General features: G+C 66.0%; 219 protein-coding genes, 8 tRNA genes, 3 rRNA genes, 1 other RNA gene, 1 pseudogene and 1 riboswitch (1 of these 233 running past the window's edge). Of the genes and pseudogenes, 103 read left to right on the top strand and 129 right to left on the bottom strand.

Annotated elements, in window-relative coordinates; genetic code table 11:
• From KKR91_RS01160 to KKR91_RS01135, 6 genes are all read left to right on the top strand, one after another.
• On the top strand, window positions 1–107 hold the 3' end of the coding sequence (locus tag KKR91_RS01160) for a hypothetical protein (protein WP_210231516.1). It extends 277 nt beyond the left edge of the window; 107 of the gene's 384 nt are visible here — the last part of the coding sequence; its start codon lies beyond the left edge, outside the window; the stop codon is at window positions 105–107.
• The gene (locus tag KKR91_RS01155) at window positions 104–493 is read left to right on the top strand and encodes a DUF6093 family protein (RefSeq protein WP_273544907.1); all 390 of its coding nucleotides are present in this window, start codon (window positions 104–106) and stop codon (window positions 491–493) included. Before KKR91_RS01160 ends, KKR91_RS01155 begins: the two co-directional genes overlap by 4 nt.
• On the top strand, window positions 490–873 hold the full coding sequence (locus KKR91_RS01150) for a hypothetical protein (RefSeq protein WP_237687442.1): 384 nt from the start codon (window positions 490–492) through the stop codon (window positions 871–873). Before KKR91_RS01155 ends, KKR91_RS01150 begins: the two co-directional genes overlap by 4 nt.
• Window positions 870–1,274, top strand: coding sequence for a tail completion protein gp17 (gene gp17 / locus KKR91_RS01145; protein ID WP_420481412.1), 405 nt, complete (start codon window positions 870–872; stop codon window positions 1,272–1,274). Before KKR91_RS01150 ends, gp17 begins: the two co-directional genes overlap by 4 nt.
• Window positions 1,275–1,524: 250 nt before the next feature.
• Entirely contained in the window at window positions 1,525–2,037 is a 513-nt protein-coding gene (locus KKR91_RS01140; RefSeq protein WP_210231519.1) for a phage tail tube protein, read from the top strand.
• 85 nt (window positions 2,038–2,122) lie between these two features.
• Window positions 2,123–2,656, top strand: a complete 534-nt coding sequence (locus KKR91_RS01135; RefSeq protein ID WP_210231520.1) for a hypothetical protein — start codon at window positions 2,123–2,125, stop codon at window positions 2,654–2,656.
• A gap of 341 nt (window positions 2,657–2,997) precedes the next feature.
• Here the strand turns inward: KKR91_RS01135 and KKR91_RS01130 are convergent, their stop codons facing one another.
• Entirely contained in the window at window positions 2,998–3,204 is a 207-nt protein-coding gene (locus KKR91_RS01130; protein ID WP_210231521.1) for a hypothetical protein, read from the bottom strand.
• 49 nt (window positions 3,205–3,253) lie between these two features.
• On the opposite strand from KKR91_RS01130, the gene KKR91_RS01125 reads away from it, so the two are divergent.
• The 10 genes from KKR91_RS01125 (at window position 3,254) to KKR91_RS01080 (ending at window position 14,318) form a co-directional block, all read left to right on the top strand.
• A complete protein-coding gene (locus tag KKR91_RS01125) occupies window positions 3,254–6,187 on the top strand; it encodes a phage tail tape measure protein (RefSeq protein ID WP_210231522.1) in 2,934 nt (977 codons plus the stop codon).
• Window positions 6,184–7,050: a phage distal tail protein gene (locus tag KKR91_RS01120; protein WP_210231523.1), complete on the top strand. Its 867-nt coding sequence runs from the start codon at window positions 6,184–6,186 to the stop codon at window positions 7,048–7,050. The genes KKR91_RS01125 and KKR91_RS01120 overlap by 4 nt, the downstream gene beginning before the upstream one ends.
• Window positions 7,051–7,059: 9 nt before the next feature.
• The gene (locus KKR91_RS01115) at window positions 7,060–8,061 is read left to right on the top strand and encodes a hypothetical protein (RefSeq protein ID WP_210231524.1); all 1,002 of its coding nucleotides are present in this window, start codon (window positions 7,060–7,062) and stop codon (window positions 8,059–8,061) included.
• Complete coding sequence (locus KKR91_RS01110) at window positions 8,058–9,182, top strand: hypothetical protein (RefSeq protein ID WP_210231525.1); 1,125 nt, start codon at window positions 8,058–8,060, stop codon at window positions 9,180–9,182. The genes KKR91_RS01115 and KKR91_RS01110 overlap by 4 nt, the downstream gene beginning before the upstream one ends.
• 115 nt (window positions 9,183–9,297) lie before the next feature.
• The gene (locus tag KKR91_RS01105) at window positions 9,298–11,889 is read left to right on the top strand and encodes a gp53-like domain-containing protein (RefSeq protein WP_210231526.1); all 2,592 of its coding nucleotides are present in this window, start codon (window positions 9,298–9,300) and stop codon (window positions 11,887–11,889) included.
• 13 nt (window positions 11,890–11,902) lie between these two features.
• Window positions 11,903–12,058 (top strand): hypothetical protein, encoded by a 156-nt coding sequence (locus tag KKR91_RS01100; RefSeq protein ID WP_210231527.1) that lies wholly within the window; start codon window positions 11,903–11,905, stop codon window positions 12,056–12,058.
• Between the two features lie 243 nt (window positions 12,059–12,301).
• Window positions 12,302–12,748, top strand: coding sequence for a hypothetical protein (locus KKR91_RS01095; RefSeq protein ID WP_215057253.1), 447 nt, complete (start codon window positions 12,302–12,304; stop codon window positions 12,746–12,748).
• On the top strand, window positions 12,748–13,080 hold the full coding sequence (locus KKR91_RS01090) for a hypothetical protein (RefSeq protein ID WP_210231529.1): 333 nt from the start codon (window positions 12,748–12,750) through the stop codon (window positions 13,078–13,080). The genes KKR91_RS01095 and KKR91_RS01090 overlap by 1 nt, the downstream gene beginning before the upstream one ends.
• Window positions 13,081–13,122: 42 nt before the next feature.
• Window positions 13,123–14,058: a M23 family metallopeptidase gene (locus KKR91_RS01085; RefSeq protein ID WP_210231530.1), complete on the top strand. Its 936-nt coding sequence runs from the start codon at window positions 13,123–13,125 to the stop codon at window positions 14,056–14,058.
• A complete protein-coding gene (locus KKR91_RS01080; protein ID WP_210231531.1) occupies window positions 14,058–14,318 on the top strand; it encodes a holin in 261 nt (86 codons plus the stop codon). The genes KKR91_RS01085 and KKR91_RS01080 overlap by 1 nt, the downstream gene beginning before the upstream one ends.
• A gap of 47 nt (window positions 14,319–14,365) precedes the next feature.
• On the opposite strand, the gene KKR91_RS01075 is transcribed toward KKR91_RS01080, so the two are convergent.
• The 3 genes from KKR91_RS01075 to KKR91_RS01065 all read right to left on the bottom strand — a co-directional run bounded on the left by KKR91_RS01075 (window position 14,366) and on the right by KKR91_RS01065 (window position 16,019).
• On the bottom strand, window positions 14,366–14,545 hold the full coding sequence (locus KKR91_RS01075; protein ID WP_210231532.1) for a hypothetical protein: 180 nt from the start codon (window positions 14,543–14,545) through the stop codon (window positions 14,366–14,368).
• 127 nt (window positions 14,546–14,672) lie between these two features.
• Window positions 14,673–15,836 (bottom strand): tyrosine-type recombinase/integrase, encoded by a 1,164-nt coding sequence (locus tag KKR91_RS01070; RefSeq protein ID WP_210231533.1) that lies wholly within the window; start codon window positions 15,834–15,836, stop codon window positions 14,673–14,675.
• A gap of 95 nt (window positions 15,837–15,931) precedes the next feature.
• Window positions 15,932–16,019 (bottom strand) — tRNA-Ser (locus tag KKR91_RS01065).
• Between the two features lie 156 nt (window positions 16,020–16,175).
• On the opposite strand from KKR91_RS01065, the gene KKR91_RS01060 reads away from it, so the two are divergent.
• Complete coding sequence (locus tag KKR91_RS01060; RefSeq protein ID WP_210231534.1) at window positions 16,176–16,979, top strand: hypothetical protein; 804 nt, start codon at window positions 16,176–16,178, stop codon at window positions 16,977–16,979.
• A gap of 127 nt (window positions 16,980–17,106) precedes the next feature.
• On the opposite strand, the gene rrf is transcribed toward KKR91_RS01060, so the two are convergent.
• From rrf to KKR91_RS01045, 3 genes are all read right to left on the bottom strand, one after another.
• Window positions 17,107–17,223 (bottom strand): 5S ribosomal RNA (gene rrf / locus KKR91_RS01055).
• A 276-nt stretch (window positions 17,224–17,499) separates the two neighbouring features.
• Window positions 17,500–20,664: ribosomal RNA gene (locus KKR91_RS01050) — 23S ribosomal RNA — on the bottom strand.
• A 495-nt stretch (window positions 20,665–21,159) separates the two neighbouring features.
• Window positions 21,160–22,686: ribosomal RNA gene (locus KKR91_RS01045) — 16S ribosomal RNA — on the bottom strand.
• The 16S, 23S and 5S rRNA genes sit together here, the layout of an rRNA operon.
• A 724-nt stretch (window positions 22,687–23,410) precedes the next feature.
• On the opposite strand from KKR91_RS01045, the gene KKR91_RS01040 reads away from it, so the two are divergent.
• The 4 genes from KKR91_RS01040 (at window position 23,411) to recR (ending at window position 27,909) form a co-directional block, all read left to right on the top strand.
• Complete coding sequence (locus KKR91_RS01040) at window positions 23,411–24,073, top strand: GNAT family N-acetyltransferase (RefSeq protein ID WP_237687441.1); 663 nt, start codon at window positions 23,411–23,413, stop codon at window positions 24,071–24,073.
• Between the two features lie 7 nt (window positions 24,074–24,080).
• Window positions 24,081–24,176: signal recognition particle sRNA small type (gene ffs, locus KKR91_RS01035), an RNA gene on the top strand.
• A gap of 78 nt (window positions 24,177–24,254) precedes the next feature.
• Window positions 24,255–27,227, top strand: a complete 2,973-nt coding sequence (locus KKR91_RS01030; RefSeq protein ID WP_210226859.1) for a DNA polymerase III subunit gamma and tau — start codon at window positions 24,255–24,257, stop codon at window positions 27,225–27,227.
• Between the two features lie 85 nt (window positions 27,228–27,312).
• Window positions 27,313–27,909 (top strand): recombination mediator RecR, encoded by a 597-nt coding sequence (recR, locus tag KKR91_RS01025; protein WP_152220441.1) that lies wholly within the window; start codon window positions 27,313–27,315, stop codon window positions 27,907–27,909.
• A gap of 71 nt (window positions 27,910–27,980) precedes the next feature.
• Here recR and KKR91_RS01020 read toward each other — a convergent pair whose 3' ends face one another.
• Together KKR91_RS01020 and KKR91_RS01015 are read right to left on the bottom strand one after the other, a co-directional pair.
• On the bottom strand, window positions 27,981–29,051 hold the full coding sequence (locus tag KKR91_RS01020; protein ID WP_210226860.1) for an ABC transporter permease: 1,071 nt from the start codon (window positions 29,049–29,051) through the stop codon (window positions 27,981–27,983).
• Window positions 29,048–29,992 carry an ABC transporter ATP-binding protein gene (locus KKR91_RS01015; protein WP_210226862.1) on the bottom strand — a complete coding sequence of 315 codons (945 nt, stop codon included), beginning with the start codon at window positions 29,990–29,992 and terminating at the stop codon, window positions 29,048–29,050. The genes KKR91_RS01020 and KKR91_RS01015 overlap by 4 nt, the downstream gene beginning before the upstream one ends.
• A 235-nt stretch (window positions 29,993–30,227) precedes the next feature.
• On the opposite strand from KKR91_RS01015, the gene KKR91_RS01010 reads away from it, so the two are divergent.
• Window positions 30,228–31,514, top strand: a complete 1,287-nt coding sequence (locus KKR91_RS01010) for an aspartate kinase (protein ID WP_210226864.1) — start codon at window positions 30,228–30,230, stop codon at window positions 31,512–31,514.
• 84 nt (window positions 31,515–31,598) lie between these two features.
• Here the strand turns inward: KKR91_RS01010 and KKR91_RS01005 are convergent, their stop codons facing one another.
• Window positions 31,599–31,916, bottom strand: a complete 318-nt coding sequence (locus tag KKR91_RS01005; RefSeq protein WP_210226866.1) for a hypothetical protein — start codon at window positions 31,914–31,916, stop codon at window positions 31,599–31,601.
• A 215-nt stretch (window positions 31,917–32,131) separates the two neighbouring features.
• The gene (locus tag KKR91_RS01000; protein ID WP_210226868.1) at window positions 32,132–32,347 is read right to left on the bottom strand and encodes a hypothetical protein; all 216 of its coding nucleotides are present in this window, start codon (window positions 32,345–32,347) and stop codon (window positions 32,132–32,134) included.
• A gap of 83 nt (window positions 32,348–32,430) precedes the next feature.
• Between KKR91_RS01000 and KKR91_RS00995 the strand changes: the two genes are divergently transcribed.
• From KKR91_RS00995 to KKR91_RS00980, 4 genes are read left to right on the top strand one after another with little or no spacing between them, the layout of a single operon-like run.
• A complete protein-coding gene (locus KKR91_RS00995) occupies window positions 32,431–32,874 on the top strand; it encodes a MarR family winged helix-turn-helix transcriptional regulator (RefSeq protein WP_210226870.1) in 444 nt (147 codons plus the stop codon).
• A 22-nt stretch (window positions 32,875–32,896) separates the two neighbouring features.
• Window positions 32,897–33,871, top strand: coding sequence for a 3-methyladenine DNA glycosylase (locus KKR91_RS00990; protein WP_210228167.1), 975 nt, complete (start codon window positions 32,897–32,899; stop codon window positions 33,869–33,871).
• Window positions 33,814–34,338 carry an SRPBCC domain-containing protein gene (locus tag KKR91_RS00985; protein ID WP_210226871.1) on the top strand — a complete coding sequence of 175 codons (525 nt, stop codon included), beginning with the start codon at window positions 33,814–33,816 and terminating at the stop codon, window positions 34,336–34,338. The genes KKR91_RS00990 and KKR91_RS00985 overlap by 58 nt, the downstream gene beginning before the upstream one ends.
• A gap of 46 nt (window positions 34,339–34,384) precedes the next feature.
• Window positions 34,385–34,891: a hypothetical protein gene (locus KKR91_RS00980; protein ID WP_210226873.1), complete on the top strand. Its 507-nt coding sequence runs from the start codon at window positions 34,385–34,387 to the stop codon at window positions 34,889–34,891.
• Window positions 34,892–34,919: 28 nt separating this feature from the next.
• Here KKR91_RS00980 and KKR91_RS00975 read toward each other — a convergent pair whose 3' ends face one another.
• Complete coding sequence (locus KKR91_RS00975; RefSeq protein WP_237687440.1) at window positions 34,920–35,402, bottom strand: DUF4442 domain-containing protein; 483 nt, start codon at window positions 35,400–35,402, stop codon at window positions 34,920–34,922.
• A 193-nt stretch (window positions 35,403–35,595) separates the two neighbouring features.
• Here KKR91_RS00975 and KKR91_RS00970 point away from each other — a divergent pair, with 193 nt between their 5' ends.
• The 6 genes from KKR91_RS00970 (at window position 35,596) to KKR91_RS00945 (ending at window position 40,931) form a co-directional block, all read left to right on the top strand.
• Window positions 35,596–36,003 (top strand): hypothetical protein, encoded by a 408-nt coding sequence (locus KKR91_RS00970; protein ID WP_210226875.1) that lies wholly within the window; start codon window positions 35,596–35,598, stop codon window positions 36,001–36,003.
• 217 nt (window positions 36,004–36,220) lie between these two features.
• Window positions 36,221–36,475 (top strand): phosphoribosylformylglycinamidine synthase subunit PurS, encoded by a 255-nt coding sequence (gene purS, locus KKR91_RS00965; protein ID WP_152220468.1) that lies wholly within the window; start codon window positions 36,221–36,223, stop codon window positions 36,473–36,475.
• Window positions 36,475–37,251, top strand: coding sequence for a phosphoribosylformylglycinamidine synthase subunit PurQ (purQ, locus tag KKR91_RS00960; RefSeq protein WP_420481429.1), 777 nt, complete (start codon window positions 36,475–36,477; stop codon window positions 37,249–37,251). The genes purS and purQ overlap by 1 nt, the downstream gene beginning before the upstream one ends.
• Complete coding sequence (gene purL, locus KKR91_RS00955; RefSeq protein ID WP_210226877.1) at window positions 37,252–39,558, top strand: phosphoribosylformylglycinamidine synthase subunit PurL; 2,307 nt, start codon at window positions 37,252–37,254, stop codon at window positions 39,556–39,558. It begins immediately after the preceding gene.
• Window positions 39,559–39,726: 168 nt separating this feature from the next.
• Window positions 39,727–40,209, top strand: a complete 483-nt coding sequence (locus tag KKR91_RS00950; RefSeq protein ID WP_210226879.1) for a hypothetical protein — start codon at window positions 39,727–39,729, stop codon at window positions 40,207–40,209.
• A gap of 143 nt (window positions 40,210–40,352) precedes the next feature.
• The gene (locus KKR91_RS00945; protein WP_210226881.1) at window positions 40,353–40,931 is read left to right on the top strand and encodes a GNAT family N-acetyltransferase; all 579 of its coding nucleotides are present in this window, start codon (window positions 40,353–40,355) and stop codon (window positions 40,929–40,931) included.
• Here KKR91_RS00945 and KKR91_RS00940 read toward each other — a convergent pair.
• Together KKR91_RS00940 and KKR91_RS00935 are read right to left on the bottom strand one after the other, a co-directional pair.
• Window positions 40,907–41,476, bottom strand: a complete 570-nt coding sequence (locus KKR91_RS00940; protein WP_210226883.1) for a DUF1990 family protein — start codon at window positions 41,474–41,476, stop codon at window positions 40,907–40,909. The two genes, KKR91_RS00945 and KKR91_RS00940, sit on opposite strands and share 25 nt — an antisense overlap.
• Window positions 41,473–41,856 (bottom strand): MmcQ/YjbR family DNA-binding protein, encoded by a 384-nt coding sequence (locus tag KKR91_RS00935; protein WP_210226885.1) that lies wholly within the window; start codon window positions 41,854–41,856, stop codon window positions 41,473–41,475. The genes KKR91_RS00940 and KKR91_RS00935 overlap by 4 nt, the downstream gene beginning before the upstream one ends.
• Before the next feature lie 113 nt (window positions 41,857–41,969).
• Between KKR91_RS00935 and KKR91_RS00930 the strand changes: the two genes are divergently transcribed.
• Window positions 41,970–42,797, top strand: coding sequence for a DUF1206 domain-containing protein (locus KKR91_RS00930; protein WP_273544393.1), 828 nt, complete (start codon window positions 41,970–41,972; stop codon window positions 42,795–42,797).
• A 33-nt stretch (window positions 42,798–42,830) separates the two neighbouring features.
• Here the strand turns inward: KKR91_RS00930 and KKR91_RS00925 are convergent, their stop codons facing one another.
• The 4 genes from KKR91_RS00925 to KKR91_RS00910 all read right to left on the bottom strand — a co-directional run bounded on the left by KKR91_RS00925 (window position 42,831) and on the right by KKR91_RS00910 (window position 46,586).
• A complete protein-coding gene (locus tag KKR91_RS00925; RefSeq protein WP_210226888.1) occupies window positions 42,831–43,247 on the bottom strand; it encodes a CoA-binding protein in 417 nt (138 codons plus the stop codon).
• Window positions 43,248–43,420: 173 nt separating this feature from the next.
• Window positions 43,421–44,038: an alpha/beta fold hydrolase gene (locus KKR91_RS00920; protein WP_210226890.1), complete on the bottom strand. Its 618-nt coding sequence runs from the start codon at window positions 44,036–44,038 to the stop codon at window positions 43,421–43,423.
• A gap of 121 nt (window positions 44,039–44,159) precedes the next feature.
• Window positions 44,160–45,596, bottom strand: coding sequence for an LLM class flavin-dependent oxidoreductase (locus KKR91_RS00915; RefSeq protein ID WP_210226892.1), 1,437 nt, complete (start codon window positions 45,594–45,596; stop codon window positions 44,160–44,162).
• Window positions 45,597–45,630: 34 nt separating this feature from the next.
• A riboswitch (SAM riboswitch) is annotated at window positions 45,631–45,746 on the bottom strand.
• Between the two features lie 69 nt (window positions 45,747–45,815).
• Entirely contained in the window at window positions 45,816–46,586 is a 771-nt protein-coding gene (locus KKR91_RS00910) for an alpha/beta fold hydrolase (protein WP_210226894.1), read from the bottom strand.
• A gap of 353 nt (window positions 46,587–46,939) precedes the next feature.
• Here KKR91_RS00910 and KKR91_RS00905 point away from each other — a divergent pair, with 353 nt between their 5' ends.
• The 4 genes from KKR91_RS00905 to acs all read left to right on the top strand — a co-directional run bounded on the left by KKR91_RS00905 (window position 46,940) and on the right by acs (window position 51,881).
• On the top strand, window positions 46,940–47,773 hold the full coding sequence (locus KKR91_RS00905; RefSeq protein WP_210226896.1) for an ABC transporter ATP-binding protein: 834 nt from the start codon (window positions 46,940–46,942) through the stop codon (window positions 47,771–47,773).
• 138 nt (window positions 47,774–47,911) lie between these two features.
• Complete coding sequence (locus tag KKR91_RS00900) at window positions 47,912–48,985, top strand: aliphatic sulfonate ABC transporter substrate-binding protein (protein WP_210226897.1); 1,074 nt, start codon at window positions 47,912–47,914, stop codon at window positions 48,983–48,985.
• Entirely contained in the window at window positions 48,985–49,860 is an 876-nt protein-coding gene (locus tag KKR91_RS00895) for an ABC transporter permease (protein WP_210226898.1), read from the top strand. Before KKR91_RS00900 ends, KKR91_RS00895 begins: the two co-directional genes overlap by 1 nt.
• Complete coding sequence (gene acs, locus KKR91_RS00890) at window positions 49,851–51,881, top strand: acetate--CoA ligase (RefSeq protein WP_237687439.1); 2,031 nt, start codon at window positions 49,851–49,853, stop codon at window positions 51,879–51,881. The genes KKR91_RS00895 and acs overlap by 10 nt, the downstream gene beginning before the upstream one ends.
• Here acs and KKR91_RS00885 read toward each other — a convergent pair.
• Window positions 51,875–52,135, bottom strand: a complete 261-nt coding sequence (locus KKR91_RS00885; protein ID WP_210226900.1) for a hypothetical protein — start codon at window positions 52,133–52,135, stop codon at window positions 51,875–51,877. The genes acs and KKR91_RS00885 overlap by 7 nt on opposite strands.
• A gap of 83 nt (window positions 52,136–52,218) precedes the next feature.
• On the opposite strand from KKR91_RS00885, the gene KKR91_RS00880 reads away from it, so the two are divergent.
• Window positions 52,219–53,571 carry an O-acetylhomoserine aminocarboxypropyltransferase/cysteine synthase family protein gene (locus tag KKR91_RS00880; RefSeq protein WP_210226901.1) on the top strand — a complete coding sequence of 451 codons (1,353 nt, stop codon included), beginning with the start codon at window positions 52,219–52,221 and terminating at the stop codon, window positions 53,569–53,571.
• Window positions 53,561–54,067 carry a CoA-binding protein gene (locus tag KKR91_RS00875; RefSeq protein WP_210226903.1) on the top strand — a complete coding sequence of 169 codons (507 nt, stop codon included), beginning with the start codon at window positions 53,561–53,563 and terminating at the stop codon, window positions 54,065–54,067. The genes KKR91_RS00880 and KKR91_RS00875 overlap by 11 nt, the downstream gene beginning before the upstream one ends.
• Here KKR91_RS00875 and KKR91_RS00870 read toward each other — a convergent pair.
• From KKR91_RS00870 to KKR91_RS00855, 4 genes are all read right to left on the bottom strand, one after another.
• Window positions 54,064–54,978: a hypothetical protein gene (locus KKR91_RS00870; protein ID WP_210226904.1), complete on the bottom strand. Its 915-nt coding sequence runs from the start codon at window positions 54,976–54,978 to the stop codon at window positions 54,064–54,066. The two genes, KKR91_RS00875 and KKR91_RS00870, sit on opposite strands and share 4 nt — an antisense overlap.
• Window positions 54,953–55,522 (bottom strand): RNA polymerase sigma factor, encoded by a 570-nt coding sequence (locus tag KKR91_RS00865; protein ID WP_210226905.1) that lies wholly within the window; start codon window positions 55,520–55,522, stop codon window positions 54,953–54,955. The genes KKR91_RS00870 and KKR91_RS00865 overlap by 26 nt, the downstream gene beginning before the upstream one ends.
• A 204-nt stretch (window positions 55,523–55,726) precedes the next feature.
• The gene (locus KKR91_RS00860; protein WP_210226906.1) at window positions 55,727–56,533 is read right to left on the bottom strand and encodes a carbon-nitrogen hydrolase family protein; all 807 of its coding nucleotides are present in this window, start codon (window positions 56,531–56,533) and stop codon (window positions 55,727–55,729) included.
• Window positions 56,534–56,631: 98 nt separating this feature from the next.
• Window positions 56,632–57,459, bottom strand: a complete 828-nt coding sequence (locus KKR91_RS00855; RefSeq protein WP_210226907.1) for an alpha/beta fold hydrolase — start codon at window positions 57,457–57,459, stop codon at window positions 56,632–56,634.
• 65 nt (window positions 57,460–57,524) lie between these two features.
• Here KKR91_RS00855 and KKR91_RS00850 point away from each other — a divergent pair, with 65 nt between their 5' ends.
• A complete protein-coding gene (locus KKR91_RS00850) occupies window positions 57,525–58,022 on the top strand; it encodes a MarR family winged helix-turn-helix transcriptional regulator (RefSeq protein ID WP_210226909.1) in 498 nt (165 codons plus the stop codon).
• Between the two features lie 79 nt (window positions 58,023–58,101).
• Window positions 58,102–59,094 (top strand): DUF2804 domain-containing protein, encoded by a 993-nt coding sequence (locus KKR91_RS00845; protein ID WP_210226912.1) that lies wholly within the window; start codon window positions 58,102–58,104, stop codon window positions 59,092–59,094.
• Between the two features lie 115 nt (window positions 59,095–59,209).
• Here the strand turns inward: KKR91_RS00845 and KKR91_RS00840 are convergent, their stop codons facing one another.
• On the bottom strand, window positions 59,210–60,499 hold the full coding sequence (locus KKR91_RS00840) for an adenylosuccinate synthase (RefSeq protein ID WP_210226914.1): 1,290 nt from the start codon (window positions 60,497–60,499) through the stop codon (window positions 59,210–59,212).
• 230 nt (window positions 60,500–60,729) lie between these two features.
• Between KKR91_RS00840 and KKR91_RS00835 the strand changes: the two genes are divergently transcribed.
• Together KKR91_RS00835 and KKR91_RS00830 are read left to right on the top strand one after the other, a co-directional pair.
• Window positions 60,730–61,323: a hypothetical protein gene (locus KKR91_RS00835; protein ID WP_210226915.1), complete on the top strand. Its 594-nt coding sequence runs from the start codon at window positions 60,730–60,732 to the stop codon at window positions 61,321–61,323.
• Window positions 61,324–61,482: 159 nt separating this feature from the next.
• On the top strand, window positions 61,483–61,962 hold the full coding sequence (locus KKR91_RS00830) for a DUF427 domain-containing protein (RefSeq protein WP_210226916.1): 480 nt from the start codon (window positions 61,483–61,485) through the stop codon (window positions 61,960–61,962).
• Between the two features lie 270 nt (window positions 61,963–62,232).
• Here KKR91_RS00830 and KKR91_RS00825 read toward each other — a convergent pair whose 3' ends face one another.
• From KKR91_RS00825 to KKR91_RS00815, 3 genes are all read right to left on the bottom strand, one after another.
• Window positions 62,233–62,661, bottom strand: coding sequence for a DUF3151 domain-containing protein (locus KKR91_RS00825; protein ID WP_210226917.1), 429 nt, complete (start codon window positions 62,659–62,661; stop codon window positions 62,233–62,235).
• Entirely contained in the window at window positions 62,661–63,680 is a 1,020-nt protein-coding gene (gene fbaA, locus KKR91_RS00820) for a class II fructose-bisphosphate aldolase (protein WP_210226918.1), read from the bottom strand. Before fbaA ends, KKR91_RS00825 begins: the two co-directional genes overlap by 1 nt.
• A gap of 168 nt (window positions 63,681–63,848) precedes the next feature.
• Window positions 63,849–64,502 carry a TrmH family RNA methyltransferase gene (locus tag KKR91_RS00815; protein ID WP_237686309.1) on the bottom strand — a complete coding sequence of 218 codons (654 nt, stop codon included), beginning with the start codon at window positions 64,500–64,502 and terminating at the stop codon, window positions 63,849–63,851.
• A 99-nt stretch (window positions 64,503–64,601) separates the two neighbouring features.
• Here KKR91_RS00815 and KKR91_RS00810 point away from each other — a divergent pair, with 99 nt between their 5' ends.
• Window positions 64,602–65,408, top strand: coding sequence for an HAD-IIA family hydrolase (locus tag KKR91_RS00810; RefSeq protein ID WP_210226921.1), 807 nt, complete (start codon window positions 64,602–64,604; stop codon window positions 65,406–65,408).
• Between the two features lie 24 nt (window positions 65,409–65,432).
• Here KKR91_RS00810 and KKR91_RS00805 read toward each other — a convergent pair whose 3' ends face one another.
• Complete coding sequence (locus tag KKR91_RS00805; RefSeq protein ID WP_210226923.1) at window positions 65,433–66,434, bottom strand: alpha/beta hydrolase; 1,002 nt, start codon at window positions 66,432–66,434, stop codon at window positions 65,433–65,435.
• 99 nt (window positions 66,435–66,533) lie between these two features.
• Complete coding sequence (gene pyrE, locus KKR91_RS00800) at window positions 66,534–67,103, bottom strand: orotate phosphoribosyltransferase (RefSeq protein WP_210226925.1); 570 nt, start codon at window positions 67,101–67,103, stop codon at window positions 66,534–66,536.
• 163 nt (window positions 67,104–67,266) lie between these two features.
• On the opposite strand from pyrE, the gene nadE reads away from it, so the two are divergent.
• The 3 genes from nadE to KKR91_RS00785 are packed head-to-tail and all read left to right on the top strand — an operon-like array spanning window position 67,267 to window position 69,794.
• Complete coding sequence (nadE, locus tag KKR91_RS00795) at window positions 67,267–68,091, top strand: ammonia-dependent NAD(+) synthetase (protein ID WP_210226927.1); 825 nt, start codon at window positions 67,267–67,269, stop codon at window positions 68,089–68,091.
• Between the two features lie 42 nt (window positions 68,092–68,133).
• A complete protein-coding gene (locus KKR91_RS00790) occupies window positions 68,134–68,937 on the top strand; it encodes an exodeoxyribonuclease III (protein WP_210226929.1) in 804 nt (267 codons plus the stop codon).
• Between the two features lie 2 nt (window positions 68,938–68,939).
• Window positions 68,940–69,794 (top strand): DUF8083 family protein, encoded by an 855-nt coding sequence (locus KKR91_RS00785; protein ID WP_237687438.1) that lies wholly within the window; start codon window positions 68,940–68,942, stop codon window positions 69,792–69,794.
• Window positions 69,795–69,876: 82 nt separating this feature from the next.
• On the opposite strand, the gene KKR91_RS00780 is transcribed toward KKR91_RS00785, so the two are convergent.
• From KKR91_RS00780 to KKR91_RS00740, 9 genes are all read right to left on the bottom strand, one after another.
• Window positions 69,877–70,485 carry a hypothetical protein gene (locus KKR91_RS00780; RefSeq protein ID WP_210226930.1) on the bottom strand — a complete coding sequence of 203 codons (609 nt, stop codon included), beginning with the start codon at window positions 70,483–70,485 and terminating at the stop codon, window positions 69,877–69,879.
• On the bottom strand, window positions 70,482–71,066 hold the full coding sequence (locus KKR91_RS00775; protein ID WP_210226932.1) for a DUF6286 domain-containing protein: 585 nt from the start codon (window positions 71,064–71,066) through the stop codon (window positions 70,482–70,484). The genes KKR91_RS00780 and KKR91_RS00775 overlap by 4 nt, the downstream gene beginning before the upstream one ends.
• The gene (locus tag KKR91_RS00770; protein WP_237687437.1) at window positions 71,063–71,455 is read right to left on the bottom strand and encodes a hypothetical protein; all 393 of its coding nucleotides are present in this window, start codon (window positions 71,453–71,455) and stop codon (window positions 71,063–71,065) included. The genes KKR91_RS00775 and KKR91_RS00770 overlap by 4 nt, the downstream gene beginning before the upstream one ends.
• Window positions 71,452–71,643 carry a DUF2273 domain-containing protein gene (locus KKR91_RS00765; RefSeq protein ID WP_210226934.1) on the bottom strand — a complete coding sequence of 64 codons (192 nt, stop codon included), beginning with the start codon at window positions 71,641–71,643 and terminating at the stop codon, window positions 71,452–71,454. Before KKR91_RS00765 ends, KKR91_RS00770 begins: the two co-directional genes overlap by 4 nt.
• Window positions 71,644–71,682: 39 nt before the next feature.
• Window positions 71,683–72,282 carry an Asp23/Gls24 family envelope stress response protein gene (locus tag KKR91_RS00760; protein WP_210226936.1) on the bottom strand — a complete coding sequence of 200 codons (600 nt, stop codon included), beginning with the start codon at window positions 72,280–72,282 and terminating at the stop codon, window positions 71,683–71,685.
• A gap of 85 nt (window positions 72,283–72,367) precedes the next feature.
• Entirely contained in the window at window positions 72,368–72,895 is a 528-nt protein-coding gene (locus KKR91_RS00755) for a pyridoxamine 5'-phosphate oxidase family protein (protein WP_210226939.1), read from the bottom strand.
• 55 nt (window positions 72,896–72,950) lie between these two features.
• Window positions 72,951–73,026, bottom strand: a tRNA-Phe gene (locus KKR91_RS00750).
• A 58-nt stretch (window positions 73,027–73,084) separates the two neighbouring features.
• Window positions 73,085–73,158 (bottom strand) — tRNA-Asp (locus KKR91_RS00745).
• Between the two features lie 59 nt (window positions 73,159–73,217).
• Window positions 73,218–73,290: transfer RNA gene (locus KKR91_RS00740), tRNA-Glu, on the bottom strand.
• Between the two features lie 191 nt (window positions 73,291–73,481).
• Between KKR91_RS00740 and KKR91_RS00735 the strand changes: the two genes are divergently transcribed.
• Together KKR91_RS00735 and KKR91_RS00730 are read left to right on the top strand one after the other, a co-directional pair.
• Window positions 73,482–73,841: a metallopeptidase family protein gene (locus tag KKR91_RS00735; protein WP_210228175.1), complete on the top strand. Its 360-nt coding sequence runs from the start codon at window positions 73,482–73,484 to the stop codon at window positions 73,839–73,841.
• Window positions 73,842–73,850: 9 nt separating this feature from the next.
• Window positions 73,851–74,780 (top strand): cation diffusion facilitator family transporter, encoded by a 930-nt coding sequence (locus tag KKR91_RS00730; RefSeq protein ID WP_210226941.1) that lies wholly within the window; start codon window positions 73,851–73,853, stop codon window positions 74,778–74,780.
• A gap of 19 nt (window positions 74,781–74,799) precedes the next feature.
• On the opposite strand, the gene KKR91_RS00725 is transcribed toward KKR91_RS00730, so the two are convergent.
• Entirely contained in the window at window positions 74,800–75,804 is a 1,005-nt protein-coding gene (locus KKR91_RS00725) for a universal stress protein (protein WP_210226943.1), read from the bottom strand.
• Window positions 75,805–76,085: 281 nt separating this feature from the next.
• Between KKR91_RS00725 and KKR91_RS00720 the strand changes: the two genes are divergently transcribed.
• Window positions 76,086–76,721, top strand: a complete 636-nt coding sequence (locus tag KKR91_RS00720) for an NAD(P)/FAD-dependent oxidoreductase (protein ID WP_210226944.1) — start codon at window positions 76,086–76,088, stop codon at window positions 76,719–76,721.
• 193 nt (window positions 76,722–76,914) lie between these two features.
• On the top strand, window positions 76,915–78,345 hold the full coding sequence (locus KKR91_RS00715) for an NCS2 family permease (RefSeq protein WP_210226945.1): 1,431 nt from the start codon (window positions 76,915–76,917) through the stop codon (window positions 78,343–78,345).
• A gap of 86 nt (window positions 78,346–78,431) precedes the next feature.
• Here KKR91_RS00715 and KKR91_RS00710 read toward each other — a convergent pair whose 3' ends face one another.
• The 3 genes from KKR91_RS00710 to KKR91_RS00700 all read right to left on the bottom strand — a co-directional run bounded on the left by KKR91_RS00710 (window position 78,432) and on the right by KKR91_RS00700 (window position 81,348).
• Window positions 78,432–79,304, bottom strand: a complete 873-nt coding sequence (locus KKR91_RS00710; protein WP_210226947.1) for a spermidine synthase — start codon at window positions 79,302–79,304, stop codon at window positions 78,432–78,434.
• Window positions 79,305–79,397: 93 nt separating this feature from the next.
• Window positions 79,398–79,745 carry a thiamine-binding protein gene (locus KKR91_RS00705; RefSeq protein ID WP_210226948.1) on the bottom strand — a complete coding sequence of 116 codons (348 nt, stop codon included), beginning with the start codon at window positions 79,743–79,745 and terminating at the stop codon, window positions 79,398–79,400.
• 55 nt (window positions 79,746–79,800) lie between these two features.
• Window positions 79,801–81,348: an APC family permease gene (locus tag KKR91_RS00700; protein WP_210226949.1), complete on the bottom strand. Its 1,548-nt coding sequence runs from the start codon at window positions 81,346–81,348 to the stop codon at window positions 79,801–79,803.
• A gap of 267 nt (window positions 81,349–81,615) precedes the next feature.
• On the opposite strand from KKR91_RS00700, the gene pta reads away from it, so the two are divergent.
• The 4 genes from pta (at window position 81,616) to KKR91_RS00680 (ending at window position 87,063) form a co-directional block, all read left to right on the top strand.
• Entirely contained in the window at window positions 81,616–83,688 is a 2,073-nt protein-coding gene (gene pta, locus KKR91_RS00695; RefSeq protein WP_210226950.1) for a phosphate acetyltransferase, read from the top strand.
• Window positions 83,688–84,842: an acetate/propionate family kinase gene (locus tag KKR91_RS00690; RefSeq protein WP_210226952.1), complete on the top strand. Its 1,155-nt coding sequence runs from the start codon at window positions 83,688–83,690 to the stop codon at window positions 84,840–84,842. The genes pta and KKR91_RS00690 overlap by 1 nt, the downstream gene beginning before the upstream one ends.
• A 131-nt stretch (window positions 84,843–84,973) precedes the next feature.
• Window positions 84,974–85,576 (top strand): hypothetical protein, encoded by a 603-nt coding sequence (locus tag KKR91_RS00685; protein ID WP_210226954.1) that lies wholly within the window; start codon window positions 84,974–84,976, stop codon window positions 85,574–85,576.
• 302 nt (window positions 85,577–85,878) lie between these two features.
• Entirely contained in the window at window positions 85,879–87,063 is a 1,185-nt protein-coding gene (locus tag KKR91_RS00680) for a zinc-dependent alcohol dehydrogenase (RefSeq protein WP_210226956.1), read from the top strand.
• A 27-nt stretch (window positions 87,064–87,090) separates the two neighbouring features.
• Here the strand turns inward: KKR91_RS00680 and KKR91_RS00675 are convergent, their stop codons facing one another.
• Genes KKR91_RS00675 through KKR91_RS00665 form a run of 3 tightly spaced genes read right to left on the bottom strand, consistent with a single transcriptional unit; the run spans window position 87,091 to window position 89,857 of the window.
• Entirely contained in the window at window positions 87,091–87,597 is a 507-nt protein-coding gene (locus KKR91_RS00675; protein WP_210226957.1) for a metallophosphoesterase family protein, read from the bottom strand.
• An 8-nt stretch (window positions 87,598–87,605) separates the two neighbouring features.
• Window positions 87,606–88,001, bottom strand: coding sequence for a DoxX family protein (locus KKR91_RS00670; RefSeq protein ID WP_210226958.1), 396 nt, complete (start codon window positions 87,999–88,001; stop codon window positions 87,606–87,608).
• A 44-nt stretch (window positions 88,002–88,045) separates the two neighbouring features.
• The gene (locus tag KKR91_RS00665; RefSeq protein WP_273544958.1) at window positions 88,046–89,857 is read right to left on the bottom strand and encodes a glycoside hydrolase family 15 protein; all 1,812 of its coding nucleotides are present in this window, start codon (window positions 89,855–89,857) and stop codon (window positions 88,046–88,048) included.
• 216 nt (window positions 89,858–90,073) lie between these two features.
• On the opposite strand from KKR91_RS00665, the gene KKR91_RS00660 reads away from it, so the two are divergent.
• Entirely contained in the window at window positions 90,074–91,330 is a 1,257-nt protein-coding gene (locus tag KKR91_RS00660) for a DUF445 domain-containing protein (protein WP_237686132.1), read from the top strand.
• A gap of 48 nt (window positions 91,331–91,378) precedes the next feature.
• Here the strand turns inward: KKR91_RS00660 and KKR91_RS00655 are convergent, their stop codons facing one another.
• The 3 genes from KKR91_RS00655 to KKR91_RS00645 all read right to left on the bottom strand — a co-directional run bounded on the left by KKR91_RS00655 (window position 91,379) and on the right by KKR91_RS00645 (window position 93,362).
• Window positions 91,379–92,128: a hypothetical protein gene (locus KKR91_RS00655; protein WP_210226961.1), complete on the bottom strand. Its 750-nt coding sequence runs from the start codon at window positions 92,126–92,128 to the stop codon at window positions 91,379–91,381.
• A 163-nt stretch (window positions 92,129–92,291) separates the two neighbouring features.
• The gene (locus KKR91_RS00650; RefSeq protein ID WP_210226963.1) at window positions 92,292–92,564 is read right to left on the bottom strand and encodes a GlsB/YeaQ/YmgE family stress response membrane protein; all 273 of its coding nucleotides are present in this window, start codon (window positions 92,562–92,564) and stop codon (window positions 92,292–92,294) included.
• A gap of 141 nt (window positions 92,565–92,705) precedes the next feature.
• Window positions 92,706–93,362, bottom strand: a complete 657-nt coding sequence (locus KKR91_RS00645) for an alpha/beta hydrolase (RefSeq protein ID WP_210226965.1) — start codon at window positions 93,360–93,362, stop codon at window positions 92,706–92,708.
• A gap of 215 nt (window positions 93,363–93,577) precedes the next feature.
• Here KKR91_RS00645 and KKR91_RS00640 point away from each other — a divergent pair, with 215 nt between their 5' ends.
• The 4 genes from KKR91_RS00640 to KKR91_RS00625 are packed head-to-tail and all read left to right on the top strand — an operon-like array spanning window position 93,578 to window position 98,882.
• The gene (locus tag KKR91_RS00640; protein ID WP_210226966.1) at window positions 93,578–94,609 is read left to right on the top strand and encodes a 1-phosphofructokinase family hexose kinase; all 1,032 of its coding nucleotides are present in this window, start codon (window positions 93,578–93,580) and stop codon (window positions 94,607–94,609) included.
• The gene (locus tag KKR91_RS00635) at window positions 94,609–96,825 is read left to right on the top strand and encodes a PTS fructose transporter subunit IIABC (RefSeq protein ID WP_210226967.1); all 2,217 of its coding nucleotides are present in this window, start codon (window positions 94,609–94,611) and stop codon (window positions 96,823–96,825) included. The genes KKR91_RS00640 and KKR91_RS00635 overlap by 1 nt, the downstream gene beginning before the upstream one ends.
• 27 nt (window positions 96,826–96,852) lie before the next feature.
• Window positions 96,853–98,562, top strand: coding sequence for a phosphoenolpyruvate--protein phosphotransferase (ptsP, locus tag KKR91_RS00630; RefSeq protein ID WP_210226968.1), 1,710 nt, complete (start codon window positions 96,853–96,855; stop codon window positions 98,560–98,562).
• Window positions 98,563–98,603: 41 nt separating this feature from the next.
• Complete coding sequence (locus tag KKR91_RS00625) at window positions 98,604–98,882, top strand: HPr family phosphocarrier protein (protein ID WP_210226969.1); 279 nt, start codon at window positions 98,604–98,606, stop codon at window positions 98,880–98,882.
• 222 nt (window positions 98,883–99,104) lie between these two features.
• Here the strand turns inward: KKR91_RS00625 and KKR91_RS00620 are convergent, their stop codons facing one another.
• From KKR91_RS00620 to KKR91_RS00605, 4 genes are all read right to left on the bottom strand, one after another.
• Complete coding sequence (locus KKR91_RS00620) at window positions 99,105–99,839, bottom strand: hypothetical protein (protein WP_210226971.1); 735 nt, start codon at window positions 99,837–99,839, stop codon at window positions 99,105–99,107.
• Window positions 99,836–100,516, bottom strand: coding sequence for a hypothetical protein (locus KKR91_RS00615; protein ID WP_237688216.1), 681 nt, complete (start codon window positions 100,514–100,516; stop codon window positions 99,836–99,838). The genes KKR91_RS00620 and KKR91_RS00615 overlap by 4 nt, the downstream gene beginning before the upstream one ends.
• A gap of 185 nt (window positions 100,517–100,701) precedes the next feature.
• The gene (locus tag KKR91_RS00610; protein WP_210226973.1) at window positions 100,702–101,016 is read right to left on the bottom strand and encodes a GNAT family N-acetyltransferase; all 315 of its coding nucleotides are present in this window, start codon (window positions 101,014–101,016) and stop codon (window positions 100,702–100,704) included.
• Window positions 101,017–101,065: 49 nt separating this feature from the next.
• Complete coding sequence (locus KKR91_RS00605) at window positions 101,066–101,671, bottom strand: hypothetical protein (protein WP_210226975.1); 606 nt, start codon at window positions 101,669–101,671, stop codon at window positions 101,066–101,068.
• Between the two features lie 212 nt (window positions 101,672–101,883).
• On the opposite strand from KKR91_RS00605, the gene KKR91_RS00600 reads away from it, so the two are divergent.
• Window positions 101,884–102,978 (top strand): iron-containing redox enzyme family protein, encoded by a 1,095-nt coding sequence (locus tag KKR91_RS00600; protein ID WP_210226977.1) that lies wholly within the window; start codon window positions 101,884–101,886, stop codon window positions 102,976–102,978.
• Window positions 102,975–103,304: a CDGSH iron-sulfur domain-containing protein gene (locus KKR91_RS17170; protein ID WP_210226979.1), complete on the top strand. Its 330-nt coding sequence runs from the start codon at window positions 102,975–102,977 to the stop codon at window positions 103,302–103,304. The genes KKR91_RS00600 and KKR91_RS17170 overlap by 4 nt, the downstream gene beginning before the upstream one ends.
• Before the next feature lie 202 nt (window positions 103,305–103,506).
• On the opposite strand, the gene KKR91_RS00590 is transcribed toward KKR91_RS17170, so the two are convergent.
• Window positions 103,507–103,579: transfer RNA gene (locus KKR91_RS00590), tRNA-Lys, on the bottom strand.
• A 226-nt stretch (window positions 103,580–103,805) separates the two neighbouring features.
• Between KKR91_RS00590 and KKR91_RS00585 the strand changes: the two genes are divergently transcribed.
• From KKR91_RS00585 to KKR91_RS00575, 3 genes are all read left to right on the top strand, one after another.
• Window positions 103,806–104,450 (top strand): hypothetical protein, encoded by a 645-nt coding sequence (locus KKR91_RS00585; RefSeq protein ID WP_210226981.1) that lies wholly within the window; start codon window positions 103,806–103,808, stop codon window positions 104,448–104,450.
• Window positions 104,451–104,712: 262 nt separating this feature from the next.
• On the top strand, window positions 104,713–105,330 hold the full coding sequence (locus KKR91_RS00580; RefSeq protein ID WP_210226982.1) for a DUF47 domain-containing protein: 618 nt from the start codon (window positions 104,713–104,715) through the stop codon (window positions 105,328–105,330).
• Complete coding sequence (locus KKR91_RS00575; protein WP_210226983.1) at window positions 105,331–106,341, top strand: inorganic phosphate transporter; 1,011 nt, start codon at window positions 105,331–105,333, stop codon at window positions 106,339–106,341.
• Window positions 106,342–106,380: 39 nt separating this feature from the next.
• On the opposite strand, the gene pstB is transcribed toward KKR91_RS00575, so the two are convergent.
• The 4 genes from pstB to pstS all read right to left on the bottom strand — a co-directional run bounded on the left by pstB (window position 106,381) and on the right by pstS (window position 110,502).
• Window positions 106,381–107,160, bottom strand: a complete 780-nt coding sequence (pstB, locus tag KKR91_RS00570; RefSeq protein ID WP_210226984.1) for a phosphate ABC transporter ATP-binding protein PstB — start codon at window positions 107,158–107,160, stop codon at window positions 106,381–106,383.
• 78 nt (window positions 107,161–107,238) lie between these two features.
• Entirely contained in the window at window positions 107,239–108,345 is a 1,107-nt protein-coding gene (gene pstA, locus KKR91_RS00565; RefSeq protein ID WP_210226986.1) for a phosphate ABC transporter permease PstA, read from the bottom strand.
• Complete coding sequence (gene pstC / locus KKR91_RS00560; protein ID WP_210226988.1) at window positions 108,345–109,277, bottom strand: phosphate ABC transporter permease subunit PstC; 933 nt, start codon at window positions 109,275–109,277, stop codon at window positions 108,345–108,347. The genes pstA and pstC overlap by 1 nt, the downstream gene beginning before the upstream one ends.
• 106 nt (window positions 109,278–109,383) lie before the next feature.
• Window positions 109,384–110,502 carry a phosphate ABC transporter substrate-binding protein PstS gene (gene pstS, locus KKR91_RS00555; protein WP_210226990.1) on the bottom strand — a complete coding sequence of 373 codons (1,119 nt, stop codon included), beginning with the start codon at window positions 110,500–110,502 and terminating at the stop codon, window positions 109,384–109,386.
• Between the two features lie 223 nt (window positions 110,503–110,725).
• On the opposite strand from pstS, the gene KKR91_RS00550 reads away from it, so the two are divergent.
• The 3 genes from KKR91_RS00550 (at window position 110,726) to disA (ending at window position 114,621) form a co-directional block, all read left to right on the top strand.
• Complete coding sequence (locus KKR91_RS00550; RefSeq protein ID WP_237686129.1) at window positions 110,726–111,856, top strand: FUSC family protein; 1,131 nt, start codon at window positions 110,726–110,728, stop codon at window positions 111,854–111,856.
• Between the two features lie 122 nt (window positions 111,857–111,978).
• Window positions 111,979–113,346 (top strand): DNA repair protein RadA, encoded by a 1,368-nt coding sequence (radA, locus tag KKR91_RS00545; protein ID WP_210226992.1) that lies wholly within the window; start codon window positions 111,979–111,981, stop codon window positions 113,344–113,346.
• Window positions 113,347–113,544: 198 nt separating this feature from the next.
• Window positions 113,545–114,621 carry a DNA integrity scanning diadenylate cyclase DisA gene (gene disA, locus KKR91_RS00540; protein ID WP_210226994.1) on the top strand — a complete coding sequence of 359 codons (1,077 nt, stop codon included), beginning with the start codon at window positions 113,545–113,547 and terminating at the stop codon, window positions 114,619–114,621.
• On the opposite strand, the gene KKR91_RS00535 is transcribed toward disA, so the two are convergent.
• Window positions 114,622–115,335, bottom strand: coding sequence for a hypothetical protein (locus KKR91_RS00535; RefSeq protein WP_210226995.1), 714 nt, complete (start codon window positions 115,333–115,335; stop codon window positions 114,622–114,624).
• An 87-nt stretch (window positions 115,336–115,422) separates the two neighbouring features.
• On the opposite strand from KKR91_RS00535, the gene KKR91_RS00530 reads away from it, so the two are divergent.
• Window positions 115,423–116,373 carry an HhH-GPD family protein gene (locus KKR91_RS00530; protein WP_210226996.1) on the top strand — a complete coding sequence of 317 codons (951 nt, stop codon included), beginning with the start codon at window positions 115,423–115,425 and terminating at the stop codon, window positions 116,371–116,373.
• Window positions 116,374–116,451: 78 nt separating this feature from the next.
• Here the strand turns inward: KKR91_RS00530 and dhaM are convergent, their stop codons facing one another.
• From dhaM to dacB, 23 genes are all read right to left on the bottom strand, one after another.
• Window positions 116,452–117,201: a dihydroxyacetone kinase phosphoryl donor subunit DhaM gene (dhaM, locus tag KKR91_RS00525; protein WP_210226997.1), complete on the bottom strand. Its 750-nt coding sequence runs from the start codon at window positions 117,199–117,201 to the stop codon at window positions 116,452–116,454.
• The gene (gene dhaL / locus KKR91_RS00520) at window positions 117,198–117,839 is read right to left on the bottom strand and encodes a dihydroxyacetone kinase subunit DhaL (RefSeq protein WP_210226998.1); all 642 of its coding nucleotides are present in this window, start codon (window positions 117,837–117,839) and stop codon (window positions 117,198–117,200) included. Before dhaL ends, dhaM begins: the two co-directional genes overlap by 4 nt.
• 2 nt (window positions 117,840–117,841) lie before the next feature.
• Window positions 117,842–118,840, bottom strand: a complete 999-nt coding sequence (gene dhaK / locus KKR91_RS00515) for a dihydroxyacetone kinase subunit DhaK (RefSeq protein WP_210227000.1) — start codon at window positions 118,838–118,840, stop codon at window positions 117,842–117,844.
• 197 nt (window positions 118,841–119,037) lie between these two features.
• The gene (locus tag KKR91_RS00510) at window positions 119,038–119,214 is read right to left on the bottom strand and encodes a CsbD family protein (protein ID WP_210227001.1); all 177 of its coding nucleotides are present in this window, start codon (window positions 119,212–119,214) and stop codon (window positions 119,038–119,040) included.
• A gap of 180 nt (window positions 119,215–119,394) precedes the next feature.
• Complete coding sequence (locus KKR91_RS00505) at window positions 119,395–119,910, bottom strand: amino-acid N-acetyltransferase (RefSeq protein WP_210227002.1); 516 nt, start codon at window positions 119,908–119,910, stop codon at window positions 119,395–119,397.
• Between the two features lie 183 nt (window positions 119,911–120,093).
• Window positions 120,094–122,601 (bottom strand): ATP-dependent Clp protease ATP-binding subunit, encoded by a 2,508-nt coding sequence (locus tag KKR91_RS00500; protein ID WP_210227003.1) that lies wholly within the window; start codon window positions 122,599–122,601, stop codon window positions 120,094–120,096.
• A 117-nt stretch (window positions 122,602–122,718) separates the two neighbouring features.
• Window positions 122,719–123,045: a histone-like nucleoid-structuring protein Lsr2 gene (locus KKR91_RS00495; protein WP_210227004.1), complete on the bottom strand. Its 327-nt coding sequence runs from the start codon at window positions 123,043–123,045 to the stop codon at window positions 122,719–122,721.
• A gap of 92 nt (window positions 123,046–123,137) precedes the next feature.
• A complete protein-coding gene (locus KKR91_RS00490; protein ID WP_210227006.1) occupies window positions 123,138–123,320 on the bottom strand; it encodes a hypothetical protein in 183 nt (60 codons plus the stop codon).
• 5 nt (window positions 123,321–123,325) lie between these two features.
• On the bottom strand, window positions 123,326–124,780 hold the full coding sequence (lysS, locus tag KKR91_RS00485) for a lysine--tRNA ligase (protein ID WP_210228182.1): 1,455 nt from the start codon (window positions 124,778–124,780) through the stop codon (window positions 123,326–123,328).
• Between the two features lie 147 nt (window positions 124,781–124,927).
• The gene (gene panC, locus KKR91_RS00480; RefSeq protein ID WP_210227008.1) at window positions 124,928–125,839 is read right to left on the bottom strand and encodes a pantoate--beta-alanine ligase; all 912 of its coding nucleotides are present in this window, start codon (window positions 125,837–125,839) and stop codon (window positions 124,928–124,930) included.
• Window positions 125,836–126,759, bottom strand: a complete 924-nt coding sequence (locus KKR91_RS00475) for a Rossmann-like and DUF2520 domain-containing protein (RefSeq protein ID WP_237686128.1) — start codon at window positions 126,757–126,759, stop codon at window positions 125,836–125,838. Before KKR91_RS00475 ends, panC begins: the two co-directional genes overlap by 4 nt.
• Window positions 126,746–128,386 carry a PH domain-containing protein gene (locus KKR91_RS00470; protein ID WP_210227010.1) on the bottom strand — a complete coding sequence of 547 codons (1,641 nt, stop codon included), beginning with the start codon at window positions 128,384–128,386 and terminating at the stop codon, window positions 126,746–126,748. The genes KKR91_RS00475 and KKR91_RS00470 overlap by 14 nt, the downstream gene beginning before the upstream one ends.
• Complete coding sequence (locus tag KKR91_RS00465; protein ID WP_210227011.1) at window positions 128,383–128,895, bottom strand: PH domain-containing protein; 513 nt, start codon at window positions 128,893–128,895, stop codon at window positions 128,383–128,385. The genes KKR91_RS00470 and KKR91_RS00465 overlap by 4 nt, the downstream gene beginning before the upstream one ends.
• Window positions 128,888–129,400 (bottom strand): DUF3180 domain-containing protein, encoded by a 513-nt coding sequence (locus KKR91_RS00460; RefSeq protein ID WP_210227012.1) that lies wholly within the window; start codon window positions 129,398–129,400, stop codon window positions 128,888–128,890. The genes KKR91_RS00465 and KKR91_RS00460 overlap by 8 nt, the downstream gene beginning before the upstream one ends.
• Window positions 129,401–129,405: 5 nt before the next feature.
• Window positions 129,406–129,906: a 2-amino-4-hydroxy-6-hydroxymethyldihydropteridine diphosphokinase gene (gene folK, locus KKR91_RS00455; RefSeq protein ID WP_210227013.1), complete on the bottom strand. Its 501-nt coding sequence runs from the start codon at window positions 129,904–129,906 to the stop codon at window positions 129,406–129,408.
• Window positions 129,903–130,301 (bottom strand): dihydroneopterin aldolase, encoded by a 399-nt coding sequence (folB, locus tag KKR91_RS00450; RefSeq protein ID WP_210227015.1) that lies wholly within the window; start codon window positions 130,299–130,301, stop codon window positions 129,903–129,905. The genes folK and folB overlap by 4 nt, the downstream gene beginning before the upstream one ends.
• Window positions 130,302–130,303: 2 nt before the next feature.
• On the bottom strand, window positions 130,304–131,209 hold the full coding sequence (gene folP / locus KKR91_RS00445) for a dihydropteroate synthase (protein ID WP_210227016.1): 906 nt from the start codon (window positions 131,207–131,209) through the stop codon (window positions 130,304–130,306).
• Between the two features lie 11 nt (window positions 131,210–131,220).
• On the bottom strand, window positions 131,221–131,838 hold the full coding sequence (folE, locus tag KKR91_RS00440) for a GTP cyclohydrolase I FolE (protein WP_237687436.1): 618 nt from the start codon (window positions 131,836–131,838) through the stop codon (window positions 131,221–131,223).
• Between the two features lie 85 nt (window positions 131,839–131,923).
• Complete coding sequence (ftsH, locus tag KKR91_RS00435; protein ID WP_210227017.1) at window positions 131,924–134,053, bottom strand: ATP-dependent zinc metalloprotease FtsH; 2,130 nt, start codon at window positions 134,051–134,053, stop codon at window positions 131,924–131,926.
• Between the two features lie 218 nt (window positions 134,054–134,271).
• Window positions 134,272–134,823 carry a hypoxanthine phosphoribosyltransferase gene (gene hpt / locus KKR91_RS00430; protein WP_210227018.1) on the bottom strand — a complete coding sequence of 184 codons (552 nt, stop codon included), beginning with the start codon at window positions 134,821–134,823 and terminating at the stop codon, window positions 134,272–134,274.
• A 37-nt stretch (window positions 134,824–134,860) separates the two neighbouring features.
• Window positions 134,861–136,009 carry a tRNA lysidine(34) synthetase TilS gene (tilS, locus tag KKR91_RS00425; protein ID WP_210227019.1) on the bottom strand — a complete coding sequence of 383 codons (1,149 nt, stop codon included), beginning with the start codon at window positions 136,007–136,009 and terminating at the stop codon, window positions 134,861–134,863.
• 12 nt (window positions 136,010–136,021) lie between these two features.
• Window positions 136,022–137,170, bottom strand: coding sequence for a zinc-dependent metalloprotease (locus tag KKR91_RS00420; RefSeq protein ID WP_210227021.1), 1,149 nt, complete (start codon window positions 137,168–137,170; stop codon window positions 136,022–136,024).
• Between the two features lie 61 nt (window positions 137,171–137,231).
• The gene (gene dacB, locus KKR91_RS00415) at window positions 137,232–138,713 is read right to left on the bottom strand and encodes a D-alanyl-D-alanine carboxypeptidase/D-alanyl-D-alanine endopeptidase (RefSeq protein ID WP_237687435.1); all 1,482 of its coding nucleotides are present in this window, start codon (window positions 138,711–138,713) and stop codon (window positions 137,232–137,234) included.
• Between the two features lie 231 nt (window positions 138,714–138,944).
• On the opposite strand from dacB, the gene KKR91_RS00410 reads away from it, so the two are divergent.
• The gene (locus KKR91_RS00410) at window positions 138,945–139,496 is read left to right on the top strand and encodes an inorganic diphosphatase (RefSeq protein ID WP_237688217.1); all 552 of its coding nucleotides are present in this window, start codon (window positions 138,945–138,947) and stop codon (window positions 139,494–139,496) included.
• A 287-nt stretch (window positions 139,497–139,783) separates the two neighbouring features.
• The gene (locus tag KKR91_RS00405) at window positions 139,784–140,413 is read left to right on the top strand and encodes a hypothetical protein (protein ID WP_210228190.1); all 630 of its coding nucleotides are present in this window, start codon (window positions 139,784–139,786) and stop codon (window positions 140,411–140,413) included.
• 74 nt (window positions 140,414–140,487) lie between these two features.
• Here KKR91_RS00405 and KKR91_RS00400 read toward each other — a convergent pair whose 3' ends face one another.
• Window positions 140,488–141,333, bottom strand: coding sequence for an HAD family hydrolase (locus tag KKR91_RS00400; protein ID WP_210227023.1), 846 nt, complete (start codon window positions 141,331–141,333; stop codon window positions 140,488–140,490).
• A gap of 117 nt (window positions 141,334–141,450) precedes the next feature.
• Window positions 141,451–142,725, bottom strand: coding sequence for a serine--tRNA ligase (gene serS / locus KKR91_RS00395; RefSeq protein WP_210227025.1), 1,275 nt, complete (start codon window positions 142,723–142,725; stop codon window positions 141,451–141,453).
• 66 nt (window positions 142,726–142,791) lie between these two features.
• On the opposite strand from serS, the gene KKR91_RS00390 reads away from it, so the two are divergent.
• Entirely contained in the window at window positions 142,792–143,886 is a 1,095-nt protein-coding gene (locus tag KKR91_RS00390) for a diacylglycerol/lipid kinase family protein (RefSeq protein ID WP_210227027.1), read from the top strand.
• Here KKR91_RS00390 and KKR91_RS00385 read toward each other — a convergent pair.
• The 3 genes from KKR91_RS00385 to KKR91_RS00375 all read right to left on the bottom strand — a co-directional run bounded on the left by KKR91_RS00385 (window position 143,883) and on the right by KKR91_RS00375 (window position 145,665).
• A complete protein-coding gene (locus tag KKR91_RS00385; RefSeq protein ID WP_210227029.1) occupies window positions 143,883–144,158 on the bottom strand; it encodes a hypothetical protein in 276 nt (91 codons plus the stop codon). The genes KKR91_RS00390 and KKR91_RS00385 overlap by 4 nt on opposite strands.
• A 224-nt stretch (window positions 144,159–144,382) precedes the next feature.
• Window positions 144,383–145,351 carry a prephenate dehydratase gene (gene pheA, locus KKR91_RS00380; protein WP_210227031.1) on the bottom strand — a complete coding sequence of 323 codons (969 nt, stop codon included), beginning with the start codon at window positions 145,349–145,351 and terminating at the stop codon, window positions 144,383–144,385.
• Window positions 145,348–145,665: a rhodanese-like domain-containing protein gene (locus tag KKR91_RS00375; protein ID WP_210227033.1), complete on the bottom strand. Its 318-nt coding sequence runs from the start codon at window positions 145,663–145,665 to the stop codon at window positions 145,348–145,350. Before KKR91_RS00375 ends, pheA begins: the two co-directional genes overlap by 4 nt.
• Before the next feature lie 141 nt (window positions 145,666–145,806).
• Between KKR91_RS00375 and KKR91_RS00370 the strand changes: the two genes are divergently transcribed.
• The 3 genes from KKR91_RS00370 to pgm all read left to right on the top strand — a co-directional run bounded on the left by KKR91_RS00370 (window position 145,807) and on the right by pgm (window position 150,656).
• Complete coding sequence (locus tag KKR91_RS00370) at window positions 145,807–147,234, top strand: amidase (protein ID WP_210227035.1); 1,428 nt, start codon at window positions 145,807–145,809, stop codon at window positions 147,232–147,234.
• A gap of 186 nt (window positions 147,235–147,420) precedes the next feature.
• Window positions 147,421–148,890, top strand: coding sequence for a peptide MFS transporter (locus KKR91_RS00365; RefSeq protein ID WP_273544905.1), 1,470 nt, complete (start codon window positions 147,421–147,423; stop codon window positions 148,888–148,890).
• A 134-nt stretch (window positions 148,891–149,024) separates the two neighbouring features.
• Window positions 149,025–150,656, top strand: coding sequence for a phosphoglucomutase (alpha-D-glucose-1,6-bisphosphate-dependent) (pgm, locus tag KKR91_RS00360; RefSeq protein WP_210227037.1), 1,632 nt, complete (start codon window positions 149,025–149,027; stop codon window positions 150,654–150,656).
• A 69-nt stretch (window positions 150,657–150,725) separates the two neighbouring features.
• Here the strand turns inward: pgm and KKR91_RS00355 are convergent, their stop codons facing one another.
• Together KKR91_RS00355 and KKR91_RS00350 are read right to left on the bottom strand one after the other, a co-directional pair.
• Window positions 150,726–152,138 (bottom strand): aldehyde dehydrogenase family protein, encoded by a 1,413-nt coding sequence (locus tag KKR91_RS00355; protein WP_210227038.1) that lies wholly within the window; start codon window positions 152,136–152,138, stop codon window positions 150,726–150,728.
• Window positions 152,135–153,013, bottom strand: coding sequence for an SDR family NAD(P)-dependent oxidoreductase (locus KKR91_RS00350; protein WP_210227039.1), 879 nt, complete (start codon window positions 153,011–153,013; stop codon window positions 152,135–152,137). The genes KKR91_RS00355 and KKR91_RS00350 overlap by 4 nt, the downstream gene beginning before the upstream one ends.
• Before the next feature lie 149 nt (window positions 153,014–153,162).
• On the opposite strand from KKR91_RS00350, the gene KKR91_RS00345 reads away from it, so the two are divergent.
• Window positions 153,163–154,476 (top strand): uracil-xanthine permease family protein, encoded by a 1,314-nt coding sequence (locus KKR91_RS00345; RefSeq protein WP_210227040.1) that lies wholly within the window; start codon window positions 153,163–153,165, stop codon window positions 154,474–154,476.
• Window positions 154,477–154,496: 20 nt separating this feature from the next.
• Here KKR91_RS00345 and KKR91_RS00340 read toward each other — a convergent pair whose 3' ends face one another.
• Entirely contained in the window at window positions 154,497–155,606 is a 1,110-nt protein-coding gene (locus KKR91_RS00340) for a glycerate kinase (protein WP_210227042.1), read from the bottom strand.
• 61 nt (window positions 155,607–155,667) lie between these two features.
• Window positions 155,668–156,441, bottom strand: coding sequence for a glycerophosphodiester phosphodiesterase family protein (locus tag KKR91_RS00335; RefSeq protein ID WP_237687434.1), 774 nt, complete (start codon window positions 156,439–156,441; stop codon window positions 155,668–155,670).
• Window positions 156,442–156,572: 131 nt separating this feature from the next.
• Between KKR91_RS00335 and KKR91_RS00330 the strand changes: the two genes are divergently transcribed.
• Genes KKR91_RS00330 through KKR91_RS00320 form a run of 3 tightly spaced genes read left to right on the top strand, consistent with a single transcriptional unit; the run spans window position 156,573 to window position 161,283 of the window.
• Window positions 156,573–159,149, top strand: coding sequence for a bifunctional lysylphosphatidylglycerol flippase/synthetase MprF (locus tag KKR91_RS00330; protein ID WP_210227043.1), 2,577 nt, complete (start codon window positions 156,573–156,575; stop codon window positions 159,147–159,149).
• Window positions 159,146–160,447: an alpha/beta hydrolase gene (locus tag KKR91_RS00325; protein ID WP_210227045.1), complete on the top strand. Its 1,302-nt coding sequence runs from the start codon at window positions 159,146–159,148 to the stop codon at window positions 160,445–160,447. Before KKR91_RS00330 ends, KKR91_RS00325 begins: the two co-directional genes overlap by 4 nt.
• A complete protein-coding gene (locus KKR91_RS00320; RefSeq protein ID WP_210227047.1) occupies window positions 160,444–161,283 on the top strand; it encodes a phosphatase PAP2 family protein in 840 nt (279 codons plus the stop codon). The genes KKR91_RS00325 and KKR91_RS00320 overlap by 4 nt, the downstream gene beginning before the upstream one ends.
• A 6-nt stretch (window positions 161,284–161,289) precedes the next feature.
• Here KKR91_RS00320 and KKR91_RS00315 read toward each other — a convergent pair whose 3' ends face one another.
• The 4 genes from KKR91_RS00315 to KKR91_RS00300 form a co-directional block, all read right to left on the bottom strand.
• Complete coding sequence (locus KKR91_RS00315; protein WP_210227049.1) at window positions 161,290–162,090, bottom strand: HAD hydrolase family protein; 801 nt, start codon at window positions 162,088–162,090, stop codon at window positions 161,290–161,292.
• Between the two features lie 104 nt (window positions 162,091–162,194).
• Entirely contained in the window at window positions 162,195–162,731 is a 537-nt protein-coding gene (locus KKR91_RS00310) for a YbhB/YbcL family Raf kinase inhibitor-like protein (protein ID WP_210227051.1), read from the bottom strand.
• An 83-nt stretch (window positions 162,732–162,814) separates the two neighbouring features.
• The gene (locus tag KKR91_RS00305; protein ID WP_210227052.1) at window positions 162,815–163,729 is read right to left on the bottom strand and encodes a carbohydrate kinase family protein; all 915 of its coding nucleotides are present in this window, start codon (window positions 163,727–163,729) and stop codon (window positions 162,815–162,817) included.
• 34 nt (window positions 163,730–163,763) lie between these two features.
• Window positions 163,764–164,534, bottom strand: a complete 771-nt coding sequence (locus KKR91_RS00300) for an alpha/beta hydrolase family protein (RefSeq protein WP_210227053.1) — start codon at window positions 164,532–164,534, stop codon at window positions 163,764–163,766.
• A 120-nt stretch (window positions 164,535–164,654) separates the two neighbouring features.
• On the opposite strand from KKR91_RS00300, the gene KKR91_RS00295 reads away from it, so the two are divergent.
• Both KKR91_RS00295 and KKR91_RS00290 read left to right on the top strand, forming a co-directional pair.
• Window positions 164,655–165,761: a GTP pyrophosphokinase gene (locus KKR91_RS00295; RefSeq protein WP_210227054.1), complete on the top strand. Its 1,107-nt coding sequence runs from the start codon at window positions 164,655–164,657 to the stop codon at window positions 165,759–165,761.
• Window positions 165,762–165,803: 42 nt separating this feature from the next.
• Window positions 165,804–166,850, top strand: a complete 1,047-nt coding sequence (locus KKR91_RS00290) for a winged helix DNA-binding domain-containing protein (protein ID WP_210227055.1) — start codon at window positions 165,804–165,806, stop codon at window positions 166,848–166,850.
• Window positions 166,851–166,872: 22 nt separating this feature from the next.
• Here KKR91_RS00290 and KKR91_RS00285 read toward each other — a convergent pair whose 3' ends face one another.
• On the bottom strand, window positions 166,873–167,868 hold the full coding sequence (locus KKR91_RS00285; RefSeq protein WP_210227057.1) for a LacI family DNA-binding transcriptional regulator: 996 nt from the start codon (window positions 167,866–167,868) through the stop codon (window positions 166,873–166,875).
• A gap of 184 nt (window positions 167,869–168,052) precedes the next feature.
• Here KKR91_RS00285 and KKR91_RS00280 point away from each other — a divergent pair, with 184 nt between their 5' ends.
• Window positions 168,053–169,051 carry an SDR family NAD(P)-dependent oxidoreductase gene (locus KKR91_RS00280; RefSeq protein ID WP_237687433.1) on the top strand — a complete coding sequence of 333 codons (999 nt, stop codon included), beginning with the start codon at window positions 168,053–168,055 and terminating at the stop codon, window positions 169,049–169,051.
• A 113-nt stretch (window positions 169,052–169,164) separates the two neighbouring features.
• On the opposite strand, the gene KKR91_RS00275 is transcribed toward KKR91_RS00280, so the two are convergent.
• The 3 genes from KKR91_RS00275 to KKR91_RS00265 are packed head-to-tail and all read right to left on the bottom strand — an operon-like array spanning window position 169,165 to window position 174,733.
• Window positions 169,165–169,632 (bottom strand): SRPBCC family protein, encoded by a 468-nt coding sequence (locus tag KKR91_RS00275; protein ID WP_210227059.1) that lies wholly within the window; start codon window positions 169,630–169,632, stop codon window positions 169,165–169,167.
• A gap of 42 nt (window positions 169,633–169,674) precedes the next feature.
• Complete coding sequence (locus KKR91_RS00270; protein WP_210227060.1) at window positions 169,675–172,134, bottom strand: phosphoketolase family protein; 2,460 nt, start codon at window positions 172,132–172,134, stop codon at window positions 169,675–169,677.
• Between the two features lie 25 nt (window positions 172,135–172,159).
• A complete protein-coding gene (locus KKR91_RS00265) occupies window positions 172,160–174,733 on the bottom strand; it encodes an ATP-dependent DNA ligase (RefSeq protein WP_210227061.1) in 2,574 nt (857 codons plus the stop codon).
• A 122-nt stretch (window positions 174,734–174,855) separates the two neighbouring features.
• Between KKR91_RS00265 and KKR91_RS00260 the strand changes: the two genes are divergently transcribed.
• A complete protein-coding gene (locus KKR91_RS00260; protein WP_210227062.1) occupies window positions 174,856–176,334 on the top strand; it encodes an SDR family oxidoreductase in 1,479 nt (492 codons plus the stop codon).
• Window positions 176,335–176,337: 3 nt separating this feature from the next.
• Here KKR91_RS00260 and KKR91_RS00255 read toward each other — a convergent pair whose 3' ends face one another.
• The 4 genes from KKR91_RS00255 to soxR form a co-directional block, all read right to left on the bottom strand.
• Window positions 176,338–177,030 carry a pentapeptide repeat-containing protein gene (locus tag KKR91_RS00255; RefSeq protein WP_210227064.1) on the bottom strand — a complete coding sequence of 231 codons (693 nt, stop codon included), beginning with the start codon at window positions 177,028–177,030 and terminating at the stop codon, window positions 176,338–176,340.
• Between the two features lie 2 nt (window positions 177,031–177,032).
• Entirely contained in the window at window positions 177,033–177,251 is a 219-nt protein-coding gene (locus KKR91_RS00250) for a PLDc N-terminal domain-containing protein (protein ID WP_237687432.1), read from the bottom strand.
• Window positions 177,252–177,328: 77 nt separating this feature from the next.
• Window positions 177,329–177,817, bottom strand: coding sequence for a flavin reductase family protein (locus KKR91_RS00245; protein ID WP_210227065.1), 489 nt, complete (start codon window positions 177,815–177,817; stop codon window positions 177,329–177,331).
• 80 nt (window positions 177,818–177,897) lie between these two features.
• The gene (soxR, locus tag KKR91_RS00240) at window positions 177,898–178,380 is read right to left on the bottom strand and encodes a redox-sensitive transcriptional activator SoxR (protein WP_210227066.1); all 483 of its coding nucleotides are present in this window, start codon (window positions 178,378–178,380) and stop codon (window positions 177,898–177,900) included.
• 162 nt (window positions 178,381–178,542) lie between these two features.
• On the opposite strand from soxR, the gene KKR91_RS00235 reads away from it, so the two are divergent.
• The 3 genes from KKR91_RS00235 to KKR91_RS00225 are packed head-to-tail and all read left to right on the top strand — an operon-like array spanning window position 178,543 to window position 180,681.
• Window positions 178,543–179,493, top strand: coding sequence for a hypothetical protein (locus tag KKR91_RS00235; protein ID WP_210227067.1), 951 nt, complete (start codon window positions 178,543–178,545; stop codon window positions 179,491–179,493).
• A gap of 9 nt (window positions 179,494–179,502) precedes the next feature.
• Window positions 179,503–180,417 carry a non-homologous end joining protein Ku gene (gene ku, locus KKR91_RS00230; RefSeq protein ID WP_210227068.1) on the top strand — a complete coding sequence of 305 codons (915 nt, stop codon included), beginning with the start codon at window positions 179,503–179,505 and terminating at the stop codon, window positions 180,415–180,417.
• 3 nt (window positions 180,418–180,420) lie between these two features.
• Window positions 180,421–180,681: a hypothetical protein gene (locus KKR91_RS00225; protein WP_210227069.1), complete on the top strand. Its 261-nt coding sequence runs from the start codon at window positions 180,421–180,423 to the stop codon at window positions 180,679–180,681.
• Between the two features lie 49 nt (window positions 180,682–180,730).
• Here the strand turns inward: KKR91_RS00225 and KKR91_RS00220 are convergent, their stop codons facing one another.
• The 5 genes from KKR91_RS00220 to KKR91_RS00200 form a co-directional block, all read right to left on the bottom strand.
• Window positions 180,731–180,970 (bottom strand): DUF2630 family protein, encoded by a 240-nt coding sequence (locus tag KKR91_RS00220; protein WP_210227071.1) that lies wholly within the window; start codon window positions 180,968–180,970, stop codon window positions 180,731–180,733.
• A 55-nt stretch (window positions 180,971–181,025) separates the two neighbouring features.
• Window positions 181,026–181,727: a glycosyltransferase family 2 protein gene (locus tag KKR91_RS00215; protein WP_210227072.1), complete on the bottom strand. Its 702-nt coding sequence runs from the start codon at window positions 181,725–181,727 to the stop codon at window positions 181,026–181,028.
• 3 nt (window positions 181,728–181,730) lie between these two features.
• Window positions 181,731–183,083, bottom strand: a complete 1,353-nt coding sequence (locus KKR91_RS00210) for a bifunctional PIG-L family deacetylase/class I SAM-dependent methyltransferase (protein WP_210227073.1) — start codon at window positions 183,081–183,083, stop codon at window positions 181,731–181,733.
• Entirely contained in the window at window positions 183,077–184,117 is a 1,041-nt protein-coding gene (locus tag KKR91_RS00205) for an acyl-CoA dehydrogenase family protein (protein WP_237687431.1), read from the bottom strand. The genes KKR91_RS00210 and KKR91_RS00205 overlap by 7 nt, the downstream gene beginning before the upstream one ends.
• Window positions 184,118–184,230: 113 nt before the next feature.
• On the bottom strand, window positions 184,231–184,692 hold the full coding sequence (locus KKR91_RS00200; RefSeq protein WP_210227074.1) for a DUF4383 domain-containing protein: 462 nt from the start codon (window positions 184,690–184,692) through the stop codon (window positions 184,231–184,233).
• Between the two features lie 165 nt (window positions 184,693–184,857).
• On the opposite strand from KKR91_RS00200, the pseudogene KKR91_RS00195 reads away from it, so the two are divergent.
• Window positions 184,858–184,962, top strand: a pseudogene (locus KKR91_RS00195) (SDR family oxidoreductase); the annotation flags it as partial.
• A 24-nt stretch (window positions 184,963–184,986) separates the two neighbouring features.
• Entirely contained in the window at window positions 184,987–186,474 is a 1,488-nt protein-coding gene (locus KKR91_RS00190) for an FAD-dependent oxidoreductase (protein ID WP_210227076.1), read from the top strand.
• A gap of 28 nt (window positions 186,475–186,502) precedes the next feature.
• Here the strand turns inward: KKR91_RS00190 and KKR91_RS00185 are convergent, their stop codons facing one another.
• Window positions 186,503–187,069 carry an SRPBCC family protein gene (locus KKR91_RS00185; protein ID WP_210227077.1) on the bottom strand — a complete coding sequence of 189 codons (567 nt, stop codon included), beginning with the start codon at window positions 187,067–187,069 and terminating at the stop codon, window positions 186,503–186,505.
• Between the two features lie 177 nt (window positions 187,070–187,246).
• Here KKR91_RS00185 and KKR91_RS00180 point away from each other — a divergent pair, with 177 nt between their 5' ends.
• Window positions 187,247–187,744, top strand: coding sequence for a Dps family protein (locus tag KKR91_RS00180; protein ID WP_210227078.1), 498 nt, complete (start codon window positions 187,247–187,249; stop codon window positions 187,742–187,744).
• A 114-nt stretch (window positions 187,745–187,858) separates the two neighbouring features.
• Here the strand turns inward: KKR91_RS00180 and KKR91_RS00175 are convergent, their stop codons facing one another.
• Window positions 187,859–188,587, bottom strand: coding sequence for a FadR/GntR family transcriptional regulator (locus KKR91_RS00175; RefSeq protein ID WP_210227079.1), 729 nt, complete (start codon window positions 188,585–188,587; stop codon window positions 187,859–187,861).
• Window positions 188,588–188,782: 195 nt separating this feature from the next.
• Between KKR91_RS00175 and KKR91_RS00170 the strand changes: the two genes are divergently transcribed.
• The 4 genes from KKR91_RS00170 to KKR91_RS00155 all read left to right on the top strand — a co-directional run bounded on the left by KKR91_RS00170 (window position 188,783) and on the right by KKR91_RS00155 (window position 193,514).
• On the top strand, window positions 188,783–189,301 hold the full coding sequence (locus KKR91_RS00170) for a gluconokinase (protein ID WP_210227081.1): 519 nt from the start codon (window positions 188,783–188,785) through the stop codon (window positions 189,299–189,301).
• Window positions 189,302–189,371: 70 nt separating this feature from the next.
• Window positions 189,372–190,772 (top strand): GntP family permease, encoded by a 1,401-nt coding sequence (locus KKR91_RS00165; protein ID WP_210227082.1) that lies wholly within the window; start codon window positions 189,372–189,374, stop codon window positions 190,770–190,772.
• A gap of 174 nt (window positions 190,773–190,946) precedes the next feature.
• Window positions 190,947–191,720, top strand: a complete 774-nt coding sequence (locus KKR91_RS00160) for a metal-dependent hydrolase (RefSeq protein ID WP_237686122.1) — start codon at window positions 190,947–190,949, stop codon at window positions 191,718–191,720.
• Between the two features lie 54 nt (window positions 191,721–191,774).
• Complete coding sequence (locus tag KKR91_RS00155) at window positions 191,775–193,514, top strand: cation:proton antiporter (RefSeq protein ID WP_210227083.1); 1,740 nt, start codon at window positions 191,775–191,777, stop codon at window positions 193,512–193,514.
• Window positions 193,515–193,539: 25 nt separating this feature from the next.
• Here KKR91_RS00155 and KKR91_RS00150 read toward each other — a convergent pair whose 3' ends face one another.
• Window positions 193,540–193,917: a VOC family protein gene (locus tag KKR91_RS00150; protein WP_210227084.1), complete on the bottom strand. Its 378-nt coding sequence runs from the start codon at window positions 193,915–193,917 to the stop codon at window positions 193,540–193,542.
• 45 nt (window positions 193,918–193,962) lie between these two features.
• Entirely contained in the window at window positions 193,963–194,730 is a 768-nt protein-coding gene (locus tag KKR91_RS00145) for a LysR substrate-binding domain-containing protein (RefSeq protein WP_210227085.1), read from the bottom strand.
• Window positions 194,731–194,805: 75 nt separating this feature from the next.
• Between KKR91_RS00145 and KKR91_RS00140 the strand changes: the two genes are divergently transcribed.
• The gene (locus tag KKR91_RS00140; protein ID WP_210227087.1) at window positions 194,806–195,222 is read left to right on the top strand and encodes a DUF5997 family protein; all 417 of its coding nucleotides are present in this window, start codon (window positions 194,806–194,808) and stop codon (window positions 195,220–195,222) included.
• A 122-nt stretch (window positions 195,223–195,344) separates the two neighbouring features.
• Here KKR91_RS00140 and KKR91_RS00135 read toward each other — a convergent pair.
• Window positions 195,345–195,427: transfer RNA gene (locus tag KKR91_RS00135), tRNA-Leu, on the bottom strand.
• A 427-nt stretch (window positions 195,428–195,854) separates the two neighbouring features.
• On the opposite strand from KKR91_RS00135, the gene KKR91_RS00130 reads away from it, so the two are divergent.
• Genes KKR91_RS00130 through pknB form a run of 7 tightly spaced genes read left to right on the top strand, consistent with a single transcriptional unit; the run spans window position 195,855 to window position 205,196 of the window.
• Window positions 195,855–196,583: an FhaA domain-containing protein gene (locus KKR91_RS00130; protein WP_210227088.1), complete on the top strand. Its 729-nt coding sequence runs from the start codon at window positions 195,855–195,857 to the stop codon at window positions 196,581–196,583.
• Complete coding sequence (locus KKR91_RS00125; protein ID WP_420481411.1) at window positions 196,583–197,068, top strand: FHA domain-containing protein FhaB/FipA; 486 nt, start codon at window positions 196,583–196,585, stop codon at window positions 197,066–197,068. Before KKR91_RS00130 ends, KKR91_RS00125 begins: the two co-directional genes overlap by 1 nt.
• A gap of 43 nt (window positions 197,069–197,111) precedes the next feature.
• Window positions 197,112–198,602 carry a PP2C family protein-serine/threonine phosphatase gene (locus tag KKR91_RS00120; RefSeq protein ID WP_210227089.1) on the top strand — a complete coding sequence of 497 codons (1,491 nt, stop codon included), beginning with the start codon at window positions 197,112–197,114 and terminating at the stop codon, window positions 198,600–198,602.
• Entirely contained in the window at window positions 198,602–200,026 is a 1,425-nt protein-coding gene (locus KKR91_RS00115; protein ID WP_210227090.1) for an FtsW/RodA/SpoVE family cell cycle protein, read from the top strand. The genes KKR91_RS00120 and KKR91_RS00115 overlap by 1 nt, the downstream gene beginning before the upstream one ends.
• A complete protein-coding gene (locus tag KKR91_RS00110; protein ID WP_210227091.1) occupies window positions 200,023–201,477 on the top strand; it encodes a peptidoglycan D,D-transpeptidase FtsI family protein in 1,455 nt (484 codons plus the stop codon). The genes KKR91_RS00115 and KKR91_RS00110 overlap by 4 nt, the downstream gene beginning before the upstream one ends.
• Window positions 201,474–203,264, top strand: a complete 1,791-nt coding sequence (locus KKR91_RS00105; protein ID WP_210227093.1) for a protein kinase domain-containing protein — start codon at window positions 201,474–201,476, stop codon at window positions 203,262–203,264. The genes KKR91_RS00110 and KKR91_RS00105 overlap by 4 nt, the downstream gene beginning before the upstream one ends.
• Before the next feature lie 6 nt (window positions 203,265–203,270).
• Window positions 203,271–205,196, top strand: coding sequence for a Stk1 family PASTA domain-containing Ser/Thr kinase (gene pknB / locus KKR91_RS00100; protein WP_237687430.1), 1,926 nt, complete (start codon window positions 203,271–203,273; stop codon window positions 205,194–205,196).
• A 79-nt stretch (window positions 205,197–205,275) separates the two neighbouring features.
• Here the strand turns inward: pknB and KKR91_RS00095 are convergent, their stop codons facing one another.
• Genes KKR91_RS00095 through KKR91_RS00085 form a run of 3 tightly spaced genes read right to left on the bottom strand, consistent with a single transcriptional unit; the run spans window position 205,276 to window position 206,884 of the window.
• Window positions 205,276–205,917 (bottom strand): aminodeoxychorismate/anthranilate synthase component II, encoded by a 642-nt coding sequence (locus KKR91_RS00095; RefSeq protein WP_210227095.1) that lies wholly within the window; start codon window positions 205,915–205,917, stop codon window positions 205,276–205,278.
• Between the two features lie 3 nt (window positions 205,918–205,920).
• On the bottom strand, window positions 205,921–206,091 hold the full coding sequence (locus KKR91_RS00090) for a hypothetical protein (protein ID WP_210227097.1): 171 nt from the start codon (window positions 206,089–206,091) through the stop codon (window positions 205,921–205,923).
• A gap of 1 nt (window position 206,092) precedes the next feature.
• Window positions 206,093–206,884, bottom strand: coding sequence for a class E sortase (locus tag KKR91_RS00085; RefSeq protein WP_210227099.1), 792 nt, complete (start codon window positions 206,882–206,884; stop codon window positions 206,093–206,095).
• A 213-nt stretch (window positions 206,885–207,097) separates the two neighbouring features.
• On the opposite strand from KKR91_RS00085, the gene KKR91_RS00080 reads away from it, so the two are divergent.
• A complete protein-coding gene (locus KKR91_RS00080; RefSeq protein WP_210227101.1) occupies window positions 207,098–207,349 on the top strand; it encodes a cell division protein CrgA in 252 nt (83 codons plus the stop codon).
• A gap of 431 nt (window positions 207,350–207,780) precedes the next feature.
• On the opposite strand, the gene KKR91_RS00075 is transcribed toward KKR91_RS00080, so the two are convergent.
• Together KKR91_RS00075 and KKR91_RS00070 are read right to left on the bottom strand one after the other, a co-directional pair.
• Complete coding sequence (locus tag KKR91_RS00075; RefSeq protein ID WP_337925344.1) at window positions 207,781–208,497, bottom strand: rhomboid family intramembrane serine protease; 717 nt, start codon at window positions 208,495–208,497, stop codon at window positions 207,781–207,783.
• A 216-nt stretch (window positions 208,498–208,713) separates the two neighbouring features.
• Window positions 208,714–209,256, bottom strand: coding sequence for a peptidylprolyl isomerase (locus KKR91_RS00070; RefSeq protein WP_210227106.1), 543 nt, complete (start codon window positions 209,254–209,256; stop codon window positions 208,714–208,716).
• A 171-nt stretch (window positions 209,257–209,427) separates the two neighbouring features.
• Between KKR91_RS00070 and KKR91_RS00065 the strand changes: the two genes are divergently transcribed.
• Window positions 209,428–210,384 carry a hypothetical protein gene (locus KKR91_RS00065; RefSeq protein ID WP_210227108.1) on the top strand — a complete coding sequence of 319 codons (957 nt, stop codon included), beginning with the start codon at window positions 209,428–209,430 and terminating at the stop codon, window positions 210,382–210,384.
• A 148-nt stretch (window positions 210,385–210,532) separates the two neighbouring features.
• Here KKR91_RS00065 and KKR91_RS00060 read toward each other — a convergent pair whose 3' ends face one another.
• The 12 genes from KKR91_RS00060 to dnaA form a co-directional block, all read right to left on the bottom strand.
• Window positions 210,533–211,441, bottom strand: a complete 909-nt coding sequence (locus KKR91_RS00060; protein WP_210227110.1) for a DMT family transporter — start codon at window positions 211,439–211,441, stop codon at window positions 210,533–210,535.
• Between the two features lie 102 nt (window positions 211,442–211,543).
• A tRNA-Ala gene (locus KKR91_RS00055) sits at window positions 211,544–211,616 on the bottom strand.
• Window positions 211,617–211,684: 68 nt separating this feature from the next.
• Window positions 211,685–211,804, bottom strand: a complete 120-nt coding sequence (locus KKR91_RS00050; RefSeq protein WP_210227111.1) for a DLW-39 family protein — start codon at window positions 211,802–211,804, stop codon at window positions 211,685–211,687.
• A gap of 45 nt (window positions 211,805–211,849) precedes the next feature.
• Window positions 211,850–211,923, bottom strand: a tRNA-Ile gene (locus tag KKR91_RS00045).
• 141 nt (window positions 211,924–212,064) lie between these two features.
• On the bottom strand, window positions 212,065–212,574 hold the full coding sequence (locus tag KKR91_RS00040; protein WP_210227112.1) for a DUF3566 domain-containing protein: 510 nt from the start codon (window positions 212,572–212,574) through the stop codon (window positions 212,065–212,067).
• On the bottom strand, window positions 212,571–215,171 hold the full coding sequence (gene gyrA / locus KKR91_RS00035; protein WP_210227113.1) for a DNA gyrase subunit A: 2,601 nt from the start codon (window positions 215,169–215,171) through the stop codon (window positions 212,571–212,573). The genes KKR91_RS00040 and gyrA overlap by 4 nt, the downstream gene beginning before the upstream one ends.
• A 63-nt stretch (window positions 215,172–215,234) precedes the next feature.
• Entirely contained in the window at window positions 215,235–217,253 is a 2,019-nt protein-coding gene (gene gyrB / locus KKR91_RS00030) for a DNA topoisomerase (ATP-hydrolyzing) subunit B (protein WP_210228207.1), read from the bottom strand.
• A 268-nt stretch (window positions 217,254–217,521) separates the two neighbouring features.
• Window positions 217,522–218,127 carry a DciA family protein gene (locus KKR91_RS00025; RefSeq protein ID WP_420481410.1) on the bottom strand — a complete coding sequence of 202 codons (606 nt, stop codon included), beginning with the start codon at window positions 218,125–218,127 and terminating at the stop codon, window positions 217,522–217,524.
• On the bottom strand, window positions 218,111–219,295 hold the full coding sequence (gene recF, locus KKR91_RS00020) for a DNA replication/repair protein RecF (RefSeq protein WP_210227115.1): 1,185 nt from the start codon (window positions 219,293–219,295) through the stop codon (window positions 218,111–218,113). Before recF ends, KKR91_RS00025 begins: the two co-directional genes overlap by 17 nt.
• A 69-nt stretch (window positions 219,296–219,364) precedes the next feature.
• The gene (gene gnd / locus KKR91_RS00015) at window positions 219,365–220,357 is read right to left on the bottom strand and encodes a phosphogluconate dehydrogenase (NAD(+)-dependent, decarboxylating) (RefSeq protein ID WP_210227117.1); all 993 of its coding nucleotides are present in this window, start codon (window positions 220,355–220,357) and stop codon (window positions 219,365–219,367) included.
• 57 nt (window positions 220,358–220,414) lie between these two features.
• Window positions 220,415–221,539 carry a DNA polymerase III subunit beta gene (dnaN, locus tag KKR91_RS00010; RefSeq protein ID WP_210227119.1) on the bottom strand — a complete coding sequence of 375 codons (1,125 nt, stop codon included), beginning with the start codon at window positions 221,537–221,539 and terminating at the stop codon, window positions 220,415–220,417.
• Window positions 221,540–222,106: 567 nt separating this feature from the next.
• Window positions 222,107–223,525, bottom strand: a complete 1,419-nt coding sequence (gene dnaA, locus KKR91_RS00005; protein WP_210227121.1) for a chromosomal replication initiator protein DnaA — start codon at window positions 223,523–223,525, stop codon at window positions 222,107–222,109.
• Window positions 223,526–223,865: the final 340 nt, after the last annotated feature.

The raw sequence follows: 223,865 nt of genomic DNA, 5'->3' as shown, positions 1-223,865 counted from the left end.
TTTCGAATTCCTCGGGCCGGCTATGGATCAGTGATGAGGATTGGTCGTTGCTTCTGCCTGCTACGGCGGGTGACGCGTTCACGATCACTCCCTGGTTTGAGCCGTGATCGCGGCTGAGGCGTTGGCTGCGGGCCGTGTCGCCGCGGAATCCCTAATGACCGACACGTGCATCATTGATCGCCCGGGTGAGCCGACCACGGATCCTGATGGGGTCGTGTCCCCGTCGTACACGCCGGTCTATATCGGCCGGTGCAAGGTGCAGCAGACTCTCGCGCAGTCGTCCTCTCCGGAGGCTGGCGGTGCGGTGTTCACGGTGCAGGGTGCCCGCCTGGATATTCCGGTGGGCATGGGCACGGTTGCGACTGGTGACCGGGTGCGGATGGTTACGGCCATGTCGAACCCGGACCTGGTTGGCAACGTGTACCGCATTGTGGAGATCTTCGAGAAGTCGTGGCAGACGGCGCAGCGGGTCAGGGTGGAGGAGTTGACGTGAGTGATTTCTCTATCGACGTCTCCGAGGTGACCGGGTTTGCTGACAGGTTCGGCCGCGTGATCCCTTCGGTGGCGGGTGAGATTGATGCCGTCGTGAAGAAGGGTGCCCAGAACGTGAAGACGGAGATGGTCGCTGATGCTTCAGCCTCCCAACACTTCCGGGGCATGGCTGGGTCGATCACTTATGACCAGCTTGGGCCGGCGCAGTATGAGGTGGGCCCGGATAAGGGTCGCCGCGGTGGCGCACTAGGTAACATCTACTACTTCGGCACGAGTCGTGGTGGTGGCACTGGGGACATTGATAAGCCGGTGAACTCTGAGACTCCTCGTTTTGAGCAGGCGCTGTCTGAGCTGATCGAGGATATTGGGGGCCGCTTGTGACTGCTGACCTTTTGGCTCGCAGCGTCGAGTCCCTGGTTGCTGGCATGACTGTCTATAAGGGCATTGTCCCGAAGACCCCCACGTTCCCGTATGTGCTGCTGTCTACGAACTTCCCGACTGTGGTTGAGCGTGCTCAGTCACGGATGGTGCAGGCTCGGGAGTTGCGGGTGCGGACGACGGTGGTTGGCGAGTCTGTGCAGTCGGTGCGGATTATCGGGCAGAAGCTCTCTGATGCGCTGGAGGGTGCCCGCCCGGTGGTTGCTGGCTGGTCGTTGGGCCGGGTTGAGTCTCGCCCGAACGATCAGGACATTGTGGCCGACCGTGACGTGACGCTGGCGAACGGGCTGAACCCTGTTTATGCGGTCATGGATTGGGTTCTCACAGCCTCGCGCACCGCCTGACCTATTCCTGCTCATATCCCATTCGCAAGGCCCTCACAAGGGGCCTTTTTTGTTGCCCGAAATGAGGCCCCAATGTTCGTCCGCGTCAGAGATAAGTCAACGCGCCACGAGTTCGATGTGCCCGAAACGGATCCCCGCATTGGGGATGCATTCGAGCTCGTCAAGCCAGGCCGGTTCCCTCCGGCTGTTCGTCCCCGCATCTCCAAGTACTTCAAGCAGCCCGTGAGGGCGACCAAGAAAGAGGCTGATAATGGCTGATTCATTCCTTCCGTCCACTCCCGCTGATGGGAACATGCTCGTCCTTCTGCTGCCTGAGGTTGCAGACCTGAAGAACATCACGGCTGCTGAGGCTACGGCCGCCGGCGCCGTTGATCTGTCCTGCTACCTGACGGGTGATGGCTACAGTCCGTCCCTGGATGAGCAGGTCATTTCGGATGAGCGCCTGTGTGACCGGGTGACTCGTGAGGCTCGCGGACGTAGTTCTCGCGGCTTGGACCTGACATACATCGACAACACGAACGCGACGGATGAGGAGACGATCAACCTCGCCGCCAACACTCTGCAGCCGGGCTCAAACCATGTGCTGTTCGTTCGCCGCGGCCTGCCGTTTGAAGACGACGTCGCAGCAGGGCAGACCTATTCCGCTTACCGGATCGAATCGGGTGAGCAGAACGAGGTTCCGCCGGAATCGAACTCTGTGCTGAAGATCAGCCAGAAGCAGTTCGTGCGTGACTCGGCTATCCGTGTGAAGGTCGCCGCGTAACCACCCTTTATCCCCTTGTGCGCCGTGTCTGGTGGGGCGCGGCGCACAAGGTTCACCCCACCAAACATCCACTAGGAGATATCCCTTGAAGCTTACTGTGAAGCGCCCTGAGACGACGGTTGAGTTCTGCCTCGATGGCGAGTTGTTCTCCCGTTATGAGGAGTTGACCGCGGATCTTGCGGAGGCCCGGAAGATGGCTCTTGCTGATGGCCGGCTGAATGGCGAGCCGAACACTATCGCCCGGCAGATTGTGGGACTTGCGCAGGAGATGCGGGCTGAGACGGTCACGTTCACATTGCGTGGAATGCCGCGCCAGGAGTGGGCGAAGCTGATCGCAGAGAACCCGCCCCGCGAAGATCACCCCGTGGACCGCACCTTTGGCGCCAACGCTGAGGCGCTGATGGCTGAGGCTATCCCCGCGTGCATTGTCGGCGTGAAGAAGGATGGCGAGCCTGTTGAATTCACGCCCGCCACTGACTGGGCCGAGCTTGCCGCCGAAATGACCGACTCTCAGTATGACGAGTTCGTACTGAAGACCATGTCGGTGAATCGGGGTCGGCAGGAGGTCCCTTTCTCGCAGGCCGCCTACAAGCTGACGGCGGACTCCGAGCAGATGTAGAAGCGGCCGAACGCCTGGGGCTCAGCTTGAAGCGGTTCCTCGGGTGGGAGCCGGTCACCACTTATGCATTTGACGGTGACCGGCTCGTGTCGTCCCAGCCGGAAACGGAGTGGGATGAGGAGCAGCAGTCCTGGATGCTGGCGCTGCAGTACTACCGGTCCGGGTTGTGCCCGAAGTGTGGCAGCCCTGTCGAGGAGTGCCATGCACCCGAAAATGAGGGTCGCTATAAGGTCCCGCCGCCTGAGCGGTGCCATAAGACGACTGCTTTGCATGTCGCGTCGGAACCGTACCGGAGCAACAAGGATGTGAAGGCGGCAGACGCCCTGCTGTATCGGGTGGAACTACCGGCCTAGTTGGGCCCGGCGGGTGAAACCAATTGCGGCGAGGATCACGCCGACGACGAGCAGCACCCATACGAGCAGTGTGGGTGCGCCTCCACTGCTGAATACGGCGACCACCAACAGCAACCCGATTGCACCCAGGAGGAGCCCAGCGCTCATCATCCCGGCGCCGGGCTTCTTCTTTGTAACTTCCCTCACGTTTGTCATGCCCTGAGTGTAACCGGCGTGGTGGACCTTTCCGCAAGGAGGCCCCCTTTTGGCTACTAGAACAATCACGGTCAACCTCCAGGCGAACGCTTCGGGCATGGTGTCGGGATTCCGCACGGCGCAGCAGGCGGCGCAGGGGTTCGCTTCCTCAGCTCAGGGGTTCGCTGAGGAGAACCGCGCCTCGATGGAGGCTGTGGGTACGGCTGGCATGGTCGCTGGTGGCGTTCTCGTCGCTGGCTTCGGTAAGGCCGTGCACACCTTTGCATCCTTCGATAAGGCGATGTCCTCCGTGAAGGCGGCAACCCACGAGTCTGCCGAGAACATGGAACTCCTGTCTGACGCGGCGATCACTGCCGGCGCGGACACTGCTTACTCTGCGGAGGAAGCGGCTGGGGCAATCGAGGAGTTGGCGAAGGCTGGCGTCTCCACGAAGGACATCCTGAATGGTGGCCTGAATGGTGCACTGTCGCTCGCTGCGGCTGGTGCACTCGACGTCGGGGAGGCTGCCGAAACGGCTGCGTCTGCCATGACGCAGTTCGGGCTCAAGGGGTCCGACATCCCGCACATTGCCGACCTCTTGGCGGCCGGCGCTGGCAAGGCTCAGGGGTCCGTGCATGACCTCGGCATGGCACTCAACCAGGCCGGCCTCGTAGCTAACAGCACGGGCCTGACGATTGAGGAAACCACGGGCGGCCTGGCCGCCTTCGCCTCCGCCGGCCTGATCGGCTCCGACGCTGGCACATCGTTCAAGTCGATGCTGCAGCGGTTGAACCCTCAGTCTGAGGCAGCGGCAACACTCATGGCTGACCTTGGCCTGTCCGCCTACGATGCGGAGGGCGAGTTCATTGGCCTCTCAGAGTACGCAGGGAAGCTCAAAGACTCACTCAGTGACATGTCCTCCGAGCAGCGCAACGCCACCATGCAGACCCTCTTTGGCGCTGATGCTGTCCGTGCTGCGAACGTGCTCTATCAGCAGGGTGCGGCTGGCATCGAGGAGTGGGAAGCAGCAGTCAATGAGGCCGGTTATGCGGCGGAGACTGCAGCCCTCATGCAGGACAACCTGGCGGGCGACCTTGAGAAGCTGGGTGGTGCGTTCGATACCGTCTTCCTCAAAGCTGGCGGCACGGGTAATGACGGGCTGCGGTTCCTGGTTCAGTCAGCCGAAGACCTTGTGGATGCGGTAGGCAAGATTCCAGCCCCGGTACTAGGCGCAATGGGTGCGGTAGGCGGTCTCGCCGGCGGCGCACTGGTCCTAGGTGGGGCATTCGTATCACTGGCGCCCCGCGTGTTCGAGACTATCGGGCACATGCGATCACTGAGCACTCAGGCCCCGCGAGTGGCGACGGGTCTGCGGCGGGCTGGTATTGCTGCCGGTGTGGCTGGAGCCGCGTTTGTTGCCCTGCAGATTATCGGCGCCGTGGGTAACTCCATGTCGGATGGTGCGGCGTCGTCCGAGAAGCTGGCTCAGTCGTTCCTCAAAGCTGCCCAGTCAGGCAAGGCGCTTGACGAGGTTGTGGGCAGTGGCTTCGTGGAGGGCTACGAGGGCATCGACTCCGTTGGTGCGGCGCTGCAGAAGATCCAGGACCGGAACTTCAGCGACACCGTGGATGACTGGATGAAGTCGCTGAGTGGTTACAAGTCGGAAATTCATCACGTCGAAGATGCTGTCGGCAAGATGGATACGGCGATCACTGAGTGGGCCAGCAGTGGCAGTCTCGACAAAGCCGCTGGCGCCTTCCGGAGCGTGGCCGAGTCTGCTGAGGCGCAGGGTATTTCGATTGAGGATACCGCAAAGAGCTTCCCGGACTACCTCAATAAACTGCGCTCACTAGCAACGAACGCCGATGTTGCTCTCACGGAGCAGGAACTTCTGAACTGGGCAATGGGCGAGACCCCGGCGGCCATGACTGCGGCCGCGGCAGCCAGCACGGACACGGCGACCGCCCTTGGCGGGGTAGGTGCTGAGGCTGAGGCTGCCGTTGTCCCACTGGAAGACATCGTGGAGGCACTGTTTGCGCTCGGCATGATCTCCATGTCGTCCCGTGATTCAACAGCGGCTTTCCATGGAGCACTGCGGGATATGCACGCAGCAACCGTTGCAGCAGGTGATGGTTCGCTGGGGCTGGGTGCGATTCTGAACGAACTCGGCACTGACTTCGACCTCACCACCGAGGCCGGAGCTGCTGCCAATGCGGCATTCCAGGCCGTGGCATCTGCTGGCATGACAGACGTTGAGGCGAAGGCTCGGGAAGGTATGGGCCAGCCTGAACTGCAGGCCAACCTTGCCACCACTTACCAGAGCCTCATCACGGCCGCGAACGGCATGGGCATTGTCGGCGGTGACGCTGAGGCGCTGGCACGCAAGGTGCTCGGCGTTCCGGACAACGTGAGTGTTGAGTCGTGGATGTCGGATGCGGCTAAGAGGATGGCCGAGTCTACGGGCGCTGCTATCGAGGCCATCCCCGCCTATAAGCGGGTGGAGGTGGACTACATCAACACGACCACCAATAGGGTCATCAACGTTGGCGACGAGGGCCATATCGCTGAGGGTGCTGGTGGCCGTGGTGGTATCACTCGCGCAATGGGTGGTCCTGTGTTCGGCCCCGGCACTGGCACCTCGGACAGTATCCCGGCGTGGCTCTCCAACGGTGAGCACGTCTTCACTGCCAAGGAAGTCCAGAACTTCGGCGGGCATGCCGCTCTCACCGCCTTCCGTGCCCAGTTGGATGCGGGTGTGCCGCCGAGTTTCGCTGCTGGTGGTCGTGTGGGGCGCGAGTATTCGGCGCCGGCGGTGACTTCCGGAGCTGCTGGGGGCAACGCGAGCCTAACTCATTTCACTGGTGATCTTTACCTTGATTCCGGCGAGTTCATGGGCAAGGTTCGCGGGGTTGCCCGGGATGAAGCCACAAGCATGGTGGGTCAGATCGACACCGCTGTCACACATTTGGGTCGCGGCGGCGTGTACTCGGGAAGGAACCTGTGAGCGATCTGCAGCATGGTGAGTTTGAGCTTGACGGGTACCTGTTTAGTGGGTCCACTTCGGCGCCTTTGTATGTCGTCGGGATGGGTACGGGTGTTGCTGGCACCCGTACCCAGGATGCCGATAATCCGGTGGGTGATGGCCGCGTTTTTGGTCGGGACTATTTGTCCGGGCCGACGTGGGCGTTTGATTTCCGTGCCGGCCCGGGTGGGGTGGATGCTGCACTTACTGCCCTTGCTGGTGTGACGAAGGCTTGGCGGTCAGCTCCACGCGATCCGGGCGATGAGTCGGTTCTGCGTTATGGGGTGGGTGACCGTACGCGCAGGGTTTATGGTCGGGCCCGTCAGTTCTCGCAGGATCCGAACCTCCTGTACGCCTTGGGTTATTCGATGGCTGTTGGTGAGTTTGATGTTGCGGACCACTGGCATTATGCCGACGTCGCGCAGCAGCTCACAGCCACCCTGATCCCGGGGAATGCTGGCGGGCTGGTGTCGCCACTGGTGTCACCACTGACCACCGTGGCTGGCGGCCAGCGTCAAGGGCTTGTCATTGTGGCTGGTGATGCCCCGGCGCCAATGGAGATTACCTTCCGTGGACCGGTAACTAACCCCAAGGTGTCGTCCACCGGCTGGCAGGTCGCACTAAACACAACGCTCGCCTATGACCAGTCGGTCACGGTGGACACTCGACGCGGGACCGTCCTGCGCAACGATGGCGCATCTTTGGGCGGCGCCCTATCTCGGCACACCTACCTCCCTGAGGCTCGGCTGCCCCCCGGTTCTCGGGAGATTGTTTTCACCGGCACGGACGTGACGGGTACGGCATCTTGCACGGTCGCCTGGCGGCCCACTTACTACGGCTTCTAAGGAGCACTCATGGCATTGGATTCTGTACCTTGGTTCATCGGCGGCGGTGCTGAGCACTCGCCTGCGGTTGCGCGAATGTTGGCTTACGCGGCCACGAGCGGCGCGACGGGGGTTATTTCGCCTAGTGACCTGAGGGTCACCGCCCTGCCGACGCCGGGGGCTGCTGTGCGGATCATGCCCGGCGGTGCGGCGATACTGAACCGCTACCCGGGCGCGGCTAACCAGTCGTATACGGCGCGTAACGCGTCGGCCACGGATGTCGCTGTGCCCGCCACGGGTTCATCCGGTGGGGCGACCCGCTACCTGATCCTGCGCGTGGATGATCCGGAGTTCGGCGGGCAGGCTCCGACAAATGTTGTGGATGGTCCGTACGTGCGAGCTGTCTTGGTGTCGAGCATCACCAATCTGGCGTACCCGTTCGTGCCGCTGGCGAAGATCACCCAGCCCGCGAACACGGCGACGATCACGCAGGCGATGATTGCCGACATCCGCGACATTGCGAACCCCCGCGAGAAGCAGGTCATCATCCCCCGCCCGCTCCAGGGGTCGGACGTTCCCGCCGCCGGGTTCGACCAGCTCAATGGTGCCACCTCTGACGGTCAGCCGTACCCGTTCTATGCCCAGGGAGCCAACCAGTCCGGGAATACACTCCTGATCCCGGAGTGGGCAACTCGGATGCAGATTGAGGCCACCTGGATTGCAGTCCGGATGCAGCCCGCCAACACAGACGGATTCGGGGACTACTGGGTGGACTTCGGGCCGGTGGTCAGGCCCGAGAAGCTCAAGTACAGCACCCGGGTATACCACTGGGATCAGGTAGCCGGGGATTTCTCCCGCAACAACTGGGAACTGGCGGACGAGGTGGCTATACCCGAGGAGCTGCGGGGCCAGAATGTGTCTTTCCTGATGAAGGCTAGCCGCCAGGGGGCAGCTTATCCCAGGATGGATGGTCGGTCGGGATACAAGCTGAAGGTGCGGTTTCTGGAACGGGCAGATTCGGGTGTGGCGTGAGTGGTTGGCGCTACATTGCCACCCGCCTGAATGGTGACGGGACGGAGGTATTCCTGTCATGGGATGTGCCATTGCAGGGCGCAGCGATTGTGGATGATCTGTCTGGGCCGGGTGGCATCGCGGGCAATATCAGCCCGGAGATTGCCCGGCTGCAGACCGTGGATGGGGATCCAGTATTCCTGCCGTGGTCCACTGCTATCTATGCCGAGAAGGACGGGCATATTCGCGGCGGCGCCATCCTGGCTGACCTGAGCGAGGATGGGCCACGGCTATCTCTGGACTGTGTTGGGTTCAGTGGATACCTGCAGGGCCAGCCGTACACCGGGGATCTATCCAAGGTTGGGGTTGATCCACTGGCGATGGCCCGCGAGCTGTGGGCGCATAAGCAGAAGGCTCGCGGCGGGAATCTGGGGATGGTTCTTGATTCCACTGCATCCACGGTGCGTATTGGTACGGCGGAGAAGTCCACGGAGTTCACTACAGGCACTGGGGAGGATGTTGCTTTCGACTCGGGCCCGTATGTTCTGAATTGGTGGTCAACCCACGACATGGGGGGCGAGTTCGACAGCCTCGCCGCCTCCACCCCCTTCGATTACCAGGTAGTCCATGCATGGTCCGGGGAGACAATCAGCCACCGGATGAAGTTGGGCTACCCGACACTTGGCCGCCGACGCGATGACCTACGGTTCATGGTCGGAGAGAACGTGTTCGTGGTCCCCAAGATCGAGTATTCCGGTGATGCGTACGCATCCGAGGCCATCGTCTTGGGTGCTGGTGAGGGCCGGAAGATGATCCGCGGCACTGAGTCCACAGTCTCGGGTAGGTTGCACCGCGCCGTGGTGGTGGAAGACAAGAGCCTTACCACGAAGCAGGCAGCCCAGAAAGTGGCGGCCTCCGAAGTGAAGGCGCGCCTTGGCGATGCTGACATTGATGAGCTGGTGGTGCGCGAGCACCCACACGCCGCACTGGGTTCTTTCAGTGTGGGTGACGAAATCAGGATCGACACCCGTGATGGCTGGTCTTCCGGCCTGAGCTTGTGGGTGCGCATCCTTTCCATGAAGACCGAACCTGACCTGAATAAGTGCACCCTGACGGTTGCGAGGGTCGAGAAAGTGACGTGAGGTAATGGTCTCTCCTATTGACCGGCTGGCCCGTGAGTTGTCGGTGCTCAAGAGCCAAGTGAAGGGGTTGTCTCGCACCCCGCAACTGGCGTACTCCTCGATTGAGAATGGGTCCGTGGATGAGTATGACGGTGATGGGAATCTGGTTTCTGTCATCGGCAAGCAGTATGACGGCACGCACGGTGCTGTCGTCGTGTCCGGGCCTGTGCCGCCCGTCCCCAATGCGCCGCTGGTAACTGGTGGTCTCAGCTTGAACATTGGCTGGGATGGCACGTTCGTGAATGATGCCGGCGTCCAGGACATCACCATTCCGGCGCCGATGGACTTTACGCGGGTTGAGCTCCATGCTTCCCGGACGTCAGGGTTCAGTGCGGATACGGCGGACACTCTGATTGACACCATCGAGTCACCCCGTGGCGGCACCCGTCCGGCGATGCTCGATGAGGGCACTTGGTACGCGGTGCTAGTGGCTCGCTCGGCTTCGGGCAAGCGGTCTGCTCAGTCGGCTGAGGCCAGCGCTGTGGTCACCCCGCCCGTTGGTGCGGATGTGGATGTGGACGCCCTGCGGGAGGAGTTCGCCGCCGCGGACGAGGCATTGAACAAGGCGCTGGCGGAAAACGCCGTCGTGCAGCTGGCCCTGCGGGGTGCGGTTACTGAGCTGCAGGACACCACCCTGCCCGCCCTGAACGCGGAGCTTTCTCAAGCCAAGGGCAGGCTGGACGACGCTGACCACCTGCTGAATGTAACCTTCCCCCAGCGCATTTCCGAAGCCGAGGGGACAGCGGGAACCGCCCTGGCAAACGCAAACTCAGCCCTCACAATGGCAGGCAGTGGCTCCCGCGTCCTCTACGGCACCACTAACCCCTCCGGCACCGCCCGGGAGGGGGACACCTGGCGCAAGACGGCAAGTGCAACGGGCGACGTGATCGCGGAATGGAGGTACACCAAGAACGGCGCAGGCACCTTGGCCTGGACCCCACAGAAGGTCACCAGCGATATGGTCTCCAACCTGGACATCGGCAAGCTCTCCGCCGGTACGGGTACGTTCATCACGGCTGTGGCGGAGAAGATGGCCACGGCCACGGCTAGTATCCAGAAGGCCGACATCGGCAACCTTACAGTGACTGGCAACTCTGCCCTGAATACACTTACCGCGCAGCGGATAGCTTCCGGGGTGGGCCAGTTTATCGATCTGAGCACCGACCAGTTGACGGCGGGCACCGCCTCCATCGGGACGGCTGTGGCGGACCGACTGTTCGCGGACATCTTCAGCACACGCAAGTTAAACGCGTCTCAGGTCTTCATCGGGCACCCGGGCAACATGTACCCGGACCCCATGTTTATGCAGCCAGGGTTTATTACCCGGCAGAATGATGCGTCCACCTGCCGTGTTTACAAGTCGGGGGCCAACCTGGGACTAGATCCGGGTACGACGACCACCACTTACTACCGTCCGATGGGTGAACCGCAGAACACCACCGACTACAAGAACTGGATCTCAGTCCAGCCAGGGGAGGCGTGGGAGCTGTCCTTCGACACGGACGCCTGGAAGGTTGCAAGCGTCGCCAAATTCGTGGGCCGGACACTGGACGGGCAGGCCTACGCTAACCCGACAAAGACGGTAACCGTCCCGGTCGGATCGACCAGTGTGAAGCTCGTGGCGACAATCCCTGCTGACTGCTACTGGATCTGTCCTGAGATTAGCGTCCTCGGAGGGAAGGGCATTTCATTCATAAAAGCTGGTTCCATTATGGTGCGCCAGATAATAACGCCGTCGCTGATCGTGGACGGGTTCTTCCAGGGCCTGCGCGTGATTGGTGCGAGCATCGAGACCAATACGGCCGCCAGCCGCGGCGTGAAGATGACCGATGCCGGACTTTTCGCCTATGACAGCACCGGGAAGGAGACGCTGCGTTTCGACGGGGCGAACAGTATCCTCACCGGGGCAACGATCCGCACCGCAGCCAGTGGTGCGCGGATCCAAATCTCCGAAACAGGGCTGCACGGGTGGGGCGCTGATAACGTCCAGTATCTGAAGGCTGACTCCAGTGGCCTCGAAATGACCGGCTCCATCACGTCCACGGGGAAGACGACTGAGGCGGTCCCCCGTACCATCAATGCCAGCCTGCAGGCTGTGGTACGGGACATTACGGGACAGGAATCGGTTGCGAACCCATCGCTGATTTTCGACACTGGCGAGTATGACCCCTGGAACGCGCCGGGGATCAACAGCCCAGACGGCCGCTCACTACAGCTGCAGGCCGGGACGGTTGTCGCGTTTGCCCATAAGGTCACTCTCGGCTCATTCCCGACACCCTTTGCAATCGACGGCAATCTTATAACCATCGGCAATATAGGTTTTCTTGGCGGCCCCCCAGCCGCCGTGAACCTCCTCGGCAATGTGAAGGTGAACGGCGGCCAGGTGATGAAGACCGTCACCCCGAACATTCCAGCCGATCAGCAGCCTATCGAACTCATCGCCAACGGATCAGCGACCACGAACGCGCAAGGCGAGTTCACCATCACCTTCCCCACTGGCGCATTCCCCACCGCCTGCGTCGCAATCTTCATGGTCCCCAACTCAGGCGGCGCGGTCATCCCCGTTGTCAATGGCACCACTGCTCTCTCAAAAACCAACTGCCGTGCAGTCCAGCCCGGTAACGGAAACAAAGCAATCACCTATTCATACCGAGCAATCGGTTACTAAGGAGGCTCATAAAATGGCTATTGTGCGAATCGACATCCGCGAAAACGATGGATCCTCAACCATCGCAGAAGCTGTGGACGCGAATCCCGAACAGATCGAGGCCGCCCGGGAACTCGCCCTCGACATCACCCGCAACATGGCACTCCCGGAAACAGCCGCCTCCGAATAACCGTCTAGCAGGCCAGTACGCACCAGGCACCTTTCGGGGTGCTTTTTTTGTACCCACTATCGGGGCGGTTCAAATGGCCGCCCCGATAGCGCGAACCCCCGCACCTGCGTCAACAGGCCGGGGGCGCGACCAACACCCGAGTCTCAAACAGGAGTGTCGATATGCCCATTAACACCACAAGCCGGGCGGTTAAGCCAATTCCGCCACGACTCAGAAGGAACATAAATGATCCGTTGGTGCCTCGTGGCTAAGCGAATCCTGCACCACCTCACCCCTGTTGACTGGGCTTTCGTCAACTTCAAGATCGCACTCGGTATCATTTGGCCGATCTTTTACTTCTCCGCTAATCCGGTCCGACCCCACGGCACGGACGGATTCTTCCTCTACCTCTGGTGCGGATTCACCGTCGTGGGCTTCGTCGTCTCGCTGACCGGGCTCATCCTCGCCGCACAGCCTCGCCGCTTCCGATACTCCGGCCGGCAGATCGAAATCGCGGGCATCTGGCTATTCCTTGGCGGGCCCGTGTGCTACGGCATCCTGCAAGCCGGGCTGGTCGCAGACGGCGGCGGCACCATCCGGGGCGCGCAGATCGCTATGGCCTACGCGCTCACCGCAGCACTTGTGGGACGCGTGTTGATCGTAAGGGACGGTGTTCGCCGGGCGGCCATCCGCACGGAAGAAGGTCTCTGATGGACGGCATCCTGGTTGCGGGCATCAGCACGCTCGGCGTTCTCCTCTCCGGTGCAGTCGCTACCCTCATCGGCAAGAAAGCGCGAGGCCCAGCTGAACAGCAGGCCGCACGGCGCGACACCATCGCCGACCGTGACGGGCTCATCGACAAGCTGAACGGACGCATTGATGACCTAGAGGTGCGGGTCAAATCCACTGAGGATGAGGTTCGCGCTGTCCGCGATCACAACAACGCGCTCATCAACTTCTGTTACCGGCTCCTCGCAATCGTTCGCCGTCACGGGCATGAGGACGAGATTCCCCTGCCGCCGCCGAGCGGCATCCACCTCTAAGCCCCGCACTCCGGGGCTTCCCTTTACGCCCCTAGGAGGGCCATGACCGTCTTTGATCGCTTCCCCGTGGATATGCCCCCGGGGTGGATAAGCCAGGACTACGGCAACCGCAACACCTGGGAAGTGAACCCCCACGCGGGGTTGGATATAGCGGCCGCCGCAGGCACCCCCATTTACGCGCCGTGTGATGCGTTCGTTGTGTGGGCCAGTTTCGACCCCTTCCCACCCGGCAACACCTGGGAGCAACTGGCCGGTAGCCGGGCCTCGGGTGGGTGCACCATCCTGCAGCCCGCCGGCCCGCACACGTCGCTCCAGACCAGCATCTCCCATCAACTGGAGATCGCCGTGGCGCCCGGCCAGTTCGTGAAATCCGGCCAGTTCATCGGCCGGGTGGGCAGTACCGGCAACAGCTCCGGCCCACACGTCCACTGGGAAGCCTTCATCGACTACGCGGAAGGGGTTTATCCTCCCGGCACGTTCTACGGCCGCGTGAACCCGCTCGACTACTTCAAGACCATCAACACTGTCCCGGTGCTCGGAACCGGCGGCAAAGGCTCCACCACCCCAGCACAGGAAGAGGACGACATGCCCAGTTTCAGCGAGCGAATACTCGACACCATCGACGGCAAGAAGGCCAGCCTCAACGAGATCATCAACAGCATCGACCGGAAGCAGGACCAGCAGGGCGCGGTGCTGTCCAAGCTGGTGGCCGCACTGGATCAGAACGTGAAGCTGACGTCGGGCATCCTCGCCACCCGCATCCCCGACCCCTCCGACCCGAAGAAGTCGTACACCATCGCGGACTACATCGTCTGGTCAGCAACCAATGCAAAGGCCGCGGCCGGCAATGCGGGTAAGGCCGTGCAGAACACGAGCCCCGAGAACCTGGCAAAGGCCGTCAGTGAGGCACAGTCCAGCGTCACCGCACAGAGCGTCGCGGACCAACTGCAGGTCAACATCAACGTGAAGGAGTCCTAATGTTCACTCTCGCATTCTGGAAGGCCACCTTTGAACGTGGCATCAAAACCCTGGCACAGTCCGCCGCAGCCTTGCTCGTCGGTGATGGCCTCGGACTGCTCACCGTGGACTGGGTGACTGTCGGCTCCGTTGCCGGTCTCGCCGCGGTCATCTCCGTGCTGACGTCCATCGGCACCGGGGCGATCACGGACGGCTCCCCGTCAGCTTCGACCGCCGAAACACTGAGCATCCCGGACGGCACCGGTAAACGCCGAACATGACAAAGCGCCCCGCTCAAACGAGCGGGGCGCGATTTGTCGTTAAGTGGTCAAGCGTTCATCGGGAAGTATGGGCTCATGGCAGGCATGTCAGCGGCCAGCATGAGGCCGAAGATCATCCCGACCGTAATCATGATCGCGGACAGCACCAGCAGCACCGCGTACATGTACCAATCGAAGGCCACCACCGCATGAAACAGACGGGCGGCAGGGTTGCTACTCTTACTCATATCGAACTCCTCAACAGTTCGGTCATGGCCCCGGGGTGTTACAGCACCCGCGGGGTTTTAATCTGCCTACCGTAACACCGCCCGAATACGATTAATAGATGCAACCGCACGACCCCCGGAGTGGTGGCTAAGCCAAGGCTGCTTCAAGCACTAGGGGTTTCGTCTCCGGCTCCCACTCCAACGCCTTAGCTGCAACCTCGGCCCCGCGGAAGTGGGCATCTGGCAGCAGGTCACTGTATCGGTCGATGGTCGTGTTGATCGACTCATGCCCCAGCCGTCGTGACAGCTCATAGATGGACAGTCCGCCGGCCAACATCAAGGCCGCGTGAGTGTGCCGCAGGTCGTGGATCCGCGGCCGATTACCCGCACCCTCGTCATAGCCGAGACTATCCAACGCCTTAGCCCAGAACTCATGGAACGTGGAGTGCCTGATGGGTCCGCCGTACGACGTCGTGAAGACATAGCCCGCCTCGCCTGCCTTCTCTATAAGGGGCAGGATTTCCGTCACCAATGACGGCGGAAGACTGATACTGCGGCGTGACTTCCTGGTCTTAGGCGGGCCAATATAGAACCGGTTGTCCCCGTCACGCTTCCATGCCCGTTCGATCCGCACCGTGACAGTGTCGCCCTCGAAGTTGAAGTCTCCCCCGCGTACCGCTGTTGCCTCACCGAAGCGTGCACCGGTAGCCCGCAGGAACGCCACAAACCCCCGGTAACGCTCCGGCATGGCCTGCGTCACCTTCCATGACTCCTCAGCCGTCATGGGCCGCATCTTCTCCTCAGTGGACGCATCCTTGGGCAGCTTCACACCCTTGCACGGGTTGTCTTTGCGCCACCCTGCACGCACGGCTGTCTCGAATGACGCAGACAGTAGGCCGTGATGGTTCGCAATGGTCTTAGCCGATAGCCCCTTGCCCTGCATGGTGCGGATCCACTGCACAAGGTCAATGTGCGTGATCGAACCAACCGGCAGCGCACCGAACTTGCCGTTGAAGTGGTTACTGATCGCGGCGCCGTACCGCTTGATCTGGTCCGGGCCGGCACTGGTCAGCAGCTCGACATGCCGGACCAGGTTCTCGGCAACGCTTGGGCCCTCGACTTGGATTTGCTGCAGCAGGCCCTCAACTGCGGAGAGCGAGTTGCCGTTCGCCTCAACCAGCCGCTTGAAGCGTTCGGCCTCGGGTTGGTTCGGGAGTTGGTAGGAGGTCTGTTTTCCGGTGTCAGCGTCACGCCAAAGCACGGCGAATGTGGTGCTGCCGTCCGCTCTGCGCCGCTCTCTGATGCTTGCCATGCGGTCAGCTTAACGGATTCTCGTCAACAAAACCGGGTGATCCGTCAACATGGCAAAGAAAAGGCCCCTACATCGGCTAGATGTAGGGGCCAATTTGGCGGAGGATGGGGGATTTGAACCCCCGAGGGCGTTAACCCAACACGCGTTCCAGGCGTGCGCCATAGGCCGCTAGGCGAATCCTCCAGGCTTTGCTCGTCAAGAGCAGATACAAGACTACCGGACAATGGCCCGATTGCCGAATCGGGAGGCATCTGCGAAAACGCCACCCTCCCGATGACCGTCCGGGCGGCCGCCCCGCCCGCTAGGGTGGGACCACTGTCTACGCTTTCCGGGGGAACCATGAGAAAAACTGCCGCCATTCCTGCCATCGCCCTGATGCTGGTGACCGGCTGCAGCGCCGAAGCTGTGGAGTCCGGCAGCTCCTCGGCCTCCGCACCGGCACCTGCCGCGCCGTCCGCTGCAGCGCCGAGCGCCGAAACGGCGGCGCAGGACACGGAGGAAGCCACCTGCCTCAAGCTCCTCGAGACCGACGGCAAAGGCCCGCTCTACAACGCCATCCACCGCGTGCAGTTCGGTGGCGGAACCAGTGGCTTCCAGGGAACCGCCGACGACGCCCGCGTGCTCCAGGAGGAGCTTGACGGCATAGCCGCCACTGCCCCGCACACCCTGGCCCTGCTGCTGGAAGGGCTCGTCTCGCCGCTGGAGAGCGTCGCAGGACAAGCCGCTGACCCGGGTTCCGCCTGGAACTTCAATGTCGATATCTGGAAGGGTGCCGTCTCGGGGCTGCTGAGCCGCTGCGCCCCGTACGAGGCCAGCGAAACTGCAGCCACCTATACCGTTTTTCCGGGAACAATAGCCCGCGTCGTCCCCGCCTACCCGGGATACCCGCTGGTGGTGGACGCCGCTTCCCTGGATTACCGCGTTGCCGCCTGGTACGACGGCCGGCTGGTGGACGGCCGGGTCGTGGCGCTGGCTCCAGGGCTCTACACCCCCCATGACCCCAACATCCCTGACCTGCTGGCCTACTACGTCCCCGCCGGCACCGCGGGCGATACCGCGAGAAAACTCACGGTCTTCCCCGACTCCAGCCGCGGAGGCACCTGGTCCGGAGTGCTCCCTGGCACCCAGGAACCGCAGCTGTAAGGACAAAAAGAAAGCCCGCCCCTGGGTAAGGGGCGGGCCTTCCAATATCCGTGGCATTAATACCGGATTAAACAGCTGAGGTCCGTACCATCACTGGTACGGACCTCAGCCTCTGAACATAAAATATGTCCGGCGGTGACCTACTCTCCCACATCCTCCCGGATGCAGTACCATCGGCGCTGTGGGTCTTAGCTTCCGGGTTCGGAATGGGACCGGGCGTTTCCCCCACGCTATGACCGCCGTAACCCTTCCACCCCGCACCACCCCGGCAAACAAACCCCAGGGTGAGGGGAAATCAATGGTCACAACAAAAACACGCGTAGTGTTTCGATGCAATATATAACTGTAATTATACGGCACGCACGTCCCTGTTAAGAGACGGTTGATACCGGTTCCACGGTGACAAACCACACGGGTTTGTTATCCGGGAACCACATAGTGGACGCAAGCAGCACATGATCTAACAACACCCTTTATACTTTGACGGACCGTTTGAAGTCGTGTCCGTCCAGGTGAGGTTGTGGTGTAAGTTATCGGCCTATTAGTACCGGTCAGCTTCACGGGTCTTTAGTCCCCGCTTCCACATCCGGCCTATCAACCCAGTGGTCTGGCTGGGGGCCTCTCACACACAAGGTGTATGGAAATCTCATCTCGAAGCGGGCTTCCCGCTTAGATGCTTTCAGCGGTTATCCCATCCGAACGTAGCTAATCAGCGGTGCACTTGGCAGTACAACTGACACACCAGAGGTTCGTCCGTCCCGGTCCTCTCGTACTAAGGACAGCCCTTCTCAAATTTCCTGCGCGCGCAGCGGATAGGGACCGAACTGTCTCACGACGTTCTAAACCCAGCTCGCGTACCGCTTTAATGGGCGAACAGCCCAACCCTTGGGACCTACTCCAGCCCCAGGATGCGACGAGCCGACATCGAGGTGCCAAACCATGCCGTCGATATGGACTCTTGGGCAAGATCAGCCTGTTATCCCCGAGGTACCTTTTATCCGTTGAGCGACGGCCATTCCACAATGTACCGCCGGATCACTAGTCCCGACTTTCGTCCCTGCTTGAGATGTCTCTCTCACAGTCAAGCTCCCTTGTGCACTTACACTCGCCACCTGATTGCCAACCAGGCTGAGGGAACCTTTGGGCGCCTCCGTTACTCTTTAGGAGGCAACCGCCCCAGTTAAACTACCCATCAGGCACTGTCCCTGACCCGGATTACGGGCCGAAGTTAGATATCCAGTATGACCAGAGTGGTATTTCAACGATGACTCCACCCGAACTGGCGTCCGGGTCTCACAGTCTCCCACCTATCCTACACAAGCCACACCGAATATCAATACCAAACTATAGTAAAGGTCTCGGGGTCTTTCCGTCCTGCTGCGCGTAACGAGCATCTTTACTCGTACTGCAATTTCGCCGAGTTTATGGTTGAGACAGCGGGGAAGTCGTTACTCCATTCGTGCAGGTCGGAACTTACCCGACAAGGAATTTCGCTACCTTAGGATGGTTATAGTTACCACCGCCGTTTACTGGGGCTTAAATTCCCAGCTTCGCCCGTAAGGGCTAACCGGTCCTCTTAACCTTCCAGCACCGGGCAGGAGTCAGTCCGTATACATCGTCTTGCGACTTCGCACGGACCTGTGTTTTTAGTAAACAGTCGCTTCCCCCTGGTCTCTGCGGCCCTGATCCCCTCCGGACAGCTTGTGTCCTTCAAGGTTGGGGCCCCCCTTCTCCCGAAGTTACGGGGGCATTTTGCCGAGTTCCTTAACCATAATTCTCTCGATCGCCTTAGTATTCTCTACCTGATCACCTGTGTCGGTTTGGGGTACGGGCGGCTAAAACCTCGCGCCGATGCTTTTCTAGGCAGCATAGGATCACCGGATTCCCACCAAAGTGGGTCCCATCAGATCTCAGGTATCGTCATCAAAGACACAGCAACGGATTTACCTATCGCTGACCCTACATCCTTAGACCAGGACAACCATCGCCCGGCCCGGCTACCTTCCTGCGTCACACCTGTTAATACGCTTACCTCCCAGGATCAGGTCCCGCGCTCCACCAAAAACCGGGTCGCCACAAGGGCGGCCGGTCAGGTATTGGGCGGTTAGTATCCCCCGCTTGGTATTGGCGGTTTTTCGCCGGTACGGGAATATCAACCCGTTGTCCATCGACTACGCCTGTCGGCCTCGCCTTAGGTCCCGACTTACCCAGGGCAGATTAGCTTGACCCTGGAACCCTTGATCATTCGGCGGACGGGTTTCTCACCCGTCTTTCGCTACTCATGCCTGCATTCTCACTCGTGTAGGCTCCACCGCTGGTTTACACCGCGACTTCACTGCCCACACGACGCTCCCCTACCCATCCAAACGCTTGAACGAAAATGGATAAACCATCCGCTTGGCTAATATTTGAATGCCACAACTTCGGCGGTGTACTTGAGCCCCGCTACATTGTCGGCGCGGAATCACTTGACCAGTGAGCTATTACGCACTCTTTCAAGGATGGCTGCTTCTAAGCCAACCTCCTGGTTGTCTTCGCAACTCCACATCCTTTCCCACTTAGCACACGCTTAGGGGCCTTAGTTGGTGGTCTGGGCTGTTTCCCTCTCGACTATGAAGCTTATCCCCCACAGTCTCACTGCTGCGCTCTGACTTACCGGCATTCGGAGTTTGGCTGACGTCAGTAACCTTGTAGGGCCCATTAGCCATCCAGTAGCTCTACCTCCGGTAAGAAACACGCAACGCTGCACCTAAATGCATTTCGGGGAGAACCAGCTATCACGGAGTTTGATTGGCCTTTCACCCCTACCCACAGCTCATCCCCTCCATTTTCAACTGAAGTGGGTTCGGTCCTCCACGCGCTCTTACACGCGCTTCAACCTGGCCATGGGTAGATCACTCCGCTTCGGGTCTAGATCACGCCACTGCATCGCCCTATTCAGACTCGCTTTCGCTACGGCTTCCCCTCACGGGTTAACCTCGCGACGTAACACTAACTCGCAGGCTCATTCTTCAAAAGGCACGCTGTCACAAGCACAGCACCACAAGTGGCACTGCCCTGCTCCAACGGATTGTAGGCACACGGTTTCAGGTACTGTTTCACTCCCCTCCCGGGGTACTTTTCACCTTTCCCTCACGGTACTTGTCCGCTATCGGTCATCAGGGAGTATTTAGGCTTACCAGGTGGTCCTGGCAGATTCGCACGGGATTTCTCGGGCCCCGTGCTACTTGGGATCCTCTCCAGCGGCAGCATACATTCCGGTTACGGGGCTAACACCCTCTACGGCCTGGCTTTCAAACCAGTTCACCTATGCATCTGCACTCACTTCACCAATCCGGCAGAATCGGTACGGAAAGTCCCGCAACCCCAGTGATGCAACGCCCGCCGGCTATCACACACCACTGGTTTAGCCTCTTCCGCGTTCGCTCGCCACTACTAACGGAATCACTGTTGTTTTCTCTTCCTGTGGGTACTGAGATGTTTCACTTCCCCACGTTCCCTCCACGCACCCTATGTGTTCAGATGCGGGTCACCCGGTCACTCGCGCGCCGGGCGGGGTTTCCCCATTCGGACATCCTGGGATCAACGCTCGGTTATCAACTCCCCCAGGCTTATCGCAGATTCCTACGTCCTTCTTCGGCTCCTGATGCCAAGGCATCCACCGTGTGCCCTTAAAAACTTGACCACAAAGATCAATATATTATCGCTATCGAGAAAACCATGGAAACCGGTAAAACCGGTCACCAGGTTTATCTGAAATTGCACTTAATAATTTAAGATGCTCGCGTCCACTATGTAGTTCTCAAACAACAACCCCGTCGCACCCCGCCACCACCACGTATTCACCGTGGAAGTCTTGGACCTGCGCAGGAACAATCAGAAACAACACGAAACCGTGTCCCTCCAGACCTGTAAAGGTTTGAATTCTTCGGTCCTGTTGTCTCAGGACCCAACAGTGTGCCAAACGGAAAAACCCGGTACTCGAGACACCGGCAGCGTTTTCCAGTCCCACCCCGAAGGATGAAACGTACTGATGCTGCCAGGCTCAACGCCGGGCACCTGCTTATTGATATTCCACCCTTGAGCACCCACCGGAGAACATATGTCTCCGATATGGGCATCTCCTGCAAGAACCACATCCAACACTGTGGAAGGACGCAGACCTTGAGGTGCTCCTTAGAAAGGAGGTGATCCAGCCGCACCTTCCGGTACGGCTACCTTGTTACGACTTAGTCCCAATCGCCGGTCCCACCTTCGACGGCTCCCTCCCACAAGGGGTTAGGCCACCGGCTTCGGGTGTTACCAACTTTCGTGACTTGACGGGCGGTGTGTACAAGGCCCGGGAACGTATTCACCGCAGCGTTGCTGATCTGCGATTACTAGCGACTCCAACTTCATGAGGTCGAGTTGCAGACCTCAATCCGAACTGAGACCGGCTTTTTGGGATTAGCTCCACCTCACAGTATCGCAACCCTTTGTACCGGCCATTGTAGCATGCGTGAAGCCCAAGACATAAGGGGCATGATGATTTGACGTCGTCCCCACCTTCCTCCGAGTTGACCCCGGCAGTCTCCTATGAGTCCCCGCCATAACGCGCTGGCAACATAGAACGAGGGTTGCGCTCGTTGCGGGACTTAACCCAACATCTCACGACACGAGCTGACGACAACCATGCACCACCTGTAAACCGGCCACAAGTGGGGGACCTGTTTCCAGGCCTTTCCGGTTCATGTCAAGTCTTGGTAAGGTTCTTCGCGTTGCATCGAATTAATCCGCATGCTCCGCCGCTTGTGCGGGCCCCCGTCAATTCCTTTGAGTTTTAGCCTTGCGGCCGTACTCCCCAGGCGGGGCACTTAATGCGTTAGCTACGGCGCGGAAAACGTGGAATGTCCCCCACACCTAGTGCCCAACGTTTACGGCATGGACTACCAGGGTATCTAATCCTGTTCGCTCCCCATGCTTTCGCTCCTCAGCGTCAGTTAATGCCCAGAGACCTGCCTTCGCCATCGGTGTTCCTCCTGATATCTGCGCATTTCACCGCTACACCAGGAATTCCAGTCTCCCCTACATCACTCTAGTCTGCCCGTACCCACTGCAGACCCGGGGTTGAGCCCCGGGCTTTCACAGCAGACGCGACAAACCGCCTACGAGCTCTTTACGCCCAATAATTCCGGATAACGCTTGCGCCCTACGTATTACCGCGGCTGCTGGCACGTAGTTAGCCGGCGCTTCTTCTGCAGGTACCGTCACTTTCGCTTCTTCCCTACTGAAAGAGGTTTACAACCGAAGGCCTTCGTCCCTCACGCGGCGTCGCTGCATCAGGCTTTCGCCCATTGTGCAATATTCCCCACTGCTGCCTCCCGTAGGAGTCTGGGCCGTGTCTCAGTCCCAGTGTGGCCGGTCACCCTCTCAGGCCGGCTACCCGTCGTCGCCTTGGTGGGCCATTACCCCAACCAACTAGCTGATAGGCCGCGAGTCCATCCAAAACCGCATAAAGCTTTCCACGGACCGCCATGCGGTGGTCCGTTGTATCCGGTATTAGACCCGGTTTCCCAGGCTTATCCCGAAGTTAAGGGCAGGTTACTCACGTGTTACTCACCCGTTCGCCACTAATCATTTTGTGCAAGCACAAAAGTCATCGTTCGACTTGCATGTGTTAAGCACGCCGCCAGCGTTCATCCTGAGCCAGGATCAAACTCTCCGTAAATGTGTTACAGACACAGCACCGGAGCCAAGGAAAATTGGCTGCACGGTCCTGCACTAAATTCGAAACCAGCTAAAAAAGTCCTTCCCACCCACGGGGTGGGCGGAAGAACCAGTTCAACCAATTAAAATAAATTGGTATCAATAAACTTGGCACACTATTGAGTTCTCAAACAACAGATGCATACGAAATACTCGGAGAAAACAATTACTTGTTTTTCTTTTCTCTTCGCTGCAGTGTTTCTTTATTCTATTCCATCCGGACCGTATTTGGCAATTCGGGATATTCCCGAAGTCTGCTTCATTTTGTCCGGATGATCCCACGCAAAATCCCCGGCTTTCCGCTCCCGGGCCGTGAGGCGCAGGGTGGATCACCAGGATGTTTTTGGTGGGGTTTGGCCGCCATGCTCTCAGGAGTTTCTCAACTCCCGGCCGCGGCGACTTAGAAGACTCTACACAGGTTTGGGCCCAGCCGCAAATCGCCCCGCTGGGCCTCCGGATGCCCCCTATCGGGCCCCTATAACCCCTCCTATATAGGGAGCTGCAAGGGGCACTGCATCCATGGAGGGAGCCGCACCTTTGGAGCGGCAACCACTGCGTGTATATAGGGGGTCTGCATATAGGAGGTCTGTATATAGAGGGCCTGTAGAGATGACTGCCTGTATTGCCTCAGGCAGGATAGTGCAGGACATGACGAGGACTGGAACACAGGAAGGAGGCCCATGCCCGTGGTGCGGCGAACGATCGGTCCCCTTGAGCTGCCCGTCCTCACGGGCCCTCTTTCCACTTCCCCTCCCGTTTCCACTCCTCGGCCCACCGGCACCCGGGTGACGCTCCGCCCCTTCTGCCCCGCCGACGTCGTGCTGGTGCAATCCGCTGCCCAGGATCCCCTTATCCCCCTGATCACCAGCGTTCCCTCCACGCCCGGCCGTGCGGAGGCCCTGGCGTACATCGAACGCCAGCACCAGCGGGCGCGCAGCGGCGAAGGGTGGTCCTTCGCGATCGCGGACGCTGAAACCGGCACCGGTGTGGGGCAGATCGGACTGTGGCCCGGGCAGTCGCTGCGCCGCACCGGAAACCCGGACACCATTGGCTACTGGATCGGCCCGGAACACCGGAAGCGCGGGTATGCCGGCGCGGCCCTGGCACTGCTGACCGAGTGGGCGGTGACCGTCCAGCAGATGCCGCGGATTGAACTGTATATAGAGCCGTGGAACAAGGGATCGTGGCGTGCCGCCGAAAATGCCGGCTATACAAGGGACGTGCTGCTGCCGGCCTGGCAGAAAGTCGGCACCCAGTGGCGGGACATGTACCGCTATGCCTGGACCGCCGGCACAGCCCTCCGGACCCCGGGAGAGGCGCCCCGCAAAACCGGTCCAAAAATCGGGTAGACTGATTCGCGGCCCCTCATGTGGTGTCATCCTGTGAACTCCCCCAGGACCGGAAGGTAGCAAGGGTAAGCGGGCTCTGGCAGGTGCATGAGGGGTCTTTAATTTTTTCAGGACCAGCTGGTTTTCCCCGCCCCTGGCGTCGGGATGCAAACCGTCAGTGCCAACCGATAGGGTTCTATCTGTGAGTACAGCCCTTTACCGCCGCTACCGTCCCGAGAGCTTCGCGGATGTGATCGGGCAGGAGCACGTCACTGAGCCGCTGATGGCGGCCCTCTCCAAAAACCGCGTGAATCACGCCTATCTCTTCTCCGGACCCCGCGGCTGCGGCAAAACCACGTCCGCCCGCATCCTGGCCCGCTGCCTGAACTGCGCCGAGGGCCCCACCCCGGTTCCCTGCGGCAAGTGCGACAGCTGCGTGGAACTGGCCCGCAACGGATCCGGCAGCCTCGATGTGATCGAGATCGACGCCGCCAGCCACGGTGGTGTCGACGACGCCCGCGACCTGCGTGAACGGGCCACCTTCGCCCCGGTCCGCGACCGCTACAAGATCTTCATCATTGACGAGGCCCACATGGTGACCTCGGCAGGCTTCAACGCGCTGCTGAAGATCGTCGAAGAGCCGCCGGAGCACATCAAGTTCATCTTCGCCACCACCGAGCCGGACAAGGTGATCGGGACCATCCGCTCCCGCACCCACCACTATCCGTTCCGGCTGGTGCCGCCCGAGCCGCTGCTGGCCTACCTGGACAAGCTCTGTGCGCAGGAAAACGTCCCCGTGGCCCCCGGTGTGCTGTCCCTGGTGATCCGCGCCGGCGGCGGCTCCGTCCGCGATTCACTTTCGGTCCTGGACCAGCTGATGGCCGGTGCCGGCCCCGCCGGCCTGGACTACGAGCTGGCCGTCAATCTGCTCGGTTACACCCCCATTTCACTGCTCGACGACGTCGTTGACGCCTTCGCTGCCGGCGATGCGGCCACCGTCTTCCGGGCCGTTGACCGCGTCATCCAGACCGGACAGGACCCGCGGCGGTTCGTCGAGGACCTGCTGGAGCGCTTCCGCGACCTGATCATCGTGCACGCGATGCCCGAAAGCGCCGCTGCGGTACTGCGCGGCATGCCCGAAGACCAGATCAACCGGATGGGCACCCAGGCCACGCAGCTCGGCGGCGCCGAACTCTCTCGCGCCGCGGACATCACCAACACCGCGCTGACGGAAATGACCGGCGCCACCTCGCCGCGCCTGCATCTGGAACTGTTGTGCGCGCGGATCCTGCTGCCCGCCTCCGACCAGACCGAACGCGGCACGGCCGCACGGGTGGACCGCCTCGAACGGCGCCTGAGCTACGCCGGAGACAGCACCGAGGCCGTGGGCCGCGCTGCCGCAGCCTCCTCGCCGGTGGAATCCATTCCGGCAGCACGGACGACGACGGCGCCGCAGGCACCCGCTGTGGTTCCGGATGCACCGTCCGCCCCGGCAGCCTCCCGGCCCGACAGCGAACCGGCTCCGGCCGCAGCTGCCTCCACACCTGCCGGCGGGTCACCGCTGGACTGGGGCGGCACCTGGGCCACCGCGCCGGAGCCGCAGGCCTCCAACGGGTCCTCCGCCAATTCCGCTTCCGCTGCCGCGGCAACGCAACCTGACTCAACCCCGGCCGCCTCGGCACCGGATGCAGCCACTCAGGACGCCAACCGGCAGGCCAACCTCCGGGCAGGCCAGCCGGCAGCATCGCCTGCCGTCGGTGCGGCACAGGGAGCTCCGGCCGCAACAAACGCACCTGCAGCACCTGCCGCACCGCGGGAAGCCCAGGGCGGCGGACAGCCTGCCCAGGGCGGACAGATCGAGATGATCCGCAGGGCGTGGCCGGAAATCATGGATGCTCTGACCGGAATCCGGCGCGCCACCTGGTTGAACGTCAGCAAGAACGCCAGCCCCAAGGCCTTCGACGGACGAATCCTGGAACTGGCCTTCAGCAACCCGGGAGCAGCCACCAACTTCAACCGTCCGGACCACCTGGAGAATCTGCGCAAGGCGATCAGCCAGATCCTCGGCGTTGACTGTCAGGTCAATGTGGTGCACGACAGCACGGCGGCAGCGGGTGAGTCGGGCCCAAAAGCAGGTAGCCGGCTAACCCCGGCGCCGGTTTCCGCACAGGTCCAGGCTCCGTCCCAGCAACACCCTGCCCCGCCCAGCACCGAGCCGGCTCCGGCTCCGGCTTCCGCTGCCTCGGCCGCACCGGCACCGGTCTCAGCACCGGCACCGGTCTCGGCACCGACTATTACCCCGACACCGGCGCCTGAAGCTGCAGCTCCAGCTTCGGCACCGGTCTCGGCACCGGATGCTGCTCCGGCACCGACCACACCTGAGGCACGTGGTGCATCAGCCGTGGTCTCGGGACCGGCCGCCGCAGCTGCGCTGAACCGCCGCCGAAGCCAGAACTCTTCGCCAGCCGGCCAGGCACCCGGGGCAACCCGTCCGTCCGGCCAAAACCAGCAGCAGAATCCCGGCGCACGGGGCAACCAGGCAGCAGCCCGCGGATCCGCAGCGCCCGGACCGCTGCCGGAGGACTGGCAGCAGGAGCCTCCCGAGGATCCGTACGCCGGCGGTCCCGAAAGCAACGCCTGGGAACAGGCCGAACCGCCTACGGACGTCTACTCGGCCGGTCATCTCTCGGACAGCGAGTGGGCTGCCACCAACTGGGCCGGAACCGGCTCCTCGCCTGCGGCTCAGGGAACGCAGAACCGCGGCAACTCTGCAGCGGGATCACCCGCGCAGGCACCGGCGGGAACCGGAGCATCGTCCCGCCCGGCACAGGCACAGGCAGCATCCCCTGCTTCCCGTCCCGGGGCTCAGGCACCGCACGCCCAGCCGCAGACCCAGGCGGCGTCGTCGGCTTCTCCCGTGCAGACAGCAGCGTCCCCTGCGGCCGGCAGAAACGATGGCCGGCCGCTGAGCCGCTATCAAAAACTGCTGAACGAAGCCGCGCAGCGCGGCGGCTCGGCGAACCCGTCAGCGGTGCGCAGCAACGTAAACTTGGTCGAAGACATCCCCAGTGCCGACGACATCACGCTCGAGGATTCAGGATTGGTGGGCAGGAAAGCCATCGAGCGGATTCTCGGCGGCCGGTTGATTGAGGAACGCGGCGTCGACGGCCGCTGAGCCAGCCGGATCCAGCAGTAACACCTGCGCCGCCTAGCGGCGGCGCATCCACCCAAAGAGATCCACCCCCAGCAGAGAAGGTCACGTGTACGAAGGCGCCGTTCAGGAACTGATCGATGAACTGGGCAGGCTCCCGGGCATCGGTCCCAAGTCGGCCCAGCGGATCGCGTTCCACATCCTGGAAGCCGATCCGGACGACATGCGGAAGCTCGCGTCCTCGATCGTCACCGTCAAGGACAAGGTCAAGTTCTGCAGCATCTGCGGCAACGTCACCGAGCAGGAAACCTGCGCGATCTGCCGTGACACCCGCCGCGACCCCACCATGATCTGCGTGGTCGAGGAGTCCAAGGACGTCATTGCCGTGGAGCGCACCCGCTCCTTCCGCGGCCGGTACCACGTGCTGGGCGGGGCCATTAATCCGATTGCCGGCATCGGCCCGGACCAGCTGCGCATCCGCGAACTGCTGAGCCGGCTCTCGGACGAGCAGATCTCCGAGATCATCATCGCCACCGACCCCAACCTCGAGGGCGAAGCGACCGCCACATACCTGTCCCGGATGCTCAAGACCCTGGGCATCAACGTCACCCGCTTGGCCTCCGGACTGCCGGTGGGCGGAGACCTTGAGTACGCGGACGAGATCACCCTGGGCCGCGCCTTCGAGGGCCGCCGGAGCATGTCCTAGCCCTCACCCCGCCGCGCGGCACGGCTCCGCCACCAGGCGCCGCGCCCCGTACCGCAGTCCCGGAGCGGGCGCTAGGCGATCCGGGTCCCGGCCGCCAGCCTGCGGACCGGAGTGACCAGCCGGCGCCGGGCCAGCGCCAGCAGCAATCCGGCAACCGCAAGCTGGATCACCAGGCCCAGCGGCCAGATGGGGAAGGTGGCCGGCTCTACGGTCTGCGGCTGTCCCTCCACGCACGGCTGGGAATACTCCGGCCCGGCCTGGGCCATCCGGACCAGGCTGCTGATGCCCTGCATCACGCCCGTCGGCTGGTAGCCGGCCTCACTTGAATCAGACTCCGAATGTGGAATCGCGTCGGCCACGATGACAAACGGATTGGCCGCCAGGAGCCAGGCCACCCGCTCGGTATGCACGGCCGGGACTTCCACCACGTCACCGGTGCAGACCCAGAAAGCCTCATCGGCCGTGAGTTCATCCCTGTAGTCAATCGAGCTGGCTTTTACGGTCCCCTGCACCAGGGTCAGGCTCAGCCCGAACCCGATCAGGGTTCCCAGGCTCAGCAGGGCCACCAGCATGTAGGTGACCACAATGGAGAACAGCGGCCGGTTGGCCAGCGTTGATACTCCCACCCCGATGGCGCACACCACGCCCAGCTCCACGGCCAGCATCACGACGGCGACGACGGCGGACAGCGGCCGCACCCCACCCAGGGCCAGGCCCCAGATGAGGAACGGCACACTGGCCACCAGGAACCCCAGCGACGCCACCCAGGAGGCCAGCCACTTGCCCGCCAGAATCTGGCCCGGCCGCAGCAGGGTGACCTGCAGGATGGCGAGCGTGCCGGCGGAACGGTCTCCGTTGATGGCGTTCGCCGACAGGGCCGGTGCCAGCAGCAGCCCGAAAAACAGGACAAAGCCCACGATCAGCTCGTAGAGCACCGGGCCCTGCGGCCCGTCCGTCGCGGAGTTCAGCGCTGTCAGCGCCGAAACCACTCCGATGACCACAAACCAGACGGCCAGCAGGATGTACCAGCCCCGAGAACGCAGCCGCTGCTTCATTTCTAGGGAGAAAACGGCCCGGACGGCCGCCAGTGTTCCCAACCCGGCCGGTGCGGGGGCGGCGGAAGGCATAGTCGCGGTACTCATCGGCGGTCGGTATCCAGACTCATGTAGGTCTCTTCGAGGGCTCCGCCGGCGGGGGCGAAGGCGGTCACGGCGACGCCGGCACCGACCAGTGAGCGCAGCAGATCCGCTGCGGCATCTTCACCGGCAAGCCGGACCTGCAGCGCCGGCCGGCGTTCGGCGTCCTGCATCCGGTAGGGCGTCCCGGCGGACGTGATGCCGTGCAGCAGCAAATCACTGTCCAGCGCCCGGATCGTATACCAGCGGGCCTGCTCTCCGGCGTCGGCCAGCGACTGGGCTTTCACCGTCTCTCCCCCGGCCACAAACACGGCGCGGTCCGCCATCTCGTCCAGTTCCGAGAGCACGTGCGAGGAAACCACCACGGTTTTCCCCTCATCGGCCAGCCGGCGCAGCAGCATCCGCAGGTCAACCCGGGAGCCCGGGTCCAGCCCCGATGCGGGCTCGTCCAGCAGGAGCACTGCAGGATCGTGGATCAGTGCCCGCGCCAGGCTCAGCCGCTGCTGCTGGCCGCGGGAAAACACGCGGGACGGCTTGTCGGCCAGGTCACCCAGATGGACCGTGTGCAGCAGTTCGGCCGCCCGGCTCTGCGCGAGGGGCCGGGGCATGCCGTAAAACGTTCCCATGGTCACGAGGATCTCGGTGGCGGTTAGTGAATCCCAGATCCCCAAAGTGTCCGGCATCCAGCCGACACTGCGGCGGACCTCGCCGGGATACGTCACGGGGTCCAGGCCGCCGATCCGCACCTCGCCGGCATCGGGGGCCAGCAGCGATGCCAGCATCAGCAGCAGCGTGGTCTTCCCGGAGCCGTTGGGCCCGATCAACGCCGTCACGGCACCGGCGGGCGCCGTGAAATCCATCCCCCGGACCGCTTCCACCGTACCGAAGCGCCGCCGGACGCCAAGCGCACTCACCCCTGCCGCCGCCGTCGTACTCTCGTTTGCCATGCGCCCCACCCTAGGGGGCTTCCGCCGCGGCAGCCGGGACAGACTCACCCGACGTGACGTTAAGTGCATGTGTCCGAATCATTTCGGGAGCGACAGGCCCGCGCTATAGACTTTTGGGGGTTGGCCGCCCGCTGAGGCGGCCCGTTGTCCGGGAAGAAACCCGGATGAAATCAGATGCCACTGCGCCAAGGACGTCGCCCGGCAGCAACCGAAAGAACTCAGAGAGCGTGTACGCATGGGCCTGATTGTGCAGAAATTCGGCGGTTCCTCCGTTTCGGACGCCGAAGGCATTAAGCGCGTCGCAAAGCGTGTTGTGGACACCCATGCCGCCGGCAACGAGGTGGTGGTGGTGGTCTCCGCGATGGGCGACAGCACCGACGAGCTGCTGGACCTGGCCAGCCAGATCACCTCCGGCGGCAACGCCCGCGAAATGGATATGCTCCTCAGCGCCGGTGAGCGCATCTCCATGGCCCTGCTGGCCATGGCCATCAACGAGCTCGGCGGTTCCGCGCAGTCCTTCACGGGCAGCCAGGCGGGCATGATCACCGACGCCATCCACGGCAAGGCACGCATCATTGATGTCTCGCCGCACCGGATCAAGACCGCCATTGAAAAGGGCGACGTGGCCATCGTCGCCGGCTTCCAGGGCATGAGCCGCGACAGCCACGACATCACCACCCTGGGCCGGGGCGGTTCGGACACCACCGCCGTCGCCCTCGCCGCCGCGCTCGGCGCCGACGTCTGCGAGATCTACACCGACGTTGACGGCATCTACACGGCCGATCCCCGCGTGGCTCCCAGTGCGCAGAAGATCGACACCATCTCCAGCGAGGAAATGCTGGAAATGGCGGCCTCCGGCGCGAAGATCCTGCACCTGCGCTGCGTGGAATACGCCCGCCGCTTTGGCGTACCGCTGCACGTGCGGTCCTCCTTCAGCCAGAACGAGGGGACCTGGGTGCTGCCCAGTCCCGACGACAAAATCAAGATTCAAGAGGGAGAACCCTTGGAACAGCCCATCATTTCCGGCGTTGCGCACGACCGCTCCGAAGCCAAGGTCACGGTGATCGGCGTGCCGGACATTCCCGGCAAGGCTGCGGAGATCTTCGGCATCGTGGCCGGCGCCAACTCCAATATCGACATGATCGTCCAGAACGTCTCCACCCAGGGATCGGGCCGGACGGACATCTCCTTCACGCTGCCGATCATCGACGGCAAGGATGCCATTGATGCGTTGAACGCCGCGAAGGAAACCGTGGGCTTCGACAGCATCGACTACGACGAGCAGATCGGCAAGCTGTCGCTGATCGGCGCCGGCATGCGCTCCAATCCGGGCGTTTCGCACCGGTTCTTCCTGGCGCTGCACGAGGCCGGGGTGAACATCGACATGATCTCCACCTCGGAAATCCGCATCTCGGTGGTCACCGACGCCAAGCTCCTGGACACGGCAGTTCGCGCCGTGCACGCGGCATTTGGGCTCGACGGCGACGCCGAGGCCACCGTGTACGGCGGCACCGGGCGCTAAGGACTTCGGGCGCTGGTTTCCGGCGCCCGTTTCCGGCGCCCAGGACTCAGGCGCCCAGGACTCAGGCGCCCACGAACCAGGAGCTCAGGTTTCCGGCGCGTTCAGCGGCGGCCGGCCGGAGTAATACGGGTAGGTGTTGCCCTGCAGCCCCTCAACCGGCCCGAACTCGTGCCGCTGGACGCCGTAGTGCCTGCCCTCTTCATCCGTTTCCACGTAGACATCCTCGAGCTGGCTCTCGATTTCCTGCTCCACCGCGTCGTGCCGGTGGACAACGGGACCTGTTGCTGCAGCGTCACGTTCGGGCGGCCCGAAAAACCGAAAGGCCATCCGGTCGAGTGCGCCCAGCACACGGTGCCGGGGCGGATCCGAAGCACTGCGGGATTGTCTTCTTGCTTCGCTCATGGGATTTCCCCCTTGTGCGGGTGAAACATGTTCGGTTCTTGGCTTGTGGCCGCCCAGCGACCACCGTTCGATGCCCGCAAAGGCGGCGCATCCAGATGGCATTAAGGCTACGCGGACACGCCCGGCCTGAACCCTTGAACCGAAAGAATTTCCCTGCCGGCAGCAGCCGGGGTTTGCTCCGTCCCGCGGCTGCGTCTACTCCCGCTGAGTCGTGTTCAGTCCTGTTGGCGCGGCACGATGTAGGAACTGCCGTCGGCCCGGGTGACTGTCTGCCACTGGGCCTTTTCCTGCGCCTGCTGCTCCTTGAGCAGCTGCTGGTTTTCCTCGGTCATCGGATGATCCAGTGCACTGGTCTGGGCAGGACCGAAGATCAAGCGCACCTTGCCTGTGGTCCGCATGAACTTCGATGTAAAGCTCTCTTTGCCAGCCATGTCCTGCACCTTTCGCCCAACCTGTTTCCTCACGCCCATAGTACGCTAATCATTAGTGCACTAATGATTAGGGGAAGAAGACGATGGCCCAGACCGACGAAGACCTGCTGTTGGAGCATCAGCTGTGCTTCGCCCTGTCCGTGGCTTCCCGCAGCGTGGTTGGCGCCTACAAACCCGTACTGGAGAAGCTGGGGCTGACGCACCCGCAATACCTCGCAATGCTCGCACTCTGGGAGCAGAGTCCACGCAGTGTCCGCAGCCTCGGGGATGCCCTGGCCATGGAGCCGGCCACCCTGTCCCCGATGCTGAAGCGGCTTGAGGCCGCCGGGCTGGTGGAGCGGAACCGTGCGCCCGGGGACGAACGGTCGTTGGCCGTGGGGCTGACGGAGGCCGGGAGGAACCTCCGGGCCAAAGCCGCGGAGGTCCCCGGCACCATGATGGGCCGGCTGGCCCTGGACCGGGAGCAGGTCCGGGAGCTCAACGGAATCCTCCATCAGCTGATCTCCGCCGCGCAGGCTGCGGGATAATATTCCGGTGATCCCTTCCCCGATGCCGACCGACCCCACTGTCCTGACCGAGGACCAGTGGCTGCCGCGCAGCCGGCAGCACCGCGAGCGCGTGCAGCCCTTTGTGGACGGTTTCCTGGCCCGCCGCTCGGCCGGGCAGAAACACCCGGTGGAGGACTTCCTGTTCACCTATTACTCGCAGAAGCCCGGGCAGCTGCTGCGCTGGCACCCGGGCGCCGGCGTCGTCCTGACCGGACCGGCGGCCGCAGAGCGCGCCGGGTGGAAGTTTTACCGCATCCTCACCCCCGCCGAAAGGGCCGCGGCAGGACTGGAAGCAGACCTCCCCGCCGTGACCGTGGACCTGCCGGCCTTTGCCGCGGCCCGGGGCGAGGCAGTGGGCTTCACCCGGATGCTGCTCTCCCGCACCGCCGCACGGAAACCGACGCTCGGCTGCTTCGGCATGCATGAGTGGGCCATGGCCTACCGGTCCGAGAACAACGGCATCCGGCACGAGTACCTGCAGCTGCGCCTGGGCGCGCAGGGAACCGACGAGCTGGTGGAGCGCAGCCGCATCCGCTGCACGCACTTTGACGCCTTCCGTTTTTACACCCCGGAGGCTGTACCCCTGAACGAACTAACACCCACCCGGCAGAACCAGGCCGATCTGGAGCAGCCCGGCTGCCTGCACGCCAACATGGACCTGTACAAGTGGGCCTACAAGCTGGTGCCGCTGCTGCCCAGCGAACTGGTGATGGACTGTTTTGAACTGTCCTGGCGCATCAGGGAAATGGACATGCGGGCCTCCCCCTACGATCTGCAGGATTGGGGCTACGCGCCCATCCCGGTGGAGACACCGGCCGGCCGGAGCGCCTATGCTGGCGCACAGCGCGACTTCAGCGAGGAATCACAGCAGCTGCGGGCCCGCATCCTTGGCCTGCTGGAACCCCTTCAGGAGCAGTTATGTGCCCAGTTCCCACCGGCCGGCTCGTCCGCACCGGCCCGGAGGCCTACGACCTGATTTTCACCCGGAATTTCAGCGACCCGCCACCCCTGCTGTGGCGCAGCTTCACCCGTTCCGAAGACACGGAGCAGTGGTTCGGGCGCTGGGAAGGGACCCCCGGCGTGGGCCAAAGCGTGGACCTGCAGATGCTCTACGAAGAAGGGCTGCCATGGAGCCGGGTGGAGGTTGCCGCCTGCATCGCCCCCGAACTGCTGCGTCTTTGGGTCGAGGACGAGTTTGGCGGCTGGGACCTGGAAATCCGGCTCAGCGACGCATCCGGCGGCACCACGATGGACTTCATCCAGCATTTGGAGGACCCGCTGGCGGCGGAGAGTGTCGGACCGGGTTGGGAATACTATCTGGACCGGCTCGCCGCGGCCCGGACCGGCGGCAGCGCTCCGGTGTTCGACGACTACTACCCCCGACAGGGCTCCTACTTCCTGGCGCAGGCACAGGAAGCCTCCGGTTCCGGCGAAACCCCCTGAGCATTGGCTAGGCTGGGGGTCACCAGCCACTGGAGGTCTCACGCATATGCCCCGCCTGCCCCTTGCCCTGCTCACCATGACCGCAGCCGCCCTGCTCCTGGCCGGGTGCGCCGACTCAGGCGGCAGCCCTGCCGGGGAGTCGACCCCGGAGTCGACATCGTCCTCGCCGTCGACCTCGTCCGCCGCGGCCTCGTCACCGGCACCGGCCTCCACCCAGGGCACCTCGCTGACCGTGGACTTTAGCCAGGACGGCACGGCAACCACTGACACCTACACCTTGGAGTGCGACGGCGCCGCCCCGGCAGGCGACTCGGCCGCACCCGATCCGGCAGCGGCCTGCGCTGTCTTGGCCGCCCAGGGTGCTGCCCTGTTCGCCCCGCCGTCTGCCGACACCATGTGCACCCAGATGATCCAGGGGATGCAGCGGGCGCACGTGAGTGGCACCGTCAACGGTGAAGCCGTGGACGCCGATTTCTCGCTCACCAACGGCTGCGAAATCTCCCGCTGGGAGAAGCTCACCGGCCTGCTCGGGCCCGCCGAGGGAACGCTGTAACCCGGGCCGGTTTCCTTCCGGGCCGGATCTACACCACTGGAACCTGCGCCCGGTTCCGCTTGCGCCGCACATAAACCTGCTTGCGCACCCGAGCCACCACGTCGCCGTCGGCGTCCGTAATGTCCACACTGAACCACTCCAGGACCTTGCCGCCGTCGGCCGCCAGGGACCGCAGGCGCTCCACCTCTTCTTGGGTGAGGACAAAGCGGGCGGTGACGTCGCCGCGGCCCGGCTTGATGAAGTCCACCTCGGCCGCGCGGTCCCAGACCACATGGTCCCCGCCCAGGTGGCGGAGCAGGAGCATCATCCAGAACGGATCGGTCATGGCGAACAGCGAGCCGCCGAAATGGACCCCCGCAACGTTGCGGTTCCACCAGTGCAGGCGCAGCCTGACCTCCGCGGACAGGAAATCAGCTCCAATGCCGGTGATGTGGATGCCGGAAAAGGCAAAGGGCGGCCAGAGATTCATGTACCGGCGGACGATGCCCGGCTTTGCGGTCAGAGCTTTCACGCCCTCACTCTAACCAGTCTGCGCACGCCTTCCCGCACGCCTCGGATCTACCCTCTGACCGGGGAGCTTTCTGTTGTGAACTTGTCTGCGCGGGAAACGCTTGCGTAAACTGAGTAAGCATACTTACTATCTGTTCTGGGCGATGGAGATAGCAATGGAGTTTTCCGTCCGGACCTTGAACTGGAGAAGCGAAATGTCGACGCAAGCAAGATCCGAAGGCGCGGCCGATCCTGCGCCGGACACCTACGTCCCGTGGTGCACCCACTGCGCGACGGATGAGTACCTGATTATCGAATCCGTCGAACCGGCAGCCGGCAAGGATGCGGCAGAGTTCCTGGAGATCAGCTACACCTGCTCGGAGTGTGACCGTTTTTATGGCCACCTCGTCCGGCACTCGCCCGTCTGGGCACGCCGGATCAGCGCTGACAGCATGGACGCGGAGTACATGCACTGCGGCGAGCCGATGAAACCCAAGGACACCACCTCGGTGTCGATTTTTGAACCGCTCCACACCGGGTCAATGCCCGCCGTCTCCGAAGTCCAGCTCGACACCACCGTGCTGCGGTGCCGCTGCGGCTTCCAAATGAGCGTTCCAGCCTGATCTGATGCCCCCTCCGGGCGTTTGCTTTCTTCTGCTCCGGGCCGCCCTCCTTTCCTTGGATGGCGGCCCGGAGCTTTTTCGACCCGACAGGAAACGACGCAAAAGGACGACCGCGGCAAACGCCGCTAGACTGGAAAATGCAAGCTCGCGGAGCGCTGAATCAGCGTGAGACGGCAGGGTCCGCGGCCACCCACTTTCTCTTACAGGAGTTGCCCGGATGCCCCGGATCGTTGTTGACGTCATGCCCAAACCCGAAATCCTCGATCCGCAGGGCAAGGCCATCGCCGGCGCCCTGCCGCGGCTGGGCCTGACCGGTTTCACCGGCGTCCGCCAGGGCAAGCGCTTTGAACTGACCGTAGACGGAGACGTCACTCCCGAAATCCTCGAGCAGGCCCGCACCGCAGCCGCCACGCTGCTGTCCAATCCCGTCATCGAGGATGTCACCCGCGTTGAAGTAATCCCGGAGGCCTGATTTTGAGCACTCCCCTGATCGGCGATTTCGCCGTTGCGCCCGCCAACGACGCGTTGCGGGCCGTCCGGATCGGCATCATCACCTTCCCCGGCACCCTTGACGACCGCGACGCCGCCCGTGCGGTCACCCTCGCCGGCGGCACCGCCGTCGGCCTCTGGCACAACGAAGCCAACCTGCAGTCGGTGGACGCCGTCATCATTCCCGGCGGCTTCTCCTACGGCGACTATCTGCGGGCCGGCGCCATTGCCCGCTTCGCCCCACTGATGGACATGGTGGTGGACGCCGCGAACGGTGGCATGCCCGTGCTGGGCATCTGCAACGGCTTCCAGATCCTCACCGAGGCGCACCTGCTGCCCGGCTCGATGATCAAGAACAACCACCTCAAGTTCTCCTGCGCGGACCAGCTGCTGCGCGTGGAGAACAACACCACGGCCTGGACCTCGGCGTATGCCAAGGATTCCGGCATGGTCATTCCGCTGAAGAACCAGGACGGCCAGTATGTGGCCGACGAGAAGACCCTGGACGAGCTCGAGGGCGAGGGCCGCGTGGTGTTCCGCTACGACGGCGTCAATCCCAACGGTTCGCGCCGGAACATTGCCGGCATCACCAACGCCGCGGGCAACGTCGTCGGGCTCATGCCGCACCCCGAACACGCCGTCGAGGCAGGCTTCGGTCCGGATTCCTCCGCCTACGGCGAGGTCGGGCTGGGCTACGGCACCGACGGCCTGGGCATCTTCACTTCAGTACTCACCTCGCTTGTTGCCGGAGGCAAATAAATGACCGTTTCCGCAGCCTCCACCGAGGCGAAGAAATTCCGCATCGACACCGTCGAGCATGCAGCCGCCACACCTGACACCGAGCTGCCCTGGGCCGAGCTGGGCCTGAAGGAAGACGAGTTCAACCGCGTCGTCGAGATCCTGGGCCGCCGCCCCACCGCGGCGGAACTGGCCATGTACTCGGTCATGTGGTCCGAGCACTGCTCCTACAAGTCCTCCAAGGTGCATCTGTCGCAGTTCGGCGAGAAGGTCACCGAGAAGATGAAGGAACACCTGCTGGTGGGCATCGGTGAGAACGCCGGCGTGGTGGACATCGGCGAGGGCTGGGCGGTGACCTTCAAGGTCGAATCCCACAACCACCCCTCCTTCGTGGAGCCCTACCAGGGCGCCGCGACCGGCGTCGGCGGCATTGTCCGCGACATCATCTCCATGGGTGCCCGCCCGGTCGCCGTGATGGATCCGCTGCGCTTCGGCGCGATCGACCATCCGGACACCGCCCGCCTGGTGCACGGCATCGTGTCCGGCATCGGCGGCTACGGCAACTCGCTCGGCCTGCCGAACATCGGCGGCGAGCTGGTCTTCGACTCCGTCTACCAGGGCAACCCGCTGGTCAACGCCCTGGCCGTGGGCGTCATGCGCCACGAAGACATCCGCCTGGCCAACGCGTCGGGCACCGGCAACAAGGTGGTGCTCTTCGGCGCACGCACCGGCGGCGACGGCATTGGCGGCGCCTCGGTGCTGGCCTCGGAGTCCTTCGATTCCACCAAGCCCTCCAAGCGCCCCGCCGTCCAGGTGGGCGATCCGTTCGCGGAAAAGGTCCTCATCGAGTGCTGCCTGGAACTGTTCAAGGCCTCCGTGGTCGAGGGCATCCAGGACCTGGGCGCGGCCGGCATTTCCTGCGCGACGTCGGAGCTGGCCTCCAACGGCGACGGCGGCATGCACGTCGAGCTGACCAACGTGCTGCTGCGCGATCCCACCCTGACCCCGGGCGAAATCCTGATGTCCGAGTCGCAGGAACGCATGATGGCCGTAGTGACGCCGGAGAACGTCGAGGCGTTCGAAGCGATCATGGCCAAATGGAACGTGGAGTTCTCCTGGCTCGGCGAGGTCACCGGCACCGGCCGGCTGGTCATTGATTGGGCTGGCGAGACCATTGTCGACGTCGATCCCAAGACCGTGGCGCACGAAGGCCCGGTCTACCACCGTCCGTTCCACCGCCCGCAGTGGCAGGACAAGCTGCAGGCGGATTCCTTCGCCGGCGACCGGCCGTTCGGCAGCGAAGCCATCAAGGCCTCCATCCTGGAGCTGATGGCCTCGCCGAACCTGTGCGACAAGTCCTGGGTCACCAACCAGTTTGACCGTTATGTCCAGGGCAACACCGCACTGGCGATGCCCGACGACGCCGGCGTGATCCGCGTGGATGAAACCACCGGGCTGGGCGTGGCCATCTCCACCGACGCCAACGGCCGCTACACCTACCTGGACCCGTACGAGGGTGCCCGCCTGGCCCTGGCCGAGTCCTACCGCAACGTCGCCACGTCCGGTGCGACGCCGCTGGCCGTCTCCGACTGCCTGAACTTCGGCTCCCCCGAGGATCCCGAGGTCATGTGGCAGTTCGCCGAGGCCGTCCGTGGCCTGGCCGACGGCTGCCAGGAACTGGGCATCCCAGTCACCGGCGGCAACGTCTCGCTGTACAACCAGACCGGCGGCGTCGCCATCCACCCGACCCCGGTGGTCGGCGTGCTGGGCGTGTTCGACGACGTCGCCCGGCGCACGCCGTCGGGCTGGCGTGAAGACGGCCAGGCGATTTACCTGATGGGTGCCACGAAGGACGAGCTGGACGGCTCCGAATTCGCCAACCTGCGCGGCCACCTCGGCGGCCGCCCGCCGGCAGTGGACCTGCAGCGCGAGAAGCTGCTCGGCGAACTGCTGGTCAACGCCTCCCGCGACGGCATGATCGACGCCGCGCACGACCTCTCCGAAGGCGGCCTCGCTGCCGCCCTGTCCGAGATGGCACTGCGCTTCGGCGTGGGCGCCCGGATCGGCTTGGATGAGGCCTGCGAGCGCGACGGCGTGGACCTGTTCACCATGCTGTTCTCCGAATCGCAGTCCCGGGCCGTGGTCTCCGTGGCGCGCAGCGAGGAGGTCCGGTTCAAGGACATGTGCTCCGCCCGCGGCTACGCGCACATGCGCATTGGCGTGGTGGACACCGAGATCGGCGCCCTGGACTTCCAGGGCCACTTCTCCCTGCCGCTGTCCGAGCTGAAGGAAGCCCACGAAGGGACCCTGCCGAAGCACTTCGGCTAACCCTCTTCCACACCAGCGCTTTCTACACACCAGCGCCATGAAGGTGCGTCTCCCCAGGGGAGGCGCACCTTTTGCTGTCTCCCCTGCCCGCTTTCCATCAAAATCCATGCCGTGTGTCACAGTAGAGCCGGATCACGTGCACTGCGTGCCAATACGAGGAGGAAAAAGTTGGGGACTTTTATCACCGTCATTCTGATTTCCCTGTTCTTCGGGTTCTGGGCTGCCCTGGGTGTGCTCCGCCTGAACAAGGGACGCGAGCTCAAGAAGCTCCGCCGCGACTCGGCCACTGACGGGCGGGTGCGCTTCCGCCGCAAGGGTGTCATCGGCCTGATCGGGCTGATGGGGTTCATTGCCCTGTGCATCGGCGCGTTCGCCGCCCTGACCCTGTACTTCGAGGTGAACCGCTACGTGGGGATCGCCATCATGATCTTTGGCATCAGTTTCGGCCGCCAACTGTACTTGAACAAGCTCGGGGAGCCGTTCATGATCGTGGATGCCAGCGGGAAGCAGCTCGACGTCAAGCCGGTCCCGGCGCTCAAGGACGGCGATCCGTCCGGTGCGCCCGCGCCGGTACAGGCGCCTGTTGTGCCGCCGTATCCGGGCTTCGACCAGAATCCCCAAGGCACCGGCGGATACGCCCGCAAACCCTAGAAACCACAGCCGCAGTCCGGAGACCAGCCGCAGGGTAGGGGCCCCGGCTGCGGCCTGTGGCAGTTACTGCCGGGATGCCCGGCACGAAAAGATTTTGCTCACTAAATAGAAGCAGAATGCGCCCGGGCGTGCACAATTGGCCAGTGACCATCACCCCTGAACATGCAGTGCCGCCCGCGGAAAACTCCGCTACGGCCACTGGCATCACCACGAACCACCTGCAGCTGGACCAGATTTCCAGCACCGAAGCGGATGCCCTGATCATCCAGCACCGGCTCCCCGACTGGGCCGACGACTTCCCCCAACCCATGGATTGCGACGCCGCCCGGCAGTTCTTCGAAGAGGGCGTGATGGTTGCCGCCGGGGACGCCATGGCCACCCGCCTCCTCCGCGAGCGCACCACCGCGGAAGTGGTGGGCACCATCGGTTTCCTGCCGCTGCCCGAACCCGGCGCCGTCGAGGTGAGCTACAGCGTGGTGCCCTCCCGGCGCGGAAGGGGCTACGCCACCGAAGCCTTGGTTGCCGTGGCGCACAACGCATTCGAGCACCCGGAAATCACCATGGTCACGGCGTCCACCGAGGCGGACAACACCGCGTCACAGGAACTGCTGCTGACCGCCGGGTTCCTCCCGGTGGAAGGCCCCGGCCTCAGCCTCAATTTCGTCCTGCGCCGCCCCCAGTTGCCCGAAGACACAGCTCAGGCGCCGGCAGCCAGCTTGTAGGCGGCAGTGAGGTAGCGCCGGGTGAAAAAGGCCTGGACCCGCCGGTTGGCGAAATCCCCCGCCGCCAGGACCCGGTTCGCCGGACGGCTGTACGCAGCCACCCGGAACGAGAGCTTCCCTTCCCCGTCCAGCTCCGCGTAGAACCCCTCTTCACCCTGCTCCGGATGCCCCTTCAACGTGCCATAGCCAAAACCGGCCCGCTGCCCCACCACCGGAGCTCCGCCGTCGTCGAGCGCAGGCTCCTCGGCCCAGAGCACCCGGCACGGCGCGTAGTAGCGCAGCGGCCCGATGCCCACCCCGGAAGCCATCTCGACGCCCGGCGCGGCGCGGGGCGTGGAGACGGCCACCCGCAAACCGGCCCGCCGGTGCAGGTCCCAGTCCAGAATGCCGTTGGCCAGCCGCAGGAATCCGGCCGCCGGATCCGGGATGTCGAGCTTTTCGCGGCGCAGCACCAGCCGGTAGCCGTCCGGCCAGCGGCCGGTGAGCGGCTGGGGGTACGGCCGGCGGGTGTGTCCGGGGTCCGGATACGTCAGTTCCGGGCTCATCCTTCCGCCAGCCCCTTCCAGGCCAGGGACTCCCGGTCCCTGCGGGGCAGCGAGGCGACCACCAGGTCGTAGGAGTCCTCCACCAGGTCCCGGACCAGGCCATCCTCCAACCCGTCCAGGCGCACCGAGTTCCAGTGTCTCTTGTTCATATGCCAGGCGCCGGAAATCTGGGGATGGGCCGAGCGCAGCTGCAGCGCCAGCTCCGGCTCGCACTTCAGGTTGATGGTCAGCGGGGAACCGGACAGATCACACAGCGCGAACATTTTGGCCTTTCCTCCGGCAGCCTGGACCTTGAACACGGAAAATTCCGGGCCGAACGGAAAGTCCTCATAAGCACCCGGGAACCGCAGGCATACCTGTTTCACTCCCACCGCATCCATCATCCGAGCCTAGTCCGCTGCCACCGGGCCCGCAGCACTAGTGCGAAAATGAAGACATTGCAAGTATCCGGCGGCCCGCCAGGAGGCGCGCGGGCCCGACTTTGGAGGACTAATTGGCTCGTACAGGACATCGTGACAGGCTTGCCGCTGCTACGGAAAACGCCGCGGATTCGAAGAGTTTTGAACGTGCCGCCCGTGTCGGCTACGTCGCCAGTGGCCTCATGCACCTTCTCATTGGAGTGATTGCCCTGCAGATTGCATCCGGCGGCAGCGGCAGCGCCGATTCTTCCGGCGCGGTGGGTGCACTGGCCGGGCAGCCGGGCGGACTGGCCCTGCTCTGGGTCTGTTTCATTGGTTGCCTCACGCTGGCCGTCTTCCAGTTCTCGCGGATCTGGATGGACAGCCGGGGCCTGACCGGACGGGAGCTGTGGCAGATGCGGGCTTCCGCTGCCGCATTGGCCGTCTCCTACGGCGCCATCGGCATCACGTTCGGCACTTTTGCCCTGGGCGGCGGCAAGGACAGCAGCCAGAGTTCGGCCGGCTGGAGCGCCAAGCTCATGGCCCAGCCCGCCGGCGCGGTCCTGCTGGGAATCGTGGGCCTGGTCATCGTCGGTGTGGGCGGCTACTTCGTTTTCAAGGGCGCCAGCCGCCGCTTCCGCAAGGATCTGCAGGCGGTTCCCTCCGGCACGTGGGAACACGCCGTGACCATCACCGGTGTCCTCGGCTTCATCGCCAAGGGCTTGTCACTGGTCATCCTGGGAGGCTTCGTGATTGTTGCGGCCGTGGCCGCCGATCCGGAGCGCTCCACCGGGCTCGACGGCGCCCTCCACGCCCTGAGCGGGCAGCCGTACGGCGGGCTGGCGCTGGGCATGGTGGGCGTAGGGCTCATCTGCTACGGCCTGTACACCGGGATCCTGCAGGCCTGGTTCGCCAAACTCTGACCTGAGCTGGGGAACCTCACCGTCCGTAGAACCTCACAAACGGTAGGCCGGAGCCTCAATGACGGGGCAGGTGTCCATCACGACATCCAGCCCGGCAGCGGCGGCACGGGCGGCCGCGGCCTCGTCGATGACGCCCAGCTGCAGCCAGACGGCCTTCGCGCCCACGTCGATGGCCTGATCCACGACGTCTCCGACCCGGGTGGAGTTCACGAAGCAGTCAACCACGTCGATCGTCCCGGGAATCTCGCTGAGCCGCCGGTAGCCCTTGTTGCCGTGCACGTCGTCGCCCTTCAGGCTCACCGGGATGATCTCCATCCCCAGATGGTCCTGGAGGTATCTGGAGACGCCCACGGCAGGGCGCATCGGATTATTGGAAAGCCCGACGACGGCCCACCGGCCCTTGTTGCGGAGGAGACGTTCGACTACTGCGGGGTCGTTGACATGTGCCACTGTGCCGTCCTTTTCCAGGTGCCGGAATAAAGCACCAGCCTACGCCCGGAGGCCGTTGGCCTTGCCGTCCGCGGGCCCAGACGACCGCCACAATCCCGTCGCTGCCGGTGGCCGGCAGCGCCTTTGCCTTCTCGGTCACGGCACACTCGGCCCCTGCCACGATCGTGGCGGGGTCAGTCCAAAAATGACTCGATCGCGTCGGCCAGGGCGGCGTCCGGGACGCTGGCCGTGTCACCCTCCAGCAGCTGGAACTCCCCCTCGTCCAGCGCATCCGCGGCGCGGCGGGCCAGGTTCTGCGTCTCATCGCCGCTGGTACTGCCGGCCAGGACAAGGACGGGCACCTGGACACCGCCCAAGCCCTCCAGTTCTGTCTGGAGGAGCAGCAGTTCATCCTCACCCTCGTCCGGAGTCAGCGTCGGCTCAAGCGCCACCACCCTGGTGATCACGGCGGATTCCTCGGCGGCACGCAGTGCCAGGAAAGCTCCGGAGGAAAACCCGTAGAGGCTGGCCGACCCTCCGGCCACCGCCACCACGGCCAGCAGGTCATCGACGTCGGACTCGGCGGTGTATTCTTCGCCCATCCCGCTTTCCCCCACGCCACGCCGGTCATATGTGTAGACCGTGTGGTTCTCGGAGAGCAGGTCGGCAAGGACCCGGGTACTGGAGCTGCTGCGGTCTGCCAGCAGCGGATTGACGATCACGAGCGGAGGACCGCTGCCCTGCCGGGACCACGCAATGCGCGTTCCGTCAGCGGAAAGGGCGATACCGGAGGCACCGGGTGAGCGTTCCATGGCAGGCTCCTGGTCACTGGGGAAGATGGCCCGGGTAGGGTGCACGGACACCTTTCAAACGTAGGAGCCCGCCGACCGGCGGTCAATGCCAGCCGCCGCAGAACGGGCCGGAGCCCGGCGGTTAATTCACCGCCGGCTGCAGCCTGAATGAGGCACCCCGGTGTTCCGGGGGCAGCCTGTCACCCCGGTCGAAGAGCTTGTTGCGCAGGGTCCCAGGCGCGTATTCGGTTCTATAGGCGCCGCGCTTCTGCAGTTCGGGCACCACAAACTCCACGATGTCCTCAAAGGTGCCCGGCGTGATGGCGTAGGCCAGGTTGAAACCGTCGACGTCGGTCTCCTCCACCCAGCGGATCATTTCCTCGGCGATTTCCGCACCCGAACCGACCATCCGGGGACCGAGCCCGCCGATGCCCACCGAGTCGGCGATGTCGCGCACCGTCCAGGGTTCGCCGTCGTCCTTGGGCTTTTGGAAGTTCGCGGCTGAGGACTGGATGGCGTTGGACTTCACGTTGCCCAGCGGCTCGTCCAGGTTGTAGGTGGACAGGTCCACGCCCATCCAGCCGGACATCAGGGCCAGGGCGCCCTCGTGGCTGGTGTACTGCTGGTAGTCCTCGTGCTTGGCGGCCGCCTCTTCGGGGGTGGCGGCCGTGATCACGGTCATCAGCGTGTAGATGCGGATGGAGTGCCGGTCCCTGCCCGCTCCCTCCGCGGCATCGCGGATTTTCGCGACGATGGCCTTGAGCTTTGCCTTGGTGGGCGCTCCCACGAACACGGCCTCGGCGTTGCCAGCGGCGAAGGCGATCCCGCGGGGAGAGGCCCCGGCCTGGAAGATCACCGGGGTGCGCTGCGGCGAGGGTTCGCTGATGTGGATGCCGGGGACCTTGAAGTACTTGCCCTCGTGGTTGATGTCGTGAACCTTGGCCGGATCGGTGAACACGCCGGCCTGTTTGTCGCGGACGACGGCGCCGTCCTCCCAGGAGCCTTCGAGGAGCTTGTAGATGACCTCAAGGTATTCATCCGCGTGGTCGTAGCGCTCGTCGTGCTCCAGCTGGTCTTCGGCGCCCAGGTTCCGCGCGGCGGAGGGCAGGTAGCCGGTGACCACGTTCCAGCCGACCCGCCCGTTGGTGAGGTGGTCCAGGGTGGAGAGCCGGCGGGCAAACGGATAGGGGTGTTCGTAGGCGGTCCCCGCGGTCACCCCGAAGCCGAGGTGCTCGGTGACCAGGGCCATGGCGGAAACCAGGAGCAGCGGATCGTTCACCGGAACCTGCGTGCCCTGCCGCAGCGTGGCCTCGTTGGATCCGCCGTACACGTCGTAGGTCCCGAGCACGTCGGCCAGGAAAATGCCGTCAAAGAGGCCCTTTTCGCAGGTTTTCGCCAGGTCCGCCCAGTAGCGGATGTCCGTGTAGTCGGCCGAACGGTCCTCCGGGTGGCGCCACAGGCCCGGAGACTGGTGCCCGACGCAGTTCATATCAAAGGCGTTGAAGCGGATTTGGCGCCGGGCACTCTCTTTTGCCGGGGAAATGCTCAAGTCGGCCGGGGAAGGGATCTGTTCGGGCATGGGACAGCCTTTCGGAACGGGACGCCCCAGGGGAACGCCGTACTTGCCGTCCGCGGACGCGGAACGGCCGGATCCTCATCTGGGGCACCCCGCTACGGAGAAGAGGGTTGCCGCCCAACCAGCCAGAGCTTCGCGTTGGGACTCATGATCCTTCAGGTCCAGTATTGGCACGCCAACTGCCCGTGGGGGAAGAACGTGACCTTTTGTGAACCGGCTGCCTCAGGCCAGGAACTGGTTGATGGCCGCGGCAAGCGGCTCGTCCTGGACCCCGTGCCAGCTGCCGTCCAACACCTGGAGGCGGGCATCGGCCAGCGCCTCGGCGGTTTCCCGCGCCCATTCCTGCAGCCGGGCATCGCTGCTGCCGCTGACCAGCACCAGCACCGGTACCCGGATGCTGCCGAAGCTCTCCAGATCTGCGTCAGCGTTGAGGGTCAGGTCGTAAGCGATCGTATGTGCCGCCGGGGCAAAGGCCCCCACGTCTGCCGCCGCGATCATCTCCTCCGGTACCCCGATGGAACGCTGGAATACGCGCACGGCCTCGTCACGGTCCCCGGCCGCTATCAGCTGCGCCAGCTCCCCCCGGATGTCCGGGCCGTGGTCCACTACCCGGGACAGCGGGGGCTCCAGGGCCACCACTGAGCTCACGGCCGCGGAGTCGGCAGCCGTCATCAGCGCCAGCACCGCACCCGAGGAAAACCCGTACAGATCCGCAGCTCCTCCGGCCACCCCGATGACGGCCAGCAGATCGTCAATTTCGCGGCTCGGCTCATATTCCGCGCTGCTGTCCCCGCTCTCGCCCTTGCCCCGCCTGTCGTACGTGTACACCGTCCGGTTCCGCGCCAGCAGTTTCGCGATGCCTGCGGAGACTGATGTGGTGCGGTCCATCAGCACGGGATCAACGATTACCAGCGGCGGTCCGGATCCCTTGCGTTCCCATGCAATCGAGGTGCCGTCCGGGGATAGCACCGTCCCTGACGCAGCGTCGGCCATGGCTGTCCCTTCCCGGGAATGTACGACGGTCGGAAGACCCTGCCGGCTCCCCCACTTGGCAGGTTAGGAGCCAGCCCTGTGCCGGTCAACACCTCCGGGCCCCACGCCGGACGCAGTTCCGCAGAGAGTCGAAATATTACGGGCAGGACTTGCCCGTTTCCTCAATGGCGCGTTTAGTGGCTCTTGACCATCCCGAGCGGCTGAGAGACCTGGATCAGTGAAGCCGCAGCAACCCTGGTTGCCGTATTTCCTCCTTGAGGTACGGCAATAACGAGGACAACACCGCAGGAGGCCCTAACCGGCCCAAGGTGCTTTCCGTAGGGTGCTACTGCCAGGACCGATGGAGAGTTAACATGACTGCCTTGGCTTCGCGCACGCCTGCCACCCCACCGCCCGCCAGTACTGTGGGTCCACCCTCCGGCTCTGCCCTTCCCGTCACCTTCGCCCAGCTGAGCCGCAGCTTCGGCACCGGCCAGGCCGCCCACCGGGTGCTGCGTGACATCACCTTCGAGGTTTCCCCCGGCGAGGTACTGGCCATCCTGGGCTCCAGCGGCTGCGGAAAGTCCACGCTGCTGCGTGCCGCAGCCGGGCTGGATGCCGCCAGCAGCGGCGAGGTGCTGATCAACGGAACGGCCGTCCGCGGCATTGATGACCGGTGCGCCGTCGCCTTCCAGGAACCCCGGCTGCTGCCCTGGCAGACACTGCAGGCCAACATTGCCATGGGCCTGCCCAAGGGCATGAGCGCGAAAAACGGCAAGGCCAAGGTAGCCGAACTGCTGGAGCTGGTGGAACTGGCGCCCTTCGCCAAGCACCGCCCGCGGGCCGTCTCCGGCGGCATGGCGCAGCGCGCCTCCCTGGCCCGGGCGCTGGCCCGTACCCCCGGAGTGTTGCTGCTGGATGAGCCGTTCGGCGCGCTGGACGCCCTGACCCGGCTGAAGATGCAGGACCTGCTGCTGTCGGTACACAAAGCCACCCCCACCACCGTGCTGCTGGTAACCCACGATGTGGACGAGGCCCTCCAACTGGCGGACCGGATCATCATCCTGGGCAAGGAACCCGGAACGCCGGGAGCCACCATCACCGACACCATCACCGTGCCCGGACGGCGGCCCCGCGCCCGCGCCTCGGCCGACCTGGCCCGAATGCGCGGCGAGCTCCTGGCCCGCCTCGGCGTCGACCGCCACTAGCGCCTCCGCCGCCGCAAGCCGGCAGTACCCCGCAGCACCACCTTCCGGGCGCACTGCCCCGCTGCCCCATCCTGCTCCTCCGGTTATTCCGTGCGCGTTCCGCGCACCCATCCCTGCCTTCGCATAGAAAGAACTCCAATGAACAGCCGTTCCCACACCTCTTCCCCCGCCCGCCGGACTATCCCGTCCCGCGCACCGGCCACAACCCTGGCCGCGGCAGCAGCCACCGCAGCGCTGCTGCTGACCGGCTGCGTCGCAGGTGAGGACACCGAACCTGCAGCGAACGCCGGGGCGGCCGACGGCGGGACCCTCACCATCGATTTCGCGACCTACAACCCGCTGAGCCTGATCATCAAGGACCAGGGGTGGCTGGAGGAAACCCTCGCCGAGGACGGCGTCACCGTGGAGTGGGTGCAGTCTGCCGGGTCCAACAAGGCCAACGAAAACCTGCGTTCCGGGGCGATCGACGTCGGATCCACCGCCGGCTCCGCAGCCCTGCTCAACCGCGCCAACGGCTCGGAAATCAAGGCCATCGACGTCTTCTCCCAGCCGGAGTGGTCGGCGCTGGTGGTCGGCGCGGATTCCGCAATCACCTCTGTGGCGGATCTGAAGGGAAAGTCGGTGGCGGCCACCAAGGGCACCGACCCGTACTTCTTCCTGGTCCAGGCCTTGGAGGAGGCCGGGCTGAGCCTCTCCGACGTCACGGTGGAGCAGCTGCAGCACGCGGACGGCCGCACCGCCCTGGAAAACGGTTCAGTAGACGCCTGGTCCGGGCTGGATCCGATCATGGCCGGAGCCGAGCAAAACGGCGGCCAGCTGCTCTACCGCAATCTGGACTTCAACACGTACGGCGTCCTGGCCGCTAACGAAGCCTTTCTCGCGGAGGATCCGGAACAGGCGCAGGCAGTGGTCAACGCCTACGAGAAGGCCCGTGCCTGGGCCGCCGAAAACCCGGAGGAAACGGCGCAGATCCTGGCCGACGTCGCCGGCCTGGACCTCGAGGTGGCCCGGACCGTGGTGCTGGAACGGAGCAACCTGGATGTGGATCCCACCCCCGGCGCCGCACAGCGCAGCGTGCTGGAGAAAATCGGACCCACACTCGTGGAAACCGGTGACGTGAGCAGCCAGGCCCAGATCGACACCGCCCTGGACAGCCTCTTCGACGACTCCTTTGTGCGCCAGACCGATCCCGACGCGGTGAAGGAATCCTGATGCCTTCCACCGACAACTACTCTTCGACCGAGGGCGCCTCCGCAGCCGCAGTCACGGCCGGAACGACGGCGGCCGCCGCACCCGCCGGACCCGTTCCGGACGCCGCGGCAACCGGTCCGCTCTCCCGCCGCTGGATCCGGCTGGTCCTGGGTCTGGTGGTTCCGGCGCTGCTCCTGGCCGCCTGGCAGCTCAGCACCGCCGCCGGCGTCTTCACAGCGGTCCAGCTGCCGTCGCCTGCGGCCGTCTACACCGCCGCCCTTGACCTCATCGACCGCGGCCAGCTGGGCCTGCATATCGCCATCTCCACCCAGCGGGTCCTCATCGGGTTCGCCATCGGCGCACTGCTCGGCCTGGCCCTCGGCGCCCTGCTGGGACTGTCCCGGCTGGCCGAGATCCTGCTGGGCCCGGTGGTCGGCGCGCTGCGCGCCGTGCCATCGCTGGCCTGGGTGCCGCTGCTGATCCTGTGGCTGAAAATCGGCGAGGACTCCAAGATCACGCTGATCGCCATCGGCGCGTTCTTCCCCGTGTTCACCACCGTGTCCCTGGCCCTGCGCCACGTGGACCGGAACCTGGTGGAAGCGGCCCGCGCCTTCGGGCTCAACGGCCTCAGCCTGCTGCGCACCGTCCAGCTGCCGGCCGTTGTTCCGGCGGTGTTCTCCGGGCTGCGGCTGGCACTGGCACAGGCCTGGCTGTTCCTGGTTGCCGCCGAACTCATCGCCTCCTCCATGGGGCTGGGCTTCCTGCTGATCGACTCGCAGAACAACGGGCGCACCGACCGGCTGCTGCTGGCGATCGTCCTGCTGGCCGTCATCGGCAAAACCACCGACGCCGTCCTGGGCCTGGCCGAAAAATGGGCGGTGAACAAATGGGCCTGAGCACCAGCCTTGAACACGCGGACACCCCTGCTGCCAACTGGGACGGGAGCGCAGACGGAGAGGCAGAACGGATCGCGTTCTGGGAAACAGCGGCCGCGCGCCTGCAGTGGGAACAGCCCTGGCACACCGCGCACACCTTCACCCCGCCGCAGCGGCTCAGCGGCCCGGAGGTTCCGGAAGCAGACGCCGACTACAGCGTCCCCGCCATCGAGTGGTTCGCCGGCGGCACCCTGAACGTCGCCGTGAACTGCGTGGACCGGCACGTGGCCGCCGGCCGCGGCGCCAGGGTGGCCCTGCACTTCGAGGGCGAGCCCGGCGACCGCCGCACCGTGACCTACGAGGACCTGCAGCGCGAGGTCTCGCGTGCCGCGAATGCCCTGCTCGCACTGGGCATCGGCGCCGGCGACCGGGTGGTCATCTACCTGCCGGTGATCGTGGAAACCATCGTCATTACCCTCGCCTGCGCCCGGATCGGCGCCGTGCACTCGCTCGTGTTCGGCGGCTTCTCCGCGGCCGCACTGAAGTTCCGGGTCGAGGACACCGGAGCGAAGCTGCTGGTGACCACGGACGGGCAGTTCCGCCGCGGTGCCGCCGTCCCGGTCAAGGCCAACGCCGATGCCGCCGTCGCGGGAACCAACGCCATTGAGCATGTGCTGGTGGTCCGCCGCACCGGCTCGGACATTGCGTGGACCGAGGGCCGCGACGTCTGGTGGCACGACACCGTGGACACCGCCTCCGAGGTCCACGAACCGGAGGCCTTCGACGCCGAAACGCCGCTGTTCATCATGTACACCTCCGGCACCACCGGAAAGCCCAAGGGGCTGGTGCACACCATGGGTGGTTATCTTGCCCAGACGTCCTGGAGCTACGAATACCTCTTCGCCAATCCGGATCCGGCCGCCCGCGAGCGCGATGTCCACTGGTGCACCGCCGATCTGGCCTGGGTCACCGCCCACACCTACGAGATCTACGGGCCGCTGTCCAACGGTGCCACCCAGGTCCTCTACGAAGGCACCCCCAACACCCCGCACCCGGCCCGGCACTTTGAAATCATCGAGCGGTACAAGGTGACCAGCTACTACACGGCCCCTACCCTGGTCCGGTCGCTGATGGGCTGGTTCCCGGACGGGGTGCCCGAGCGCTTTGACCTCTCCTCCATCCGCCTGCTCGGCACCGTGGGCGAAGCAGTGAACCCGGAGGCGTGGCGCTGGCTGCGCAGGCATCTGGGCCGCGGAACGGTTCCGATGATCGATACCTGGTGGCAGTCCGAGACCGGCGCCACCATCCTGTCTCCGCGTCCCACCGACGCCGGTTATAAGCCCGGTTGCGCCTCCCGGCCCCTGCCCGGCGTGTCCACCCGGATCGTGGATGATGCCGGCAATCCGGTGCCCCCTAACACGCAGGGTTTCATCGTGCTGGATAAGACCGGGCCGGCCATGGCCCGCACCGTCTGGGGCGACCCGCAGCGCTACCTGGCCTCCTACTGGCGGCAGTACGCCAGGCAGGGCTGGTTCCTGGCCGGTGACGGTGCCAAATACGACGACGACGGTGACACCTGGATCCTCGGCCGCACCGACGACGTGCTCAACGTGTCAGGGCACCGGCTCTCCACCATCGAGATTGAATCCGCGCTGGTGTCCCACCCCTGGGTCACCGAAGCGGGGGTGTGCCCGGTGGCGGATCCAAAGACCGGACACGCCATCACCGCGTTTGTGGTCCTCACCCCCGCAGCCGCGGCGGCCCTGCCGGAGTCCGGGCCCCGGGATCCGGCTTTCACGCAGCGGGTCACCGTGGAGCTCCGGGCCCACATCGCCCGGGAGATCGGGCCGATCGCCAAGCCGGCCGCCGTCGTCGTCGTTCCCGATGTCCCGAAAACCCGGTCCGGAAAAATCATGCGCCGCCTACTGACCCAGCTGTTCGAAGGCACGGCTCTGGGCGACACCACCAGCCTGCAGAACGAACCCTGCATCGCTGAGATCGCCAGCGCCTGTGAAAACCGGCGGGCAGGTGTTCCTCAGTGAACGCGGGCCAGTGTCACCCGATCCAGCACCACCACTCCGCCCATTTGGCTGTGGATGCGCACGAACTCCGTGGGCGAGACCTCCAGGATGCTGGAGTCCGCCCTCAACGGCAGAAGGTCATCATGCAGCCCGTCCATGAGTTCCAGGAACAGGCGGCTCGCCTCAACGTGCGGCAACGGATCCGTGGCAGTGATCTTGTGCGTGGCGTCGCCCAGCTTGTAGCCGGTTTCGACAACAACAACGTAATTGTCCATGGGCTTCATTGTTCGGGTGCCGCCCTCAACTTGCAACGATCGTCCCGCCGCTTCACCGCGGCCCACCAGGAAGGACCGCTCTCATGAGTGACCGCCAATTCGGCTTCCGGACCCGTGCCCTGCACGCCGGCGGCACCCCCGACGCCACGCATGGCGCCCGGGCCGTGCCCATTTACCAGACCACTTCGTTTGTCTTCAAGGACACCGACGACGCCGCAAACCTGTTTTCGCTGCAGAAGTACGGCAACATCTACTCCCGGATCGGCAACCCCACGGTGGCGGCGTTCGAGGAGCGCATCGCCTCACTCGAGGGCGGCATCGGGGCGGTGGCTACGGCGTCGGGCATGTCAGCGGAGTTCGTGACCTTCGCTGCGCTGTGCGGCGCCGGGGACCACATTGTTGCCGCCGCCCAGCTTTACGGTGGCACGGTGACCCAGCTGGACGTGACCCTGCGCCGTTTCGGCATCGACACCACGTTTGTTCCCGGCACCGATCCGGCGGACTATGCCGCCGCCATCCGGGAGAACACCAAGGCGGTGTACGCCGAGGTGGTGGCCAATCCCAGCGGCGAGGTCACCGATATCGCCGGGCTGGCGAAGGTGGCGCACGACGCCGGTGTGCCGCTGATCCTGGACGCCACCCTGAGCACGCCGTACCTGGTGCGCCCGTTCGAGCACGGCGCGGACATCGTCATCCATTCCGCCACCAAGTTCCTCGGCGGGCACGGCACCACCCTCGGCGGGGTGGTGGTGGAATCCGGACGATTCAACTGGGGCAACGGCAAGTTCCCGGCCATGACCGAACCCGTGGCCAGCTACGGGAACATCTCCTGGTGGGGAAACTTCGGCGAATACGGGTTCCTCACCAAGCTGCGGTCCGAGCAGCTGCGCGATATCGGGCCGACGCTGAGTGCCACCTCCGCGTTTGCGCTGCTGCAGGGTGTGGAGACCCTGCCTCAACGGCTGGATGAACACCTGAAAAACGCCCTGGCCGTGGCGCAGTGGCTGGAGGCCGACGAGCGGGTGTCCTGGGTCAGCTACGCCGGCCTGCCCTCGCATCCGCACTACGACCGGGCGAAAAAGTACCTGCCCAAGGGGCCCGGCTCGGTGTTCAGCTTCGGGGTCCGGGGCGGCCGGGAGGCCGGCAAGACCTTCATCGAGGCCCTGCAGCTGGCCTCGCACCTGGCCAACGTGGGCGATTCGCGGACCCTGGTCATCCATCCCGGATCCACCACCCACGGCCAGCTTTCCCCGGAACAGCTCGCAGCTGCCGGCGTCGCCGAAGACCTGGTCCGCATCTCGGTGGGACTGGAGGATCTCGAGGACATCCTTTGGGATCTGGACCAGGCGCTCGACGCCGCAGCCGCCCCGGTTCCCGCGGTTGCGGCTGCCACCCCTGTTGTCCCCGTCCTTGAGGAGTCCACCCATGTCCGCTGAACCCACTGCGACACCGCGTACCTGGGAGGGGCCGGGCGCCCCGGAACGCCTGGCACTGCTGCGCCGGGCACAGTCCATCGCCATTGTCGGCGCCTCGGACAAGCCGTCACGGGCGTCCTATTTCGTCGCCACGTATCTGCTCTCGTCCTCGCCGTACCGGGTGTATTTCGTGAATCCGGTGGCCAAGGAGATCCTGGGCCGTCCGGTGTACGCCTCGTTGGCGGACCTGCCCGAGGTCCCGGACATCGTGGATGTGTTCCGCCGGCACGATGACCTGCCCTCGGTCCTGCAGGAGTCAGTCGCCGTGGGGGCGAAAACGCTGTGGCTGCAGCTGGGTTCCTGGCACGAAGGCGTGGCCCGCGACGCCGAGGCAGCCGGGCTGGACGTGGTGATGGACCGTTGCGTGAAGATCGAACACGCCCGGTTCCACGGCGGCCTGAACCTGGCCGGGTTCAATACCGGAGTCATCTCCTCCAAGCGGCAGCTGACCGCCTAGTTGGTGCCCCAGCCGGTCTCCGCGTGGCCCTCGCCGTCGACGCCGCCGGACGAGCCGCGCCGGTCGTCATGGTTCTGGGTCTTGAGATCCGTCGGCGGAGACGGCCAGGGGTGCGGCACCGGCTCTTCCCCGCGGTCCCGCCCCGGCAGCACCCACACCTGACCTTCGGGCTGCGGCTCGGGCTGCGCCAGAGCGGGCGGTTCTTTGGGAAGGACAGGCTCCACCACCGGTGCCGGGACGGGGACGATCACAGGTCCGGGCTGGGTACCGGCGTCCACGGCCCCCGGTGATGCAGCGGGGCCCGGTGATGCAGCAGGACCCGTCGGCGCAGCGGCAGGGGTCTTGGCTGTCGCCGGCGGGGAAACAGCGATCCGCGCGGGGTCGGCGGGAATGACTGCCGTGGCGGGGACGCCGCCCTCGGGAAGCACTGGCCCGGGCAGCTCTGCCGAAGACGGGTCAGCGGAAACAGCAGCCCCGGCCGGCTCGGCTCCAGCGCCCGGCAGCACATCCTGCTGCTGGCCCGGGCTTCCGGCCAAGGGCTCCTCCCCGGCCGGAGACTCCGGGACCGGGGCCTCCTGGTCCTGGTCGAAGGCGTCGATAATCGATTCGCAGGTGCGGAGCACTTCATCACTCGCCGCGACCCCGGAGACTCCCGCTGCCATGGCGCCGGCGACGGCGAAACTCAGCACTATCCCCCGGCCCCGGGAGCTTTTAGGCGGCGGCGTGACGGATCCCTGCAGCAAGGCGGCCAGCCGGCCGGACGGTTCCGGCGCCGGTGCGGCCCGAAAGGAACGCAGCCGGCGAAGGCCCTCCAGGAGCTCGGGGCTTTCCTCAACCTCCGATTGGGACAGCAGACGCCGGACGGCCAGGTCATCCGCCTCGTTTTCAGACTCGGGCAACTTGTTGTCCATTCCCTGGCGCCTCCTGTCGTTCCATCCGGTTCTTGAGTATTTTCAGTGCCCTGCTTTGCAGCTGTTTTACTGCCCCCTCGCTGCGGTCCATGATCCGGGCTGATTCCCCGATCGAGAGGTCGGCGACGATCCGCAGCAGCAGCACCTCTTGCTGGTCGGGGGTCAGACCCTCCAGGATCGCTGCCACCCCGGGGCCTGATCCAAGTGCCGCGTCCTCCGCGGAGGCCGAGACCCGGTTGTCCTTGTGGGGCTGGAACTGGGTAAAGGCCGGCTGACGGTCCCTTCGGCGGACGTCGTCGACCATTCTGGCGTGGGCTACCGAGAAGGCGAAGGTGCGAAGCCCGGCCGGGCCGCCGGTGAGTGTGTCCAGCTTGCTGAAAACCGTGAGGAGGACTTCCTGCATCAGTGCCTCGGGATCCTCGCACCCCTTGCCGGCCAGGTAGGCCAGAATCGAGGGCGCCATCAGATCATAAACTTCGCGCAGGGCACCGGGTTTTCCGGCACGGGCGGCAGAGAGGATTTCCTCTGTCAGGGTTCTGGCCAAGATGGGGTCTTTCCCTCGCGGAAGGTGGGCGCGCCCCAAATCTTACCCTCCCGGCTATAACGCATATGAAGATGACGAAACGGCCGCACCGGGGCTCGTTGGGGGGATAAGCCTCGGTGCGGCCGTTCCAAGGATGTAATCGTTGGGCAATGCCAAAAAGTCACGCAATGCTGAAAGTAGTTTCCCGGCCGTCATACTGGCCGCTTAGCCGGCGGAAATAATCGTTTCGTTTTCCGCAAACCGCCGGTTCTTGAGGACCGGAAGGAACTCGCGGACGTCATCAATCCGTTTACGGGTCACGTCGGCGGTGACCACTGCCTCTTCTTCGTCGGCGAGGAAGGCATGTGCCACCCCCATCGGATCGAGGATGGCCGAGTGCCCCACGGTATGCCGGCTGGAGGTGCCGGCGGCGGCAACCCACACCGTGTTCTCAATGGCCCTGGCCTTGAGCAGCGTTTCCCAGTGCTCGATCTTGTGTTCGCCCTTGAACCAGGCGGCCGGTACGGCCAGCAGGTCGGCACCCTTGTCGGTCAGGGCCCGCGCCAGTTCAGGGAACCGGATGTCGTAGCACGTCATCAGGCCCACCCGGATGCCGCCCAGGTCCACTACCTTCACACCGCCGTCGCCGGGCTTGATCCGCGTGGACTCGGAGTAGCTGAACGCATCGTAGAGGTGCAGCTTGCGGTAGGTGTCGGCGATCCTGCCGGTGGCCTCGATCAGCACCAGCGTGTTGTACGGCCGGTCCTCGCCGCTGGATTCGTAGCCGCCGGCGACGACGGCGATGCCCAGTTCCGCTGCCAGCAACGAGAGCTGCTGGACAAAGGTACTCCAGCCGGCGTCGACGGCCGCGGCCAGCGGTCCCTCGACCTTGCCCACGCTGAACATGGATTCCTCGGGGAACACCACCAGCTCGGAACCGTCTGCCTTCGCTTTGGCCGCCAGCGACCGCATCACGTCAAGGTTCTCGTTGACGTCGCCCGTGGGACTGAACTGGCCTACGCTCACGAACATGCCAACCGCCTTCTCTTGTGCCAGGGATTCCGAGGGTTTCCCCAGCCTAGTGCAGGTCTTCGAAGGTTAGGGCATGGTTGAGCGTTGTCCTGGCGCGGCTACCGCTCACGGTTGGCGGACCAGAATTCCCGGATAAGGCCAGTGACCTGAGCGGATGCCATGAGAAGCGGCGCCACGTGCCCACCGCCGGGCACCCTCAGGAATTGACCCGCCGGCATGGCCTGCGCCGCGCGTTCAGCTTCGCCGGCGTCGTTCATAGCATCATCGCGCCCCGACATCATTAGGGTGGGTACCTGTATCCGTGGAAGAACCGGCCGCAGGTCCGGCCGGCGGAGCATCAGTGATCGCATGGCCCAGTATTTGCCCCGCCTGTCGCCTCTTTGAAAGGCCTCTGAAACGGTGCGGGCGGCATCCGGAGCGGTTGTCGCCGCGTTGTGCCCCACCAGCGCTTCCGTCACCGTCTTGCGGAACGGATCAGGACCCAGTGCCCGGTAGAGGTTGACCAGCAATTTGGTCTTCAGGCGCATCGCTTTGGGAAGGGGGTAGGCCGGAGTGCCGATGGTGGTCAGCGTCCTGCAGCGGGTGGGGAAACGATCGGCAAAAAGAATGCCAACATGTCCGCCCCACGCGTTTCCCACCCAGTCGACGGGGCCGGCAATGTTGAGGGCAACCATAACGGCAGCGGCAGCCGTTGCGCAGTCCTGCAGCGAATAGAGCTTCCGCGGGCCGGGGCTGCCACCGTGTCCAGGACCGTCGATTAGGAACAGTTCGCGGTCCCGACCCAACTCCTGAACCACGTCAGCGAAGGTTTCTGAATCAACGAACATGCTGTGCCAGAGGATTGCCGGCTCTCCGGCTCCCGTTCGGCGGACCTTGAGTGGTCCGAGTCCGGTGTCGACCATGGCCGAGGACATTGCCGTCTTCATGGCTGTCTCCCTAGGATTTTCTAAGAATGCTTCGGTTTCCGAAGCTTATTGTTAGACTCTCCTCCATGCCGCTTCCTCCGTCAAGAGATTTCCCTTCCCAAAACCCGGGGCCGAGCAGACTTCCCGTCGGACAGTTGCTGGTCCGCCTGCTGGCCGAATTCCGGCACGAGCTCCTGGACGCGGCGGACGGCCGCGGTTACAGCGACCTCCGGCCGGCCCACCTGCAGATCACCGGCAATATCGGCATCAAGGGAATCCGCCTGACTCGCCTTGCAGCCAGGGCGCAGCTAAGCCTCGCAGCTACCTCAGAGTTAGTGAATGAGCTGCAGGCACTGGGATACCTGGAACGCAGGCCCGATCCATCCGACGCGCGGGCGAAGCTGATCTTTCCTACCCCCCGAGGAATGCAGCTCCTACGCGATGCCTCGTCCAAGGTCCGGGAGCTCGAAGAGGCCTGGGGCGCATATGCGGGCGAGCAACGTTTTGAAGCAGCGATGCAAACCTTGCAGGACATCCTGTCTGCCACGCGGCAGGTGAGACAGGAAAGCGAAGGGAAGCGCTGAGCTGGCCAGGAGAGGCGCGCCCGACCGCCGTGTCCGGACTGCCGGAAACTGAGAGCGCCCCCGTCTAGACTGGGGCCGCATGGACGAACTCACGCTGCCAACCGATCTGACCACTGCCCGCGGAACCCTGAATCCGGAAGCCGTGGGCTACTCCCGCACTCCCCTGCACCGCACTCCACTGCCGGGCGGCCCTGCGTCCCGGCTGCGGACCAAGCGCTGGGAGTACTGGGGCGTGCTGACGCCGGATTTGGCCCTGGGTATGACCCTGGTGAATCTCGGCTACGCCGCCAGCCTGCAGATCTACGTCCTGGATCGGGACACCGGCAAGGAAATCAGCATTGAGCCGCTGAAGATCCTGCCCTCCGCGGCCGACATCCAGCTGCCGGATACCCTGCCGCCGCTGACGGCGCTGGGGTCGGCGGGCGGTGTCTCGCTGCGCTTTCACGACGACGACGGCGGCACCCACCTGCGCGCCCGTTCCCCGCGGGTGGAGGTGGACCTCTATGCGGCGGCCGAGGGCGATGTGCTGGGCGTGGTGGTGCCCTGGTCCGAGAACCGCTTCCAGTACACGCTCAAGGACGTGGCCCGCAGTGTTTCCGGCACCGTCACCGTGGACGGCAAAACCTTCACCGTGGGCGAGGGCGCCTTTGCCGTGCTGGACCGCGGCCGCGGCAGGTGGCCGTACCGGACCACCTGGACCTGGGGCGCCGGATCCGGCGTTGTGGACGGCACCCGGATCGGCCTGCAGATCGGCGGTCAATGGACGGCCGGCACCCCGGCCACCGAGAACGCCCTGATCGTGGACGGCCGGCTGCACCATTACGACGGCGAGCTGGAGTTCACTTACGACCTCAACGATCCGGCGTCCACCTGGACGGTGCACGGACCCTGGATCGACGCGGTGCTCACCCCCTTCCACCGCCGGAAATCGGCCACCAAGGCAGTGGTCATTTCCTCGGAGATCTGGCAGGCCTTCGGCAGCTGGACCGGAACGGCCCGCACCCCGGACGGCACCAGCTACTCCCTCGACGGGCTGACCGGCTGGATCGAGGAGGCCCGGCACCGCTGGTAGGGCGGAGGCCCTGGGCCAGGACCGGCGCCGCTGGGCGGAGCCGCACCGTGGGCAGGGCACGCAAAAGGCCCGGCAGCGACAGCTGCCGGGCCTTTGTCGGGGCTGAAACCGTTCGCTACTCGGCGATCAGGTCCCGCACCACGATGGTCTGGTCGCGGTCCGGGCCGACGCCGATCGCGGAGAACCGCGTACCGGACATCTTTTCCAGCGCCAGCACGTAGTCCCGGGCGTTCTTGGGCAGGTCATCGAGGGTCCGGGCGCCGGTGATGTCCTCGGTCCAGCCGTCGAAGTACTCGAAGATCGGCTTGGCGTGGTGGAAGTCCGTCTGCGTCATCGGCATCTCATCGAACCGCACGCCGTCGACGTCGTAGGCAACGCACACCGGAATCTGCTCGATGCCGGTGAGGACATCCAGCTTCGTCACGAAGTAGTCCGTGAAACCGTTCACGCGCGAGGCATGGCGCGCCAGCACGGCGTCGTACCAGCCGCAGCGGCGCGGGCGGCCGGTGTTCACGCCGAACTCGCCGCCGGTTTTCTGCAGGTACAGCCCCATGTCGTCGAAGAGCTCGGTGGGGAACGGACCGGCACCGACACGCGTGGTGTAGGCCTTGATGATGCCCACGGAGCGGGTGATCCGGGTCGGGCCGATGCCCGAGCCCACGGAGGCGCCGCCGGCCGTCGGGTTGGAGGACGTCACAAACGGGTAGGTGCCGTGGTCCACGTCCAGGAACGTGGCCTGGCCGCCTTCCATCAGGACAACCTTGCCCTCGTCCAGCGCCCGGTTCAGCTCGTAGGTGGAGTCGATGACCATGGGCCGCAGCCGGTCCGCGTAGGAGAGGAAGTACTCGACAACCTCTTCGACGTCGACGTCGCGGCGGTTGTAGACCTTCACCAGCAGCTGGTTCTTCTGGCGCAGCGAGCCTTCAACCTTCTGGCGCAGGATGGACTCGTCGAAGATGTCCTGCACCCGGATGCCGAGGCGGGCGACCTTGTCCATGTACGCCGGGCCGATGCCGCGCCCGGTGGTGCCGATGGCACGCTTGCCCAGGAAACGCTCGGTGACCTTGTCCATCACCTGGTGGAACGGTGCCACCAGGTGCGCGTTGGCGGAGATCCGCAGCTTGGAGGTGTCAGCGCCGCGCGCTTCGAGGCCGTCGATTTCAGTGAAGAGCGCCTCGAGGTTCACCACGCAGCCGTTGCCGATCACGGGAATGGCGTTGGGGCTCAGGATTCCGGCCGGCAGCAGTTTGAGTTCGTATTTTTCACCGCCGACGACGACGGTGTGGCCGGCGTTGTTTCCGCCGTTGGGCTTGACGACGTAGTCGACACGGCCCCCGAGCAGGTCAGTGGCCTTACCTTTACCTTCGTCGCCCCACTGGGCGCCGACGATGACAATTGCGGGCATGGGATCCTCCCCCATTAGTTACGAAAGGGGAATAACGCCGACGGCGCGATCCGCTTCCGTGCATGAGAACGCCCCTGAACTCGCAGGCCGGACCGGAAAAGACTGAAATCCGAGTCAAGCAGGAGTCGCGGGGCTCTTACCTAGCAAGTTTAGCCGATTGTACGTCCGCGGCCCTTTCCGCAGCACCAGAACGGGTATTCGCTGTCACATCCTTCACGTACCGTGGCCGGATGGACCGTTTTCGTGGGTACATCGCCGGTATCGGCACCGCCTCGGGCACCCGGCTGGTGGTGGGCCACTGGCTGGAGTCGCCGTTTGGGGCATTTACCGATGTGATGGCTGAAAATAAGGCTGGTTCCCGGCTCCTGCTGGCTCCGAACCCGGCCGTCGCGGAGTACATCGGCGGCACCTACAGTTTTGATGCGGTGGATGTGGTGGACGTCCGGGCCCGCCTGACGGCTGTGAACCTTCTGGTCAGCGCCGGTCCGCTCCGGCTGAATCTGTCGCTGGGCGCACGGACCCTGCTGGGGCGGCTGCTGGAGCAGGTGCCCCCGGCCCTGGCCGTGCATCCGCGCTGGCTCGCGGCTATCAACCCCGTGGCCGGTCTGCTGGTTCCAGGGGTCCGTACGGCTGGCTCTGCGGGTGGCGAGCGCCGCGAGTACTACGGCGTTCGGTCGATCCGCTCCATTGAGCGGGCGGATGCCACGTGGGAGGGCCGGGAGATGGGCGCCCTCGGCCCGATCGACCCGCCCGTGCACTTCGGGTTCAGCTCCACCCCGTCGGCCCCGCAGATTGTTGCCGTGACTACCAGCATCGTTTCCTAAGCAATTTCTTCGCCCAGATCACGTAACTCCCCGAGGGAGGGCTCCCAGCGGGAAACGCGTACCGGCAGGCCCCATCCGCTGCCGGTCCGGTTCCGAAGCATTCCTTAACCCGGACCACGGGACCAAGCCCGGCTGCGGCCGGCAACAGAAAGGCTGGCCATGGCACAGCAGCAGGTGCAGGAGAACGTCTGGGATTATCCGCGGCCCCCACGGGTGGAACCCACCTCCGAGCATGTCCAGGTGTTCCTCGGCGGGGAGCTGGTGGCCGATACCACCTCTGCCGTCCGCGTCCTGGAAACGAGCCACCCGCCGGTCTACTACATTCCGCTGGAGGACTTCGCCCCGGACGTGCTGGTTCCGGCCAGCGGTTCCACGTTCTGTGAATTCAAGGGCCGGGCCTCCTACTTCGATGTGGTTGCCGGCAGCACCCGCGCCGCCCGGGCTGCCTGGACCTATCCCGATCCGGTCCCCGGCTACGGCCTGCTCGCCAGCCGGGCGGCTGTTTACCCAGGGAAAATGGACCGCTGCACGGTGGACGGCGAGGAGGTGCAGCCGCAGGAGGGCGACTTTTATGGCGGCTGGATCACCGGACGCGTCACGGGTCCGTTCAAGGGAGCCCCCGGCACCGGCGGGTGGTAGCCGGCCCGGCGTTCATCGGCCAGGTTCACCCCCTCGGTCCGCTCGACTGTCGGGTAGGTGCCGCTTTTCGGGCCGGATGGCGGCATCGCCCCGTCACTCGGTGGGAATTCCCCGCAGCATCCCGACACTCGACGCACCACGACGGCGACGCACGACGGCGACCGCGAACGTACGGCCAGCAAAAGAACCTGGCGGCCGAAAGGGATCGGCCCCGGACAAAGCAAACCGGCGGCCCCCGGAACTCAGGGACCGCCGGTTTACAGCCGGTGCTTAGGACGCGCGGCCCTCGATGGCGACCTTGGCCTGCGGATCCGACTCATTGAGGAACTTGGTGATGCGGTCCACTTCCTCGGACTCGCCGATGGCTGCAGCAGCCCGGCCCAGCGCGTAGAGCGCGCGCAGGAAGCCCTGGTTGGGGACATGCTCCCAGGGGATGGGTCCGGCGCCGCGCCAGCCGGAACGCCGCAGCGCATCCAGGCCGCGGTGGTAGCCGACCCGCGCGTAGGCGTAGGACTCGATGGTGCGGCCCTCGTCGAAGGCCTCATCGGCGAGGATGGCCCACACCTGTGAGGAGGTGGGGTGCTGCGCTGCCAGATCCACGGCTTCGTCGCCGGCCTCAAGGCGGGCGACGACGTCGGACTCCTCGGGCAGGTAGGTGGGCTCGGGGCCGAGCAGGTTCTTACGGAATTCATCTGACATTAGAGGGACTTGCCTGCCGATCCTAGGGTTTGGGCTGCTTCCATCACGCGGGCTGACATACCGGCTTCCGCCGATGCGCCCCACACACGCGGGTCATACTGCTTCTTGTTGCCGACCTCGCCGTCGACCTTCAGTACGCCGTCGTAGTTGCGGAACATGTGGTCCGCGACGGGCCGGGTGTAGGCGTACTGGGTGTCGGTGTCGATGTTCATCTTGATGACGCCGTAGGAGACCGCGTCGGAGATTTCCTGTGCGGAGGAGCCGGAACCGCCGTGGAAGACGAGGTCAAACGGGCGTTCCTTCCCGATGGACTCGCCCACGGCGTCCTGGATGTCCTTGAGGATTTCCGGACGCAGCTTCACGCCGCCGGGCTTGTACACACCGTGCACGTTGCCGAAGGTCAGGGCGGTGATGTAGCGGCCCTTGTCGCCGGTGCCCAGCGCTTCGATGGTCTTCATGCCGTCCACCACGGTGGTGTAAAGCTTGTCGTTGATGGCGTTTTCCACGCCGTCTTCCTCGCCGCCCACGGTGCCGATTTCCACTTCGAGGATCATCTTCGCGGCATGGGTGCGGGCGAGCAGGTCCTGGGCAATCCGCAGGTTCTCTTCGAGCGTTTCCGCCGAACCGTCCCACATATGCGAGTTGAAAATGGGGTCCTCGCCGCGCTTGACGGCAGCTTCGGAAGCGGCCAGCAGGGGCAGCACGAAGTCGTCGAGCTTGTCCTTGGGGCAATGGTCCGTGTGCAGGGCGATGTTCACGTTGTAGCTCTTGGCGACCTCGCGGGCATACGCGGCGAAGGCCAGGGAGCCGGTGACCATGTTCTTGACCTTGGCACCGGACCAGTACGCGGCACCGCCGGTGGAGACCTGGACGATCCCGTCGGAGCCTGCCTCGGCGAACCCGGCCAGGGCCGCGTTCAGCGTCTGCGACGAGGTGACGTTCACTGCCGGGTACGCAAATCCCCCCGCCTTCGCACGGTCGATCATCTCGGCATAAATCTCAGGGGTTGCAATAGGCATGCTGACTCCTCGTGGAAAGGTCGATCTACGGCAGGGCCGGTAAACGTCAGAGCCAGGCCCTCATTGGCTCCTTACATCCTAGCCACAAGTGTCCCGTTGGCATTAGGCCCTGTTACTTGCGCACCGCCCGAGTACGACGACGGCGTTAGCTTCCCGTGAAGCGGCGCCTCACTTCACCCGCTGGCCAAAGACGTGCCGCCGGATCCAGCCGTGCATGGCAATGGCAGCCGCGGAACCGGCGTTGATGGACCGGGTGGAGCCGAACTGGGCGATCGACAGGGTGGCGTCGGCCGCGGCGTGGACCTCAGGGCTCAGCCCGGGGCCCTCCTGCCCGAAGACCAGCACGCAGTTCTTCGGCAGCTCGTAGGTCTCCAGCGGAACGGAGTCCGGGAAGTTGTCGATGCCGATGATCGCCAGTTCCTCGCTGCGGGCCCACTCCACGAAGTCCTCCACCGTAGGGTGGTGGCGCACGTGCTGGTAGCGGTCGGTGACCATGGCACCGCGGCGGTTCCACCGGCGTCGTCCAATAATGTGTACTTCCTTGGCCATAAAGGCGTTGGCCGTGCGCACCACGGTGCCGATATTGAAGTCGTGCTGCCAGTTTTCGATGGCCACGTGGAACGGATGCCTGCGGGTGTCCAGGTCCGCGACAATGGCGTCGTGGTTCCAGTACCGGTATTCATCAACGACGTTGCGGGCATCGCCGTTGGCCAGGAGCTCGGGATCCCAGTGGTCCCCCTCGGGCAGCGGCCCCTCCCAGGGACCCACTCCCACCTGGTGCGTGGGGACGGTTTCTGCTGATTCAACGGGACGGTCCGGCAATTGTTCAACGCTCTCTATCACCCTTCAAGCGTAAGGTGAAAGACTGGGCCGCACGATCGCGGGGCAACAGCGGCACCGGGGACACCCGGGCCGCGTGTGATGAAAAGGAACAGTGTGGGCGAAAACGAGAACATTGAATGCTGGCTGACGGACATGGACGGCGTGCTGGTCCATGAAAACCATCCGATTCCGGGTGCAGCCGAACTCATTGAGCGCTGGGTGGCCACCTCCAAGCGGTTCCTGGTGCTGACGAACAACTCGATCTACACCCCGCGGGACCTCGCTGCGCGGCTGCGCGCCTCCGGCCTGGAAGTGCCGGAAGAGAACCTGTGGACCTCCGCCCTGGCGACCGCCGAGTTCCTCAAGGACCAGGTCAAGAACACCGGAGCGCCGGGCCGCTGCTTCGTAGTGGGCGAGGCGGGGCTGACGACGGCGCTGCACGAGGCCGGCATGATCCTCACCGACACCAATCCGGACTACGTGGTGCTGGGCGAGACCCGCACCTATTCCTTCGGCACCATCACCAAGGCCATCCGCCTGATCCTGGGCGGTGCCCGGTTTATTGCCACCAATCCGGACGTCACCGGGCCCTCGCAGGAGGGCGTGCTGCCGGCTACCGGCGCCATCGCCGCCCTGATCACTGCCGCGACCAGCATGGAACCGTACATCGTGGGCAAGCCCAACCCCATGATGTTCCGCTCCGCGATGCGTAAGATCGACGCGCACTCCGAAACCACGGCCATGATCGGCGACCGGATGGACACCGACATCGTCGCGGGCATCGAGGCCGGGCTGCACACAGTCCTGGTGCTCAGCGGCATCACCCAGCGCGAGGACATCAACCGCTACCCGTTCCGGCCCACCCAGGTGGTCAACTCGGTGGCGGACCTGATCACCACGGTCTAGGACCCCCACAAGTCCAGGCGCGGCCTAGAACAGGGACTTCAGCCCGCCGCCCTGTTCCGGCGGGGAGTACCTCCGCAACACCTCCCGCACCACCTGCTGGTAAACGCCGGGATTCCATTGGGGGCTCGCATGCGCCGGGCGGGCTCCCTCGGTGACCTGGGCGGCCGAGACCAGGTTCCGCGGAAACACTGCTGCCCACTCCGCCCGTGCGCCGTCGTAGTCAACCGTGGTGTCCTCCGGGTTTCCGATGAACGCCAGGGACGTCGTGCCCAGCGCGGAGGCGTACAGCCGCGGGTTGAAGTGGTAGATGTAGGAGGCCTCGGACTGGATCAGGGTGGACGACGGCGCCAGCGGCGAGAGCTGCTCGAGGGTCTGGTCCAGCACCGTGTTCCAGGTCCGCTCGTCCTTGTGCAGCACCCTCTCCCCCAGCTCGTAGCCGCCGCGGAGCACGCTGGGAATCCGGTAGCCGGCGTCGTACAGCGCCGCCACGCCTTCGAACATGGCGCTGCCCAGGACATCCTGCGGCCCGGCCGGGGTGGAATCCAGGATGACCAGTTCCACCGCGACCCCGCGCTCGAGGAGTCTGGCGGCCACCTCGACAGCCAGCATGCCGCCGAAGCTGTGGCCGTAAAAGTAGATGCGCCGCAGCTGGTGGTTGCGGATGTAGCGGTACACGGCCGCCACGATGTCGTCCACGTCCAGGCCGGTGTTGGAGTAGCCGACGCCGGCGAGCTGGCCGCGCGTGGCCAGGGCCGGGCGCAGCGAATTCAGGATCCAGACCGTCTCCTCCCAGCTGGTTTTATAGCCGGGAAAGAGGAACCAGGAGGCGGCGGGAAAACGGCGCTCGGCAGTGTCGTCACGGACCCGCAGGATCTCCAGGTCATTCCGGTAGCGCTGGATCAGCCGGGTGACAAAGAGGTCGGCGGCCAGGGTGAGGCCCAGGGTGCTGCCGGCGAGGAAACGGCGGCGGGAAAACCGTTTGAGGTCCTCCGCGGACCGCAGGAAGTCTGCCGGATCATCCATCATGGCCTGCGCCTCCGGCTGGTCCGAGTCGAGCAGGCGGCCGGGCTGGTAGCCGCAGGACTCGTGGCCGCCCGACCGGAAATCCCCGTGCCGGCGCAGCCCCTAATCCAGGCCCAGTTCATCCTTGCCGAAGGCATACAGGTATGGAACGCCGGCCTCGGCCTCGATGCGCTCCTTCGACCCGGTGTCCCGGTCAACGATGACGGCCACCGCCACCACGTTGCCGCCGGCCCGGCGCACGCCTTCCACGGCTGTCAGCGCAGAGCCGCCGGTCGTGGAGGTGTCCTCCAGGACCACTACGTTGCGGCCGGCCACATCCGGTCCTTCGACCTGGCGCCCCATACCGTAGGACTTCTGGGCCTTGCGCACCACAAAGGCGTCGACGGCGCGGCCCGCGCGGGTCGCAGCGTGCATGACGGCGGTACCCACCGGGTCGGCGCCCATGGTCAGCCCGCCCGCGCTTTCGAAGGAGATCCCGGCGCCGTTGATCAGCTCCAGCATCACGTCGCCCACCAGCACCGACGCCTCGTGGTGCAGGGTGACCCGGCGCAGGTCAATGTAATAGTCCGCCTCGGCGCCGGAGGAAAGCGTCACTTTGCCGCGGACCACGGCCAGGTCGCCGATCAGTTCCAGCAGCCGGGCACGGGACGGGGCAATTGCAGGCGATGTCATGGCTCAATCCTAGCGACGGGTCGCGGCCCGGCAGTCCTTGCCGCCTGTTTCGCCCTCCTATGTGGCGAAGCGTGAATACACGGGCTGCCGGGACGGGCAGCAGCCGCGAAACCGGTGGCCCTTTTCCGGGCACTGTGCGGCACACGGATATAGGGTGGAGCACATGCGCCAACTACAAGCTGAAATCATCGCGGAAATGGGCGTGCAGCCCGAAATCAACGCCGGCGAAGAAATCCGCCGCCGGGTCGATTTCCTCAAGGCCTACGCCGCTGCCTCCCACACCAACGGCTTTGTGCTGGGGATCAGCGGGGGCGTTGACTCCACCCTGGCGGGCAAGCTTGCCCAGCTGGCCGTTGACGAGCTGAAGGCCGAAGGCACCGACGCGCGGTTCATCGCCCTGCGCCTGCCCTACAAGGTCCAGCATGACGAAGAGGACGCCCAGGCGGCACTGGACTTCATCGCGCCGTCCGAGTCCCTGGTCTACAACGTGCAGCCGGCCGTGGACGGGTTCGAAGACGAATACGTGAAGATGACGGGCGAGAGCATCACCGATTTCAACAAGGGCAACATCAAGGCCCGGGTCCGCATGACCGCACAGTATGCGGTGGCAGGCCAGCACAACCTGCTGGTCATCGGCACCGACCACGGCGCCGAGTCAGTCACCGGGTTTTTCACCAAGTTCGGCGACGGCGGCGCGGATATCCTGCCGCTGTTCGGTTTGGACAAGCGGCAGAACCGGCAGCTGCTTGCTGAGCTGGGTGCCCCGGCGGGGCTGATCAGCAAGGCTCCCACCGCTGACCTGCTGGACGATGCCCCGGGCCAGACCGACGAGACGGAGCTGGGGATCGGCTACGACACGATCGACGATTACCTTGAGGGCCGGGACGTACCCGTGGACGCGGCAGAGAAGATCGAACGCCGGTTCCTGATGACGCGGCACAAGCGCACGGTCCCGGTCAGCGTGCTGGATACGTGGTGGAAGCCCTGAGGCATGCCCTGATCCGGCAGCGGATTCGGTAACGTAGCAAGGGTGAAGATTGCTACCTGGAACGTAAACTCCATCCGTGCCCGTGCCGACCGCGTCGAAGCCTGGCTGCGGCGCTCCGACGTCGACGTCCTGGCCATTCAGGAAACGAAGGCCAAGGACGAGAATTTCCCGTGGGAGCTGTTTGAAAACAACGGTTACGAGGTGGCGCATTTCGGCGTGAACCAGTGGAACGGCGTCGCCATCGCCTCCCGGGTGGGGCTTGACGACGTCGAGCGTACCTTCCCGAACCAGCCCACGTTCGGGAAGACCGAGGCCACCGTCGCCTCGGAGGCCCGCGCCATCGGCGCCACCTGCAACGGTGTGCGGGTGTGGAGCCTGTACGTCCCCAATGGCCGGTCGCTGGATGATCCCCACATGCCGTACAAGCTGCAGTGGCTGGACACGCTCAAGGACCAGGCCGCAGGCTGGGTGAAGGAAAACCCGGAGCTGCAGCTGGCCCTGATGGGCGACTGGAACATCGCCCCGCAGGATGACGATGTCTGGGACATCGAGCTGTTCCGCCGGGAGAACCACACGCACGTCAGCGAACCCGAGCGGCAGGCGTTCCGCGCCTTCCTGGACGCCGGATTTGCCGACGTCACCCGCCCCTACACGCCCGGCCCCGGTGTCTACACTTACTGGGACTACACGCAGCTGCGGTTCCCGAAGAAGGAAGGCATGCGCATCGACTTCGTCCTGGGTTCGCCCGCACTGGCCGCCCGCGTTACCGGCGCTTCCATTGACCGCGAAGAGCGCAAGGGCAAGGGCGCATCCGACCACGCCCCCGTCATTGTGGAACTGGCCTGACCGTGAGCACGCGCCCCCAGCGCTCCCTGTACCGCACGTTCCCCTACGTGTCGCACCTCCGCGTCTACGAACCGCTGGACGTGTTCGACGACGACCAGCAGCTGGCGATCATGGAGCAGCGGACCCGCGGGCGCCACGAAACCGAGGTCCAGGAGCGCAGCGACGCCGTGCGGCGGCTGGTCCGTGCGGTCTCCGATCCCTTCCCGCACGGGTCAACGGACCTGGTGCGGGTGCTGCACTATCCCGACCATGAGGGCAGCACCCGCCGCCTGTACTGCCCCAACCAGCTGGCCGTCCGGGCTTCGCTTGCCGCGGAGTCCCTGGGTGAGAGCATCCGCGGACCCCTGGTGGACGTGCTGGTGCCGGAGGTGGCACGGGAGGCGCATGCAGCCCGGATCGACCCCGATTCCTTCGCCGATTCGCTCGCCCGGCTGCACACCCGCAGCGCGACGTGGGGCGTGCCCTTCGGCTGGTTTGTGCTGCTGCATGAGGAAGACCATGCCGAGGTAGTGGAGGACGATGGCCGGGTCCAGACCGTCAGGCTCGCTGCGCCGGTCAATCAGTGCATCGACCGGGCCCGGCGGGCAACGGCGGCGCTGGCCCTGGCCGCTCCCGAGCTGGACCTGCTGGACGAGCTGGCTGAGCTCACCACCTGGCTGGAGATCTTCTCCGAGGACGCCGTGCTGGAACTGGACTATGGCCCGGTAGCGGATCTGGTCTTTCCCGACGATTCCCCGTCCGATGTGCGGCTGGGCATCGAGTCCCTGGCCGAGGGTGACATGACCGGCGCCGCGGCCTCCTACCGGCGGCTGGCCAACCGCTGGATTCCGATCCGGCAGCTCGCCCGCGCCAGCTGACGCCTGCCGCACACTGGCCGGCGGATCGGCAGCGCGCACCGGCCGGCGGATCCCGGCCGAGGCTAGCGGATCCCGGCCGAGGCTAGCGGACCCGGTCCTCGCGGCTGAAGCGCAGTTTCCGGCCGGCATCAATGCTGATCAGCACCGGCGTTTTCCGTCCCAGCGCGGCGTCGAGGGCCTCCACCAGTGCTGTGGCGTCGGCCGCGATGACCTGCGGGGCGGCGCCCTGCCGCGGCTGGATCCGTACCCGCAGGGCCGGGCCTCCGCGCACGTCATAGGTGCTCACTGCCGCCGAGGAAACGTTGGGGTCTTCCTGCAGGGCCGAGCGCAGCGCCTGTTCCGCCATGGCGCTGCTGACTGCCACCCTGCCCGGAACTCCGCCGTCGTCGTCGTACTCCGAAACCAAGGTGCCGGTGCGGCCGCGGCCTTGGGCTGCAGCCCACAGGATCAGCAGCACGATCGCCACGATCATGGCCAGCGATAGCACCATCCAGATCCAGCTTTGGCCGGACAGCTGGGTCTGTCCGCCCAGGTCCTGCAAGTCCTCCTGGGCCTTCGGTGCGAACTCCTGCCAGGTGCGGGCGGCCCGGGGATCGAGGCTGATCCACAGCAGCCCGCCGCCAACGCCGGCGAGAACCAGGCCCAGCAGTCCCAGCAAAATGCGGTTCAGGGTGCGCGGGGTCCTGTTCACTGGCCGATCACCCCGAGCGTGGAGACCTGCACGCGGACCTCCGGCTGCGGCTGCAACCCGGTCAGCTGCAGTTCCTCCGCCACGGCCTGCCGCACGGTTTCACCGTTCACCGGCACGCCGGAGGTGGGGCGGATCCGTACGTCCACGCGCCCGCGGCCCACGGTGACCAGCACCTGCTCGGGCGTGACGCCGGCGGTCAGCCGCGCGCGGCGGGCCAGCGACGAGGCCAGCACCTCCGCATCGACGACGACGGCGGCCCGCGGGTTGGGCAGCGCGTACCGTGCGCGGCGGCCCGGCAGCACGGCCAGCAGGAAGAACGCCAGTCCCGCCACCAGGATCAGCAGTCCGCTCAGGCCCAGCACCGCGGAGTCCGCCCCGGCGGGCAGGCCGGCGAGCCAGGCGCCGAGGGCGCCCGGATCGGTGAGCCAGGCGTCCTGACCCAGGGCCTGCAGGGTGGCTTCGAGCAGGACATAGAGGCAGAACAGGATGCCCAGGAAGGCGGCGGCCATGGCGGCAACGGTGCGGCTGGCATGGGTCTCGCGGCGCACGATCCGCCGGGTCAAAACGTCATTGGTACTCATCGGACCCGGCTTCCCTCCTCGACGCGGACACCGGTGATGCGGATATCCACTCGGGAGACCACGGATCCGGTCAGCGCCGTCACCGTGTCCCTGAGCACGGGCTTGGCGGCGTGCGCGCGGTCCCAGGCCGAGCCTCCGGTGCGGGCAACGAGATCCGGGTCCGCTGCAATGCGCTGAAGCGGGGGGATGCTGACCGGCAGGGCGAGGGACAGGGCCAGCATGCCCTGGTCATCGGACCAGCTCACCCGGACCTGTGCGGGCGGTACGCGGAAAAACTCTGCGGCTGCTGCCTTGGCCGTGGAGGTCAGCGCCTGGGTGCTGATCCTGGTGTGCCCGGCCAGGCCGGGCTTGCTGCCGGGCAGGGCAGCAGGCAGGGCTGAGGCGCTCACGAGGATGAACGGCGTCCGGAAAGTGCGTCACGGACGGTGCGGAAGTCGACCTTGCCCTCCGCGGCGCGGCCACACAGGGCTCCCACAGCGATGAAGAGCGCCATCAACAGGAATCCCCAGAAATCGAAAAGCAGGGCGGTGAAGGCCAGGACGGCCCCGATTGCCATGCCGGTAACGGTTGGTTTCATTGTCCCTGCCTTTTACGGTGATTCCTGACTCTTTCGACCTTATACCGCTTGGGTTCCGGTGCCGCTTTCCGGAGCCGGGGAGGCCCCGGTGCGTTCCTTCTCGGGCCGGCCTTCGGTTGCGCCGGGAATGTGCACATCGTTCACGTCCACGTTTACTTCGACGACGCGCAGCCCAACCAGGGATTCCACCGCCGAATAGACCGCCGCCCGCACGTTATCGGCAATCCGGGTCAGCGGCGTCCCGTACAGGGCCACCAGGGTGATGTCCACGGCCACCTCGGTTTCGCCAACCTCCACATGGACCCCCTGCGTGGCGCTTGAGCCGCCCACCGCATCGCGGACGGCGCCAAGTGCTCGTCCGGAGCCGCTGCCCAGGGCATAAACACCATCCACTGAACGGGCGGCGAAGGCAGCAACCTTCGCTACTGCCTGTTCACCGATGGCCGTTTTACCGCCAACGTCCTCGGGGCGGACAGCCGTTTCCGGGGCCGGCACCGTGGGGGCAGGAGGCACTGCGACGCCTGCGGACCCCTGCGGCGTGGTGGGCCCCTGCGCCGGACGGGTCACCGGGTCGGGCGCAGCCGCGGCAGCGGAGGCCCCCCGGGCGGCGGGACGGTTCACATTCTGGGCATCATCCATGCTGCCCAGCGTATCCTGCAGCCCTGTTATTTGTGCAGGCACCGGATGGCCCCTGAACGGCATATACCCGGCGCATTTCAACCGATCAGCGCATTCCCACCCGGCGCCCGGTGAGGACCGAGGGCTCGATGCCGATAAACACGTCCCGCGCTCCGCCGCCCCAGGGCTCGTCCATCCGCCGTCCCCAGAGGGCACTCAGCAGGCCGGGGTCCTGGACAGCCTCCGCCCGGCCGCTGAGGAGGACCGACCAACCGTCCATCCGGGTGGAATCGTGATCGTCGATCTGGAACGAGGCGTTCCGGAAATCCAGACCACCACCCAGGACACCTTCGCGGGCGGTCCGGAAATAGACGGCCTGCTCGTGGACCACATAGTTGACCGGGAAAACCAGCACCCGGCCGTTGTCCTCGTATGCGACCCTTCCGGTGCCGTTGCCGGCCAGCAGGGCCCAGCATTCGGTTTCCGTCAGGTCCTCGCTGCGGTGGGACGCTGCGGTGTCCCATTCGGACCCGGATTCCCCCGCCGATCCGTGCGCATCTACAGCCATCATTGCCTCCCAGTCGCGTCCGGACCAGTCAAGCGCAGCCAGCGGCTGCAGGGAAGGGCGGGGCACGGAAACGTCGCCAGACAAAGAAAAACCCCGAACTCATTGAGTTCGGGGTTTTAGCTGGTGGCTCCGACCGGCGTCGATCCGGTGACCTTTCGATTTTCAGTCGAACGCTCTACCAACTGAGCTACAGAGCCGGGCATCATCGCTACCGATGATCACCGAGATCTTCCAAATCGCTTCAGAAAATCTGAGCGACCCTGACGGGACTCGAACCCGCGACCTCCGCCGTGACAGGGCGGCGCGCTAACCAACTGCGCTACAGGGCCATACTTTTCACGAGTGTCAACTCTACCAGCATTTCTCCGGTCGAATTACCACTCCTGAGTACCCCCAACGGGATTCGAACCCGTGCCGCCGCCGTGAAAGGGCGGTGTCCTAGGCCGCTAGACGATGGGGGCCTTTAGAACACACACAGGACGCTCTGAGCGGAAGTTTCCGTTCGTTTGCGGCCCGGTGGACTCATAAAACTATAGGGCCTGTATGGGCAAACAGCAAAATCGGCCGCCCGGATGGCCCCCCGAGGGACGACCGAGGGACGACCGAGGGACTTCCAGCCGCGGGCACTACAGTGGCGTAGGTGCCGATAGAGATGCTTCCGGAAGACTTCGAAACCGCCGTTGATGATGCCATCGACTCGATCCCGGCGGACCTGGCCGCGGCCATGAACAACGTCGCGATCTTCATCGAGGATGAATATGTGCCGGCCCCCGGCGAGGATCCGGCGACGGAACTGCTGGGCATCTATGAGGGAACGCCGCTGACGGAACGGGATTCCTGGTGGGATGCCGGTTCACTGCCGGACCGGATTGTCATTTTCCGCGGGCCACTGATGCGCATGTGCTCCTCCCGTGACGAGCTGATCGATGAAATCCGCATCACCGTCATCCACGAGGTCGCCCACCACTTCGGCATCGACGACGCGCGGCTGCATGAACTGGGCTGGGGCTAGCCTTAAGGTATGGGAGATCATCACGGGCACAGTCACGGGCTGCCCTCGGGCACCGCTACCGGCCGGCACCGCCGCAAACTCCTGATCGTTTTCCTGATCACCATCAGCGTGGTTTTTGTCCAGGTGGCCGGTGCGCTGGTTTCCGGATCGCTGGCCCTGCTGGCCGACGCCGGACACATGCTGTCCGACGCCGCCGGGGTTTCGATTGCCCTGCTTGCGGCCTGGATCGCCACCCGGCCACCCACGAAGCGGCGCACCTACGGCTATCAGCGGGCAGAGGTCCTGGCTGCGCTGGCCAACGCCGTACTGCTGATCATCATTGCCGCAGTGATCTTCACCGAGGCCATCCGCCGAATCGGATCGGCGCCCGAGGTACACACCGGCGTCATGCTCTGGGCGGCGGCGATCGGCGGGCTCGCGAATCTCGCCTCACTGCTGGTGCTGCACAGCGGGCGGCGCGAAAGCCTGAATGTGCGGGGTGCCTACCTTGAGGTCCTGGGCGACCTGCTCGGCTCGGCCGCAGTCATTGTCTCCGCCGTCGTCATCATGCTCACCGGTTACCAGCAGGCCGACACGTGGGCTTCCATCCTCATTGCCCTGATGATCCTGCCGCGGGCCTGGTCGCTGCTCAAGGAAGTCATCGACGTCCTACTGGAAGCCACGCCGCAGGGCGTGGACACCGAGATGATCCGCGACCACATCGTCAGGGTGCCGGGCATCTCGGATGCGCACGACATCCACATCTGGACCATCACCTCCGGCGTTCCCGTGTTCTCGGCCCACGTGGTGGTGGAGGATGAACACCTCACCTCGGAGGGGATGGACCGCCTGCTGGACCGGTTGACCGGCTGCCTCAGCGATCACTTCGACACCGAGCACTGCACCTTCCAGCTCGAACCGGCCAGCCACGCCGTGCACGAGGGTCACCAGCACGCCTGACCGGCCGCTGTAACCCCGGCTATTCCTCCGGCAGGGAACCGAAGTCTGCCCGGTTGTCCAGCCGCGGATCCTCGTGGTCCGGCACCACCATGAGCGGCCCCCGGGCATGGTGCAGCACGCTTTGACTGGTGGAGCCCAGCAGCATGCCGGCGAAGCCGCCCCTGCCCCGGGTGCCCAGCACCAGCAGCTCCACCGAGGAGGTGCGGTCAATCAGGATTTCCGCGGGCGGACCGTCGATCAGCTGCACGGACATCGACAGGTCCGGAAAGTGGCTTTGCAGCCAGACCCGGCCGGCCCGCAGCTGGTCCGAGATTTCCGCGTGGAGCGCTTCGAGGTCCAAGGGCGCGGGCACCCAGGCCAGGGATCCGCTGAATGGCGGCAAGGCGCACAGGATCTGCAGCGGCAGGCCGCGGCTCTGCGCCTGCTCGGCTGCCACGAGGGAGGCGGCCCTCCCCTGTTCCGAGCCGTCGACGCCCACGACCACCACGTCCTCGACAGTCTGTTCCGTGGGCGCTCCGGCCGGCGGACGGACCCCTGCCTCGGGAAGCCGCCCGGCAGTGCGCAGCGGGACCACCACGGTTGGGCACTTGGCGTGCGCGGGCAGCGCGCTGGAGACCGAACCGAGCAGGCGTCCCACGAATCCGCCGCGGCCACGCGAGCCCACCACCATCAGCTCTGCCTCTTCGGACAGCTCCAGCAGCACCGCTGCGGCATCGCCGGTTTCCACCCGCGGATAGACCTCGATCGGATACTGGCTGATCCGTTCCAGCGCCTTGTTCAGCACCGATTGAGCGCCCTCGCGGATAATCGCGTCGTCCATGGTCGTGTAGCCGGCATCCATGGAGGAGGCAGCGAAGATGGGCACCGTGTAAGCAGTGACCACATGCAGCGGGGCGCGGCGGCGTTCGGCTTCCTTGGCCGCCCATACAAGGGCGCAGATACTCTGGTCCGAGCCGTCCACCCCAACAACGATGCCCGGCGATCCCGCCAGCGCACCGTCTTCATTCCAGATTGAATCGCTCACAGTGCCGAGCCCCTCTCGCTCCACGTCTATGCCGCCGGGCGTCTGCGGTGATGGCACCGACGGGTCTTTCTTTCCGTAGCCTACCCTGCCCGCAGCCCGCAGCAGCCGGTCTTCCGACACTCCGAAAACGGAGCTGTCGTGGGAGCGCAAAGGCAGATAGTCTGCGGACAATCGTTCCCTCAAGCCGTCCCGTCCGGGACGGGCCGCGGACTCCGGAAGAGGCGCCGGAAGCCGCGTGGTTCACCCACCCCAGGGGGTTGCCGCCGTGCTGAGACAACGCTGTGCGTAGATCACCAACGAACCGACGTGCCCGCGGCCAGCAGGCGGACGCCCACACCGAGGTGACCGCCGCGGTCATCATCGGATGCGGGCTGACGGGACTGGCGGTAGCCAGCGAACTGAGCCGCCAGGGCGTGGAATCCGTTGTCCTGAACGGACTGGAGTGCGACGGCGCATCATCCCTGCAGCCGGCGCCGGATCCGGGCAGCCTGCCGGAGCGCACCGAACTGCTGCGGCTGCTGCGCGGCTACGCGGCAGGGCACGAACTGGATATCCGCCGCGGCACTGCCGCACGCGGCCTGGACCTGATGCGAGGCACCGGCATTCCGGCCCCGGTATCCCGCGGCCTGAAATGGGCCATCAACACCAAGGAGGGCGTCCTGCTGGCCGATACCGTGGTGCTGACCGGTTGCGGGCAACCCCAGCTGGCCAGGCTGATCCGTTCCCTCGGCTTTGCCTCCGCACCGCAGCCCCGCTCCGCGCTGCGCGGCGCCGGTCTGTACCTGGTCGGGGCCGGCGAGGCCATCAGCGCTCCCACCCGCGAACTGGTCCGCCAGGCCAAGCGGGCCGCGCAGGACATCTCCGCCCGGAACGCCGCTCATCTTTCGAGTCCCCGGCTGCGCACCTTTACCGCGTAGCGGCATCAGGGACCGCCCGACGGCGGCGACGCCGGCGCCCGGCGGCGGCGTCGGGCGGCAGCGCCGGCGACGAATCTCACATCGCTCGACGTGCTTCACATAGACGTGAGCCGCCATGCCGCGACAACGCGGCGCGATAAGATCGAAAAGCGGGATTCCCCTCCAAAGCCGACACCCATTCAGAGGAAGCGTCATGCTTAAACAAGGTTCAAAGCTGGACCGGTATTTTGAGATCTCCAAAAGGGGCTCGTCCGTTTCCCGCGAAGTCCGGGGTGGCCTGGCCACCTTCTTCGCCATGAGCTACATCGTGGTGCTGAACCCGCTGATCCTTGGCGGCGAAGACTCGATGGGCAACTCCCTCGCCGGTCCCGCCGTAGCCGCAGCAACCGCACTGGTTGCCGGCGTGCTGACCATCATCATGGGTGCCTGGGCCAAACACCCCTTTGCGATGGCCACCGGGCTCGGCGTCAACGCTTTCGTCGCTGCCACAGTGGCGACAAATCCCGGACTGACCTGGCCCGACGTCATGGGTCTGGTCCTGCTTTCGGGCGTGACCATGTTCATCCTCGTTCTGACCGGATTCCGCACCGCTGTCTTCAAGGCTGTTCCCGCCAGCCTCAAGACTGCGATCGTCGTCGGCATCGGCATGTTTATTGCCCTCCTGGGGTTTGTGAACGCTGGCTTTGTCCGCCGCATTCCGGATGCAGCGGGCACCACCGTCCCCGTGGAACTTGGTGACGGCGGCCAACTGCTGGGCTGGCCCACTCTGGTCTTCGTGTTCGGCCTGCTGCTGACGATCGCGCTGATGTCCCGCAACGTCAAGGGCGCCATCCTCATCGGCATTGTCGCCTCCACCATCCTCGCAGTGGTCATCGAGCTGCTGGCCTCCCCCGGTTCCCAGGGCGCAGGCGTGGCCACAGGTTGGTCCCTGGTCACCCCGAGCATGCCGGAATGGGCAGCACCGGACCTGTCCCTGCTGGGACAGGTGAGCGTCTTCGGCTCCTTCTCGACCCTCGGCGTCGTCGGAGCCTCCCTGCTGGCCTTCGTGATCCTGCTCAGCATCTTCTTTGATGCCATGGGCACCATGGTGGGCCTGGCCACGGAAGCCGGTTCCATCGACAAGGACGGCAACATCCCCAACGTGGACCGCGTGCTCCTGGTTGACGCCGCGGGTGCAGTGGCCGGCGGCGCGGCAGGCGTCTCCTCCAACCAGATCTTCGTGGAGTCCGGCTCCGGGATTGCCGAAGGCGCCCGTACCGGCCTGGCTTCGGTAGTCACCGGCCTGCTCTTCATCGTCGCCATGTTCCTGACCCCGCTGATCTACCTGGTGCCGTTCGAGGCCGTTGCGCCGGCCCTGGTAGTGGTGGGTTACCTGATGGTTTCGCAGGTCGGCAAGATCGACTGGAGCGATATTGGACTGGCGGTTCCCGCCTTCCTGACCATCGTGCTGATGCCGTTCACCTACTCGATCGCGAACGGCCTTGGCGCCGGTTTCATCGCCTTCACCCTGATCCGCCTCTTCCAGGGCCGGGGCAAGGAAGTCCACCCGCTGATGTACGTTGTCGCAGCAGCCTTTGTGCTGTTCTTCTCCGTCGGCGCCATTTCTTCCGCCGTCGGGCTCTAAGCCGCGCCGGCACAGCAAAAGGCCGTCCGGAGTGCACCTGTACTCCGGACGGCCTTTTTTATTGGCTGGTTGACGCCGGCCTTCAGCTAGGCGGCCGCCTGCGCGTCGGTCAGGGCACTGGTGCCCGCGGCGAACGCCCGGACCTGCGCGTCGTCCCAGAGATGGGCCGGAACGCCGCCGCCCAAAAGGGTCCGCGGCAGGGACGGATGCCGGGCGAACGGCTGGTCGCTGCCGGCGATGATCATATTCCCGTACCGCCGGCCCTTGAGCATCGCCGGATCCGCGACGATGGCGGTATGGGCAAAAACGGCCGCGACGGCGGCGGCTTCCCGGCGGGCACCGCGCAGGTCCGGCGTGTCACCGCAGTTCATGATGTACAGCCCGCCCGGCGTGAGCACCCGGGCTGCCTGGGCGGTGAATTCAAGGGTCGTGAGGGCCGGCGGTGTCTTGGCGCCGGCAAAAACGTCGCGGATCACCAGATCCCGGCTGTCGTCGTGCAGGGTTTCCGTCACTTCCCGCGCCTCCCCGACGCGCAGCCGCATCAGGGGTGCCCGCGGCAGGTCGAACCAGGCTCGGACCAGTTCGGCGAGGCGGCCGTCAAGCTCCACGACCACCTGGCGGGCGTTCGGATACCCGGCGGCAAAATACCGGGCCATGGAGCACGCTGCGCCTCCCAGATGGAGTGCCCGCAGCTTGGCGTCGGCTTCCCAGTGCGTGTCCACGAGGGCGGCGATCCAGCGCATGTACTCAAAATCCAGCTGGCGGGGATCCGCCAGGTCGATATGGGAGCTGTGTACGCCGTTGACCTTGAGGATCCAGCCGTTGGAATTGAACTGGTCCGGGATGAGCTCGCAGGTTCCGGTGTCGATGGGGAAGGTGCCGGCTACCGGCCCGGAGCCGGCCGCAGCGGGGGTTTCCCCGGCATCGGCCGGCCCCTTGCCTGGACGCTGCCGGCCCATCAGGAAACCAACCGGGGTGTCCGGTTGGTCCGGGGACTGCAGGCGGCCGGGCTCCGGCTGATGGTGGGGGTCATGCTTCCAGTTTAAGTGCCCTTACATCCCGTCCTGATCCACGGACCGCTCCAGGGCGGCCTCGAGGCGCTGGACCTTGCCGGTGAGCTCACCGGTGTGGCCCGGCCGGATGTCGGCCTTCAGCACCAGGGACACCCGGCTGCCGTAGCGGCCCACGGCTTCGGTGGCCCGGCGGACAACATCCATCACCTCGTCCCAGTCGCCTTCGAGGGTGGTGAACATCGCGTCGGTGCGGTTGGGCAGGCCGGAATCCCGGACCACCTTGACGGCAGCAGCAACGGCGTCGTGCACCGACGCATCCATCGCTTCGGGGCCTGCGGGAGAATCCGGACCGACGCCGGACGGGGCTACAGAGAAGGCAACAAGCATGGTCCCAGTCTGCCACCGCTGCCCCTGATCCAGAGGCAGCGGCGGCGGCCGGTCGCTAGGCTTCGGGCGCCGAGCTTCGCTCGCGCTCGATCCGCTCGGCGTAGGCAACCCGCTCGGCGATTCGGACGTCCTTGAACTTCTCGTTCAGCCGGGAGTTCCGCTGTCCATAGGCAAAGTAGATGAGGAACCCCACCACCAGCCAGCCGGCGAAGTAGATCCAGGTCTCCACGGCCAGGTTGGTCATCAGGTACAGGCAGAGCAAGGCCGAGAGCACGGGCAGCACCGGGCCGAAGGGCACCCGGAAGGCAGGGTTGAGGTCCGGGCGCTTGCGGCGCAGGACCAGGACCCCGGCGCTGACCACCACAAAGGCGGAAAGCGTGCCGATGTTGATCATTTCCTCCAGGACATCCACCTGCGTGAAGCCGGCCACCAGTGCTACCAGGGTTCCGCAGAGGATCTGCAGCCGGGCGGGGGTGGCGTGCTTGTCGCTGGTGCGGGAAAGTGCGCGCGGCAGCAGGCCGTCGCGGCTCATCGCCAGGACCACGCGGGCCAGGCCCATGAGGAGCACCATGATCACCGTGGTGAGGCCGATCAGTGAGCCGACGGCGATCACCTGCGCCGCCCAGGGATTGCCCACCAGGGTGAAGGCTGTGGCGAGGTTCGGGCTTTCGACGGCGGCGAGTTCCGTGTAGGGAACCATGCCGGTCAGGGCCAGCGAGACGCCGATGTACAGCAGGGTCACCACGGCCAGACCGGCGAAGATCCCGCGGGGCAGGGTCTTGCCCGGGTTCTTCACTTCCTCGGCCGAGGTGGCGACGACGTCGAATCCGATAAAGGCGAAGAACACGATGGCTGCACCGGCGAAGACGCCCAGCATGCCGTACTGGGCCGGTGCGGCTCCGGTCATGAAGGAGAACAGCGACTGCTGCAACACGCTCTCGGTCCCCAGGGACTCAGTCGGAACGCTGTCCGGAATGAAGGGGATGTAGTTCTCGGCCTTCACGTAGAAGAAGCCGGCAATGATCACGAACAGCACGACGCCGATCTTGATCAGGGTGAAGACGTTGCCCACCTGCGCGGACAGCTTGGTTCCCATGACCAGCAGGACGGTGAAGACCGCCACGATCAGCAGCGGACCCCAGGTCAGGTCCACAACACCCAGATCCACCGTGGCCGGTACATCCAGGCCCAGCAGGCTGAACACCTCGCTGAGGTAAATACCCCAGTACTTGGCGATTACGGCCGCTGCGGTGAAGAGTTCCAGGATCAGGTTCCAGCCGATGATCCAGGCCACCAGCTCACCCATTGTGGCGTAGGTGAAAACGTAGGCGGATCCGGCCACCGGGATGGCGGTGGCAAACTCGGCGTAACACATGATCGCCAGGGCGCAGGTGATGGCGGCCAGGACGAAGGAGAGGGTAACGGCCGGGCCGGAGAAATTGGCTGCGGCATTTGCGCCCACGGAGAAGATACCGGCACCGACGGCAACTGCGACGCCCATGATCATGAGGTCCCAGGTTGTCAGCGTCCGTTTCAGCCGGCGTCCCGGCTCGTCGGCATCTGCAAGGGAATCCTCAATGGGCTTTGTTCGGAAGAGACTCACGGTGGTCCTCGTGTTCGGAAAACATCAAAACTAACCGGTCAATCCTAGGTCGGGCTCCAAGCCCTGCACCCTTCCCCTCCAGCTTAATCCCAGTATGTGAGACGTTGCAGCCCGCTGTGGCCCGGACCACCGCGGCAGATATCCTCCCGCCGCTTGAATGCTAGCCAGTGATCAACCGGTTTGGGAGGATGTATCTGTGTTCTTGCCCACAGCCTGTGCACAAGTTCCGGCGTTACTCCTGCCAATCGCCCAGAGATCGGACACCACATGGCCCGCGGAATCTATATCAGCGCCATGACACCGGGGTCAGGCAAGTCCCTTGTCACCCTCGGACTGGCGGACATGCTGCTGCGCCATGCGGACCGGGTGGGGTTCTTCCGGCCGATCGTGGAAGGCGCCGAGCCGGCACAGGATCCCATGGTGCGGCTGATGCAGCGCAAGTTCAACCTCACCGCGCAGACAAGCCGGGGCGGCCTGACCCGCCGCGAACTCCGCGCCCTGTTGGTCGCCGGCGAACGCGGTGAGGTCGACACCCGGTGCATGGCCATCTACAACGAGGTGGCCGCCCATTGCGATGTGGTCATCATCGAGGGCACCGACCTTTCCGGGCACGACGTCGCACTGGAGTTCGACCTGAACGCCCGGTTGGCCAACGACCTGGGCGCCGTGGTGGTTGCAGTGGTCAACGCCCGTGAGATGTCGGTGGCGGACACTGCCGACGCCGTTGACCTGGCCCGCCGCGAACTGGGCGCCGCACGGTGCGACCTGCTGGCAATGATGGTCAACCGCGCCGAGCCGGACGACGTCGACGACGTGCGGGCCGCCGTCCGCCCCGGGGCCTCCGGCAGGCCTGTGTACGTGATGCCCGAACAGAGCGAAATCTCCCAGCCATCCATGTCGGAGGTGGCCAAGGCCCTGGACGCCCGCCAGATTGCCGGCAGCGCCTCGCTGGAGCGCGACGTCGTCGGGATCAAGGTTGCGGCGATGACGGTGGGTAATTTCATTTCGCAGCTGAACCACGGCAACCTCGTGATCGCCCCCAGCGACCGCGCCGATGTGATGGTCGCTGCCCTCGCGTCCGCCGTATCGGCCGAATTTCCCGTACCCAGCGGCATGGTCCTGACCGGCGGCCTGCCGATTGATCCGGGCATCCTGGCGCTGTTGTCGCAGGCGCCGTTCCCGGTGTTCGCCGTCGACGTCGACACCTATACGGCCGCTCGGCAGGTCAGCCGGGTGCGGGGCGAGATTTCCTCCGGGCAGCGGCGGAAGGTCGCAGCGGCCCTGGGGGTGTGGACGCGCCATGTCGACGAGGACGAGCTGCTGGAGCGGCTGGAACTGCCGCGGCCGGAAAAGACCACTCCGCTGCGCTTCCTGAACGAGCTGATCGTCCGCGCCCGGGCCCAGCGCAAGCACATCGTCCTGCCCGAGGGACTGGACCCGCGGGTGCTGCGCGCCGCCGAAATCCTGCGCCGCCGCGATGTCTGCGCGCTGACGCTGCTTGGGCCCGAAGGACAGGTCCGGGAATTGGCCGCCAGTGAAGGTATTGACCTCAGCGGCATCTCCCTCATCAATCCGGCGACCAGCGGGCTGCGCGACGACTTCGCGCGGGAATACGCCGCGCTGCGGGCGAAGAAGGGCGTCACCCTGGACGACGCCCGGGAACGTATGCTGCACGGGGCATATTTCGGGACCATGATGGTGCACCTGGGCCGGGTGGACGGAATGGTCTCGGGAGCCGCCCACACCACGGCCAACACGATCCGCCCGGCGCTGGAGTTCATCCGCACCAAGGAGGGGGTGGAAATCGTCTCCTCGGTCTTCCTCATGCTGCTGCAGGACCGGGTGCTGGTCTACGGGGACTGCGCCGTGAACCCGGACCCGGACGCCGGGCAGCTGGCCGACATTGCCCTGGCTTCGGCGGAAACGGCAGCCCGCTTCGGCGTAACCCCACGGGTAGCCATGCTGTCCTATTCCACCGGCGTGTCCAGCCATGGCGAATCGGTGGAAATGGTCCGCGAGGCCACCGAAATGGTCCGCACGCGGCGCCCGGATCTACCCGTGGAGGGTCCCATCCAATACGACGCCGCAGTGGACGCGAGCACCGCGGCCTCGAAGCTGCCAGGCTCCACCGTGGCCGGGCAGGCCACCGTGTTCATCTTTCCGGACCTGAATACCGGCAACAACACTTACAAGGCCGTCCAGCAGTCGGCCGGCGCCGTGGCAGTGGGACCCATCCTGCAGGGGCTGCGGAAACCGGTCAACGACCTTTCCCGCGGCTGCACCGTAGAGGACATCGTCAACACCGTGGCCATTACCGTGGTCCAGGCACAGGAGGACTGATGCTGGTACTGGTCATCAATTCCGGCTCTTCATCCCTGAAGTACCAGGTCCGGGATACCGCAAACGGTGAACTCCTGGCCAAGGGCATTATTGAACGGATCGGGGAGGAAGCCGTCCCGGATCATGGGGCGGCGCTGGAGGAACTGAGCCGTCTTCTGCCGGAAGCCCTCGGCGGCCGGAGCATAAACGCCGTCGGGCACCGGGTGGTGCACGGCGGCGAGCGCTTCAGCGAGCCCGTGCTCATCAACAATGAAATTGTCCGGTCGATCGAGCGCCTCAGCCCGCTGGCTCCGCTGCATAATCCACCCAGCGCCCGCGGGATCCGGGCTGTGCATGACAAGTGGCCCGACATTCCGCAGGTTGCCGTCTTCGACACTGCCTTCCACCGAACCCTGCCCGAACATGCCTGGCGCTACGCGCTGCCCAACAGCCTGTACCGGCAGTACGGTATCCGCCGCTACGGGTTCCATGGCACGAGTTACGGCTATGTGGCACCCGCCGCCGCCCGCTTCCTGGGCATCGATCCGCAGGAGTTCGACGCCGTCATCGCGCATCTGGGCAACGGCGCCTCGGTGGCAGCCATCAAGGACGGACGGAGCATCGACACCTCCATGGGGTTCACGCCCCTGGAAGGACTGGTGATGGGAACCCGCAGCGGTGACGTTGACCCGTCGATCCTGGTCTTCCTGCTGCGCGAGGGGTACGACGCGACCAGGCTGGACGATCTGCTGAACCGCAAATCCGGGCTCTTGGCACTCGGCGGCGCCTCCGACATGCGCACGCTGGCCGAGGCGGCCGACGGCGGGGACGAGGCCGCGTCCATGGCCCTGAAGATCGCCGCCTACCGTCTGGCCAAGTACATCGGTGCCTACCATGTGGCAGTCGGCGGTGCGCAGGCCCTGGTGTTCACGGCCGGGATCGGAGAAAACGGCTGGGAATTCCGGGAAAAGACCGTCGAACTGCTCGGCGCCCTGGGCATCAGCCTCGATCTGGAGGCCAACCGGCAGCGCAGCAAGGAGGCGCGGCTGATCAGCGCCGAAGACTCCGCCATCCCGGTCCTGGTGGTGCCTACCGATGAAGAGGAAGCCATTGCCGAGGCCACCGCGGAGATAGTGTCACGCAGTGCTTCTCCGGCCGGAACGCCCGGCAGATAGCGGCGTCCGGACCCAGAGTGGAGGCTGCCGGTTCGGTACCCGCTTTGGGGGCAGACATACTGACCGCGGGTGCGTTATGGTCGGGTACTCGGTTATGCAGATGCCGTAAGTCACTTGCTCCTGGAGACCCCATGGACATTGCCTCACAGGAATACACCCCACCGGACCACGCGCTTCGCGTGCTGGTCCGGATCGACACCCGACAGGGCCTGGCGTGCCTGGAAGTGCGGGGCTGCCTGACGCCGGATACCTGCAGCACCCTGCTGAACATCCTTGCGCACACCGGTGGCCTGGGAGCTGCGGTGAGCGTGAACCTGCTCCGGGCCGCACACGTTGATTCCGGAGCCTTGGCGCTGATCCTGGACAGCGCCGACGACGCGGTTCATGCCGACCCCGACCGTGCCAGCAGCGCTCCGGTCGAAATCCTGGTGCCACCTGTCCTTCCGGTATGCCAGTCCGGCCCGGTTTCCCCGGCTGCCGCGGCTGCCCCTGCTGCCCCGGACCTGCCGGTGCAGCCGCCCCTGCCCGGCACCCCCGTGCCGGGCCTGTCCGGGTCAGGCCTGTCCGGGTCAGGCCTGTCCGGGTCAGGCGTGTCCACACCGGAACGACCCCTGCCGGGAGGGCCGCTGTCCCCGCACCCGCTGACCAACGAGGAAGCCGTGGAACTGGCCTTCGTGCTCCGGGATCCGAGGGTCTTCACACAGCCTTCCCCCTTCCGGCCTCAGGTCCTCTAGCCCCTCCGCGATTGGATGGATCCCTCCGCTTTGTGGCATTCCCTCCGCTGCGCACCGGAGGGATTGCCACAAACCGGAGGGGAACCAGCGGCGGAGGGGAATCAGCGGGTGGCGCGATTGCGGCAGCCAGTCCAGCCCAGCCCTGCCCAGCCCAGTCCAGTCCAGCCCTGCCCTGACGCTGCACCAACCCTCCGACTGCTGCCTCCGTCTCCGCCGTCACCCGTTTTGTCAGTAGGCTTACTGTTGGCCACAATGGTACTTACGTTCCTAAGCACCCAACGCAATCAGCAGGAGGCTCGCACGTGAAAGCAGTAACTTGGCAGGGAAAGCGGTCCATCAGTGTCGACGAGGTTCCGGATCCGGTAATCCAGGAGCCCACCGATGCGATCATCCGGATCACGTCCACCGCGCTTTGCGGGTCGGACCTGCATCTGTACGAGGTCCTGGGCCCCTACATGCAGCAGGGAGACATCATTGGCCACGAGCCCATGGGGATCGTGGAGGAAGTCGGTCCCGGCGTCAGCAACCTGAAAAAGGGCGACCGGGTGGTGATTCCCTTCCAGATCGCGTGCGGCTCCTGCTTCATGTGCCGGCGGGGACTGCAGACCCAGTGCGAGGTCACCCAGGTCCGGGAGAAGGGTTCCGGAGCACCCCTGTTCGGCTATTCCGAGCTCTACGGTTCGGTACCCGGCGCCCAGGCCGAGTACCTGCGCGTCCCGCATGCCGACTACGGCCCCATCAAGGTCGGCTCCGAGCTCCCAGATGAGCGCTACCTGTTCCTCTCCGACATCCTCCCCACGGCCTGGCAGGGCGTGAAGTACGCCAATGTGCCCGACGGCGGCACCCTCGCCGTATACGGGCTCGGCCCGGTGGGGCAGTTCGCGGCACGGATCGGCACCCACCTGGGTTACCGGGTGATTGCCGTGGAACCGGTGGCCGAGCGTCGCGACCTGGCAGCCAAGTACGGCGTAGAGGTCCTTGACCTGTCCCGGACCGTCGCCGATGAACTGCGTGAAATGACCGACGGCCGCGGCCCCGATTCCGTGGTGGACGCGGTAGGCATGGAAGCCCACGGCTCGCCCGTGGCCGGCCTGGCCCAGACCGCCGTCGGATTCCTGCCGGACAAGCTGGCGCAGAAGGCGATGGAGACGGTGGGTACCGACCGGCTCTCCGCCCTGCACGGCTCCATCGACGCCGTCCGCCGCGGCGGCACTGTCTCCCTCAGCGGCGTTTACGGCGGCATGGCCAGCCCGATGCCGCTCATGGAGATGTTCGACAAGCAGCTGAATCTCCGCATGGGACAGTGCAACGTCAAGCGCTGGATGGATGACCTGATTCCGCTGGTCGAGGACCCCTCCGATCCGCTGGGCGTCATGGACCTCACCACCCACCGGGCCGGCCTGGACGAGGCACCGTCGCTGTACGAGAAGTTCCAGAAGAAGGACGACGGCTGCATCAAGGTGGTCTTCACCCCCGGCGCCAACTGATCCGCCAGGGTTGCCGCCCCGGCCCGGTCAGCGCCGGGGCGGCAACCGCACCAGCTCGGCCGCGACGGCTTTTCCGTCGATAGTGACGCGCTGGTACGTGCAGAAGGGCTGCCGGCGGCGGTCCGTGGGCGAGCCCGGGTTCAGCAGCCGCAGCCCGTTCGGTGAAACCGAATCCCAGGGGATGTGGCTGTGCCCGAAAACCAGCAGGCCGGCATCCGGGAACTGCGCGTCCATGCGCCGCTCCCGGCCGCCTGCCGGACCGGTCTCGTGAATGACGGCCAGGCGCACATCCTCGATCGTGGCCCGGGCAATCAGGGGCAGCCGGTCCGGCAGCGCACCGCCGTCGTTGTTTCCATAGCAGGCAATGAGGCGCCGGGAGCGCTGCTGCATCTCATCAAGCAGGTCCTCGCTGACCCAGTCCCCGGCATGGACCACCACATCGGCGGCCTCGATCTCCGCCCACAGCCCGGCGGGCAGCTCCCGTGCCCGTTTGGGCAGGTGGGTATCGGAAAGCACCAGCAGGTTCGCAGCCATGCCCCTCCCTACCCGCGCAGGCTCCACGCCCAGCGGATCAGCGGAAGCTGCAGCGGAAGCCGGGCCAGATGGATGGCCTTCTCCTTGTCAGAACCACGCGGGCCGAAGGCGCGCTGCAGGGCGCTGAGATGGCCGGCGATGAAGGCAACGTACATGAGGGTTGTCCCGGTGGCGGCCGCGCGCCGGGTCGTCGGCAGCAGGAGCCCGGCCGCCGCGGCGACTTCCAGCACGCCACTGACGTGCGTCCACTGCCGCCGTGTCATCACCCCCAGCCTGCCGTCCGTGTCGGTGCTGATGCTGCGGGGTACCACGGCGTTGTAGAACCGCGGGTTGCGGAAGTGGTTGACGGCGCTGGCCGTCAGCAGCGCGGCCATAACGGCGGCTGAAGTGTTCTGGCGGGTCATGTGTTTCTTTCTATCGGGGGAAAGGCACGGGTCGGCAGGGCCGCCTATCCGTCCGGAAGCGGCGCCGTGCTGTTGAGGGCATCGGCGGCCCGGACCAGGGCGAGGTGGGAAAACGCCTGCGGGAAGTTCCCCGCCATGGTGGCGTTGACCGGGTCGTACTCCTCGCTGAGCAAGCCCAATTCGTTGCAGTATCCCACCAACTGGTCCATGAGCTTGTACGCTTCCGTGTCCCGTCCGGTCGCGGCGTATTGTTCCACCAGCCAGAAGCTGCAGGCCAGGAAGGGGTTCTCACCCGGTTCCAGACCGTCCACGCCGCTTCCGGTGGCGTACCGCAGCAGCAGCCCGGAGCCGGTCAGCAGGTCCTTCTCGAGCCGTGCCACGGTGCCCAGCATGCGCTCGTCGTCGTAGGGGAGGAAGCCGACCTGCGGCAGCTGCAGGAGGGCCGCGTCCACCTCGGTGCTGCCGTAATACTGGGTGAAGGAATTCAGGTTCCGGTCAAACCCGCGGCCCAGGACCTCCTCGCGCAGCCCGTCCCGCAGTCCCTCCCACAGTTCCACCGGGCCCTCCAGTCCGTGCTTGCGCACCGCTGCAGCAGCACGGTCAAAGGCAGCCCACATCATCACCCGTGAATGGGTGAAGTGCTGGGGCTCCCCGCGCATTTCCCAGATCCCGTGGTCCTTCTCCTCCAGGTGGCGCTCCAGAAAGGTCATCAACGAGCGCTGCAGCGGCCAGGAGAAATGGTCCTCGGGCACGCCGCGGTCCCGCAGCTTGGCCAGGGCCACCATCACTTCACCGACGACGTCGGCCTGATACTGGAAGACCGCACCGTTTCCCGCCCGTACCGGCACCGAACCCGCATAGCCGGTGAACTGCGGCAGGAGGCGTTCAGGTAGATCCCGGGCGCCATCCACGGCGTACATGATCTGCAGGTCGTCCGGGTCCCCTGCGACGGCCCGCAGCAGCCAGTTCCGCCACTGCAGCGCTTCCTCCTCATAGCCGTGCCCGAGCATGGCTTCCAGCGTCAGGGCCGCATCCCGCAGCCAGCAGTAGCGGTAGTCCCAGTTACGGGCGCCGCCGGCAACTTCCGGCAGCGAGGTGGTGGGGGCCGCGACAATGCCGCCGGTCGATTCATGCGTCAGGGCACGGAGTACCAGCAGCGAGCGCAGCACGGAATCGACGTATCGTGGGGCTGGCCGGCATTTTGCGGCCCAGCCCTGCCAATAAGCAGTGGTGGAGGTTAGGGCCCCGTCCACGTCCGTCAGCGCCGGCACCTCCAGCTGGGAGGGATACCACGTCAGCTCCAGGTCGAAGCGCTCCCCGGCGGCCACGTGAAACCGCCCGGCATGGCGGTGATCCACGGCCCGGGGCAGGTTGTCGCCGCGCAACACGAGCGCGTTGGGGCCGGCTATGGCCAGCAGCCGCTCCCCGTGCGGATCCGGATCACGCCGCATCCAGGGCAGGACGGTGCCGTAGTTGAAGCGGATCTCCAGTTCCTGGCGCATCAGGACGGTGCCGCTGATGCCCTCCACCCGGCGCACGATCGACGCCCTCCGGTCCCCCACCGGCATGAATTCGGTGACCAGGACACTTCCGGTGTCAGTGCTCCACTGCGTTTGCAGGATGAACGTTGCCCCCAGGTAGCTGCGCCGCGTGACGACGGCGTTTCCGGCCGGCGCCAGCAGCCAGCGTCCGTGATCCTCGCTTCCGAGCAGGGCGCCGAAGACCGACGGAGAGTCGAAGCGGGGCAGGCACAGCCAGTCAATGCTCCCCCGCCGGGAGATCAGGGCACCGGTGTGCAGGTCAGAGACCAGCGCATAATCCTCGATGGGAGCAGCCATGAATTCACTGAACCACACTGTGCGCACCCCTCCTAGACTCCGGCAGTCCTCCCGTATTCGGGGCCGACATGGCACCGAGGCTCCGGGGCTGATTAGATGACGTGGACGGTTCCTGCCATCTGCACCCCAATGGGCCGACGCAAACGAACCTGCACAAGCACGAGGAGCGGCATTGATTTCATCTTCGACACCTTCATTCCGGCCATGCCTGGCAGCAGTTGTGGAGGTACCCGCATGAGCCTGCCGGTACTGGATGACGCCCAGCGCGCAGCCGGCCTGAAGCGGATGAAGATGCTGGCCACCGGCCTGCTGGTGGTCCTTGCCGTCATCTTCGTTTTCTCCTTCGCGCTGCAGGACCGGTATCCGTGGCTGCAGTATGTGCGGGCCGCCGCCGAGGGCGGCATGGTGGGCGCCTTGGCGGACTGGTTTGCCGTGACGGCGCTGTTCAAGCACCCGATGGGGGTGAAAATCCCGCACACGGCGATCATTCCGCGCAAGAAGGACCAGATCGGCGCGTCACTGGGCCAGTTCGTGGAGAGCAACTTCCTCTCCGAAGAGGTCATCGTCCAGAAGCTTGGCTCCATGGGGCTGGCCCAGAAGGCCGGCGCCTGGCTGGAGCGCCCGGAGAGTGCCGCACGGGTGGCAGCTGAGGGATCCGCTGCAATCCGCGGAATCCTGCGCGTACTTGACGACGACGCCGTCAAAACCGTCCTGGAGTCCATGTTCCGCAAGCATGTTGTGGACCCGCCGTGGGGTCCGCCGGTTGGCCGGGTCGCTGAGCGCGTTTTTGAGGAGGGACACCACCACCAGCTGGTCAACCTTGTGGTGGACAGCATCAGCGACTGGGTGGCAGCCAACCCCAGCGTCATTTCCGAGCTGGTGGCCCAGCGCTCACCGACCTGGGTTCCGTCCTTCGTGGATGACCTGGTGGGAGACCGCGTGCAGGTGGAAGTGGGACGGTTCCTGCAGGCCGTGCAGCAGGATCCAAACCACGAGCTGCGCCGCGCGCTCGATAACTACCTCAAGGGCCTCGCCCGCGACCTGCAGGACGATCCGGCTGTGATGGCCAAAGCGGACAACATCAAGGAGCAGGTCCTCGACGACCCCCGGGTGCAGCAACTGGTCACGCAAACCTGGGCCACCATCAAGAACGCCCTGACCACCGCCGTCGACGATCCCGACAGCGAGCTCACCCGCAACTTCAAGGCAGCCGTCCAGGACTTTGGGCACCGGCTGGCCACGGACCCGGATCTCGCCGCGAAGGTGAACACCTGGATTGCCGACGCGGCCGGGTATCTGGTCAAGACCTACAGCAGCGATATAGCCGGGGTTATCACCGAGACGGTGGAGCATTGGGATGCCCGTGAGACGTCGGAGAAAATCGAACTGCAGGTCGGCAAGGACCTGCAGTTCATCCGGATTAACGGCACCGTGGTGGGGTCCCTGGCCGGGCTCGTGATCTTCACGATCGCCCACGCCGTGTTCGGCTAGGGCCCACCCGGGCGCTGCCCGGGCCCGGCCCGGGCCCGTCTCGCCGGGCTAGGACTTGTGGTCCGGCAGCTGCCGCAGGTCCTCTGCCAACTCGCCGGGGATTGTCTGCGGTGCGGGGCCAAAGGCCTTGCGGGCCGTCTTGATGACTCCCTTGCCCATGGCATGGTTGCCGGCGCCACCGATCACGGCACCAATGCCCAGCGGCAGCGCACGTCCGAGCATGGCTGTACCCTGCCGGGCGACAACCCGCTTGGTGAACTGCCGGCGGATGCCCGAGCCGACACTGCCCATCAGCCCCGAGGACATTCCGCCAAGCGATTTGGCCCAGGGTTTGGCGCCCCGTCCGGCGACTGCCTGCATCATGGCCGTGCCCTCTTCGCCGAGCATGATGGCCATGACCATGGTGCGGGAGCGCTCCGGATCCTGCAGCTGGATACCGTGCAGCTCGGCCACGGACTGGGCAAACAGGGCTGTTGCTTCGAGGAAGCCCACGGTGGCCGCTGCGGAGAGCCCGAGGGCTGCCATGGTGCCGATTGCCGGTACGACGGCGGTGGCACCGACTGCGGCGCCGCCGCCGGTGACAGTGGCCAGATAGTGCTTCTCCACGATGGACACCAGTTCGGCAGGGGTCGCGTCGGGATGTTTGCGCTGCAGCCTGCGGATGTTGGCGAGCACCAGGGGCCGCTGGACCTCCACGGCACGTTCCATTGCCTTCAGGAGGGACGCCTTGGGAGTGCCGTCCTTTTCGAAGACGGCTCCTCCGGCAACCTTGAAGGCACGGTTGGATGCAAAACCCACGGCAACGCTCCTTACGACTTCTCAGGAACCGGCGTCCGGCACCGGCCCGGTTATTCCAGCCTACGGGAAGGCTGGTACAGCAAAAGCGGGGCCGGCGGATAATCCGCCGGCCCCGCTTTTGTACTACTCCATGCAATCCGCGCCGGAGCGCGGAGCCCGGGAACTACGCGCGGCTGCTCTTGCGAGTAACGAAGCCGTAGATCGCGAGAACGATGAGGGAGCCCAGGATCGCGAAGATCCAGGTGGCGATCGAGGTCAGCGAGAAGATGTCGGTGCCCTTGTTGAAGATTGCGCCGCCAATCCAGCTACCCAGCAGGGCGCCGATGACACCGAGAACCAGTGTGGCGATCCAGCCGCCACCCTGGCGACCCGGAAGGATTGCCTTAGCGATAGCACCGGCGATAAGACCCAAAATAAGGAAAGCAATGAAACCCATGATGATTACTCCTTGCTGTTTGAACGAGTGATGATTTCGTCGTTTTACTGAGCGACCTGTGGGCCGCGCTTTCCTCCACTCTACTTCATAAGCATGCTTAGGTAGTAGTCGAAACGGATTTTTCGTCTGCCGCCGGGGATGTTAGCCCTCTTTGTAACTCCCCGAACGGCGCGATCCGGGCACTACATAACGCTTCAAAAAGAGCATCACGTCACGCACCTCCTGGGAGCCTATGGAGTGGCCCATACCGGGATAAGTACGTGCCGTCAGGGCCGTATTCTCTTCAAGCCATTTCCGGGTGGCCGCTATCGCATCCTCATGGATAACCCAGTCGTTGCGGTCCCGTCCCCAAAAGAACGGAACCGGCTTGGAAAGCGGTTCCGCCATGGCCAGCAATTCGTTTTCGGCGATAAACCCGGAGAGGCCGACGACGGCGTCAAACCCTGCGGGCCGCAGCCGGACAAGCGTTACAGCCATGGCCATTCCCTGCGAAAAACCCAGCAGGGAGACCCCGGTATAGCCTCCCCCGGCCCGGGCCTGGTCCACCCACGCCAGCAGGCCGGATGCGGCCTGCAGCACCTCAGCCGTGTCCGAATCCAGGTAGGGGTCCAGCAGGAACCATCCGAAAGCATCCCCCACAGGGAAGGCGCCGCGCACTGCGGCACCGGTGACCCCCGCCGGCAGGAACGGAAAGAGCCGGGTCATCGCGTGTTCATCGGACCCATAGCCGTGGAGCATCACCAGAAGGTGGGTGCCCCGGCGGTCCGCCTCCGGGGCGGAAAACTCAACTTTCAGCATCCGCCCACCCTAGTGGCTGCAGCGTCTTTCCCACTGGGAAGGGCCCGGGAAAGACGGGCCATTGCAATCGCCGATCAAGCAAAATACAGTCAATTTCACGCGGAAATTTGGCTTCAACCACACTTTCCCCCACGCTGCAGCACCGGTGGCCCATTCATCAGCTGAATGGCTTCCCGGGCTCAAGCACTCTCCAGGAGTCCGAACATGGTGGTTCCATGATTGTCACCCTCACGGTCAACCCAAGCCTGGACCGGACCGTTGAGCTTCCCGGGACCCTGGTGCGCGGAGCCGTCCAGCGCGCGGCCTCAGTCAGTGAAGAACCCGGGGGTAAGGGTGTCAATGTGTGCCGCGCCCTGACCGCTTCGGGTATCCACGCAGTCGCCGTCCTGCCGGGGCATGATGATGATCCGGTCATGGCAGGGCTTCGTGCAAGTGGCGTGAGTTACGCCAACCTGCCGATAACTGCCACCCTTCGCTCCAACATCACCCTTACGGAGCCAGACGGGACCACCACCAAGATCAACGCGCCCGGTCCTGCCCTGGCCGCTTCCGAACAGGACGGCCTCATCCGCCTGCTCGTCGAGACCTGCGCGGCCGGCGAGGACGGTTCTCCCGCCTCCTGGCTGGTGCTGGCAGGCTCACTTCCACCGGGTGCGTCCCCTGACATGTACGCCCTGGTGGCGCACGCGGTCCGCCGGCATTTGGGCTCCCTTGCCCCCCGCATTGCCATCGATTCCTCCGGCGCACCCCTGAACGGGGCGCTGCTGCACAATGCTGCCCCCGATCTGCTCAAGCCCAATGCCGCGGAGCTGGCCGAGGTGACCGGCATCGGAACCGAGGATGAACTTGAAGCCGACCCGGTTCTCGCCGTCGCTGCTGCCCGGTCACTGATTGCCCGGGGCGTCGGCGCAGTACTGGCCACCCTGGGCGCCAAGGGCGCCCTGTTGGTCACCGCGGACGGGTCCTGGCAGGCCACCCGCCCCCCGGTGACCCCGCGCTCCACGGTCGGAGCCGGGGATTCCGCGCTTGCAGGGTATCTGCTGGCCGAGGTAGCCGGAGCCCCGCCCAGTGATTGCCTGCGCCAGGCCGTCGCCCACGGGGCAGCCGCTGCATCCTTGCCCGGCACCGCCCTGCCGACCCTCGGGCAGACCGATCCCGGCGCCGTGACCGTGTCGGCGATAGCCGGTACGGCCTCCGTTCCAGGCACTCCATCCACACCGGCTGCATCCACTCAGGAGGAGGACTAATGTCTGATCTCATTACGCCCGAGCTGGTCACACTTGACCAGGATCTGGGGACTGACCGCTCCGAGGTGATCCGCCATCTGGTCCAGAATGTCGTTTCCAATGGCCGGGCTACCGGGTTCGACGAGCTGTACGCGGATGCGATGGCCCGCGAAGCCAAAACCGCCACCGGTGTTCCCGGCGGCATTGCGATTCCCCACTGCCGTTCAACCGCGGTCACCAAGGCCTCACTGGCCATGGCCCGGATCCGGCCTCCTGTGGACTGGGGTGCCAAGGACGGACCGGCGGACATTGTCTTTTTCATAGCCGCACCCGAGGGCGCGGATCAGGAACATCTGCAACTGCTGGCCAAACTGGCCCGGTCCCTGATCAAGAAGAACTTCACCGGCGCGCTGCGGACCGCCGCGTCCCCGCAGGAGGTCGTTGAACTCGTCGACGGTGCCCTGGGGCTCGGCCCGGTTCCGGAATCGCAGTCGCAGGCACAGGCGGGAACGGGCTCCGGCACCGCCGGGACTACCGGCCAGGCGCCTGCGGGTGCGGGCGGCGCTGCAGCGGCTGGCGCTGCAGCAGGCGCGGGCGGCGCTGCTGCCGGCGCTGCGGCGGCAGGCTCAACCGACAGCCCTGCCGGCGCACATTCCGCCGGTGCCCGGAGTTCCGGCGTGGCAGCCGAGCAGGCCAGCGGCAACGGGAGCGGAACAGCGGATGGAAAGGCCAGCCGCCTGGTGGCGGTAACGGCCTGCCCCACCGGTATTGCCCACACCTACATGGCAGCCGATTCCCTCGCTGCTGCCGCCGCTGAACGCGGCATTGACCTGCAGGTGGAAACACAGGGATCGGCCGGTGCCACACCGCTGGATCCCTCGGTCATCAAGAACGCCGACGCCGTCATCTTCGCCACCGACGTCGACGTGCGCGACAAGGGCCGGTTTGCCGGCCTGCCGGTGGTCAGCGGCCCGGTCAAGCGGGGTATCGACGAGCCCGGGGTCATGATCGACGAAGCCATCGCGGCGGCCGGGAACCCCAATGCGCGCAGGGTCGCCGGCGGGAGCGGGGGCGGCGGCGAGGAACGCGACCCCCAGAGCAGCGGCGGCGGCGAGGGCTTCGGCGGCCAGGTCAAGCGGGCCCTGCTCACCGGCGTGAGCTACATGATCCCCTTCGTGGCCGGCGGCGGCCTGCTTATTGCCCTGGGCTTCCTGCTCGGCGGGTACGAGCTTTCATTGTCCGACGACGACGGGAACCTGACCGGAGATATCATCCTGGACGGCAACACCCTCTTCTCTCCGGGACCGGAGGGCCTGCTGGGCTATCTGGGGGCCGTCTTCTGGAAGATCGGCAACCTGTCCATGGGCTTCCTCGTTCCGGCACTGGCCGGTTACATCGCCTATGCCCTGGCCGACCGCCCGGGTATCGCCCCGGGATTTACTGCCGGCGCCGTCGCGCTCTTCATGGACGCCGGATTTATCGGCGGGCTGATCGGCGGCCTGCTGGCCGGTTTTGTCGCCAGATGGGTGGGCAGCTGGGGAGTGCCCACGTGGATGCGGGGGTTGATGCCAGTGGTCATCATTCCCCTCGTGACCTCGCTGATAGCTTCCGGGTTGATGATCCTGGTCCTGGGCGGACCCATCGCGTCGCTGACCCTGGCCCTTAACGACTGGCTCACGGGCCTGTCCGGAGCCACCGCCATTGCCCTGGGGGTTGTCCTCGGGCTGATGATGGGCTCTGACCTCGGCGGACCCATCAACAAGGTCGCCTACGCCTTTGCCGTGGCGGGCCTGAGCGAGGGAAGCTTCGAAAACCAGGCACCCTGGCAGATCATGGCGGCGGTGATGGCAGCGGGCATGGTGCCGCCGCTGGCCATGGCCCTGGCCACAGTCCTGGATAAGCAGCAGTTCAGCATGGCGCTGCGGGAAAACGGCAAGGCAGCGTGGCTGCTCGGTGCGGCCTTCATCTCCGAAGGCGCCATTCCGTTCGCCGCGGCCGATCCCTTCCGGGTCATCCCGTCCTCGATGATCGGTGGCGCTGTCGCCGGCGCTATCTGCATGGGCACCGGAGTTACGTCCCAGGCGCCGCACGGCGGGATCTTCGTGTTCTTCGCCATCGGCAACGTGCTGATGTTCATTGTTGCCATCCTTGCCGGCATGCTGGCCGGCGGGTTGATCTATGTGGCCCTGAAACGGCTTACCGCACCCAAAAACGTCGAGGAGCCGGTCGTTGCCTAACCCACCCACCCACAGAAAGGCACACTGATGCGGACCATCAAGGGAATCGGAGTCAGCGCCGGGCGGGTCCTTGGTCCTTCGCTGCGGATGCCGCCGGCGGTGCCCGAGCCCGACGCCGGAGCGAGGTTCGGCGCGGACAGTTCCGTGGACGAAGAGAAGGCACGCCTGAAGGATGCCGCCGAGGAAGTCCGGGCGGACCTGCGGCATCGTGCCGAAACGGCCTCCGGTGATGCCAAGGCGGTGTTGGACGCGACGGCAATGATGGCCACTGACCCGATGCTGCTCAAAGCAGCCGGCAAGCACATCAACGCCGGCATGTCAGCAGACCGGGCGGTGTGGGAGGCCGGAATGGAAGTTGCCGCCATGCTCCAGAGCCTGGGCGGCTACATGGCCGAGCGCACCCAGGACGTCCTGGATGTCCGCGCCCGGATCGTGGCCCAACTGGACGGGCTCCCCGCCCCCGGGATCCCTGCTTCCGATGTTCCGTTCATCCTGGCCGCCGAAGAACTGGCTCCAGCGGACACCGCCACCCTCGATCCTGCGAAGGTGATCGGCCTGGTCACCAGCGGCGGCGGCCCGCAGTCCCACACCGCGATCCTGGCCCGCTCCCTGGGCCTGCCCGCCGTGGTGGGCGCGGCCGACGCCGACTCGATAGCCGACGGCGCCGAGCTGTACCTGGACGGCGCTTCCGGCACCATCGTCGTCGATCCGGGCGTTACCGAGCGGGAAGCGGCCAAGAAGTACGCCACCCGGGCCTCGCTGCCGGCCTTCAGCGGAACCGGCACGACGGCGGACGGTCACCGGGTGCCGCTGCTGGCTAATGTCGGCTCCGGGAAAGATGCCCGGGCCGCTGCGGTGGCCGGCGCCGAAGGCATTGGCCTGCTGCGCACTGAATTCTGCTTCCTGGGCCGGGACACCGAGCCCAGCGTCGAGGAGCAGGTGCAGGCCTACGGTGCCGTCTTTGAGGCCTTTCCCGGCCGGAAGGTGGTGGTCCGGACCCTGGACGCCGGTGCGGACAAGCCGCTGCCATTCCTCACCGACACCTCCGAACCCAACCCCGCCCTGGGGGTGCGCGGTTTCCGTACCGACCGCACCTCCCCCGGCGTGCTGGGCCGCCAGCTGGAAGCGATAGCCGCCGCGGCAGGCTCCCACGAGGCAGATGTCTGGGTCATGGCGCCGATGATTTCCACTGCCGAGGAGGCCGCCGACTTCGCAGTGCAGTGCACGGGAGCGGGTCTGGCCATCCCGGGCGTCATGATCGAGGTGCCCGCAGCCGCCGTCATGGCCGAAGCCATCCTGTCCAAGGTCCGTTTCGCCTCCCTGGGCACCAACGACCTCACCCAATACACCATGGCGGCAGACCGGCAGCTGGGCTCCCTGGCAACCCTGAACGACCCCTGGCAGCCCGCCGTCCTGCAGTTGATCCGCCGGACCGTCGAGGGCGCACGGGCCGCGGAAGCATCCGCCCCAGACTCGGCGACCCCCGGCTCGAAGAATGTGGGTGTCTGCGGCGAGTCGGCAGCTGACCCGGCCCTCGCCGTCGTACTCGCCGGCCTGGGCGTTAACACCCTGTCCATGACGCCCCGGGCGCTGGCGAGCGTGGGAGCTGTCCTGGCGTCAGTCACAATCGCCGAAGCGCGTGACCTTGCCGCCCTGGCGCTGGCCGCCAATACGGCGGCAGAGGCGCGGACCAGCGTGCGCGCCCGCCTGGGCATCCTGGAAGACCTGGGACTGTGAACCCACTTCAAGCCTGAGCATCAACCGGAAGGAAACAACCCATGCCAGAACGGAAAGCCACAATTGCGAGCCGGGTAGGCCTGCACGCGCGCCCTGCCTCGATCTTCGCGGAGGCGGCAGCGGCACAACCCGTTGACGTGACCATTGCCATGGAAGGGGAGCCCGCCGAAGAGGCCATGGATGCGGACAGCATGCTCTCACTCATGAGCCTGGGCGCCTCGAACGGCGACGTCGTGGTGCTGCGGGCCGACGGCGACGGCGCCGATGAAGCCTTGGACGCGCTGGTCAAAATCCTGGAAACCGACCTCGACGCCCAATAGCCCCGCCACCAAAAGCAGAGCGGGAGCCCCCGCCGTTCGCAGTGAGGCTCCCGCTCTGTCTGTCCACCGGTTTATGAAACCGAAGCGGATACAACGAAGCCAGCGGAGGAAATCCGCTGGCTTCGGTCGTAACCTCACGCTGACCCCCCACAGGCAGCGGATGTTACATAATCATTATTCTGGCACAGGATGATGAAATTGTGAATGACCGATACCAATTCTTTACCTGGACCCGTAGGCCCTCGCCAGCAAACCTGGTTGCGGATGCCTCTTGGCGATCCGCTGGGAGTTCCACAAAAGGGCCAAGCCGAGCGCCACCACGATGACGGCGGCATAGTTCAGCAGAATGTCCCAGAGACCCCGTTCCAGCCCCCATACGGTCAGACTCAGCAGGGTATGGACAACTACTGAGGCCATCCCCAGGGCGATCAGCCCGGCACTAAGCCGAATATCGCCCCGCCGCTGCGAATCCATTGAGAAGGCGGTCAGCGAAGGAACCAGACACCCGGCAATATAAGCCGTATACAGCCTGCCCGCGTCGCTGTAAGCCAGCACCGTGGTTTGGCCTCGATACGCCTCAAGCCCGGTCGAGGACTCCGGCAGGTCGCTGAGGAAAAAGAGCACAGCCACCAGCACCGAAGATCCAGTCAGGACAGCCAATCCCACGGGACCTCGAATGAGCCGCTGGGCACCTTGGGCATTAAACGCGGCGCCCGTCTTTGCGCCAAGCAGCAGGAAGACGGCAAACAGCGAGTACCGAAGGAGTAGATTCGCAACGTTCACCCCACCCAGGAGCGAATCCACCGAAAGGTAAAAGAATGGGATGCTCAGCGCCATCGCGAATGACATCAGAATCAGGGCAGCACATATCCCCCGGTTCTCGCCACGGATTGCACCCGGCAATCGCAGCAGCCCAAACAACGCGGTAATCCCAAAAGCCGCCCACTGTAACGTCATCCCAATTGCTCCAAGAGTGCCGAGTTGTTTATTTCTTCGGTTTCGACCTTCTTCAGGACCTTGCCCAGGGCCTCCAACCGGTCCCGGGCGAGGAGCACCAGGTCGGCGTCGGAAAGCTCTGCAAGCGCCCGCTCGCGACCGCGGGGCGGCCAGCCGCATTCATCAGGGGTGAGCAGGCCTGTGGCCACCAGCCCGCTGGTCAGTGACACCCCGGCAATCCGTGCTGCCTCGACGGCCAACTGGCTGGCCAGGCGCCCGGCTGACAGCTGCGCGGAGAGATTCTGTGGCGCCACTCCGGTCCTGGCACTGAGTTGCTGGCGCAGGTCACCCGGATCGACGGCTTCGAACCAGCCACGCACGGAATACCGATGCGGAAAGGCGCACAGCTCGGGCAGGGCCTCAGGGGAGGGTGCGGGCTGCTTGCTCCGCGCGACTACGAGCTCCAGGATGCAGACGTAGGTCACCTGGCTGATCAGTTCGGAATTCGTCGGCGGACGGGAGCCGGCACGGAGGTCCTGGTATTCCTCAAAGTAGGACAGGGTCTCTACCGGGTCCTGGTCACAGGCCCGGGCGACCTTCACGACAGTGCTGACGGAGACCCTGCCCCGCACCAGCTGCTGGGCGAGGGTGGAACGTTTGATGCCTGCCAGCCGACACAGGTCGGCGGTGGTTTCCATTGGGGCCGCCATGGCGCGCCAGCCCTGAAAAGCCTTGGCTGACACTGCCACCCGCGCCACCCCCTGATTGGATTTCTCCCGACCAGTGCCACTATACTATTTTTACTGGCTCCCCCTTCTGCGTTCCCCCCATATGCAGAGCGGGGAGCCAGCTTCAATTAACACAGGCTGTGACATCGGCCCGGCTACCGGGTCTCCTGCGGCCAGGACACGTGGTGGCTGAGCTCCCGGTGTTTCCCGAGGTACGCAGCGGCGTAGGAGCAATAAGGCTTGATCCGCCGCCCCGAAGCGATAATCTCCTCTGCTGCAAACCTCATCAGCATCGACGAATATCCCTGGTGCCGGTATTCCTCACGGACCACGGTGTGGGTCAGCGCTATTCCGTCGGGCTCGTCCACATACTCTGCGGTGCCCGCCAATTCACCTCCCACGCGCAGCTCGAAGCGGTTATGGTCGCGGTTCCGGGAGAGGTCAACGTCGTCCCTGCTGTGCTCGGTCATGCCGCTGAGCCTGTCAGTGATCCCCGGATTCGTCCAGAGCCGCCCTTGCCTACGCCGCGCGCCCGTCCCCGGCGGAATCCTCCGCAGTTTGCCATGCCTCCTCCAGCCGCGTCACTGCGAGTGCATATGCGTCCAGTCCGGTGTCTGTTCCGACGCCGGCAGCCCCCTGAGCGCCGTCATCAGGGCGAAGCGAGGCCGCCTCCCTCATCGCCCGCATTAAGCCCTTCGTTTCAGGCTTGTCCAGGTCCGCAAGCCCGGGTTTTTCCACTGCTTTCCAGGCGTCCAACTCATACGAGCTCCAGCTGAGCAGGACGGCGTCGTGCCGGCGCTGAAGCTCATGGACCCGGCCGCTGACCTCTTTCCGGTGCCTGGCCAGCTGGCGGCGCCGCTGGCGGCGGACCACCCACAAAGATGCCCCGGCGGACCCGGCAACAGCCGCCAGCCCGACCCAGGGTGCAGCCCAAGTGCTCTCGGCAGCCGCCCACGCAACTGCCAGCAGGAGAGTCAGCAGCCCGGTGAGTCCAACCCAAAACAGCGTCTCGCTGTCGCGCCGCGCCAAGGCAGCATCCACTCCCACAGCCGTCAGGGCCAGGGCTGCTGCCATCAGGATCAGCGCCGGAACCAACAGGCCTGGCCCCGCATCCACGTACGGCAAGGGGTCCCCCTCCCTGGCATTTCATCCCTGGGCATTTCGCATTAACTTCTCCTATCTCACGTCGAAAGCCGGCAAAGGTCAATGACCGCTGCGCTGGGGGGCCACGTCCCCCTGCTGGCTCCGCAGGGAAATTACCAAGTATGCTTATGTCCGGTTTTACCGTCCAGCACTAGAGCCTGGCGCACCCCGTACCGGAGCACAAAGGATTAAGAATGAAGATCCCCGCACCCCGCGGACCCCTCAGCACCACTCTCTTCGACCTGCTGTCCGCGGCGGAGCCGCCTGCTGCGGCCGCCCTGTCGGAGTTGACCACGGCAGCCCGGGACGCAGCTTCCGCCACTGAGGACATTCTTCGTGATGAGGACATCCAGCTGACCCTCTTCTGCCTCTACGAACTCCACTACAGCGGGTTGGACGGGGTATCGGATGACCTGGAATGGAATCCGGGCCTCGTAGGCCTGCGGCTGGAACTGGAGGCATCCTTTGAGGCTGCCCTTCGCCGTACCGTCCCCGTCCCGGAGCTGACCGGGTCCGGCAGCGAGGCGGTTGCCGAGGAACTGTTCCGGATGGCAGCCGCCGACGACGGACCCAGCATTTCCCGCTTTGTCGCCTCCAAGGCGACAGCCGACCAGTTGAAGGAATTCCTGATCCTGCGCTCGGTTTACCAGCTTAAGGAAGCCGACCCGCACAGCTGGGCCATCCCCCGCCTGCCGGTCGGCCGGGCGAAGGCCGCCCTGATTGAGATCCAGGCCGACGAATACGGCGGCGGACGCCCGGAGCGCATGCACTCGCACCTCTTCGCCGTGACGATGCGGGGCCTGGAGCTGGAAACCGAGTACGGCTGGTACCTGGATTTTGTGCCCGCGCTGACACTGGCCTCCTCCAACGCCATGTCCCTGTTCGGGCTGAACCGTCGGCTGCGCGGTGCCATCGCCGGACATCTGGCTGCGTTCGAGATGACCTCCTCCATCCCCAACTCTTTCTACGCCCGCGGCTTCCGTCGGCTGGGCTTCGGTGAGGATGTCACTTACTACTTCGACGAGCATGTGGAAGCCGACGCCGTGCACGAACAGATAGCGGCCAGGGACCTGGCGGGCGGCCTCGCAGAGTCGGATCCGGCCCTGCTGGCCGATGTGATGTTCGGTGCCGCCACCGTGCTGACCTTGGATGCACTGATGGGCCGGGACCAGCTCCAGGCCTGGCAGGAGGGCCGCTCCGCGTTGCGGGCTGTGGACTCCGACTCTTCCGGAGCCGCAGCAGCCGACGCCCTGGCCGGAGCGGCAATGGCCGCCGGGGTCACCCCGTGACGCCGGAGGGCAACGGCAGGGACCAGGACTGCGCCTGCTGCCCGGCATCGGAGGTCCCCGCGGAATCCGGTACCGGGCGCCCTGCCGCCTCGGTAGTTGCCTGCCCCAACGGGCCGCTGCTGGTGCGGGGGGACTTTGAGATCGTGACTCCCGACGGCGTTCCGATCCCCCGGGACCGGGGAACTGTCGCGTTGTGCCGCTGCGGCGGGTCGGCGATCAAGCCGTACTGCGACGGGACCCACAAACTGATGAAGTTCGACACAACGCGCCGTCGTCCGGCCCCTGCCGCCGTCGTCAACGAAATTCCGGGCAGCACCGAAGACTAAGCGCCCCGGCCGACTCGGCTCGCTCCGCCGACAGTCGGGGTCATGACGAATAGAACGCGCCAAAGCGGCATCTTCCCAACAGTGGCCGCCACCAAAAGGCACCGTCCGAGCCGAAATCGGGCAAAAGAAAACACCCCGGTCCGAAGACCGGGGCGTTTTTCATTCCGCGACGTGTCCACAGACAGCGCCCCGGATCACAGGGTGGGCCCTGTGGGGCTCGAACCCACGACCCACGGATTAAAAGTCCGATGCTCTACCAACTGAGCTAAAGGCCCCACTGCCGCATCCGGCCGGCGTTTGCGCCTCGGATTCCCGTTTCGGATTCCAGAGCCATACAGCCGCCGACGAATCGACTTCTCCACTTTATCGCACCAGGGACGTATGTCACGAAAGGCGGGGCGCCGTCCGGAAAATCGCCTTTCGGCGCAGCGTGCCGGCACCCGCCCACCCGGACCGGCGCCGTCCTCGACGCCCGTTCCGGGCGCGGAGTATTCTCAAATTATGAGTGAGTCCAATTCAATGCCGCCACGGCATCACAAGCCCAAGTTGTACGCTCCGCTGGACTTCGCCAACTTCCCCGGAGGCGCGGATCCGGCCCGAGTATCCGAAGCTGCCCACCTGGCAGCGCAGGCCCTGGTCCACCACGGCAGGGAAAGCACTGATCCGGAGATCACCCGCCGGCTCGTCGAACTTGCCGACCGACAGGGCCTGGAATCAATTGCCGAGCTCTGGGCAGAGAGCCCCGCCCGCTCCCTGCCCGGCGCACTGTGGCGCCTGTACGCGCTGCGGGCGGCAACCCAGCAGAACCCCGAACGTGTCGCCGCGTACTACGCTGCCGGCAAGGATGTGGCGCAGGTATCGAAGGTGGTCGCCGGCGCCGCGGAGCCGCTTGGCGCCGATGAGATGAAAGTCATGGCGGACACCATCCTCTCCGGGGCGTTCGAAGGGGAGTTTGACGTCGCACTGGAGCGTTTCGCCGCTTTCTGCCGAATTGTGGCCCTCGGCCAGGCCCACCACGCCGACGACGCAGAGTCCGGGAGCGCCGACAAAGCGACACAGCTCACACGAAATGCCCGGCAACTGGTGAAAACCGCCGAGGATCTGGAGCATTCGGCTGCTGCATGGCGCCGTGGAGAGCTCGATTAACCGCCTGTTGGCGCTCGTGTTGACATCGTCGCCCAAGAGTAGAAAACTGAAATCGGTGTCGGACTGCGGAACCCCCGGGCTTCAACTTAGAGCCGCTTCGAGCGGCCTTCCGCCGAGAGGCGCTCCCGGTCCGGCACCGCTTTTGTCTCCTCTGCCACAGCCGATAATCTAGGGCTGTGACCTACTTCGCGCAGGGCCAGCACACGCACCGGCATTTCCGGACGATTCATTCCCGGACCAACAGCTACTCTCGAGCAGCCCTGTGAGGCTCCGGCTCTTTCCGCAGGAAAATGCCGGGCTGGAACTTCTTTCCCGGATGGGAAGCCAGTTGGTGCGGGGTGTCGGGACACTCTCGGAGGTCCTCGGCGCCGAACCCGATGACTACAACCGCCTTGCCGAGCAAATGCACCAGCTGGAAGCCGAAACCACCGACCTGCATTTTGCCCTGATGACGCAGATGCGGACCAGCTTCATCAACCCGCTGCCGCGCGAGGACCTGTACCACCTGTCCCTGATCCTCATGTCCGCCATGGAGGCGCTGGACGCCGCTGCGGAGGTCCTCGCACTTTACCGGCTGGGCGGAATCTCGGGGCGGGCTGCCGAGCAGCTGGAAGTCATCGGACGGCAGGCGGAGCTCACGGTGGGTGCCATGCGCCGCCTCGCTTCACTGGAAGAACTTGAGGACTACTGGATTGAGATGCTGCGCCTGGCCAAGCGGTCCGAGCGCACGTACCGGATCTGGGTCTCGGAACTGCTGCGGGACCATAAGCCACTGACCTACGCCAGGCACCGCGATCTGGCAGACCAGCTGCTGGAAGCCACCACGCAGCTGCGCCGCTGCGCCACCGCGGTAGGCGGCATCCTGGTCCGGGAATCCTAGGTGGAAGCGTTCCTGCTGGGCTTCGTTGTCCTCTGCGCCGGCGGCTACGCCTTCATCAACGGCTTCCATGACGTCTCCAATTCCGTTGCGACCTCTGTCCGCACCCACGCGCTGACGCCAACCATCGCCGTCGTGCTCGCGTCCGTCTTCAACCTCACCGGGGCCTTGGTCAGCACCTCGCTGGCCCTGGTGCTCGCTGACCGGTTTGTCGAACTGCCCCAGGGAACGCCCGGGCTGGGGATCCTGATTGCCGGGCTGCTGGCGGCCTGCGGCTGGGGACTGTGGACCTGGTGGCGGCGCATGCCCTCATCGTCCACACATGCCCTGGTGGGCGGGATCATCGGCTCCGGGGCAGCTTCGACACTGGTGGGCGGACCCAATATCGCAGAGTCCTACCAGGTGCTGGCACAGCAGATCATCCTTCCACTGCTGCTCTCCCCCATCGTCGCCTTCGGGCTGGCCTACCTGCTCGTGTTTCCCACCACCTGGCTGATGCGGTACAGCTCGCCGCGGCGCGGGGATGCCGGGAACCGGATTGCGCAGGCAGTGTTCACATCAGCCTTCTCGCTGGGCCACGGCATACAGGACGGGCAGCGGACCATGGCGGTGATTGTCCTGGCCCTGGTGGCAGGGGGCTACTCCGTCGAGGGCGGAATTCCGGTCTGGGTCCAGGTCTTCGCCGGTGTGGCGCTGGCCGTAGGCTCCCTGTTCGGCGGCTGGCGCATCAGCCACACGCTGGGCAGCCGCCTGGTGCGGGTGGATCCGCTGCGGGGCATGAGTGCGACGGCGGTCAGCTCCTCCATGCTGTTCATGGGCGCCCTCTGGCTCCAGATTCCGCTCTCCAGCACCCAGACCATGACTTCTGCCATTGTGGGCGCAGGGGCCAACCAGCGCTTTTCCACGGTGCGCTTCATCCCGCTGCGCGAAATCCTGGTCACCTGGCTGACCACCGCCCCGGCCACGGCGGTGCTCGGCGGGATCCTGTTCCTGGCCCTCAGTCCCCTGCTCTGACCCCTAAGGCGGCCAAGGCCCCCTCGGGCTCCTGCCGGGTTACCCGAAGCGCCCGGAAACGTAGTCCTCAGTGGCCTTCTGCGCCGGGTTGCTGAAGATCACCGGGGTGTCGGCGTATTCGATCAGCTTGCCGGGCTGGCCGGTGCCGGCGATGTTGAAAAACGCCGTCTTGTCCGAGACCCGGGCGGCCTGCTGCATGTTGTGGGTAACGATCACCACCGTGTAATCGCTCTTGAGCTCCTCGATGAGATCCTCGATCGCAAGCGTGGAGATGGGGTCCAGGGCCGAGCACGGCTCGTCCATCAGGATCACCTCGGGGGACACGGCGATGGCGCGGGCAATGCACAGACGCTGCTGCTGGCCGCCGGAAAGCCCCGAGCCGGGCTTGTCCAGGCGGTCGCGGACTTCCTTCCACAGGTTGGCCCCGGTCAGGGACCGTTCCACCAGGTCATCTGCGTCGGACTTGGAGATGCGCTTGTTGTTCAGCTTCACGCCGGCCAGCACATTGTCGCGGATGGACATGGTGGGGAACGGGTTGGGCCGCTGGAACACCATGCCGATGTGGCTGCGGACGGTTACCGGGTCAACGCCCGGGCCGTAGAGGTTCTCACCGTCCAGCAGCACCTCGCCCTCCACGCGCGCGCCGGGCAGCACTTCATGCATCCGGTTCAGCGTCCGCAGGAAGGTGGACTTGCCGCAGCCCGACGGGCCGATGAACGCCGTCACGGACCGGGCCTCGATCGCGATGCTGACGTTCTCTACGGCCAGGAAGTCGCCGTAGTAGACGTTGAGGTCCTTGACGTCGATTCGCTTGGACATGTGTTTCCTTCTGTTGGAGATTTCGGGTCCGGGCAGGGCATCCGGCGGAGCGTCCCCTGCCCGCGGGCGGGTGGTGCCTCAGCGCCCGGTCTTGGGGGCAAAGAGGCGGGCGATAAGGCGCGCCCCGAGGTTCAGGAGCATCACCATGATGATCAGCAGCAGCGCCGCAGCCCAGGCCCGCTGGGTACTCGGATCGGTGTTGGTGGGCGAGGTGGGGCTCATCAGCTGCCGGTAGATAAACGTGGGCAGTGTGCTCATCCAGCCCGCGAAGACGTTCATGTTGATGGTGTTCACAAAGCCTGCGGTCACCAGCAGCGGGGCGGTTTCGCCAATGACGCGGGCAATGGCAAGGGTGACGCCGGACGCAATGCCGGAGATCGCCGTCGGCACCACCACCTTGAGGATGGTGCGCCACTTGCGCACGCCCAGCGCGTAGGCGGCCTCGCGCAGCTCGTTGGGCACGATTTTGAGCATTTCCTCGGTGGAGCGCACCACCACGGGAATCATCAGGACCGAGAGTGCGACGGCGGCCACAAAGCCGGTGCGCACGCCGGGCCCGAAGACCAGGCCGAAGAAGGCGGCGGCAAACAGGCCGGCCACGATGGACGGAATACCGGTCATCACGTCAACAAAAAACGTGATGGCCCGCGACAGCGGCCCGCCGTGGCTGTACTCGACCAGGTAAACGGCCGTCAGCAGCCCGATCGGCACCGAAATGATGGTGGCCCACAGCGTGATCAGGAGAGTGCCGACAACGCCGTGGTAGACGCCGCCCAGGACCGGGCCTCCGGTCTCCACGCTGGTGTTGTCCACGGCACCGGTCATGCCGCCCATGGATGTGAAGAGGAAGTCCGGGCTCAGGCCGGCCAGGCCCCGGGACAGCACGGTGAAGATCACCGAGACCAGCGGAACCATCGCCAGCAGGAACGCGCCGCAGACCAGGTAGGTCGCGAAGCGGTCCACCGCGCGGCGGCGGCCCTCCACGACGCCGGTCAGGGCCGTGGCCCCCAGCACGAAGATCGCCGCGGTGAAAAGCGTGAAGCTGGTAATGCCGAAGCCGATCAGCGCCGACAGTGCTGCGCCCAGGATGAGGGCCGCACCGAGGACTGCCCAGATCGCATACCGCGGCAACCGGTTCTTGGTCAGCATGGCCGGGCGCCGGCTGAGCGTGGGTGTATCAATCATCAGTTGGCTCCCGAGAATTCTTTATGGCGGCCGATGATCCAGCGCGCAATGATGTTCACGGCCAGGGTGATCAGGAACAGCACCAGGCCGGCGGCGATCAGCTCGGACAGCCGCAGGCCGTATGCCTCGGGGAAGTTCAGGGCAATCTCCGCGGCAATGGTCTGGTTTCCCGGACGGATCAGGCTGGCGATCAGTCCGCCGGAGGAGAGCACCAGGGCTACGGCCATGGTCTCGCCCAGCGCCCGGCCCAGGCCCAGCATGACGGCGCTGACGACGCCGGGACGGGCGAAGGGGAACACCGCCATCCGGATCATTTCCCACCGGGTGGCGCCCATGGCCAGGGCCGCTTCCTCGTGCAGTTTCGGGGTCTGCAGGAAAATCTCGCGGGTCAGCGAGGTAATGATCGGCAGCACCATCACGGACAGCACGATCCCGGCGGTGAGCATGGTCTTTCCGGTCTGGCTGGCCGGACCGGCGAAGATTGGAATCCAGCCGGCGTTCTCCGCCAGCCAGGTGTACGGGCCCACCAGGGCCGGTGCCAGGACCGTCATGCCCCAGGCCCCGTAGACCACCGACGGGATGGCCGCGAGCAGGTCCACGAGGTAGCCCAGGGGCTGGGCGATCCTGCGGGGCGCGTAGTGCGAGATGAACAGTGCGACGCCGATCCCCACCGGGGTGGCGATGAGCAGGGCGATGGCCGCGGCAATGACCGTGCCGATGACCAGCGGCCAGATGTAGGTGAGGAACCCTTCGCCGCCGCTGATGTCCGAGCCGTCGGCCATGAACGTCGGCAGGGCCTGCCAGAGCAGGAACACTGCCACGGAAAACAGGACAAGCAGGATCAGGCAACCGGCAAGGAGGGTAATGCCGGAAAACACCTTGTCTCCGGCACGGCCGGCACCGCCGGTGCCGGTTATGGACTTGCTGGACAAAGCACAACCCTTCGGTTCTTCACTTGGCAACTACTTAAACACTCTACTGACCATTATTTGGTTCCCCTCGGCCGGGGTCCCGCACGGACCCCGGCCAGGGGAGGCCCTAGGGCTTGACGCTGATGGTTTCCAGCGCAGCCGCCGCCTGCTCACGCAACGCCGCGGACAGCGGCGCGCTTCCGGCTGCGGCCTCGGCTGCAGCCTGCCCTTCTTCACTCACCACGTACGTGCCAAAGGCCTTCACCAGGTCAACGGTCTCGGCGTCCCCGTAGGCGGTGCAGTAGATGTGGTAGGACACCAGCACCACGGGATAGGCCCCGGATGCTGCGGTGTCCCGGTCCAGGCTCATCGCCATGTCCGCTTCGGGACGTCCGCTGCCGCTGACCGGGGTGGAGGTCTCCACTGCCTTGGCCGCGGCTTCCGCACTGAACGGAACATAGTCGGCACCCACCAGGACAGCCACGGTGCCCAGGTCGCCGGCGGCCGACGCGTCCGCATAGGTGATGCCGCCCTCGGTTGCGGTCACCGCCGAGACCACTCCGCCGGTGCCGGAGGCATTTTCGCCGTTCCCAATTCCCGCCGGCCATTCCCCGGAAGCCTCGTCGGTCCAGGTCTCGGGGGCTGCCGCTGCCAGATACTCGGTGAAGTTCTTGGTGGTGCCCGATTCGTCACCGCGGTGCACCGGGGTGACGGGGGTGCCGGGCAGGTCGATGCCGGGATTGGCGGCGGTGATGGCCGGGTCGTTCCAGGCAGTAATCTCGCCACGGAAGATCTTGGCGATGGCCGCAGCGTCCAGGTTCAGCTTTTCGACGCCGGGCAGGTTGAAGGCCACTGCGATCGGAGAAATGTAGGCCGGAATGTGGAGGGCACCGTCCGGGCCGCACACCTGCGCCGCAGCGGCGGCTTCCTCCTCATCCAGGTACGCGTCGGAGCCGGCGAACTGGACGCCGCCGGCCAGCAGGGCTTCCCGTCCGGCACCGGACCCGTCCGGCGAATACTGCACGGCTGCACCGGGATGTTCCTGGGCAAAACCTGCGATCCAGGCCTGCATCGCTGAATCCTGCGAGGTGGCGCCTGCGCCGGAGAGGGTTCCGGTGAGAGCGCTGTCCGATGACGACGCGGTGCCGCCGGCCGGAGCAATGGCACTGTCGCTGCCGCAGCCGGACAAGGCGAGGGCGCCCGCTGACAGGATGGCAGCAGTGCGGACCAGGGGTAGTAGCTTCATCGTTGTGTCCCTTTCAAAGGGGTCGAGTCGCTGCAGGCGAAGGCAAGGCGGGCACCGGTTCGCCGGGACAGATCAGTTCCGTCCCTGTTCCGATGGTGGACGGGCAAGGTTAACGAAAGGTGAACAGCAGAGATAGCCGCAGGGAACTTTGGGCGGCACCCTCTGCTTCGTCACAGAGTGCGGCCGGATGCAGGGCGGCGCGCCCGGCCCCTAGACTGTTGGCATGCCCCCACGCGACCACCTTGCCCAGAGCCGGGGTTTCCTGCGGAACCGGATCCGGGTAGGCCTGCGCCGGAGCCGGAATTCGGTTTTCCCGGCGCTGCAGATGACCGTTTGTGCCGTGGGCGCCTACGCGTTTGCGGAATACATCCTGGGCCACGAGGGCCCGCTCTTCGCCGCAACCGCAGCACTGATCTCGCTCGGGTTCTCCCGCGAACCGCGTACCCGCAGGGTGCTGGAAGTGGGGATCGGCTGCACGCTGGGCATCACCATCGGCGAAATCCTGCTGCATTTCCTGGGCAACGGCCTGTGGCAGGCCGCCATCGTCCTCTTCGTTTCCGTCATGCTGGCGCGCTTTTTGGACCGCGGCGTCATTTTCACCACCCAGCTGGGCCTGCAGTCCCTGCTGGTGGTGCTGCTGCCGGCCCCCGACGGCGGCGCCTTCACCCGCAGCCTTGACGCCATTGTCGGTGGGCTGTTCGCGCTGGTGGTGACCATGCTGGCGCCCCGTGACCCCCGGCGCGAACCCCAGTCCAATGTCCGGGACCTGCTGCATGAGCTGTCAGCGGTGCTGCGCCAGTGCGCCGAGGCCGTGGCGAAAAGCGATTCCACCATCGCGTGGCACGCCTTGGTGCGGGCACGAAACACCCAGCCGCAGCTCGACGCCCTGACCCGAAGCGTCCGTGATGCCCGGGAGGTGGCCAGGATCTCCCCGGCGTACCGGCGCCATCTTGCCGAGCTGGGGGACCTGCGCGGCTCCATCGGCTACCTGGACCTGGCGGTGCGCAACAGCCGCGTCTTTGCCCGCCGCACCACGTCGGTGATCAACCACGCCGCGCTTGACGACGAGGCGATCGAACGGGTCTCGGAGGTCATCAACGACACGGCCGACGCCGTGGACATTCTGGCGCGCGCACTGGCGGGCGGGGAGTCTGGCGGAGCCCGGGAACGGCACCTGCGGCATGCCCGCAGCCAGCTCGCTGCCGTTGGATCACGGATGAATCCGCAGGCGCTTGGCGTCACCGACATCCAGGGCGACGCCCTGGTCATGCTCTTCCGGCCGCTGGTGGTGGACCTGCTGGAATCCACCGGCCTGACCCACGAGGAAGCCGTCAGCAACCTCTGCGAGGTCTAGGGGCCCTGAGCCGCAGATCACCTGGCCGCCCGCCGGCGTGCCGCAGGTCTTCGGCCTGCACCCCGGCCCGGCCGGCCCGGCCCGCGCACGGAAGTGTCACCGCCGCGGGATAGCCTGTTTTCATGGCCACCAAGACTACCCGCGCTAAAACCGCCAACTACCGCTGCGCCGAGTGCGGCTGGACCACCGCCAAGTGGGTGGGCCGCTGCGGCGAGTGCCAGGCCTGGGGCACGGTGGAAGAAGCAGCAGAGGTGATGGCCCGCACCACTGCCGCAGCCACGGTGGCCCGTCCCGCGCTGCGCATTGCCGAGGTGGATGCCACCACCGCGGCCTACCAGCCCACCGGTGTCGACGAACTGGACCGGGTGCTGGGCGGCGGGTTGGTCCCCGGAGCCGTGATCCTGCTCGCCGGGGAACCCGGCGTCGGCAAGTCCACGCTGCTGCTGGATGTGGCGGCGAAAGTCGGAAACCTGGGCCGGGACGTCCTCTACGTCACCGGCGAGGAATCCACCGCGCAGGTGAAGCTGCGCGCGCAGCGGATCGGCGCGGTCTCGGATTTCCTGTACCTGAGCGCGGAAACGGACCTCGGGCAGGCCCTGGGCCAGGTGGCCCAGGTGCAGCCGGCCCTGCTGATCGTGGACTCGGTGCAGACGCTGAGCAGCTCCGCGGTGGACGGCAGCGCCGGCGGCGTCAGCCAGGTCCGCGAGGTGGCCGCCTCGCTGATCGCCGCAGCCAAGGAACGGAACATGACCACCCTGCTGGTAGGACATGTCACCAAGGACGGCTCGATTGCCGGCCCCCGGCTGCTGGAGCACCTGGTCGATGTGGTCTGCCAGTTCGACGGCGACCGGCACTCCCGGCTGCGGCTGCTGCGCGCGGTGAAGAACCGCTATGGGCCCACCGACGAGGTGGGCTGCTTCGACCTGACCGAAGAAGGGATCGAGGGCCTGGCCGACCCGTCCGGACTGTTTGTCTCCCGGACCAAGGAACCGGTTTCGGGCACCTGCATCACCGTCACCCTCGAGGGAAAGCGTCCCCTGGTGGCCGAGGTCCAGGCCCTGCTGGCGGAAACCAGCAACGCCCAGGCCCGCCGCGCCACGAGCGGGCTGGACTCGTCCCGGGTGGCCATGCTCCTGGCGGTGCTGCAGGCCCGGGCCTCGATGAACCTGGCCAAGGACGACAGCTACGTTGCGACCGTGGGCGGGGTGAAGCTCAGCGAACCGGCAACCGACCTGGCCGTGGCATTGGCGGTCGCTTCGGCCAAAATGAACAAGCCGCTCCCGGCGCAGCTGATCGCCTTCGGTGAGGTGGGCCTCGCCGGTGAGGTCCGCCCCATCCCCGGCATCGCCCGTCGCATTCAGGAGGCAGAACGCCTGGGCTTCACCCACGCCGTCGTTCCGGCATCCCCCAACGGACCGGTGGCCGTTCCGGCCGGTTTTAAGGTCCGTGAAGTGAGCACGCTGACCGAGGCGTTGGAGCTTCTGTTCTAGGCGGAGAACCCTTCAGGCCGCGCCGGATCTGTCCGCCTGTGAAATTCGCTGCAGGCGGGTGCAGCCTGCGCCGCAACTCGGCGCCTCACACGGCACAAAAATGTCCATTGTGCCCTGCCGGACCACTACTATAGGGAAAGTGTCTGTGCAGCGCCCGCCCAGAACGCCCGTGGGCCCGACGGCCGGAAGGAAGTGACCATGGCACGCAGTCCCGAAGACGCACTGAAGGCCACGCTGGCCCGGGTAGCTCCCGGCACCGATCTCCGCGACGGCCTGGAACGCATCCTGCGCGGCCGGACCGGAGCCCTGATCGTCCTGGGTTTCGACCGCACTGTTGACTCCATCTGTTCGGGCGGCTTCGACATCGGCATCGACTTCTCCCCGACCCGCCTGCGTGAACTGGCGAAGATGGATGGTGCCATTGTCTGCGACAAGGACGCCAAGAACATCCTGCGCGCAGCCGTCCAGCTGGTTCCGGACCACACCATCGAGACCCACGAATCGGGTACCCGCCACCGCACGGCAGAGCGCGTAGCCATCGAGACCGGCTTCCCGGTCATTTCCGTCAGCCAGTCCATGCACATCATCCAGCTCTACGTCGGCGGGCTGCGGCACGTCCTGGAGGGCTCCGAGCCGCTGGCTGCCCGTGCCAACCAGGCGCTGGCCACGCTGGAACGCTACCGCGCCCGCCTGGACCAGGTCACCAATTCCCTGTCCGCGCTGGAAATCGAAGCCATGGTCACGGTGCGCGATGTTGCCGTCACCCTCCAGCGCCAGGAAATGGTCCGCCGGATCTCGGAGGAAATCTCCCAGTACATCCTGGAACTCGGCGTGGACGGCCGGCTCCTGTCGCTGCAGCTGGAGGAACTGACGTCGGGGCTGGGGCCGGGCAGCGAGATGATCGTCCGCGACTACGCGGACCTGCACGACGGCGAACGCAATGCAGAGGACCAGGTGGCGACGCTGCAGAACCTGAGCGCCTCGGACATGGTGGATCTGGGCAAGATCGCCGCCGTCGTCGGCTTCCAGCCGGGCCAGGATTCCCTCGAAGCAGTGGTGCAGCCGCGCGGCTACCGGCTGCTGAGCAACATCAAGTCAGTGCCACCGGCTGTTTCCAACCGGCTGGTGGACCACTTCGGCGGGCTGCAGAACCTCATGGCCGCCAATATCGAAGACCTGATGACGGTGGACGGGATCGGCGAGCAGCGGGCCCGCACCGTGCGCGAGGGGCTGTCCCGGATTGCCGAGACCAGCCTGCTTGACCGCTTTATGTAGCTATTCCAGTTCAAAGACCACGGGCTCGCTGGAGATCTCCCCGAGCCGGGCCGTGAACATGTAGGTGCCCGGGTTCGGGTTGCTGGGAACCTGTGCGCAGCCGGGTGCCGAGCGCAGGCGCTCCCAGCCGAATTTCGCGGTTTCCACACTGTTGGGTTCGATGGTCCTGATCAGGTCCTGGCTGGCCTGCATGCAGTCGACCGAGGAGAAAATCCGGTCCGACCCGCTGGTGACCAGAAATTCCATCTGGCTGGTGCCAACGTTGACATCGCAGGCTTCCGTGCCCGAGTTGGTGATCGTCATGGTGAGCATCGGAGATACGCCGGCCGGATAGCTGGTGGCATCGGTGGTGGCCGCCACCTGCACGGACCCTCCCGGGCACAGTTTTGGAGTTTCCGGCGCGGGTTCCTCTGCAGGAGCCTCTCCGGCCGCAGGTTTGGAAGCGGCCGGTGCCGGCGTAGCCGCCGGATCCGCAGCGCCCGCTTCCGTTCCCGGTGCCGCGCTGTCGGGGCCGGGGATGGTGGCTTCGGTCTCGGATGCGGCAGCGCTGTCGCCGCGAAGGGCGTTCACAGCCGCGGCGATACCCACGACCAGCCCGATGACGACCAGCAGCGCGAGGATGCCCGCGACAATCCGCCGCCGGCGGTAAACAGCCGGGCTGGGGCGCCCGGACGTGATTCCGGACGGGGTTTTCGGTGATCCATTGCCAACCATGCCTTAAGGCTAGGTATAGCGGTTCGGATTACGTGCCGCACCACGCCGGTTAGTAGAGTATTGCTGGTCATAACCGAGGGAGAAGGCATGGAACCGGGCCCGCAGCAGGCGGCGGAGCAGCTGCACACGGAGATCATCAGCTGGTTCACTGCCAATTCCCGCGACCTGCCGTGGCGGAAGCCCGACTGCAGCCCCTGGGGCATCTTTGTCAGCGAAATCATGCTCCAGCAGACTCCGGTTGTCCGCGTCCTGCCGGTCTGGGAGCTATGGATGCAGCGCTGGCCCACCCCCGCCGCATTGGCAGCCGAGTCAAGCGGTGAAGCGGTACGCGCCTGGGACCGCCTGGGCTATCCGCGCCGCGCCCTGCGCCTGCACGCCGCTGCCACCGCCATGACGGCCGACTTCGCCGGCCGTGTTCCGGAAACCGCCGCCGAACTCCTGAGCCTTCCGGGTGTGGGGACGTACACCGCGGCTGCCGTGGCCTCCTTTGCCTTCGGCCAGCGGGAAACGGTGGTGGACACCAACATCCGCCGGGTCCATGCCCGTGCCCTGACCGGCAAGGCGCTGCCCGCCCCTGCACTGACCGCCGCTGAAATGCGGCTGGCCGTGGCACTGCTGCCGCGGGACGATGCCGCCTCGGTCGCCTGGAATGCCTCCGTCATGGAACTGGGAGCCCTGGTCTGCACCGCGCGGAGCCCGAAGTGCGAGGTGTGTCCGGTGCGCCGGCACTGCGCCTGGGTGGCGGCGGGAAAGCCGGCTCCGGACTATGTTCCCAAGGGGCAGGCGTGGGCAGGGACGGACCGCCAGGTCCGGGGCGCCATAATGGCCGTGCTGCGGCAGGCCCGGACACCGGTGCAACGACACGCGCTGATCGGCCCGGCGGACCTCGCTGCACCCCCGGCTGACCCCATCCCGGCACCCCTGGCCAAGCTGCATGCGCTGAAGGTTCCCGCAGAACAACTCGCCCGTGCTGTTGCGGGACTGCTCGCGGACAAGCTGGCCGAAGAGCACGACGGCGGCCTGCAGCTTCCGGGCTAGCCCCGGCTCAAGTGCACCAGCCCGGCAGCATGGCGCTGGCCCGGATACCGGGCCGGGCGCCTGCCGAGCGGATCGGGGCTAAATCTCCCCGAACCCGTTCCGTACTTCCAGGGCCATCATCTCCACGGCCCGGGCGGCGTCGGGGCCCTTTGCCGTCAGGGTCAGGGTTTGTCCCTGGCCCAACCCCAGCGTCATCAGCATCATCACCGACTTGGCGTCCACACCGTTGATACGCACCTCCGCATCCAGGTCCGACATGGCCTGGGCGACCGCTGCGGCGGGGCGGGCATGCAGTCCGGCCGGGTTGATGAGCTCCCACGATCCGCTGTGCACGCCCTCGCCGCTTGGGTCCAGATCGTCGTCGTCCAGCGCGGCAGCGGTTTCCGTCCCGGCGGTGCCGGTTTCGGCGCCGGCCCCCTCGGATGCAGGTCCGCCGGCCCGGGCCGGTATTCCCCCGGCGGCCTCCGCCTCCTGCACCACTGCGGCCAGCGCGCGGCCGCTCTGCGCGGCCACGGCAGCCGCGACGGTTCCTTCCACCAGCGGCGCATCGGCCAGGCGCACCCGGGCACGCTGCTCGTCGTCCAGGAACTCGAGTGCCGTTTCGGCGGTCATGACGGCGGATCCCAGATCGGCCAGCAGCACTGCCCCTTCCCCGCTATCCGCTGCTGCGATGCCGGCGGAGATCTTCTCCAGGCTGGTCCCGATGCCGCCGTCATCGGTTCCTCCGGCGACACTGATTTTCACATCCCGCGCCATTTGTTCGGCCAGTTCACGCACGCCCTCGGCGAGCTTTTCGCTGTGGGAGACGATGACAAGTCCAACGCTCATGCGGCCTCTTCCGCTGTCCGGGCGGCCGCCTGCAGGATCAGGGCGGTGGACGCCGCTCCGGGATCCAGGTGCCCCGCGCTCCGCTCCCCCAGATAGCTTGCGCGGCCCTTGCGGGCGATCAAGGGTTCGGTGCCGGCCAGGCCCGCCGCGGCGGCGTTCGCTGCGGCCGCCAGGACCTCAGCCGGAGCGGCGTGGGCGTCCGATGCCGTTTGCGCCGCTTCCACCGCGGGTGTCCAGGCATCCACCATCGTCTTGTCTCCCGGTTCTGCCTTGCCGCGGGCCACGATACCGTCCCGGGCCGCGGCCAAAACGGCAACGACGGCGCCCGCGTCCAGCTCGGCGCTGCCGCCAGCTGCGGTGGATGCCCGCAGGAAGGCGGTGCCGTACAGCGGGCCGGCCGCCCCACCCACCTTCGACATCAGCGTCATCGCCGCGAGCTTGAACACGTCACCCGGAGTGGCGGGCGTGCCGTCGGCATCGAGTTTTTGAACCACGGCGGAAAAACCCCGGTCCATGTTTTCCCCGTGGTCGGCATCGCCGATGTCCCGGTCCAGATCGATCAGCCGCTGCCGGTTCTCCGCCATGTCAGCGGCACTGGCCCGCATCCAGCTCTCAGCCCATGCTGCATTCAGTGCCATCCTCACATCCCCCATCGCATGGCCGGGGTCAGCACCGGTGAATCCCACAGCTCGGTGAGTTCCTCGTCCAGCCGCAGCACGGTGATCGAGGCTCCCTGCATGTCCAGGGCCGTGATGTAGTTGCCTACCAGCGACCGCTGCACGCGGATGCCGCGTTGGGCCAACTGCTCCGCGGCCCTGCGGTAGACGATATACAGCTCGCTCAGCGGGGTGCCGCCCATGCCGTTGACGAACAGCAGCACGGGTTCGCCCGATGCCACCCCGAGATCGGTGAGCACGGGATCCAGCAGTTGGTCGGTGATGCTGTCCGCATCCGCCATCGGCATCCGGTGTCTACCCGGTTCACCGTGGATGCCGACCCCCAGTTCAATTTCATTGTCGGCCAGCGTGAAGCTGGGTTCCCCGGCGTGCGGCACGGTGCACGGGGCCAGGGCCACACCCATGGAACGGACATTGGCATTGACCCGTTCCGCTACCGCTGCCACCTGCTCCAGCGATCCGCCGCGCTCCGCAGCGCCGCCGGCTATGCGCTCCATCAGCACCGTGCCGGCCACCCCGCGCCGTCCGGCCGTATACAGCGAGTCCTCCACGGCGACGTCGTCGTTAACCACCACGGTGGCGACGTTGATGCCCTCGACCTGGGCCAGCTCTGCCGCTGTTTCAAAGTTCAGGATGTCGCCGGTGTAGTTCTTGACGATCAGCAGGACGCCGGCGCCGCTGTCCGCTGCGGTGATTGCCGGCAGGATCTGGTCCGGTGTCGGCGAGGTGAAGACCGCACCGGGAACGGCGGCATCCAGCATCCCGCTGCCCACGTACCCGCTGTGCAGCGGTTCGTGGCCGCTGCCTCCGCCGGACACCAGGCCGACCTTGTTCCGTGCAGGTTCCCTGCGGACCACGAAGTCGGGGTCGAAGTGGACCCGGACCAGATCGTGATGCGCCATGCCGAACCCGGCAAGGGATTCGGTAACGACCCGGCGCGGATCATTAATGAGTTTCTTCATGCTCGAGCAGCTCCTTCGGTGAAGAGGCCCGGGACGCAGCACCGGCCCGTCCGGGAAGTGTCTCTGAGATGCTCTCGACCCTACCCCCGTAACGCGCTGCTGGACAGGGGCGGGAACGGCACCGTGCCTACTTGAAGCGGAGGGTTAAACAGGAACGGGAGGGGCCAATGCCCCTCCCGTTGCAGTACTTCTGCGGACTACTTGCCCTTGAAGGCGTCCTTGATGTTCTCGCCGGCCTGCTTGGCGCTGCCCTTGGCCTGGTCGCTGTGGCCCTCGGCTTCCATGCTCTCGTTGCCGGTTGCCTTGCCCAGGCCTTCCTTGACCTTGCCGCCAAGCTTCTCGGCTGAATTCTGCACCTTGTCGTCTGCGCCCATTACGGATCCCGCTTTCTGATCATGGCCCGGACCCCGGCCTTGAAACTGCGGCCGGTTCCGGATCCCGTGTTGATGCTAAGTAACCTGACCATATCCAGGCTTGGCTGGACAAAGCCAGCAGACACGGGCCGTTACTCTGTTCGCGAACACCGCGATCGGGGATTCCGGGCCGTCCGAACCTCAAAGGGAACGGATCATCCGGGTATTTCCCAGCGTATTGGGTTTGACCCGGGCGAGGTCCAGGAACTCCGCGACGCCCTCATCGTGGGAGCGCAGCAACTCGGAATAGACCTCCGGATCAACCGCCGACTGGTTGGCCATCACCTCGAAACCGTGACGCCGGAAGAAGTCCACCTCAAAGGTGAGGCAGAAAACCCGCCGCACACCGATCTCTGCGGCATCCGCCAGCAGGGCCCGAAGCAGTAAATGCCCGACGCCGCGGCCACGCCAGGTGCCGTCCGTCGCCAGGGTCCGGACCTCGGCCAGGTCTTCCCACATCACGTGCAGCGCTCCGCAGCCCACCACTTCGCCGTCGGGCCCCTCAGCGATCCGGAACTCCTGCAGCCCCTCGTAATAGGCCACGGCCTCCTTGGCGACCAGGATCCGCTCCTCGGCCAGCGGCGCCACCAGCCTGCGGATGTGCGGAACGTCAGTAGTGCGGGCGCGGCGGACGGTAATGGCAGTGGTGGAAGTCACCGGTTCAGTCTAGGACCGCCCCCTGCCCCCGACACAAACCTGCGCTCTGCTGCCGGGCCGGAACCCGGCCGCGGGAAGAGCAGCAGGAGGTGTTCAACGCTTCGGGTAACAAGCCAGGAAAAACGAAAGACCCGGAAGGCGTAAGCCTCCCGGGTCTTTCAGGTACCGCTGGAACTTCGGCTGTTAGTCGCCGACGCCGGCTTCGATTGCCGACGGGGCTTCCTCGATGGCCTTGGGCGCACCGTGGCCGATGAACGTGAACGTGGCGTCGTCGCCTTCGCCCTCCACGTCAACGGACACCAGCTCGCCGGGCTTCAGATCCCCGAAGAGGATCTTTTCCGACAGCTGGTCCTCGATCTCGCGCTGGATGGTCCGGCGCAGCGGCCGGGCACCCATAGCGGGATCGTAGCCGCGGGTGGCCAGCAGGACCTTGGCCGCCGGGGTCAGCTCGATGGTCATGCCCTTGTCCGCCAGGCGCTTGCCCAGGCGTTCCAGGAACAGGTCAACGATCTGGACGATCTCGTCCTGCGTCAGCTGCGGGAAGACCACCGTGTCATCAACACGGTTGAGGAACTCGGGGCGGAAGTGCTGGCGCAGCTCCTCCGTGACCCTGGCCCGCATGCGGTCGTAGCCGGTCTTCGTATCCGTACCGGACTGGAAACCGGTGGACACGCTCTTGGAGATGTCCCGGGTTCCGAGGTTGGTCGTCATGATGATGATGGTGTTCTTGAAGTCCACCACCCGACCCTGGCTGTCCGTCAGGCGGCCGTCTTCGAGGATCTGCAGCAGCGAGTTGAAGAGGTCCGCGTGGGCCTTCTCCACCTCGTCGAACAGCACCACGGAGAACGGACGGCGGCGGACCTTCTCGGTCAGCTGCCCGCCTTCCTCGTAGCCAACGTAGCCCGGAGGGGCACCGAAGAGCCGGGAAACCGTGTGCTTCTCGGAGTACTCGGACATATCCAGGGTGATCAGTGCGTCTTCGTCGCCGAAGAGGAATTCCGCCAGTGCCTTGGCAAGCTCCGTCTTACCCACACCGGTGGGGCCGGCGAAGATAAAGGAACCGCCCGGACGCTTGGGGTCCTTCAGCCCGGCCCGCGTGCGGCGCATGGCCTGCGAGATGGACTTGATCGCCTGGTCCTGACCGATGACGCGCTTGTGCAGCTCGTCTTCCATCTTGAGCAGGCGCGTGGACTCTTCCTCGTTGAGCTTGACCACGGGGATGCCGGTGGAGTTGGCAAGCACCTCGGCGATGAGTTCCTCATCCACCTCGGCGATGTCGTCCAGTCCGCCGGACTTCCACTGGCGCTCCTTCTCGGCCCGCTGGTCATGGAGCTTCTGCTCCTTGTCCCGCAGGTTTGCGGCGCCTTCGAAGTCCTGGGAATCGATGGCCGATTCCTTTTCCAGCTTCAGCGCGGAGATCCGCTCGTCGATTTCCTTGAGCTCCGGCGGCGCAGTCATGCGCCGGATCCGCAGCCGGGCACCGGCCTCATCGATCAGGTCGATCGCCTTGTCAGGCAGGAACCGGTCACTGATGTAGCGCTCGGCCAGCGTGGCAGCCGACGCGAGTGCGGCATCCGTGATGGAAACGCGGTGGTGCGCTTCGTAGCGGTCCCGCAGGCCCTTCAGGATCTCAATGGAGTGCGCAACGGAAGGTTCCTTGACCTGGATCGGCTGGAAACGGCGCTCGAGGGCGGCGTCCTTCTCGATGTGCTTGCGGTACTCGTCCAGCGTGGTGGCACCGATGGTCTGCAGTTCACCGCGGGCCAGCATCGGCTTCAGGATCGAGGCTGCGTCGATGGCACCTTCGGCGGCACCGGCGCCCACCAGCGTGTGGATCTCGTCGATGAAGAGGATGATGTCGCCGCGGGTGCGGATTTCCTTGAGGACCTTCTTCAGGCGTTCCTCAAAGTCACCGCGGTACCGGGAACCGGCCACGAGCGAGCCGAGGTCCAGGGTGTAGAGCTGCTTGTCACGGATGGTCTCGGGGACGTCGCCGCGGACGATGGCCTGGGCCAGGCCCTCAACGACTGCCGTCTTGCCGACGCCGGGCTCACCGATCAGAACAGGGTTGTTCTTGGTGCGGCGGGACAGGACCTGCATGACCCGTTCCATCTCGTGCTCGCGCCCAATGACAGGGTCGAGCTTGGATTCACGTGCAGCCTGGGTCAGGTTGCGGCCAAACTGATCCAGGACCACCGAGCCTGCCGGCTGGCCTTCCTGCTGCTGGCCACCCGACGTGACGGGCTCCTTGCCCTGGTAGCCGGAAAGCAGCTGGATGACCTGCTGGCGGACCCTGTTCAGGTCTGCGCCGAGCTTGACCAGCACCTGGGCAGCAACGCCTTCACCCTCGCGGATCAGGCCGAGCAGGATGTGCTCGGTGCCAATGTAGTTATGGCCGAGCTGCAGTGCTTCCCGAAGCGAGAGTTCCAGGACCTTCTTGGCGCGGGGCGTGAAGGGGATGTGACCGGACGGGGCCTGCTGGCCCTGGCCGATGATCTCCTGCACCTGCTCGCGCACGGCACCGAGCGAGATGCTCAGCGATTCAAGGGCCTTAGCTGCGACGCCTTCACCCTCATGAATGAGCCCGAGCAGGATGTGCTCGGTGCCGATGTAGTTGTGGTTGAGCATGCGAGCCTCTTCTTGGGCAAGCACGACAACGCGACGGGCACGGTCGGTAAATCTTTCAAACATGAGGCACACTCCTAGCTAACGCGTATTTCGATGCTACGTGTCCCGCGCATGCTTAAGGAGCATGTTCGCCGTAGGCGTGAACCCCGGCCCCAAATGCAACCGGCCCGGGGGCCTGCCCTAGGCCTGGGCTGCCCGGTACGCGTCGATGATCTCGCTGTTCACGCGTCCACGCTCCGAAACGGTGTAACCGTTGTTCCGGGCCCACTCGCGGATCTGTGCTGCTTCATTGCTGCGGGTGGCGCCTGCGCTGCGGGGACGGCCCGCACGGCCGCCTACCTTGCGGCCGGCATCCACGTAGGGCTTCAGCGCCGCACGGAGGTTTTTTGCGTTGTCGGTCGACAGATCGATCTCGAACTGCGATCCATCCAGGCCGAAACGGACAGTCTCATCTGCACTTCCAGCATCGAGGTCGTCGACCAGAATGATGTTTACTTTTTGCGCCACGACAGGCTCCTAAGCAGTTAACGGAAAACAAGAATCAAACTACTAGAAGTATGACGCAAATATGAATGGTCCGTCAAAGCGTACGCAGGTAATTAATTACTTTCTTTTTCGGAAGCTTCCCTGCCGGCTTCACGGTCGGCAGCAAGATCAGCTTCGCGCTCCGCTTCAGCAAGTGCCTTCCGCTCCGAGCGGTCGACATTCAGCAGGGACTTCATCACAAAATAAAAGAGAGCTCCAACACATATTGACGGCAGCAGTACTTCAATGTATTCCATGGTGCCTAACCCATTTCCGGCTTTAGCAGGGGGAACAAAATCGTTTCCCGGACGCCTGTGTTCGTGAAGAGCATCACCAAGCGGTCAATGCCCAAGCCAATGCCACCCATGGGGGGTGCACCATATTCAAGGGCACGCAGGAAGTCCTCGTCAAGGGCCATTGCCTCCTCATCGCCGCCGGCGGCACGGAGCGACTGCTCGGTCAGCCGTTCACGCTGGATGACCGGATCAATAAGTTCCGAGAAGGCGGTTCCACGTTCCATCCCGCCGATAATCAGGTCCCAGGCCTCGATGAGGCGCGGATCGTTCCGGTTCTGGCGGGCCAGCGGCTGGGCAGAGGGCGGATAGTCATAAACGAAGGTGGGCTGGATCAGCGTCGGTTCAACGATTTCACCGAACAGCTCAACGACCAGTTTCTCGGCGTCCCATTTCGGATCGACCTTGACCTGGTGCTTTTCGGCAATGGCCGCAAGGGTGGCGCGGTCGGTGTCCGGGGTAATTTCCGTTCCGACCGCTTCAGAGAGTCCCGGGTAGACGGAAAGCCATTTCCATTCCCCGTCGAGGTTGATGGTGCCGGCCTCGGTTTCGATCTGGCGGCTTCCCACCAGGTCAGCGCAATGCAGGATGATTTCCTTCATCCGGTCGGCCATGACGAACTGGTCGGCATACGCCTCGTAGCATTCCAGCGTGGTGAATTCCGGGCTGTGCGACGAGTCGACGCCCTCGTTGCGGAAAATACGTCCCAGTTCAAAGACCCGCTCGATGCCGCCCACTACCGCGCGCTTGAGGTATAGCTCGGTGGCGATACGCAGGGTCATTTTCTGGTCAAAGGCATTCAGGTGCGTCTCGAACGGACGGGCCGCAGCGCCGCCGTGGATCAGCTGCAGGATCGGGGTTTCCACCTCCACATAACCGTGGCTGTGCAGGGTGTCGCGGACGCCGCGGATAATGGCTGCCCGCTTGTAGACCATCTCGCGGGCTTCGTCGCGGACCATCAGGTCCACGTAACGCTGCCGCACCCTGGTCTCTTCGCTGAGGCCGGCGTGCAGCACGGGCAGCGGGCGCAGGGCCTTGGAAGCCATGGACCAGGAGTCGGCCATGACCGACAGTTCCCCCCGGCGGGAGGAAATGACTTCGCCGCGGATGAAAACGTGGTCGCCGAGGTCGACAAGGGCTTTCCAGTCCGCCAGTGACTCCTCACCGACGACGGCCAGGCTGAGCATTGCCTGCACCCGGGTTCCGTTGCCTTCCTGGAGGGTGGCGAAGCACAGCTTGCCGGTGTTGCGCACAAAGACAACGCGGCCGGTGACGCCTACGGTCTCCCCGCTGGTCTCATCCGCCTGCAGGTGTCCGAACTTCTCGCGGATTTCCTTCAGCGAGTGGGTGCGCTCCACGCCCACCGGGTAGGCTTCCTCGCCCCGGGCGATGAGGCGGGCCCGCTTTTCGGCGCGGATGCGCATCTGCTCGGAGGTGTCGGCTGCTTCGGGTACGGAGTTAGATGTGGTCACGGTACTTAAGTTTACAGAGCGCGGCGGGATGGGCTTACGGCAAAGCCCCAGCAGGTTCGCGGCTTGCGCACAGGCCGCTGGGCTACGGCGTTGGGCAGGTCAGCCGGCGGCCGGATCCAGCGGCAGGTTATCGATCAGCCGCACCGGCCCCACGCGGGCCGCCAAGAGGGCCAGCGCAGGCCGGCGCAGGGGCTGGCCGTCCATAACCAGCGGCTGCAATGTCTGCGGATCCACGATGTCGAAGTAGTCAAGGTCCACGTGTGGCTCGGCCTGAACCCGCGCGACGGCGGCGGCCAGGTCCAGCGGCACTCCCGCGCGCGCCTGGTCCTGAAGGGCGAACAGGGCCTGCGGCAGCACGGTGGCGGCACGGCGGTGCTCCGCGTCCAGGAACACGTTGCGGCTGGATTCGGCCAGCCCGTCAGTGCCGCGCACCACCGGAACGCCCACGATCTCGGCCCGGAAGTCCAGGTCCATGACCATCCTGCGGATCAGTGCCAGCTGCTGGGCGTCTTTCTGCCCGAAGTAGGCACGGTACCGGGCCGGCAGGGTGGGCTGGGCGTAGTGCAGCAGTTTGGCCACCACGGTCAGCACGCCGTCAAAGTGTCCGGGCCGGAACCGGCCCTCGTAGCGGGAGCCGAGCTCACCGGAATGAATCCGGACCAGCGGCGGGCCGTCGGGGTAGACCTCGGCCTCCGACGGAGCGAAGACCAGGTCCGCCCCGGCGTCCCCGAGCAGCTTCAGGTCCGCTTCCAGGGTGCGTGGATACCGGTGCAGGTCCTCGGGATCGTTGAACTGCAGCGGATTGACGAACACGGAGGCGACGACGACGTCGTTCGCTGCCCGGGCCGCGTCCACGAGCGCCCGGTGTCCCTGGTGGAGTGCGCCCATGGTGGGTACCAGGCCCAGGCTGGGCGCCGGGTCCCCGGTGCCGCCCGCAGCCTTTGCGGCGAGGGCGTCGGTGATGGCCTCGGAAAGCCCTGCTGCGGTCCGCAGCACCCGGGGAGCGCTCACCGCGGTCCTTCGGCGTCCATGGCCAGGGCGTCGATGACGGCCTGGCCGCGGGCCTCGCTGAGCAGGCCGCGGTCGATGGCCCGGCGCGCAGTGGCCAGCGACAAGGCGCGGTAGGTTTCCGCCAGGCCGGCGCTGTCCTGGGCAGCCATTTCCTGCAGGTGCGCCGCTACCGTTCCGGCGTCTCCGCGGGCCACCGGACCGGTCAGCGCATGCTCGCCGGAGGCCAGCGCATTCTCCAGCGAGGCCCGCATCAACGGTCCCAGCAGGTGTTCGGGGTGTTCCACGCCGATGTCCTTGAGCAGTTGCGTGGACTGGGCCGTGATCGTGACCAGGTGGTTCGAAGCATGGGCCAGGGCCAGGTGGTAGTTGACCCGGTCCGACTCGTCGATGACCACCGGTTCGGCACCCATCTCCACCACCAGGGCCTGGGCGATGGGCAGCACGGCGGTGGGTGCAGTGACGCCGAAGGAACAGTCGGCAAGCCGGGTGAGGTCCAGGCTCATTCCGGTGAAGGTCATGGCCGGATGCAGGGCCAGCGGGATGGCGCCGGCGCGCCGGGCCGGTTCCAGGATGTCGGTGCCGAACCGCCCGGAGGTATGCGCCACGAGCTGCCCGGGCTGCCAGGCGTTGGTGGCCGCCAACCCGGCGACCAGCGGGCCCAGGGCGTCGTCGGGCACGGCGAGCAGCACCAGTTCGGAGCGCTCGATAATGTCGGGGATTTCCAGGATGGGCACGCCGGGCAGCAGGTTCCCGGCGCGCTCCCGGCTTTCCTCGCTGACGGCTGAGACGCCGACGACGGCGTGTTCTGCCGCGCGCAGGGCGGCGCCGAGCACCGCGCCCACCCGGCCGGCGCCGATGACGCCGATGCCGAGCCGGCCCCGGCGCCGTTTCTCTGCGGTGCTCATCTCAGCGCTGTTCATGGGGGAACTCCTTGGAAACCTGGTCTGTCGGTGGTGTCAGTAATGTCGGTGCTGCCGGTGGCGTCCCTGGAGCAGGTGCCAAAGGTGCAGCAGCGCCATCCGGTGCGGCGGAGGAGCCGCCCGGGTGTGCCCAGCGCCCGGTCCGGTCCCGGCGGCGGGCTTCACGGGCCCGGGCCGCCTGTTCTTCGAACAACGCGCGCGCGGCCGGGGCATCGATTTTGCGTACACGCGGGGCAACCGGCCCCGGGGTGGAGTGCAGCACGAGGTCGGCGGTGTCGAAGCGGCGGCGCAGCGGGCCCTGGACCAGGGCCATGGACTGGGTCCGTTCGTGCGGCACCACGGACAGTACCCGCCAGAGTGCTCCGCTGCGGATCAGCAGGGCGGTGTCAGTGAGGGCGAAACCGTTGCGGCGCCAGGCCAGGGGCGCGATGGCCCGGGCGCGGCGCGGCGTGGTGGTGAACCCGCCGGCGTCATCCCTGCCGGTAATGCCGGCGGTGAAGATCTCCTGCGGGCGGTCGGTGCCTGGCTCGGGCAGCACCAGGGCAAGCACGGCGAAGACTTCCGGCAGCGTGCCGGCCGGCAGCAGCTTGGTCCGGGCCTGCCCCTCGGAAGTGGCAGTGGCGCCGTATCCGGCCACGTTGACCGAGACCCGGTACCAGCCGGTGAGCCGCCAGAGCGGCGGTTGGGTCACGGAGACGGCCTGTACCCGGCCGGGCGGAACGGTCTGGGCGCGCGTATCCAGCAGCCCGTAGCGCACCCGGATACCATCCCGGGAGACGGAGGCGCGGAAGTTGAAGGCAGTGGAGAACTCGTTCCAGTAACCGCCGGCCGTGCCGAACAGCACCGGCAGCAGCACGGCGAGACTGACGGCCTCGCCGGTGGCGGCGGTCAGGATCAGGACCCCGGCGATTCCGGCCAGCAGGAACAGCGTGGTGCCTGAGAGCAGGGTCGCCGCGATGACGCGTCCGGCGGAGAGTTCAAGCACCGGGGTTTCCGGAGCTTCAGTGAAACCCGGTCCGCGGTTCCCGGCGGCTCCAGACGCAGTTCCGGCTCTGCCTGCCGAGTCTCCGGAGTCCCCCGGCTGCCCATCGGCGGTCGCGTCCGCCGGCCCGGGAACTGCAGGGGCAGCGCCGGAGGCGCGCTCAAGAATGGTGGCCCGGAGCCGGTGGGCATCGTCCAGCTTCAGGAACGCCAGCCGCACGGCTGACTCTCCTGCATCGGCCACTTCGAAACGCAGTTCCGCCAACCCGAAAAGCCGGGCCAGCAGCGGCTGGACTATGTCGATGGCCTGGACCCGGTCCAGCCGTGCCTGGCGCTGCTGGCGGAACACCACTCCGGAGTGGACCCGCACGTGGTGCTCGGTTACCTGGTAGCGGGTGAACCACCAGGACAGGAAAAAGCTGAAGCCAATGACCAAGAGCACGGCGATCAGGACAGCAACTGCGATGAGCAGGGTGGTGCCGTCCGCGCCGGAGGAGGGTCCGCGGTCGTCGTCGCGCGGCCCAATGACCTCCTCCACCCAGTTCCGCCCGACCACATAGGTGATGGCAGCAAGCGCGATCCAGCCGCGAACCAGGGGTGAGACAGGGTGGACGCGGGCCCAGTCCCCGCTGTTCGGGGTGCTCACAACCCGGCCAGCTGCGTTTCGCCGCGCTCGGAGAGGTGCTCGCGCAGGCGGGCGCCCTCGGCTGCCGGCAGGCCGGGCAGGGCCGCGTTGGTGCCGGGTGCGGCGGTGTGCAGTTTCAGCGAGCACAGGCCGAAGGCACGCTCCAGCGGCCCCACGGTCACGTCCACGTACTGCATGCGGCCGTACGGGACCACCAGCGTGCGTTGGAAGAAGATGCCCCGGCGCAGCAGGAAATCCTCGTTGCGTTCGGCGTAGCAGAGTGCGCGGATCTGCCGCGGCAGCAACGCTCCGCGCCAGAGGTAGGCGACGGCGACGACGGCGGGCAGCCCCCAGGCCAGCCACCCCGGTGCCGAGGCCCAGACGCCCGTGGACTTCAGGATCAGCACAATGCTGGCCAGGGCCACGGTGACCAGCGCTTCGACGGCCCAGCCGATGAGGCGGACGGTGAGGTACTTGGGTGAGACGTGCTCCCAGCTGATCCCGGCCGGGTCGATCGCTTCGCTAGGCATATTCTCCGTCTCCCGGTTCGCGGGCGCTGTTCGGGCCGCCGGTGTTGCCGCCGTTCCCATTGAAGTCATCCGGCGGCAGCCGGCAGAACCGCTGGACCAGCAGGCCGATGGAGATCATGAGGACTCCTCCGGCGATCATGGCCAGGGCAGCCCAGGTGGCGGTGTGGCCCGGGCGAAGCGCCCAGAGCGGCAGCTGGTCGAGGAAGATCCCGGCGTGCCAGCCCAGCAGCAGGGCGCCGGCGTAGGCGTTGGCCTGGGCCAGGACCAGGGTGCGGGCCGCTGCAATCGGGTCCAGCTCGCGGTCCCGGTTTCCCTGCTGCCAGCGCCGTACCCGCAGGCCCAGGAACAAGGTGGTGCCCGCGATGACCAGGACGGTCAGCAACCCGTACACACTGAGCGCCGGCGCGGGCAGGGAATTGCGGGTGGCCCAGTCGTTCACCAGCCAGCCGGCCACGCCGGCGGCGACGGCGATGAGCGCCAGCCAGCGGTATCGGATGTTCCCCACGCCGCTCAGTCTCCCTCGAAGATTTCCAGTCCAGGCAGGTCCTCGGCCCGGGCTGCGAGCTCGCTGACGGGCGTTCCGTTCAGCGTGGCACCTGGATCCATCCAGGCCCAGGGCTGCAGCACAAAGGCGCGGGTATGGGCCCGGGGATGGGGAATGGTGAGGGTTTCGTCGTCGAGCACCAGATCACCGTAGGTGATGATGTCCACGTCCAGGGTCCGCGGGCCCCAGCGCACCTCGCGTTCCCGGTGATGCGCGTTTTCCACGGCCTGGCAGTGGGCCAGCAGCTCGTGCGGGTCCAGGTCTGTCTCCACCGAGACAACGAGGTTCAGGTAGTCCGGCTGCTCCGGGCCGCCGACCGGGCGGGTCCGCACCACCGGCGATACCGCCTGCAGGCGGACGCCGGGCAGGTCTGCCAGTTCCGCCACGGCACGGGAGAGCGTGTCCCGGCTCGCACCAAGGTTGCTGCCCAGGGCCAGGATGGCGTTCACCGCGCCCGGGGCATTCACTGCCGCTCCCGGTGAATGGTTACGGCAACGTCGCCGAAGGGAACAGTGATGGGAGCCTGCGGTTTGTGTACCGTCACGTCGACGGCTCCGATGAGGGGGAACCCGGACAGGACGGCTGCGGCGATACGTTCGGCCAGGGCCTCAATCAGGTTCAGGGGTTCCCCGGCAATGATGGCTGCCACCTGCTCGGCGAGTTCGCCGTAATGCGCGGTCTGGGTCAGGTCGTCGCTGAGGCCGGCCGGCTGCAGGTCGGTGTGAAGCACCACATCAACCACGAAGGGTTGGCCGTCGCGGCGCTCGTGGTCAAAGACGCCGTGGAAGCCCTCGGCGGTGATGCCGGTCAGGGTGATGGTGTCCCGTAAACCCGTGCCCGGGGCTGCGCCGCTGCTGTCCATGGTTATCCCTTCCAGGCCGCGGTGGTTTTGACGGCGTCGACGTTGGGGCCGACATTGTGCACCCGGACGCACCAGGCGTTGGAGAATGCGGCAAGGGCGGTGACGGCCACCGTGGCGTCGTCGCGCTCGTCGGGGGCCGCGGCCTTGCCGGAGGTGGTCAGCAGCGAACCGAGGAACCGTTTCCGGGAGGCGCCGATGAGCACCCGGTGGCCCAGCCCGGCCAGGCGGTCCATCCCGCGCAGCAGGGCCCAGTTCGACTCGCCGTTCTTGGAAAAACCGAGTCCCGGATCGACGATGATCTGCTCTGCCGAGGCACCGGCAGCGTAGAAGGGCTCGCGGAGCTTGGTCAGCTCGTCCACCACGTCGTCCACCACGGAGCCGTATTCCGCGTTCGGATCGCTGCTGCGGACGGCGCCGCGGCTGTGCATCAGCACGTAGTGCACGCCGGTGCGGGCAATCAGTTCGGGCATCTGCGGATCCACATCGGCGCCGGAGACGTCGTTGATGAGCAGGGCACCGGCCGCAATGGCCTTCTCGGCCGTCGACGCGTTCATGGTATCCACGCTGACCAGAACGCCGGCCTTGACCAGTGCCTCGACGACGGGCAGGATCCGCTGCTGCTCTTCCTCTGCACTGACCCGCACCGAGTCGGGGCGGGTGGATTCGCCGCCGACGTCGATGATGTCGGCGCCGGCGTAGTGCATTTTCAGCCCGGCCTGGATGGCCTGGTCAGCCTGCTCGAACCGGCCGCCGTCGCTGAAGGAATCCGGTGTGACGTTCAGGATGCCCATCACAAGGGTGCGGTCGGACGGCAGGTCTTCAAACCGGCGCGGCGCCCGGACGGGGCGCACAAGCGGCAGCGGAGAGGTAGCTGGCCCGGTTCCGGGAGCGGCGGCGAGTGAATCCATGGGTGTGGGTCCTAACGTCCGAGGATGAGGCTCATGGCCTCAGCGCGTGTGGCGGTTTCGCGGAGCTGACCGCGCACCGCAGAGGTTACAGTCTTGGCGCCGGGCTTGCGGACCCCGCGCATCGACATGCAGAGGTGTTCGCATTCAATGACAACTATGGCACCGCGGGGGTCCAGGTTGTCCATCAGGGCGTCAACGATTTGGGTGGTCAGGCGCTCCTGCACCTGCGGGCGGCGGGCATAGACATCCACCAGCCGGGCGAGCTTGCTCAGGCCGGTGACCTTGCCGTCCTTGGACGGGATGTAGCCGATGTGGGCCGAGCCGTGGAAGGGCACCAGATGGTGTTCACAGGTGGAAAAGAACGGAATGTCCTTCACCAGGACCATCTCTTCATGCTCGATGGAGAAGGTGGTGGAGAGCAGGTCCACCGGGCTCTGGTGCAGGCCGGCAAAGATCTCGGCATAGGATTTGGCCACCCGCTTGGGGGTATCCTGCAGCCCCTCGCGGTCCGGGTCTTCGCCGATGGCGAGAAGGATCTCCCGGACGGCGTGCTCAATCCGGGCTTGATCCACTGGGGCCAGGGATACGGAGCAATCCTCCGCTGTCAGTTCATCATCGAAATCCGTCACTGCTTGATCCTACCGTGAGCACCCCGGACGCCCTGATGGCCCGGCACTTGGTGCCGGGCCATCAGGAATCTGCTGCTGCTTTGTTTTAGCTGCCGTTCTGTTTCATACCGTCGGCGCCGTCGGTGCCGTCGGTCCGTCCGGCGGTGCCGCCGGAGCCCGCATGTCCGGTTCCGCTGCCCTCGGGCTGCGGCAGGCCGTTTCCGGAGACGTCGAAGTCCTGCTGCAGGTCGGCGTCGGCAATCTGGTCCTGCGGTGCGACGGTGGAAGGATCAGGCTGGCCGTTTACTGCTGCCTCGCGGCGTTCCTTCGCGGAGACGACCGGCGGCAGGCTGTGGACCTGGCGGGTGGGCTTGGACAGCCACACCTCGCGGACGTCCCGCTTGCGCACATCGTGGAAGACCTCGGCAATCTCGGCCTGGTTCAGCGTCTCGCGTTCGAGCAGCTCCAGGGCCAGGCGGTCCAGTACGTCCCGGTTTTCGGTCAGGATCTGGTAGGCCTCGTCGTGCGCGTTGTCCAGCAGGCGCCGCACTTCCTCATCCACCACGTAGGCAACCTGGTCGGAGTAGTTGCGCTCCTGGCTCATGTCGCGGCCCAGGAACGGTTCGCCTCCGCCGCTGCCGAGCTTTACGGAACCGATCCGCTCGCTCATGCCGTACTGGGTGACCATCTTCCGGGCCGTGGAGGTGGCCTTTTCGATGTCGTTGGACGCGCCGGTGGACGGGTCGTGGAACACGATCTCCTCGGCAACCCGCCCGCCCATGGCATACGCCAGCTGGTCGAGCAGCTCGTTGCGGGTGACCGAATACTTATCGTCCTGGGGCAGCACCATGGTGTAACCCAGGGCCCGGCCGCGCGGCAGGATGGTGACCTTGGTGACCGGGTCGGTATTGCGCAGGGCCGCTGCCACCAGAGCGTGGCCGCCCTCGTGGTACGCGGTGATCTTGCGTTCGAGTTCCTTCATCACGCGGCTGCGCTTCTGCGGGCCGGCGATGACGCGGTCAATGGCCTCGTCCAGGGCGCGGTCGTCGATGAGCTGCGCGTTGGAGCGCGCGGTCAGGAGCGCCGCTTCGTTGAGCACGTTGGCCAGGTCGGCACCGGTGAAGCCGGGGGTCTTGCGGGCCACGGTCTCGAGGTCGACGCCGTCGGCCATCGGCTTGCCCTTGGCATGGACCTTGAGGATCTGCAGGCGGCCCTGCATATCCGGAGCCTCCACGCCGATCTGGCGGTCGAAGCGGCCCGGGCGCAGCAGTGCGGGGTCCAGCACGTCGGGGCGGTTGGTGGCGGCAATCAGGATGACGTTCGTGTTGCCGTCGAAGCCGTCCATCTCCACCAGGAGCTGGTTCAGCGTCTGCTCGCGCTCGTCGTTGCCGCCGCCGACGCCGGCACCGCGGTGGCGCCCGACGGCGTCGATCTCGTCGACGAAGATGATGGCCGGGGAGTTGGCCTTGGCCTGCTCGAAGAGGTCGCGGACGCGGGAGGCACCGACGCCGACGAACATCTCGACGAAGTCCGAACCGGAGATCGAGTAGAACGGCACGCCGGCCTCGCCGGCCACGGCACGCGCCAGCAGGGTCTTACCGGTGCCGGGAGGACCGTAGAGCAGCACGCCCTTGGGGATCTTTGCGCCCACTGCCTGGAACTTGGCCGGATCCTGCAGGAAGTCCTTGATTTCGTGGAGTTCCTCCACAGCCTCGTCGGCTCCGGCGACGTCAGCGAAGGTAACCTGCGGCATGTCCTTGTTGGTCAGCTTGGCCTTGGACTTGCCGAACTTCATCACCTGCGATCCGCCGCCCTGCATGCGGGACATCAGGAACCAGAAGATCACGCCGATGATGATGAACGGCAGGAACAGGCCCAGGAAGCTGGTGAACCAGTTGGTCTGCACCGGCTGGTCGGTGAAGCCTTCAGCGCCGGAGTTGTTCACGGCGTCGACAATGTCCTCGCCGCGGGCGGATCCAAAGAAGAACTGGACGTTCTCGCCCTTGTCCTGGCCGCTGCTGTCTTTGTACGGCTCCTTCAGCGTCAGGTCAACACGCTGTTCGCCGTCGTAGATTTTGGCCTGCTCCACCTTCTGGTCCTCGAGCAGCTGCAGGCCGACACTGGTGTCCACCCGGGCAGCCCCGCTCGAGGAAAGGCTGGGAAGAATGAGTACAAGAAGGGCCAGCGCCAGGACTATCCAAATGCCCGGCCCCTTGAAGAAGTTCTTAGATTTCATTCGTCGTCAGGGCCTAAGCCCCGTCCCTCCTGATCAACAACGCTGATATTGCGCGGAAATATACTTCAACTAGCTATACACCGTCACCCAATGGAACACGTCCCGAATGGGCGGATAGTTCCCTCAGGGCGTAGTTCGCCATAGTGATGCTGATCGCGGATACAGAACCGGACGGCGGCCTGCTGGCCGCCGTCCGGTGTGTCCTGCATCAGCAGGTGTTACTCGTAAACGTGCGGAGCCAGGGTGCCGATGAAATCAAGGTTGCGGTACTTCTCGGCAAAGTCGAGGCCGTAACCGACGACAAACTCATTGGGAATGTCGTAGCCGACGTATTTGACGTCGATTTCGACCTTCGCTGCGGTGGGCTTGCGGAGCAGTGTGCAGATCTCGACGCTGGCCGGGCCGCGGGACTGCAGGTTGGTACGCAGCCACGACAGGGTCAGGCCGGAATCGATGATGTCTTCGACAATCAGCACATGCTTGCCCAGCAGGTCCGTTTCCAGGTCCTTGAGGATCCGGACAACGCCCGAAGACTGAGTGCCGGAACCGTAGGAGGAAACCGCCATCCAGTCCATGGTCACGTGGCTGTGCAGCGCGCGGGACAGATCGGCCATCACCATCACGGCGCCCTTGAGCACTCCGACCAGCAGGACGTCGCGTCCGGCGTAGTCACGGTCAATCTCGGCTGCGAGTTCGTCAACCCGCGTTTGGATCTGCTCTTTGGTGTAGAGAACGTGCTTGAGGTCTGACTGGACGTCGTGTGAATCCACGAATGGCTCCCGGGTACGAGATGTTGCAGCTGTAATTTTAGGTGCTGCTCTTTTTCCTAAAGACAAGATTGCCATAGCCGGAGCCGGCTTGGGGAACGGCGTCCGTGCGCACCTGGCGGTAGACGCTGACCTTGCCCACCAATTCAACGGGTCCGGCAGAGCCGACACGCCGCAGCAGCGCCTCGACCGAACGCAGCCGCTCGTAGCTGGGCTGGGCGGCGCCGAGTTCGACGGCAGCCAGGGCCAGCACGCGCTGGCGTACGGCGGGAGCCAGCTCACGCAGTGCTGCCTCGGGCAGCAGGATGGTGTCCGGATCCCCCGCTGCCGCGCTGCTTCCGGCGTCATTCACCACGCGCAGTCGGGCGTAGGTTTCGGCGCTGACGGTGTCGAGGTAGTCGGCGTCGTTCGCGAGGATACGTGAGGAACGGAACAGTGCCTCGGCGATTCCCGGGCCGAGTTTCTCCTCCAGGAACGGCAGCACCTCGGCCCGGACCCGGGACCGGGCGAAGGCAGGGTCCGCGTTTGTCGGATCAAACCAGGGGTCCAGGGCCTCGCTCTCGCAGATTTCCTCGGTCTCGCTGCGGCGCAGGGCCAGCAGCGGGCGCAGGTATTTGCCGCGGACTGGGCGCATGCCGGCCAGCGAGCGGGTGCCCGACCCGCGGGCCAGGCCCAGGAGCACCTGTTCGGCCTGGTCATCGAGGGTGTGGCCGAGCAGCACAGCGGCGGCTCCGGTCTCCTCGATGGCGGCATCGAGCGCCGCGTAGCGCACGGTTCGGGCCGCTGCCTCGGGCCCCATCCCGGTGGCAGGCACCGTGACGGTGCGGACCTGGACCGGATCAAGCCCCATGCTCTTCAGCTTGGCGGCGGCGGCAGCAGCGACGTCGGCGGAACCCGGCTGCAGGGCATGGTCGACGACGACGGCCCCCACCCGGTAGTCGCCGCGGCGGGCGAAGAAGGACGCTGCTGCGGCCAGCGCCAGGGAATCGGGGCCGCCGCTGCAGGCCACCAGCAGCAGCGGTGCAGGAGCGTCAGCGGTGCCGCGCGGCACCAGGCCGGCGTCGTTCAATGCTTCCCGGAGCAGGTTGCGGGCCTTGCCCAGTGTGGGGTTCAGCCGTTTCCGGGGCCGCCCGGCGCCGGAAGCGGAACGGCCTGAGGAATTGGGATCGGAAAATTCAGTTTCTTGCATGTGCACGTGCGGTTACAGTCCCATCCGGGTGGTCCAAAGTGACGGGTTGTGGATTTCGGCTTCAGTGGGGAGATTCTCCGGGCCTTCCCAGACCCGGTTGAACCCCTGCATGCCGGCGGAGTCGACCACGGCGCGGACAAACTTCGAGCCGTCCTTGTACTGGCGCATCTTGGCATCCATGCCCAGGATCTGGCGGAAGAAGCGGTCCAGCCAGCCGTGGCTCCGGCCGCGGGCATTAAACCGCTGCCGGATGGTCTTCACGCTGGGGACAACGCTGGCATCGACGGCGTCCATCACCACGTTCGCGTGCCCCTCGAGCAGGGACATCACGGCCGTCAGGTGCGACATCCGTTCCTTGTCCTCGGGGTCCTGCAGCAGGGACATGACGTCCAGCGGCCGCTTGGGGGTGCCGCCGCCGTCGTCGTTCCTGCTTCCCAGCGCCTCGCGGCCGGCCGGGGAGGCCAGCGACTTGGCCGCCTGGGCCAGCCGCTCGGATACCGTCTGGGCCTTGTCCATCAGTCCGTTGGTGAGCAGGCCGATCTGCTCGATCATGTGTTCGCGCAGCCAGGGAGCCGCCGCGAACTGCACCCGGTGGGTCTGCTCATGCAGGCAGACCCAGAGCCGGAAGTCCGCCGGGACCACGTTCAGTTCCCGTTCCAGGGCGATGATGTTCGGTGCCACCAGCAGCAGCCGCCCGCCGGCCGGACCACCTGGTGTCTTGGCCGAGAACGGGTCGTACTGCCCCAGAACCTTGGAGGAGAGGAAGGCCAGGACCGCGCCGAGCTGGGCGCCCGTGACGGTGCCGCTGATGGCGGTGTTGGCGTTTTTCAGCTCTTCCGCGTGCGTGCGGGCCAGGTTCTCAATGGCCGGGTTCATCAGGACGGCGAAACTCCGGGAATTGGATTTGGCCCAGGAGGCCCGGTCCACGATGAGGACTTCGGAATCACGCAGGTCGCGGGCGGCTTCCAGGCCGGTGATCCGGTGCACGTGGGTGACCGCTTCATCGGCCAGGAAACGCAGCTCCGCCACGGCTTCACGGATTTCCCGGCCGGACATCTTGGGGCCGGCCGAGACCAGGGTGGCCGCAGTTCCAGCGGCCAGGTCCCAGTTCACCAGTTCGGCGGCGGGCGGCGGTGCGGGGTGGCGCTGATAGCTCTCCATTGCTCCATCAGACCACAGTGCCGCCTGATTGGGAGGAGGGGTTCGCTGAACGCCGAACCTCTCAGCGGCACCCGCAGCCGGCCAGGACGGCGGCGGCGGCATCCACCGCGGCGCGGGCCTGCGCGGTGTTGGCGTCCAGGCCGTTCGCCACGAAGGCAAAGGCCAGGAGCCTGCCGTCGGCGTCGGTCACGAAGCCGCTGAGCGAGGTCACGGCGAGCAGGGTTCCGGTTTTGGCGCGGACCAGGCCTGCGGCGGATTCCGGGGCGGCAGGTGCGCCGTCGGCGTCCTCCGTGGAGTCCTCCAGCCCGGTGTCGTCGAACCGGTTGCTGAGGGTTCCGCTGAGGCCGGCAACCGGCAGTGACGAGGCAAGCCCGCGCAGGTCGTTGTTTTCGCTGGTCAGTGCCGCCTGCACGGTCCGGGCCAGTTGGCGGGCGCTGATTTCGGTTCCGGCGCCCAGCCCGGAGGCATCCGCGAGCACCATCGAAGCCGTGTCCACGCCCAAGCCGGAAACCGCGGACAGGATGGCCTGTGTTCCGCCGTCATAGGATCCCTCGGCGCCGTCGGCCAGGGCGGTCATCCGGGCCAGCGCCTCCGCCAGGTAGTTGTCGGAAATCAGCAGCATCTGCCGGACCTGCTCGCCCACGGTGGCCGATTCCACGGCCGCCAGGCGTTCGGCGCCGTCGCCTGCGGTTCCGCGTTCGATCACCGGATCGACCGCGATGCCGTACCCGGCGGCTGCAGTGCCCAGCGCCTGCCCGAAAGCCTCGGCGGCAGCCAGCGCCGCGTCATCGGTCCGGGGCCCGTTCTGGATGCCTTCGGTTGCCCACGCCGAGTTGATGGCCAGCGGATACAGCGCTGCAGCTTCCCCTGCCTCCACGTCGTCGATGTTCCAGGCCGGCGACAGGGCCGGGCCGGTGAACAGGGTGTCGTCGACGAGGATCCGGACCGTCTCCGGTGCGCCGGAGTTGGCTTCGGCCAGGGCTTTTGCAGTGTCTTCGGCCAGGTCCTGCAGGCCGGCGTGGCCCACCACCTCCTCGGGCTGCGAGGCGCCCGAGCCCAGCAGGACGTCGCCGCCGCCGGTGAGCACCACAGTGCCGGGTTCATCGCCGGCGACGACCGTGGTTTCAAAGCGGGTCCCGGCCCCGAGACTGGACAGCGCTGCTGCAGCGGTGAGGATCTTCAGGCTGGAGGCAGGCATCACGGGAGTGGTTCCGGCGCGGTCATAGAGCACCTCGCCGGTCAGTGCGTCGAGGACGGTTCCGTGGAATTCGCCGCTTCCGGCCACCATCAGTTCTGCGTCCAGCAGGGCAGCCAGCTCGTCTGCGGCCGGCAGCGGAGCGGAAAGGCCGGCCGGGGCGGGGAAGACGGGGCCGGCGGCGCCGAGCTGCAGCGGGGCCTGCTGGTAGGCGGGCACCGGCTCCTGCCGCTGCGGCTGCTTGTTCGCCAGCGCCGCCAGCACCGGCGGGCCGGCGTAGAGGCCCAGCGGCACCACCAGGGCGGCCAGGACAAGGGTCAGCAGGAGGCCGGAAAACACCCGTCCCATCGCTTCACCACTGCTTTCCGTTAGCCGCCTTCACTGCTCCAAGACAGCGATAACGGACCAAGACATATATCTTTAAGACTAGACCGGCGCCGCCGCCCGCATTGACGCGGACATTCCTGCGGCTGTTGGCGCGTTTACCAGCCTATGTTCACGGCGCCGTTTTTTCTTTGAACCGCCGCGTTCGCTAACCGTTTTGTGGTGCCTGAACGGCACTGCGCCAGAGGAGTATCCATGTCCATCACACTCGACGTCACCATCGAGATCCCCAAGGGATCCCGGGTCAAGTACGAAATCGATCACGAAACCCACCGCCTTCGCCTGGACCGCATCCTCTTCACGTCCATGGCCTACCCCACCCACTACGGCTACTTCGAGAACACCCTCGGCGAAGACGGCGATCCCCTGGACGCGCTGGTCATGCTGCAGGACTTCGACCTGATGCCGGGCGTGCTCGTCGAGTCCCGCCCGATCGGTGTGTTCAACATGGTTGACGACGGCGGCGGAGACGCCAAGGTTCTCTGCGTTCCGGTGGATCCGCGTTTTGACCACATCCAGGACATCTCGGATGTCTCCGATTTCCTGCTCGACGAGATCAAGCACTTCTTCACGAAGTACAAGGACCTGGAGCCGGGCAAGTGGGTTGAAGCCGCTGACTGGGCCGGCGTCGCAGACGCCGAGGCCGAGGTCAAGGCCTCCCTGGAGCGCTTCAAGGCACTCGGCGAAGCCAGCGAAGAGGACGAGCCCCAGGGCCGCGACGTCGACGCGAACCCCGACAACAACTAGGACTTCCTCCCGGTCCGCTCTGCGCGGGCCAGGCTAGCGCCCGACGGCGGCCGCCCCCTGAGCGGGGCGGCCGCCGTCGTCGTTTCTTGTACCCTGAGCCCCCATCCGGCTGACCGGAATCGAGTGTCGGGATCACGCCGCCTCCCGCCGTCGAGAGTGGGGCTCACGCCGCTTGTCGTGGATTTTTCCGGCACCAACCCGACAATCGGCGGATGCGGGAGGAGTTTTCCGTGGCGCGCCGCAACCGAAAGCGGTTGCATTTCGCGGGGCTCTGGCATGCTGAGGCCATGCATTACGTGCTGACCATTAATCAGCGGGACTCCCGCGAGGTCGGGGACCTGGTTCCGGACCTGATCCGTTCGCTGCGGCACCTTCCGGCTGTGGTGCCTTTCCAGCGCTCGGTGGGAGACGAGGCCCAGGGCGTCCTGGATGACGCCGGCGGTGCGGTAGACGCCGCCCTCATTGCCCTGCGGCAGCGCCGCTGGAATGTCGGCATCGGCGTGGGTGAACTGCGCCCGCCGCTGGCCGCGTCGGTCTTGGAGAACGAGGGCTTCGGCCTGGTCTACGCCCGGCGGGCGGTGGACCGGGCCCGGAAAACGGGTGAGCGCATTCCGCTGGCTGTGGACGGTCCGGACGGCGATATTGCGGCCGAGGCGCAGGCCGTATTGCGGCTGCTCGGGCAGATCGTGGCCAGCCGCACCGATGCCGAGTGGAAGGTCCTGGACCTGATGACGCCGGGCGCGCGCGGACAACAGAAGTATGTTGCCGAACTCCTGGGCATCACCACCCAGGCGGTCAGCAAGGCGGTGGTCCGGTCCCACTGGCAGGAGGAATGGGACACCCGGCCTGCAGCAGCCCGGCTGCTCAGCCTCAGCCGCGGACCCGCCTCGCTTCCGCCGGCCGCGCTGGCCTACTAGCTCCGGCCTGTAAGCGCGGGGCGCTCAGCACGCTGCCCGACTCGGCAGGCACCGGGGGCAGTGCCGGTTCCGGCTCAGCCCGGGAGCAGGCTTCGCAGCACAGAGGCTGCGCCGTCTTCGTAAACGGTTCCGGTGACCTCGTTGGCCGCTGCCAGCACTTCTTCCGGCGCCTGGCCCATGGCCACGCCGCGGGCGGCCCAGCCGAGCATCTCAATGTCATTGCGGCCATCGCCCATGGCGAGGGTGTACTTCCGGTCGATATCCAGCGCCGTGCGGACCTTTTCCAGGGCGCTGGCCTTGGTCACGCCCTCGGCCGCGATATCCAGCCAGGCCGTCCAGCCCACCGAGTAGGTGACACCGTGCAGGCCGATGGCCCGTACTGCCTCGCCGAACTGCTCTGCGGTGGAGTCGGTGCTGAAGACCACCACACGCACCGCCTTGGCGTTGCGCATCCGTTCAAAGTCCACGGCCTGGGCTACAACGCCGAAACTGGCATCCTGGAAGCGCTCGGTGGAGAGGAAGACGCCGTCGGAATCCTCCAGGGCGAATTTGGCGGTGGGCAGCTTCAGCCGCAGCGCATCCAGTGCCGGCTTGGGGTCAAAGACCACACGGTCCATGACTTCGTAGCCGTCGGGCAGCTCAGGATCGATATGCAGGGTCACGCCGCCGTTGGAGCAGACGCAGTAGCCCTCGGTGATGCCGAGACTTTCAAGGATCGGCAGCGCGGCGCCGTAGGAGCGGCCGGTGGCGATCACCAGTTGGTGGCCGGCGGCGACGGCGGCCGCTGCCGCTTCCCGGACTCCGGGGGACATGTGGCCGTCGTGGTCTACCAGGGTGCCGTCGACATCAAGGGCGACAAGATGGGTGTTTACTGGGGGATCTTGCCGGTCTTCGATGCCGGCGCTCGTCAAAGTAGTCATCGACCTATTTAAACACCAACGTGCAAATCGCAATAGGACGCGGTTCACATGGGGATAGTTTTGGGCCGATCGGAACCGGCCCGGTTCCGGCAGCGAACGCCGGAACCGGGCGCGTGCCTACAGGACGGGCAGGACTTCCAGGCCGCCGAGGTAAGGCCGCAGGGCGGCCGGCACGGTCACGGAACCGTCGGGGTTCTGGTGGTGCTCCAGGATGGCCACGATCCAGCGGGTGGTCGCCAGCGTGCCGTTAAGGGTGGCCACAGCGCGGGTGCCCTTGCCCTCTTCCTGGCGTTCGCGGATGTTCAGGCGCCGGGCCTGGAAGGTGGTGCAGTTGGAGGTGGAGGTCAGCTCGCGGTAGGCATTCTGGGTGGGGACCCAGGCCTCGCAGTCGAACTTCCGGGCCGCCGACATGCCCAGGTCGCCTGCGGCTGTATCGATGACCCGGTAGGGCAGCTCGACCTTGGCCAGCATTTCCTCTTCCCAGGCCAGCAGCCGCTGGTGCTCTGCGGCGGCGTCTTCGGGCTTGGTGTAAATGAACATCTCCACCTTGTTGAACTGGTGGACGCGGATGATGCCGCGGGTGTCCTTGCCGTGGGATCCGGCCTCGCGGCGGTAGCAGGAGGACCAGCCGGCGTAGCGGACCGGTCCGCCGTTCAGGTCGAGGATTTCGTCGGCGTGGTAACCCGCCAGCGGCACCTCGGACGTGCCCACGAGGTACAGGTCATCCTCGGCCAGGCGGTAGATCTCGGCGTCGTGTGCCACGTCGAAGCCGGTGCCGGCCATCGTCTCGGGCCGCACCAGGGTGGGGGTGATCATCGGAACAAAACCGGCCTGGATGGCCTGGTCCATGGCCATGTTCAGCAGGGCCAGCTCCAGGCGGGCGCCGACGCCGCGCAGGAAGTAGAAGCGGGAGCCGGAGACCTTGGCGCCGCGTTCCATGTCGATGGCACCCAGCAGTTCGCCGATTTCCAGGTGGTCGCGGGGCTTGAAGCCCTCGGCCTCGAAGTCGCGGGGCTTGCCGACCGTCTTGATGACCTCGAAGTCATCTTCGCCTCCGGCGGGGGCGCCGTCCTGCACCAGGTTCGGGATCCGGCGCAGCAGCGCGTCGGATTCAGCGCCGGCGGCATCGGCTTCGGCGCCGGCCACCTTGACGGCAGCGGCGAGTTCCTTGACCTCGGCCAGGAGGGCCTGCTTCTCCTCACCCTTGGCCTTGGCGACCCGCTTGCCGAAGGCATTCTGCTCGGCGCGCAGGTTCTCAAACCGGGTGCGCGAGTCGCGGCGGGCGGAGTCGGCAGCAATGATCGCATCGACCAGGGACTCGTCCGCTTGGCGGGCGCGCTGGGAGGCTCGGAATTTGTCAGGGTTTTCGCGGAGCTCATTAACATCGATCACGGTTCAAGAGTACCCAAAACGCCGCGGGGCCAAGGCATCCGGGTCCACGTTAGGGTGGGAACCACTATGTCCCCCCTCCTGATATCCATACTGGCACTGCTGGCCGCTGTCCTCGTGGCACTGGCAGTGGGCGTGGAGGCGCGGCGGCGGCGCCGGCTGGCCGCCGGCAAAAGGGTCATCAGGCCCCTGGCCCCGGGACACCAGAAAGTGGCGATGGTGCTCAATCCCGTCAAGGTCCAGGCACCGGCGGCGCGGGTACTGCTGGCCCAGGCCTGCGAGCTGGCCGGCTGGGATCCGCCCATGATCCTGGAAACCACTATTGAGAGTCCCGGCTATGAGCAGGCGCGCCAGGCGCTGGCGCTGGGGGCCGACGTCGTTCTGGCGGCGGGCGGCGACGGCACCATCCGGGAGGTCGCCCGTGCCCTGGCCAGCACCCCTGCAGCGCTCGGCCTGCTGCCCCTGGGGACCGGCAACCTGTTCGCCCGGAACCTGGACCTGCCGGTGGCTGACCTGCCGGCGGCGATCGGCACGGCGCTCCACGGGCAGGACCGGCGCGTGGACATGGGGTCGATCGAGTTGGAAAACGCCGTCACGGGGGAACGCAGCAGCAGCGTCTTCCTGGTGATGGGCGGCATCGGGCTGGACGCCGAGGTGGTGGCTGCCACGCGGGACAACCTGAAAAAGAGCGTGGGCTGGCTGGCGTACGGGGAGGCCGGAGTCCGGCTGCTGCCGGGGCGGCGGACCAAGATGAGCGTCTCGGTGGACGGAGGGCCGGCACGGGTGCTCAAGGTCCGCAGCATCCTGTTCGCCAACCTGGGGCGACTGCCGGCCGGGATCGATTTCATCCCCGAAGCGAGCATGGATGACGGGCTGCTGGACGTGGTGGCGATGAGTCCGCGCAGCCTTGCCGGCTGGTTCTGGGTGGCCGGGAAAGTGGTCACCGGCTCCCGCCGGGAGATCCCGGTGATCAGCTATCAGCGGGCCCGGACAGTGGAGATCCGCGTCGCGAGCCCCACGCAGACCCAGCTGGACGGCGATCTCACCGGACCGGCCACCAAGGTACTGGTCCGGGTCGATCCGCTGGCGCTGCTGGTCCGGGCGCCTTCCCCGAACCAGCAGCAGCCGGTTCCCCCGCTGGCGGCGGGGGCGAGGCGGGGCTAGTCCTGCGTGCCCTCGGCGTCGGTGTAGCCGCCCTCGGCGGCGGATCCCTTGGTCCCCTTGCCGTCCGCGTCATCCTTGTCGGTGTATTCACCTTCGTCGTCGCGATTGACGGAAGCGGGTGAACCCTGCTCGCGGATCAGCTGCTCTTCCTCGGCGAAACGGATGTCGTTGCCCTGGTCGGCGGCATCGCCGCGCCAGTTGTCGTCACCCGTGGACTGTCCGCTGGGCTTGGGATCGGTCAGCTGTTCTTCCTCATTGGGGTGCTCAGACATTCGCGTTCCTTCCTCACTACGGTTCAGGACCCGTACCGGGCCTGTGGTCTGTGCGGCGTACCGCACATTTACCATCAGCATACTGATGAATCGTGCCGGCGGGAAAGCCGGACCCACATCTTCATGCTGAGAGCATCACGCGCACGGCGGTTTCCGAAGCGGAGAATCCCGCCACCTCAATCTCTTGTCCCGTCAGTGCTTCCTGGCCGTTTCCTCCCGTGAGGCTAGTCCTTGTACAGGTCCTCAAGCCAGAGGTCCGCTGCATGGAATGCCTCGTCGCTGGTGTGCTTGGGAATCTCAGGCTCGCGCTGGTCAGCCCGCGGATAGGATCCCAGGAATCTCAGGTTGGGGCTGATCCGGTGCAGGCCCTTCAGCGCGTCTGCCATCCGGGCGTCATATACGTGGCCGTCGGCGTCGATGCTGAAGAAGTAATCACCCAGGAACAGGCCAGTGGGGCGGGACTCGATCCTGCTGAGGTTCACGCCGCGGGCAGAGAACTGATCGAGGATTTCCATCAGCGCCCCCGGATGATCCTCAGGCAGCGGCACCACCAACGTGGTTTTGTCTGCCCCGGTAGGTTCGGGCAGGGGTCCGCCCCGGCTCAGCAGGACAAAGCGCGTGACGGCGTCGGCGACGTCGCCAATGTCGCTGCGCAGCACCTGCAGGCCAAGCCGCTCCGCCACCAGGGGTGAGCAGATGGCGGCGTCGTAGGCGGGCTCCGCCGCCTGCAGGCCCACGGCTGCGGCTGCGGTGGAGGATGCAGGGAGATATTCCGCATGCGGAATATTCTTTTCGGCCCAGTCCCGGCACTGCGCCCAGGCGTGCGAGTGGGTGGACACCGTGGCGATGCCTGCCAGCTCCAGGCCGGGCCGGACGGCCAGGACAAAGGTGATGGGAACCAGGATTTCCCGCCGGATCCGCAGCGGATCGCCGGCCGAAATGGCGTCGAGGGTGGCGCTCACGCCACCCTCGACCGAGTTTTCAATCGGTACGACGGCGGCATCCGCCCGGCCGTCGCGGACCATCTCCAGCGCGGCGGTCACACTCGTGGCGGGAATCCGCTCGGCGTCGGCTGCACCGGGAACCTGCAGGAGCGCGGCTTCAGTGAACGTGCCCTCCGGCCCGAGGTAGGTGTAGGTCCACCCCTTGCCGCCGGCGCCGCCGGCGGCATCTGCGCTGGGAGAAGGGATCATACGACGGTGGGGTCCTGCCCGTTGTCGGAAACCATGGGCTTCCCGGCTTCCAGCCAGGCTCCCATGCCGCCCTTGACGTTCACCACGGAATAGCCGTGGGATTCCAGCCAGGCCGCGGCACGGGAGCTGCGGCCCCCGGTGCGGCAAATGACTGCGACATCCTGGTCCGGGTCCAGTTCCTCAAAGCGCTCCGGCAGGGTATCGAGCGGAATATGTACGGCGCCGTCGACATGCCCGGCTTCCCATTCATAGTCCTCGCGCACGTCCAAAATCCGGGCGTTCGGTCCGATGGCATCCACGGATACGTTTTCCATTTTCGAAGATCCTGTCCTTAGGTTCCAGCATGGCTCGGGGCCGGCGGCGGCTCGCCGTTTCCCGGCCCGGAAAGTCAACTTCCTCCCAGCCTATAGTGGGAGCCCTGCCCGGAAAATATTTCCCCCGTCCGAAGGAGTCACATGCCCGCTCATCCGGATCCGGTCCCGCCCGCGGGGCTGCACGGACTCACCGCGTTGGCGCTGCGGGACCATCTCGCTTCGGGCGAGGTCAGCGCGCGGGAAGTAACCGCACATTTCCTGGAGCGCATCGAGGAGAAGAACCCGGACCTGGGCGCCTTCCTGCTTGTCACGCCCGATGCCGCCCTGCGCGAAGCGGCGGCTGCCGACGAGCTTTTTGCCCGCGGCGGACCACTGGGCCCGCTCCACGGCATGCCCCTGGCACACAAGGACCTCACCGACGTCGCGGGCGTCCCCACAACACTGGGCACTGCAGCGCTGCCGCCTTATGTTCCCGAATCGGACAGCCCCCTGCCAGCCGTCCTGCGCCGGGCAGGGGCGATCAGCCTGGGCAAGACGCAGGTGCCGGAGTTTGGCCTGAGCAGCTACAGCGAGAACCTGGTGGGAGCGCCGGCCCGGAATCCGCTGGATCCGACCCGCAGCCCGGGCGGCTCCAGCGGCGGCAGCGCCGCCGCAGTGGCAGCGGGACTGCTTCCTTTCGCGCCGGGGACGGACGGCGGCGGGTCGGTGCGGATTCCGGCGGCGGCAACCGGCCTGGTCGGGCTGAAGCCCAACCGCGGGAGGGTGCCCTCCGGCGCCGGGCAGAATGACCTGGGCCAGTTTGTGGTGGCCGGACCGCTGGCCCGCACCGCGGCCGACGCGGCGCTGCTGCTGGACGCGATGGTCGCCGAACCCAACCACCACGCGACGTCCGCTGCCGCCGTCGACGGCTCCTTCCTCGCCGCGGCGCAACGCGCCGAAGGACGCTTCCGGATCGGAGTAAGCACGCTTTCACCGTTTTCCTCCCGCCTGGAAATCACCCTGGACCCGGAAGCGGTGCAGGCCCTGGAGGCAGGGGTCGGCGCCCTCACGGGTGCAGGGCACGACGTCGTTGACGCGGAAGTGGGGTACGACGCCCGCTATCCGGAGGCCTTCCAGACCGTTTGGACGGCTGGGCTGGCAACGCTGGAGCTGCCGCCGGGCGGCGAGGAGCGGCTGACACCGCTGACGGCGGCGGTACGCCGCCGCGCAATGCAGCGCTCCGCTGCCGACCTGGTGGCGGCCATCGACGTCCTGCGCCGCTTCGAGGAAGACACCATCCGCGCCTACGGCCGGTACGACATGATCCTCACCCCGGCACTGGGGATGATTCCGCGGCCGCTGGGCTGGTACCGGGATGACTCGCTGGGCGGGGATGCGCAGGGCCTGGAGGACTATGACCGGCAGTGCCGCTATTCGCCCTTCACCTCGATGGTGAACGTCTGCGGGCTGCCGGCCATCACCGTCCCGACCCTGCGCACCGCGGGCGGGCTGTCCATGGGAATCCAGCTGATCGGGCGGCCCGGCGCGGAGGCCCAATTGCTCGCGGTGGCCGCCCAGCTGGGAAAGTGAGCGCAGATTTTATCCCACGCCACCGGATGCATCGGCCCGCACCACGTAACAGTGTGGCGGGGGACCGTTTCCGAGGAGACATTAAACACAGCTGCCATGCCGGCCGTGCCGAAAACGCCTAGAAACGCCTAGAAACCGCGAATCCCGGCGCCGGGTCCGCACATACGCCGGTGCGAATATGTGTGGGTGAGTTCTAATCCCAGCACCTCAGCCGCTCCGCCGGCCCGCAAATCCTTCTTCGGCCATCCCCGCATGTTGGCGAACCTCTTCAGCGTCGAGCTGTGGGAACGGTTCTCCTTCTACGGCATGCAGGGCATCCTCCTGTACTACATGTACTACTCGGTCGCCGAGGGCGGCCTGGGTATCAACATGGCAGTCGCCACCGGCCTTGTCGGTGCGTACGGGGGTGGCGTGTATCTGTCCACCATCCTGGGTGCCTGGGTTGCGGACCGCCTGCTCGGTTCCGAACGTGTCCTGTTCTACTCGGCAATCATCATCGTGCTGGGCCATATCTCCCTGGCCGTGTTGCCCGGTGCAGCAGGACTGGCCGCCGGCCTGATCCTGATCGCACTCGGCTCCGGCGGGCTGAAGGCCAATGCCACGTCGCTGGTGGGCACCCTGTACGCCGAGAAGGATGAGCGCCGCGACGCCGGCTTCTCCATCTTCTACATGGGCATCAACCTCGGTGCCCTGGTGGGGCCGATCCTCACCGGCCTGGTGCAGAACGCCTGGGGCTTCCACTTCGGCTTCGGCCTGGCTGCCCTCGGCATGATCGTCGGCCTGACCCAGTACGGCATGACCCGCAAGTACCTGCCCGAAACCGCCCACCAGGTCAGCAACCCGCTGCCCCGCAACAAGTTCAACAAGGTCATTGCGCTCACCCTGGGTGCGATCGTGCTGATCGTCCTGGCCGTGGCCCTGGGCCTGCTGACGGCCGAAAACCTGGCTCCGGTGATGGCCACCGTGGCCATCCTGGCCTCCATCGGTTACTTCGTGGTGATCCTGACCAGCAAGAAGGTGAACAAGCTCGAGCGCCGCCGCGTGTACTCGTTCATGCCGCTGTTCATTGCCAGCGCCGCATTCTGGGCCCTGTTCCAGCAGCAGTTCACCGTGGTCGCCATCTACGCCGACACGTCACTGAACCGCAACCTGTTCGGCTGGGAAATGCCGCCGAGCTTTGTGCAGTCCATCAACCCGGTCTTCATCATCGTCTTCGCCGCGGTCTTCGCCACTGTGTGGACGAAGCTGGGCGACAAGCAGCCGTCCTCCCCGCTGAAGTTTGCCCTCGGCCTGGCTGTCATGGGCCTCGCGTTCCTGGCGTTCATTCCGTTCTCCGGCGGCGGCCCGGGCAGCACCCCGCTGCTGGCTCTGGCCGGCATCCTGCTGCTGTTCACCTTTGCCGAACTGTTCCTGTCGCCGATCGGCCTGTCGGTCGCTACCAAGCTGGCGCCGACCATTTTCCGGACCCAGATGGTGGCACTGTTCTTCCTGTCCGTTTCGCTGGGCACCACCCTGGCCGGCTGGCTGGCACAGTTCTACGATCCGGCCACTGAAGTGACCTACTTCGCGTTCAGCGGCATCACCGCCATCGTCCTGGGCATTGCCCTGGCCGTGGCCAGCCCCGCCATCAAGAAGCTGATGGGCAGCGTGCGCTAAGCACCCGGCTCCACCGGCCCTTCGCGGCCAAACAAACGACGACGACGGCACCCGCCGCCGTCGTCGTTTGTTTGTGTCGATGGTCCCGGCCGCCCTTCTGCCCGAAAGGGCGAATGTTTGGCATGCTTAGGGGTATGGCTAACCGCGCGGGCACAGTTGCCCAACCCTCCGACCTTGTAGACCTGACGAAGCTGCTGGATGCCTATGCCGACATCCGGCCGGATATGGACGACCCCGCGCAGCGCGTGGTCTTCGGCACCTCCGGGCACCGCGGCTCCTCCCTGAACGGCGCCTTCAACGAGCCGCATATTGCCGCCATCACCCAGGCGATCGTGGAATACCGCAACGGGCAGGGCATCACCGGCCCGCTGTTCATGGGCAAGGACACCCACGCCCTGTCCGAGCCCGCGCAGAACACCGCCCTGGAGGTGCTCGCCGGCAACTCCGTGAATGTCCTGATTGACGCCCGCAACGGATTCACGCCCACGCCCGCGCTCAGCCACGCCATCCTGAAGTACAACGCCGGTCGCACCGACCAGGCCGACGGCATCATCATCACCCCCTCGCACAATCCCCCGGCCGACGGCGGTTTCAAGTACAACCCGCCCACGGGCGGCCCGGCCGGCTCCGAGGCCACGAACTGGATTGCCAACCGCGCCAACGAACTGCTCGAGGACGGACTGCGCGGCGTGCGGCGCATTCCGCTCGGCGAGGCCCGGCTGGCCGATTCCGTGGGCACCTACGACTTCCTGCAGAACTACGTCCAGGACCTGCCCTCGGTCCTGGACCTGGATGCCATCCGCGGTTCCGGCCTGCACATCGGCGCCGATCCGCTCGGTGGAGCATCGGTGGACTACTGGGGCGCCATTGCCGAAGCGCACCAGCTGAACCTGAGCGTGGTCAACCCGAATGTGGACCCGCAGTGGGCGTTCATGACCCTGGACTGGGACGAGAAGATCCGGATGGACTGCTCCTCCCCCTATGCCATGGCCTCGCTGATCTCCCGCGCCAACGAATACGACATCGCCACCGGCAACGACGCCGACGCCGACCGGCACGGGATCGTGACCCCGGATGCCGGGCTGATGAACCCCAACCACTATCTGGCCGTGGCCATCGACTACCTCTACCGGAACCGGTCTGACTGGCCGGAAAACGCGGTGGTGGGCAAGACCCTGGTCTCCTCCTCGATGATCGACCGGGTGGCCGGCGACCTGGGCCGGACCCTGATGGAGGTGCCGGTGGGCTTCAAGTGGTTCGTTCCGGGCCTGCTCTCGGGCGAGGCGGCCTTCGGCGGCGAGGAATCCGCCGGCGCTTCCTTCCTGCGCCGGGACGGCAAGGCGTGGACCACCGACAAGGACGGCATCCTGCTGGCCCTGCTGGCCTCGGAAATCACCGCCGTCACGGGCAAGACGCCGTCGCAGCGCTACCGCGAACTGACCACCGCGTTCGGTGACCCCGAATACGCCCGCGTGGATGCCCCGGCCAGCCGGGAACAGAAGGCGGCACTGGCCAAGCTCTCGCCGTCGGACGTCACCGCCACCACGCTGGCCGGCGAGGAGATTACCGCCCGGCTCACCGAGGCGCCCGGCAACGGCGCCCCCATCGGCGGGCTGAAGGTCACCACCGAGAACGCCTGGTTCGCTGCCCGCCCCTCCGGCACCGAGGACGTGTACAAGATCTACGCCGAGTCCTTCAAGGGACTCGAGCACCTGCGCACCGTCCAGGCCGAGGCCAAGGCGATTGTGGACGGTGTGATCTCCTAGCTGCCCCGTTGACCCTGGCCCGCGGGGGCCAGGGTCAACGCCGGGACGGCGTGGCCCGGGTAGCCAGGCTCAGAGCAGCCGGCGCAGCAGCCGGGCCTTGATGCCGTTGTACGGCGGGTAGGCCACCTTCAGCGTGTCCAGCGCGGTGCCCTTGGTGAACACCGGCCGCAGCTGGCTGAACGTGTCGAACGTGTACTTGCCGTGGTAGGCGCCGGTGCCGCTGGCTCCGGCGCCGCCAAACGGCAGGCCGGGAACAGCGAGCTGCACCGTGCTCACATTGTGGTTCACGCTGCCGGCCCGCACGCCCCGTTCGAAGGCCTGCCGTGCCGGCGCGGACTGCGTATACAGGTACGAGGCCAACGGGACCGGGCGGGCGTTGATGAAGGCCATTGCCTCTTCAAGGTCCTTAACCGTGAGCACGGGCAGGATCGGTCCGAAAATCTCTTCCTGCATCACGGCGGAGTCCGGAGAGACCTCGGTCAGGATGGTCGGTTCCAGGTAAAGCGAATCCCGGTCCCCGCGGCCGCCGGCCAGTACGGTTCCGCTGTCCAGCAGCCCGTGCAGCCGGTCCCAGTGCTGGGCGTTGATGATCCGGCCCAGGTCGGCGCTCTTGGCCGGATCCTTGCCGAAGAGCCCGGCCAGCTCTTTGACCAGGGCCTTGCACAGCTTCGGCGCCGCCGCCTCGGTGACCAGCACGTAGTCCGGGGCCACGCAGGTCTGTCCGGCGTTGAGCAGCTTGCCGTAGAGCAGCCGCCGGGCAATGGCGGTGAAGTTTCCATCCAGCACCACTGCCGGCGACTTTCCGCCCAGTTCCAGGGTGACCGGGGTCAGGTACCGGGCCGCGGCCTGCAGCACCACGCGGCCCACCCGTTCCCCGCCGGTGAAGAAAATGTGGTCAAAGCGTTCGGCCAGCAGTGCCGTGCTGGCCTCCTGCCCGCCTTCCACGACGACGACGGCGTCCGGGTCCAGATACTGCGGGAGCAGCGCGGCGATGACGCGCGAGGTGGCCGGCGCCAGCTCGCTGGGTTTGAGCACTGCTGCGTTCCCCGCAGCCAGCGCACCGATCAGCGGAGCCAGCAGCAGCTGCACCGGATAGTTCCACGGCGCGATGATGAGCACTACGCCCAACGGCTGGGGTTCGGTCTTGGCCGAGGCAGGCTGCAGGCCCAGCGGAACCGGAACCTTGGTGCTGCGCGTCCACTGCGAGAGGTGCTTGAGCGCGTACTCCGCTTCGCTGCGGGTGATGGAAAGTTCGGTCAGGTATCCCTCGAGCGGATTCTTCCCCAGGTCGGCGGCCAGGGCGGCACTGAACTCGGCCTCGCGGTCAGCCAGCATCCGGATCAGGCCCTGCAGCTGCTCCCGGCGCCAGGCCAGCGGCCTGGTCCGGCCGGCGTCGTACGCCCTGCGGACCGCAGCAACGGTGGCGCTGACGGCGGCCTCGGGATGGGCTTCGGAGGTCTCCTCCACGGACACTGCGCTCATCGGCGCGTCTCCGCGGAGGGAGCAGCAGACTCAGCCGCGGACGGCGTTTCGGGCCGGCCGGTGAAGTGGTCCATGGACTGGTACACCTTGAAGACCCGCCCGGCGACGACGTCCCACAGCGGCTGCGGCAGCAGCCCGCGCAGGGCGCTGCCCAGCGGCACGGTCCACGGCAGCTGGATCCGGGCCTTGCCGGCCATCAGCGCAGCCCAGGCCCGGTCCACCACGTAGGCCGGCTCCATCAGGGGCGTCATCAGCGGCCCGCGGGCGCCGGCAAACATGCCGGTCTTGATGTAGCTGGGAATCAGGGTGGTCACCATCACGTGTCCGTTGCCGGATTCGGCCAGTTCCAGGCGCAGGGAATCACTCCAGCCGATGACGGCCCACTTGGAGGCGGTATAGACGCTCATCTTGGGCACGGACAGGGTGCCCGACGCCGACGCCACGTTCAGGATGCGGGCCGGGGTGCGGCGGGCGATCATCTGGGGCAGGAACGCCCGGGTGATCTGCATCGGCGCGAGCGTATTGACCTGCATGACGGCGTCGATGTCGGCTTCCGGGTCGTGCTCCCAGAAGTACTTGCCGCGGACGATGCCGGCATTGTTGATCAGCACGTCAGGGACGCCGGCGTCGTCAATGACGCGCGCGGCGGCGGCCGTTACCTCCGGCAGGGAACTGACGTCCAGGGCGTAGGGGTGGACGGCGCTGCCGCCCATTCCCCGCAGATCAGCCGCTGTGGCCTCCAGCGCCTCGGCATTGCGGTCCCAGAGCACCACGTGCGCGGCGCCGTCGCGCACCGCCCGCTCCGCGTAGAGCCTGCCCATACCCATTGCCGCGCCGGTGATAAGCACCGTGGCGCCCGAGGCTGAAATTCCCATGCTGATCCGTCCATTCGCGGCGGGCCGCCGAGGAGACCCGCCGAGTGCTTTTCCGGTAAAATATTTGCCGCCTGCAACATAGCACCCCGGACACAATTGACCGGTAACATTCTCCACGACTCCACCCCCTGTTTCCGGAAGGCACACCCATGAGCAAGCTCGGTACGGCCTGGACGATTCACGGCGACGGCAAGACGATTAAACCCGGCGAATATGTAGCTCCCGACGAGCGGTTGAGCTGGCCCCGGACCATCGGCATCGGTTCCCAGCACGTCGTCGCCATGTTCGGCGCCACCTTCCTGGTTCCGCTCCTCACCGGCTTCCCGCCGGCCACCACCCTGCTGTTTTCCGGCATCGGAACCATCCTGTTCCTGATCATCACCGCCGGCCGCGTGCCCAGTTACCTGGGATCAAGCTTTGCCTTCATTGCCCCCATCGGGGCGGCCACCAACCAGCACGGACCCGGTGGGGCGCTGGGCGGGATCATCATGGCCGGCGCGGTGTTGTTCCTCATCGGCCTGGCCGTGCATGTGGCGGGAACCAAGTGGATCCAGATCCTGATGCCGCCGGTGGTCACCGGCACCATCGTGGCCCTGATCGGACTGAACCTGGCCGGTTCCGCGCGGGACAACTTTGAGAAGGGCCCGCTCACGGCCACCGTCACCGTAGTGGTGATCCTGCTGTGCACCGTCCTCTTCAAGGGTTTCCTGGGCCGCCTTTCGATCCTGATGGGCGTGTTGGCCGGTTACATCGTTGCCATGCTGCAGGGCGAGGTCGATTTCCAGGCAATTGGTGATGCCGCCTGGATCGGGCTGCCCGAGTTCATGTCCCCCACCTTCCATTTCTCGGTGATCGGCCTCTTTGTGCCGGTGGTCCTGGTACTGGTGGCGGAGAACATCGGCCATGTGAAGTCCGTTGCCGCGATGACCGGGCGCGACCTTGACCCCTATGCCGGACGCGCACTGATGGCCGACGGCCTGGCCACCGTGCTGGCCGGATCCGGCGGCGGTTCCGCCACCACCACCTACGCGGAGAACATCGGCGTCATGGCCGCCTCCCGGGTGTACTCCACTGCCGCGTACTGGGTGGCCGGCATCGTGGCCATCCTGCTCAGCCTGTTCCCGAAGTTCGGCGCCATCATCGCCACGATTCCCGGCGGCGTGCTGGGCGGTGCCGGCGTGATCCTGTACGGCATGATCGGCATCCTGGGCGTGCGCATCTGGGTGGACAACCGGGTGAACTTCTCCAACCCGATCAATCTCTCCACCGCCGGCCTGGGCCTGATCATCGCCATCGCCAACTTCACCTGGGTGGTGGCCGGGCTGGAGTTCGGCGGCATCGCACTGGGTACCGGCGCCACCCTGCTGGCGTACCACGGCATGCAGGCCATCGCCCGCTGGCGCGGCACCGATCCGGACGATCCGGCGCAGGACCGGGGCTCCGTGCCCAGCCGGCTGGGCTAGGCCACGGCGGCCGCTGCCGCTCAGGCGCCTTCCAGTGCCTGCACGGTGGCCCGGGTCAGCCAGCGGCGGGCGTGGGTCATGGCGTCCTGCGGATCCGCCACGAGATCGAGGAGGCTGACCGCGGCCACCACGCCGTATTCGGCCAGCACATGCGGCGGAAGGGTGATCCGGCCAGCCACGGCCACCACGGGAATACCGGCGTCACGGGCACGCTCGGCCACTGCCAGCGGCGCCTTCCCGTAGCGGGACTGCTCATCGAGGGACCCCTCGCCGGTCAGCACCAGGTCTGCACTCTCCAGGGCTGCCGCCAGGCCGGTCAGCCGGGAAATCACCTCAAAGCCGCCCTCGAGGGTGGCGTCGGTGAAGGCCAGGAAAGCGGCCGGGAACCCGCCGGCGGCTCCGGCACCGGCAATATCGACGTCGACGCCGGTGGCCGCCTGCAGCAGGCCCGCCCACCGCACCAGCGCTTCATCCAGCAGCAGCCGCGCCGTCGCGTCGGCGCCCTTCTGCCCGCCAAAGACATGGGCGGCGCCTTCGGGACCGGTCAGCGGGTTGGTGACGTCGGCGGCGATCCGGACCCGGACCCCCGCGAGCCTGGGGTCCAGTCCGGAGGCGTCGATCGCGGCGGCCAGCGACAGCCCGGCTCCTCCCGGCGGCACCGGTGTGCCGGTTCCGTCGAGGATCCGCAGTCCGAGGGCGGCCAACGCGCCGGAACCGCCGTCGGTCATGGCGGATCCACCGATACCCAGCACGATTTCCGTGGCGCCGGCATCCAGCGCCTCCCTGATCAGCTCGCCGCTGCCGTAGCTCGACGCCGCCAGCGAGGTTTGGACTGAGGGATCCACCAGCATCAGCCCCGAGGCGCGGGCGGTCTCGATGACGGCGGTGTCCCCGGCCAGGGCCCACAGCGCGGTGACGTTGCCGCCCAACGGTCCGCGGACCGTCGCAGTGCGCTCCAGGGCTCCGGCCGCAAGGGCCGCTTCCAGGGTGCCCTCGCCGCCGTCGGCCACCGGCACCAGCGTCACGTCCGCCTCCGGATAGACGGCCAGCACCCCTTCGGCCATGGCCGCTGCGGCTTCCGCAGCGGAAAGCGAACCTTTGAACTTGTCCGGGGCTATGAGTACGCGCATGAGTCCATACTGCCAGCCCCGGCAGGATTCGAGCCGTGGGGGAATGGCGGAAGCGCGGCGTTCAGGGCCGCTGCGGCCAGGCACCCCGGCTGCTCAGGATCCCTGCCAGCAGGTCGGACCGGTCGGAGACCAGGCCGTCCACGCCCAGGTCCAGCAGCCGTTCCATGTCCGCCGGATCGTTCACGGTCCAGACGTGTATCTGGAGTCCCGCCCGGTGGCAGCGGCGCAGGAACGCCGGGGTGATGATCCGCAGGGGGCCCTGCCGTTCGGGAACCTGCAGGCACTGGTAACGGCCGAGCCTTGCCAGCAGCCCGGCAGCCCCGAACGGTGCCAGCAGTACCGTCAGTGCCGTGAAAAGGGAGCCGGCGGAGCTGGCTGCCGGCCGGGACAGCCGGCGCAGCGCTGCCAGCCGGCGGCGGTCCGAGAACGAAGTCACCAGCACACGGTCATGCGCGGCATGTTTTTCCACCAGCCGGGCCAGCTCGGCGGATCCGGCCGCGTCCTTGATGTCCACATTCAGGCGCTCGTGGGGCAGCTGCGTCAGCAGTTCCTCGAATGTCGGAATCTCCTCGGTGCCACCCACCCTCGCCTGCCGGACCTCGCGCAGGCTCAACTTGTTCAGCGGCCCCCCGGTTCCGGCGACACGGTCCAGTCCTGCGTCGTGGAAGGCCAGGAGCACGCCGTCACGCGTGGTGCGGACATCTGTCTCCAGATATCCGAAGCCCAGGGCGGCGGCGGCACGGAAGGCCGTCATGGTGTTCTCGAGGCCCTCCCGGGAGAACCCCCGGTGGGCAAGGCCGAGCGGAACCGGGCAGGAAAAGTAGGGATAGCTCACCTGCGTACTTTATCCATTGCGGCGGCGGTGCGGGCCGAGGGCATCCTCATTCCGGGCCTACCGGTCCTAGACTGGCAGGATCCGGCAGCGGCCCGCCGGCCGGAGACGGTGGCATGGCGGAGGTGCCCGGCTTGGCTACTCAGATGCTGGCGGCGAATACCGCCGGACTTGTTCGGAAGCTGCGGTGGCCGGTGCACTGGCTGCGGGGCGGGATCCGGAGCGCACCGGTGAGCGCTGCGTTTATCGCTGCCTTCTGGATTGCCGGTGCGGTTTCCGGCGGGCTGGGCACCGGACCCGAGGAACCGGTGGCCGGCTGGGTGGTCCTCTCCACGGAGTCGCTGCCCCAGCATTGGCCGGCGCTGCTGCTTTCCGGACTGTGGGCCTCCGGGCCCGCCGGCTATCTGGCAGGCACAGCGCTGGTGCTGCTGGTGGGGCTGCCCTGTGAACGGCTGATGGGTTCGTCCCGGTTTGCCGCTGCGGCCGCAGGCACCCAGCTGCTCGGCTCGCTGCTGGCCATCGGCTTTGCCGCAGCAGCCAACTCCCTTCCGGGCGAATGGTCCCGGGCGTTGGAATCGGAGTCGTTTGTAGGGCCGGTGGCCTGGGTCTGCGGTGTTGCCGCTGCTGCCAGCACCCGTTTGTCCACGCTGTGGCGCCGCCGCCTGCGGTTGGGGCTCTTCACTCTGCTGGTCCTGCTGGCCCTATATGGCGGTTCACTGCACAGTGTCACCGCGCTGGCCGCTGCAACGGTTGGGGCTTTCGGCGGCCCGTTCCTGTTCGGCCGCCGGCCGGCGCTGCCCGGCCGGATCATCACCAGCCGCCGTGAAGCGCGCGTCCTGGTGGCGCTGGCAGTTGCCGCCTCCGCCGTCGGGCCGGTCATTTCGGCCCTGACCTCCCAGGCAGTGGGGCCGCTGGCGGTGCTGCGCTACCTGAATACCAATGTGGAAATCATCGACCCACAGACGTTCGCCGGGCTGTGCAGCGATCCGGCACAAAGCGTGGACTGCGGCGCGGCGCGGCTGCAGCTGCGTGCGGGGCCGGCCGGCTTTTTCCTGGCCACCCTGCCGCAGGTGCTGCTGGTGGTGTTCGCCGACGGGCTGCGGCGCGGCCGGCACTTCGCCTGGGTCAGCGCGCTGATGCTGCAGGCCCTGATGACTGTTCTAGCCGCTGTCCGGGCCGCGCGGTACCTTTCCGGTGACAGCCCGATCAGCCTGGATGAGCTAGGAGCGGCCCAGGGCGCCCTGGGCCTGATCCTGCCGATGCTGGTGCCGCTGGCCGTCCTCGTGCTGCTCCTGGCAACGCGCGGACTCTTTGGCGTCTCGGCCCCTCCGGGAACCTACCGCCGGATCGCAGCCTGGGCAGCGGGACTGGCGGCGCTGCTCAGCGCCGTCTACGTCCTGGGCGGTCTGGCCGTGCCAGGTGCCTTCACTCCCCCGGCCACCGCCGGCACCCTGCTGGCTTCCCTCCCGGACCGGTTCCTGCCTCTCCTGGAACTTGAACTCAGCACCGCTACCCCCGGCCTTTTGCCGAGCACCCTGCCGGCGGACCTGCTCTACGAGGGAATAGGCGTGGTGTTCTGGGTTTTCGTCTGCGTGGCGCTGCTGCGCTCTTTCCTGACACCGGCGCACACCCCGCATTCCAAAGACCTGGACCGGGCGCGCGGGGTGCTCCGGGCATATGGCGGCGGGACCATGGCGTGGATGACCCTGTGGCCCGGGAACGCGTACTGGTTTTCGCCCAGCGGGAATTCCTATGTGGCGTTCCGATCGGATCTTGGTGTTGCCCTGACAGTGGGGCCGCCGGTGGGACCGGCAGCCGAACTGCGGCGCACGGTGGAAGGCTTCAACGAGTTCTGTACCGCAAACGGGCTCACTGCGTGTTTCTACTCGGTGGACCGGGAAGTGGAACGGATCAGCGCGAACCTGGGATTCGAGCATCTGCAGGTTGCCGAGGAGACCGTCCTTCCCCTGGGCCACCTGGAATTCAAGGGCAAGAAGTTCCAGGACGTCCGGACCGCACTGAACCACGCCCGCAAGGCCGGCATCGAAGCCAAATGGATCAGTTATGCGACGGCGCCGCTGGCATTGCTCGATCAGCTCCATGCCATCTCGGAGGAGTGGGTGGCGGACAAGAAGATGCCGGAGATGGGATTTACCCTGGGCGGCCTGGAGGAAATGGATGACCCCGAGGTCCGCTGCCTGATCGCCGTGGACCGGGACGGAACGGTTCACGCCGTCACGTCCTGGCTGCCCATCTACCGGGACGGAGCGGTGGTGGGGTGGACGCTGGATTTCATGCGCCGGCGCAGTTCCGGGTTCCGCCCGGGGATGGATTTCCTGATCGCCTCCGCCGCCGTCCTGTTGCAGGAGGAGGGGTTCGAGCTCCTGAGCCTGTCCGGAGCGCCGCTTGCCCGCGCCTCGGCATCCGCGGCGCAGCCCGGCGCGGATCCCGATTCCGCTGCGGGTGATTCCACCCTGCTGGACTCGGTGCTGGACCTGCTGGGAAAGACCCTGGAACCGGTCTACGGCTTCCGCTCGCTGCTGGCCTTCAAGGCGAAGTTCCAACCACAGTACGTTCCCCTCTACATGACGTATCTCGACCCTGCCTCGCTGCCGGCCATCGGCAACGCAGTGGCCCGGGCCTACCTGCCCGGCATGTCCCTGTCCCAGCGCCTGGCCCTGCTGCGGCGTATTGTCGACGGCGCCCGGTGAACAACGTTCCACTCATCTCCGGGGCGCTTCCGGTCCTGGTGCTGATCCTGGGCGGGCTGTCCCTGCTGTGGCTGGCCTGGGGCGGACGGCGCCATCTGCTGGTGGTGCTGCCGGTGGCCGCCGCGGCCGCCGTCGTGCTGACCTTCCTGCTGTATGTGCTGGCCGAAGGGGTCTTGTACTGGTGGGACGCGTCCCTGCCGCGCAGCCTCTATATATATGCCGCCGCAGGAATATTGGCGGTGCTGCTGGCCGCAGTACGCATCCGGGCCGCCCCGGCGGCAGGGACACGTGCGCTGGCGGTCACAGCCGCCGTCCTGTCCCTTGTCGCCGTGGCCAGCGCGGCCAATAGCGCCTACGCGCAGTACCCTACGCTGGGATCCCTGCTGGACCCGCCGCGGCCCGAATCCGCCCCGCTTCCGGAACGGGCCCCGGAAACGGCAGCCGGCCACCCGGCGGCCACCGAAGCCAACTGGGTGCCGCCGGCTGACATGCCGGCCACCGGCAGGCTGTTCCCGGCGGACATACCCGGAACGCTCTCCGGCTATGCCGCCGACCCGGGGCTGGTGTATCTGCCGCCGGCCTATCTGGCCGATCCGCCCGCCCTCAACCTGCCAGTCCTGGTCCTGATCCACGGCAGGCCGGGCGGCCCGGCGGATTGGCTGATCGGCGGCGAGCTGCTCCAGGTCCTGGATGAGTTTGCCGCCGCACACTCGGGTCTGGCTCCCGTGGTGGTCATTCCCGATGCCTCCAACGCCGGCAATGCGAATTGGCCGCTGTGCCTGGACAGTGACATCAGTGCTTCTGCCACCTATCTGGCCGTTGATGTGCCGGCGTGGGTGCGGCAGCACCTGGCCTCGGGACTCGCTGGTGCCCGGCAGTGGGCCGTGGCCGGCTATTCCTACGGCGGAACCTGCGCGCTCACGTTGGCGGTGAACTTTCCGCAGGCCTATCCCAGCTTCGTGGACGTGGCCGGGGAAGCAGAACCGGCCCTCCCTCAGGGGCGGGACGCCTTGATCGAGCGGTATTTTGGCGGGGACGCGTCCGCTTTTGCCCGCCAGAATCCCCTGGACATCCTGGCCGCCGGGTCCTTTTCGGATTCCGCCGGCGTAATCGTGGTGGGCGCCGATGATCCCGTCTATGCGCCGCAGGGCCGGAAGGTCTTCGATGCTGCCCGGTCCGCCGGAATGGATGTCTCCCTGCAAACGGTGCCCGGCGGCCACTCCTGGCAGGTCTGGAAGGCGGGACTGGCGGAAAACCTGGACTGGCTGGGCCGCCGGTTGGGCATACTGGCTCCATGACCCGTGACAGTTTCCAGTCTCCGCCGCGGGACCCCGGGCGGCAGCCCGGGGCCGGCACCGGGCTGTCCGGCCTGCCCCGCTGGCTGGCTTCGGCGTTTCACCGGCTGGTGCAGTGGACCTCGCCCCATGCCGCTCTGCTGATCACTCTGGCGGCCGGACTGCTCCCCGCCCTGCTGCTGACCGTGGGATCGGCAGAACTCTATGAGGCCGTCAGTGAGTCCGACGGCGTCGCCCGCCTGGACCACCCGGTCCTGGAGGCGGCCCAGGCGCTGCGCTCCCCCGCGTTGGACGGCGCGGTGACCGCGTTCACCAACCTGGCCGGCACGGTCGGCATGCCGGTCCTGGCCCTGGCCGCCACTGCGGTCATGACAGTGAGATGGCGGTCCTGGACCCCGGTGCTGCTGGTGGTTTCCGCAGCGGCCGGGTCGCTGCTGATGACGGTGGCAGGAAAGGACCTGGTCGGACGTGCCCGGCCGTCCCTGGCGGATGCGGTGCCGCCGTTTGAGCATTCTCCGTCGTTCCCGAGCGGGCATACCCTCAACTCAGTGGTGATCGCGGGGCTGGTGGCCTATCTGGTGGTGTTGCACCTGCGCAGCACCCGGGCCAGGATCCTCACGGTTGCCCTCGCCGCGGTCTTTGCCGGCGCCGTCGGGCTGAGCCGCGTCTATCTGGGCCACCACTGGCTCACGGATGTGCTGGTGGCCTGGACGTTGGGCCTGGCCTGGCTGGCGGTGGTCATCACCGCGCACCGGCTGCTGCACTCGGCCCGGGCGGCGGAACCGCACGCGGGCCGGCAGCCGTCCAAAGGTGGAGCCGAGCCGGACGCGGGGCCCTGACGGGGTTTAGAGCCGGCGCAGGAGGTCCTCGAGGACCTGCGCCACGCCGTCGTCGGCGAACGCCGGGGCCACCCGGTCAGCGGCAGCGCGGGCAGCGGGGTGCCCGGACGCCATGGCGTAGCCGCAACCGGCCCACTGCAGCATCTGGACGTCGTTGGGCATGTCCCCGAAGGCCACCACGTCTGCCGGATCGATGTCGCGGGAGGCTGCGTAATCCGCCAGCGTGACCGATTTGTTCAGTCCGTGCAGCGACATCTCCAGCATCGCGACCCTGGGCGCGGAATGCGTGGCCGAGACCAGATGGGCCACGGCCGGACCGACCGTACGGAGGAACTCATCCGGGGAGGTGCCGTCCACCCGGGCCAGGAACTTCACCACTGTGTCCGACTCGGTAAGGCTGGATTCCAGGGGTGCGGGCACCACGGCGCCGGGCAGTTCCACCCCGGGATCCAGGAATCCCGGGCCCAGATGGAAACCATCCACCGTTTCGGCAGCGAACCTCACCGCCGGGTACAGCCCGCGGATGATGGCCGCCGCAGCGAACAGATCCGGCAGCGACAGGGCGTGGGCCTTCAGAACCCGGCCGGCACCCAGATCGTAGGTGATGGCGCCGTTGGAGCAGATGACCGTCCCTTCGTGGCCCAGGGAATCGCTCAACGGACCCAGCCAGCGCGGCGGCCTGCCCGTGACGAAGACGACGTCGATTCCGGCGCGCACGCAGTTCCGGAAGGCTCGGACGGTCCGGTCGCTGATCCTGTTGTCCGGACCGACAATGGTCCCGTCCAGGTCACTTGCCACCAGACGCACAGGGCACCTCGTCCACTTCCTCAAAGGGGGTAACTGATCCGCGCTGGTGCGCGGAGTTCCAGTTTATCGGCCGGCGGCGGCCGGCTGCCGCATCTCCGGTACTGCTAGGCCGCCGAGACCTCCCCCAGGCCCGTGATCCGGGCCCGTGCCAGGGTGTGCGTGAACAGGGCGAAGCCCAGGGAAGCCGCGGTGGCGTCGGCGGGAACGTCCAGGGATGCGACGTCGACGGCGTGAACCACCACCATGTAGCGGTGGGGGCCGTGGCCGGCCGGCGGGGCGGCCCCCACGAAGCCGGGGAATCCGGCGTCGTTCCGCAGTTCCACCGTGCCCGGCGGCAGCTCCCCCGCGGCCGAAGCGTTGCCGGGCAGCGACGTGGTGCCGGCCGGGATGTTGAAGGCTGCCCAGTGCCAGAATCCGCTGCCGGTGGGGGCATCGGGATCGAACACGGTGACGGCATAGCTTTTGGTCCCCTGCGGCGCCCCGGTCCAGCTCAGCTGCGGAGACTCGTCCCTGCCGCCGGGAACGCCCATTTTTCCGCTGTACTGGGCCGGGGAGAACGGCTGCATGTTCGTGAAATCGTCACTGGTCACAGTGAAGGCCGGGACCGCCGGCAGAGCATCATAGGGATCGGGGGAAGGCATTGGCGTCACTCCTTGTAGGGGTATCGGGCTGCCCGGATTACGGGCAGCCCGGGGTCGGACGGTTGGACGGGCGGATCAACAGGTCAGGGCAGTTCGCTGCGGGTGGGCGGATTCGCTCCGGCGCGCGAGACCGTGACGGCAGCGGCCCGGACCGCGTAGCCGAGCAGGGCTTCCAGGTCGCCGGTGTTGACCCGCGCCAGCTCGCTCCGGCGGGCACCGCCGTCGAGCTCCCGGTCCATCAGTGAGACCAACAGTGCCGCCATGAAGGAATCCCCGGCACCCACTGTGTCCACCACGGTGACCGGGGGCACCGAGGCAGCGGCTTCCCCGGCGGCGGTGACGGCCCAGGCGCCCTTGGATCCGCTGGTCACGGCAACCAGCGCGGGTCCCAGGCCCAGCCAGCGGCGCGCGGCATCCCGCGGGTCCTCCTGCGGATACAACCAGGCGAGGTCCTCATCGGACGCTTTCACGACATCGGCCAGCGCCACGAATTTTTCCGCCTGCTCCCGGGCGTAGGCCACATCGGTGATGATGGAAGGCCGGCAGTTCGGGTCATAGCTGATGGTGGCCGTGGGCCGGGCGCGTTCCACCGCGTGCAGCACGGAGTCGGCGCCGGGCCTCAGCATGGCGGCGATGGATCCGGTGTGCAGCACGGTGGTGCCGTCCAGCAGTTGCGGCAGGACCGCGGCGAGAGTGGGCAGCTGCCATTCCAGGTCAAAGGTGTAATGGGCTCCGCCAACCGGATCCAGCACGGCGGTGGCGACGCTGGTGGGCAGTTCGTCCGGCGGCAGCGGGGTCAACACCGAGTTGGCCCTCAGATGCGCCTCGATCAGCAGACCGTATTCGTCGCTGCCGTAGCGGCCCGCAAACTGCACCGGGCGGCCGAGCCGGGCCACCCCTACGGCAACATTCAGCGGGCTGCCGCCGGGATGGAAGCGCTTGGGAGCGGTGTCGCTGAGAACCTCGTCCACGAGGGCTTCGCCGATGACTGTAAGCACAGCCTCAACCTAACAGAGCAGGCTCCGCGTTTCCTTAAAAGGCGGGGATGCGGGCCGCCTCCGTGAGCACTTCGACGACGGCGTCCCAGGCCGGCGTGCCGGGGGTGGCCAGGGCAAAATGGTCGCCTGGAACCAGCCGCAGTTCCGCTGGCGATCCGCTGTCCTTCGCCGCCTGCACAAAGGAGGTGGACTGGCTCAACGGCACGTCGGCGTCGCTGTCCCCGTGCAGGGCGGTAACGGGCACCGGCAGCGGCAGCCGCTGCATTGGGTCCGCGGCGCGGTACCGCCCGGGATCCTGTTCGGGCGAGGAGCCCAGGAAATTGCGCACCGCCCCGCTGCTGAGCTCCAGTGCCAGCGCCTGGGCCAGGTTCAGCACGCCGGCCTGGCTGACGACGGCGGTGAGCGGCACGGCCGCATCGCGCCGGCCGGCGGCCCAGACCGCCAGCTGCCCGCCGGCGGAGTGGCCCAGGGCGGTGACCCGGGTGAGGTCCAGTCCGTGGCTTTCCGCGGCAGGGCGGAGCGCGTCGATGCCGGCGCTGATGTCCTGGAAGGTTTCCGGCCAGCCGCCGCCGTTGCCCGCCCGCCGGTACTCCAGGTTCCAGCAGGTGAAGCCGCGGCCCGCCAGGTCGCGGGCCAGCGGGCGGCCCAGCTCCGCACTGTAGTGCGAGCGCCAGTAGCCGCCGTGGATGATCACCACTACTCCGGGAACGGCTGCAGCTCCACGCTGATCGGGGTCGGGCAAGGTGAGCTCGGCATACTGCTCGGGGCCGGCGGCGTACGGAACCCGGATCGGATCCTGCGGCATCTGCGCCCTCCTCGTCTCTGGCCTAATGTGGTTACTGAGCCTAACGTCGGGCGGCCCTTACCCGGAGCAGGGCCTGACGTGGGGCGACACATCCGGTGAGCAAGTGAATGGAGATTTCCTATGGGCGCGTGGGACAGCCTTGATGACCGGCTGCGTCCGGTGGTCCAGGCGAGCACGGACGAGTATGCCCGGGTTCGTCCAGCCTTGGAAAAACTCACCCGCGAAATGGAGGAGAGCCTCCGCGATACCTTCACGGACAGCCCGGTGCGCCCGTTGTTCGTGGCGTCGCGCACCAAGACCGTGGAATCCTTCCGGGACAAGGCCGCCCGGACCCTGCCGTCCGAGGATCCCGATGAGCTCCCCACGCTGCTGTTCCCGGACCCCCTGCGCAACCTCATCGACCTGGTAGGCCTGCGCGTCATCGTCACCCTGCCGCACGAGGTGGACGAGGCAGCGAACCTGATCAAGCGCCAGCGCGCCGAGTTCGACTGCCGCGGTGACCGCGAGAAGGACATTGGCTCCATTGAGTCCGGAACCTACGGCTACTCAAGCCGGCACCTGATCCTGCGCACCATCCAGAACGACACCGTGCGGGAGTACCACAAACTGCTGGATCCGGAGCAGCGGCCCAATGGCAGTTACCTGTTTGAGGTCCAGATCCGCACCGTGCTGGCCCACGCCTGGTCCGAGATTGAGCATGACATCCGGTTCAAGGCCGGGGATCCGCGGGCCTGGAGCCCGTACTTCGACCGCCAGTTCACCGCCACGGCAGCCATGCTGGAAACCGTGGAAACAGCCTTCGCCGAACTGCATGAGCGCTACGAGACGGTCACCGGCTTCTGGGACGAGGAGGGTGAGGGCAGTGCCCCGCTGACCCCGAACCGGATCCGCGACATCTGGATGACCCTGCTGCCGCACGTAAACCGCAAGACCGGGGATGACTGGGGCTGGGCCGCGGAACTGCTGGCTGCCCACGGGATGAAAACCACCATGGACCTGGCCGGGCTGCTGCAGGCCGACGCCATCACCGAGGTCCGGCAGGCCTTGGACCACCGCTACTCCCCCGGCCCGGACCGGCTGCTCGATGACCTGCTGCTGTGGCGCTTCGGCAAGGAGCACATTGACCTGACCGCCGAGCCCGAGGACGCACCGGTAAAGCCGCGCCGGGAATCCCTGGGCCGCCGGTACCGGCAGATGCAGCTCTTCCGGGCGCGCGAAGCCCAGTAGACCGGCCTTGCCCGGCACTGCCGGGTCGTTTAGCTTTGCCACGTGGCGATCGAACTTTCGAGGCAGGACGCGCGCCGGATGCGCTGGTACTCCCAGCTGCTCGGCGGCTCGGACCTGGACCCGGCCGACGTCGTGCGCCGCGCCGTCGCGCTCCAGGGCCAGGACCTGCCCGCCGTGCTGCAGGCCATTGCCATCCGGTCCCGGCCCGGAACCGGCGTGCAGGAGGTCCGCGACGCCTTTGACCGGGGGGAACTGGTCCGCGGCTGGCCCATGCGCGGCACCCTGTTCGCCACCACCCCGGAGAACCTGGCGACGCTGCTGCATTTCACCGGTGACCGGATCCGCCGCATGGCTGCCCGGCGCCGTGAGGAACTGGGGCTCGATGAGCAGGTGATCGCCCGCAGCGGCGAGGCGTTGTGCGAAGCCCTGGCCGACCGCCCCCTGGACCGGGCCCAGGCCCTGGCCCTCTGGGAGGCCGCCGGGATCAAGACCGCTGAAGGCCGCGGCTACCACCTGCTGATGCATCTGTCGGTTCAGGGCCTGGTTCACTGGGGAGCCTTTGAGCCTGCCGGCGGCACCCAGTTCCTCGCCCTCTCCACGGTTCCCGCACCCCGGGATCCCGACGCCGCGCTGGCGGAGCTGGTCCGGGGGTTCGTGCTGGCCCGCGGACCTGTCACGGAGGCGGATCTGGCCTGGTGGATGAAGCTGCCTAAGACGACGGTGCGTCGTGCGGCAGCTGCCGCGCCGGATCTGGTCGAGGTGCAGGTTCAGGGCCGGCCGGCGTGGATCGTGGGCGAACCCCGGATACCCGGGGAATCCGGAGTGGTGCTGGTGCCCGGCTTCGACGAATGGATCCTGGGCTATGCCGACCGCTCGCTCGTGGCTGGCCCGGAAATGCTCGCGGCGCTGGTGCCGGGCAACGGGATGTTCCGGCCGGCGGTGCTGGTGGACGGCATCGCCGTGGGCACCTGGCGGTGGCCGCGCAGCTCCCGGGCCGGGGTGGAACCGGTCCTGAACCTGGTGGAACCGGTGCCGGCTGCCACGCGCCGAGAGATCGAACAGGTACTGGCGGCGTGGCCGCACCGCTGATCCCCGCAGCGCAGGGCCACTCCTAGGCGGAAACCCGCCGGACCAGGCTGACCGGGGGAAGGCCAACCTCCCCGCGCTTCCCGCCGTCGCCCTCGGCGGCGCCGTCGCCCGGCAGTCCAGTGAGCACCATCCGGGCGAAGCTCTCCCCCAGCAGCCGGGCGTCAACCCGCACCGTGGTCAGCGGCGGCACCGCCAGCGAGGCCAGTGGCACGTCCTCGGCACCAATGACGGCAAGGTCCTCCGGGGCCTTTTTACCGTGCGCGGCCAGTCCTGCCAGCAGCGCAAAGGCGTGATCGTCGTCGAACGCGCACGCTGCGGTGACCGGGGTGGGCCCGGCCAGCCAGCGGCCGACGGCGGCGGCTGCCTCGCCCGCGTCCAGCGCCAGCCGTTCGATCGCCGGCGGCGGAAGCCGGTGCGCGGCGCAGGCGGCTTCGATGGCCGCCAGCCGGATCTGCACCCGCCAGCCGTAGCCGGATTCGGGCGGCACTGCCACGCCGATCCGCTGGTGTCCCGCTTCGGCCAGGTGCGCAACCTGCAGCGCCCCGATGCCCAGGTCCGGGCTGAGCGGGTCGGCGAGGGTTTCGTGCAGCGACGCCACGGGAAGTCCCGCGGCCCGCAGGGCAGCCATGTCTTCCTCGTCCAGCGGGGTGGTGACGATCAGCGCGGCGGGGGCCAATGAATGCACCAGGGTCACGGCTCCGCCGCTGCCGGGCAGCCGGTGTGCCAACAGGCGCAGGCCGTTGCGCTCCAACTCCTCCGAGGCGGCGTCGATGATCATGGCCAGGGCGCGGCCCAGCGGTTCAGGCGGCAGCAGCATCAGCACCAGGTCGCTGCGTCCGCGGCGCAGCGTGCGGGCAGCAGTGGACGGCGTGTAGCCCAGGCTGCGGGCCGCGGCCAGGACCCGGTCCCGGGTGGCCGCGGAGATGCTCTGTCCTGACCCGTTCAGCACGTAGCTGACGGTCGCCCGGGACACTCCCGCTGCCTGCGCGACATCGCTTGATGTGACCCTGCGGTTCACCGCCGCACCTTTCCTCCCGCCGGGCTGCGCGGGCAAAATCCGCGGCAAATCCCGGTACTTATGGCTTTCCGGTTTCTCCGGTATTCTGACGATACAGGCAACTTACACGTGTAACCTCGCGGAAGCTGCCCGTCAGACCCGGTGGCCGCAGCTGCGGCCATCACTCGACTGAAAGGACCGGCTCGTGGCCAACCAGCCCATCACCGCCCAGAACACCGTCCAGCAGTGGCTTGACCACCCCGAAGGCGGACCGGCAATCCGCGGCATGCTCGCGCAGGCCGGCAGCGACGAGTCCACGCTCGGCCCGGCACTGACCCTGAAGCTGCAGCAGCTGGTGGACCTGAGCCAGGGCAAGTTCCCCCAGGCCGCCGTGGATGAACTCGTGAAGGCCGCCAACGGCGGCGTCATGCCGGAACCCGCAGAAACCGTCCTGCCAACCGTCGAAGGCCGCTTCGCGGGCCGCACCATCATTGTCACCGGTGCCGGCTCCGGCATCGGCCGCGCCACCGCCGGCCGGATCGCCCGCGAAGGCGGCCGCGTGATCGCCGTGGACATCGCCGAGGACCGGGTCAAGGAGCTCGCCGCCGAAATCGGCGACGCCGTCGTTCCGGTTGCCGCAGACCTGACCGACCTCGGTGCCGTGGACCGCATCATCGCCGCCGCCGGAGAGCGCATCGACGGCCTGGCCAACGTGGCCGGCATCAATGATGACTTCAGCCCGCTGCACGAGGTCGCCGACACGATGTGGCAGAAGGTCTTCGCTGTCAACGTGGATGGCCTGGTCCGCCTGACCCGCGCCGTGCTGCCGACCATGCTCGAGGCCCACAAGGGTTCGATCGTGAACATCACCTCGGAGGCCGGCCTGCGCGGCTCCGCGTCCGGCGTCGCCTACACCGCGTCCAAGCACGCAGTGGTCGGCATTACCCGCAGCACCGCGTTCATGTACGCCAAGGAAGGCATCCGCGTGAACGCCGTTGCTCCGGGCGGCGTGGCCACCGGCATCCCCATGGGCGGCAAGACCAATGAATACGGCGAGGCCCGCCTCGGCGCCGCCCGCGTCAACATTCCGGGCCTGGCCTCCGCCGAGGAGCTGGCAGCGTCCATCACGTTCCTGCTCAGCGACGACGGCGTGAACATCAACGGCGCCATCCTGCCCTCCGACGGCGGCTGGTCCGCGGTCTAATTCCCGCAGCTTCCATCACCGCATAACGACGGCGGCCGGTTCCCTTTCCGAGGAAGGGAACCGGCCGCCGTCGTTGTCTTCGCCGCATCCGCTGCGAAGGGTGAAGGAAAGAGCTAGGCCCCGGAGACTCCGGCGGCCAGCTTGTTCAGCGACTCTTCAAGGTCTTCCTTTGACACCATCGGGAAGGAGACCTTCTTCAATACATCCTTGTCGGTGACGTTGGACCAGTCGTAGGTGAGCGTGACCTCGGTGGAGTCCGGGCCCATGGGCTCCAGTTCCCACACCCACTGCCAGCCCGCCGGCTCGGTGCCCGCGACAGCCGTCTGCCAGGCCAGGAGCTTGTTGTGGTCGTACCCGGTGACGTGGTTGTCAGTCTGGTAGTCGCCCATCTTGGCGTTGTGCATGTTCATGGTGAAGACCTGGCCCGAAGCCGTGATGCGGTCGGTCTTCTCGTCCGAGACCACCATGCCGGAACCGTCCAGCTCGTGGTGGCGTTCGGGGTTGGACAGCAGGTTGAAGATGTCGGCTGCCGAAGCATCGATGATCCGTGAGACAACAACATTGCTCTGTTCAGTGGTCAATGAACTCTCCTTCGATAGATGGATCGTACGTGTCCGCGCGGCTCAGTCCGCGGTCTGTTCCTGGGCCTCCTGCAGTTCCCAGCCGGTGATGTACGGCGGGTCCTGCCCTTCGTCCCGGGTGTACTGCCGGCAGCGTGCCCGTTCATCCTGCAGCCACTGCCGGAAACCGGCCTGCGTTGATCCCAGCGACGCTACCCGGTCCAGCACGTCGATGGCCAACTGGAAACGGTCGATCTGGTTCAGCATGGCCATGTCGAAGGGCGTGGTGGTGGTGCCCTCTTCCTTGTAGCCGCGCACATGCAGATTGCCGTGGTTGGTCCGCCGGTAGGTCAGCCGGTGAATCAGCCAGGGATAGCCGTGGTAAGCGAAAATGACCGGCTTGTCCTTGGTGAACAGGGTATCGAAATCCCTGTCGGAAAGCCCGTGCGGGTGCTCTGCGGCGTCCTGCAGCCGCATCAGGTCCACCACGTTTACAACCCGGATTTTCAGCTCCGGCAGCTGCTCCTTCAGCAGTGCCGCCGCGGCTACGGCCTCCAGGGTGGGGACGTCGCCGGCACAGCCCAGAACGACGTCGGGATCGGACTTTTCGCCGGGCCCGGAGGTTTCGCTGCCGGCGAAGTCCCAGATGCCGATGCCGCGTTCCACGTGCAGCAGCGCCTCTTCTGGATTCAGCCAGGCGGGGGTGGGCTGTTTTCCGGAGACCACCACGTTCACCCGGTCCCGGGTGCCCAGGATATGTTCGGTCACCGCCAGCATGGTGTTCACGTCCGGCGGCAGGTACACCCGGATCACGTCGGCCTTCTTGTTGACCACGTGGTCGATGAAGCCCGGATCCTGGTGCGAGAACCCGTTGTGGTCCTGCTGCCAGACATGGCTGGAGAGCAGGTAGTTCAGCGACGCGACCGGCTGCCGCCAGGACAGGCCGCGGCTGACCTTCAGCCATTTGGCGTGCTGGTTGAACATGGAATCGACAATGTGGACAAAGGCTTCGTAGCAGTTGAAGACCCCGTGCCGGCCGGTGAGCAGGTAGCCCTCCAGCCAGCCTTCGCAGAGGTGCTCGGACAGGACTTCGGCGACCCTGCCGCTGCGGGCCAGGTGCTCGTCGATCTCGTCGATGCGCTGCTGCCAGGCCTTGTCCGTCACCTCGTAGACGGCCTGCAGCCGGTTCGAGGCGGTCTCGTCCGGGCCGAAGATCCGGAAGTTGGACGGGTTCGCCGAGATCACGTCGCGCAGGTAGCCGCCGGCGGTGATCATCGGGGAAATCCTTTGCTCCCCCGGTTTGTCCACCTCGACGGCGTGTTCGGCGTAGGGCGGCAGGGCCAGGTCCTGCAGCAGCCGGCCGCCGTTGGCGTACGGGGTGGCGCTCATCCGCAGGTCTCCGGCCGGGGCGAGCGCGGCGATCTCGGGCCGGAGCCGGCCGGCGTCGTCGAACAGTTCCTGGGGCCGGTACGACTGAAGCCACTCTTCCAGCTGGGCCAGATGTTCGGGGTTGTCGTGGATTTCGGACAGCGGCACCTGGTGCGCCCGCCAGGTGCCCTCCACCTGCTTGCCGTCCACCACAGCCGGCCCGGTCCAGCCCTTGGGTGAGCGGAGGATGATCATCGGCCAGCGCGGGGCGTGGATATTGCGCTCGTCGGCGTCGGGGGCGTCGGCGGGAACGGCGGTGCGCTGCCCGGAGCGGTAGGGCGCCTGGATGGCGTCGATTTCCGCGAGGCAGGCCTCCAGTGCGGCGGCGAAATCGGCATGTGCCTGCGCCGTGGATGCCGGGTCCTCCACGGTGACCAGATACGGGTGGTACCCGTAGCCCTCCATCAGCTTCACCAGTTGTTCCTCGGGCATCCGGGCCAGGATCGTGGGATTGGCGATCTTGTAACCGTTCAGGTGCAGGATCGGCAGCACGGCGCCGTCCACGGCCGGGTCCAGGAAGCTGTTGGAGTGCCAGCTGGCGGCCAGCGGTCCGGTTTCCGCCTCGCCGTCGCCGATCACCGTGGCGGCGATCAGGTCCGGGTTGTCGAAGACCGCGCCGTAGGCGTGCGCCAGCGAATAGCCCAGCTCGCCGCCCTCGTGGATGGAGCCGGGGGTTTCCGGCGCCGCATGGCTGGGCACCCCGCCGGGATAGGAAAACTGCTTGAACAGGGTCCGCAGCCCGTCCTCGTCGCGGCCGACATGGCTGTAGATCTCCGAATACGTTCCCTCCAGCCAGGCGTTGGCCACATTGGCCGGGCCGCCGTGTCCGGGTCCGGTGATGAACAGGACCTCGCGCCCCTGCTCCCTGATCAGCCGGTTCAGATGGGCGTAGATGAAGTTCAGCCCGGGTGTGGTGCCCCAGTGCCCCAGCAGCCGGGCCTTCACATCCGTCTTCTCCAGCGGCCGGCGCAGCAGCGGATTGTCCCGCAGGTAGATCTGCCCGGCGGAAAGGTAGTTGGCGGCGCGCCACCAGGTGTCCACCTCCTGCAGGGCGTCGGTAAGCGGCTGTTCCGGTGCAACTGGGGCAGAACTCATGCGGTGCCTCCTGGGCGGTAACGGTTCAGGGGGTTTCGACGACGACGTCGGAAGGTTTTTTGTCCGGCCGCAGGCCGCGCCAGGCGGGGTGGCGCAGCTTTCCGGTGCCGGTGCGTTCGGAGTACGTCACCTCCCCCACCAGTACCGGACGCACCCATTGGGCATCGGAGGCATCGGCGGCGGGAACATCGTCCAGCGGAGCGGTCTTCCGGGCCAGTTTCTTGAGCTTTCCGCCCACCAGGGCCAGGTCCTTCTCGCTCAGTCCCGATCCCACGCGGCCGATGTAGGTCAGGTCGTGGCCGTCCGGCACTGCCACCAGCAGGGACCCGATCTTGGAGGCACGGTTGCCCTTGCCGGGACGCCAGCCCACCACCACCACTTCCTGTGTGAAGGAGTTCTTGAGCTTGATCCAGCTTTTGCTCCTCCGGCCGGGGGAATAGGTGCCGTTCCGGCGCTTGGCCATCACGCCCTCGAGCCCCAGCTCCTTGCTGGCTTCCACGGCGTCGTCCATGGACAGCTCCAGTGCCGGCGGCACCTGGACATGTCCGTCGTCGCCTGCCGGCTCCACCGCCTGCTCCAGGATTTCCCGCCGCTGGGTGTAGGGCAGGTCCATCAGCGAGTTTCCGTCCAGCCAGAGCAGGTCGAAGAGCATCAGGTGGACCGGGGTGCGGGCGGCAGCGGCTTCGATCTCGCGCCGTTTGGTCAGGTGCATCCGTGGCTGCAGCAAGCCGAAGTCGGGGCGGCCTGCCTTGTTGACCGCCACGATCTCGCCGTCCAGGATGGCCCGCTCCCCGTTTAAGTGGCTGCGCAGTTCCTGCAGTTCCGGGTAGGCGGCGGTCATGTCGTTGCCGTTGCGGCTGATGAGCCGGACGCCTTCGGGGGTCACGTCCACGACGGCCCGGACTCCGTCCCACTTCATCTCGAAGGCCCACTCCTCGTCGTTGTTGACGTCGGCGCGGGTACCGAGCGTGGCGAGCATGGGTTCCACCTGCGGCATGCCGTTCTCTGTGGCGTCGGCCGCGACGGCGGAGGATACGTCGGTGGTGTCCGGCAGCGTCTTGGCTGAGGGCGCCGGCGCCGCTGAGGCCGCAGAGACTGCCTCCTGCGGTGACGGTGCCGGTTCGGCGGACGGTGCAGGCTGGTGCTTCATCAGGTGGATCAGCCAGTTGTTCGCCCCGCCGCGCCCTCCGGTGTGGATCAGCGCGAACCGCCGGTCGGCGCCGCCTTCGGAGGCCAAACCGCCGTCGGACTGGCCATGGAGCACCGCGATGACCTCTTTGCCATCCCGCCATTTTTCCGGCTCGTAGGTGCCGTGGTCCCAGATCCGCACCTCGCCGGCCCCGTATTCACCCTTGGGGATGGTGCCCTCGAAGCTGCCGTAATCCAGCGGGTGGTCCTCGGTCTGCACCGCCAGATGGTTCTGGTTCGGGGAATCCGGCGGTCCCTTGGGCAGCGCCCAGGAGACGAGGACGCCGTCGTGCTCCAACCGGAAGTCCCAGTGCAGCCGGCGTGCGTGGTGCTCCTGGATCACAAAGCTGTTGCCGTCGGAGGGTTCGGCCCGCTCTTCGGGGACCGGTTCCGGAGTCTTGCCGGCGTCGCGCATGCTGCGGTATTTGCTGAGCCGGTCCGGGGTTCCGGGGTCCGCCGCGGCAGCCTGCCCGGCTCCGTCTTCCAGGGCATCGCCGTCGAGTTCTCCGGCGTCCATGCCGGCCAGCGGATCGCCGTGATCGGCGAGCCGCTGCATCACCTGTTCGTAGTCCAGCTGCGCCAGGTGTGGATCTTCCAGCTCTTCCCAGGTCCGCGGCGCGGCGACGGTGGGAGTGAACCGGCCGCGCAGCGAGTACGGGCAGATGGTGGTCTTGTTGGCGTTGTTCTGGCTCCAGTCCAGCAGGACCTTGCCCTTGCGCAGCGACTTTTTCATGTCGGAGACAATCAGGTCCGGGTGGTCCGCCTCGAGCGCGCGGGCCAGTTCGTGTGCCACGGCGCTGACGTCGCTGGAGGTCTGCTGCCCGTCCAGCGCGGCGTAGAGGTGGATGCCCTTGGAGCCGGAAGTGACGGGACGGGCGTCCAGGCCCATGTCGGCGAGGATGTCGCGGGCCAGCCGGGCCACTTCGGCGCATTGGGCCAGGTCCACGCCCTCGCCCGGATCCAGGTCAAGCACCAGCCGGTCCGGGTTGTTGATCTTGCCGCGCGGACCGAAGCGCCACTGCGGCACATGGATTTCCAGGGCCGCGCTCTGCGCCAGCCAGGTCAGGGTCGCGAGGTCATTGACCAGGGGATAAATGTTGGTGGAGGTCTTGTGCTCGATTTCGAACCGCTTCACCCAGGTGGGCGCCGAGGTGTCGATGTTCTTCTGGAAAAACACCTGTCCGGGCTCCTCCGGTGTGCCGACCCCGTGGACCCAGCGTTTGCGGGTGGCGGGACGGTCCCGGGAATGCGGCAGCAGTGCCCCGGCCACGGCGGCGTAGTAGGACAGGACATCGGCCTTGGTGGTTCCGGTTTCCGGATAGAGCACCTTGTCCAGATTGGTCAGCCGCAGCCGGTGACCGTCCACATTCACGGTCTCCTGCTGTTTCAGACCCGCTCCGCTGCTCGCCATGGTCCCTAGTCTTACCGGGATCAGCAGGCAATTTCCACTATTGGTCAGCCTGCTGAGCAGATTACGCCAAGGGCGTTCCGCCGGCCCTGCGCAGCGCCGGAAGAACTGTGTAGCTTGGAAAAATGACTGAAGCGCAGCGTGTTTTGGTAACGGGTGCCACCGGCTACATCGGTGGGCGGCTGGTTCCGCTGCTGCTCGAGGACGGCCACAAGGTGCGGGTTCTGGTGCGCTCCCCGGAGAAACTGCACGACGTTCCGTGGCACGACGACGTCGAAATCGTCCAGGGCGACCTCACGGACAAGGACTCAGTGGGTGAGGCCATGCGGGGCATGGACACGCTCTACTTCCTGGTGCATTCCATGGCCTCGGGCAAGGGGTTTGCGGACCAGGAACAGCAGATCGCGCATCTGGTGGCGGATGCCGCAGCGGAGTCCGGCGTGCAGCGGATCGTCTATCTCGGTGGGCTGCATCCCGAGGGTGAGCTGTCTCCGCATATGCGTTCGAGGACCGAGGTGGGGCGGATCCTGCTCGAAGGCAAGGTCCCCGCCGTCGTCTACCAGGCCGGCGTGGTGATCGGCTCCGGGTCGGCCTCGTTTGAAATGATCCGGCACCTGACCGAAACCCTGCCCGTGATGCCGGCGCCTAGCTGGGTCCGCCGGAGGATCGAGCCCATCGCCATCCGCGACGTGCTGCACTACCTTGTCCGCGCCGTCGACCTCCCTCCGGACACCAACCGCACCTTCGACATCGGTTCCCGGGAGGTCCTGACCTACGCCGAGATCATGAACGGCTACGCCGAGGAGGCCGGGCTGCCGCAGCGCCGGATCTACGCACTGCCCCTGCCCGCGCCCCGGCTGGCGGGCATGTGGGTGGCCCTGGTGACGCCTATCCCGCGGTCCATGTCCCTGCCGCTGGTGGAATCCCTGCAGCACGACGCGGTGTCCAAGGAACGCGACATTGACCGGTACCTGCCAGGGCCCGACGGCGGTCCCACCGGCTACCACGAGGCGGTCAAGCGGGCGCTGGGCAAGGAAAGGCGCGGCGAGGTGGAAACCACCTGGGCGGGGGCGTCCCCGGCGGCGGACGAGGCGTCTTCGCCTTTGCCCAGCGACCCGGACTGGGCCGGCCAGACCGTGTACGTGGATTCCCGCCAGCGCCGCTCGACGGTGGCGCCGGAGCATGTCTGGAAAGTGATTGAGGGGATCGGCGGCAAGAACGGCTGGTATTCGCTGCCCATGGCCTGGGCCATCCGCGGTGTGCTGGACAAGACGGTGGGCGGTGCCGGACTGACCCGCGGCCGGCGCCACCCCACCACCCTGTTCACCGGTGACGTGGTGGACTGGTGGCGGGTGGAGCTGCTGGAACGCGGGCGGCTGCTGCGGCTGCGGGCGGAGATGCGGGTTCCCGGGAAGGCCTGGCTGGAGCTGCGGGTGGATCCCGACGGCGGCGGCAGCCTGTACCGGCAGCGCGCCATCTACTTCCCGAAGGGATTGGGCGGCAAGCTGTACTGGTGGCTGATCGCCCCGTTCCACGGCCTGATTTTCCCGTCCATGGCCAAGAACATCATCAAGAATGCCGCCCGGCTGGCCGAGGAAGGCTGAAAGTCAGCCTTCGATCCGCAGGCCCAGGTTCGCGGCGAGCAGCGGGGCCAGCATCATCAGCTGGTCCTCATCCACGGTGGCGCCGTTCAGGCCCGGCAGGTGTGTGATGGAGCGGAACTCGGTGCTGCGCAGGTCCACGTCCTGCAGCACTGCGCCGGAGAGGTTCAGGCTTCCGATCCGGCAGTCGCGGAAGGCGACCCGGGTGGCGTGCACGCCGTCCAGGTCCAGCTCGTCGATCAGGCAGCCGCTGAACAGGACATTGGTGAGCCGGGAGCTGCGCAGGTTCACGAAGTCCAGCTTCCCGCCGTCGACGTGGACGGAATCCCAGGCGCCGTCGTACAGCTCGGCCGATCCCAGCCTGCTGCCTTCCAGGACCACGTCCCGGAAGGTGCTGCGCGGAGCGCGGAACACCGGGGCGTACAGACCCGTGAACCGGCAGTCCAGGAACCTGGCTCCCCGCAGGCCGGTGTCCATCATGGATGCCGAGCTGAATTCGCATTCGGAGAAGGTGCTGCCCTGCAGGTCGGTGCCGTCGAAGGACTCACCGTCGAAACGCAGGCCGTCAAAGGTATCAGGGGCGTGCGGTGCGGCTGCGTCAGCCAGGCCGTGCAGCCGTACCGGGTCCAGCACCGGCGGCTTGGTCTTTCCTTTTGCCGCCCGTGTCGCTCCGGCCGGCCGCCTGGCTGCCGCTGCCACCCCTACTTGCGCCGGCCGAAGATGAAGTAGGACAGCGGTCCGACAAAGTTGACCGCGCAGGCCGCGGACCACAGGGCGCGGGGGCCGCGGACTTCAGCGGCGGGACGGCGCCAGATGTCGGCCAGGGCGAGGCCGGCGAGGAGCACCTGGACGGTTGCGCCTACGCCCACCATCTTCTTCTGCTGGGCGGTAAGGTCCTTGATGGACTTCTTCTTGGCCACGGTGCTCTCGATTCTGTTGGTGTGACAAACGTCTGCTCTGATTCTGCCGCATCCGCTCACATTTGGGGATTTCCCCTCTAGAGAGTGGAGTGATCCCCCAGCCGGTGGTACGTCCGGTTGTGGTAGACCAGCGGCTCATCGGGCCCGCCCGGGGTCAGTACGTCCAGCACCTCGGCGGTCACCAGGACCGAGGAGCCGACGGCGGCCCGGTCCAGGACCCGGGCCCGCAACGCCCGGGGAACATCCATGAGCAGCGGCTCGCCGTTAGGCAGGGTCTCCCAGGCCAGGGTCGAGGTGAAACGGGCCGATCCCGGACGCGCAAAGAGGTCGGCGAGCCCGGCGTTGCGGGCGCCCAGCAGGTGCACCACGATGGTCTCGGCGGACGCAATAACGCCGGCCGAGCCGGTGGCCGAAGCCAGCGAGAAGACCAGGATGGCCGGCTCAGCCGAAACTGACGACACAGACGATGCTGTGATTCCGGCCGGACCGGATTCACCCGCTGCAGTAATGACGGCAACTCCCGCCGGATGGGCACGGAAAGCGTCCTTGAAATGGTCTGTGAGCATAGGTTCTACGCTAGAACCTCAACAATGGTTGAGGTCAAATCGGTGCCTGCCTGCAGCCCCTGCCCCGCCCGGCCGCGTCCTCAGTAGTCCAGGACTGGCGCTCCGGTTCCCCGTCCGGCCGATTCGTCGTCGGGGTTAACAAACCGGCATTCCGCAAGCGAGAGGCAGCCGCAGCCGATGCAGCCGCCGAGGCGGTCCCGCAGGGCCTCCAGCGAATGGATCCGGGCGTCCAGTTCCTGCCGCCAGGCCAGTGAGAGGCGCTGCCAGTCATTGTGATCGGGCACGGCATCCGTCGGCAGTTCTTCCAGGGCGCGGGCAATGGTGGCCAGCGGGATACCCGCCCGCTGGGCAGCCCGGATCACCGCCACCCGCCGGAGCACGGAGCGGTCAAAGCGTCGCTGGTTCCCCGCTGTGCGCCAGCTGGAAATCAGGCCCTGCCGCTCGTAGAAATGCAGGGCGGAAACGGCCACGCCGCTGCGCTCCGCCACCTGGCCCACCGTCAGTTCGGACCGGGCGGAGCCACCCGCGTCTGTTAATCCGTCACTGCCCACAGTCGTGCCCATGTTCCCTCCGTCCCTTCCATTATCGGCGTTCGGCGGACGGCGCGCGCGCCCGGGTGTCGTCCGGGCTCTCGCGGCACGGCTGTAGCCGCACCTGCCATCGTCATGCCAGAGTGGGCGCCCTGAACAATGTTCGGACGCCCGGTCCGGACCGGAAAGGCCGGTATGAGCCCTGCATCCCCCACCGCCGGAACCCTGGTTTTCCTGCAGGGCACCGGCGACCCCGGTCCTGTTCCTGCCCAGACCATCCGCGAACAAATGGCTCTGGAGCCGGGCCTAGCCGGTTACACGGTGCGCAATGTCGCCTGGGCTGCCGGGGCGGGCCCCGCTGTCAGTGTGGTGCCTGCCCTGCCGCCGCGCTACCGGGAGGACGCAGACGCGGGGCTGCCGGGGCCGGACGGCGGGCGGGGGCTGGCACTTGCCGGGATGGACCTGCTGAGCGCAGCAGCTACGCCTTGGCCGCCTGGTTCCGGGGCGGGCGCCGCCCCGGACGTGGCCGCTGCGGAAGAACGCATGGTGACCGGCAGTGTGCAGCGGTTGGTGCTGGGACTGGTCACCGATGCGGCGGTAAACCGGCGCGTGCCGCTGACCGGTGCAGCTTCGGATTTTTCCCGCAGCATCATCTATTACCTCAGCCGTGGAGCCGAGGCCCGGTCCGTCATTGCCAATGCCCTGCGGATGGCCCCGCAGGATGCCCCGGTCATCCTGTTCGGCCACAGCCTCGGCGGGGTCGCTGCAGTGGACCTGTTGAGCGGGCCGGAGTGGGACGCAGATGGAATGCGGGTTGATTTACTGGTCACCGCAGGCTCCCAAAGCCCTTGGCTCTACCTGATGGGAGGACTGGCCCATCTGGGTCCGGGAAAGCCGGGGAACGTTCCCGTTCCGTGGCTGAATTTCTGGGATGAGCGTGATCTGCTGTCCTTTTGCGCCGAGGATGTCTTTTCCGCACCGGGCACCCTGGTCCGGGATGTGGAGACCGCGTCGGGTGATCCGTTTCCGGCGTCGCACAGTGCCTACTTCACCGATTCGGCCCTCTACCGGGTTATGGGCGAGGAAGTGGCGCGCGCTGATCCGGCCCGGGACCGCTCTGGCCCGGACGCCGGGGTTTGGTGTTGACTGGACCACATGAGAGCCATCTGGAAGGGATCCATCGCGTTTGGGCTGGTCAATGTGCCGGTCAAGGTTTATGCCGCCACCGAAGACCACGATGTCAGCCTGCATCAGGTCCATGAAAAGGACGGCGGACGGATCCGCTACCAGCGCCGCTGCGAGGTCTGCGGTGAGGTGGTGGAGTACAAGGACATTGCCAAGGCGTACGACGACGGCGAACAGACCGTGGTGCTGACCGACGAGGACCTTGCCTCGCTGCCGGTGGAGAAAAGCCGCGAAATCGAAGTGGTCGAGTTTGTGCCCAGCGAGCAGGTGGACCCCATCCTGCTGAACCGGACCTACTATCTGGAACCGGATTCCAGCTCCAGCAAGTCCTATGTGCTGCTGAGGCGGACGCTGGAGGACACCGAACGGACCGCCATCGTGCAGTTTTCACTGCGCCAGAAGAGCCGGCTCGGAGCGCTGCGGGTCCGGGACAACGTCCTGACCCTGCAGACACTGCTCTGGGAAGACGAAGTCCGGGAAGCATCCTTTCCCTCCCTGGACGAAAAAGTGCGGATCAGTTCGAAGGAATTGGAGATGTCCTCGGCGTTGGTGGACTCCTTCAGCTCGGATTTTAATCCGGCGGAATTCACCGACGACTACCAGGAGCAGCTGAAGACGCTGATCGAGGCGAAACTGGAAAAGGGCGAGTCCCTGGATACCGAGGAAACATTCGGCGCCGAGGCCGAAGAGGAAGGCGGCAAGGTCCTGGACCTCATGGAGGCCCTGCGCCGGAGCGTGGAAAAGAACCGGGACAAGAAGTCCGGCGGATCCAAGCCCGGTTCCGGAGGAGCAAAGTCCTCAGGCGCCAAGGGCAAGGACAGTGCAACGGCGGAGAAGAAACCGGCGGCCCGCAAGACGGCCGCCAAAACCAGGAAGGGCGCCTAGGCCATGGCCATCACCAACTTTTTCCGGGACCGCAACGGACGAATCCGCATCATCGAGCCGCCCAACCGTCCGATCCTGGCCGCGGCAGGATTCGGGGTGGCAGCGATGATGGCGCTCACGCCGAAATACCAGAACCTCATGGGCGGCCTGAGCAAGGCGGCCTTCATCCTCTGGGCAATCCTGGAAACCGGCAGCGGCCGCAGCCCGTTCCGCCGCACACTGGGGGCGGCTGCCCTCGCCCGGGAAGTCCTTCCGCGCGGCTGATTCTCCGCGGCGGGTCACCCGGGCTGTTCCTCGGCGCAGCTGCCCGGAGTTACTGCCGGTAGCCTTCCACCTCGGGGGCGGGGCGGACCTCGGCCTCGTCGGGATCCTCTCCTGCATGCGCCCGGGCCCGGCGCTGCCGCAGCAGGTCCCAGCATTGGTCCAGTTGCTCCTCCACCCGGCGCAGCCTTTCCAGCCGCTCTTCCGGGTGGTCCCCCGCCGGGGCATCCCGCAGCGACTGTTCCTGCTGCACGAGTTCTGAAATGCGGTGCTGAATCTCGGTACCGTCCATATCCCTACGCTAGCGAGCCGCCCGCCCCGCGGCCAGCACCCGAACCGTCAACCCCTCAGCCCCGAAGCAGTTGGCTCAGGTAGCGGGAGAATCCCTCCGGGGCACGCCCGTCGCGGCGTCCAGAGGTCACCACGCGGATCCGGTCGGTGGCAATCCAGGGAGTACCGGCGGCTTTGATCCGGGCTACCAGATCCACGTCCTCATGGGCGGCCAGCGGCGCAAACCCTCCGGCTTTGCGGTAGGCAGCCGCAGTGAAGCCCAGGTTGGCGCCATGGATATGGGGGTGCCCCTCGGCCAGCGTGTGCCGCCGTTTCCAGGCCGCGTACTCCTCGCGGCTCAGGTCCGCCGGCTCCGGAACCGCCGTGCCCAGCACCAGGCCGTATCCGGCAGCGGCCAGGGCGTGCTGCTGGAAGAGCCAGTTCGGAGGCACCACCGTGTCCGCGTCGGTGTTGGCGATCCACAACCCGGGCAGCGGCGGCAGCGCGGCGATGCCGGCGGCACGCGAAGCCCCGACCGTGCCAAAGGATCCGGCAACGATCTGCAGGTCAAGCTCCGATGACCAGTCGCGCTGCAGCCGGGCAACGACGTCGGCCGAGCCATCGGTGCAGGAATCCAGCACCACAGTGACCGTCGATCGGGCTGCGCACTGCTGCCGGAGGGACCTGACGGCAGCGCGCACCGACAACAGCGCGGCAGGCAGCAGCTGCTCTTCGTTGCGCACCGGCATGACGACGGCGAGCTGTCCGGGAACGGGCATGGATCAGAGCAGCCCGGACTGCGCGGCCACGGACGGCGTTCCGGGGCGGGCCAGGACATCGATCCGGAAGTCCTCCTCGCAGTGCTCGGCGAGCACCTGCAGGCCGGCCCGGGCCCGGAACACCTCATGCACCTGGTCGCCGGTCAGCTCCCAGCCCTCGTTGGGGTGGCGCCAGTGGCACAGCAGCACCACGCCGTCGTCGGTCAGTGCGGCCTCGGTGCGGTCAGCCAGTTCATGCAGCTCACTGGGCTGGAGGAAATACCCGATCTCCGAGACCACCACCAGGTCAAAGCGGCCCTCGGGCCAGTCCAGCGGCACCGCGGCCTGCGCCAGACGCACATGCGGGGAGCCGTCGAGCCGGCGGCGGGCCAGCGCCAGCGCACGTTCGCTGATGTCCGTGGCCTGGACTGCGTCGGCACGGGCGGCCAGCTCCGCGGTGAAAACACCGATGGAGCATCCAGGTTCGAACACCGAGGCGAAGTGCGGGCGCGGCAGCATGGCCAGGCTCAGGGCGCGTTTGCGGTGTTCGTAGAAGCTGCTTTCGAACTGCCAGGGGTCGGCCGAGCTCCGGTAGAGGTCCTCGAAAACGTCCCGGGGGCGGCGCGGGCGGGTCAGGATGAACGACTCAAAGTCCCGCTCGAAGTGGGCCAGGACGGCGGGGCTGAGCAGTGCTTCGTCGCCTGGCGCCTCAGAGAGCGGCTGCACCTGGCTGACGTGTGCCGCCATGGCTGCCGCCTTCGCGCCGGCCGCGGCGCCGCCCAGGGGCAGCAGCACCAGCTCGCGGGGAACGTCGTCCGGGGTTCCCCAGTGCCAGAGCCACACGGGATATTCCAGCAACGGCAGGCCGCGCGTCCGGGCCAGGGCGGCCGCGGCCAGTCCGGCGGTGTCGTGGTCCGTGTGCCCGTCGGTGCGCCAGGGCGCGGCCAGCACCGTGTGTTCCGCTGGTCCCACAACCGCCGCCAGACCGGCATCGAGGGCGCTGCGGTGCCGGGCGAGGCCGCCGTCGGGCAGGTCCAGGAAGTGGACCCGTGCCTGTGGGGCAAGCCGGGCGACGGCGTCGCGCAGTTCGATCTTCCGGATGCCGGCCAGCTCGTGCGGCGTAAGGGTGGGGGACGCGGGGTGGGATCCCTCGCCGGCGCTGGCGACGACGACGTCGATGGCCGTGCCGCGGGCGGCCAGGGTGGCGATCAGCCCGCCGGCGCCGAGGGTCTCGTCGTCGGGATGTGCGGCGAGGACCACCAGTCGTCCGGGTCCGTGCGGATACAGGTCCGCCAGGTCCAGGACGCTGCGGCCGGCCAGATGCCGGGCCCAGTGAGACTCCGGAACGGAATCGTCCAGGTGGCTGAAGCTCACCATGGAGCACCGCCGTCCTGCAGCAGGGCCCGGCCCAGGGCTGCATAGTCGCGCTCCGCATGGTGCTGGCGCAGGTAGATCCGCAGGTCGGCGGTGCGCCGGGCGTGTTCCTCCTCCAGTGCCAGCGGTCCCGGCCCGAGGCCGTGGTCCGCCAGGATCAGGACTTCTTCGCCGGCATCGGCCACGATCCCCCGCACCTGCTGCGCGAGGATGGCGCCGTCGCGGCCATCGGCCCGGCCGGAATCAATCCGGTCCGCAGCGGACGCCAGCACGGAACGGGCTGCCTGCAGCCGCAGGTCCGCCTTACCCAGCAGCATCTGCGCAATCTGGTCCGGCTCCCGATCCTGCGCTGCGGCGAACATCCGGCGGGCCACGCCGACGGCCCCGCCGTACCAGCAGGCAGCCACGCCGATCCCGCCCCACGCGAAGCCCGGACGTTCGAGGTACCAGTTGTCCGCACCTACCGGGCGGGCCCGGGCACGGTTGAAGTCCACCGGTCCGCTGTCCACTGCCGCCAGTCCGCGGCTGACCCAGGTGCCCGGGACCGGTTGCACACCTGGCTGGCGGAGGTCCACGGCAAAGGCGCGGCGGCGGCCGGCACCCGTATGGGCCGTGACAACTGCGTAGTCCAGGCTTCCGGCCAGGGAACACCACGGTTTGCGCCCGGAGAGTTCCCAGCCCTCAGGGGTCAGCTCGGCGTTGAGTACCATTCCCTGGCCCTCTGCGGCGAAGACACCCCAGCTGCCGGGTTCGGCCGGGCTTTCGGACTGCTCCAATATGGCGAGGGCATCCAGATGGGGTTCAAGCGTGCGGGCTGCAGTCAGGTCGGCGGCGGCAACCACGGCCAGGATGGAGAACAACCGGCTGGTCTCCCCCTGGCCGGGCAGTGGTGCCTCCGGGGCGAGCCGCTCAGCCAGGGCCAGGGCGGCGGCGGGTGAACCGTTTACCGCTGCCGCGTCAGTAGCCAGCTGCGGCAGCCCGGGCGCGTCCTGCGCGCCGAATCCCATGAGCGCTGCCGGAAAAGATGTGCTGTCCACCGTGTCCTCATCCCCCAGGGATCGGTGGTCAGCCTGCCCGTGGTGTGTCGAAAGCTTTGGACCCAGTTAACCAGCCAGTTGCGGGGGAAGCCTATTCGAGAGCTGGCGGGGAGTTACGCGGTAGATGTCCGCCCCGTGGCCGGACGTTTGCCGAAAATCAGGCCCAGACCCACCATGACCACGGCCAGGATCAGGTGCAGCCAGTTGTCGGCAGTGTTCACCGGGACAAAGTTGCTTTCTGAGTGATGGGGAACCATCAGGCCGTAGATGAACAGCAACAGGTACACGATTCCCCCGCCAATGAGGTAGATCCGGGCCAGGCTGTGGGTTCTGGCCATGATCAAACCGAGGAAACCGAAGATCAGGTGGACGATGTTGTGCAGAATCGACACCTGGAACACCCCTAGCAGCACCGCCTCGGATGTATAGCCGGAGAAATAAAGTGCCTCATAGTTTCCGGTGATTCCCGGGACGAAACCCAAAACGCCGATCACGATAAAAACGAGGCCGAAATACCAGGAGGCCCGTTGGGCGTTGGTGCGGCGCAGTGACCTGCCGCTGGCGGGATAGGACATCATGGACTCCTTTACCTTGCCGGTTTGGCTGACCTGCCGCGGCAGCGGCGGCTGGTGCTGGTGGTCAATGCGTATATTCCCCGTAGTGAATGCTTCTTCAACTGTTGCACAATCACCACATCATGGGAAGCATGCTTACCAGTACCCAATTGGAAGGAAATGCCCATGGTTTTCACGCCCCTCACTGCAATAGTCACCGGTCCGGATTCCGGTATTGGCCGGGCGACAGCAGTGGCACTGGCGGAGGCCGGCATGGATGTCGGTACTACCTCTGCCGACTGACTGGAGGCCTAAATGGAATCCCTTTGGCTCGCCAGCGCGCCGTCCATAGCCACCGATCCCTTCTCGCCCGGCATCTCCTATGACACCGTGGTGGCCGGGGCGGGCCTGACCGGCCTCACCACGGCCCTGCTGCTGGCCCGGCGGGGACAGAAAGTGCTGGTGGTGGAGGCCCGCCACGTGGGAGCGGTGACCTCAGGCAACACCACCGCCAAGGTTTCCCTGCTCCAGGGCACCCGGCTTTCCAGCATTTCCTCACATCAGGGACCCGATGCAACGCGCGGCTACGTCCGGGCCAACCGCGCCGGACAGGATTGGCTGCTCGATTTCTGCCGCCAGCATGGGATCGACCATGACATCCGCACCGCCTATACCTATGCGGTGTCCGACCAGGGCCGGCAGATCCTGGAAAGCGAACTCGCCGCCAGCCTGGCCGCCGGCCTCGAGGTGCGCCTCACCCGCGACACCGAGCTGCCCTTCGCCGTGACCGGTGCCCTGGAACTGGCAGGCCAGGTGCAGATCCATCCGCTGCAGGCCCTCGCGGCGCTGGCTGCGGAGTTCCGCTCTGCCGGCGGAACACTGGTCGAGGGTGTGAGGGTGACGGGGACCCGCAAGTCTCCGGAACACCCGGTCCAGGTTCTGACTGCTTCCGGCTCGGTGTTTGCCCGGCAGTTGGTCCTGGCCACCGGCATTCCGGTCCTGGACCGCGGTGGTTACTTCGCCCGACTGCTGCCCCTGCGCTCCTATGCCATGGCCCATCCGGTTCAGGGCGGCGTTCCGCAGGGCATGTACCTTTCCATTGACTCGCCGTCCAGGTCGCTGCGCACGGCCCGGGTGGGCGGCACCGAGTACCTGATATCGGGCGGCAACGGGCACGCCGTCGGGCGCCATCCCCATCCCCAGGCGCTGGTGGATGATCTGGCGGCCTGGGCGGTCGACCATTTCCCGGTGGCGCCCCCGGCCTACTCCTGGTCCGCGCAGGACTATGAGCCGGCGGCAGGCCTGCCCTATGTAGGGCGAATACCGCTGGGGGAGGGAAATATCTTCGCTGCCACCGGCTTCAACAAGTGGGGAATGGCAAACGCGGTGGCAGCGGCCCTGGTCGTCAGCGGGGAGATCGCACCGGCGGAGGATGCAGGCGCTCCGCTGGAGCGCTACTACGAATCACGGCTTTCCCCCCGCGACGCCCTGACTGTGGTGCGGGACAACGCAGAGGTGGGGCTGGAGATGATTGCCGGCTGGGCCTCGGCAATGACCGGCACGGAGGATGGCGCCCCGCCCGAGGGCCAGGGCATGGTCGTCCGGCGATCCGTCAAGCCAGTAGGCATCTGCACGGTGGGAGGCAAGACGTCCCGGGTGTCGGCGGTCTGCCCGCACCTTGGCGGGGTGCTCTCCTGGAACGACGCCGAAGCCTCCTGGGACTGTCCGCTGCATGGCTCGCGCTTTGCTGCCGACGGCGAATTGCTGGAAGGTCCGGCCGTCAGGGGCCTGGAGAAACCCTGACGGCCGGCGGCCCGCCTGCCTGCCCCGGCTAGAACCCGGCGCGCGGGCCGCCCGACTCCGGATCGTCCATGGCCGGATCGGATTCCGGCGCCGCGGCCAGGCCGGAGGTGGAGGTGGAGGTGGTGGGTGCGGAGGCTGTGGGCGGCGCGTCCACGTTCCCGCGCCAGGAGCCGGTCTCCGCGCCAAGACCCTCAATGAACGCCTTGAAGCGCTTGAGGTCCGATTTGACCTGGCGGTCATCGGCACCGACAACGGAACCGACCTTCTCGATGAAGGTCTCCGGATCCCAATCCAGTTGCACGCTGACCCGGGTGTCGGTGTCACTGAGGCGGTGGAAGGTTACAACCCCGGCGTGCGAGGTCCCGTCGGTGCTCTTCCAGGCCACACGCTCATCCGGGTGCTGTTCAGTGATTTCGGTGTCGAATACCCGCTCCACTCCGCCGATATTGGTGATCCAGTGATTGGAGGTTTCAGAGGTCTGGGTAATGGATTCAACGCCGCCCATGAACTGCGGAAATGATTCAAACTGCGTCCACTGGTTGTACGCCGTGGACACGGGAACTGCTACGTCAATGGATTCTTCTACGGTGGTCATGAAGGTCCCTCCGGTAGTCGGATCAAGCATTTGGCCCGGCACGGCTTCCGCCCGGGCCCCTCACGCTACCCAACGGACCCACCGACTTCAACCAGAAGGTAAGCTTGCTTAGGTTGATGGCTGCGGCGAAAGCAACAGGCATCCTTCGTCAACATATTTCTCAACATTGGAGGAAACATGAAGGCTTCTAAAGAACTGACCACAAACCTGCAGTCGGTCCTGGTGGACCTTATCGAACTGCACCTGCAGGGCAAGCAGGCGCATTGGAATGTTGTGGGCAAGAATTTCCGCGACCTTCACCTGCAGCTTGACGAAATCATCGACGACGCCCGGCTGTTCGCCGATGAGCTGGCCGAGCGCATGCGCGCCCTGGAAGCCGTGCCGGACGGCCGCAGCGTGGCCGTCGCCGAAGGTACCTCGCTGCCGCCGTTCCCGGCCGGGCTCGTGGACACCAAGGACACCGTCACCCTGACCGTTGCCCTGTTGAAGGCAACTGTGGGAACCATGCGGGATGTGCACGACCAGGTGGACGAGGAAGATCCCACCACCGCAGACATCCTGCACGGCTTCATCAGCAAGCTGGAGCAGTACGCCTGGATGGTCAACGCCGAGAACATCAAGCCCACCGCTTCGGTCACGACGCCGGACAACGCCAACTCCCAGCCGACCCTCTGATCCCCGTGCCCCGCCGATAACCGGCGGTCTCCGGCCGGTCCTTTCCGTGCAGGTCATCCTGCACCAAGGGGCCGGCCGTTTTGCTGTTCCGAATGCCCCGGCCGACCGGGCGCCCTAGCCGACGACGGCGGTCCGGACTTCCTCCATCAGCGCGGCCATCTGCTCCATGGCTGCGGCGCCGTCGCCGTCCGCCACGGCCCGGGCCACGCACTCGTGGCCCCGCAGTGCCACCTCCCGCGGATGTTCAGGCATCAGCCCCTGCTGGGTACGACCGGTGAGTACCTCGGCGACAACTTCGTCCAGGGATGCGAACATCTCATTGCCGCTGGAGCGCAGCAGCAGCGTATGGAAGGCAATGTCCGCCGCGAGGAAATCCTCCAGCCGGCCCGCCTCCCCCAGCAGCCTCATCCGTGCGGCAAGTTCCACCAGCGCCGCCCGGTCATCTTCTTCTGCATGCCGGGCCGCGCCGGCCGCAGCGATCGGCTCCACCGCCACCCGCAGTTCCGTGAGCGTCCGGAACTGGGCGTCCCGCTGCTCGCCGGCCAACCGCCAGCGGATAATCCGCGAATCAAAGACGTTCCATCTGGAGGCATCCTGGACCACGATGCCGATCCGCCGCTTGGAATACACCAGGTTCATCGACTCCAGGATCTGCATGCAGTCCCGCACCACGGTCCGGGAAACACCAAATTCCGCCTGCAGGCCATCCAGCGTCAGCCGGTCACCGGGCTGCAGGGTTCCGGCAACGATCCGCACCCCAAGGGTGTTGATGATCGCGCCGTTCATTACGGTAGCCGCCGGCCGCGGCGCACTGTCCTGCACGATGCCCGCCTTTCTCCCCATGCGCCGATCCTTCAGGAGGGCATTTCCCTACGGAAAGCCCTCGCCAGGGGACGGCAGCGACCTAGATCTATTACCGCCAAGCCTAATGCCGCATTGGTGTTATCAATCACTTATATGGTGATACCTTTGTCCAGAAGATTTACTTCGGAGGGGGCCGGCCCACTTCCGGCGACAACGGCGTCCACAGGAGATCACATGAGTCCCACCCCCCAGCACCTCGTCATCATGGGTGTCTCAGGTTCCGGCAAGACCACCATTTCCACGCTGCTCTCCGAGCACCTGGGATGGATCGCAGCCGAGGCCGATGAATTTCACCCGGAGTCCAACATCGCGAAGATGTCCTCCGGAACCCCGCTGACCGATGAAGACCGCTGGCCGTGGCTCGCCTCCATCCGCGAGTGGATGGACACACAGGCTGAAAACGGCCGCTCCACCATCGTCACCTGCTCGGCCCTTAAGCACTCCTACCGGGATGTGCTGGCCACCGCCTCCGGGGACGTCCACTTTGTCCACCTCAACGGCGACGCAGCAGTACTGGGCGAACGCATGAAGACCCGCAGCGGGCATTTCATGCCTGCCTCGCTGCTGCCGTCCCAGATGAGCACGCTGGAACCGCTGGCGGAGGACGAACAGGGCGTCGTCGTCGACATCCTCAAGCCGCCGGGCGACATCGTCTCGGAAATCCTGACCCGGCTGAACCTGCCCGCCAACTGAACCGCCCATTCACCACCCGTGCGGCCGCCCTTGGCGCCGCAGCAACACCCTTAGCGACGGAGCTACACCCATGACAATTGAAGGCTGGTCCCAAACCCTCGGTGCGGGCCCCCTCCTCCTGATCGCGGCCGGAGCCATAGCGCTTCTGCTGTTCCTGATCCTGAAACTGCGCCTGCACGCGTTTGTCTCGCTGATCCTGGTCAGCCTGCTGACCGCATTTGCCACCGGAATCCCGACCAGCAGCATCGTCACCGTCCTCACCGGCAGCTTCGGCTCGACACTGGCCACCGTGGCCCTGCTTGTCGGCCTCGGCGCCATGCTCGGCCGGCTGGTGGAGACCAGCGGCGGAGCCAAGGTCCTGGCCGAGACCCTGATCCGGGTCTTCGGTGAGAAGCGGGCACCGCTCGCGCTCGGCGTCGCCTCGTTGATCTTCGGCTTCCCGATCTTCTTCGATGCCGGCCTTGTGGTCATGCTTCCGGTCATCTTCTCCGTTGCCCGCCGCCTGGGCGGCGGAGTGCTGCGCTACGGCCTCCCTGCCGCGGGCGCCTTCTCCGTCATGCACGTCTTTGTACCCCCGCATCCGGGCCCCGTCACGGCCTCGGGGTTCTTCGAAGCCAACATCGGCGTCGTCCTTCTCCTGGGCCTCGTCATCGCCCTGCCCACCTGGTACATCACCTCCTACCTGTTCGGCCTGTGGGTCGGAAAGAAGTTCGTCCTGCCGGTGCCTGCCGTGCTCGGTGAGATCGATGGCGACGAGATCAAGAACCCGCCGAAGTTCGGCACCGTGGTTTCCGTACTGCTGCTGCCCCTGATCCTGATCTTCCTCAACACCGGCCTGAATACCCTGGCCTCGGCCGGCGTCATCTCCGCCGAAGCAGCCGGGCAGCCCTGGTTCGCCTTCCTGCGCACGCTCGGCGAAACGCCGGTGGCGCTGCTGATTTCCCTGCTGGTGGCCTGCGTGGTGCTGGGGACCCGTCGCGGGGAATCCAAGACCGCCATCGAGAAGGTCCTGGAATCCGCCCTGGGCCCGGTCTGCTCGGTCATCCTGATCACCGGTGCAGGCGGCATGTTCGGCGGCGTGCTGCGCACCTCGGGCATCGGCGACGCCTTGGGTTCCGTGCTCAGCGACCTGGGCGTTCCCCTGATCCTGGCCGGCTTCCTCATTGCCGCCATCCTGCGCATCGCCCAGGGCTCGGCCACGGTGGCACTGACCACCGCTGCAGCCCTGATCGCCCCGGGCGTCATGGAAGCCGGCTACAACACCGTCCAGACCGCCACCATGGTGCTCGCGGTGGCTGCCGGCTCGGTTGTCGTGAGCCACGTCAACGACTCCGGCTTCTGGCTCGTGGGCCGGTTCATGGGCATGGACGTGAAAACCACGCTGAAAACCTGGACTGTGCTGGAGACCCTGATCGGCGTCATGGGCTTCGCCCTGGCCGCGCTGGCCTTCGGACTGGCTTCCCTGGCCTAACCAACGCACGACGACGGCGGGGCGCCTTTGCGGGTGCCCCGCCGCCGTTGTGTCCGGGGCTCCCTGTTCCCGGCGAGTGCTCCCCTGTTCCTGGAGTGTCAGAAGGGCATGAAAGCATAAGAAGTTACGAAATTTTCGGTGTTACCACCGCCCTATGGAAGGACCCCACGCACCATGATGGGTGGTCATCACGCAGCATCAGGCGCCGCAGCCTGGATTGCCGTCGCTTCAACCGCACCGCATGCCCTTGGCTGGTATCCGGTCACGCCCCTTGGTGTGGTCACCGGAGCGCTGCTCACAGCGGGAGCAGCACTGCTTCCGGATCTGGACCACCACAGCGGAACCATCGCCCATTCGCTGCCCCCGGTCACGAAAATCCTGGCCCGCATCACCGAGCAGATCAGCGGTGGCCACCGCCGGGGCACGCATTCCCTGCTCGGACTCGCCGTGTTTGTCGCGCTGTCGACGGCCTTGGGGCAGGTCACTGCCGTCGTACCGGTTTTCGGCTCCGTGGCCGTGGGAGCCGGCCTGCTCTCCGTGCTCCTGATGGGATTTGCGCTGAAAGCGCTCAAGATCGCAGGCGGGCCGGTGCGCAGCTGGCTGCTGGCCCTGGGGCTGTCCGGCTTCATTGCCGTTTACGCCCCGGAGAACAACGACTGGCTGCCGGTGGCGGTGGGGCTGGGCGTTGCCGTGCACATCCTCGGTGACCTGCTGACCCATCAGGGTGTCATGATCCTGTGGCCGCTGCGGATCAAGCGCCCGCGCTCCCTGGCGGGAATGCCCGTCCTGAATAAGCTCTGGCGCAGCAGCGGATGCATGTCGCTCCCCCTCATCGGCGCAGCCGGTTCCTGGCGCGAATGGGCGCTGATGGTGCCGGTGACGGTCTATGCGATCTACGGCGTGGCGCATGCGGCGTTCCTCACCCTGACCCAGTGGGCGGCCGCCTGACGGCAGCGTCCGGCTGCTGGACAGGATTTAAGTCGTTCACGGTTGTGAACGATAATGAAGGTTGTGGAACTAGCCCTCTTTGCTGTCATCGGCGTGGCTGTCATTGTCACGGTCGCCGCCTTTTCCAAGCGGCTCGGCATTGCCGCGCCCTTGATCCTGGTGGTGGTCGGCCTGGGCTTGTCCTATTTACCGGGCCTGCCGACGTTCACGGTTCCGCATGAGGTAATCCTCATGGGAGTGCTGCCGCCCCTGCTCTACGCCGCGGCGGTCAATGTCCCGGTGGTGGATTTCCGGCGGAACTTCGGCGCCATCTCCAGCCTGTCCGTCTTCCTGGTGCTGTTCTCCGCTTTTGCCACCGGCCTGCTGCTGTACATCCTGCTGCCGGACCTGGATCTGGCCGCCGCCGTCGCCCTGGGCGCCGTGGTCAGCCCGCCCGACGCCGTTGCCGCCACGTCCATCGGGAAGAAGCTCGGCCTGCCGCCGCGGCTGGTGACCGTGCTCGAAGGCGAGGGACTGGTCAACGACGCCACCGCCCTGGTGCTGCTGCGGTCGGCAATTGCCTTCAGCGCCGGCGGCATGTCCAGTATCTGGGATGGGGTCGCGGACTTCGGATTCGCCGTCGTGGGCGCCGTCACCGTCGGCCTGGTGGTGGGCGTCGCAACGGTCTATATCCGCTCGAAGCTCCACGATCCGGTGTTGGATACTGCCATTTCGTTTGTGGTGCCCTTCCTGGCCTTTATTCCGGCGGAGGAAATGCATGCCTCCGGTGTGCTGGCCGTGGTGGTTGCCGGGCTCTACACCGGACACCGCAGCGGGGCGGCCTTCAGCGCCCAGGCGCGGATCAATGACAGCGTCAACTGGCACACCGTCCAGTTCCTGCTGGAAAACGGCGTTTTCCTGCTCATGGGCCTGGAAATCCGCTACCTGGTGGAAAACGTTGATCAGTCCCTGCTGAGCGTGGGCGAATCCGTGGGAATCGGACTGGCCGTGGCTCTGTTGCTGATCCTCATCCGCTTCGTCTGGATGGGACCGCTGATCCTGCTGCTGCGCGCCAAGGTCGGCTATCAAGAGCGGCGAACGAACCGGTTCCGCGCCGCCCTGGACCGGCTGAATGAACAGGGCCCCAAAAACGAACGCAGCAGGCGCCGGGCCGACCGCAGGGAAGACCTTTACCGGCGCCGCACGGCCGATATCAGGCAACTGCGCGCCGAAGGCCTGGACTGGCGCGGCGGCCTCGTGATCAGCTGGTCCGGCATGCGCGGCGTGGTGACCCTGGCCGCGGCGCAGTCCCTGCCGGACGCCACCCCCTACCGTGAGCAGCTGGTCCTGATCGCCTTTACCGTGGCTGTGGTGACGCTGCTGCTGCAGGGCGGAACCCTCCCCTGGGTGATCCGGATCCTGGGGGTCCGCGGGGTGAACGCCGCGGAGGACCAGCGCAACCTGGCCACCCTGCTCGACCAGATCAGCGACGCCGGGCTGAAGATCCTGGAGGATCCCCCCGCCTGCCTGGGACAGGATGCGGAAGTGGATCCGGACGTGGTCGAACGGGTGCGCCAGAGCACCTTCCTGCGCAGCGAGCTGGCCTGGGAACGGGTCAAGGCCCTGGGGATCGGCACCAGCCCCACCCCGCAGTTGCAGTACCGCGAGCTGCGGCGCGCCGTCGTCGACGCCGAGCGTGAGGCGCTGCTGCTGGCACGCCGGGAGGGGCACTACCCCTCGCGGACGCTGGGCGATGCACAGCGGCTGCTGGACCTGGAAGAGTCAAGGCTGAAGCCGCGGCTGGGCGAACGCTAGGCCCTTCGCGGGTCGGCCCGCGGCGCTAGTCCTGGTGCAGCTGGATGTAGTTACCGCATCCGTCGTCGAACACGGCCTGGGTTCCCATCGCGTCGGTGGCAGGCGGCCCGGTGAAGCGGACGCCGAGGGCGCTGAGCCGCTCCATTTCCGCTGCCACATCGTCCACGCCGAACACGATGGCGGGCATCCCCTCGTCATATAGGGCGCTCCGGTACGCCTGGGCAGCGGGGTGGTCGCTGGGTTCCAGCAACAGGCCCGGACCGTCAGGGATATTCGGGGCCTGGACAATGAACAGGTTGTAGTCAGGCATGACCATCAGCGGTTCAAAGCCCAGCGTGGTGGTGTAGAAGTCGAAGGCCAGGGCAGGGTCGATAACGTGGATGCTGCTCATTTTTACGCGCATGAGCGAAGGCTACCGTGTGCAGGGTCGGACCCGCCCGAGAATTTTCTAGCGGGTTCCCCGCGGCTTGCCACCCTTGCGGTTTGCCTTACCCTTGCTGGCGGCGCTCCCTTTACCGGCGGAGCGCCCCGGCTTCGCAGTGGATTTCCCGGCTGCAGCAGCGCCGCTCCTGCTCTGGCGTTCCTTCGTCCGCTGGCGCGCCGTCGTCTTCTGCTCCGCCTGCACCGAGGGCTGGCGCGAGCTGTTGGCAGTGCGTCCCCGGACAATCCCCACGAACTCCTCGATGCCCGGATCCTCCGAGCCCTCCATCCAGGCCACGGCAATGCGGGTGCCCGGAGTTCCGGTGAGGGGGCGGGCCACCACGTCGCGGCGCGAGTACAGCTTGGCGACGGCCATGGGCAGCACCAGCAGTCCCGCACCGGAGGCAACCACTTCCATACCGACGTCGGCGCCTCCCAGCTCCTGCAAGTCCAGCAGGTTCTCGTCGGAGAGGTCCGCTGCGTCCAGTTCGTCGAACGCGGCCACGGCGTGGTCCTTCGCGGCAACCACCACCGGGCGCTCCTCATAGAGGGAAATCACGCTCACGTCAGCCGGACGGACATAGCCCTCGTCGGGGATCCGCACAAACACCACGTCAGCGCGGCCTGCCCTGAGGTCGGCCAGGGCCGTATCCTCGGGGCACTGGTACGAATCCAGCTCGCGGCCCTGCCGCTCATTCCACCGGCCGATCCATTTGCCGGGCGTTACGCCTGGAACATAGGCCATCGTCAGGGGACGGGCTGCGGGTTTCTGGCGGCGGGGGGCATCTGTTGGCACCTTTTCAGGTTAGCCCAGGCCGCCCGCCCCAACTTCCCGCCGCGGTCCGGTCCGTGCGCCGGATACCCTTGTTAGATGACTTCCGAGAAATCCCAATCCATGAAACCTGCCACGGCAGCCAAGAAGCTGGGCATCTACCTGCCTGCCGCCCCGCAGGAGTTCCAGGACGGGCCTATCTCCCGGGCCCAGTTCGACGAGCTGCAGTCCAATCCGCCCGAATGGCTGGTCGAACTGCGCCGCACCGGTCCCCACCCGCGCCCCGTGGTGGCCCAGAAGCTGAACATCTCCATCAGCGGACTCAGCCGCTCCGGCATCACCGAAGCGCTCACCACTGCCGAAATCACTGCCCTGCTGGCCGCACCGCCGGCCTGGCTCGTGGAAGAGCGTGCCAGCTTCGCCGCCGTCCGCGAGGAAGCCAAGCGCGTGAAGGAAGCTGAAGCAAAGAAGGCCCGCAAGGCTGAGCAGGCCCAGCGGGCCAAGCCCCAGGCCTAAAACCGCACCACCGCCGGGATTCCGGCCTGCGCTGCCCGCGCCGGCCGGATCCGCGGGCACATCACCGTGTGCAGGCATAAAAAAATCACCCCGGTTGGATCAACCGGGGTGACTCTATATTGTGCGCGAGGGGGGATTTGAACCCCCACGCCCTTTCGGACACTGGCACCTGAAGCCAGCGCGTCTGCCGTTCCGCCACTCGCGCAAAAATGGTTTCCCGTGGTGAGTGTGCGTTTGGTCTCGATGACCGCTTGCATCTCAATTCCTCGGGAACAGCAGAATCAAGCATACCCACATTTTGCCCAAACACCTAAACGCCCGGATCTGTTGGCTAAAACCCCTGCAGTTGCGCGGATTTTGGCCGCCCACCGTGCCTCGGCCGGCAGTTCCACCCGAGGCACGGGAACAAAGGGAGCGGCGTACTGCGGCTGCGCAGCGCCGACGGAGCGTTAAGACATTTATCAGGAGTCACCAGTACTATCGAAGTGGACCTGTATACCTTGGCCTGACTTGGTGCTGTCCGGATTGCCTCTGCGGCTGACCGGCATAACCCGGGCAGCCAGCGGCAGGGATCAAACCAGGGACCACCCGGGATGTTCCGGTCAGATAAGGATTTAGGGAAGGAGGCGAACATGGGCTTGCTCGATAACGTCGAACGCGGAATCGAAAGAGTAGTGCGAGGTGCCTTCTCCACGGGCTCCTCCGGGCGCGTGGAGCCCCTCGAGCTCGCCATTGCGCTGCGGCGCGAGCTTGATGAGCGTTCCTACACCGTGGGCCAGGGCCGCACCCTGGCGCCCAACGTCTTCACTGCCCGGCTTTCCGACGCCGACTTTAAGCGCGCCCAGGAATGGGGTGCACCCCTGGCCGAGGAGCTCTGCGACGTCGTCATCAAACACGCCCGCAGCCAGTCGTACACCCTGCAGGGGCCCGTCCGGGTCTCCTTCACCCGGGACCCGGCGCTGAAGGCCGGAGCCCTTGAGGTTGATTCCGCCATGGAGAAGGCGGGCGCCCCGGCACCACGCCAGGCCGCACCGCCGGCACCGGGCAGGGGACCCTCCCGCATGCAGCCCGTACTGGACATCGACGGCCAGCGGTATTCACTCAACGCACCGTCCGTGGTGCTGGGCAGGTCCTCCGAGGCCGATATCCTCGTTGATGACACCGGCGTTTCCCGCCGGCATCTGGAAATCCGCACCGAAAACGGTGCCAGCCGCGCCATCGACCTTGGTTCCACGAACGGAAGCTTCGTCAACGGCCTGAAAGTACAAGGGGAAGCAGATCTTACGGATGGTTCCACTATTGCCATGGGCCGCACCCGCATCACCTTCCGGCTCCTTCCGGTTCGGACCGGGGGACGTTAGTGGCAGATGAGCTATTGGTAACCCTGTTCCGTTACGGGTTCCTCATCGTGCTGTGGCTGATGGTGCTCAGCATCGTTGGCGCCATCCGGCGGGACCTCGTGGTGGGCAGCCGGAACCGTACAGGCACACCCAGCGCCCGGCAGATCCGCAAGAATCCCGAGCTGGAAAAGCAGGCCCCGGCTCCTGCGAAAGTTCCCGCCCGCCAGGTCGTGGTGACCGAGGGGCCGCTGCGGGGCACCGTCCTGGAACTGGCCTCGAGCCCGATCCTGCTCGGCCGCGCCCAAGAGGCAACCCTGGTCCTGGACGACGACTACGCCTCGGGGCGCCACGCGCGCCTGTTCCCGCAGGGCAGCCGCTGGTTCATTGAGGACCTCGGCTCAACCAACGGAACCTTCCTTGGCGGCAGCCAGCTGACCCGGGCCCTGCCCGTGGAACCCGGAGTACCCATCCGCATCGGCAAGACTGTCCTTGAGCTGAGGCCATAACGTGGCTTTGGTGCTCAACTACGCAGCACGGTCCGACGTAGGCATGGTTCGTCTTAAGAACGACGATTCCGCCTACGTGGGCCGGTACCTCGCCGTAGTCGCCGACGGCATGGGCGGGCACGCCGGCGGCAACGTTGCCTCCGCGTCGACCGTGTTGGATCTGGTCCATCTGGACAGCGGAACGCACGACGACGAGCCACTCACTGTCCTCGCCGACGAAATCCAGGCTGCCAACTCCCTGCTCTCCGAACTGGTGACGACCAGCCCTCAGCTGTCCGGAATGGGAACCACCGTCACCGCCCTGCTGTTGAACGGCAACCGGTTCGCCTTCGCCCACATCGGCGACTCGCGTGCCTACCGGCTGAAAAACGGCGTTTTCGAACAGATCAGCATCGATCACACCTTCGTGCAGCGGCTCATTGACGAAGGCAGGCTGCGCCCCGACGAGGCTGAGACCCATCCGCACAAAAACGTCCTCATGCGCGTCCTGGGCGACGTCGACGCCAGCCCCGAACTCGATCTGGCCACCTTCGAGGTCGAGCCGGGCGAGAAGTGGCTGCTGTGCTCCGACGGACTGACAGCAGTCCTTCGCGACTCCGACATTGAAACCGTCCTGCGGGAAACGGCTGACCTGCAGCGGTGCGTCGACATCCTGGTGGAGCTCACCCTGGCCGGCGGGTCACCGGACAACGTCACCGTCGCCGTCCTGGAAATCTCCGAGGTGTCCGACGACTCCGTGACTCCGGCCGAACCGGCCGCACCGCGCCTGCCCGCTTCCGGCGGTTCGGTCCTGCCGGCCGCGGTTGCCCAGCCGGCTGCAGCCGGCGCCACCGACTCCCTGGCCGCCAGTGAGCCGGGATCCGGTTCCGACGGGGACGAAGCCGACGACGAACTGCCCGCCCGCGCGGAGCTGATCCGGCAGGACCTGTCCTCGCGCCCGCACGTCCTGGTGGGTGCCGCCTCGCTCGCAACCCAGACCGGACAGATTCCCATCGTGACCAAGCGCTCCGCCGAACGCCGCGCAGCACGGACGCTGACCCATAAAGCGGATCCGGAAACCGAGCCTGCCATCGAGCAGCCGGAGGCCAAGCAGCGCCGCCGCTGGCTGGTCCCGGCCATCCTGGCACTGATCACCGTCCTGCTGGCTGCAGTCCTATGGGTTGGCTACACCTGGACCCAGACGCGTTACTACGTGGGCACCGCGGACAACAAGGTCGCCATCTACAACGGGGTGTCCCAGTCCCTGGGCCCCATCCGTCTCTCCGATGTCACGGAGCAGACCGATATCCCGGTGGACAGCCTGCCGGAGTACCAACGTAACCGGGTTGAAGGCACCATTCCCGCGAAGGACCTGCTCCATGCCGAACAGATCGTGGAGGACCTCCGCGGAACCGCGCGCGTAAGCGGCTGCGGCCCCGATGCTCCTGCCACCCCTGCGGCCGGGTCAACCCCTGCGCCATCGGCCTCGGCTTCGGATAGTCCCACGGCCGCAGCGCAAGCTGTAGATCCGGCTGAATGTGGAGGAGCGCAGTAGTGTCCGATGTACTGACAGTTCCCAAGTCCAGGCGCAACATTGAGGCTGTCCTGTTGCTGCTGGCCCTCGGCGTGGGGATCGGCGCGAACTTCATTGTCGGCCTGGACCAGGACGAGGCCTTCGACCGGGATTTCTGGACCCAGGGAGCCACCCTGGTCGGACTGGTCCTGGTTTTCCATATCGTCCTGCGCTTCAGGGCTAAATATGCCGACCCGGTAATACTTCCCATTGTCACGGCGTTGAACGGCATCGGCCTGGCCATGATCCACCGGTTGGACATCCCGATGGGTGAGAACGGCACGTTCGCCGACCGGCAGCTGCTCTGGAGTGCCGTAGCCGTCGCTGCAGCCGTTGCCGTCCTGTTCCTGATCAAGGACCACCGGATCCTGCGCCGCTACACCTACATTTCCCTCATTGTCAGCGCCATCCTGCTACTGCTGCCCCTGACGCCGCTGGGCATCGAAATCAACGGTGCCAGGATCTGGATCAACGTCGGCAGCGGTACCTTCCAGCCCGGAGAAATCGCCAAGATCACGCTGGCTATATTCTTCGCGGGGTATCTATCCACCAACCGGGACCTGATCCTCTTGGCCGGGCGCAAGGTCGGCCCGCTGCAGCTGCCACGGCTGAAGGACCTCGGACCCATGGTTGCGGCCTGGATCGTCAGCATCGGAGTGCTCGTGTTCCAGCGCGACCTCGGCTCCTCCATCCTGTTCTTCGGTCTGTTCATGGCCATGATCTATGTCGCCACCAGCCGCGTCAGCTGGGTCCTCATCGGCCTTGCACTGCTCGCCGGCGGCGGCCTGGTCGCCATGCAGCTGTTCAGCCACGTCGCCATGCGGATCGACGGCTGGCTGAACGCCTTTGATCCGGAGGTATACAACCGGATAGGGGGAAGCTACCAGGTGGTCCAGGGCCTGTACGGGCTCGCCAGCGGCGGCCTCACCGGCACCGGCCTAGGCCAGGGCCGGCCGGACCTGGTCCAGTACGCAAACTCTGACATGATCATCGCTGCTTTGGGCGAGGAACTGGGCCTATTCGGCATCTTCGCGATCGTCCTGCTCTATGTCCTGCTGGTATCCCGAGGATTCCGTGCCGCCCTGGGCACCCGTGACGGATTCGGGAAGCTGCTGGCCTGCGGGTTGTCCTTCACCATCGCACTGCAGTGCTTCGTGGTCATCGGCGGGGTCACCCGCCTGATTCCCCTCACCGGGCTCACCACACCGTTTATGTCCGCCGGCGGATCATCGCTGCTGGCTAACTGGATCATCGTCGCGCTGCTGCTGCTCATCTCCGAAGCCGCACGCAGGCCGGCGGCCACCGGGCCGCTGACCGGACCGATGGTGCCGGCCATGCAGGAGTCACCCGTGGGATCAGTCCAACGCAAAACGCAACCGAGGGAACAGGAGGTACGCGGCGCATGAATCAAGCCATCCGGAACAGCTGGATCGTAGCCCTGTCCATGTTCGTCCTCATTCTCGGGTCCCTGACCTACGTCCAGTTCTTTTCCGCCGATAAACTCAATGCGGATCCGAACAATAACCGCAGCATCTACCAGAACTTCGGCCAGAACCGCGGCTCCATCCTGGTGGACGGCGTTCCGATCGCCGAGTCCGTGCCGTCGGATGACCAGTTCAACTTCCAGCGGGTCTACAACAAGCCGGAGCTCTACTCCCAGCTGACCGGGTATTTCTCCCTTGTCAGCGGCAGCAGCCAGTTGGAGCGGGTCATGGATGACCAGCTCACGGGCAACAGCGACCAGCAGCTCTTCGACCACCTGGTGCAGCTGCTGTCGGGCAGCCAGCCGCAGGGGGCATCCGTGGAACTGACCATCGATCCCGACCTGCAGCAGTTGGCCTACGACCTGATTCCGGACGGGCAGCGCGGCTCCATCGTCATGATCGAACCCAAGACGGGCAACATCCTGGCCATGGTGTCCAAGCCCAGCTATGACACCAACCTGCTGGCCGTCCATGACACCGAAGTGGTGGAAGCCAACATGCAGGAACTGCTCACGGTCGAGGGCCTCTCGCCCTACCGCAACGCGGCAACCGAGTCACTGCTGGCCCCGGGTTCGGTGTTCAAGCTGGTTGACGCGGCAGCGGCACTGGAGTCGGGCGATTACGACACCGAATCGCTCATCGACAATCCGAGCTCGCTGCCGCTGCCGGGTACCAATATTTCCCTGCCGAACTACACCAGCGGAAATTGCGGAGCGCGCTCCGAAGCCACCATCGGTTTTGCCCTGGAACAGTCCTGCAACACCGTCTTTGCCCAGATTGCCTGGGAGCTCGGTGAGGACACGATTGCCTCGCAGGCGGAGAAGTTCGGTTTCAACACCGCACTGAATCTTCCCGACCGCGGCATCGACAAGGTGGTGGCCAGCGGCTTCCCCACCGGGATGGATCAGGCCCAGCTGGCGCAGGCCTCCATTGGCCAGTACTCCGTCACGGCAACTCCCCTGGAGATCGCCATGATGTCCTCTGCCATCGCCAACAACGGCGTGCAGATGACCCCCAACCTGATCCGCAACGTCCGTGCCGCCGACCTGTCGATTATCGACGAGCCGAAGCCGGAGGTCCTGAATACCTCCGTCAGCCCGGACACCGCCCGCCAGCTCACCGACTGGATGGTGGGTGTCGTGAACAACGGCACCGCCTCCGCGGCGCAGATTCCTGGCTTCAAGGTTGCCGGCAAGACCGGCACCGCCGAAGTGGAGAACAGGGGCGACAACGCCTGGTTCACTGGTTTTGCACCGGCCGACGACCCACAAGTGGCCATTTCCATCGTCATGGAAGACGTGGACCTGGCCACCGGATCCCAACTGACCACTCCAAGCGCGAAGAAACTCCTAGAGGCGGTGTTGAATAAGTGAGGCCTACATCGGGTATCACCTTAGGCGGCAGATTCCAGCTGACTGACCGTATCGCCATCGGCGGTATGGGTGAAGTCTGGAAGGCACGGGACCTTGTCCTGGGCCGCATTGTTGCCATTAAGATCCTCAAGGAGGAGTACACCGGCGATCCGGGCTTCCTGAACCGGTTCCGGGCTGAGGCGCGCCACACCGCGTTGTTGAACCATGAGGGCATTGCCAACGTCTTTGACTACGGCGAGGAAGAGGGCTCTGCCTATCTGGTGATGGAGCTCGTTCCGGGCCTGCCGCTGTCCTCGATCATCGAACGGGACAAGAGCCTCACACCCGACCGGACGCTGTCCATCATCGGGCAGACCGCAACAGCCCTCGCCGCGGCCCACAAGCAGGGCCTGGTGCACCGCGACGTCAAGCCCGGCAATCTGCTGATCCTGCCGGACGGCCGGGTCAAGATCACCGACTTCGGCATCGCCCGCCTTGCCGACCAGGTTCCGCTGACCGCCACCGGGCAGGTGATGGGTACTGCCCAGTACCTGGCGCCGGAGCAGGCCACCGGCCAGCAGGCCACCGGTTCCAGCGACATTTACGCCCTGGGCGTCATCGGCTATGAGCTTTTGGCCGGAACCCGGCCGTTCACGGGCGAGTCCCAGATCGCCATCGCCCTCGCCCAGGTCAACGACACCCCGCCGCCGCTGCCCGAGAGCATCCCGGTGCCCGTCCGCGCCCTCATCATGTCCATGCTGGCCAAGGATCCGGCCGACCGCCCGGCCGACGCTGAAGCCCTGGCCCGCGCGGTGGCCGCAATCCGCCGCGGCGACATCCAGGCCGCCGAGCAGGCCGTACCCGGCATGCTGCTCTTCGGCGACGGGCAGGCCACTGCCCTCACCGACACGGTCACCTCGCCCATACCCACGGCCGGAACCTCGGCGACCAGGGTCGTCAACTCTGCACCGACCACCTCGGCCCTGCCCACCGTGGCCGGGGCATCCGTTGCCGGCAACGCAGCCGACGACGAACTGGCCGCGTCCCGCGATTGGACCGATGAGGACGTGGACGACACTGATGACACGGGCGACGACGACGGCACGGACGGCAAGCGGCGCAACCCGTGGCTCATTCCCCTGATTGTGCTGCTGTTCCTCATCATCGGCGCTGCCGTCGCAGCGTTCCTGCTCACCGGGAACAACGACGACAATGACCCGGTGCCCTCTCCCTCGGCGACCAAGACCAGCCAGAGCGCCAGCCCCACCCCCAGCAGGACGCCGTCGGCGGCGCCCACAGAGGAGGAATCCGCGGCCCCCACCGTGGATCCCAACGAAATCACCCTTAACGCTGCCGCCTATCAGGGACGGAACGTCAATGAGGTCCAGGCCGAACTCATTAACCTCGGTCTGTCCGTCAACCGGGTTCCGGTTCCGGATGACAACGTTCCCGTGGATACCGTCATTGACGTGAATCCAGTGGGCGTCCTGTCCCGCGGAGACGCAGTCACGATCATCTATTCCACCGGCCCTGAGGTTCAGGAAATCACCGTTCCGTCAGGTCTGGTGGGCCTTACCGCGGCACAGGCCGAGCAGGCCATCAGGGCCGCCGGCCTGACTCCGGTCAACGGCGGACCCGAGCCGTCTTCACGACCGGCGGGCACCGTCACTGTAGTCACCCCCGCCGAAGGGTCAGTGCTGCAGGAGGGTGGAACCGTCACCTACTTCATCTCGCAAGGTCAGACGACCCAGCCCAACCCGTCCGTGACCGCTCCCTCGGCGACTCCCATCGCCCCACCCGGCGGGTAGGAAAACATGAGCGCAGAATTCCTGAAAGGACAGCCCACCCTGAACACGGAACGGGTGTTGAACGGCCGCTACGAGATTGCCGAGCTGATCGGCCGCGGCGGCATGGCTGACGTCTATCTGGGCCGGGACATCCGGCTGGGGCGCACTGTCGCTATCAAGGTGCTGCGCCCGGATCTGGCACGCGATCCCTTGTTCCAGTCCCGTTTCCGGCGCGAGGCGCAGGCAGTGGCGGGGTTGAACCACCCCGCCATCGTCTCTGTCTACGACACCGGAGACCAGGAATCCCCGCAGTCCTCGCCCGAGGATGTGCGGCTGCCCTTTATCGTCATGGAGTACGTGGCCGGCCGGACCCTGCGGGACATGGTCAAGGCCGGAGACGTCAGCCCCGAAAAGGCCGTCGACTACGTCCTGGGCGTCCTTTCCGCCCTGGAATACAGCCACCGCTCAGGAATCGTGCACCGGGACATTAAACCGGCCAATGTCATGGTCACGCCCGAAGGCGGGGTCAAGGTCATGGACTTCGGCATCGCCCGCGCCATGGCCGACTCGGCTGCCACAATGACCCAGACGCAGGCCGTAATCGGCACTGCCCAGTATCTTTCCCCCGAGCAGGCCCGCGGGGAGACGGTCGATGCCCGCAGCGACCTCTACTCCGCAGCATGCCTGCTGTTCGAACTGCTGGCGAGCCGTCCGCCGTTCATCGGTGACAGCCCGGTTTCCGTGGCCTACCAGCACGTCCGGGAGCAGCCGCCCAAGGCCAGCAGCTTCAATCCCGAGATCCCTGCAGCACTCGACAGCGTGCTCGAGCGCGGCCTGGCCAAGGACCGCGCCGACCGGTACCAGGACGCCCACGCCTTCCGTGATGCCCTGCTCCGCGCCCGCCGCGGCGAATCCGAACCGGCCGCCGTGCCGGAGACCGGCATCACCGAGGCCCTGACCGTAGCGGCTCCCGTGACCCCGGCATTTGACGTGAGCCCCATCGAATCCGATTCCCGCACCCGCGCCATGGCGCCGGTGGGCTACGACAGCTCCACCGACAGCGGCGACGACGACGGCCCGCAGGGTCTGTCCGTGGGGAACACCGATGATCGGGACCCGGAGCAGAAGGCCCGCCGCCGGGCCTGGATCATCGCATTCTGCATCGGCCTGGTGCTGTTGCTCGGTGCCGGGTCCGTCGTGGCCTACAACCTGATCAATCCGCCGGTAACGGCCCCCGCCACCGCCGTCATGCCCAGCGTGCAGAATCAGTCCCAGACAGATGCCATGAATCTGATCATGGACGCCGGTTTCGGCTCGCTGACCATGGAGACCGAGCACAGCGACACCATCGAGAAGGGTTACGCCATCCGGACCTCCCCCGAGGGTGGAACTGATGTACCGCTGGACAGCAAAGTCATTTTGTACATGTCATTGGGGCCTGCCGCCGTGGAGATACCTGCGACCCTGCCCGGGATGACTGAACCCGAGGCCCGGGACATGCTGCGCAGCCTGGGACTGCAGGGCGGCACCACCACCGAGGCCAACAGTGCCACCGTTGCGGAAGGGCGGGTGCTCACCACCACCCCTGCACCGGGTGAGTCGGTCCCCACCGGCAGTGCGGTGAACCTGGTGCTGTCCACCGGCGAGGTCACCGTTCCGGATGTAGTCGGCAGTCCGCAGGAAACGGCCGTCGGTATTCTCGGCGGCCCGGAGCTGTTGCTCACGGTCACCGTGAACGAGGAGGAGAACTCGGTGGTGGAACCCGGTACGGTAACCAACCAGAGTGTCCCTGCCGGCACCAATGTGGAGCAGGGCAGCACTGTTTCCATCACCGTGGCCAAGGCGCCGGTGGAACCCACTCCGGATCCGTCAGCGAGCCCAGGGGCAACACCTTCGCCCGCGCCGTCGGACAACGCAAACGGCAGCGGAAAGCCGGGGAAAAAGGACGACTAGTCCTTCTTCCCCGGCTGAAAATCCGGGCTGGTCAGTGAGGCGGGCGTGAACCGGGCTGCGGTGCCGGCGCGCCGCTGGCTTACGGCGTGGAGATGAGCGGGCTGAGCGTGGCGGCGTGTGCCGCCGCCCCGACCAGGCCCAGGCTCTGGAGCCAGTTGCCCAGCATCTGGTAGCCGCCTTCGGTGAGCACCGATTCCGGATGGAACTGCACCCCGGACAACGGAGCCGACACGTGGCGCAGGCCCATGATGATTCCGCTGTCGGTGCGGGCAGTGACCTCGAGGTCCGCCGGAATGGTATCCGCGACCGCAGCCAGTGAGTGGTAGCGGGTGGCCGTTACAGGGCTCGGCAACCCCTGGAAAACATCGGTCCCCTCGTGACGGACGGAGGACGTCTTGCCGTGCATGAGTTCAGGTGCGTGGGTCACCGTCCCCCCGTAGGCCTCAGCCAGGGCCTGATGGCCCAGGCAGATTCCCAGCATGGGAACATTGTTCGCCCCGCACCAGCGGATCAGGTCCACGCACACGCCGGCATCTGCCGGAGCCCCCGGACCCGGCGACACCAGTACGCCGTCACGCGCGGAGGCCAGCTCAACCGCTTCGGCGAGGGTGACGTCGTCGTTGCGCACCACGGTGGTTTCGGCACCCAACTGCTGCAGGTAGCCGACCAATGTGTAGACAAAGCTGTCGTAGTTGTCGACGACCAGGATGCGAATGCTCATGTTCTAGGAACCGCCAATCGTGGAATCAGTGAGGGGGCTCAGGAAGCTGTACTCCGAGAACCACGGGAAGACGTAGTTCATCAGCAGAAGCACGACGCCGGCGATGAGCACCAGTGCCAGGAGGCTGCGGACCCAGAAGGGGCCAGGAAGTTTCCTGAAGATCCAAGCGTACATTTTATCCTGCTCCTTCCACGTTGTCGGCTACCTGCGCTGCGATCTCAGCGGGTGGTCCGGCTGAGAGCGGTTGCCAGGAATCCATCAGGGCGTAGGCAATGATGCGTTCCTGCGCGCCGAAGCGTGGGTTGCAGCTGGTCAGGGTCATGAAGCGCTCCGTGGGCACGGCCGCGGGCTGGGTGGGAACGGGAGCGATCACGTCTACCCGGTCCGGCAGGACGATCTGGTTGTTGCGGTACACATACGTGTAGTAGCCCTGACTTGTCTGGACGTAGATCTTGTCCCCCGGCACGAGCGTGTGGATCGCGTCCAGGACCTGCCCGTGGGTCTGGCGGTGCCCGGCCACGGCGAAGTTGCCGACGGCGCCCGGCATGGCTGTTGTGGGGTAGTGCCCCAGTCCCAGGGTATCCAGGACCGCTGTTCCCACGCCGCTGGTGATTGGCCGCGCATAGGACTCACCGAAGCGGGGGACGTATACAACAGCAAAGGTGCGCCCCTCCTCTTCGATGGCCGGCAGGACGGCTGGATCACCGTAATCGGGGCTTTCGGCTCCGGACAGGGGTTGTAGGGGCGCGTCGAAGTCGGAGAAGAGGTCTCCTACTGCCTGGTCCTGTTTGCGGTTGGAATCGATATTGGTCCACCACAGTTCCCAGGCAACATAAAGAACCAGGAGCAATCCCACGGTGATCAGCAGTTCGCCGGCTACCTGTACGGCCAGCTGGCCGCGGGTTCGGTGCCTGCCCCGGGGCTCGGGGGAATCAAGGACAGGCACTGTCCCTTGAGAGGTTGCCATGGTTCCCTTTCCACGTTGACCGGTTATTCCGCAGCGGCACGTGAGAGCTCCGCCGTTCGCTACGATAAGTACGAGGGAACAGCCAGGTGCGGCCGCAGCCTTACGTCAGGATACAGCCGGGCATCAACCCGGTTTGGGCAGTGCTGCACCCATGGCCCCCGCCCATGACCGTACACGCCGGCGTGCATTGAGCCGGTTCCGCTAGGAGGATCCGTGCCTGAGTCGAAGTCCCGCAAGAAAACCACGCCCGCTGCACCTGCTGCCAAACCAGCCGCAGCCTACAAACCGAACCCGGTTTGGTACAAGCCGGTCATGTTTGGCCTGATGATCATCGGGCTGCTCTGGATCATCGTTTTCTACATCACGGAGGGCCGGTTCCCGATACCCGCGCTGGGTGCCGGGAACATCCTGGTCGGCTTTGGCATCGCCATTGTCGGGTTCCTTATGACCACCCGCTGGCGCTGACCGGTCCTCACCCCTCGCCTGGCAGCTTCCGAGCCTGTGTATGACCCTGTGGAGAACGTTTGTGCACACACTGTGCACAGAGTTATCCACAGGTGTGTGTAACTTTGAGGGTCGGGATGGCAACATCCCCGGAAACACGGGAAATAAAGTTATCCACAACTGTGGAATTACATGTGTGTAACTCAGTTAAGCCTCTGGATAACCTGTTCACAGGTGCCCTTCAGGGCTGTGGATAACCTACTGTTGCCACTCATGGCAGGCCCTAAGTCGCCGTTGGCACCCCAGCCTTGAACCCCTTGAGGCAGCCGGCTGGAGCCTGCACCTGGCAGACAGTTATTAACACTGTGGGTATCCCTGTGGATAACGCCCGGCCGTGTCTTCCGGGCGTTTCCACAGGGCGGGCGCCGGTGAGGCGGATCTAGGTCGGCCTGCTATACAAGGCCCTTGGCTGCGGCCAGGACGGCTGTGGCGAGGCACAGGACGGCGGTGATCGCCGCCAGGCCGCCGAACTGCACCAGGGTCCGGTGTTTCGTCCGGGGAGCATAAACAAGCACTGCAGCGCAGGCGGCACCGGTCAGCAGGCCGCCCAGATGCGCCTGCCAGGCGATGCTGGGGACAAAGAGCCCCAGGGCGAAGTTGGCCGCCAGCAGAATCAGTACGGACCGCACGCTGGCCCTGCGCTGGAGCAGTACCACCAGCAGGGCGCCGAACAACCCGAAGATGGCGCCGGACGCCCCCACCACAGCCTGGTTCAGTGGGCTGAGCAGCAGGACTCCCACCGAGCCGCCCAGGGCCGAAATCAGGTAGAGCAGGGCGAAGCGGAGACGACCGAGCTGTGGTTCCAGCCCTTGTCCCAGGAACCACAGGGCATAGAGGTTGAACGCGATGTGCAGGTAGCCCCCGGGAGAATGCAGGAATGCGGCAGAGAGCATCCGCCACGGTTCGCGGCCGGTCAGTTGCGGCGCGTACCAGAGCTCGCGGGTGAAACCGGGAACGAGGAGCTGGACCACAAAGAGGGCGGCACAGACCACCATCAGAGTGATGGTTACAACGGGCTTTCCTGAAACAGCCTTGCCGCCGTAGGGCGTCTGATAGGACGGAGCGGCGCGCCGGGCATCCTGGAAGCAGTCAACGCACTGGATGCCCACCGGTGCGGCGTGCTGGCACTGGGGACAGGCTGCCCGCCCGCACCGCTGGCACCGGATGTAGCTGATCCGGTCCGGGTGTCGCGGACAAACAGGAACCTGTGAAGCCGGCGTTTCGGCAGGCACTCCATACGACATTGCGGTACTCCCAAAGAGAAATGAGGCCAGATGGACGAAAAGCCCCGGCCGAAAGTTCCGACCGGGGCATCCGAGATCGGACTAGAGCTGTTCGACCGTGATGCTGTTGATGACGACGTCCTCGGCGGGCTTGTCGCGCATGTCCGTGGCCACGGCGTTGAGCTGGTCAACCAGGGCGCGGGACTCGTCGTCGGCTACCTCACCGAAGATGGTGTGCTTGCCCTGCAGCCAGGTGGTGGGGACGGAGGTGATGAAGAACTGCGATCCGTTGGTACCGCGGCCCATCTGGACACCGGCGTTGGCCATGGCCAGCTTGTACGGCGTGGAGAAGTCAAGGTCCGGGTTGATCTCGTCGTCGAACTGGTAGCCCGGTCCGCCGGTGCCGCGGCCCAGGGGATCGCCGCCCTGGATCATGAAGTCTTTGATGATGCGGTGGAAGATGGTGCCGTCGTACAGCGGGCGGCTGGTCTTCTCTCCTGTTGCGGGGTCGGTCCACTCGATCTCGCCGGTGGCAAGGCCAACAAAGTTCTTGACCGTCTTGGGGGCGTGGTTCCCGAAGAGGTTGACCTTGATGTCGCCAAGGGAGGTATGGATGGTTGCAATTGCGGTAGGAATAGCAGTCATATATGTCATTCTTCCATGACGAGGCCGCGGAGGGGCGGAAATCGCCCGGTTCAGCGCACAGTGAAAAGTCCGCCCCGCCCGGGCTGCCAATGGCCCACACCCGCAAAGTCAACGTAGGGTAAGGATGAACCGTCACTATCCCGGGAGGTAGTTTTGAAGAAGAAGGACCGCATGGCCCGTGACTTTGAAGCCAATGTCACTGCAGGCGTAGAGACCGCACGTGACTGGGCTGCACCGAAGGTGGAGGCCGCACGCGATTGGGCGGTGCCCCGCATCGAAAAGGGCATCGAGACCGCTTCACCGAAAATCCAGGATGGCCTCAAGCGCGCCTCTGACGGCGTTGCCGCAGGAGTAGCCACTGTGACGCCGCGCATCCAGGACAGCCTCCAGAAGGTCGGCCCGAGGATCAGCCACGCCGTCGACGAAGCCACCCCTCGCATCCAGCACACCCTGGACCGCGCCACTCCGGCGCTCACCAGCGCTCGGGACAAGGTTGTTGACGACTACATTCCCACCCTTTCCACCCGCATCGGCGATGCCTCGGCGTCGGTTACCCGCACCCTTGGTGCAGCTTCGGTTCCGGTCCAGACGGCTGTAGCCAAGGCAACGGGCAACAAAAAGGCACTGAAGAAGGCCCAGAAGGCCGCCGCTTCTGCCGCCAAGGCTGCCCGCAAGAACCAGAAGGGCGGCGGCAAGGGCTGGCTGGTCTTTGGCATCATCGCCGCTGCAGTTACTGCCGGTGTTGCCGCCTGGCGTGCTTCGCGTCCGGTCGAGGATCCCTGGAAGACTCCGGCCCCGGCGAAGCCTGAAACCGTGCAGGTTCCGGCCCCGAAGCCGGCTTCCGCCGCAGCTCCGGCAGCCACCGCTCCGGCACCCGCCGCCGCGGCTCCTGCCGCTCCCAAGCCGGCCGAGAACAGCGCCGCCAAGGCCGCTGCCAACGGCAAGGAGTCTGCCCAGGAATCCAAGGAAACCGTCGCCAGCATCAAGGAAGCTGCGGAACGCGCCGCTGCCCGTGCCGGCGAGAAGACCTCCGAGGCTGCCAAGCACAGCAAGGAGTCCGTCTCCAAGGCTGCTGACGCCGCGAAGGCCTCAGGCGCCCACGCCGACAAGTCCTCGGACAAGAAGTAGCAGCTCCGTAGTATGTGCAGCATGCGCTGATGCGCAGGTAGAGACGCCGGTGTAGGCGCCTCACCGTAAAGGGAGGACCCCGTCCGGGGTCCTCCCTTTTTGTATCTCCCAGGAATCAGGCACGCCGGGCTTACCTCGGCGTGAGCGGTCAGTCGATGTCGCCGCCCAACGCCGGTGGGGCCGGCGGCAGCGCCGCGGTCCGGGCACGGCGGCCCTGCCCGCTCACCACCACGGCCAGGCCCGCCAGGATCAGTGCCAGCCCCCCGTAGGTGCCGGCGGGCAGCTGCTCGCCGAGGAAGATGGCAGCCAGGACCGCCGCCCCGGGGATTTCCAGCAGGATGATCATGGACACGACCAGCGGGGAGATCACGGCCAGCAGGTGGTTGAAGACGCTGTGACCCAGGATCTGCGCCACGACCGTGACGGCCAGGATGCCAGCCCAGGCTGCCGGTTCGAAGGCAACCAGCGGCTGCCCGAAGACGGCGCACAGGCCCAGCAGCAGCACGGCACACAGGCTGTAGCAGAGCGAGGTGTAGGTGCCGGTGCTCATGGTCGCCCGGGCCTTGCCGCCGGCGATCGTGTAGAGCCCGGCCAGTGCCCCTCCAGCCACTGCCAGCAAATCCCCGAGCAGGGCCTCGCGGGAGAGGGCCAGGTCAAAGCCGGTGATGATGACGACGCCCACCAGCGCAGCGCCCAGGCCGGCAAGGGCACGCGGGGCCACCGGGATGCCGCGCATCAGGTTGAACAGGGCAATCCACCCCGCCTGCAGGCAGACGAGGGCGGTTGCTGCCGCTACCGACGTCAGTTGGAGGGAGGTAATGAAACACGCGAAGTGCAGGGCCAGTGCCACCGAGGCAATCCCTGTCCATTTGGCTTCATCACGGGTCAGGCGCGTAAAGGCACGCGGATTCCGGGCCAGGGCGGGAACCCCCATGGCGACGGCGCCGAGCGCGTTGCGCCAAAAGGCGATCGCCAGGGCGGGGGCTGCGGTGGCTGCCATGATGGGCCCGGAGGCTGATACCCCGAGAACGCCGATCACGGCGAGGAATACGGTCACCAGAGCAACAATAGATCACCGGCCGGTGTCGACCGGTCCCTGCTACGGCCAGCTGACTTAAACGCAGAAAGTCCCGGTCTATTGACCGGGACTTTCATTCGGTGGAGGCACGGGGACTCGAACCCCGAACCCCCTGCTTGCAAAGCAGGTGCGCTACCAATTGCGCCATGCCCCCGAATTGAGAACTCATCCAGTATAACCCACCCGGACCTGCGGTGGAACCGGAATGATTTCCGCCGGAAATTATTCCACTTTGTCGGTGGATGCCTTCCAAACGGATTTCTCCGCGGCAGTTTCCTGCCATTTTTTTACTGCGAGGATTCCTGCAACCGCTGCTGCGGCTACTGCCAGCAACTTCTTCACAGTGCCTCCTTGCCTTGTGGTCCATCACCTTGCGGTGGTGTTCCGTGGGCGCACCAGGACTTGAACCTGGGACCTCTTCGTTATCAGCGAAGCGCTCTAACCGCCTGAGCTATGCGCCCCGATACCTTCTCGGGCCGAGATAAAACTTTACCCCACCTCTGCCGGGAACCCAAATCGTTCCCGGATTTCCTGCCCGACCGGCGGTTTTCCGGTGCCGGCCGGGCAGAAAAAGTGCGGAATTCCAGCGTAATTCAGGTTTGCTAGTCGTCCGTCAGGGTGACGCCGATGCCGCCCACCAGGGTGGAGGCAATGTTGTACAGCACGGCAGCAAGCATGGACAGCGCCGTCAGCAGCAGTACGTTGACGACGGCGATGATGGTGGAGAACGAGACCACCTGTCCCAGCGAGGCGAACTCACGCAGGTCGAACCCGCCGGATTCGGTTCCCGCAATGTCTCCGAGCAGGGTGTTCACCCGGTCAAAGATGCCGGTCAGGTCCAGTACAGTCCACAGCACGATGGCTGCGACAACTGTGACCACACCAAGGGCCACCGAGAGCAGGAAGGCCATCTTCAGGACCGACCAGGGGTCGATCTTGCTGACCAGCAGGCGTGCCTTGCGGGCCTTGGCCTTGGGTGCCGGCTTCACGAGCGGCTGCCGGTTCGCCGGTGCGCTCTGACCACCTCCGGGGCGCTGGGCCGGACGCGCGGGGGTCTTTACCCGGGGTCCGGTGCCCGACGTCGACCTGGGATTTGAGTTGGTCGAGCTCACTCGTTACCTCCATCTTCTGCGGACTGCGCGTCCTGCACAGCCGAATTCTCTGTAGCCAACGGTACTTCATCGGCTTCGGTGCCTACAGACCCGGGGTCCGTGAGCGGGGCGGTGTCGCCTTCGTCGTCGGCCTCTTCGATGCCCAGATCGCGCTCCGAATTGCGGGCGACGGCGATGATGCGGTCGTTCTTGTCCGGCTTGGCAAAGATGACGCCCATGGTGTCGCGGCCCTTGGCCGGCACGCCGGCCACGGAGGAGCGGACAACCTTGCCGCCCTGCATGACCACCAGGACCTCGTCCTCCTCCTGCACGATCATGCCGCCGACCAGGTGGCCGCGGTCCTCGGCGAGCTTGGCGACCTTGATGCCGAGGCCGCCGCGGCCCTGGACGCGGTATTCCTCCACCGCGGTGCGCTTGGCGTAGCCGCCCTCGGTAACGATGAACACGTAGGAATCCTCGGTGACGACGTCGGCTGCGAGCAGTTCGTCGTCCTCGCGGAACTTCATGCCGGTGACGCCCGAGGTGGCGCGGCCCATGGGGCGCAGCGCGTCGTCGCTGGCGGTGAAGCGCAGCGACTGGCCCTGGCGGGACACCAGCATCAGGTCATCGGTTTCGGAGACCAGCTGGGCGGACACGAGTTCGTCGCCGTCGCGCAGGTTGATCGCAATGACGCCGGCGGAGCGGTTGGTGTCGTAGTCCTCCAGGCGGGTCTTCTTCACCAGTCCGCGCTTGGTCGCGAGGACCAGGTACGGGGCGGCGTCGTAGCCGGGCAGGTCCAGCACCTGGGCAATGTGTTCATCCGGCTGGAACGCCAGCAGGTTGGCCACATGCTGGCCCTTGGCGTCGCGGCCGGCCTCGACCAGCTCGTAGGCCTTGGCCCGGTAGACCCGCCCCAGGTTGGTGAAGAACAGCAGCCAGTGGTGGGTGGTGGTGACGAAGAAGTGCTCGACGACGTCGTCGCCGCGCAGCTGCGCGCCCTTGATGCCCTTGCCCCCGCGCGCCTGCTGGCGGTAGTTGTCGCTGCGGGTGCGCTTGACGTAGCCGCCGCGGGTGATAGTGACGACCATTTCCTCTTCGGGGATCAGGTCTTCCATGCTCATATCGCCGTCATAGCCCATGAGGATGTGGGTCCGGCGGTCGTCGCCGTACTTGTCGGCAATCTCGTGCAGCTCTTCGCTGACGATCTGGCGCTGCCGCACCTCGGAGGCGAGGATCGCGTTGTATTCGGCGATTTCGGTCTGCAGCTTGGCATGCTGGTCCTGGATCTTCTGCCGTTCCAGGGCTGCCAGGCGGCGCAGCTGCATGTCCAGAATGGCCTGGGCCTGCAGTTCGTCGATGTCCAGCAGGCCCATCAGGCCGCTGCGGGCCTCTTCCACGGTGGTGGAGCGGCGGATCAGGGCGATGACGTCGTCGAGGGCATCCAGGGCCTTGAGCAGGCCAATCAGGATGTGGGCAACTTCCTCGGCCTTGCGCAGCCGGTACCGGGTGCGGCGGACAATGACTTCGAGCTGGTGGGTGACCCAGTGCCGGATGAACGCATCCAGGCTCAGGGTGCGCGGCACGCCGTCCACGATGGCCAGCATGTTCGCGCCGAAGTTTTCCTGCAGCTGCGTGTGCTTGTAAAGGTTGTTCAGCACCACCTTGGGCACGGCGTCGCGCTTGAGCACGATGACGAGGCGCTGGCCGGTGCGGCCAGAGGTTTCGTCGCGCATGTCCGCGATGCCCGAAACCTTGCCGTCCTTGACCAGTTCCGCGATCTTGATCGCCAGGTTGTCCGGGTTGGCCTGGTACGGCAGTTCGGTGACCACCAGGCAGGTACGGCCCTGGAGTTCCTCCACGTTAACCACGGCACGCATGGTGATGGAGCCGCGGCCGGTGCGGTAGGCGTCTTCGATACCCTTGTGTCCCAGGATGGTGGCACCCGTGGGGAAGTCCGGGCCCTTGATACGGCGGATCAGTTCCTCAAGCAGGACATCGTTGGGAGCTTCGGGGTTCTCCAGGTACCACTGGACACCGTCTGCCACTTCGCGCAGGTTGTGCGGCGGAATGTTGGTGGCCATGCCCACGGCGATGCCGGAGGAGCCGTTGACCAGGAGGTTCGGGAAGCGGGCCGGCAGGATCGTCGGCTCCTGGTTGCGGCCGTCGTAGTTGTCCATGAAATCGACGGTTTCCTCGTCGATGTCGCGGACCATTTCCATCGCCAGCGGGGCCATCTTGGTTTCGGTGTACCGGGGTGCCGCGGCGCCGTCGTTGCCGGGGGAGCCGAAGTTGCCCTGGCCCAGGGCCAGCGGGTAGCGCATGGTCCAGTCCTGGATCAGGCGCACCAGGGCATCGTAGATGGCCGAGTCGCCGTGCGGGTGGTACTGGCCCATGACTTCGCCGACCACGCGGGCGCACTTGTTGAACGAGCGCTCCGGGCGGTAGCCGCCGTCGAACATTGCGTACAGCACGCGGCGGTGCACGGGCTTCAGGCCGTCGCGCACGTCAGGGAGGGCACGGCCCACAATGACTGCCATGGCGTAGTCCAGGTAGGACCGCTGCATTTCAGTCTGCAGGTCGATCTGCTCAACCCGGTCTGAGAGGGTCTCTTCACTCATTGGTTGTTCCGTTCTTCAAAAGCTCTGGTAATCCGCGGACGCAAAGGAGGATGGCGCGTTTTCCTAGATGTCCAGGAAGCGCACGTCCTTGGCGTTCTGCTGGATGAAGTTGCGGCGGGACTCGACGTCCTCGCCCATCAGGACGGAGAAGATCTGGTCCACGGCTGCGGCATCGTCCATGGTGACCTGCAGCAGGGTGCGGTGGTCGGGGTCCATGGTGGTGTCCCAGAGCTCGGTGTAGTCCATCTCGCCCAGGCCCTTGTAGCGCTGGATGCCGTTGTCCTTGGGCAGGCGCTGGTTGTTCGCCAGTCCGCGGGCCACCACTTCGTCGCGTTCGCGGTCGCTGTAGACGTAGTCGTGGGCGTGGTTGGACCACTTGATCCGGTACAGCGGCGGCTGGGCCAGGTACACGTAGCCGCTTTCGATCAGCGGGCGCATGTAGCGGAAGAGCAGCGTCAGCAGCAGCGTGGTGATGTGCTGGCCGTCGACGTCGGCATCGGCCATCAGCACGATCTTGTGGTAGCGGGCCTTCTCCACATCGAAGTCCTCGCCGATACCCGCGCCGAAGGCGGTGATCATCGACTGGACTTCGGCGTTGCCCAGGGCCCGGTCCAGCCGGGCGCGCTCCACGTTCAGGATCTTGCCGCGCAGCGGCAGGATGGCCTGGGTTTCGGGGTTGCGGCCGCGGACGGCGGAGCCGCCTGCGGAGTCACCCTCCACGATGTAGATTTCCGACTTGGACGGGTCCTTGGAGGAGCAGTCCTTGAGCTTGCCGGGCATGCCGCCGGATTCCAGCAGGCCCTTGCGGCGGGTGGATTCGCGGGCCTTGCGGGCGGCGAGGCGGGCCTGGGAAGCCTGGATCGACTTGCGGATCACGTCGCGGGCCGGGCCGGGGTTGCGCTCCAGCCAGTCACCGAGCTGGTCGGTGACGACGCGCTGGACAAAGCCCTTGACCTCGGAGTTGCCCAGCTTGGTCTTGGTCTGGCCTTCGAACTGCGGCTCGGCCAGCTTCACGGAAATGACGGCGGTCAGGCCCTCACGGATGTCGTCGCCGGTGAGGTTGTCATCCTTTTCCTTGATGATGTTCTTCTCGCGGGCGTACCGGTTGATCAGCGACGTCATGGCGGCGCGGAACCCCTCTTCGTGGGTGCCGCCCTCATGGGTGTTGATCGTGTTGGCGTAGGTGTGGACGCTCTCGGAGTAGGCGGTGGTCCACTGCAGGGCCATTTCCACTGCCATCTTCTTGTCATTGTCTTCGGTTTCGAAGGCAATGACGTCGTCGTGGATGACTTCATACTTCTTCGACGAGTTCAGGTGCTTGACGTAGTCCAGGAGCCCGTCGGCGTACATGTAGTCGACCACACGGTGCTTGGGGCCCGTGTCTTCGCCCTCTTCGCCGGGAGCAGCAGTGATCTCCTCGGGTCCTTCCTCCAGGGTCCGCTCGTCCGTCAGGACGATCCGCAGGCCCTTGTTCAGGAACGCCATCTGCTGGAAGCGCGCCCGGAGGGTTTCGAAATCGAACTCGGTGGACTCAAAGATCGTGGGGTCCGGGTAGAACGTCTGGGTGGTACCCGTGGCATCGGTGGCCTCGCCCTTGCGCAGGTCGCCCACCGGGTGGCCGCCGTCGGCAAAGGACTGGTGCCAGACAAAGCCCTGGCGGCGGATTTCGGTTTCCACCCGCGCGGAGAGGGCGTTGACCACTGAGATGCCGACGCCGTGGAGGCCACCGGAAACGGCGTAGCCGCCGCCGCCGAACTTGCCGCCGGCGTGCAGGATGGTCATGACGACCTGCACGGTGGGCATGTTCTCGGTGGGGTGCATGTCCACCGGGATACCGCGGCCGTTGTCCTCGACCCGCACCCCGCCGTCCGCCTGGAGGGTGATGTTGATGCGGTCGCAGTAGCCGGCCAGCGCCTCGTCCACCGAGTTGTCAACCACTTCGTACACCAGGTGGTGCAGTCCGCGGGGTCCGGTAGAGCCGATATACATGCCCGGACGCTTCCGAACGGCTTCCAGGCCCTCCAGGACGGTGATCTCGTTCGCACCGTACTCGTGCGGAGCTGTTACGTCAGCGTTGTCCATCTCATTGTCGTTAGCCACAGGTGCTGTCGACTCCTCAGTGTGTTGGTCAAAGATTGATGCCTCTCCCAAGACAGGCATCTCAACTTCCAATTCTACCGTGCCGCGGGGTCCATTACGGCCCAAAACACCCCCTTGGAGGCCACCAAAGTGGGGTTTGCGCGCATATGGACCCGGTGTCTAGGTCCGGATATGGCCGGAGGGGTTTTCGAGCCGCTGAGCGGCACAGAGCCAGTGTGGGGGGAGGGCTGCCGGGAGCCGGCCGGAGCGCCTATCCGTAGGTGTCGCGGGGGCCCCTGCCCTTGACGCTGCGCAAGCCCTTGCGCCAGTTCGGTGCTGCCGGGCCGATCACTTCGATCTTCGTGACGACGCCGGGCCCGAGCTCTGCGTCGAACCTGCTGATGAGGGAACTGCGCAGCAGCCGCAGCTGGGTGGCCCAGGCGGTTGAATCGCAGCGGACCTGGACCGTGGTGTCCGAAAACGACTCCGGGGTGCAGTGGGCGCTGACGTCTGCTCCCACCAGTTCTTCCCAGCGGGAGATGACGGAGCCCACGGCCACGGGCGAGTTCCAGCCGCGTTCGCTGACGAACCGGGTGAAGAGTTTGCCCACGCCCTGCGGATCCCGTCCTGTGTATTCGCCGGGCACGAAGGGCAGTGCCGAGCGGCGGTGGCCGGCCTTGCGCCGTCCCGCGGGGATCCGTTGGTTTCCGCGCGCCTGCGCCGCCTGGCGCATCCGGTTCAGCTGGGCCAGCGCTGCATCCTGGCGGACCTCAGGTTCTTCTGCCTTTTCGGCACCGCCCGTCCTGGCCGGCGCCGGCAGGCCGGCTGCCTCATCCGGGGTGGTGCCCGCCGGGCCCGTTTCAGAGGGCGGGAACACTGATGCCTCCGGGGACAACGGTGATCACCTCACCGGCCAGGGCCTCGGGAATGTCGTCGGCCACCGCGGCGGTCACCAGGACCTGCTCCGCGTCCGCGACAATACCCGCGAGGCGGGTGCGGCGCGCGGAATCGAGTTCGGCAAAAACGTCGTCCAGGATCAGGATCGGCCCGGCGCCCGGGCTGTCATCGTCACTGAGCAGCAGGTAGTAGGTGCCCAGGCGCAGTGCCAGGGCAAAAGACCAGGTTTCGCCGTGCGAGGCGTAGCCCTTGGCCGGTGCCTGCCCCAGGATCAGTTCCAGATCATCGCGGTGCGGTCCCACCAACGAGACGCCGCGCTCGATTTCGCGGCGCCGGTTGGCCACGAAGGCAGCCAGGAACCGCTCGGTCAGCTCCGCCTCGGTGAGTCCGTACAGTTCCTCCGGATCGGGATCGCCGACGACGGCGCCGTCGTCGTTCACTGATCCCTGCAGCGTGGAGCGGTAAACGGCGCGGGCTGTCTTGGAACCGTCGGTCAGGTCCCGGTAGGCACTTTGCAGATGCGGCTGCAGCCGTTGGACCGCCTGCAGCCGGGCAGCGAGCAGCTTCGCTCCGGCCACTGCCATGTGCTGGTCCCAGACCTCGAGGGTCGCTTCATGGGAAGAGGTGAAGCGGCCTGCGGCGCGGGCGGATTTCAGCAGGGCATTGCGTTGTTTCAGGACCCGCTCATAGTCGCTGCGCGTGGCGGCGTGGTGCGGCACCAGCGAGACAATCAGGTCATCGATGAAGCGGCGCCGGCTGGAGGGGTCGCCTTTGACCAAGGTCAGGTCCTCGGGGGCAAACAGGACCGTGCGGCACAGGCCCAGGATGTCCCTGGCACGGACGGGATTGGCCCGGTTGATCCGGGCACGGTTGGTCCGCCCGGGATTGAGCTCCAGCTCCACGCTGGTACGTTGCGTGCCCCGCGCCAGCCGGGCCCGCACCAGGGCCTGGTCTGAGTCAAAAGCCACCAGCGGGCCATCGCTGCTGACCCGGTGGGAGGAGAGCGAGGCCAGATACCCGATCGCTTCGACAATGTTGGTCTTGCCGGTTCCGTTGGGGCCGACAAAAACGGTGACGCCCGGCTTCAGCTCCAGGTCCAGCTGCGCATAGCTGCGGAAGCCGGTGAGCGAAAGGTAATCAATGTACAAGCCGGTCCACCTTTGTCCTGCCCTCTCGATTGCCCGTTGTTTTCTTCTCTTCCAGCCTACTGCGCGGTACTACTCCGGGCTGCCGCTTTCGTCGACGGCGGCCGGAGGCAGCCGCGGCGGGGCAGCTGCTTCCGGCTCCGGGACGACCTCAGGCTCAGGCCCGGCCGGCATCTGGGGACCGCCGGGAAGCTGGACTGTGTGTCCTCCGAACTGCTGCCTCAATGCGGCGACCATTTTCATGGCCGGCGATTCCTCCTGCCGGGAGGCAAACCGGGCGTAGAGGGCTGCGGTTATTGCCGGCGCCGGAATGCCGCTGGCCACGGCTTCCTGAACCGTCCACCGGCCCTCGCCTGAATCTTCGGCATAGCCGGCAATCCGGCTCAGTTCCGGGTCCCCGTCCAAGGCGTTCACCATCAGGTCCAAGAGCCAGGACCTGATCACGGTGCCGTCCTGCCAGGCCTTCATGACGGCCGGCGGGTCATCGATGATGCCCTTGCCGGACAGGAGTTCGAACCCCTCCGCATAGGCCTGCATGAGTCCGTATTCGATGCCGTTGTGGATCATTTTGGAGTAGTGGCCCGCGCCGACGCTGCCGGCGTGGACGAAGCTGCGGGCGCGGTCTCCCCGGGGACGCAGGGCGTCGAAGACCGGCATCGCCAGGTCGATGTCCTCCGCGGCTCCTCCGGCCATCAGTGCGTAGCCGTTCTCCTGGCCCCAGATCCCTCCGGAGACACCGCAGTCCACGAAGCGGATGCCGGACTTTCCCAGCGTGTCGGCCGTGCGAAGGTCGTCGTCGTAGCGGGAGTTCCCGCCGTCGATCACCAGATCACCGGGCGAAAGCACCTCCACCAGGTCCCGGACCACATCCGACGTGACTTTTCCGGCCGGAACCATCACCCAGACGACCCGGGGAGAGGGCAGCACGGCTGCCAGTTCCGTCAGCGACATGACATCGCTGGGCACCGGATTCCGGTCGAACCCTGTGACGTCGATGCCGTTGCGGCGCAGCCGTTCGCGCATTGAGAAACCCATTTTGCCCAGTCCGATGAGGCCTATGTGCATGGCAGGTTCCTCTCTCGCTGCCGCGTCAGCGGCGGGCCGGGGTCCTCGCGCGCCGGGCTACTGGTTGGGCAGCCTGACGGGCATCAGCAGGTACCGGTAGTCTTCCTGGTCATCTCCGGTGAGTTCTTCCTGGGCGGAGATCACTGCCGGCTTGGGCGGTGTGGTGAAGGAAAAACGGACGTACTTGCTCGGGAAGGCGCCGAGGCCTTCGCTGAGGTAATGCGGGTTGAAGGCAACCGTGATGTCGTCGCCGATCAGTGAGGCTTCCAGGGCTTCGGAGGCCTGGGCATCCTCGCCGGTACCGGCATCCAGGGTGACCTGTCCGTCGGTGAAGGCGAGCCGTACCGGTGTGTTCCGTTCAGCAACCAGGGACACACGGCGAACCGCTTCAACCAGGGCGCTGGTTTCGACCGTGGCGTGGATGGGGGTGTTGTCCGGGAAGAGCGAGCGGATCTTGGGATAGTCGCCGTCCACCAGCAGCGAAGTGGTCCGCCGTCCGCCGCTTTCGAAGCCGATCAGTTCACTGTCATCGGAGAACGCAATGTTCAGGTCTCCGGCGCCGCCAAGGGTTTTGGCTACTTCGTTGAGGGTCTTGGCCTTCACCAGCGCGCTGGTGGAGATTCCGGGGGTGGCCGGTTTCCAGGACAGCTCGCGCAGGGCCAGCCGGTAGCGGTCGGTAGCCAGGAAAGTAATCAGGTCGTCTTCGATTTCCATGCGGACACCCGTGAGGATGGGCAGGGTGTCATCGCGGCTGGCGGCAATGATGACCTGGGAAATTGCCTGTGCGAAGGCATCGCCGTCAACGACGCCGCTGACCTCGGGGAGGGCCGGGAGCTCGGGGTATTCGGCAACGGGCATGGTGGCCAGGTTGAAGCGGCTGTTGCGGCACGTCAGGGTGACCTTGGAACCGTCGGTTTCAACTTCCACCGGTGCCGAGGGGAGGCTGCGGCAGATTTCAGCCAGCAGCCGGCCGGAAACCAGGATGGTGCCCTCTTCGGCAATGTCCGCTGCAATCTGGAGACGGGCGGAAATTTCGTAGTCAAAGCTGGCGATGCTTAGGGATCCGCCCTCGGCCTTGATCAGCAGGCCCGACAGGACCGGTACCGGAGGACGCGGAGAAAGGGACCGCGCTGTCCAAGTGACCGCTTCGGCCAGGACATCCCGCTCAACTCTGAACTTCACTGCAGGGTGCCGCCTTTCACAACGTACTTCTCAGTACAACTGGATGTTCATGACTGGTGAGGGAGCATCGCGGGTGCCGCAGCACCACAGCTGCGCCGCATCCGAAGACGCCGGCGTAGTGACGGCTCTGCGAATGACAACAATACTCTGTGCCAGCTTAGCCCCCGACCTGGGGTCGGCGCATCGGGTACTTGGGGTTCACCCGGCCCTGATCCAATGCATCGGAACAGACATCCGATGTTCGTTCGGGCTTCGTTCGACGTTGGGCCGGGAAAGGTCAGATGTTATTTGGTGGAACCGATTTCTTAAGGTTCGTAGTGTTAATAACTCCTGTGGATACTGTGGATAACCTAGCCCATCCCGGCGTCATGGCCGTTTAAGCCTGTGGATAACCTGTGGGGCTACGCTGCAGCGAAGCCGGCGGGGTGTGTAGAACTTTTTTGTAATTCCGCGTATCCACAGGGAAGCACCAGTAGTGGAGAGTTATCCACCGGTTTATCCACAGCCTTGTCCACAAATGTTAATTTCGAGCCCCTGCGGGGCCTCTCAGCCCCGCCGTTCCGCGGATTATGCTTCTCGCTGCTGCTGCTTGATGCGGTTGGTGAGCTCGGTGACCTGGTTGTAGATGGCCCGGCGTTCGGCCATCAGTTCGCGGATCTTCCGGTCTGCGTGGATGACGGTGGTGTGGTCCCGCCCGCCGAGTTCCTGGCCGATCTTCGGCAGGGACATGTCCGTCAGCTCGCGACACAGGTACATGGCGATCTGCCGGGCGGTCACCAAGGTGCGGGTCCGCGACTTCGAGCAGAGCTCCTCGAGGCTGATCTGAAAGTAGGCAGCTGTCTGTCCCAGGATCGAGGCGGCCGTGATTTCCTGGGCGCCGTCGTCGGTAATCAGGTCCTTCAGGACAATTTCGGCCAGTCCGACATCAACCTGCTGCCGGTTCAGGCTGGCAAACGCCGTCACGCGGATCAGCGCGCCCTCCAGCTCCCGGATATTGGTGGAGATCTTGGACGCGATGTACTCCAGGACGTCGTCGGGGGCGCTCAGGCTGTCCCCGATGGCCTTTTTCCGCAGAATCGCGATCCGGGTTTCCAGTTCCGGCGGCTGGACATCCGTCAGCAGGCCCCATTCGAAGCGGGAGCGCATGCGTTCCTCGAAGCCCGAGAGCTGCTTGGGCGGCAGGTCGGAGGTGATGACCACCTGTTTGTTGTGGTTGTGGAGGGCATTGAAGGTGTGGAAGAACTCTTCCTGCGTTGCATCCTTGTTCGCGAGGAACTGGATGTCATCGATCAGCAGGATGTCGACATTGCGGTAGAGCTGCTTGAAGCTGGCGCCCTCGTCATACCGGATCGAGTTGATGAAGTCGTTGGTGAACTCTTCGGAGTTCACGTACCGCACCCGGATGCCCGTGTAGAGATGGCGGGCGTAGTGGCCGATCGCGTGCAGCAGGTGGGTCTTGCCCAACCCGGAATCACCGTAGATGAACAGCGGGTTGTAGGCCTTGGCCGGTGCCTCGGCCACGGCCACTGCCGCCGCATGGGCAAACCGGTTGGAGGATCCGATCACGAAGGTCTCGAACACGTACTTTGGATTTAGCCGGCCAAATTCCTGCGAGGTGCTCGGCGGCGTGGGAGAGGGTGCGCTCTCTCCGCTGGGGACCGGATTCGGAGCGGGCTGTTCGGGCTCGGGCTCCGGATCGCTCTTTACCGCCGGGATCATGTCGGCGTCGATAACGAAGGCGCACTGGATATCTGCCTGGAAAACGCCACGCAGGACTTCATCCAGGATGTGCTTGAGCTGGGTCTGCAGGACTTCGCGCGTCAGCTCGTTGGGTACGGCTACCAGCAGGGTGGTACCGATCAGGCCCTGGGCCTGGGCCAGCACCACGAAGCCGCGCTGCCTCGGGGAGACCCGGTCATCGGTTTCCAGCGTTCGGATGACCTTGCGCCAGGAGCTGCCGACATCGTTGATTTCGTCCGTACCCACAAAAACCTCTCGTGAACGCCCTCAAGCGGTCTGAAGAAACATGGAATCCCGATCGGGTTTCCGGACAGTTCATCCACAGAGTTATGCACAGCTGGTGGATAAAACGCCCGTGGCCCAGCCTAGAGGATGATTTCCCCCGGTGGTAGCTGGATTCCGGCTGTGGATAGCCTCTGGGACCCGCCTCACACAGGGGTGTGAGGCGGCAGGCCGAGGGCAGTTGTCCACAGGTGTTGATAGAACTGTATAAACAGGGCAAGGTCCGGGACCGGTGTGCGCCGGTTTGACTGGTGGCGGTCGTGCCCCTAACGTGGAGTAGTCCTTTGTGTCTGCTATCTGCACT

The organism is Arthrobacter jiangjiafuii, assembly GCF_018622995.1.
In the GTDB taxonomy this organism is placed as follows: Bacteria; Actinomycetota; Actinomycetes; order Actinomycetales; family Micrococcaceae; genus Arthrobacter_B; species Arthrobacter_B jiangjiafuii.
Note: the sequence above shows the minus strand (reverse complement) of the source record. Positions and strands in the feature narration are given on the sequence as shown.

What these genes read in the sequence shown, in the direction of transcription:
- KKR91_RS01140 (WP_210231519.1), top strand. Translation starts at nt 1,525, where the DNA reads ATGGCTGATTCATTCCTTCCGTCCACTCCCGCTGATGGGAACATGCTC.
- KKR91_RS01130 (WP_210231521.1), bottom strand. Translation starts at nt 3,204, where the DNA reads ATGACAAACGTGAGGGAAGTTACAAAGAAGAAGCCCGGCGCCGGGATG.
- KKR91_RS01115 (WP_210231524.1), top strand. Translation starts at nt 7,060, where the DNA reads ATGGCATTGGATTCTGTACCTTGGTTCATCGGCGGCGGTGCTGAGCAC.
- KKR91_RS01100 (WP_210231527.1), top strand. Translation starts at nt 11,903, where the DNA reads ATGGCTATTGTGCGAATCGACATCCGCGAAAACGATGGATCCTCAACC.
- KKR91_RS01090 (WP_210231529.1), top strand. Translation starts at nt 12,748, where the DNA reads ATGGACGGCATCCTGGTTGCGGGCATCAGCACGCTCGGCGTTCTCCTC.
- KKR91_RS01085 (WP_210231530.1), top strand. Translation starts at nt 13,123, where the DNA reads ATGACCGTCTTTGATCGCTTCCCCGTGGATATGCCCCCGGGGTGGATA.
- KKR91_RS01080 (WP_210231531.1), top strand. Translation starts at nt 14,058, where the DNA reads ATGTTCACTCTCGCATTCTGGAAGGCCACCTTTGAACGTGGCATCAAA.
- KKR91_RS01075 (WP_210231532.1), bottom strand. Translation starts at nt 14,545, where the DNA reads ATGAGTAAGAGTAGCAACCCTGCCGCCCGTCTGTTTCATGCGGTGGTG.
- KKR91_RS01070 (WP_210231533.1), bottom strand. Translation starts at nt 15,836, where the DNA reads ATGGCAAGCATCAGAGAGCGGCGCAGAGCGGACGGCAGCACCACATTC.
- KKR91_RS01060 (WP_210231534.1), top strand. Translation starts at nt 16,176, where the DNA reads ATGAGAAAAACTGCCGCCATTCCTGCCATCGCCCTGATGCTGGTGACC.
- KKR91_RS01020 (WP_210226860.1), bottom strand. Translation starts at nt 29,051, where the DNA reads ATGAGTACCGCGACTATGCCTTCCGCCGCCCCCGCACCGGCCGGGTTG.
- KKR91_RS01015 (WP_210226862.1), bottom strand. Translation starts at nt 29,992, where the DNA reads ATGGCAAACGAGAGTACGACGGCGGCGGCAGGGGTGAGTGCGCTTGGC.
- KKR91_RS01010 (WP_210226864.1), top strand. Translation starts at nt 30,228, where the DNA reads ATGGGCCTGATTGTGCAGAAATTCGGCGGTTCCTCCGTTTCGGACGCC.
- KKR91_RS01005 (WP_210226866.1), bottom strand. Translation starts at nt 31,916, where the DNA reads ATGAGCGAAGCAAGAAGACAATCCCGCAGTGCTTCGGATCCGCCCCGG.
- KKR91_RS01000 (WP_210226868.1), bottom strand. Translation starts at nt 32,347, where the DNA reads ATGGCTGGCAAAGAGAGCTTTACATCGAAGTTCATGCGGACCACAGGC.
- KKR91_RS00995 (WP_210226870.1), top strand. Translation starts at nt 32,431, where the DNA reads ATGGCCCAGACCGACGAAGACCTGCTGTTGGAGCATCAGCTGTGCTTC.
- KKR91_RS00990 (WP_210228167.1), top strand. Translation starts at nt 32,897, where the DNA reads ATGCCGACCGACCCCACTGTCCTGACCGAGGACCAGTGGCTGCCGCGC.
- KKR91_RS00985 (WP_210226871.1), top strand. Translation starts at nt 33,814, where the DNA reads ATGTGCCCAGTTCCCACCGGCCGGCTCGTCCGCACCGGCCCGGAGGCC.
- KKR91_RS00980 (WP_210226873.1), top strand. Translation starts at nt 34,385, where the DNA reads ATGCCCCGCCTGCCCCTTGCCCTGCTCACCATGACCGCAGCCGCCCTG.
- KKR91_RS00970 (WP_210226875.1), top strand. Translation starts at nt 35,596, where the DNA reads ATGTCGACGCAAGCAAGATCCGAAGGCGCGGCCGATCCTGCGCCGGAC.
- purS (WP_152220468.1), top strand. Translation starts at nt 36,221, where the DNA reads ATGCCCCGGATCGTTGTTGACGTCATGCCCAAACCCGAAATCCTCGAT.
- purL (WP_210226877.1), top strand. Translation starts at nt 37,252, where the DNA reads ATGACCGTTTCCGCAGCCTCCACCGAGGCGAAGAAATTCCGCATCGAC.
- KKR91_RS00940 (WP_210226883.1), bottom strand. Translation starts at nt 41,476, where the DNA reads ATGAGCCCGGAACTGACGTATCCGGACCCCGGACACACCCGCCGGCCG.
- KKR91_RS00935 (WP_210226885.1), bottom strand. Translation starts at nt 41,856, where the DNA reads ATGGATGCGGTGGGAGTGAAACAGGTATGCCTGCGGTTCCCGGGTGCT.
- KKR91_RS00920 (WP_210226890.1), bottom strand. Translation starts at nt 44,038, where the DNA reads ATGGAACGCTCACCCGGTGCCTCCGGTATCGCCCTTTCCGCTGACGGA.
- KKR91_RS00915 (WP_210226892.1), bottom strand. Translation starts at nt 45,596, where the DNA reads ATGCCCGAACAGATCCCTTCCCCGGCCGACTTGAGCATTTCCCCGGCA.
- KKR91_RS00910 (WP_210226894.1), bottom strand. Translation starts at nt 46,586, where the DNA reads ATGGCCGACGCTGCGTCAGGGACGGTGCTATCCCCGGACGGCACCTCG.
- KKR91_RS00905 (WP_210226896.1), top strand. Translation starts at nt 46,940, where the DNA reads ATGACTGCCTTGGCTTCGCGCACGCCTGCCACCCCACCGCCCGCCAGT.
- KKR91_RS00900 (WP_210226897.1), top strand. Translation starts at nt 47,912, where the DNA reads ATGAACAGCCGTTCCCACACCTCTTCCCCCGCCCGCCGGACTATCCCG.
- KKR91_RS00895 (WP_210226898.1), top strand. Translation starts at nt 48,985, where the DNA reads ATGCCTTCCACCGACAACTACTCTTCGACCGAGGGCGCCTCCGCAGCC.
- acs (WP_237687439.1), top strand. Translation starts at nt 49,851, where the DNA reads ATGGGCCTGAGCACCAGCCTTGAACACGCGGACACCCCTGCTGCCAAC.
- KKR91_RS00885 (WP_210226900.1), bottom strand. Translation starts at nt 52,135, where the DNA reads ATGGACAATTACGTTGTTGTTGTCGAAACCGGCTACAAGCTGGGCGAC.
- KKR91_RS00880 (WP_210226901.1), top strand. Translation starts at nt 52,219, where the DNA reads ATGAGTGACCGCCAATTCGGCTTCCGGACCCGTGCCCTGCACGCCGGC.
- KKR91_RS00875 (WP_210226903.1), top strand. Translation starts at nt 53,561, where the DNA reads ATGTCCGCTGAACCCACTGCGACACCGCGTACCTGGGAGGGGCCGGGC.
- KKR91_RS00870 (WP_210226904.1), bottom strand. Translation starts at nt 54,978, where the DNA reads ATGGACAACAAGTTGCCCGAGTCTGAAAACGAGGCGGATGACCTGGCC.
- KKR91_RS00860 (WP_210226906.1), bottom strand. Translation starts at nt 56,533, where the DNA reads ATGTTCGTGAGCGTAGGCCAGTTCAGTCCCACGGGCGACGTCAACGAG.
- KKR91_RS00855 (WP_210226907.1), bottom strand. Translation starts at nt 57,459, where the DNA reads ATGAAGACGGCAATGTCCTCGGCCATGGTCGACACCGGACTCGGACCA.
- KKR91_RS00850 (WP_210226909.1), top strand. Translation starts at nt 57,525, where the DNA reads ATGCCGCTTCCTCCGTCAAGAGATTTCCCTTCCCAAAACCCGGGGCCG.
- KKR91_RS00845 (WP_210226912.1), top strand. Translation starts at nt 58,102, where the DNA reads ATGGACGAACTCACGCTGCCAACCGATCTGACCACTGCCCGCGGAACC.
- KKR91_RS00840 (WP_210226914.1), bottom strand. Translation starts at nt 60,499, where the DNA reads ATGCCCGCAATTGTCATCGTCGGCGCCCAGTGGGGCGACGAAGGTAAA.
- KKR91_RS00835 (WP_210226915.1), top strand. Translation starts at nt 60,730, where the DNA reads ATGGACCGTTTTCGTGGGTACATCGCCGGTATCGGCACCGCCTCGGGC.
- KKR91_RS00830 (WP_210226916.1), top strand. Translation starts at nt 61,483, where the DNA reads ATGGCACAGCAGCAGGTGCAGGAGAACGTCTGGGATTATCCGCGGCCC.
- KKR91_RS00825 (WP_210226917.1), bottom strand. Translation starts at nt 62,661, where the DNA reads ATGTCAGATGAATTCCGTAAGAACCTGCTCGGCCCCGAGCCCACCTAC.
- fbaA (WP_210226918.1), bottom strand. Translation starts at nt 63,680, where the DNA reads ATGCCTATTGCAACCCCTGAGATTTATGCCGAGATGATCGACCGTGCG.
- KKR91_RS00810 (WP_210226921.1), top strand. Translation starts at nt 64,602, where the DNA reads ATGAAAAGGAACAGTGTGGGCGAAAACGAGAACATTGAATGCTGGCTG.
- KKR91_RS00805 (WP_210226923.1), bottom strand. Translation starts at nt 66,434, where the DNA reads ATGATGGATGATCCGGCAGACTTCCTGCGGTCCGCGGAGGACCTCAAA.
- pyrE (WP_210226925.1), bottom strand. Translation starts at nt 67,103, where the DNA reads ATGACATCGCCTGCAATTGCCCCGTCCCGTGCCCGGCTGCTGGAACTG.
- nadE (WP_210226927.1), top strand. Translation starts at nt 67,267, where the DNA reads ATGCGCCAACTACAAGCTGAAATCATCGCGGAAATGGGCGTGCAGCCC.
- KKR91_RS00775 (WP_210226932.1), bottom strand. Translation starts at nt 71,066, where the DNA reads ATGAGTACCAATGACGTTTTGACCCGGCGGATCGTGCGCCGCGAGACC.
- KKR91_RS00765 (WP_210226934.1), bottom strand. Translation starts at nt 71,643, where the DNA reads ATGAAACCAACCGTTACCGGCATGGCAATCGGGGCCGTCCTGGCCTTC.
- KKR91_RS00760 (WP_210226936.1), bottom strand. Translation starts at nt 72,282, where the DNA reads ATGGATGATGCCCAGAATGTGAACCGTCCCGCCGCCCGGGGGGCCTCC.
- KKR91_RS00735 (WP_210228175.1), top strand. Translation starts at nt 73,482, where the DNA reads ATGCTTCCGGAAGACTTCGAAACCGCCGTTGATGATGCCATCGACTCG.
- KKR91_RS00730 (WP_210226941.1), top strand. Translation starts at nt 73,851, where the DNA reads ATGGGAGATCATCACGGGCACAGTCACGGGCTGCCCTCGGGCACCGCT.
- KKR91_RS00715 (WP_210226945.1), top strand. Translation starts at nt 76,915, where the DNA reads ATGCTTAAACAAGGTTCAAAGCTGGACCGGTATTTTGAGATCTCCAAA.
- KKR91_RS00710 (WP_210226947.1), bottom strand. Translation starts at nt 79,304, where the DNA reads ATGGGCCGGCAGCGTCCAGGCAAGGGGCCGGCCGATGCCGGGGAAACC.
- KKR91_RS00705 (WP_210226948.1), bottom strand. Translation starts at nt 79,745, where the DNA reads ATGCTTGTTGCCTTCTCTGTAGCCCCGTCCGGCGTCGGTCCGGATTCT.
- pta (WP_210226950.1), top strand. Translation starts at nt 81,616, where the DNA reads ATGGCCCGCGGAATCTATATCAGCGCCATGACACCGGGGTCAGGCAAG.
- KKR91_RS00690 (WP_210226952.1), top strand. Translation starts at nt 83,688, where the DNA reads ATGCTGGTACTGGTCATCAATTCCGGCTCTTCATCCCTGAAGTACCAG.
- KKR91_RS00685 (WP_210226954.1), top strand. Translation starts at nt 84,974, where the DNA reads ATGGACATTGCCTCACAGGAATACACCCCACCGGACCACGCGCTTCGC.
- KKR91_RS00675 (WP_210226957.1), bottom strand. Translation starts at nt 87,597, where the DNA reads ATGGCTGCGAACCTGCTGGTGCTTTCCGATACCCACCTGCCCAAACGG.
- KKR91_RS00670 (WP_210226958.1), bottom strand. Translation starts at nt 88,001, where the DNA reads ATGACCCGCCAGAACACTTCAGCCGCCGTTATGGCCGCGCTGCTGACG.
- KKR91_RS00660 (WP_237686132.1), top strand. Translation starts at nt 90,074, where the DNA reads ATGAGCCTGCCGGTACTGGATGACGCCCAGCGCGCAGCCGGCCTGAAG.
- KKR91_RS00650 (WP_210226963.1), bottom strand. Translation starts at nt 92,564, where the DNA reads ATGGGTTTCATTGCTTTCCTTATTTTGGGTCTTATCGCCGGTGCTATC.
- KKR91_RS00645 (WP_210226965.1), bottom strand. Translation starts at nt 93,362, where the DNA reads ATGCTGAAAGTTGAGTTTTCCGCCCCGGAGGCGGACCGCCGGGGCACC.
- KKR91_RS00640 (WP_210226966.1), top strand. Translation starts at nt 93,578, where the DNA reads ATGATTGTCACCCTCACGGTCAACCCAAGCCTGGACCGGACCGTTGAG.
- KKR91_RS00635 (WP_210226967.1), top strand. Translation starts at nt 94,609, where the DNA reads ATGTCTGATCTCATTACGCCCGAGCTGGTCACACTTGACCAGGATCTG.
- ptsP (WP_210226968.1), top strand. Translation starts at nt 96,853, where the DNA reads ATGCGGACCATCAAGGGAATCGGAGTCAGCGCCGGGCGGGTCCTTGGT.
- KKR91_RS00625 (WP_210226969.1), top strand. Translation starts at nt 98,604, where the DNA reads ATGCCAGAACGGAAAGCCACAATTGCGAGCCGGGTAGGCCTGCACGCG.
- KKR91_RS00620 (WP_210226971.1), bottom strand. Translation starts at nt 99,839, where the DNA reads ATGACGTTACAGTGGGCGGCTTTTGGGATTACCGCGTTGTTTGGGCTG.
- KKR91_RS00615 (WP_237688216.1), bottom strand. Translation starts at nt 100,516, where the DNA reads ATGGAAACCACCGCCGACCTGTGTCGGCTGGCAGGCATCAAACGTTCC.
- KKR91_RS00610 (WP_210226973.1), bottom strand. Translation starts at nt 101,016, where the DNA reads ATGACCGAGCACAGCAGGGACGACGTTGACCTCTCCCGGAACCGCGAC.
- KKR91_RS00600 (WP_210226977.1), top strand. Translation starts at nt 101,884, where the DNA reads ATGAAGATCCCCGCACCCCGCGGACCCCTCAGCACCACTCTCTTCGAC.
- KKR91_RS00585 (WP_210226981.1), top strand. Translation starts at nt 103,806, where the DNA reads ATGAGTGAGTCCAATTCAATGCCGCCACGGCATCACAAGCCCAAGTTG.
- pstB (WP_210226984.1), bottom strand. Translation starts at nt 107,160, where the DNA reads ATGTCCAAGCGAATCGACGTCAAGGACCTCAACGTCTACTACGGCGAC.
- pstA (WP_210226986.1), bottom strand. Translation starts at nt 108,345, where the DNA reads ATGATTGATACACCCACGCTCAGCCGGCGCCCGGCCATGCTGACCAAG.
- pstS (WP_210226990.1), bottom strand. Translation starts at nt 110,502, where the DNA reads ATGAAGCTACTACCCCTGGTCCGCACTGCTGCCATCCTGTCAGCGGGC.
- KKR91_RS00550 (WP_237686129.1), top strand. Translation starts at nt 110,726, where the DNA reads ATGCCCCCACGCGACCACCTTGCCCAGAGCCGGGGTTTCCTGCGGAAC.
- radA (WP_210226992.1), top strand. Translation starts at nt 111,979, where the DNA reads ATGGCCACCAAGACTACCCGCGCTAAAACCGCCAACTACCGCTGCGCC.
- disA (WP_210226994.1), top strand. Translation starts at nt 113,545, where the DNA reads ATGGCACGCAGTCCCGAAGACGCACTGAAGGCCACGCTGGCCCGGGTA.
- KKR91_RS00535 (WP_210226995.1), bottom strand. Translation starts at nt 115,335, where the DNA reads ATGGTTGGCAATGGATCACCGAAAACCCCGTCCGGAATCACGTCCGGG.
- KKR91_RS00530 (WP_210226996.1), top strand. Translation starts at nt 115,423, where the DNA reads ATGGAACCGGGCCCGCAGCAGGCGGCGGAGCAGCTGCACACGGAGATC.
- dhaM (WP_210226997.1), bottom strand. Translation starts at nt 117,201, where the DNA reads ATGAGCGTTGGACTTGTCATCGTCTCCCACAGCGAAAAGCTCGCCGAG.
- dhaL (WP_210226998.1), bottom strand. Translation starts at nt 117,839, where the DNA reads ATGGCACTGAATGCAGCATGGGCTGAGAGCTGGATGCGGGCCAGTGCC.
- dhaK (WP_210227000.1), bottom strand. Translation starts at nt 118,840, where the DNA reads ATGAAGAAACTCATTAATGATCCGCGCCGGGTCGTTACCGAATCCCTT.
- KKR91_RS00510 (WP_210227001.1), bottom strand. Translation starts at nt 119,214, where the DNA reads ATGGGCGCAGACGACAAGGTGCAGAATTCAGCCGAGAAGCTTGGCGGC.
- KKR91_RS00500 (WP_210227003.1), bottom strand. Translation starts at nt 122,601, where the DNA reads ATGTTTGAAAGATTTACCGACCGTGCCCGTCGCGTTGTCGTGCTTGCC.
- KKR91_RS00490 (WP_210227006.1), bottom strand. Translation starts at nt 123,320, where the DNA reads ATGGAATACATTGAAGTACTGCTGCCGTCAATATGTGTTGGAGCTCTC.
- lysS (WP_210228182.1), bottom strand. Translation starts at nt 124,780, where the DNA reads ATGCGCATCCGCGCCGAAAAGCGGGCCCGCCTCATCGCCCGGGGCGAG.
- KKR91_RS00475 (WP_237686128.1), bottom strand. Translation starts at nt 126,759, where the DNA reads ATGAACAGCGCTGAGATGAGCACCGCAGAGAAACGGCGCCGGGGCCGG.
- KKR91_RS00465 (WP_210227011.1), bottom strand. Translation starts at nt 128,895, where the DNA reads ATGCCTAGCGAAGCGATCGACCCGGCCGGGATCAGCTGGGAGCACGTC.
- folB (WP_210227015.1), bottom strand. Translation starts at nt 130,301, where the DNA reads ATGGACAGCAGCGGCGCAGCCCCGGGCACGGGTTTACGGGACACCATC.
- folP (WP_210227016.1), bottom strand. Translation starts at nt 131,209, where the DNA reads ATGGATTCACTCGCCGCCGCTCCCGGAACCGGGCCAGCTACCTCTCCG.
- ftsH (WP_210227017.1), bottom strand. Translation starts at nt 134,053, where the DNA reads ATGAAATCTAAGAACTTCTTCAAGGGGCCGGGCATTTGGATAGTCCTG.
- tilS (WP_210227019.1), bottom strand. Translation starts at nt 136,009, where the DNA reads ATGCAAGAAACTGAATTTTCCGATCCCAATTCCTCAGGCCGTTCCGCT.
- KKR91_RS00420 (WP_210227021.1), bottom strand. Translation starts at nt 137,170, where the DNA reads ATGGAGAGCTATCAGCGCCACCCCGCACCGCCGCCCGCCGCCGAACTG.
- dacB (WP_237687435.1), bottom strand. Translation starts at nt 138,713, where the DNA reads ATGGGACGGGTGTTTTCCGGCCTCCTGCTGACCCTTGTCCTGGCCGCC.
- KKR91_RS00410 (WP_237688217.1), top strand. Translation starts at nt 138,945, where the DNA reads ATGTCCATCACACTCGACGTCACCATCGAGATCCCCAAGGGATCCCGG.
- KKR91_RS00405 (WP_210228190.1), top strand. Translation starts at nt 139,784, where the DNA reads ATGCATTACGTGCTGACCATTAATCAGCGGGACTCCCGCGAGGTCGGG.
- KKR91_RS00400 (WP_210227023.1), bottom strand. Translation starts at nt 141,333, where the DNA reads ATGACTACTTTGACGAGCGCCGGCATCGAAGACCGGCAAGATCCCCCA.
- KKR91_RS00390 (WP_210227027.1), top strand. Translation starts at nt 142,792, where the DNA reads ATGTCCCCCCTCCTGATATCCATACTGGCACTGCTGGCCGCTGTCCTC.
- KKR91_RS00385 (WP_210227029.1), bottom strand. Translation starts at nt 144,158, where the DNA reads ATGTCTGAGCACCCCAATGAGGAAGAACAGCTGACCGATCCCAAGCCC.
- pheA (WP_210227031.1), bottom strand. Translation starts at nt 145,351, where the DNA reads ATGATCCCTTCTCCCAGCGCAGATGCCGCCGGCGGCGCCGGCGGCAAG.
- KKR91_RS00375 (WP_210227033.1), bottom strand. Translation starts at nt 145,665, where the DNA reads ATGGAAAACGTATCCGTGGATGCCATCGGACCGAACGCCCGGATTTTG.
- KKR91_RS00370 (WP_210227035.1), top strand. Translation starts at nt 145,807, where the DNA reads ATGCCCGCTCATCCGGATCCGGTCCCGCCCGCGGGGCTGCACGGACTC.
- pgm (WP_210227037.1), top strand. Translation starts at nt 149,025, where the DNA reads ATGGCTAACCGCGCGGGCACAGTTGCCCAACCCTCCGACCTTGTAGAC.
- KKR91_RS00355 (WP_210227038.1), bottom strand. Translation starts at nt 152,138, where the DNA reads ATGAGCGCAGTGTCCGTGGAGGAGACCTCCGAAGCCCATCCCGAGGCC.
- KKR91_RS00350 (WP_210227039.1), bottom strand. Translation starts at nt 153,013, where the DNA reads ATGGGAATTTCAGCCTCGGGCGCCACGGTGCTTATCACCGGCGCGGCA.
- KKR91_RS00345 (WP_210227040.1), top strand. Translation starts at nt 153,163, where the DNA reads ATGAGCAAGCTCGGTACGGCCTGGACGATTCACGGCGACGGCAAGACG.
- KKR91_RS00340 (WP_210227042.1), bottom strand. Translation starts at nt 155,606, where the DNA reads ATGCGCGTACTCATAGCCCCGGACAAGTTCAAAGGTTCGCTTTCCGCT.
- KKR91_RS00320 (WP_210227047.1), top strand. Translation starts at nt 160,444, where the DNA reads ATGACCCGTGACAGTTTCCAGTCTCCGCCGCGGGACCCCGGGCGGCAG.
- KKR91_RS00310 (WP_210227051.1), bottom strand. Translation starts at nt 162,731, where the DNA reads ATGCCTTCCCCCGATCCCTATGATGCTCTGCCGGCGGTCCCGGCCTTC.
- KKR91_RS00300 (WP_210227053.1), bottom strand. Translation starts at nt 164,534, where the DNA reads ATGCCGCAGGATCCGATCCGGGTTCCGTACGCCGCCGGCCCCGAGCAG.
- KKR91_RS00295 (WP_210227054.1), top strand. Translation starts at nt 164,655, where the DNA reads ATGGGCGCGTGGGACAGCCTTGATGACCGGCTGCGTCCGGTGGTCCAG.
- KKR91_RS00270 (WP_210227060.1), bottom strand. Translation starts at nt 172,134, where the DNA reads ATGAGTTCTGCCCCAGTTGCACCGGAACAGCCGCTTACCGACGCCCTG.
- KKR91_RS00265 (WP_210227061.1), bottom strand. Translation starts at nt 174,733, where the DNA reads ATGGCGAGCAGCGGAGCGGGTCTGAAACAGCAGGAGACCGTGAATGTG.
- KKR91_RS00260 (WP_210227062.1), top strand. Translation starts at nt 174,856, where the DNA reads ATGACTGAAGCGCAGCGTGTTTTGGTAACGGGTGCCACCGGCTACATC.
- KKR91_RS00245 (WP_210227065.1), bottom strand. Translation starts at nt 177,817, where the DNA reads ATGCTCACAGACCATTTCAAGGACGCTTTCCGTGCCCATCCGGCGGGA.
- soxR (WP_210227066.1), bottom strand. Translation starts at nt 178,380, where the DNA reads ATGGGCACGACTGTGGGCAGTGACGGATTAACAGACGCGGGTGGCTCC.
- KKR91_RS00235 (WP_210227067.1), top strand. Translation starts at nt 178,543, where the DNA reads ATGAGCCCTGCATCCCCCACCGCCGGAACCCTGGTTTTCCTGCAGGGC.
- ku (WP_210227068.1), top strand. Translation starts at nt 179,503, where the DNA reads ATGAGAGCCATCTGGAAGGGATCCATCGCGTTTGGGCTGGTCAATGTG.
- KKR91_RS00225 (WP_210227069.1), top strand. Translation starts at nt 180,421, where the DNA reads ATGGCCATCACCAACTTTTTCCGGGACCGCAACGGACGAATCCGCATC.
- KKR91_RS00220 (WP_210227071.1), bottom strand. Translation starts at nt 180,970, where the DNA reads ATGGACGGTACCGAGATTCAGCACCGCATTTCAGAACTCGTGCAGCAG.
- KKR91_RS00215 (WP_210227072.1), bottom strand. Translation starts at nt 181,727, where the DNA reads ATGCCCGTTCCCGGACAGCTCGCCGTCGTCATGCCGGTGCGCAACGAA.
- KKR91_RS00210 (WP_210227073.1), bottom strand. Translation starts at nt 183,083, where the DNA reads ATGGTGAGCTTCAGCCACCTGGACGATTCCGTTCCGGAGTCTCACTGG.
- KKR91_RS00200 (WP_210227074.1), bottom strand. Translation starts at nt 184,692, where the DNA reads ATGTCCTATCCCGCCAGCGGCAGGTCACTGCGCCGCACCAACGCCCAA.
- KKR91_RS00190 (WP_210227076.1), top strand. Translation starts at nt 184,987, where the DNA reads ATGGAATCCCTTTGGCTCGCCAGCGCGCCGTCCATAGCCACCGATCCC.
- KKR91_RS00185 (WP_210227077.1), bottom strand. Translation starts at nt 187,069, where the DNA reads ATGACCACCGTAGAAGAATCCATTGACGTAGCAGTTCCCGTGTCCACG.
- KKR91_RS00180 (WP_210227078.1), top strand. Translation starts at nt 187,247, where the DNA reads ATGAAGGCTTCTAAAGAACTGACCACAAACCTGCAGTCGGTCCTGGTG.
- KKR91_RS00175 (WP_210227079.1), bottom strand. Translation starts at nt 188,587, where the DNA reads ATGGGGAGAAAGGCGGGCATCGTGCAGGACAGTGCGCCGCGGCCGGCG.
- KKR91_RS00170 (WP_210227081.1), top strand. Translation starts at nt 188,783, where the DNA reads ATGAGTCCCACCCCCCAGCACCTCGTCATCATGGGTGTCTCAGGTTCC.
- KKR91_RS00165 (WP_210227082.1), top strand. Translation starts at nt 189,372, where the DNA reads ATGACAATTGAAGGCTGGTCCCAAACCCTCGGTGCGGGCCCCCTCCTC.
- KKR91_RS00160 (WP_237686122.1), top strand. Translation starts at nt 190,947, where the DNA reads ATGATGGGTGGTCATCACGCAGCATCAGGCGCCGCAGCCTGGATTGCC.
- KKR91_RS00155 (WP_210227083.1), top strand. Translation starts at nt 191,775, where the DNA reads ATGAAGGTTGTGGAACTAGCCCTCTTTGCTGTCATCGGCGTGGCTGTC.
- KKR91_RS00150 (WP_210227084.1), bottom strand. Translation starts at nt 193,917, where the DNA reads ATGCGCGTAAAAATGAGCAGCATCCACGTTATCGACCCTGCCCTGGCC.
- KKR91_RS00140 (WP_210227087.1), top strand. Translation starts at nt 194,806, where the DNA reads ATGACTTCCGAGAAATCCCAATCCATGAAACCTGCCACGGCAGCCAAG.
- KKR91_RS00130 (WP_210227088.1), top strand. Translation starts at nt 195,855, where the DNA reads ATGGGCTTGCTCGATAACGTCGAACGCGGAATCGAAAGAGTAGTGCGA.
- KKR91_RS00120 (WP_210227089.1), top strand. Translation starts at nt 197,112, where the DNA reads ATGGTTCGTCTTAAGAACGACGATTCCGCCTACGTGGGCCGGTACCTC.
- KKR91_RS00110 (WP_210227091.1), top strand. Translation starts at nt 200,023, where the DNA reads ATGAATCAAGCCATCCGGAACAGCTGGATCGTAGCCCTGTCCATGTTC.
- pknB (WP_237687430.1), top strand. Translation starts at nt 203,271, where the DNA reads ATGAGCGCAGAATTCCTGAAAGGACAGCCCACCCTGAACACGGAACGG.
- KKR91_RS00095 (WP_210227095.1), bottom strand. Translation starts at nt 205,917, where the DNA reads ATGAGCATTCGCATCCTGGTCGTCGACAACTACGACAGCTTTGTCTAC.
- KKR91_RS00090 (WP_210227097.1), bottom strand. Translation starts at nt 206,091, where the DNA reads ATGTACGCTTGGATCTTCAGGAAACTTCCTGGCCCCTTCTGGGTCCGC.
- KKR91_RS00085 (WP_210227099.1), bottom strand. Translation starts at nt 206,884, where the DNA reads ATGGCAACCTCTCAAGGGACAGTGCCTGTCCTTGATTCCCCCGAGCCC.
- KKR91_RS00070 (WP_210227106.1), bottom strand. Translation starts at nt 209,256, where the DNA reads ATGACTGCTATTCCTACCGCAATTGCAACCATCCATACCTCCCTTGGC.
- KKR91_RS00065 (WP_210227108.1), top strand. Translation starts at nt 209,428, where the DNA reads ATGGCCCGTGACTTTGAAGCCAATGTCACTGCAGGCGTAGAGACCGCA.
- gyrA (WP_210227113.1), bottom strand. Translation starts at nt 215,171, where the DNA reads ATGAGTGAAGAGACCCTCTCAGACCGGGTTGAGCAGATCGACCTGCAG.
- gyrB (WP_210228207.1), bottom strand. Translation starts at nt 217,253, where the DNA reads ATGGACAACGCTGACGTAACAGCTCCGCACGAGTACGGTGCGAACGAG.
- gnd (WP_210227117.1), bottom strand. Translation starts at nt 220,357, where the DNA reads ATGCACATAGGCCTCATCGGACTGGGCAAAATGGGTTTCTCAATGCGC.